The sequence below is a fragment of the Actinomadura coerulea genome, from assembly GCF_014208105.1.
GTDB classification, from domain to species: Bacteria; Actinomycetota; Actinomycetes; order Streptosporangiales; family Streptosporangiaceae; genus Spirillospora; species Spirillospora coerulea.
In genome coordinates this window covers 6228166-6453095 of sequence record NZ_JACHMQ010000001.1, presented here as the reverse complement: position 1 = coordinate 6453095, position 224930 = coordinate 6228166, and the positions used below count along the sequence as shown (strand labels likewise).

218 protein-coding genes, 3 tRNA genes and 6 pseudogenes (3 of these 227 cut by a window edge) are annotated in these 224930 nt (G+C 70.4%); 119 read left to right on the top strand and 108 right to left on the bottom strand.

Features of this window, described 5'->3' with window-relative positions:
- Positions 1–7 carry the start of a carboxymuconolactone decarboxylase family protein gene (locus BKA00_RS29910; protein ID WP_185030712.1) on the bottom strand. It extends 635 nt beyond the left edge of the window, so 7 of the gene's 642 nt are visible here — the first part of the coding sequence; it begins with the start codon at positions 5–7; its stop codon lies beyond the left edge, outside the window.
- On the bottom strand, positions 1–563 hold the 5' portion of the coding sequence (locus BKA00_RS29905; RefSeq protein WP_185030710.1) for a VOC family protein. Its footprint begins 10 nt before the window's first position; 563 of the gene's 573 nt are visible here — the first part of the coding sequence; it begins with the start codon at positions 561–563; its stop codon lies off the left edge, out of view. Before BKA00_RS29905 ends, BKA00_RS29910 begins: the two co-directional genes overlap by 17 nt.
- Before the next feature lie 117 nt (positions 564–680).
- On the opposite strand from BKA00_RS29905, the gene BKA00_RS29900 reads away from it, so the two are divergent.
- Together BKA00_RS29900 and BKA00_RS29895 are read left to right on the top strand one after the other, a co-directional pair.
- Entirely contained in the window at positions 681–1301 is a 621-nt protein-coding gene (locus tag BKA00_RS29900; RefSeq protein WP_185030708.1) for a TetR/AcrR family transcriptional regulator, read from the top strand.
- A 7-nt stretch (positions 1302–1308) separates the two neighbouring features.
- Positions 1309–2628, top strand: a complete 1320-nt coding sequence (locus tag BKA00_RS29895; protein WP_185030706.1) for a phosphotransferase family protein — start codon at positions 1309–1311, stop codon at positions 2626–2628.
- Positions 2629–2714: 86 nt separating this feature from the next.
- Here BKA00_RS29895 and BKA00_RS29890 read toward each other — a convergent pair whose 3' ends face one another.
- Positions 2715–3158, bottom strand: coding sequence for a lamin tail domain-containing protein (locus tag BKA00_RS29890; protein ID WP_230298974.1), 444 nt, complete (start codon positions 3156–3158; stop codon positions 2715–2717).
- A gap of 158 nt (positions 3159–3316) precedes the next feature.
- Positions 3317–4075, bottom strand: coding sequence for an SDR family NAD(P)-dependent oxidoreductase (locus tag BKA00_RS29885; protein WP_185030704.1), 759 nt, complete (start codon positions 4073–4075; stop codon positions 3317–3319).
- Between the two features lie 192 nt (positions 4076–4267).
- Here BKA00_RS29885 and BKA00_RS29880 point away from each other — a divergent pair, with 192 nt between their 5' ends.
- The 3 genes from BKA00_RS29880 to BKA00_RS29870 all read left to right on the top strand — a co-directional run bounded on the left by BKA00_RS29880 (position 4268) and on the right by BKA00_RS29870 (position 6604).
- The gene (locus tag BKA00_RS29880) at positions 4268–5080 is read left to right on the top strand and encodes a helix-turn-helix domain-containing protein (RefSeq protein ID WP_185030702.1); all 813 of its coding nucleotides are present in this window, start codon (positions 4268–4270) and stop codon (positions 5078–5080) included.
- A 444-nt stretch (positions 5081–5524) separates the two neighbouring features.
- The gene (locus tag BKA00_RS29875; protein ID WP_185030700.1) at positions 5525–6112 is read left to right on the top strand and encodes a hypothetical protein; all 588 of its coding nucleotides are present in this window, start codon (positions 5525–5527) and stop codon (positions 6110–6112) included.
- A gap of 6 nt (positions 6113–6118) precedes the next feature.
- Complete coding sequence (locus BKA00_RS29870; protein ID WP_185030698.1) at positions 6119–6604, top strand: hypothetical protein; 486 nt, start codon at positions 6119–6121, stop codon at positions 6602–6604.
- Positions 6605–6648: 44 nt separating this feature from the next.
- Here the strand turns inward: BKA00_RS29870 and BKA00_RS29865 are convergent, their stop codons facing one another.
- The 5 genes from BKA00_RS29865 to BKA00_RS29845 all read right to left on the bottom strand — a co-directional run bounded on the left by BKA00_RS29865 (position 6649) and on the right by BKA00_RS29845 (position 9904).
- Complete coding sequence (locus BKA00_RS29865) at positions 6649–7401, bottom strand: ATP-binding protein (RefSeq protein ID WP_185030696.1); 753 nt, start codon at positions 7399–7401, stop codon at positions 6649–6651.
- 340 nt (positions 7402–7741) lie between these two features.
- The gene (locus tag BKA00_RS29860; RefSeq protein WP_089315203.1) at positions 7742–7939 is read right to left on the bottom strand and encodes a DUF397 domain-containing protein; all 198 of its coding nucleotides are present in this window, start codon (positions 7937–7939) and stop codon (positions 7742–7744) included.
- Positions 7940–7946: 7 nt separating this feature from the next.
- Entirely contained in the window at positions 7947–8789 is an 843-nt protein-coding gene (locus BKA00_RS29855) for a helix-turn-helix domain-containing protein (protein WP_185030695.1), read from the bottom strand.
- Positions 8790–8864: 75 nt separating this feature from the next.
- Positions 8865–9080 (bottom strand): hypothetical protein, encoded by a 216-nt coding sequence (locus BKA00_RS29850; protein ID WP_230298973.1) that lies wholly within the window; start codon positions 9078–9080, stop codon positions 8865–8867.
- Complete coding sequence (locus tag BKA00_RS29845; protein WP_185030693.1) at positions 9077–9904, bottom strand: SAM-dependent methyltransferase; 828 nt, start codon at positions 9902–9904, stop codon at positions 9077–9079. Before BKA00_RS29845 ends, BKA00_RS29850 begins: the two co-directional genes overlap by 4 nt.
- Before the next feature lie 152 nt (positions 9905–10056).
- Between BKA00_RS29845 and BKA00_RS29840 the strand changes: the two genes are divergently transcribed.
- Both BKA00_RS29840 and BKA00_RS29835 read left to right on the top strand, forming a co-directional pair.
- On the top strand, positions 10057–10884 hold the full coding sequence (locus tag BKA00_RS29840; RefSeq protein ID WP_185030691.1) for an MBL fold metallo-hydrolase: 828 nt from the start codon (positions 10057–10059) through the stop codon (positions 10882–10884).
- Between the two features lie 61 nt (positions 10885–10945).
- Positions 10946–11299 (top strand): PRC-barrel domain-containing protein, encoded by a 354-nt coding sequence (locus BKA00_RS29835; protein ID WP_185030689.1) that lies wholly within the window; start codon positions 10946–10948, stop codon positions 11297–11299.
- 14 nt (positions 11300–11313) lie between these two features.
- Here BKA00_RS29835 and speB read toward each other — a convergent pair whose 3' ends face one another.
- From speB to BKA00_RS29815, 4 genes are all read right to left on the bottom strand, one after another.
- The gene (speB, locus tag BKA00_RS29830) at positions 11314–12333 is read right to left on the bottom strand and encodes an agmatinase (RefSeq protein ID WP_185030687.1); all 1020 of its coding nucleotides are present in this window, start codon (positions 12331–12333) and stop codon (positions 11314–11316) included.
- 98 nt (positions 12334–12431) lie between these two features.
- Positions 12432–13952: an alpha/beta hydrolase domain-containing protein gene (locus tag BKA00_RS29825; protein ID WP_221493341.1), complete on the bottom strand. Its 1521-nt coding sequence runs from the start codon at positions 13950–13952 to the stop codon at positions 12432–12434.
- Positions 13953–14083: 131 nt separating this feature from the next.
- A complete protein-coding gene (locus tag BKA00_RS29820; protein ID WP_089315210.1) occupies positions 14084–14257 on the bottom strand; it encodes a hydrophobic protein in 174 nt (57 codons plus the stop codon).
- Between the two features lie 271 nt (positions 14258–14528).
- On the bottom strand, positions 14529–15332 hold the full coding sequence (locus tag BKA00_RS29815) for an aminotransferase class IV family protein (RefSeq protein ID WP_185030685.1): 804 nt from the start codon (positions 15330–15332) through the stop codon (positions 14529–14531).
- Positions 15333–15417: 85 nt separating this feature from the next.
- Here BKA00_RS29815 and BKA00_RS29810 point away from each other — a divergent pair, with 85 nt between their 5' ends.
- Positions 15418–15774, top strand: coding sequence for a MerR family transcriptional regulator (locus BKA00_RS29810; protein ID WP_185030684.1), 357 nt, complete (start codon positions 15418–15420; stop codon positions 15772–15774).
- 153 nt (positions 15775–15927) lie between these two features.
- On the opposite strand, the gene BKA00_RS29805 is transcribed toward BKA00_RS29810, so the two are convergent.
- Positions 15928–16848 carry a Rieske (2Fe-2S) protein gene (locus BKA00_RS29805; RefSeq protein WP_185030682.1) on the bottom strand — a complete coding sequence of 307 codons (921 nt, stop codon included), beginning with the start codon at positions 16846–16848 and terminating at the stop codon, positions 15928–15930.
- A 182-nt stretch (positions 16849–17030) separates the two neighbouring features.
- Between BKA00_RS29805 and BKA00_RS29800 the strand changes: the two genes are divergently transcribed.
- The 3 genes from BKA00_RS29800 (at position 17031) to BKA00_RS29790 (ending at position 19012) form a co-directional block, all read left to right on the top strand.
- Positions 17031–17531 carry a GNAT family N-acetyltransferase gene (locus BKA00_RS29800; RefSeq protein ID WP_230298972.1) on the top strand — a complete coding sequence of 167 codons (501 nt, stop codon included), beginning with the start codon at positions 17031–17033 and terminating at the stop codon, positions 17529–17531.
- A complete protein-coding gene (locus BKA00_RS29795) occupies positions 17519–18091 on the top strand; it encodes a helix-turn-helix domain-containing protein (RefSeq protein ID WP_221493340.1) in 573 nt (190 codons plus the stop codon). The genes BKA00_RS29800 and BKA00_RS29795 overlap by 13 nt, the downstream gene beginning before the upstream one ends.
- Positions 18092–18457: 366 nt before the next feature.
- The gene (locus BKA00_RS29790) at positions 18458–19012 is read left to right on the top strand and encodes a hypothetical protein (protein ID WP_185030681.1); all 555 of its coding nucleotides are present in this window, start codon (positions 18458–18460) and stop codon (positions 19010–19012) included.
- Between the two features lie 247 nt (positions 19013–19259).
- Here the strand turns inward: BKA00_RS29790 and BKA00_RS29785 are convergent, their stop codons facing one another.
- Positions 19260–19718, bottom strand: coding sequence for a helix-turn-helix domain-containing protein (locus BKA00_RS29785; RefSeq protein ID WP_185030680.1), 459 nt, complete (start codon positions 19716–19718; stop codon positions 19260–19262).
- A gap of 28 nt (positions 19719–19746) precedes the next feature.
- On the opposite strand from BKA00_RS29785, the gene BKA00_RS29780 reads away from it, so the two are divergent.
- Together BKA00_RS29780 and BKA00_RS29775 are read left to right on the top strand one after the other, a co-directional pair.
- Positions 19747–20436 carry a methyltransferase domain-containing protein gene (locus BKA00_RS29780; protein ID WP_185030678.1) on the top strand — a complete coding sequence of 230 codons (690 nt, stop codon included), beginning with the start codon at positions 19747–19749 and terminating at the stop codon, positions 20434–20436.
- A 734-nt stretch (positions 20437–21170) separates the two neighbouring features.
- Positions 21171–21494, top strand: coding sequence for a hypothetical protein (locus BKA00_RS29775; RefSeq protein ID WP_185030676.1), 324 nt, complete (start codon positions 21171–21173; stop codon positions 21492–21494).
- Between the two features lie 251 nt (positions 21495–21745).
- Here BKA00_RS29775 and BKA00_RS29770 read toward each other — a convergent pair whose 3' ends face one another.
- Entirely contained in the window at positions 21746–22339 is a 594-nt protein-coding gene (locus tag BKA00_RS29770; RefSeq protein ID WP_185030674.1) for a pyridoxamine 5'-phosphate oxidase family protein, read from the bottom strand.
- A 20-nt stretch (positions 22340–22359) separates the two neighbouring features.
- Here BKA00_RS29770 and BKA00_RS29765 point away from each other — a divergent pair, with 20 nt between their 5' ends.
- Complete coding sequence (locus BKA00_RS29765) at positions 22360–22950, top strand: RICIN domain-containing protein (RefSeq protein WP_185030672.1); 591 nt, start codon at positions 22360–22362, stop codon at positions 22948–22950.
- Between the two features lie 309 nt (positions 22951–23259).
- On the opposite strand, the gene BKA00_RS29760 is transcribed toward BKA00_RS29765, so the two are convergent.
- Complete coding sequence (locus BKA00_RS29760) at positions 23260–23403, bottom strand: hypothetical protein (protein WP_185030670.1); 144 nt, start codon at positions 23401–23403, stop codon at positions 23260–23262.
- Positions 23404–23800: 397 nt separating this feature from the next.
- Here BKA00_RS29760 and BKA00_RS29755 point away from each other — a divergent pair, with 397 nt between their 5' ends.
- Positions 23801–24511 (top strand): helix-turn-helix domain-containing protein, encoded by a 711-nt coding sequence (locus BKA00_RS29755; RefSeq protein ID WP_185030668.1) that lies wholly within the window; start codon positions 23801–23803, stop codon positions 24509–24511.
- On the opposite strand, the gene BKA00_RS40670 is transcribed toward BKA00_RS29755, so the two are convergent.
- Together BKA00_RS40670 and BKA00_RS29745 are read right to left on the bottom strand one after the other, a co-directional pair.
- Positions 24493–24813, bottom strand: coding sequence for a dihydrofolate reductase family protein (locus BKA00_RS40670; RefSeq protein WP_338072171.1), 321 nt, complete (start codon positions 24811–24813; stop codon positions 24493–24495). The genes BKA00_RS29755 and BKA00_RS40670 overlap by 19 nt on opposite strands.
- A gap of 298 nt (positions 24814–25111) precedes the next feature.
- Positions 25112–25276 carry a hypothetical protein gene (locus BKA00_RS29745; RefSeq protein ID WP_185030666.1) on the bottom strand — a complete coding sequence of 55 codons (165 nt, stop codon included), beginning with the start codon at positions 25274–25276 and terminating at the stop codon, positions 25112–25114.
- Between the two features lie 622 nt (positions 25277–25898).
- On the opposite strand from BKA00_RS29745, the gene BKA00_RS29740 reads away from it, so the two are divergent.
- Complete coding sequence (locus BKA00_RS29740) at positions 25899–26423, top strand: hypothetical protein (RefSeq protein ID WP_185030664.1); 525 nt, start codon at positions 25899–25901, stop codon at positions 26421–26423.
- Positions 26424–26481: 58 nt separating this feature from the next.
- Here the strand turns inward: BKA00_RS29740 and BKA00_RS29735 are convergent, their stop codons facing one another.
- Both BKA00_RS29735 and BKA00_RS29730 read right to left on the bottom strand, forming a co-directional pair.
- Positions 26482–26649, bottom strand: coding sequence for a dihydrofolate reductase family protein (locus BKA00_RS29735; RefSeq protein WP_185030662.1), 168 nt, complete (start codon positions 26647–26649; stop codon positions 26482–26484).
- A 174-nt stretch (positions 26650–26823) separates the two neighbouring features.
- Positions 26824–27186, bottom strand: a complete 363-nt coding sequence (locus BKA00_RS29730; RefSeq protein ID WP_230298971.1) for a transposase — start codon at positions 27184–27186, stop codon at positions 26824–26826.
- Positions 27187–27245: 59 nt separating this feature from the next.
- On the opposite strand from BKA00_RS29730, the gene BKA00_RS29725 reads away from it, so the two are divergent.
- Positions 27246–28489, top strand: a protein-coding gene (locus BKA00_RS29725) for an IS3 family transposase (protein ID WP_244993810.1) whose coding sequence is annotated in 2 segments (ribosomal slippage) — positions 27246–27528 and positions 27528–28489 — 1245 coding nt in all. Because the reading frame shifts where the segments join, the coding sequence is not laid out codon by codon here.
- Between the two features lie 24 nt (positions 28490–28513).
- Here the strand turns inward: BKA00_RS29725 and BKA00_RS29720 are convergent.
- From BKA00_RS29720 to BKA00_RS29710, 3 genes are all read right to left on the bottom strand, one after another.
- Complete coding sequence (locus BKA00_RS29720) at positions 28514–28861, bottom strand: hypothetical protein (RefSeq protein WP_185030659.1); 348 nt, start codon at positions 28859–28861, stop codon at positions 28514–28516.
- A complete protein-coding gene (locus tag BKA00_RS29715) occupies positions 28831–28998 on the bottom strand; it encodes a hypothetical protein (protein ID WP_185030657.1) in 168 nt (55 codons plus the stop codon). The genes BKA00_RS29720 and BKA00_RS29715 overlap by 31 nt, the downstream gene beginning before the upstream one ends.
- Before the next feature lie 156 nt (positions 28999–29154).
- Positions 29155–29586, bottom strand: coding sequence for a Rossmann-fold NAD(P)-binding domain-containing protein (locus BKA00_RS29710; RefSeq protein WP_185030655.1), 432 nt, complete (start codon positions 29584–29586; stop codon positions 29155–29157).
- On the opposite strand from BKA00_RS29710, the gene BKA00_RS29705 reads away from it, so the two are divergent.
- The gene (locus tag BKA00_RS29705) at positions 29552–29779 is read left to right on the top strand and encodes a helix-turn-helix domain-containing protein (RefSeq protein ID WP_221493338.1); all 228 of its coding nucleotides are present in this window, start codon (positions 29552–29554) and stop codon (positions 29777–29779) included. The two genes, BKA00_RS29710 and BKA00_RS29705, sit on opposite strands and share 35 nt — an antisense overlap.
- A gap of 302 nt (positions 29780–30081) precedes the next feature.
- Complete coding sequence (locus BKA00_RS29700; protein ID WP_185030653.1) at positions 30082–30840, top strand: alpha/beta fold hydrolase; 759 nt, start codon at positions 30082–30084, stop codon at positions 30838–30840.
- Here the strand turns inward: BKA00_RS29700 and BKA00_RS29695 are convergent.
- Positions 30812–31102, bottom strand: a pseudogene (locus tag BKA00_RS29695) (transposase); the annotation flags it as partial. The gene BKA00_RS29700 and the pseudogene BKA00_RS29695 sit on opposite strands and share 29 nt — an antisense overlap.
- A 15-nt stretch (positions 31103–31117) precedes the next feature.
- On the opposite strand from BKA00_RS29695, the gene BKA00_RS29690 reads away from it, so the two are divergent.
- Positions 31118–31690 (top strand): DUF6461 domain-containing protein, encoded by a 573-nt coding sequence (locus BKA00_RS29690; protein ID WP_185030651.1) that lies wholly within the window; start codon positions 31118–31120, stop codon positions 31688–31690.
- A gap of 360 nt (positions 31691–32050) precedes the next feature.
- On the opposite strand, the gene BKA00_RS29685 is transcribed toward BKA00_RS29690, so the two are convergent.
- Both BKA00_RS29685 and BKA00_RS29680 read right to left on the bottom strand, forming a co-directional pair.
- Complete coding sequence (locus tag BKA00_RS29685) at positions 32051–32437, bottom strand: VOC family protein (protein ID WP_185030649.1); 387 nt, start codon at positions 32435–32437, stop codon at positions 32051–32053.
- A gap of 511 nt (positions 32438–32948) precedes the next feature.
- Positions 32949–33398 (bottom strand): hypothetical protein, encoded by a 450-nt coding sequence (locus tag BKA00_RS29680; protein ID WP_185030647.1) that lies wholly within the window; start codon positions 33396–33398, stop codon positions 32949–32951.
- Positions 33399–33545: 147 nt separating this feature from the next.
- Here BKA00_RS29680 and BKA00_RS29675 point away from each other — a divergent pair, with 147 nt between their 5' ends.
- The 4 genes and pseudogenes from BKA00_RS29675 to BKA00_RS29660 all read left to right on the top strand — a co-directional run.
- Entirely contained in the window at positions 33546–34487 is a 942-nt protein-coding gene (locus BKA00_RS29675; RefSeq protein ID WP_185030645.1) for a tyrosine-type recombinase/integrase, read from the top strand.
- A 333-nt stretch (positions 34488–34820) separates the two neighbouring features.
- On the top strand, positions 34821–35441 hold the full coding sequence (locus tag BKA00_RS29670; RefSeq protein WP_185030643.1) for a hypothetical protein: 621 nt from the start codon (positions 34821–34823) through the stop codon (positions 35439–35441).
- Positions 35442–36575: 1134 nt separating this feature from the next.
- A complete protein-coding gene (locus BKA00_RS29665; protein WP_185030641.1) occupies positions 36576–37643 on the top strand; it encodes a hypothetical protein in 1068 nt (355 codons plus the stop codon).
- A gap of 431 nt (positions 37644–38074) precedes the next feature.
- A pseudogene (locus tag BKA00_RS29660) lies at positions 38075–39883 on the top strand (IS481 family transposase); the annotation flags it as partial.
- A 63-nt stretch (positions 39884–39946) separates the two neighbouring features.
- On the opposite strand, the gene BKA00_RS29655 reads toward BKA00_RS29660, so the two are convergent.
- The 3 genes from BKA00_RS29655 to BKA00_RS29645 form a co-directional block, all read right to left on the bottom strand.
- Positions 39947–40333 (bottom strand): barstar family protein, encoded by a 387-nt coding sequence (locus BKA00_RS29655; RefSeq protein ID WP_185030636.1) that lies wholly within the window; start codon positions 40331–40333, stop codon positions 39947–39949.
- A 195-nt stretch (positions 40334–40528) separates the two neighbouring features.
- Positions 40529–41524 (bottom strand): SUMF1/EgtB/PvdO family nonheme iron enzyme, encoded by a 996-nt coding sequence (locus BKA00_RS29650; protein ID WP_185030634.1) that lies wholly within the window; start codon positions 41522–41524, stop codon positions 40529–40531.
- Positions 41525–41551: 27 nt separating this feature from the next.
- Complete coding sequence (locus BKA00_RS29645; protein ID WP_230298584.1) at positions 41552–41860, bottom strand: aminotransferase class IV; 309 nt, start codon at positions 41858–41860, stop codon at positions 41552–41554.
- Here BKA00_RS29645 and BKA00_RS29640 point away from each other — a divergent pair.
- Positions 41760–42191 carry a tyrosine-type recombinase/integrase gene (locus BKA00_RS29640; protein ID WP_338072170.1) on the top strand — a complete coding sequence of 144 codons (432 nt, stop codon included), beginning with the start codon at positions 41760–41762 and terminating at the stop codon, positions 42189–42191. The two genes, BKA00_RS29645 and BKA00_RS29640, sit on opposite strands and share 101 nt — an antisense overlap.
- A 91-nt stretch (positions 42192–42282) precedes the next feature.
- Here the strand turns inward: BKA00_RS29640 and BKA00_RS29635 are convergent.
- A tRNA-Gly gene (locus tag BKA00_RS29635) sits at positions 42283–42353 on the bottom strand.
- An 82-nt stretch (positions 42354–42435) separates the two neighbouring features.
- Here BKA00_RS29635 and dcd point away from each other — a divergent pair.
- The 4 genes and pseudogenes from dcd (at position 42436) to BKA00_RS29615 (ending at position 46295) form a co-directional block, all read left to right on the top strand.
- On the top strand, positions 42436–43011 hold the full coding sequence (dcd, locus tag BKA00_RS29630) for a dCTP deaminase (RefSeq protein ID WP_185030622.1): 576 nt from the start codon (positions 42436–42438) through the stop codon (positions 43009–43011).
- 183 nt (positions 43012–43194) lie between these two features.
- Positions 43195–44442 (top strand): quaternary amine ABC transporter ATP-binding protein, encoded by a 1248-nt coding sequence (locus BKA00_RS29625; protein ID WP_185030620.1) that lies wholly within the window; start codon positions 43195–43197, stop codon positions 44440–44442.
- A 163-nt stretch (positions 44443–44605) separates the two neighbouring features.
- Positions 44606–45361: pseudogene (locus tag BKA00_RS29620) on the top strand (ABC transporter permease); the annotation flags it as partial.
- Between the two features lie 49 nt (positions 45362–45410).
- A complete protein-coding gene (locus tag BKA00_RS29615; protein WP_185030617.1) occupies positions 45411–46295 on the top strand; it encodes a glycine betaine ABC transporter substrate-binding protein in 885 nt (294 codons plus the stop codon).
- A gap of 52 nt (positions 46296–46347) precedes the next feature.
- Here the strand turns inward: BKA00_RS29615 and BKA00_RS29610 are convergent, their stop codons facing one another.
- Entirely contained in the window at positions 46348–47085 is a 738-nt protein-coding gene (locus tag BKA00_RS29610; protein ID WP_185030615.1) for a ZIP family metal transporter, read from the bottom strand.
- Between the two features lie 120 nt (positions 47086–47205).
- Complete coding sequence (locus BKA00_RS29605; RefSeq protein ID WP_185030614.1) at positions 47206–49353, bottom strand: (Fe-S)-binding protein; 2148 nt, start codon at positions 49351–49353, stop codon at positions 47206–47208.
- A gap of 273 nt (positions 49354–49626) precedes the next feature.
- Here BKA00_RS29605 and BKA00_RS29600 point away from each other — a divergent pair, with 273 nt between their 5' ends.
- Positions 49627–50226: a TIGR03086 family metal-binding protein gene (locus tag BKA00_RS29600; protein WP_185030611.1), complete on the top strand. Its 600-nt coding sequence runs from the start codon at positions 49627–49629 to the stop codon at positions 50224–50226.
- Positions 50227–50233: 7 nt separating this feature from the next.
- On the opposite strand, the gene BKA00_RS29595 is transcribed toward BKA00_RS29600, so the two are convergent.
- Both BKA00_RS29595 and BKA00_RS29590 read right to left on the bottom strand, forming a co-directional pair.
- The gene (locus BKA00_RS29595) at positions 50234–50965 is read right to left on the bottom strand and encodes a hypothetical protein (protein WP_185030609.1); all 732 of its coding nucleotides are present in this window, start codon (positions 50963–50965) and stop codon (positions 50234–50236) included.
- Between the two features lie 36 nt (positions 50966–51001).
- Positions 51002–52210: an acetyl-CoA C-acetyltransferase gene (locus BKA00_RS29590; RefSeq protein ID WP_185030607.1), complete on the bottom strand. Its 1209-nt coding sequence runs from the start codon at positions 52208–52210 to the stop codon at positions 51002–51004.
- Positions 52211–52373: 163 nt separating this feature from the next.
- Between BKA00_RS29590 and BKA00_RS29585 the strand changes: the two genes are divergently transcribed.
- A complete protein-coding gene (locus tag BKA00_RS29585) occupies positions 52374–53915 on the top strand; it encodes a 3-hydroxyacyl-CoA dehydrogenase (protein ID WP_185030606.1) in 1542 nt (513 codons plus the stop codon).
- A gap of 53 nt (positions 53916–53968) precedes the next feature.
- Here the strand turns inward: BKA00_RS29585 and BKA00_RS29580 are convergent, their stop codons facing one another.
- Positions 53969–55474, bottom strand: coding sequence for an MFS transporter (locus tag BKA00_RS29580; RefSeq protein WP_185030604.1), 1506 nt, complete (start codon positions 55472–55474; stop codon positions 53969–53971).
- 109 nt (positions 55475–55583) lie between these two features.
- Here BKA00_RS29580 and BKA00_RS29575 point away from each other — a divergent pair, with 109 nt between their 5' ends.
- Positions 55584–56303, top strand: a complete 720-nt coding sequence (locus BKA00_RS29575; protein ID WP_185030602.1) for a TetR/AcrR family transcriptional regulator C-terminal domain-containing protein — start codon at positions 55584–55586, stop codon at positions 56301–56303.
- 40 nt (positions 56304–56343) lie between these two features.
- On the opposite strand, the gene BKA00_RS29570 is transcribed toward BKA00_RS29575, so the two are convergent.
- The 3 genes from BKA00_RS29570 to BKA00_RS29560 all read right to left on the bottom strand — a co-directional run bounded on the left by BKA00_RS29570 (position 56344) and on the right by BKA00_RS29560 (position 61820).
- Positions 56344–57567: a hypothetical protein gene (locus BKA00_RS29570; protein WP_185030600.1), complete on the bottom strand. Its 1224-nt coding sequence runs from the start codon at positions 57565–57567 to the stop codon at positions 56344–56346.
- Complete coding sequence (locus tag BKA00_RS29565) at positions 57564–58202, bottom strand: RNA polymerase sigma factor (protein WP_185030599.1); 639 nt, start codon at positions 58200–58202, stop codon at positions 57564–57566. Before BKA00_RS29565 ends, BKA00_RS29570 begins: the two co-directional genes overlap by 4 nt.
- Positions 58203–58445: 243 nt before the next feature.
- Positions 58446–61820 (bottom strand): S8 family serine peptidase, encoded by a 3375-nt coding sequence (locus BKA00_RS29560; protein WP_185030596.1) that lies wholly within the window; start codon positions 61818–61820, stop codon positions 58446–58448.
- Between the two features lie 197 nt (positions 61821–62017).
- Between BKA00_RS29560 and BKA00_RS29555 the strand changes: the two genes are divergently transcribed.
- The 9 genes from BKA00_RS29555 (at position 62018) to clpB (ending at position 72455) form a co-directional block, all read left to right on the top strand.
- The gene (locus BKA00_RS29555; protein ID WP_185030592.1) at positions 62018–62737 is read left to right on the top strand and encodes an ABC transporter ATP-binding protein; all 720 of its coding nucleotides are present in this window, start codon (positions 62018–62020) and stop codon (positions 62735–62737) included.
- Positions 62734–63453, top strand: coding sequence for an ABC transporter permease (locus tag BKA00_RS29550; RefSeq protein WP_185030579.1), 720 nt, complete (start codon positions 62734–62736; stop codon positions 63451–63453). The genes BKA00_RS29555 and BKA00_RS29550 overlap by 4 nt, the downstream gene beginning before the upstream one ends.
- 23 nt (positions 63454–63476) lie before the next feature.
- A complete protein-coding gene (locus tag BKA00_RS29545) occupies positions 63477–64571 on the top strand; it encodes a sensor histidine kinase (RefSeq protein ID WP_221493333.1) in 1095 nt (364 codons plus the stop codon).
- Positions 64568–65242: a response regulator gene (locus BKA00_RS29540; RefSeq protein WP_185030575.1), complete on the top strand. Its 675-nt coding sequence runs from the start codon at positions 64568–64570 to the stop codon at positions 65240–65242. Before BKA00_RS29545 ends, BKA00_RS29540 begins: the two co-directional genes overlap by 4 nt.
- Before the next feature lie 330 nt (positions 65243–65572).
- Complete coding sequence (gene dnaK, locus BKA00_RS29535) at positions 65573–67438, top strand: molecular chaperone DnaK (RefSeq protein WP_185030573.1); 1866 nt, start codon at positions 65573–65575, stop codon at positions 67436–67438.
- Positions 67435–68085, top strand: coding sequence for a nucleotide exchange factor GrpE (gene grpE / locus BKA00_RS29530; RefSeq protein WP_185030560.1), 651 nt, complete (start codon positions 67435–67437; stop codon positions 68083–68085). The genes dnaK and grpE overlap by 4 nt, the downstream gene beginning before the upstream one ends.
- A gap of 84 nt (positions 68086–68169) precedes the next feature.
- Entirely contained in the window at positions 68170–69342 is a 1173-nt protein-coding gene (gene dnaJ, locus BKA00_RS29525; protein WP_185030557.1) for a molecular chaperone DnaJ, read from the top strand.
- 5 nt (positions 69343–69347) lie between these two features.
- Positions 69348–69794, top strand: a complete 447-nt coding sequence (locus BKA00_RS29520; protein WP_185030554.1) for a heat shock protein transcriptional repressor HspR — start codon at positions 69348–69350, stop codon at positions 69792–69794.
- Positions 69795–69857: 63 nt separating this feature from the next.
- The gene (gene clpB, locus BKA00_RS29515; RefSeq protein WP_185030551.1) at positions 69858–72455 is read left to right on the top strand and encodes an ATP-dependent chaperone ClpB; all 2598 of its coding nucleotides are present in this window, start codon (positions 69858–69860) and stop codon (positions 72453–72455) included.
- 49 nt (positions 72456–72504) lie between these two features.
- Here the strand turns inward: clpB and BKA00_RS29510 are convergent, their stop codons facing one another.
- Genes BKA00_RS29510 through BKA00_RS29495 form a run of 4 tightly spaced genes read right to left on the bottom strand, consistent with a single transcriptional unit; the run spans position 72505 to position 74528 of the window.
- Complete coding sequence (locus tag BKA00_RS29510) at positions 72505–72876, bottom strand: hypothetical protein (protein ID WP_185030547.1); 372 nt, start codon at positions 72874–72876, stop codon at positions 72505–72507.
- Between the two features lie 51 nt (positions 72877–72927).
- A complete protein-coding gene (locus tag BKA00_RS29505) occupies positions 72928–73389 on the bottom strand; it encodes a roadblock/LC7 domain-containing protein (protein WP_230298586.1) in 462 nt (153 codons plus the stop codon).
- A 46-nt stretch (positions 73390–73435) separates the two neighbouring features.
- Complete coding sequence (locus BKA00_RS29500) at positions 73436–74107, bottom strand: hypothetical protein (protein WP_185030544.1); 672 nt, start codon at positions 74105–74107, stop codon at positions 73436–73438.
- Position 74108: 1 nt separating this feature from the next.
- Positions 74109–74528: a hypothetical protein gene (locus BKA00_RS29495; RefSeq protein WP_221493332.1), complete on the bottom strand. Its 420-nt coding sequence runs from the start codon at positions 74526–74528 to the stop codon at positions 74109–74111.
- A gap of 267 nt (positions 74529–74795) precedes the next feature.
- Here BKA00_RS29495 and BKA00_RS29490 point away from each other — a divergent pair, with 267 nt between their 5' ends.
- The 5 genes from BKA00_RS29490 (at position 74796) to BKA00_RS29470 (ending at position 81407) form a co-directional block, all read left to right on the top strand.
- Positions 74796–75782 (top strand): NAD-dependent epimerase/dehydratase family protein, encoded by a 987-nt coding sequence (locus tag BKA00_RS29490; protein ID WP_185030541.1) that lies wholly within the window; start codon positions 74796–74798, stop codon positions 75780–75782.
- 102 nt (positions 75783–75884) lie between these two features.
- Positions 75885–77510 (top strand): DUF7800 domain-containing protein, encoded by a 1626-nt coding sequence (locus BKA00_RS29485; RefSeq protein ID WP_185030539.1) that lies wholly within the window; start codon positions 75885–75887, stop codon positions 77508–77510.
- Between the two features lie 183 nt (positions 77511–77693).
- Positions 77694–79076 carry a sigma-70 family RNA polymerase sigma factor gene (locus BKA00_RS29480; RefSeq protein WP_185030536.1) on the top strand — a complete coding sequence of 461 codons (1383 nt, stop codon included), beginning with the start codon at positions 77694–77696 and terminating at the stop codon, positions 79074–79076.
- A gap of 252 nt (positions 79077–79328) precedes the next feature.
- Positions 79329–80678, top strand: coding sequence for an NYN domain-containing protein (locus BKA00_RS29475; RefSeq protein WP_185030533.1), 1350 nt, complete (start codon positions 79329–79331; stop codon positions 80676–80678).
- Positions 80679–80759: 81 nt separating this feature from the next.
- Positions 80760–81407, top strand: coding sequence for a tetratricopeptide repeat protein (locus BKA00_RS29470; RefSeq protein WP_230298587.1), 648 nt, complete (start codon positions 80760–80762; stop codon positions 81405–81407).
- Positions 81408–81431: 24 nt separating this feature from the next.
- Here BKA00_RS29470 and BKA00_RS29465 read toward each other — a convergent pair whose 3' ends face one another.
- A complete protein-coding gene (locus BKA00_RS29465) occupies positions 81432–81956 on the bottom strand; it encodes a lipase family protein (protein ID WP_185030530.1) in 525 nt (174 codons plus the stop codon).
- A gap of 58 nt (positions 81957–82014) precedes the next feature.
- Between BKA00_RS29465 and pyrE the strand changes: the two genes are divergently transcribed.
- Positions 82015–82551, top strand: coding sequence for an orotate phosphoribosyltransferase (gene pyrE, locus BKA00_RS29460; protein WP_185030527.1), 537 nt, complete (start codon positions 82015–82017; stop codon positions 82549–82551).
- Here pyrE and BKA00_RS29455 read toward each other — a convergent pair.
- Both BKA00_RS29455 and BKA00_RS29450 read right to left on the bottom strand, forming a co-directional pair.
- The gene (locus BKA00_RS29455) at positions 82548–82949 is read right to left on the bottom strand and encodes a RodZ domain-containing protein (RefSeq protein ID WP_185030524.1); all 402 of its coding nucleotides are present in this window, start codon (positions 82947–82949) and stop codon (positions 82548–82550) included. The genes pyrE and BKA00_RS29455 overlap by 4 nt on opposite strands.
- A 72-nt stretch (positions 82950–83021) precedes the next feature.
- Positions 83022–83747: a DedA family protein gene (locus tag BKA00_RS29450; protein ID WP_185030521.1), complete on the bottom strand. Its 726-nt coding sequence runs from the start codon at positions 83745–83747 to the stop codon at positions 83022–83024.
- A 169-nt stretch (positions 83748–83916) separates the two neighbouring features.
- Between BKA00_RS29450 and fbaA the strand changes: the two genes are divergently transcribed.
- From fbaA to BKA00_RS29405, 9 genes are all read left to right on the top strand, one after another.
- Entirely contained in the window at positions 83917–84939 is a 1023-nt protein-coding gene (gene fbaA / locus BKA00_RS29445) for a class II fructose-bisphosphate aldolase (RefSeq protein ID WP_185030517.1), read from the top strand.
- 73 nt (positions 84940–85012) lie between these two features.
- Positions 85013–85462, top strand: coding sequence for a winged helix-turn-helix transcriptional regulator (locus tag BKA00_RS29440; RefSeq protein WP_185030514.1), 450 nt, complete (start codon positions 85013–85015; stop codon positions 85460–85462).
- A 258-nt stretch (positions 85463–85720) separates the two neighbouring features.
- On the top strand, positions 85721–86755 hold the full coding sequence (locus BKA00_RS29435; protein WP_185030509.1) for a carboxymuconolactone decarboxylase family protein: 1035 nt from the start codon (positions 85721–85723) through the stop codon (positions 86753–86755).
- Positions 86756–86845: 90 nt separating this feature from the next.
- The gene (locus tag BKA00_RS29430) at positions 86846–87697 is read left to right on the top strand and encodes a maleylpyruvate isomerase N-terminal domain-containing protein (RefSeq protein WP_185030505.1); all 852 of its coding nucleotides are present in this window, start codon (positions 86846–86848) and stop codon (positions 87695–87697) included.
- A gap of 116 nt (positions 87698–87813) precedes the next feature.
- Positions 87814–88419: a maleylpyruvate isomerase family mycothiol-dependent enzyme gene (locus BKA00_RS29425; protein ID WP_185030501.1), complete on the top strand. Its 606-nt coding sequence runs from the start codon at positions 87814–87816 to the stop codon at positions 88417–88419.
- A 52-nt stretch (positions 88420–88471) separates the two neighbouring features.
- A complete protein-coding gene (locus BKA00_RS29420; RefSeq protein WP_230298588.1) occupies positions 88472–88996 on the top strand; it encodes a GNAT family N-acetyltransferase in 525 nt (174 codons plus the stop codon).
- Positions 88997–89035: 39 nt separating this feature from the next.
- The gene (locus BKA00_RS29415; protein WP_185030495.1) at positions 89036–89458 is read left to right on the top strand and encodes a DUF3151 domain-containing protein; all 423 of its coding nucleotides are present in this window, start codon (positions 89036–89038) and stop codon (positions 89456–89458) included.
- 200 nt (positions 89459–89658) lie between these two features.
- Positions 89659–90942, top strand: coding sequence for an adenylosuccinate synthase (locus BKA00_RS29410; RefSeq protein ID WP_185030492.1), 1284 nt, complete (start codon positions 89659–89661; stop codon positions 90940–90942).
- Between the two features lie 169 nt (positions 90943–91111).
- Complete coding sequence (locus BKA00_RS29405) at positions 91112–91954, top strand: glycerophosphodiester phosphodiesterase family protein (RefSeq protein ID WP_185030489.1); 843 nt, start codon at positions 91112–91114, stop codon at positions 91952–91954.
- A gap of 193 nt (positions 91955–92147) precedes the next feature.
- Here the strand turns inward: BKA00_RS29405 and BKA00_RS29400 are convergent, their stop codons facing one another.
- Positions 92148–93233 carry a magnesium and cobalt transport protein CorA gene (locus BKA00_RS29400; protein ID WP_185030486.1) on the bottom strand — a complete coding sequence of 362 codons (1086 nt, stop codon included), beginning with the start codon at positions 93231–93233 and terminating at the stop codon, positions 92148–92150.
- 371 nt (positions 93234–93604) lie between these two features.
- Here BKA00_RS29400 and purD point away from each other — a divergent pair, with 371 nt between their 5' ends.
- The 6 genes from purD to BKA00_RS29370 all read left to right on the top strand — a co-directional run bounded on the left by purD (position 93605) and on the right by BKA00_RS29370 (position 101853).
- Entirely contained in the window at positions 93605–94855 is a 1251-nt protein-coding gene (gene purD / locus BKA00_RS29395; protein WP_185030483.1) for a phosphoribosylamine--glycine ligase, read from the top strand.
- A gap of 34 nt (positions 94856–94889) precedes the next feature.
- Complete coding sequence (locus BKA00_RS29390) at positions 94890–96035, top strand: low temperature requirement protein A (RefSeq protein WP_185030480.1); 1146 nt, start codon at positions 94890–94892, stop codon at positions 96033–96035.
- Positions 96028–97338 carry an adenylosuccinate lyase gene (gene purB / locus BKA00_RS29385; RefSeq protein ID WP_185030477.1) on the top strand — a complete coding sequence of 437 codons (1311 nt, stop codon included), beginning with the start codon at positions 96028–96030 and terminating at the stop codon, positions 97336–97338. Before BKA00_RS29390 ends, purB begins: the two co-directional genes overlap by 8 nt.
- Before the next feature lie 8 nt (positions 97339–97346).
- Positions 97347–98135 carry an MOSC domain-containing protein gene (locus tag BKA00_RS40665; RefSeq protein WP_185030473.1) on the top strand — a complete coding sequence of 263 codons (789 nt, stop codon included), beginning with the start codon at positions 97347–97349 and terminating at the stop codon, positions 98133–98135.
- Between the two features lie 269 nt (positions 98136–98404).
- Complete coding sequence (gene murA / locus BKA00_RS29375) at positions 98405–99691, top strand: UDP-N-acetylglucosamine 1-carboxyvinyltransferase (RefSeq protein WP_185034944.1); 1287 nt, start codon at positions 98405–98407, stop codon at positions 99689–99691.
- Between the two features lie 830 nt (positions 99692–100521).
- The gene (locus tag BKA00_RS29370; RefSeq protein WP_185030469.1) at positions 100522–101853 is read left to right on the top strand and encodes a transcriptional regulator; all 1332 of its coding nucleotides are present in this window, start codon (positions 100522–100524) and stop codon (positions 101851–101853) included.
- Between the two features lie 79 nt (positions 101854–101932).
- Here the strand turns inward: BKA00_RS29370 and hisC are convergent, their stop codons facing one another.
- From hisC to BKA00_RS29335, 7 genes are all read right to left on the bottom strand, one after another.
- Positions 101933–103006 carry a histidinol-phosphate transaminase gene (gene hisC, locus BKA00_RS29365; RefSeq protein ID WP_185030466.1) on the bottom strand — a complete coding sequence of 358 codons (1074 nt, stop codon included), beginning with the start codon at positions 103004–103006 and terminating at the stop codon, positions 101933–101935.
- A 39-nt stretch (positions 103007–103045) separates the two neighbouring features.
- Positions 103046–103339: a DUF6401 family natural product biosynthesis protein gene (locus BKA00_RS29360; protein WP_185030463.1), complete on the bottom strand. Its 294-nt coding sequence runs from the start codon at positions 103337–103339 to the stop codon at positions 103046–103048.
- Between the two features lie 57 nt (positions 103340–103396).
- A complete protein-coding gene (locus BKA00_RS29355) occupies positions 103397–104071 on the bottom strand; it encodes an NUDIX hydrolase (protein WP_185030460.1) in 675 nt (224 codons plus the stop codon).
- 85 nt (positions 104072–104156) lie between these two features.
- A complete protein-coding gene (locus BKA00_RS29350; RefSeq protein WP_185030457.1) occupies positions 104157–105503 on the bottom strand; it encodes an SPFH domain-containing protein in 1347 nt (448 codons plus the stop codon).
- Positions 105504–105644: 141 nt separating this feature from the next.
- Entirely contained in the window at positions 105645–105827 is a 183-nt protein-coding gene (locus BKA00_RS29345; RefSeq protein ID WP_230298589.1) for a hypothetical protein, read from the bottom strand.
- Between the two features lie 115 nt (positions 105828–105942).
- Positions 105943–106641, bottom strand: coding sequence for a hypothetical protein (locus BKA00_RS29340; protein WP_185030451.1), 699 nt, complete (start codon positions 106639–106641; stop codon positions 105943–105945).
- A gap of 52 nt (positions 106642–106693) precedes the next feature.
- Positions 106694–107365 (bottom strand): lysophospholipid acyltransferase family protein, encoded by a 672-nt coding sequence (locus BKA00_RS29335; protein ID WP_185030448.1) that lies wholly within the window; start codon positions 107363–107365, stop codon positions 106694–106696.
- Positions 107366–107774: 409 nt separating this feature from the next.
- On the opposite strand from BKA00_RS29335, the gene BKA00_RS29330 reads away from it, so the two are divergent.
- Entirely contained in the window at positions 107775–108125 is a 351-nt protein-coding gene (locus tag BKA00_RS29330) for an STAS domain-containing protein (RefSeq protein ID WP_185030446.1), read from the top strand.
- A gap of 22 nt (positions 108126–108147) precedes the next feature.
- Here BKA00_RS29330 and BKA00_RS29325 read toward each other — a convergent pair whose 3' ends face one another.
- The 7 genes from BKA00_RS29325 to BKA00_RS29295 all read right to left on the bottom strand — a co-directional run bounded on the left by BKA00_RS29325 (position 108148) and on the right by BKA00_RS29295 (position 117586).
- Positions 108148–108975: a glutamate ABC transporter substrate-binding protein gene (locus BKA00_RS29325; RefSeq protein WP_185030443.1), complete on the bottom strand. Its 828-nt coding sequence runs from the start codon at positions 108973–108975 to the stop codon at positions 108148–108150.
- A 30-nt stretch (positions 108976–109005) separates the two neighbouring features.
- On the bottom strand, positions 109006–110529 hold the full coding sequence (locus tag BKA00_RS29320; protein WP_230298590.1) for a hypothetical protein: 1524 nt from the start codon (positions 110527–110529) through the stop codon (positions 109006–109008).
- Entirely contained in the window at positions 110526–111284 is a 759-nt protein-coding gene (locus tag BKA00_RS29315; RefSeq protein ID WP_185030440.1) for an FHA domain-containing protein, read from the bottom strand. The genes BKA00_RS29320 and BKA00_RS29315 overlap by 4 nt, the downstream gene beginning before the upstream one ends.
- Before the next feature lie 5 nt (positions 111285–111289).
- A complete protein-coding gene (locus BKA00_RS29310; protein WP_185030433.1) occupies positions 111290–112612 on the bottom strand; it encodes a VWA domain-containing protein in 1323 nt (440 codons plus the stop codon).
- A complete protein-coding gene (locus BKA00_RS29305) occupies positions 112609–113739 on the bottom strand; it encodes a PP2C family protein-serine/threonine phosphatase (RefSeq protein WP_185030429.1) in 1131 nt (376 codons plus the stop codon). The genes BKA00_RS29310 and BKA00_RS29305 overlap by 4 nt, the downstream gene beginning before the upstream one ends.
- A gap of 2 nt (positions 113740–113741) precedes the next feature.
- Positions 113742–115790 (bottom strand): serine/threonine-protein kinase, encoded by a 2049-nt coding sequence (locus BKA00_RS29300; RefSeq protein WP_420829722.1) that lies wholly within the window; start codon positions 115788–115790, stop codon positions 113742–113744.
- A gap of 581 nt (positions 115791–116371) precedes the next feature.
- Complete coding sequence (locus BKA00_RS29295) at positions 116372–117586, bottom strand: hypothetical protein (RefSeq protein WP_185030422.1); 1215 nt, start codon at positions 117584–117586, stop codon at positions 116372–116374.
- A gap of 343 nt (positions 117587–117929) precedes the next feature.
- On the opposite strand from BKA00_RS29295, the gene BKA00_RS29290 reads away from it, so the two are divergent.
- The 4 genes from BKA00_RS29290 to BKA00_RS29275 all read left to right on the top strand — a co-directional run bounded on the left by BKA00_RS29290 (position 117930) and on the right by BKA00_RS29275 (position 124441).
- On the top strand, positions 117930–119279 hold the full coding sequence (locus BKA00_RS29290) for a CNNM domain-containing protein (RefSeq protein WP_230298591.1): 1350 nt from the start codon (positions 117930–117932) through the stop codon (positions 119277–119279).
- Positions 119267–120283: a hemolysin family protein gene (locus BKA00_RS29285; protein ID WP_185030417.1), complete on the top strand. Its 1017-nt coding sequence runs from the start codon at positions 119267–119269 to the stop codon at positions 120281–120283. Before BKA00_RS29290 ends, BKA00_RS29285 begins: the two co-directional genes overlap by 13 nt.
- A gap of 173 nt (positions 120284–120456) precedes the next feature.
- Positions 120457–121404, top strand: a complete 948-nt coding sequence (locus tag BKA00_RS29280) for a cation diffusion facilitator family transporter (RefSeq protein WP_230298592.1) — start codon at positions 120457–120459, stop codon at positions 121402–121404.
- An 82-nt stretch (positions 121405–121486) separates the two neighbouring features.
- Positions 121487–124441 carry a hypothetical protein gene (locus tag BKA00_RS29275; protein WP_185030411.1) on the top strand — a complete coding sequence of 985 codons (2955 nt, stop codon included), beginning with the start codon at positions 121487–121489 and terminating at the stop codon, positions 124439–124441.
- Here the strand turns inward: BKA00_RS29275 and BKA00_RS29270 are convergent.
- Positions 124438–124824, bottom strand: coding sequence for a phage holin family protein (locus BKA00_RS29270; RefSeq protein WP_185030406.1), 387 nt, complete (start codon positions 124822–124824; stop codon positions 124438–124440). The genes BKA00_RS29275 and BKA00_RS29270 overlap by 4 nt on opposite strands.
- Before the next feature lie 101 nt (positions 124825–124925).
- Positions 124926–125369 carry a hypothetical protein gene (locus BKA00_RS29265; protein WP_185030403.1) on the bottom strand — a complete coding sequence of 148 codons (444 nt, stop codon included), beginning with the start codon at positions 125367–125369 and terminating at the stop codon, positions 124926–124928.
- Positions 125370–125592: 223 nt separating this feature from the next.
- On the opposite strand from BKA00_RS29265, the gene recQ reads away from it, so the two are divergent.
- From recQ to BKA00_RS29225, 9 genes are all read left to right on the top strand, one after another.
- Entirely contained in the window at positions 125593–127428 is a 1836-nt protein-coding gene (recQ, locus tag BKA00_RS29260; protein ID WP_185030400.1) for a DNA helicase RecQ, read from the top strand.
- Positions 127429–127629: 201 nt separating this feature from the next.
- Complete coding sequence (locus BKA00_RS40090) at positions 127630–127764, top strand: hypothetical protein (RefSeq protein ID WP_268248205.1); 135 nt, start codon at positions 127630–127632, stop codon at positions 127762–127764.
- Positions 127765–128119: 355 nt separating this feature from the next.
- Positions 128120–128590 (top strand): DUF5666 domain-containing protein, encoded by a 471-nt coding sequence (locus BKA00_RS29255; RefSeq protein ID WP_185030398.1) that lies wholly within the window; start codon positions 128120–128122, stop codon positions 128588–128590.
- A 90-nt stretch (positions 128591–128680) separates the two neighbouring features.
- On the top strand, positions 128681–129364 hold the full coding sequence (locus BKA00_RS29250; RefSeq protein ID WP_185030394.1) for a response regulator transcription factor: 684 nt from the start codon (positions 128681–128683) through the stop codon (positions 129362–129364).
- Entirely contained in the window at positions 129361–130689 is a 1329-nt protein-coding gene (locus BKA00_RS29245; RefSeq protein ID WP_185030391.1) for a sensor histidine kinase, read from the top strand. Before BKA00_RS29250 ends, BKA00_RS29245 begins: the two co-directional genes overlap by 4 nt.
- Before the next feature lie 78 nt (positions 130690–130767).
- Entirely contained in the window at positions 130768–131736 is a 969-nt protein-coding gene (locus tag BKA00_RS29240; RefSeq protein ID WP_185030388.1) for an alpha/beta hydrolase, read from the top strand.
- Positions 131733–132596: an SDR family NAD(P)-dependent oxidoreductase gene (locus BKA00_RS29235; protein ID WP_185030385.1), complete on the top strand. Its 864-nt coding sequence runs from the start codon at positions 131733–131735 to the stop codon at positions 132594–132596. Before BKA00_RS29240 ends, BKA00_RS29235 begins: the two co-directional genes overlap by 4 nt.
- 284 nt (positions 132597–132880) lie before the next feature.
- Positions 132881–133513, top strand: a complete 633-nt coding sequence (locus BKA00_RS29230; RefSeq protein ID WP_185030383.1) for an acetate uptake transporter — start codon at positions 132881–132883, stop codon at positions 133511–133513.
- A 62-nt stretch (positions 133514–133575) separates the two neighbouring features.
- Entirely contained in the window at positions 133576–134118 is a 543-nt protein-coding gene (locus tag BKA00_RS29225; RefSeq protein WP_185030381.1) for a DUF1707 SHOCT-like domain-containing protein, read from the top strand.
- Positions 134119–134166: 48 nt separating this feature from the next.
- On the opposite strand, the gene BKA00_RS29220 is transcribed toward BKA00_RS29225, so the two are convergent.
- A complete protein-coding gene (locus BKA00_RS29220; protein WP_185030378.1) occupies positions 134167–135375 on the bottom strand; it encodes an MFS transporter in 1209 nt (402 codons plus the stop codon).
- Positions 135376–135444: 69 nt separating this feature from the next.
- Here BKA00_RS29220 and BKA00_RS29215 point away from each other — a divergent pair, with 69 nt between their 5' ends.
- Both BKA00_RS29215 and BKA00_RS29210 read left to right on the top strand, forming a co-directional pair.
- Complete coding sequence (locus BKA00_RS29215; protein WP_185030375.1) at positions 135445–135903, top strand: winged helix-turn-helix transcriptional regulator; 459 nt, start codon at positions 135445–135447, stop codon at positions 135901–135903.
- A 40-nt stretch (positions 135904–135943) separates the two neighbouring features.
- Positions 135944–136339 carry an alpha/beta hydrolase gene (locus BKA00_RS29210; protein ID WP_185030373.1) on the top strand — a complete coding sequence of 132 codons (396 nt, stop codon included), beginning with the start codon at positions 135944–135946 and terminating at the stop codon, positions 136337–136339.
- On the opposite strand, the gene BKA00_RS29205 is transcribed toward BKA00_RS29210, so the two are convergent.
- Positions 136261–137424: a hypothetical protein gene (locus BKA00_RS29205; protein WP_185030370.1), complete on the bottom strand. Its 1164-nt coding sequence runs from the start codon at positions 137422–137424 to the stop codon at positions 136261–136263. The genes BKA00_RS29210 and BKA00_RS29205 overlap by 79 nt on opposite strands.
- Before the next feature lie 551 nt (positions 137425–137975).
- Here BKA00_RS29205 and BKA00_RS29200 point away from each other — a divergent pair.
- Positions 137976–138686, top strand: a complete 711-nt coding sequence (locus BKA00_RS29200) for a hypothetical protein (RefSeq protein WP_185030367.1) — start codon at positions 137976–137978, stop codon at positions 138684–138686.
- 46 nt (positions 138687–138732) lie between these two features.
- Here the strand turns inward: BKA00_RS29200 and BKA00_RS29195 are convergent, their stop codons facing one another.
- Positions 138733–138948 (bottom strand): SDR family oxidoreductase, encoded by a 216-nt coding sequence (locus BKA00_RS29195; protein ID WP_185030364.1) that lies wholly within the window; start codon positions 138946–138948, stop codon positions 138733–138735.
- 26 nt (positions 138949–138974) lie between these two features.
- Here BKA00_RS29195 and BKA00_RS29190 point away from each other — a divergent pair, with 26 nt between their 5' ends.
- Both BKA00_RS29190 and BKA00_RS29185 read left to right on the top strand, forming a co-directional pair.
- Complete coding sequence (locus tag BKA00_RS29190; protein WP_185030361.1) at positions 138975–139184, top strand: hypothetical protein; 210 nt, start codon at positions 138975–138977, stop codon at positions 139182–139184.
- 118 nt (positions 139185–139302) lie between these two features.
- Positions 139303–139473, top strand: a complete 171-nt coding sequence (locus tag BKA00_RS29185; protein ID WP_221493331.1) for a hypothetical protein — start codon at positions 139303–139305, stop codon at positions 139471–139473.
- A 207-nt stretch (positions 139474–139680) separates the two neighbouring features.
- On the opposite strand, the gene BKA00_RS29180 is transcribed toward BKA00_RS29185, so the two are convergent.
- Positions 139681–140049 carry a hypothetical protein gene (locus BKA00_RS29180; RefSeq protein WP_185030358.1) on the bottom strand — a complete coding sequence of 123 codons (369 nt, stop codon included), beginning with the start codon at positions 140047–140049 and terminating at the stop codon, positions 139681–139683.
- Between the two features lie 897 nt (positions 140050–140946).
- Between BKA00_RS29180 and BKA00_RS29175 the strand changes: the two genes are divergently transcribed.
- Entirely contained in the window at positions 140947–141585 is a 639-nt protein-coding gene (locus BKA00_RS29175) for a hypothetical protein (protein WP_185030355.1), read from the top strand.
- Positions 141586–141746: 161 nt separating this feature from the next.
- Here BKA00_RS29175 and BKA00_RS29170 read toward each other — a convergent pair whose 3' ends face one another.
- Entirely contained in the window at positions 141747–142004 is a 258-nt protein-coding gene (locus tag BKA00_RS29170) for a GntR family transcriptional regulator (protein ID WP_185030352.1), read from the bottom strand.
- A gap of 133 nt (positions 142005–142137) precedes the next feature.
- Between BKA00_RS29170 and BKA00_RS29165 the strand changes: the two genes are divergently transcribed.
- Together BKA00_RS29165 and BKA00_RS29160 are read left to right on the top strand one after the other, a co-directional pair.
- The gene (locus BKA00_RS29165; RefSeq protein WP_185030350.1) at positions 142138–142401 is read left to right on the top strand and encodes a hypothetical protein; all 264 of its coding nucleotides are present in this window, start codon (positions 142138–142140) and stop codon (positions 142399–142401) included.
- On the top strand, positions 142398–142604 hold the full coding sequence (locus BKA00_RS29160; protein ID WP_185030347.1) for a hypothetical protein: 207 nt from the start codon (positions 142398–142400) through the stop codon (positions 142602–142604). Before BKA00_RS29165 ends, BKA00_RS29160 begins: the two co-directional genes overlap by 4 nt.
- Positions 142605–142710: 106 nt before the next feature.
- Here BKA00_RS29160 and BKA00_RS29155 read toward each other — a convergent pair whose 3' ends face one another.
- The 12 genes from BKA00_RS29155 to BKA00_RS29100 all read right to left on the bottom strand — a co-directional run bounded on the left by BKA00_RS29155 (position 142711) and on the right by BKA00_RS29100 (position 148622).
- Positions 142711–143115: a hypothetical protein gene (locus BKA00_RS29155; protein WP_185030344.1), complete on the bottom strand. Its 405-nt coding sequence runs from the start codon at positions 143113–143115 to the stop codon at positions 142711–142713.
- Positions 143102–143500, bottom strand: coding sequence for a hypothetical protein (locus BKA00_RS29150; protein WP_185030341.1), 399 nt, complete (start codon positions 143498–143500; stop codon positions 143102–143104). The genes BKA00_RS29155 and BKA00_RS29150 overlap by 14 nt, the downstream gene beginning before the upstream one ends.
- Before the next feature lie 125 nt (positions 143501–143625).
- A complete protein-coding gene (locus tag BKA00_RS29145) occupies positions 143626–143994 on the bottom strand; it encodes a holin (RefSeq protein ID WP_185030338.1) in 369 nt (122 codons plus the stop codon).
- On the bottom strand, positions 143994–144161 hold the full coding sequence (locus BKA00_RS29140; RefSeq protein WP_185030335.1) for a hypothetical protein: 168 nt from the start codon (positions 144159–144161) through the stop codon (positions 143994–143996). Before BKA00_RS29140 ends, BKA00_RS29145 begins: the two co-directional genes overlap by 1 nt.
- Positions 144162–144245: 84 nt before the next feature.
- Positions 144246–144422: a hypothetical protein gene (locus BKA00_RS29135; RefSeq protein ID WP_185030332.1), complete on the bottom strand. Its 177-nt coding sequence runs from the start codon at positions 144420–144422 to the stop codon at positions 144246–144248.
- A complete protein-coding gene (locus BKA00_RS29130) occupies positions 144419–145129 on the bottom strand; it encodes a hypothetical protein (RefSeq protein WP_185030330.1) in 711 nt (236 codons plus the stop codon). The genes BKA00_RS29135 and BKA00_RS29130 overlap by 4 nt, the downstream gene beginning before the upstream one ends.
- Positions 145130–145181: 52 nt before the next feature.
- The gene (locus tag BKA00_RS29125; protein ID WP_185030327.1) at positions 145182–145424 is read right to left on the bottom strand and encodes a hypothetical protein; all 243 of its coding nucleotides are present in this window, start codon (positions 145422–145424) and stop codon (positions 145182–145184) included.
- Positions 145421–146167 (bottom strand): hypothetical protein, encoded by a 747-nt coding sequence (locus BKA00_RS29120; RefSeq protein WP_185030325.1) that lies wholly within the window; start codon positions 146165–146167, stop codon positions 145421–145423. Before BKA00_RS29120 ends, BKA00_RS29125 begins: the two co-directional genes overlap by 4 nt.
- Positions 146164–146340 carry a hypothetical protein gene (locus BKA00_RS29115; RefSeq protein ID WP_185030322.1) on the bottom strand — a complete coding sequence of 59 codons (177 nt, stop codon included), beginning with the start codon at positions 146338–146340 and terminating at the stop codon, positions 146164–146166. Before BKA00_RS29115 ends, BKA00_RS29120 begins: the two co-directional genes overlap by 4 nt.
- A gap of 295 nt (positions 146341–146635) precedes the next feature.
- A complete protein-coding gene (locus BKA00_RS29110) occupies positions 146636–148174 on the bottom strand; it encodes a DnaB-like helicase N-terminal domain-containing protein (protein WP_185030320.1) in 1539 nt (512 codons plus the stop codon).
- Positions 148171–148416, bottom strand: a complete 246-nt coding sequence (locus tag BKA00_RS29105) for a hypothetical protein (RefSeq protein WP_185030317.1) — start codon at positions 148414–148416, stop codon at positions 148171–148173. The genes BKA00_RS29110 and BKA00_RS29105 overlap by 4 nt, the downstream gene beginning before the upstream one ends.
- Positions 148416–148622, bottom strand: coding sequence for a helix-turn-helix domain-containing protein (locus BKA00_RS29100; RefSeq protein WP_185030314.1), 207 nt, complete (start codon positions 148620–148622; stop codon positions 148416–148418). The genes BKA00_RS29105 and BKA00_RS29100 overlap by 1 nt, the downstream gene beginning before the upstream one ends.
- 154 nt (positions 148623–148776) lie before the next feature.
- Here BKA00_RS29100 and BKA00_RS29095 point away from each other — a divergent pair, with 154 nt between their 5' ends.
- Together BKA00_RS29095 and BKA00_RS29090 are read left to right on the top strand one after the other, a co-directional pair.
- Positions 148777–149304: a hypothetical protein gene (locus BKA00_RS29095; protein WP_185030312.1), complete on the top strand. Its 528-nt coding sequence runs from the start codon at positions 148777–148779 to the stop codon at positions 149302–149304.
- Positions 149301–150596, top strand: a complete 1296-nt coding sequence (locus BKA00_RS29090; RefSeq protein ID WP_185030310.1) for a tyrosine-type recombinase/integrase — start codon at positions 149301–149303, stop codon at positions 150594–150596. The genes BKA00_RS29095 and BKA00_RS29090 overlap by 4 nt, the downstream gene beginning before the upstream one ends.
- An 80-nt stretch (positions 150597–150676) precedes the next feature.
- Here the strand turns inward: BKA00_RS29090 and BKA00_RS29085 are convergent.
- A tRNA-Arg gene (locus tag BKA00_RS29085) sits at positions 150677–150749 on the bottom strand.
- A gap of 188 nt (positions 150750–150937) precedes the next feature.
- Between BKA00_RS29085 and BKA00_RS29080 the strand changes: the two genes are divergently transcribed.
- Positions 150938–151369, top strand: coding sequence for a hypothetical protein (locus BKA00_RS29080; RefSeq protein WP_185030308.1), 432 nt, complete (start codon positions 150938–150940; stop codon positions 151367–151369).
- A 137-nt stretch (positions 151370–151506) separates the two neighbouring features.
- A tRNA-Ser gene (locus BKA00_RS29075) sits at positions 151507–151598 on the top strand.
- A gap of 161 nt (positions 151599–151759) precedes the next feature.
- On the opposite strand, the gene BKA00_RS39385 is transcribed toward BKA00_RS29075, so the two are convergent.
- The 5 genes from BKA00_RS39385 to BKA00_RS29055 form a co-directional block, all read right to left on the bottom strand.
- Positions 151760–152056 carry a tyrosine-type recombinase/integrase gene (locus tag BKA00_RS39385; RefSeq protein WP_230298594.1) on the bottom strand — a complete coding sequence of 99 codons (297 nt, stop codon included), beginning with the start codon at positions 152054–152056 and terminating at the stop codon, positions 151760–151762.
- Complete coding sequence (locus tag BKA00_RS38390) at positions 152040–153329, bottom strand: tyrosine-type recombinase/integrase (protein ID WP_221493330.1); 1290 nt, start codon at positions 153327–153329, stop codon at positions 152040–152042. Before BKA00_RS38390 ends, BKA00_RS39385 begins: the two co-directional genes overlap by 17 nt.
- A gap of 460 nt (positions 153330–153789) precedes the next feature.
- Positions 153790–153990: a helix-turn-helix domain-containing protein gene (locus BKA00_RS29065; RefSeq protein ID WP_230298595.1), complete on the bottom strand. Its 201-nt coding sequence runs from the start codon at positions 153988–153990 to the stop codon at positions 153790–153792.
- A 60-nt stretch (positions 153991–154050) separates the two neighbouring features.
- Positions 154051–155871 (bottom strand): relaxase/mobilization nuclease domain-containing protein, encoded by a 1821-nt coding sequence (locus tag BKA00_RS29060; RefSeq protein WP_185030305.1) that lies wholly within the window; start codon positions 155869–155871, stop codon positions 154051–154053.
- Positions 155872–155902: 31 nt separating this feature from the next.
- A complete protein-coding gene (locus BKA00_RS29055) occupies positions 155903–156238 on the bottom strand; it encodes a hypothetical protein (RefSeq protein ID WP_185030302.1) in 336 nt (111 codons plus the stop codon).
- Between the two features lie 475 nt (positions 156239–156713).
- Between BKA00_RS29055 and BKA00_RS29050 the strand changes: the two genes are divergently transcribed.
- The gene (locus BKA00_RS29050; RefSeq protein WP_185030297.1) at positions 156714–157769 is read left to right on the top strand and encodes a PDDEXK family nuclease; all 1056 of its coding nucleotides are present in this window, start codon (positions 156714–156716) and stop codon (positions 157767–157769) included.
- A 102-nt stretch (positions 157770–157871) separates the two neighbouring features.
- A complete protein-coding gene (locus BKA00_RS29045; protein WP_221493329.1) occupies positions 157872–158498 on the top strand; it encodes a hypothetical protein in 627 nt (208 codons plus the stop codon).
- 114 nt (positions 158499–158612) lie between these two features.
- Here BKA00_RS29045 and BKA00_RS29040 read toward each other — a convergent pair whose 3' ends face one another.
- Positions 158613–159029, bottom strand: a complete 417-nt coding sequence (locus BKA00_RS29040; RefSeq protein WP_185030295.1) for a RipA family octameric membrane protein — start codon at positions 159027–159029, stop codon at positions 158613–158615.
- A gap of 72 nt (positions 159030–159101) precedes the next feature.
- The gene (locus tag BKA00_RS29035; RefSeq protein WP_185030290.1) at positions 159102–160403 is read right to left on the bottom strand and encodes a S1 RNA-binding domain-containing protein; all 1302 of its coding nucleotides are present in this window, start codon (positions 160401–160403) and stop codon (positions 159102–159104) included.
- Between the two features lie 184 nt (positions 160404–160587).
- Between BKA00_RS29035 and BKA00_RS29030 the strand changes: the two genes are divergently transcribed.
- Positions 160588–161754, top strand: a complete 1167-nt coding sequence (locus tag BKA00_RS29030; RefSeq protein ID WP_185030287.1) for a hypothetical protein — start codon at positions 160588–160590, stop codon at positions 161752–161754.
- A gap of 26 nt (positions 161755–161780) precedes the next feature.
- Here the strand turns inward: BKA00_RS29030 and BKA00_RS29025 are convergent, their stop codons facing one another.
- The 4 genes from BKA00_RS29025 to BKA00_RS29010 form a co-directional block, all read right to left on the bottom strand.
- Positions 161781–164285, bottom strand: coding sequence for a sensor histidine kinase (locus BKA00_RS29025; protein WP_185030284.1), 2505 nt, complete (start codon positions 164283–164285; stop codon positions 161781–161783).
- 14 nt (positions 164286–164299) lie between these two features.
- The gene (locus BKA00_RS29020) at positions 164300–167692 is read right to left on the bottom strand and encodes a phospholipase D-like domain-containing protein (protein WP_185030279.1); all 3393 of its coding nucleotides are present in this window, start codon (positions 167690–167692) and stop codon (positions 164300–164302) included.
- Positions 167689–171405, bottom strand: coding sequence for an AAA domain-containing protein (locus BKA00_RS40660; protein ID WP_185030276.1), 3717 nt, complete (start codon positions 171403–171405; stop codon positions 167689–167691). Before BKA00_RS40660 ends, BKA00_RS29020 begins: the two co-directional genes overlap by 4 nt.
- A gap of 176 nt (positions 171406–171581) precedes the next feature.
- Entirely contained in the window at positions 171582–172139 is a 558-nt protein-coding gene (locus BKA00_RS29010) for a DUF4352 domain-containing protein (protein WP_185030273.1), read from the bottom strand.
- 387 nt (positions 172140–172526) lie between these two features.
- Between BKA00_RS29010 and BKA00_RS29005 the strand changes: the two genes are divergently transcribed.
- From BKA00_RS29005 to BKA00_RS28975, 7 genes are all read left to right on the top strand, one after another.
- Positions 172527–174089, top strand: a complete 1563-nt coding sequence (locus BKA00_RS29005) for a DNA recombination protein RmuC (protein ID WP_185030271.1) — start codon at positions 172527–172529, stop codon at positions 174087–174089.
- 74 nt (positions 174090–174163) lie between these two features.
- The gene (locus BKA00_RS29000) at positions 174164–176251 is read left to right on the top strand and encodes a hypothetical protein (protein ID WP_185030268.1); all 2088 of its coding nucleotides are present in this window, start codon (positions 174164–174166) and stop codon (positions 176249–176251) included.
- A 26-nt stretch (positions 176252–176277) separates the two neighbouring features.
- A complete protein-coding gene (locus BKA00_RS28995; protein WP_185030265.1) occupies positions 176278–177885 on the top strand; it encodes a type I restriction-modification system subunit M in 1608 nt (535 codons plus the stop codon).
- Entirely contained in the window at positions 177878–179053 is a 1176-nt protein-coding gene (locus BKA00_RS28990) for a restriction endonuclease subunit S (RefSeq protein WP_185030262.1), read from the top strand. Before BKA00_RS28995 ends, BKA00_RS28990 begins: the two co-directional genes overlap by 8 nt.
- Positions 179050–182235 carry a type I restriction endonuclease subunit R gene (locus BKA00_RS28985; protein ID WP_185030260.1) on the top strand — a complete coding sequence of 1062 codons (3186 nt, stop codon included), beginning with the start codon at positions 179050–179052 and terminating at the stop codon, positions 182233–182235. The genes BKA00_RS28990 and BKA00_RS28985 overlap by 4 nt, the downstream gene beginning before the upstream one ends.
- 142 nt (positions 182236–182377) lie before the next feature.
- Entirely contained in the window at positions 182378–183730 is a 1353-nt protein-coding gene (locus tag BKA00_RS28980; protein WP_185030258.1) for a hypothetical protein, read from the top strand.
- A gap of 177 nt (positions 183731–183907) precedes the next feature.
- The gene (locus BKA00_RS28975) at positions 183908–184363 is read left to right on the top strand and encodes a tetratricopeptide repeat protein (RefSeq protein ID WP_185030256.1); all 456 of its coding nucleotides are present in this window, start codon (positions 183908–183910) and stop codon (positions 184361–184363) included.
- Between the two features lie 42 nt (positions 184364–184405).
- Here the strand turns inward: BKA00_RS28975 and BKA00_RS28970 are convergent, their stop codons facing one another.
- On the bottom strand, positions 184406–184804 hold the full coding sequence (locus BKA00_RS28970; protein ID WP_185030254.1) for an ATP-binding protein: 399 nt from the start codon (positions 184802–184804) through the stop codon (positions 184406–184408).
- 136 nt (positions 184805–184940) lie between these two features.
- On the opposite strand from BKA00_RS28970, the gene BKA00_RS28965 reads away from it, so the two are divergent.
- From BKA00_RS28965 to BKA00_RS28955, 3 genes are all read left to right on the top strand, one after another.
- Positions 184941–185741 carry a helix-turn-helix domain-containing protein gene (locus BKA00_RS28965; protein WP_185030252.1) on the top strand — a complete coding sequence of 267 codons (801 nt, stop codon included), beginning with the start codon at positions 184941–184943 and terminating at the stop codon, positions 185739–185741.
- Positions 185732–185935 carry a DUF397 domain-containing protein gene (locus BKA00_RS28960; protein ID WP_185030250.1) on the top strand — a complete coding sequence of 68 codons (204 nt, stop codon included), beginning with the start codon at positions 185732–185734 and terminating at the stop codon, positions 185933–185935. The genes BKA00_RS28965 and BKA00_RS28960 overlap by 10 nt, the downstream gene beginning before the upstream one ends.
- A gap of 488 nt (positions 185936–186423) precedes the next feature.
- On the top strand, positions 186424–189936 hold the full coding sequence (locus BKA00_RS28955) for an nSTAND1 domain-containing NTPase (RefSeq protein ID WP_244993808.1): 3513 nt from the start codon (positions 186424–186426) through the stop codon (positions 189934–189936).
- On the opposite strand, the gene BKA00_RS39375 is transcribed toward BKA00_RS28955, so the two are convergent.
- Entirely contained in the window at positions 189930–190229 is a 300-nt protein-coding gene (locus BKA00_RS39375; protein ID WP_185030248.1) for an NIPSNAP family protein, read from the bottom strand. The two genes, BKA00_RS28955 and BKA00_RS39375, sit on opposite strands and share 7 nt — an antisense overlap.
- A gap of 841 nt (positions 190230–191070) precedes the next feature.
- On the opposite strand from BKA00_RS39375, the gene BKA00_RS28945 reads away from it, so the two are divergent.
- From BKA00_RS28945 to BKA00_RS28935, 3 genes are all read left to right on the top strand, one after another.
- Positions 191071–191214 carry a hypothetical protein gene (locus tag BKA00_RS28945; RefSeq protein ID WP_185030244.1) on the top strand — a complete coding sequence of 48 codons (144 nt, stop codon included), beginning with the start codon at positions 191071–191073 and terminating at the stop codon, positions 191212–191214.
- Positions 191215–191439: 225 nt separating this feature from the next.
- Positions 191440–193260: a DUF4357 domain-containing protein gene (locus BKA00_RS28940; protein ID WP_185030241.1), complete on the top strand. Its 1821-nt coding sequence runs from the start codon at positions 191440–191442 to the stop codon at positions 193258–193260.
- Positions 193257–194492 (top strand): McrC family protein, encoded by a 1236-nt coding sequence (locus BKA00_RS28935; protein WP_185030239.1) that lies wholly within the window; start codon positions 193257–193259, stop codon positions 194490–194492. Before BKA00_RS28940 ends, BKA00_RS28935 begins: the two co-directional genes overlap by 4 nt.
- Positions 194493–194571: 79 nt before the next feature.
- Here BKA00_RS28935 and BKA00_RS28930 read toward each other — a convergent pair whose 3' ends face one another.
- From BKA00_RS28930 to BKA00_RS28920, 3 genes are read right to left on the bottom strand one after another with little or no spacing between them, the layout of a single operon-like run.
- Complete coding sequence (locus tag BKA00_RS28930; protein WP_185030236.1) at positions 194572–195279, bottom strand: hypothetical protein; 708 nt, start codon at positions 195277–195279, stop codon at positions 194572–194574.
- Positions 195276–195470: a hypothetical protein gene (locus BKA00_RS28925; RefSeq protein ID WP_185030234.1), complete on the bottom strand. Its 195-nt coding sequence runs from the start codon at positions 195468–195470 to the stop codon at positions 195276–195278. The genes BKA00_RS28930 and BKA00_RS28925 overlap by 4 nt, the downstream gene beginning before the upstream one ends.
- Positions 195471–195524: 54 nt before the next feature.
- Complete coding sequence (locus BKA00_RS28920; RefSeq protein ID WP_185030231.1) at positions 195525–198158, bottom strand: CHAT domain-containing protein; 2634 nt, start codon at positions 198156–198158, stop codon at positions 195525–195527.
- Positions 198159–199151: 993 nt separating this feature from the next.
- On the opposite strand from BKA00_RS28920, the gene BKA00_RS40655 reads away from it, so the two are divergent.
- Entirely contained in the window at positions 199152–199436 is a 285-nt protein-coding gene (locus tag BKA00_RS40655) for a hypothetical protein (RefSeq protein WP_185030228.1), read from the top strand.
- A gap of 209 nt (positions 199437–199645) precedes the next feature.
- Entirely contained in the window at positions 199646–200842 is a 1197-nt protein-coding gene (locus BKA00_RS28910) for an MFS transporter (RefSeq protein WP_185030225.1), read from the top strand.
- On the opposite strand, the gene BKA00_RS40650 is transcribed toward BKA00_RS28910, so the two are convergent.
- Positions 200729–201640, bottom strand: coding sequence for a helix-turn-helix domain-containing protein (locus BKA00_RS40650; protein ID WP_185030222.1), 912 nt, complete (start codon positions 201638–201640; stop codon positions 200729–200731). The two genes, BKA00_RS28910 and BKA00_RS40650, sit on opposite strands and share 114 nt — an antisense overlap.
- Before the next feature lie 1430 nt (positions 201641–203070).
- Between BKA00_RS40650 and BKA00_RS28895 the strand changes: the two genes are divergently transcribed.
- From BKA00_RS28895 to BKA00_RS28880, 4 genes are all read left to right on the top strand, one after another.
- Positions 203071–203598: a hypothetical protein gene (locus BKA00_RS28895; RefSeq protein WP_185030215.1), complete on the top strand. Its 528-nt coding sequence runs from the start codon at positions 203071–203073 to the stop codon at positions 203596–203598.
- Positions 203599–203729: 131 nt separating this feature from the next.
- Entirely contained in the window at positions 203730–205079 is a 1350-nt protein-coding gene (locus BKA00_RS28890) for a pentapeptide repeat-containing protein (protein WP_185030212.1), read from the top strand.
- Positions 205080–205298: 219 nt separating this feature from the next.
- Positions 205299–205682, top strand: a complete 384-nt coding sequence (locus BKA00_RS28885) for a DUF4234 domain-containing protein (protein ID WP_185030209.1) — start codon at positions 205299–205301, stop codon at positions 205680–205682.
- 88 nt (positions 205683–205770) lie between these two features.
- Positions 205771–206430: a hypothetical protein gene (locus BKA00_RS28880; RefSeq protein ID WP_185030207.1), complete on the top strand. Its 660-nt coding sequence runs from the start codon at positions 205771–205773 to the stop codon at positions 206428–206430.
- Positions 206431–206689: 259 nt separating this feature from the next.
- Here BKA00_RS28880 and BKA00_RS28875 read toward each other — a convergent pair whose 3' ends face one another.
- Complete coding sequence (locus BKA00_RS28875) at positions 206690–207190, bottom strand: hypothetical protein (protein ID WP_185030205.1); 501 nt, start codon at positions 207188–207190, stop codon at positions 206690–206692.
- Positions 207191–207648: 458 nt separating this feature from the next.
- Here BKA00_RS28875 and BKA00_RS28870 point away from each other — a divergent pair, with 458 nt between their 5' ends.
- On the top strand, positions 207649–208668 hold the full coding sequence (locus tag BKA00_RS28870) for a hypothetical protein (RefSeq protein ID WP_185030203.1): 1020 nt from the start codon (positions 207649–207651) through the stop codon (positions 208666–208668).
- Between the two features lie 2 nt (positions 208669–208670).
- On the top strand, positions 208671–209366 hold the full coding sequence (locus tag BKA00_RS28865; protein ID WP_185030201.1) for a YqeB family protein: 696 nt from the start codon (positions 208671–208673) through the stop codon (positions 209364–209366).
- 28 nt (positions 209367–209394) lie between these two features.
- Here the strand turns inward: BKA00_RS28865 and BKA00_RS28860 are convergent, their stop codons facing one another.
- On the bottom strand, positions 209395–210648 hold the full coding sequence (locus BKA00_RS28860) for a hypothetical protein (RefSeq protein ID WP_185030199.1): 1254 nt from the start codon (positions 210646–210648) through the stop codon (positions 209395–209397).
- 416 nt (positions 210649–211064) lie between these two features.
- Entirely contained in the window at positions 211065–211463 is a 399-nt protein-coding gene (locus tag BKA00_RS28855; protein ID WP_185030198.1) for an ATP-binding protein, read from the bottom strand.
- A 136-nt stretch (positions 211464–211599) separates the two neighbouring features.
- Between BKA00_RS28855 and BKA00_RS28850 the strand changes: the two genes are divergently transcribed.
- Both BKA00_RS28850 and BKA00_RS28845 read left to right on the top strand, forming a co-directional pair.
- Positions 211600–212400 carry a helix-turn-helix domain-containing protein gene (locus BKA00_RS28850; RefSeq protein ID WP_230298637.1) on the top strand — a complete coding sequence of 267 codons (801 nt, stop codon included), beginning with the start codon at positions 211600–211602 and terminating at the stop codon, positions 212398–212400.
- Positions 212391–212621, top strand: a complete 231-nt coding sequence (locus BKA00_RS28845; protein WP_185030195.1) for a DUF397 domain-containing protein — start codon at positions 212391–212393, stop codon at positions 212619–212621. Before BKA00_RS28850 ends, BKA00_RS28845 begins: the two co-directional genes overlap by 10 nt.
- Before the next feature lie 121 nt (positions 212622–212742).
- On the opposite strand, the gene BKA00_RS28840 is transcribed toward BKA00_RS28845, so the two are convergent.
- Positions 212743–213135 carry a VOC family protein gene (locus BKA00_RS28840; RefSeq protein ID WP_185030193.1) on the bottom strand — a complete coding sequence of 131 codons (393 nt, stop codon included), beginning with the start codon at positions 213133–213135 and terminating at the stop codon, positions 212743–212745.
- 393 nt (positions 213136–213528) lie between these two features.
- Between BKA00_RS28840 and BKA00_RS28835 the strand changes: the two genes are divergently transcribed.
- A complete protein-coding gene (locus BKA00_RS28835) occupies positions 213529–214122 on the top strand; it encodes an ASCH domain-containing protein (protein WP_185030190.1) in 594 nt (197 codons plus the stop codon).
- A gap of 371 nt (positions 214123–214493) precedes the next feature.
- Positions 214494–214904: a hypothetical protein gene (locus BKA00_RS28830; protein ID WP_185030188.1), complete on the top strand. Its 411-nt coding sequence runs from the start codon at positions 214494–214496 to the stop codon at positions 214902–214904.
- A 207-nt stretch (positions 214905–215111) separates the two neighbouring features.
- Here the strand turns inward: BKA00_RS28830 and BKA00_RS40925 are convergent.
- Positions 215112–215957: pseudogene (locus tag BKA00_RS40925) on the bottom strand (glycoside hydrolase family 62 protein); the annotation flags it as partial.
- 132 nt (positions 215958–216089) lie between these two features.
- Positions 216090–216506: pseudogene (locus BKA00_RS40920) on the bottom strand (RICIN domain-containing protein); the annotation flags it as partial.
- 391 nt (positions 216507–216897) lie between these two features.
- On the opposite strand from BKA00_RS40920, the gene BKA00_RS28820 reads away from it, so the two are divergent.
- Positions 216898–218313 carry an endo-1,4-beta-xylanase gene (locus BKA00_RS28820; protein ID WP_185030181.1) on the top strand — a complete coding sequence of 472 codons (1416 nt, stop codon included), beginning with the start codon at positions 216898–216900 and terminating at the stop codon, positions 218311–218313.
- A gap of 105 nt (positions 218314–218418) precedes the next feature.
- On the opposite strand, the gene BKA00_RS28815 is transcribed toward BKA00_RS28820, so the two are convergent.
- From BKA00_RS28815 to BKA00_RS28805, 3 genes and pseudogenes are all read right to left on the bottom strand, one after another.
- A complete protein-coding gene (locus BKA00_RS28815) occupies positions 218419–219183 on the bottom strand; it encodes an alpha/beta fold hydrolase (protein ID WP_185030173.1) in 765 nt (254 codons plus the stop codon).
- A 3-nt stretch (positions 219184–219186) separates the two neighbouring features.
- Positions 219187–220137 (bottom strand): annotated as a pseudogene (locus tag BKA00_RS28810) (sigma-70 family RNA polymerase sigma factor); the annotation flags it as partial.
- Between the two features lie 95 nt (positions 220138–220232).
- Positions 220233–221063 carry a maleylpyruvate isomerase family mycothiol-dependent enzyme gene (locus BKA00_RS28805; protein ID WP_185030167.1) on the bottom strand — a complete coding sequence of 277 codons (831 nt, stop codon included), beginning with the start codon at positions 221061–221063 and terminating at the stop codon, positions 220233–220235.
- Positions 221064–221583: 520 nt separating this feature from the next.
- On the opposite strand from BKA00_RS28805, the gene BKA00_RS28800 reads away from it, so the two are divergent.
- On the top strand, positions 221584–221859 hold the full coding sequence (locus tag BKA00_RS28800) for a hypothetical protein (protein WP_185030165.1): 276 nt from the start codon (positions 221584–221586) through the stop codon (positions 221857–221859).
- 91 nt (positions 221860–221950) lie between these two features.
- On the opposite strand, the gene BKA00_RS28795 is transcribed toward BKA00_RS28800, so the two are convergent.
- Positions 221951–223753 carry an ABC transporter ATP-binding protein gene (locus tag BKA00_RS28795; RefSeq protein WP_185030163.1) on the bottom strand — a complete coding sequence of 601 codons (1803 nt, stop codon included), beginning with the start codon at positions 223751–223753 and terminating at the stop codon, positions 221951–221953.
- A gap of 353 nt (positions 223754–224106) precedes the next feature.
- Between BKA00_RS28795 and BKA00_RS28790 the strand changes: the two genes are divergently transcribed.
- Positions 224107–224930: the 5' portion of a CPBP family intramembrane glutamic endopeptidase gene (locus tag BKA00_RS28790; RefSeq protein WP_185030161.1), read on the top strand. It continues 10 nt past the right edge of the window; only the first 824 of its 834 coding nucleotides appear in the window; the start codon lies at positions 224107–224109; the stop codon falls past the right edge of the window.

Below are 224930 nucleotides of genomic sequence, written 5' to 3'. Positions count from 1 at the left end.
GCGGCATGGCTGTCCTTCCCGGCGGTCCGGTCGGCGGCGGTCTTCGGTTCGTGGGAGACGTCGGACGCGTCGAACGTGCGTGTCCAGCAGGCGAACTCGAGGAGGATCCCGTCCGGGTCCTGGAAGTAGAACGACCGGACGAAGACGCCCTCGTGCACGTCGCGGGCGACGCCGAGCGGGCTGTCGTCGTGGTTGAGGACGGGGCTGACGGTGACGCCCTTGTCCTTGAGCCGCTGCCGGTACTCGTCGAACCTGTCGGTCGGGACGTGGAACGCGACGTGGTTCATCGATCCGACGGCGCTGAGCAGTTCGCCCTGCTCGGGCCGCCCCTTCGGGGCGGAGACGCCGGGGACGCCGTCCGGCGCGTCGGGGAACCAGAAGAACGCGACGCAGTCGCCGCCGCCGCAGTCGAAGAAGAAGTGCTGCCCCATGCCGCCCGGCAGGTCGATGGTCTTGACCAGGGGCATGCCGAGGACGCCGGAGTAGAAGTCGACCGTGCGTTCCATGTCCGACGACACCAGCGCCAGATGGTTGATGCCGCCCAGTTCGAACTCGGTGTTCATGGAACCTCCTTGCGGCGGGAGTGCGCCGCGGAAGTTGACTTGACAGTCATATCAACTTGCCTGATGCTCGATTACCGTTCCCCGGCCTGTCAACCCCCGGCGAGAGGAACCACGGCGATGCCCAGCGGCGACGATCCCGGCGGCCGGCCGCTCACCGAGCGCGGCGCCCGGACCAGGGAGCGCCTGCTCGCCGCCGCCCGCGAGGTGTTCGAGGAGCGCGGCTTCCTGGAGACCCGGGTCACGCACATCACCCGGCACGCGGGCGTCGCCTACGGCTCCTTCTACACCTACTTCCCCACGAAGGAAGCGGTGTTCCTGGAGGTCGCCGACCGGCTGTTCGAGGAGATGACCGACCACGCGCTCGTGCCGTCCGCGGGGCCGGGCCCCGCCGACCGGGTCCGCCGCGCCAACCGCGCCTACTACGAGGCCTACCTGCGCAACGCCCGGATGATGGCGATCATCGAGCAGGTCGCCACGTTCAACGAGGAGTTCCAGGAGCTGCGGCGCAAGCACCGGGCCTCCTCGGTGGGACGTTCCGCGCGGGTGATCGCGCGCTGGCAGCGGGAGGGGCTCGTCCCGTCCGACATCGACGCGGAGACGGCGGCGGGCGCCCTCGCCACGATGGTCGACCACTCCCTGTACTTGTGGATCGTCCAGGGCAGCGATCCGCGGGGCGCCGAACGCCTCCTGGAGACCCTGGACACCCTCAGCGTCCGCGCCCTCGGCCTGCCCGACTAGGAGAGCCATGGAACCGACCCGCGACCTCGCCGCCGCGCTGGCGGAGCGGCTCGGCGCGCAGGTCACCGGGCTGCGCCGGCTGTCCGGCGGCGCCAGCCGGGAGACCTGGGCCTTCGACGCGGACGGCCGTCCGCTCGTGCTGCGCCGCGACCCGCCGGGCTCCCTCGACCCCACCGCGATGGGCCGCGAGGCCGGCCTGCTCGCCTCGGCCGCGGCGGCCGGCGTCCCGGTCCCCCGGCCGGCCGATCACGGCGGCGACCTGGACGGCGCCCCCTACATGGTCATGGAGCGGCTCGCCGGGGAGACGATCCCGCGGCGGCTCCTGCGCGACGAGCGCTTCGCGGGCGTCCGCCCCGGCCTGGCGCGCGAGCTGGGCGGCATCCTGGCCCGGCTGCACACGATGTCGCCCGTTCCGGGGCTGCCCGACGACGACGCCCTCGCCGCGCTCACCGAGCACTACGCGGCGTTCGAGGCCCGTCCGGCCGTGGAGCTGGCGCTGCGCTGGCTGGAGGAGCACCGTCCCGCGCCCCGCGCCCGGACGGTCGTCCACGGCGACTTCCGCAACGGGAACCTGATGATCTCCCCCGGCGGCGTGACCGGCGTCCTGGACTGGGAGCTCACCCACCTCGGCGACCCGGCCGAAGACCTCGGCTGGCTCTGCGTGAAGGCGTGGCGGTTCGGCTCCCCGCACCCGGCCGGCGGCTTCGGGACGCGTGAGGACCTCCTCTCCGGCTACGCCGCCGCCGGGGGCACGCCGCCCACGCTCGAAGAACTCCACTGGTGGGAGGTCTACGGCACCCTCCGCTGGACGATCCTGTGCCGCCACCAGGCCGAGCGGTTCCTCAGCGGCTCCGACCCGTCGATCGAGTACGCCGTCCTCGGCCGGAAGGTCTGCGAGCAGGAGCACGACCTGCTCCTGGCGCTGGGACTGACGGAGCCGACGACTGTCGAGGATCCGTTGGAGAGCGCGGCCACACCGGACAACGCACCCCATGACCGGCCGGGCGCGCACGCTCTCATCGACGCCGTGGGGGCGTTCCTCGCGCAGGCCGAACAGCCCGACGACCGGCTCCGCTTCCATGCCCGCGTGGCCGCGTCCGCTCTCCGCATGGCCCGCAGGGAGCTCCTCCTCGGCGGCGCCCACAGGATCGCCCATCAGAACAGGCTGAAGGCCCTCGGATGCGCGACCGACCCCGAACTCGCGGAGGCCATCCGGACGAGCGCTCTCGACGACCGGATGGACGAGGTCGTGGCCGCGGTACGAGCCTCGGTGACCGACAAGCTGACGGTCGCGAACCCCCGCCACCTCGCCGTCCCCGGCGGCTGACGGCCCCGGCGGCTGACCGCCCTCGAACGGCGGCGAGCCACCGGCCCGGAGGACCGGTGGCTCGCGCTCAGGGCGATGCGGACCGTCTAGCAGTACTTCGAGGACCCCGTCCGACCCCATGAGCACTTGTCCGCCACCCGGCCATTGGAGTAGAGGAGGTACGCGGTGTCACCGGTGTTGTTCCACACGTACCACTTGCGGCCCCAGTAGCGGTGCGTCGCGCTGTTGGAGCCCCTGCCGGTGTGGATGTAGACCGACTTGCGGCCCTTCAAGGTGAAGGAACCGAAGGTGTACGTGTACCCGGTCTTGTCGCGGACCTTGACCCCCTTCAAGCTCTTGGACGTCCTGGACGTGTTGAACAGCTGCACCCACTCGCCGTTCAGCGACGTGTTCGACCCTTTGTCGCTGCCGGGCGAGTCGTAGTACACCCGGTAGATCTGCACGGCGCTCGCGGCCTCCGCCGGCGTCGCCACCAGCACCCCGCCCGCCACCGCGACGGCGGCGGCCCCCGCAACGAGAAGCTTCCTCACCCCTGGACTTCCTTCCGATCGATGAATCCATAGATGTACCGGTATTCACCGACCTGTGGGGGGTTGTGGCCATGTCCGGGCCGGGCGCCAACCGCGGCCCCGGGCCGCGCGTCCCACTTACCGCGTTGTCCCAGGTGGTCCGGGTAAACACGGGGTTCTCAGGACTCCTCGGGATCGCGGCCGACCGCGTGCCGACCGCCGTCCACGGGCACCACGGCGCCGTTGACGAAGCTCGCCTCGTCCGAGAGCAGATAGGCGACCGCGGCGGCCACCTCGTCCGGCCGCCCCACCCGCCCGACCGGATGGAGCAGGCGCATCTCCTCCTCGATCCGCGCGGCCTCCCCGGGCTCCTGCCGCCGGAGGAAGCCCTCGTACCGCTCGGTCGTGATCGACCCGAGCGCGACGACGTTCGTCCGGACGCCGCGGGGCCCGTAGTCGACGGCCAGCGCGCGGCTCAGCCCCTCCACCGCCGCCTTCGCCGTGGCGTAGGGCAGCGAGCCGCGCACCGGGCGCTGCGCCTGATGCGACGAGACGTTGACGATGGCGCCGCCCGTCCCCGCGTCCAAGAAGCGCCGGACGGCGGTCACGGACCCCACCACCGCCGGGTCGAAGTTCAGCGCCACGAGACCGAGCAGCTCCCTCGGGGACGGATCGGCGGCGTCCCGGAACACCGCCGCGTTGTTGACCCACCCGGCGAGCGTCCCCGCCTCCTGCGCCGCGTCGGCGGCCCGCTCCGCGACCTCCTCGTCCGCCGCGCTCCCCACGACCGCCGTCACGTCCGCCCGGTCCCGCGCCCAGCCGAGCGCCGCCGCGTCCGTCTCGATGACGACGACATGCCCGCCGTCCGCCGCCAGCCGCTCCACGATCGCCCGCCCGACGCCGCGCCCGCCGCCGGTCACCACGTAAGCCCGCTCCACGCCGCTCCTTCCCCTCGACCACCTCCATGATCGCCCGTCCTCCGGCGCGAGGGCCGCGACGGACGTCCGGGCCCGAGCGGCCCGGGGTACGGCGGGCCCCCTCGGACGTTTCCGCTGATGCGGTCCACGTCCGGCACTCTCCGCGATAGGTTCGCTACGTTCCGGAATGGATCGCGTTGAACCGGAGGGGCCATGCACGCCCGGGACTCGTTGGACCCGTCACGCTCGATGCGGCATTTCATCGCGGTTCATCTGCGCCGCTACCGCGAAGCGAGCGGCATGTCGGGGCAGGCCCTGGGCGACGCCCTCGACTGCGACCGCTCGACCGTCTCCAGGTACGAGTCCGCGACGCTTCGCCTGAAGCCGTCCCACGCCGAGACCGTCGACCGCCTCTGGAACACCGGCGGGATGTTCACGAACCTGGTCGGCTTCGCGGGCGTGGCGGACGAGGGCGACTGGCTCTCGTCCCTCGCCGAGTTCGAGCGGCGCGCGTCCCGGATCCGCAGCTGGGAGCCCACGGTGATCCCCGGCCTCCTCCAGACTCCGGACTACGCCAAGGCGGCGCTGGCGGCCGGGTCGGGCGGCGATACGGACGCCGACCTGGAACGACGCATGGCGCGCAGGTCCGCCGTCTTCGACCGGGGGGCACCGCCCCGGGTGACCGCGTTCCTGAACTGGGCCGCCCTGGCGCAACTGGTCGGCTCGCGCGAGATCATGCGCGACCAGCTCACCCACCTGCTGGCGCTCGGCGAACTGCCGCACGTCACCATCCGCGTGGTCGAGAACCAGGCGGGAGCCCATCCGGGCCTCGACGGACCGATCACCGTCCTCACGGTGGACGAGCGCGATCTCGCTTATCACGAGGCGACGACGCGGGGACGGTTCCTGATGGAGCCGCTCGCCGTACAGGAAGTCATCATGAAATACGACTCGATCAGCGACATCGCCACTCCGGTCGGCCCTTCCAGGCTTCTCCTCGAGGCCGAACGGGAGAGATGGACGTGACCTTCGGAGCGATATCCGGGGCGAACACATGTCGCACCAAGCCAGAGGGGCATCGGGCACGGGTCCGGTGAACTGATGTCGCGACTTCCAAGCTATTCGTTTCCGCACGGACGAGACCTCGCACGGCACGCGGTTCACGGCCTCGCTGAAAGTTTTTCACCGTCCGAGCGCCCGGACAGGACCAAGTACCGTCCCCGCGACCTGGACCGACTCGCACCGTCGCCCATAAAGGTCCCGCTGGCGGGACCTTTTTCGGATGCGCCGTAAATCGCACCGCGCCAGTATCCAGTATCGAATGGCATAAGTCGAGTCATGGCGGGACCGGCGGGACCGGCGGAACCGTCCACCTGTGGCCGCCCGTAAGAGCAATTCGAAAGAAGCGCCCATCTGCGATACGTGTTGAGATGAACAAGGTCCCCGTCATCTCGTGGAAGGTGATCGCCGGTGGCGAACGTACTGGAAGAACGCGGCGGGCTGCGGTCGGTGGTGCATTTGCTCAACACGCGTCACCACCGCGCGGCCCTGAACGTCTACGCATTCATCGTCATCGCCCACTGGGCCGAGCACGTCGTCCAGGCCATCCAGATCTGGGTGCTCGGCTGGCCGGTGCCCGAGGCGCGCGGAGTGCTGGGCGTGCCGTTCCCGTGGCTGGTCACCTCGGAGTGGATGCACTACGGCTACGCGCTGATCATGCTGATCGGGCTCGCCCTGCTGCTGCCCGGGTTCACCGGACGGGCCCGCACCTGGTGGGCGATCTCCCTCGGCATCCAGGTCTGGCACCACTTCGAGCACCTTCTGCTGCTGGTGCAGGCCATGTCCGACTCCAACATCGCCGGACGCCCCGCGCCCACGAGCATCATCCAGCTCCTGGTGCCGCGCGTGGAGCTGCACCTGTTCTACAACACGCTCGTCACCATCCCCATGGTGGTGGCGATGTACCTGCACCGCAGGCCGAACGAGTCCGAGCGCGAGGCCCTGCGCTGCTCGTGCGCCGCGCCGCTCCAGCGCCGGCCCGTCCCCGAAGCGGTGTGACGGCCGGTGACTCTCGAAGAGTCACGGACCGCGCCGTCCCGGCGCACGCGGGGCGTCTCGCCGTTCGGCGTGCTCATGGCGGTGTTCGGCCTGGTCCTGGTGTACCTGGTGATACCCAACGCCGGGCCCGTGCTGCGCGCGTCGCAGGCCGGCAAGGGCACGCCCGGCGTCTTCACCGCGCGCGAGCGGAGCTGCATCCGGCACCCCGGCCACGAGGCGTGCACGCTGCGCGGGGCCTTCCGCTCCGACGACGGCTCGGTGGAACGTCCCACCGTGGCCCTGTACGGCAGCGGCAAGGGCCTGCGCGAGGGGGGAACCGCCCGCGCCCGGGACGTCGGCCGCTCGGGGACGGTGTACCTGCGGGACGCGTCCCACGAATGGATCATGAATGTGCTGCTGCTGGCGGCCGGGGGGCTGCTGGTCTTCGCCGGCCTGCGCCGGCTGCCGGCGCGCGCTGGGCGGCGGGCCGGATCGCCCGTTGAGGACGAGTGAGCGGGAGGCGGCCTCTCGCGGCGGGCGACCCGCGCGGGCAGGCGTCAGGCGGCTGAGGACTCGCAGAGTTCGACGATCCGCTCGCAGGCCTCGGTGATGTCGGTGACCGGGAGGCCGCCGGTCTGTCCGGAGCCGGTGCGCCATCGGAACCTGGCCGACTCGCACCAGACGGTCAGGCCGCGGCCGTCGGTCAGGGCGGCCTCGCCCGCGTCCTCCGCGGGCTGGAAGTGGCCGAGGCCCCGCTGCACGAGCAGGGTCTGGAGGTCCTTGGTGGCGTAGGGGCCCTCGACCCTCCACACGTCGCGGCGGCGGACGGGGTGCGGCAGCGGCAGGGCGAACCAGGTCGCCTTGCCGCGGACCGCGGGCGTCCGCAGCCGCGACCGCGACGGGTGGTGGCCCCACCGTCCCCGCGTCAACAGCTCGACGATCTTCAGGCCGCGGCCGTGGTCGGACCGGTGGGGGGCGGTGCCGCAGGGGCGCCAGTCCCTGTGGGTGTCGAACGCCTTGACGACCAGTTCGTCGCGGCCGTGGCCGTGGGCGCGCTGGTAGACCCAGAGTTCGGCGGCCGTGGAGCCCTGCTGCGGCAAGGCGTGCTGCAGGACGTTCGTGGCGAGCTCGCTGACCATGAGCTTGATGTCGTGGACGTCCTGGACGGACAGCCCGAGCGCCGAAAGAAGGGCCGTGACGTGGGAGCGGGCGACGTGGGCGATGGAGTCGTCGGCGGGCAGGGGCAGTGCCGCGCAGCCGCCGTCCTCCAGTCTCCAGGGGATCTCGCACATCGTCGCGGCCTTCGTCATGGCGCCCACCTCGGGGTTGCGGAGACATTCCCATTCAGACAATCGCGACATGAGCCTTTTGCTTCGCGAGTCGCTATGTGTGAATCACAGATGTAGCCTCGCACATCTTCCGCCGCCCGGCCCGCATCATGGCAAGAAAGTTGCATCTGCGAGTGAGACGTTCACACATACGCCCAAATAGGCTCATAACGCCCTCGCCACCGCGTCCCCTGCGCGTACCGGCGGGTACCGGGACGGGCCGCCCCGCGCGCTGTAGCGTGGTCGGCGCCTGAGAGAGGGCCGCACACATGAAAGATCCCCCAGGGGTGCGGCCCTGGGGGATCTCGTGTGCGGCCCGGCCTCAGCGGTCGTAACGGCCCGCCCGCACGTCGTCGAGGAACGCGGCGAGCACGGACCGGGAGACCACGTGCGCCCCGGCCTCCGGTGTCCTGCTGTCGCGCAGCGCCGCGGCCGTGTCGAGATCGGCGACCTCGACACAGCCCCCGTTGCTGCTGGCGCTGGCGGTCGCCTTGACCCACCGTGCCTGAGAGAGGTCCATGTCGGTGCTACTCCAGGGTTGAGATCACTTTCCTCAGATGCTCCGCGGTGTCGGCGGGACTGAGCGCCGCCTGGCGGATCTGCTCGAAGATCTCGTCATACGCCTCCACGTCGTCGGGAGTGTCGATCTCCTGGACGTCCGCGTCGTTCTCGAGGAAGACCATGGGCGGCTCACCGCCGGGGAACCGGAAGATGTTGACCAGCGTGGACATGCCCGGATGCATCCCGTCGGCGAGGCTCAGCAGCCTCAGCTCCACGTTCGGACGCTCGGACACGGCGAGAAGGTGGGCGAACTGGGTGCGCCGGTCGCCCGGATCCCCCCACTCGTACAGCAGGGCCGCCTCGGTGATGACCGCGGTCAGCTCCGGCGCCGTCCCGTCCCCGCGGTCGAGGATCTGCTGCCGGCGCAGCCGCGCCCGCATCGCGCGCTCCCGCCACTCGGGCGTCCTCGTCCCGACCGACAGCAGCGCCTGCATGTACGGCAGGGTCTGCAGGAGCCCCGGCAGGACCAGTGGCATGACCACCCGGATGCTCGACGCGTCGCTCTCGAAGCCCGCGAACTCGTTGTCGAACACCTCGGGGTAGTCACGCCACCAGGCCCGCTGCCGGGCGCGGCCCGCCAGTTCCTCCAGCTCGTCGAGATCGCTGCCCTCGTAGATGCGCGCGAGGTCGCGGATGTCGCTGAGCTCGGGCCGTACCCAGTTGTTGGCCTCGAACCGGCCGACCTTCCCCCGTCCCCAGTTCAGCCGGTCGCAGACCTGGTTGGCCGTGTATCCGGCCTCGACGCGCAGCTCTCTCAAGCGGCGTGCCAGCCCCCGCTTGGCGATGGTGGCCCCGTAAGCGTCGCTCACCGGCGCCACCTCCCTCGACCTACGGCCGGCATCAGCATACGCCTTCCGAATTTGTGAATCACAGATTTGGCCGGTTCAGGAAACGGCGTGGTCGAACTCCCCTTTCCGTACCCCGTCGAGGAAACAGGCCCACTCGTGCTCGTCGAACACCGAGATCAGTTCCCCGGACGTGCGCAGCAGCGTCCACTCGCCGGCGAAGGCGACCTCGATGGCGCCCTCGTCGGTCCGCGAGCGCCGCCACTCCAGGGCGCCGGGGTCGATGCCCAGCTCCTCGACGGACGGCTTCCTCACCCTTCCCTCCTCGCGACCGCGCAGTACGCCCACCGCGAGCCGTCACTGTCGGCCGCGTCGGGGTCCTCCGCGCCCCATTCACCGATATAGCAGACCTTCGCCGCCGCCCCCTCCCACGGCGGGACGATCTCCATACCGGTGAAGAAGCGCTCGACCTCCGCACGCGTCCGCAGATGGACGCTCGCGGTGGACCTGGCGTACACGTCCCTGACCGTGCCGACCGCCCGGTCGGCCTGCCGGTCGCCGGTGCCGGCGGACAGCACCAGGTAGCTGCCGGGCGCGAGCCGGTCCATGTACCGCCGGACGACGCCCCACGGGTCATCCGCGTCCGGGATGAAGTGGACCAGCGCCACGACCAGCAGCGCGACGGGCTTGGTCAGGTCGATCATCCCGGCGGTGACCTCGTGCCCGAGGATCCCGTCCGGGTCGCGGAAGTCGGCGGTGATGAACGCCGTCCCCGTGGACCCCGCCAGCAGCTTCTCGGCGTGGGCCCGCACCATCGGGTCGTTGTCGGCGTAGAGGACGCTCGCGTCGGGAGCGACCGCCTGGGCGGCGTCGTGCGTGTTGTTCATCGTCGGCAGGCCCGCGCCCACGTCGATGAACTGCCGGACACCGCGCTCGGCCAGCCACCGCACCGAGCGCTGCAGGAAGCCGCGGTTCGCCCACGCCGCGTCCCCGGCCTCCGGCATGTTCGCCAGCACCTTCTCCGCCGCCGCGCGGTCCACCTCGAAGTTGTCGGTGCCGCCCAGGTAGTAGTCGTACATCCGGGCCGGGGTCGGGACCGCGGTATCCACTCCGGGGGGAGCCTGCTCGGTGTCGCTCACCCACGCTCCTTGCCGCAACTTGTGATGCACGAATTATGAAGCAAGGGTCGGCCTTCCCGGGTCGCTTCCGCAAGGGTTCCCGGGCTCCCCGACCGCGCCCGCGGGGTTCACCTTTCCTTCGAAGGGCATGACCGGCCAAAAGGGGGAAAGGCATGAAAACAGAATCTGATCTCGCGCTCCGCCAACTTTCGATGCAGTTCGTCGGCAACGCGACGACGCTGCTGCGCTGCGGACCGTTCACCCTGCTCACCGACCCCAACTTCCTGCACCGCGGCCAGCGGGCCTACCTCGGGTTCGGGCTGTCCTCCCGGCGCCTCACCGAACCCGCCCTCCAGGCCGGCGACCTTCCGCGCCTGGACGCCGTCGTCCTGTCCCACCTGCACGGCGACCACTGGGACCGGATCGCCCGCGCGAAGCTCGACCGGGGGCTGCCCATCGTCACCACGCCCCACGCGGCCCGGCGCCTCCAGGGCTGGCACCGCTTCCGCCACGCGGTCGGCCTGCGCACCTGGGAGTCGCACACCCTCGTCAAGGACGGCGCGCTGCTGCGCATCACGTCCATGCCGGGCCGGCACGCCCCGGGCCCCGTCCAGTGGCTGCTGCCGCCGGTCATGGGCAGCCTCCTGGAGTTCGGCCCCGCGGACGGCGACGTGCTGTTCCGCCTCTACATCACCGGCGACACCCTGATGTTCGACGGCATCCAGCAGATCGCACGGCGCAACCCCGACATCGATCTGGCCGTGCTCCACCTGGGCGGCACCACCCTGCCCGGCGGCCTCGTGGTCACCATGGACGGCGCCCAGGGCGCGGACCTCGTCGAGACGATCCGCCCGGCGAACGCGGTGCCGGTCCACTACAACGACTACACCGTCATGAAGTCGCCCCTGGACGACTTCCGGCGCGAGTTGGAGCGGCGTGGACTGTCCGACCGGGCCACGTATGTCGCGCCTGGGGAGACCCGCGCCTTCGGTCACCCGTGACTCCCGGTACATCCGCTGTGAGCTGGGCAGATACCTCAGAGAACCTACGGTTGGACAGGACATGTTCGAGATCGAGGACATCCGCCAATGGCGCGGCCGGGACGTGATCGACCCGTCCGGGAGCAAGATCGGGCCCCTGGAGGCCGTCTACGTCGACACGCTCACCGACCAGCCGTCCTTCGCCACGGTCCGGGTGGGCCTGCCGACCCGGCAGCGCCTGGTCTTCGTGCCGCTGGCCGGATGCACGCTGGGCCCGGACCACCTCCGCGTCGCGCACGACAAGAAACAGGTCAAGGGCGCTCCGGGGATCGACACCAACGGCGAGCTGTTCGCCGAAGCCGAACCCGAGCTCTTCGCCTACTACAGGCTGCCCTACAGGGCCGCGCCGGACGAGCGGCTCCTCGCCCGCCGCTGACCTCCCGCCCGGCGCTAGCGCCCGTCGAGCAGGGGGCGGCGCGGGTCCCACTCGGTCCCGTCGCGCAGGTCGCGGCGGCGGCGCGCGATGCCCGACAGCGCCTCCAGCACGACGCGGTTGGCCAGGGCCGAGGTGATGTCGGCGTTGTCGTAGGGCGGGGAGACCTCCACGACGTCGACCCCGGCGACCGGCAGCTCGTAGGTGACGCGCCGGACCGCGTCCAGTAGCTCGCGCCCGGTCAGCCCGCCGGGCTCGGGTGTGCCGGTGCCGGGGGCGTGGCCCGGGTCGCACACGTCGATGTCGACCGACAGGAACACTCCGTCGCACTCGTCGGTGGCGGTCGCGAACGCCTCCGTCAGGCACTCGTCCAGGCCGCGGGCGACGATCTCGGACATCTCGTAGGAGCGCATGCCCTGCGCGGCCATCCACTCCAGCGTCTCGGGACCCGGCCAGTACCCGCGCAGGCCCAGCTGCAGGAACCGGTCGCCGCGCACCGCCCCGGACTCGATCAGCCGCCGCATCGGCTGCCCGTGCCCGACCAGCGAGCCGAGGTTCACGTCGCCCGTGTCGGCGTGCGCGTCGAAGTGGACCATCGAGACCCGCCCGGCGCCCAGATGCTCGGCCACGCCGGCGGCGTCGGGCCACGCGATCGTGTGGTCGCCGCCGAGGACGAGCGGGATCGTCCCGGTACGGGCGACCGCGTACACCACCTCCTGAAGTGATCGGACGGAACGCTCGGCGTCCCCGGAGTACATCTCGACGTCGCCGGCGTCGTGGACCGTGAGGTCGCCCCGGAGCCCGTCCACCCGCAGGGCCAGGGAGGGGCGCGAGCCGTCGTGGGGCAGGTAGCAGGACTGCCGGATGTACTGCGGGCCGAAGCGGGTCCCCGGCCGGTGGGACGTGCCGCCGTCGAACGGCGCACCGATGATGACCACGTCGGCGTCCTCGTACGTGGACGGGTCCGACCAGGTGCAGCGCGGCACCCCGAGGAACGTGATGTCGGGGCCGTACTGCGAACCGTACCTTCCGGGCATTCGCCACCTCCACCGTCTCTCTTCCCCCACCGGGCCCGTCCGATGTGCGGACGGCCCCGCCCCGGACGAATCCCGGGACGGGGCCGCCGCGACGCGCGTCAGCCGCCGATGCCGGAGCCCTCCGCGGCCGCGGTGATCGCCGCCGCGTCCTCGGGCAGCAGGTGGCCGGCGCTCACCGACGCCTGCGCCGCCGCCCGGACCTTGGCCACGTAGTCGGCGTGCGTCGGGTACAGCGCGCTGAGCACGGGCTCCGCCGTCCACGGAAGGGACGGATCGGACGGGTCGCCCGAGTCGTGCCGGTCCCAGGGATCGGCGCCGCCGTTCCAGGGGTCGCGGGCGCCGTAGAGGCCGCAGAAGACGCCGCTGCTGCCCGAGGTGTCACGCAAACCGGTCAGCGTCCGGGTCGGCACCGTGACGTCCGGCAGCCGGACTCCCCCGGTCGCCAGCCCGGTGCGCGGGTCGCGCAGGACCGTGTCGAGCGGCGCCCCGCCGGCCGGCCGCGCCCCGCCCCGCGCCCACGCGTCCAGTCCGCGGAGCGCCGCGTTCATCGAGTAGTGCCCGGGCCCGTCGTTGAACGGGGCCGATCCGGCGGCGCAGCCCGCCTCCGGCACGGCCGAGCCCGCCGACTTCTTCAGCGTCGGCTGACCCAGGTCGTACGCCCACTGGTCACCGTGCGAGGTGCCGGCCAGCTCCCAGTGCACGACCCGGTCGGTGTCCGGCTGCCGCGCGGCCGCCGCCAGCGGGACGTCGGTCTCGGTCAGGACCACGAACGTGGGAACGGTCAGGTCCGTCCGGATGCGGGAGGGGTTCGGCATCCACAGGGTGTCGGACAGCTCGCCGCTGATGGGGGCCCCGACCGCGCCGTTGCTGTGGATCATGAAGCCGTCGTAGACCCGCGACACCGGCTGGACGGCATTGGCGTAGGTGGTCATGAGCCCGGCGGACTGCGACTCCCCGTCCGCCAGCAGCGTCCGCACCGCCAGCCCGCCGAGCGGGTCGGGGCCGTCCGGGCTTCGCAGCGCCTGCCCGGCCTGGGAGAAGATGTCGTAGGAGAAGGCGTCCCCGGGGTGGACGAGGCCGCCGTAGCGTGCCGGGTCCCACCCCTTGAGCCCGCGGATCTCCCCGAGGCCGCCGTTGACGCCGACCGACTGCGCGGAGACGCCGACCCACGCGTACCCCTTGCGCAGCAGTTCGTCCCGCGCGAACCAGTAGTCCGGGGAGAGCTCAAGCTGACCGCTGACGTTGAGCCACTCGACCACGACGGTCCCGTTGAACTTCGCCGGGTCGGAGGGGCGCCGCACCAGGAGCCTGGTCTTGTAGGGGGCCTGCCCGGACGCCCGCACGTCCCACCGGCCGTTCGACGTCCACAGGCCCGACTTGGCGTACGAGGTCGCGGTGCCGGTGATGAAGTACTCGTTCTCGGTGTACCCGAACGACCCGAGATCCTCGGCCGCCGCCAGGAACGGGAAGCCGTGGGCGCCCGGCGGCGGGACGGTGACCACGGGCCCGGGGGCCGCGGCCAGGGCGGGCGGCGAGGCGCTCAGCAGGGCGGCGAGCAGCCCCGCTCCCGTCGCCGCGGCGGCGGCCCGCCGCCAGGGAACCCGCAGGGAGAAACGCACGGTGACCTCCACGATGTCAGGGGGCCACAGTGTCCGCCGCCCGTCCCGTCCTCCACATCGCGTGAATCACCGGTCGTCGGAAACGGCGCTGCCCCGTCCGGAACCCGGACGGGGCGGCGCCGTTCTCCGTGTTACCAGCGGTACCAGCGACCGCGCTTGCCGGACGGGCCGGCGCTGCGGAGCACGAAGCCGAGCAGCCACAGGATCAGGACGATCGCGGCCACCACCCACAGGATCTTGAGCGTGAAGCCGACGCCGAACAGGATCAGTGCCAGCAGGAGCACCAGGATCATCAGCCAAGGCATTGGGGGTCCTCCTCGAAGGTCTGCCGTTGGTTCGTTCGGGCCGATTTGTCCCCGGCAATTGAAGCTTGATGCACGACAAAGGTCTCATTTCGGACACGCAGCGAAATGGTCCGGGAGGCAGCCCCCGGAAACCCGCCCGTTCCCGACCACCGCCGTCGTCCGGGTCAGCTCGCGGGCCTCCGACCGGCCGCGATGCCGTCCACGGCCGCTTCGGGGGCACCGGAGCCGCTGACCCTGAAGGGCTCCGCCGACTGCTCCGCCGGTGGCCGTCTCAAAACTCGTTGAGGGGTTCCGCCTGATATCCCTGGTGGAGCAGGTCCCGGAAGCGCGGGGCTTCGGGGACGGGGGTCTCGCCGATCTGGTGGACCGCGACTCCCGGGGTCCAGGAGTTCATGACCACTGCTCCGGCCAGGTCCGGCAGGTCGGCGGGGGTGACCTGCCGGACGCGCTGGGGGACGCCGAGGCGGTCCAGTTGCCGGCGGACGATGCCCATCGTGGTGCCGACCAGCATCTCGGCCTCGGGCCACACCACGGCGTCGCCGTCCCAGAAGGCCAGGTTCCAGATCGTCGCCTCGCTGAGACGCCCCCGGCGGTCCACGAAGGCGGCGTCGTCGAAGCCGTCCCGGACGGCCCGCCGCATGAGGTGGGTCTTGGCGACCTCTCCGACGTGCTTCACGGAGGGCAGGAACCGGTCGTACTCGGCCGTCGCCAGCCTCAGCGGCCCCGCCGGACCGGACGCGGGCGGCCCCGTCCGGACCAGCACCTCGGGCTCCGCCCGCTCCCCGCCCGCGGTGAACTCCCCCGGAGACGAGTACATGGTGGCCGTCAGCGAGACGTCCGCGGGCCCCGCCTCCACCGCCGCGCGCAGGAAGGACCGCACCCGCTCGTCCGGCAGCGCCCTGCCGAACAGCTCCATCGAGGCGGACCGCAGCCTCTTCAGATGGAGGTCGAGCCCCCGGACCTTGCCGCCGCGCACCTGCATGGCGGTGAAGTGCGCATAGCCCGCGAAGGCGAGCGGCGCGAGCTCGTCGGCGGTCGCCGCGCGGCCATCGCGTTGGACGACGAAGGTGGTCATGTGCTTCTCCAGCAGTGCGGAACGATTGCTCTCAGGGCGACGTTAGGCATTCACACTGGTGAGAAGGTCAACCGAGGACGGTGACATGCTGATCGGGGAGTTGTCCCGGCGGACGGGGGTCAGCTCGCGGCTCCTGCGGTACTACGAGGAGCAGGGCCTGCTCCAGGCCGAGCGCGCCTCGAACGGCTACCGCCACTACGGCGACGACGCCGTGCTGACCGTGCGGAAGATCCGTGTCCTGCTGGACGCGGGCCTGTCCTCCGGGGTGATCCGGCAGGTTCTTCCCTGCACCCGCAGCGAGAACCCGGACTTCGACTGGTGCGCGGACATCCGCGACCTCCTCGACAACGAGATCGCGGCGCTGAACGCGCGCATCGAGGACCTCCAACGCAACCAGCAGGCCCTCACCGGATTCCTCACCCCACGCACCCCAGCCGAGTAGCCGCCGGACCGGAGGCGAAACTCCTCGTCCATGACTTCCGGCCGCGAGGACGGTCCGGCTTCTCAGGCGACCAGTGGAGTGGTTCGTGGCGGGCCGTCCGCCCTGATGCGGACGACCCGCCGCGCCGCTTCTCCGCACATCGCGCTGGGGCGGTTACGAGGCCGGGGTCCGGGCGAGGAGGCGGCGGGTCCTTCGGTGGTGGGCGCCCTCGTCGGCCATGTCGGACTGGCCGCCCGGCGGCGGGACGCGGACCTCGATGCGTCCGTTCTGGATCCGCGCCTCGTAGGACGGTTGCGGTGCGCTGGCCGGGCCGCGCTCGATGCCGCCGTCGTCGAGGCGGAACGTGCTGCCGTGCCACGGGCAGGTGACGCAGCCGTTCTCGACCGTCCCCTCGCCCAGCGGGCCGCCCAGGTGGGTGCAGGTGGCGGCGATGGCGTGCAGCTTCGTGGCCGTCCGGTAGAGCAGGATCTGGACGCCGTCCGCGTCCGCCGTACGGTGCTCGCCCTCGGCCAGTTCGGACGCGGCCAGCACCGGGGTCCACTCCTCCGGGCCCTGCTGCCACGCGGTGCGGTTGACGTTGACGCCCCTGGTGAAGGTCAGGTGACCGCCGAGATAAGCGCTGATACCCATCGCCGCCATGCCGGCGAACCGCAGGGCCTTGGCCCTGCGGGAACGCGCGCCGAGGGACGCCGCGTACAGCGCGAGCGCCACCGTGTTGGCGCCGGCGTGGACGAGCCCCACCCGGCGCTCCGCCCCCAGGGTGTCGGCCCAGTCGTTGAGCCCGGTGAGGGCGGTGGGCACGGCCGCGACCACTCCCGCCGCCGTCAGCAGGCCGGCGGCCGGTTCGGCGTCGGGTCCCCCGGCGACGTCCAGCAGCCCGGCCATGCTCCACGCGCCGATCACCACGTCCGTCAGCACCGGGTGCAGCGGGTGCCCCGTATTGGTCCCGCTGAGCAGGTTGCGGACGATGCGCGGCTGAATGGCCCGTTGGACCGCGGAACTGACCGGTTCGGCGACCTTGTCCAAGGCCTCCGCGTTCTCCAGCCGGTGGACCGCCCTGTGCGGCATGCTCATAACGCCCTCCCCCAGACACGACTACACGTTCGCTCCCTATCCCCCAAAGCCCCCCTGAAACCGTCCGCTTGCACCGCGGGCGACATCGTGGCGTTCCGGACCTTGCTCCTGGCGGTAGATTCCTATAGTGGACAAACGTCCACTATGCTGGATGGCGGCCGATCAGATGGCGGGGAGGCTGGATGATGCTGCGCTTCGAGCTCGACGACCTCGGCCGGCCGGAGGTCCGCCGGCTGCTGGAAGAGCACCTGGCCGACATGTACGCGACATCGCCGCCCGAATCGATCCACGCGCTGGACCTGGACGGGCTGCGCGGCCCGGCGATCGCGTTCTGGTCGGCCTGGGAGGGGCCGGAGCTGCGCGGATGCGGCGCGCTCAAGGACCTCGGCGATGGCGACGTCGAACTGAAGTCCATGCGCACCGCGGTGGCCGCGCGGGGGGCGGGGATCGGATCGGCCATCCTCCGGCACCTGCTGGCCGTCGCGGCCGAGCGCGGTCACCGGCGGGTCCTCCTGGAGACGGGAAGCCAGGAGTTCTTCGCGCCGGCCCGGCGGCTCTACGCGCGGCACGGCTTCACCCCGTGCGAACCGTTCGCCGACTACGTGCACGACCCCAACAGCGTCTTCATGGAGTTGCGGCTCGACGCCGAGGCCGGTCCCGAGGTGACGGCGTGTCCACTCTGATGGAGGAACCGAACGTCCTCGGGCGGCGCGTCAAGGCGGAGCGCGCGCGGCGCGGCTGGTCGCTGGCCCGGCTCGCCGACGCCTCAGGGGTGTCCCGAGCGATGATCAGCAAGGTCGAGCGGGGCCAGAGCAGCCCGACCGCCGCCCTCCTCGGCAAGCTGTCCGCCGCCCTGGAACTGAGCATGACCGAGATGCTGTCGCCGGAGGACGGCCCCGCGCCCGGCCAGGTGCGGCGCGCGGCCGACATCCCCGACTGGACCGACCCCGGAACCGGCTACCTGCGACGGCAGATCTCAGGGCCCGGCTTCCCCGCCGACGTCACCGAGATCGTGCTGCCCGCAGGCGCCCGGGTGCCCATGCCGGCGGCGTCCTACGCCTTCATCGCCCAGCTCGTCTGGGTCCTGGACGGCAGGCTGAGCCTCGTCGAGGGGGCGGCCGCACACGTCCTCACCGCGGGTGACACGTTCGAACTCGGCATGCCTCAGGCACGCGAGTTCGTCAACGACGGCACCGGCGAATGCCGTTACCTCGTGGTCGTGACCCGTAAGGCCACAGCCTGAGACGGAGGGGGCGTTCTCCGGACCCCTTTCGCCCGGCCCGCCGCGGCCATCGCGGAAGACCCCGCCATCGGCCCGGGCGAAGCGGCCGTCGCGGAGATTCCGCCCATACCGGCACCGTTTCGGCTTGATCGCTTCCCGCCCCTTTGGCGGTGTACGACCGTCCGTGACCAGGCCCGCAGGCGTCGGCCACCCGGTACTGCCGACGTCCTGGAACGTGGCCGGAAACTGCCACGATTGTTCGGGATCGAGCTGGAACCAAACGGCCGTCACAGGCATCACATAAGGCGAGAAAGGTGCAACGGCACCCCACAGTCCCAGACTGCGGTACCTTGCACGCTCCCCCCATTTCCAAGCATGGAGGAATACATGCGGCGTGTCGCCATAGTGACCGTCCTCTCCGGCGCCCTGGCCGCCGGAGTCCTCGCCGCGGGCCCGGCCGCGCAGGCGGCGGAGACCAAGCCCGCCGACAAGCTCGGCAAGGAGGTGACCAGCACCAGCCAGCAGCCGATCTCCAAGAAGCAGCTCATCTCCGAGGCCCAGAGCATGGGCCAGCCACTGACCGCCAAGGAGAAGGCCTCGGTCCAGGCGGCTACGTACTGCCGCACCATCCAGTACACCCGTGGCCGGAAGGCCTCCAACGGCAAGTGGATCATCGCGGTGACCAGCCGCCTCTACTGGTGCTACAACGGCTACTCCGTCCGCTCCTACCGGGCCAACCTCAAGGCCTACACCTACAACAAGTACAAGTGGGTGTGGAAGGGCTGGGCCGTGAAGAAGGCCACCCACCCCAGCAACTGGGCCTACGTGACGACCTACGCCCAGGGCGCGTTCTACTACACGGGGAACCGCCACACCTACAAGCCGTACATCATCCTCCGCGGCTACAGGAACGGCGCCTACAAGTGGAAGGTCGGCGGCTGAGCCTGCCGGGCCGAAGCGAGACCTCACCGTGAGCCGCCGCTCCATTCGCCGGCATTGGGAAGCCACCGCACCGGGGCCGACCCAGGCGACGGAGCCGGCGCCATGGTGACGAACGCAGATCACGCGGGCTGATTTCACAGGCCGAACACGGCCCGCACAAAGTGATCATCGGAAGCTCCTGGACGGCCGGGTGTGCGCACACCCTGGCCGCCAGGAGCTTTCTGCTGTTCCGCCCCTGAGCGGCCGGCTATGTCGGCGCGTGCGCGCCGCCGGCCCCGGAGGCGCCCTCGGCGGTCTGGTCCGGGCTGCGACGATCCGGGCCCGGCACGGGAGACGACCGCAGTCGATCAGCCAGGAGTCCCTGGAAACGCGGGCACGTCATGATGTCGTCATGTGGGCATTCGCCCTCGATCATGTCGAGCGCGGCCTGCGCACGGGCGATCCGCACCAGCAGCATCTCGCGGTGCCGGACCGTCACCTCGTGGCGCGCCGACGTGGACCGGGCGGCCAGCATCGTCCGGATGTCCGCGAGCCCGAAACCCGCTTCCTTCGCGACCAGGATCGCCGCCACCCGGTGCACGTCGGCGTCGGTGTAGCGGCGGCGGTCGCCCGCGCGGGCCGGCGCCAGCAGCCCCTCGGCCTCCCAGTACCGCAGGACGTGCGCCGGCAGCCCGAACTGCCCCGCCACCTCGCCGATTGACTTCATGTCGACATTAAGTCGCACAATGACGGCCATGTCCAAGCTGCTCACCGTCCTCGACGCCTTCGACGACCTCCCCCAGGCCCGTGAACTGCGAGAACACACCTACGAAGGGCTGGGCCCCGCCGTGGTCGACGTGGGCTGCGGGAGCGGCCGCGCCGTCGGCGAGCTGGCCGCCCGCGGGGCACGGGCCATCGGCGCCGACCTGGACCCCGCCATGATCGAGGTCGCCGCCGAACGCTGGCCCGCGGGCGAGTTCCACGTCGCCGACGCCACCGCGCTGCCCCTGGACGACGGCTCCGTCACCGGTTACCGCGCCGACAAGATCCTGCATGCCCTCGCCGAGCCCGAGCGGGCCGTCGCGGAGGCCCGCCGGGTCCTGGCCGCCAACGGCCGCGCGGTCCTCATCGGCCAGGACTGGGACACGTTCGTCATCGACTCCGACGATCCCGAACTCACCCGTTCGCTCGTCCACTCCCGCGCGGACGCCACGCCGAACCCGCGGGTCGCCCGCCGCTACCGGAACCTCCTGCTGGACAACGGGTTCACCGACGTCACCGTCGACGTCCACACGATCGTGTGGACGGACGCCGCCGTCCTCCCGGTGCTCGGCGGCATAGGAGGCGAAGGCGCCTGGTTCGAGGACCAGGCCGCCAGGGCGCGCGCCGACCGCCTCTTCGTCGCCATCCCGTTCTTCGTCGCCTCGGGAACCCGCGCCGGCTGAGCACCGGCGCCCCGAGTCCGCCCCCGCGCCACCGCCGAAGCCGGCATGCCCCTCCGGCTGCCGACGTCCACATTGCGCATGGCGCGCTCCCGCGAACTGTCCGTGGTGAGCTGCCAGAGCGGTAGCAATCGGACAACCCAGGAGGGCCCATGTCCAACACGTTCACCACCCCGCCGGAGGAACTCCCCACGAGGATCCCGCCGGGGCAGCCGCGGCCGGACCGCGCCTGACGGTCGAGACAGACCCGCGCCGGTAGCGAACCTGCGAAGGCGCGCGGTCGCAGCACCAGCAGCTCCTCCCCTCCGGGGGAGGAGCTGCACCCTTCTCACCCCGAAACGAGCCTCGGGCGGCGGCCGGAGCATGGGCGCTCCCGCCCCGATCACTCTGATCCAGGACATCCCGATGATCTGCCACGACGTCGGGGTCTTCTGCTCTTCGATCAGGTCGACCAGCAGCCCCGGCAGCGGGATGGCGCTCCACAGAGCATGCGCAAGGCCCTCGACGACTGATCGCGAGGGCCATCGAGGCGTTGCCCGGCGCTACCGGGCGCGGGGGCGCCCCCAGGCCCCCCTGTGGCCGGACGGCACGCGACCACCGAGGGTTACACCTGCGGATACGAACGTCCCAGTTGCCGTTGGCGGTGAAACCATGACGGTCTTCCCCAACGCACGTCTTCGAGGCGTGCGTCAGAGAAGACGCCTTCGAGGCGTTACTACAACCAAGAGGGGCAAGAAATGCTCTACACACTCATCGTTGTCGGCCTGCTGGCTTTCGTGGCAGCACGGCAGAACAGCAAGCAGCTGGCGAACCGCGCCGCCATCATCGCGGTACTCATGGTCCTCGTGGTCCAGGTGGGGTCCGACGGCCCGCTTCTCCGCATGGGTGGGGCCCTCCTGGTCGGGGTCGCGGCCGGCAAGGCCCTCGACAAGGTCAGCCCCGTCTTCACCCCGGCCGACCCGAAGTCGAGGATGGCTGGCTTCGCCCGCCTCATGAAGTCTGTCGCGTTCATCGCGTTCCTCGTGGTGGCCGTGATCGCGATCCTTCCGCTGTGGGAGTGACCCTCAGCGCAACCCCGGTGTTCCGGCGGGCCCTCCCGCCGGAACACCCCCTTCTTCCAACCGAGACTGAACATCCCTCTGACCGTCGTGCCATGCACGGCGGCGCCTGCTCTACGGCCTCCCTCCCCAGGGGGGCCGACCTTTTTGGTCCCCCTAGCCCGGGGACAGACCACAAGGCTCGGCGCCGGCGTGCGCCCGGGCTGCGGTGTGCACCGCGATCGCCCGAGATGCCGTCGCTCACCGACTCTGCCCTACACGGCCGGAGGAAGCGGCGGCAGCGGCAGCGGCAGGCCTGGTAGGCCGTCGATGCTGGTCGCGACGTGCTCCTTCTTGTGGAAGTAGGCGTCCAGCGACTCGTCGGTCTCGCGCGCGAAGCGCGAAGCGTGCAGCGGACGGTCCTGTTCGTAGGTCATGAACGGGACGGCGTATCCGCAGGTGTCGCGGATCTTCTCGGCGGTCACGACAATGATCGCCCGCAGGCCGTGCAGGGTCGGGTCGATGGCGGGGAAGTGGCCCATCAGCTCGCTCCAACGCGCGTCGTCGCGGAAGACCGGCTCTCCGCGGCCGTGCACGCGCACGATGTTGGGCGGACCGTCGAAGGCGCACCACATCAGCGTGATGCGGCCGTTCTCGCGCAGATGGGCGATGGTCTCGGCGTTGCTGCCGGCGAAATCGAGGTAGGCCACGGTGAGTTCATCGAGCACGGCGAACGAGCCGTCGAGCCCCTTGGGCGAAAGGTTCACGGTCCCGTCGCCGGCCAGCGGCGCCGTCGCGGTGAAGAAGATGTGCTGCGACTCGATGAAGGTACGCAGCCTGCCGTCTATCCGCTCGTAGCTCTTTCCCATGGATCGAGTATGGCGGCACGGTGATTCCGCCCAACGGTCCCGGTGGCGGCATCCTCGTTGCGATCGCGCTCGTGAAAGACGGTCTCCAAGGGCTGAACCCGCGCAGCCTGACCCCGCGTCAGCGGACCGGGATGCTGCTGCACGCGCTGAGGGGCTCTCTGATGAAGATCGGCGGGCCACCGCAGGAACTGAGCTGCGAACACCCGGCCATCACCCGCCAAGCGGTCAAAGCCGACGCGACGGATCTCCCTTGCGATCAGGTCAGGGCCTGGGGTGACGAAACACCAACTATGACGGTAAGTAGTTACAGAATCACTACTAGTGATATTCATGGGGACTCAGACACGCCAGTACACCCGAAGGGGAGCCCCCTGATCAAGCGTCTTCCACTGGCCGCCCTGGCCCTGGCCCTCGCGGCAACGGCCGCCGTCCCGGCGACTGCCGCCGCGGCCTCGACCCCCCAGCGCGCGGCACAGGACCCCGTCTGCCTGGACGCCACGAACAGCCGCGCCGACAACACCAACGTCCGCCTCTGGCGCTGCATGAACCACGCCAACCAGAAATGGGTCATCCGCGACGGACAAATCATCGTCGCCGACACCCTCACCTGATTCACCGCATGTTCCGATGACCCGTCCTCGATGACGGCCGGAACGAGCAGGGCCCAGGTTCGGGGAGTCGGCTCCCTGGCCTGGGCCTTCCAAGTGAAGCGTGTGACACGAACCGAACCCGCGCGGCGGCGCTCGCCCCCCGACCACCCGACCTCCCTCAGCCAGGCCAAGGTGACCGGCGAAAAGTGGAGACTATCTGCGAGACGGCGTCCCGGCCTCTCCGACGGAACGGGCCTCTGGTCGGCGTCGTCGATGAGCGGCCCCCCGGGTAGGAGGGCCGCCCGCTTTCACGGCCGCGAGGGCCGCGACTCACTTCTCCGGGAGCACCGCCTCGGCCGCGGCAGCGGCCGCTTCGGGGCTCTCGTTATTGGCCAGGGCCTCGCGATAGATGCGGTCGCTCTCTGCGAGACGCTGCATTCGTGCCTCGGCCTCTTCTTGACTCTCGGACATCATGCCCTCCTCGTTTGCGGAAGCACCTGTGCCTTCTTTTCCACAGGTCGAAGGAAACCGTCCGTGCTCGCTCCATTTCCGCACGGTCGTGGCGTGCCCATCCCCTGAAGCATGGAGCCGACCTCGAACGTGATCAGGGCGAGCCCGTCGTGTCTCTGTGCCTCCTACCGGTGTCGCGGAAGCCGGCGATCCAGGTCGATGTGGCCAGCAGGCGGCGAGAGAGCAGGCCCCGGTGCGAGGAGAAGGGATCGGACACCTGGCGGGCGCAGTGGCCGAGGAACGAAAGCGGCCTGGCGGTCAGTGACTTGTCACTGCCCTGGGCCTTCGTCTTGGAGCGGGTCGCGGCTGTCTGCAAGTTCGTCCGAGAGCCTCGGCCGCCGACGCAACGTATCCTGCGCCCGTGAAGCTGCGCTTTGAGACGCGCCGGTCCGACTCGCCATGGGTCGACTCCGTGTGGACCTGTACGAACGAGCAGGTCACGGCGATGACATCGGTCGCAGGGGCGTGCTGGGGCCTGGTGTTCTGGGAGCGGGAGGGCCGGACGTACGCGGCGATCACCGGTCCCGAGACTCGGACCGCCACCGCGCCTGTGCCGGAAGGCGCGACCTTCACGGGCATCGAGTTCGCCGTGGGAACCTCCCTGCGGGCCGTGCCCACGTCGGCGCTGGTCAACGGCGGCATCGAGCTCCCGGACACCACACGCCGGACGTTCCGGCTGGACGGCGGGCGCTGGGAGACCCCCGGGGCCGCCGACGCCGAAAGCCTCGTCGAGCGTCTCGTCCGGACCGGGGTCGTGGTTCGGGACCCGCTCGTCGCCGAGGTGCTGCGGGGTCACCGCCCGGAGGTCTCGGGGCGCACGGTGGAACGCCGGTTCCGCGCCGCGACCGGGCTGACGCGGGGCGGCGTCCGGCAGATCGAGCGGGCCCGCAAGGCGGCGGAACTGCTGGCGATCGGCGAGCCCGCCGCCGACGTCGTCGCCGAGCTCGACTACTTCGACGAGTCACACCTGGCGCGGGCGCTGCGCTCCTACGTCGGACGCACCGCCAGGCAGCTGCGCGAGGGCGCCGGCGGCGCGATCGGCCTTGACCTGGATCAGCGCCTGACGTCGTAGACGAGCTTCAGGATCCCGTTCGAGTAGCTCTCCGACTCCCGCAGCTTCAGCATGCGCTTGTCGCGGTCGGCGCGGCCGAACAGGCTCTTCCCGGCACCGAGCAGCACGGGGAAGACGAGCAGGTTGTACTGGTCGACCAGACCGGCGTCCGCCAGCCGCCGGGCCAGCTCCGCACTCCCGTGGATGAAGATCGCGCCACCCTCGCCCTCCTTGAGCGCGGCGACGTCCTCGGTCGAGCGCAGGATGGTCGTCGGCCCCCATCCGTCGACCAGGTCGTCATCGGACAGCGTCGTCGACACCACGTACTTGGCAGTTCCTTGTAGTCGGCGTGGTCCTTCGAGCCGGGCCAGACCGGCGCGAATGCCTCGTAGCTGCGGCGGCCGAACATCAGCGCCGTCGTGTCGGCGAGCTCCTCGCCCTTCAGCGACCAGGCTTCCGGGACGAACTCGAGGTCCTTGAAGACCCAGCCGCCGCTGCGGTGCTCCTCCCCCGGCCCGCCGCCAGGCGAGTCGACGACGCCGTCGAGCGACATGAAACCGGTGTAGACGAGGTCACGCATTGTGTTGTCTCCTCATATTCGGGCGAGCTGTTGGACACACGCTAGATCGCGACCGCGGCGGCCGTCTTGGACGGAAACGACAGCGGGCGCAGACGATCCTTCACCCGCGCCTCACTGTCGCCTCCGGGAGGGAGTAGCTGGGGATCCGGGTCAGGAACTCCTGGTCTGCAGTTCTCGATGAGCAGCCAGAAGCCGTTCTCGTCCATGCGGCAGAGCATGGCGCATGGATCTGACAGTCGCGCGACCGCCCTGATTCCCCTGCAAACGATCAAACCCGCGTTCGGGGGTCACTTGAAGTGTTCGGTTACAGTCAGCGCGCTCTGCCGGCCGCCGCCCTCCAGAGGAGACCGGCTGGCCGATGCTGGGGATCGAACCCAGCGCCCGGATGGCAGCTGGCATTGCAGGCACGTCGGGGTACAGACCCGTGTGGCCGGCAGCTTTCCGGCACCACCGACTCGTGGTGGAAGCGGGTGCGGAGCTCAGACGAGGGCGCTTTCGCATCCCTCGTACTTGCCCCGTTCGTGTCCGTGCTTTGAGCGCCTCCAAGGAACAGCGACCGTAGCGGAAAGCCGTTCTATTCTTGCCTTGAAGCGCCTCATCGCTCGGGAAGATAGCCAGCGGGAGCTAAAGAATCCCAAGAAGCGAAGGGCGAGACCGGGCATGTAACGGGCACGATGCCCGCGAACGAAAGACGCGGAGCGTCAGTGATTGGTCACCGCAGAGCCCTGACCCGGAAAGCGGGTGAAGGGGGTCGAACCGGCGATGTCGGCTTCGGGACCACCACGGTTGCTAGCTGCTACCGGAGCGGGGCATTGATATGGTTGAACAATGTCATCGTTCAGCGGCTGGGCTGTTATCGACCTGAACGGCGGGCGGGATCCCGAGGAATTCGCGCTCGCGCTCGCGGCCGCCCACCAGTCGACCCTCGATGTGATGATCGAAGGGGCACGGGTCTTCGTTTTCGCCGACTTCAGCGTGACATTGTCCTCGGCAGTGGAAAAGCTCATGCCGGAGTGGGGTGCGCGGGCGATCACGGCCTCCGACTTCGACGAACACGGCGTGATCAACGAGGTTCTCGGCCCCGACGGCACGGCCGTACACGTCGCCTCGATCGAAGAGGAGGGCGAGGGTCTCCCGGACAACGACACGGTGGAGAGCCGACGGGCTGCGGCCGCGCTGTTCGGCGTGGAGCCGTCCGCCCTCGACGAGGTGGCGGAGACCTGGAGCGAAGAGGGCGCTCAACCGTCGGTGCTGGGCGTGCCTTACTTGAGGTGGTGGACCGCCCTGGGAGCCCCTTGGCCGCACCCGTTCGAGTCGACCACCGTCGAGCCCCCGACGGCATCCACTTCCTAGGCTGCCTTCACAGTTCCGGGATCACGCACTGGCGCCGTCGGCTGGCGCGTACATCAGTTCAAGGATTCCGGCCGGGCTTGGCGATCTGGTCCGCCGTGTCACCGCCGGCGATCCGCGTCTCGGGCCGGTCGCCGGCCGAGTTCAGGGTGCGGGAGAACAGGACCTTGGGAATCCCGTTCACGGCCTGGGCGGAGGGGTGGTCGGAGTCGGGCCAGTGTCCGGCCACGGTGCCTCCGTGTGCCGCCGGGACGGTCCCGGCTTCCATCGCTCGATCAACTCGTGCTCTGCCGCTGATCACTCGCACACTCAGACACCGGTTCCCCCCAGAAGGAAGCGAAACGATCGCCGTGGACGTCATTGCGGACCCTAAGTGGTCCTGTTCGTGAGTCCTTCGGGGTTCTCAGGCTGCGACTGGTTGGTGATGATGCCCGGATTGTGGCCCGGGCTCTTTCAGTTCGTGTCGCTCGATCCGCGCCAGCAGGTCGTCGAGATCGGTACGAGTGAACTTCCATCGGAAGGGCCGGGCGGTCTGGTTGCAACGGTGCTCGAAGGCAGTCAGCCGGTCTTGGATCTGGTCCAGGTCGGTGAAGTCGTTGGGGGTCACGACCTTGCGTTGCACGATGGAGAAGAAGATCTCTATCTGGTTGGTCCACGAGGCATGCACGGGCGTGTGGACCATCACCGCGTTGGGGTAGCGGGCGGTCAGGCGGTCGATCGCGGCCTGGCCGCGTTGTGAGGAGCCGTTGTCGACGATCCAGAACACGCGGCTGGCTGAAGCGCCCCGGGTCGGATGGAGGCTCGTTTCCCTGAGAGGATCGAGTCATGGCACGTCCGTCCCCCTATCCCCCTGAGCTGCGCAGGCGCGCGGTCCGCATGGTGGCCGAGGTCCGCCCGGACTACCCCAGTGAGTGGTCGGCGATGAAGGCCGTCGCGGCCAAGCTGGGAGTCACCTCGACCGAGACGGTGCGCAGCTGGGTGCGTCGGGCCGAGGTCGACGCCGGTGCCCGGCCGGGGACCACGACCGAGGAATCAGCCGAGCTGAAGCGGCTCAAGCGGGAGAACGCCGAGCTGCGGCGGGCGAACGAGATCCTCAAGGCGGCGGCGGGTTTCTTCGCGGCCGAGCTCGACCGGCCACCCAGGTACTGATCGCGTTCATCGACGCGTTCAAGAGGGTGTTCGGGGTCGAGCCGATCTGCCGGGTGCTGTCCGCGCACGGCACCAAGATCGCACCGTCCACCTACTACGCCGCCAAGTCACGCCCGGCCTCGGCCCGAGCCGAGCGTGACGCATGGCTCAAGACCGAGATCACCCGCATCTACACCGACAACTACCGGGTGTACGGCGCACGCAAGATCTGGCGGCAGCTTCAGCGCGAGGGCCATGTCGTGGCGCGCTGCACGGTCGAGCGATTGATGCGCGAGCTGGGCCTGCATGGTGCCCGCCGCGGCCGCAGGGTCCGCACCACCGTCCGCGACGACGGGCATGAGCGGGCCACCGACCTGCTGCGCCGCGACTTCACCGCCGGCAGCCCGAACCGCCGATGGGTGGCCGACTTCACCCACGTGACCACCTGGGCCGGCGTGGTCTACATCGCGTTCGTGGTCGACATCTTCTCCCGCGCCATCGTCGGCTGGGCGGCGGCGACCACCAAGCGGACCCGTCTGGTGCTGGACGCGCTGGACATGGCGCTGTGGCGGCGCGACCGGGCCGGACGACCCGTCGGGCCCGGCCTGGTCCATCACAGCGACGCGGGGTCGCAATACACGTCTTTCCGGTTCACCGCGCACCTGGTCGACGCCGGGATCGACGCCTCCATCGGCACCGTCGGCGACGCGCTGGACAACGCGTTGATGGAGTCGGCGATCGGGCTCTACAAGACCGAGCTGATCAAACCTGGTGGGCCGTGGAAGAACCTGACCGGCGTCGAGCTGGCCACCGCCGGGTACGTGGACTGGTACAACACCACCCGGCTCCACGGTGAGATCGGCCACGTCCCACCCGACGAATACGAGGCCCTCTACTACCGACAGAACCACACAGAACCGCAGGTCACAGTCACAACATAGAGCCTCTATTGAACCCGGGGCGCTTCAGGCCAAGGCGTAAGGCTGACGGGCCATGACCTCATCGACCAGTTCCATGAACGGATCGATCCCGGTGGTCTCGGAGCAAAGCCCGAGCACCTGGGCCCGGTGGACGTCGTAGGCCGCCAGGTAGGCCAGCGCCCCACCGCGGTCGTACTCATGCTCAACGCGCATCGTGCGGGAGATGCCCGGCGCCAAGGTGGGGTGGCAGTGGCAGCGCGCCTGGATCGAGGTCTTTTCATCAGAGGAGATCACGTATTCGTCGTCGGCGAGCGGAACGCCATCGAAGATCCGGGCGTACAGATCCAGGACCCGACCGGCCTTCATGGCGAACTGCGGGTCGCGGACGAACACCCCGAGGCGTACTGCCAGGGCTTGAGCGTGTCGGCGGTCAGCATCCGGCGCACGGTGGAGGCCGACATCGCCGGTGCGATGCCCCGGGCCACGACCTGGTCGGCCAGTTCGGGACAGCTCCACCGTGACAGCGGCACACCTTCAGCCCTCGCCGTTCGGAGGCTGTCAGGGTGATCTGGCGGGCGCGAGCAACGAGCACGGGAGGGCTTTCCAGACAAGATCGTCAATGACGCGTGGCGAATGTCCCCGATCAACCTGCTCGGCAGGACGCAAGGGAGAGGCCCTACTGCCCGTCAGGCATCCGCTGCTTCCTGGAACACAGCGGCGTTGCGTGTGCACCAGTCGGCGAATGTTCGCGGCGCACGTCCGGTCAGCTTGCGCACGTTGTCGGTGGTGTAGGCCAGGACGTCGGCCGCCATCAACTCAAATCCCTCCACCAGCGCCTCGGCCAGCGCCGGTGGCACGCCGTTGGGGAAGCGGGCCTTGACGGCTTCCTCGGCCGAACTGACCTTACGGGCCTGCAGATCATGGCCGATCGTCTTACTGATGACCGCGACCTGCCCGGCGACGGTGAACAATTCTTCGCCGGTGAGGTCGTATGCCTGGCCCGCGTGGCCGTCCTCGGTGAGGACGGCGGCGGCTGCGGCGGCGATGTCAGCGGTGTCGATCGGTGCGTAGAGGCCTGGGCCGATGGGATCCAGGACGTATCCGCCTTCTCGCGACAATCGACTCGTCCGGCTCTGGCTGACCGACGAAGGCCGCGCCCTGCAGGAGCCGGTCGAGGCGGAACGCCGTACGCTCGAGGAGAAGGTTCTCGCCGACCTCACCACCGCCGAGCGAAGGCACCTCATGGCCGCGCTCACCAAGATCCACCGCTCCGCGGCTGCCCTGCTCGCCAAGCCCGGCCCCCCTGATTGAGACCGATCGCACCGAGCACGCCGGCCGCCGCACCGCCAGCGCCGGGCTGCGCTTCCCCTGCCGGTTCGCCTACATCGAAGGCGAACCGGCCACCGAAGAACGGCTTCCCCTCAGCCGGATCCGCTACAGCGGATCAGGCTCTGTGTGGGGATTCGGCCTCCACCTCGGCTACCTCGGCCACTGACCATCCATCAAGCCCCCGAGGAACTTACGGCTCAGACCACTAAGAGCGTGTCTCACGTGGTGCTGTGACGGTGCTGCTCCTTGCGCCGTGTCTCACGGTGCGTCGCTATGCTCGCCGCGTGGGCGAGGTCGTGGTGGTGCGTGATGGCTTTGGGCCCGAGGTCCTGCTTGTGCATGGCGGTGCTGGCCCGCGGACGACGTGGGGCGCTTTGGCTCCGCTGGCCGATCGGTGGACGCTGGCATATGTCCATCGCCGTGGCTATCCGCCGAGTCCACCACCGCAGGAGTGTCAGGACTTCGAGGTGGACGCCCTGGACTTGGCGCCGCTGCTCGTCGGCCGCCCGCACGTTGTCGCCCACTCCTACGGCGCCCTCGGGGCGTTGATCGCGGCCGCCGCCGCGCCGGGCAGCGTGCGCTCGCTCACCCTGATCGAGCCGCCGCTCCACTACCTTGTCCCTGACGATCCCGAGGTGGCGCGGCTCGAGCGCATCGCCGATGCGGTCCTCACCCACGGGATGGACATGGACCCGGCCGAGTTGCGCGAGTTCCTCCATCTCGCGGGCGCGCCCGTCGGTGACGGCCCGCTCCCCGAGAACGTGGTCGCCGGCGTTCGGCGGGCGCAGGGTGGTCGGCCGACCAGGGAGGCGCACCCACAGCTCGACGCGATCCGTGACGCCGGCGTCCCAGTGCTCGTCGCGTCCGGAGACCACGCGGCCGCGCTCGAGCGGATCTGCGACGCTCTGGCGGATGTGCTCGGTGGCGAGCGCAGCGTGCATCCGGGCGCTGGTCACTTCGTCGCCGCAGCACCGGGCTTCGCCGAACAGCTTGAGGCCTTCCTACGCAAGAGCGTCACGTGGCAAGCTTCTTCCAGCAGGTGAGCGTGGCGGCGAGGGTGAGGAACGCGGCGAACAGGTTGGCCGAGCGTTCGTAGCGGACGGTGAGCCGGCGGTAGCCGAAGATCCAGGCGATCGTGCGCTCGATCTTCCAACGGTGCCGGCCGAGCCGCTCGCTGGATTCGACGCCGCGGCGCGCGATGCGCGGCGTGACACCGCGGCGGCGCAGCCAGGCGCGCAGTTCAGCCGAGTCGTATCCCTTGTCCGCGCGGGCCTTGTCCGGTCGGCGGCGGCGCGGTCCGCGCCGGGCGCGGATCAGCAATTGAGCGACCTTTCGGAGTACTTTTCCGTTGAGGAGAACATGTCTTGGACGGTGGTGCGTTCTCCACACCGGGCGCGCTTGACCGTCGAAGAGGTGGTACGTCGGTTGCACGGCGAACCGGACACCATGACGACGGGCCGTCCGGCTGATTGCGCCTCTGACCTCGAATACGACGACCTGGATGACACGGTTTTCGTCGAGCAGCGCGGCGACGCGGTCATCATCGTGGGGTTCGGCACCGCCACCGCCGAGGAGGAGGCGTTGCGGCGGCTCGGCCAGAACGCCACCGTTCATTCGGTGTTCTGGACGATCAACAACTTCAACAGGCTCTACTACATCGTCGACGGCGTGGTGGTCACCGAACTGGACACGCTGAGCCCGCTGGACCGGCGGGGAACCGACCCGGAGGCTTTGACCGACCACCTCGACGCCTTGTGCAATCTTCACGGTAGTTCCGACCCAGGCCCGGACTGGGAGACGGCGATGGCCACCTTGGAATCATTGACCGGCCACCGACTCGATCCCGACTGGTTCACCCGTCCTCAACTGCTCGCAAAGGTGAACCGCCACTAGGAGCGCCCCAAGGCTCGATAATGCTCGGCTATCGATGCACCGTTGGCATCCCAGCTGACGAACCGCCAAGGGCCGCCACCATAGCTGCTGATCTGCGCCCCTCGGCCCGCTAGGAACGACGACAGCAAGACTCGCTCGACGCCGCTTCCCCTGAGCAGGGATGCTCCGCGGACGGCGAGATGGTGTGCCATGCAGATGCGCGCGAACGAGCGTTCCGGGACGCGAGGGCGGGGCCGCGAAGCCCCGCTTCGGGCACGTCCAGCCCCGCTCAGACTTTCCGTTAGTGCCAAGGGCAGCGAGCCAGAAAACTCCGCACCGAACCGGTCCGGGATGCTCGTCCCGCCCGGGACCACAGGGACTCTAGGACGAACCGGACGGGGCCCGGCTCAGATCCACGATGCAGAAGATGTTGCCGTCGGGGTCGGCGAGGACGACGAAGTCGGGGTCCGGCGGATACAGGTCCCAGTCGACTCTGACAGCTCCCAAACCGATCAGACGCTCGACCTCGGCCTCCTGCTCGGCCGTGGTGTCCGTCAGCAGGTCGAGGTGGATGCGCGGGTGCGCTTCGGCGGGCGAACTGCTGAGCATCAGAGCGAGCGCCCGGCCCGACCCATCCGCATATTCCAGTGTCCGCCAACCTGGGCTCTCCCACTCGGATACGGGCACCAAGTCCAGCGCGGACGTCCAGAACGATACGGCCCGGGGAATGTCGGTCACACCGATTACGGGGAAGCCGAGTCTCAACATGAACCCGAGTCTAGGCAGCGTCCCAACAGCTAAGGGACTTACCAGTGCAGCCGTCCAGGGGGGCCAGGGGCTTGAGCAGAGGCTCCGCCATCCCGATTCCGAAGAACGGCATCGGCGGTGAGCATCTGTTCTACGAGTCTCACGAACAGCTCACGCGCTTCCATCGGTAGGTACCGGTCCCGTTGCAAAGGCTTCGGCGCAAGTGACCATGAGTACCCCTCACTGACCGCCCTGATGGCACGACACCATAGCTGCTGACCGGCGTACCTCGGCTGACCGGCACGGCGACAGCATCCGATCATCCGAGGGCGAGCGGACCCGGAGCGCAGCGCCGGCCAAGGCCCGAGCATCGGAAGCCGCGCGGCGGCGTCCGCCGCCAGCCACGCAGCCCACATCAGCCAAGCTGTGGCGATCGTAGGACTGAGCCGCGGACTACCTGTTTAAAAGCAAGACAGCACTGTCCAGATCCGTCCTCACCCGTCCCCTGACCTGAGCCGTGCTTGGTGCTCGTTCACCGATCGCTGTATGAGGCGTACGCGAGGTACTCACCAAACTCGTCCGGGAACCATGTGGGAGTTCCCCATCGCCCGCCATGTTCCAGCGAACCCTCGTACTCGATCTCCAAAACGCTGCCCTGCTTATGGTCCATCATCCCGAGTCGCCGGTTCCTGCTGTACAGGAAGAGCGAAACGCTGGTGTGAGGCTTCCCGTTGATGGGCTCCATCCCCAGCACTCCTTCCCAGCACAGCTGGAAGCCGTTGCCTTGTGGGGGCGAACTACGGATAGGACAGGAAAACGAGAACCCCTCGTCGTCCATCAAACACTTATCCAAAGGCTCCGCAAGCGTAATCTGTTCCTGCAGAAGCGTGCTCAACTCCGTGACGAGCCGACTAATCCATCCCGGTCGGGGGTCATCTCTGCCGATCACCTGGTAAGCCTCCGATCCACTAGTGAAGGTCATGGCGCCAACTCTAAGAGTTGGGCGGCCGGAGCCGGGCTGCGAGACGGGACCGGACGGAACAGGCCGCATGCCCGGCTCGCAGAGCCGGGTGCGGCGCCCTCGGCGACCTCGCGCGCGAAGGCGTACCGGCTTCTGCGGGGCATGCTCATGACGGCGGTCGACGAGGACAAGATCCTCACTCGGAACCCGTGCCGCGTCCGTGGGGCCGGTACCGAGGATGCGCCCGAACGCCCGACCCTCACGGTTGCTCAGGTCTTCGAGCTGGCTGAGCGGGTCGGCGTGCGACCGGTCGGCAACATCCGGAAACTGGACTCGGGTGAGTACCGGCTGCGCTACCAGGTCAAAAACGGCGTCATGCGCCGGTTCCCGGGTTCCTTCGGGACGCGCCTGGAGGCTGAGCGGGCGCTCTGGAAGCTTGCTGAGGAGGGGCGCGCGGATCTGGTCCAGGACGACCGGCTTCGGGCGCTGATCCTGCTCGCCGCGTTCGCGAGCCTTCGATGGGGCGAGGTCACGGCGCTGCGCCGCTGCGATGTCGACCCCATGAACCGCACCGTCCGGGTACGGGGCGCCTACGTCGAGCGGGCCAACGGGGGGATGATCCTCGGCCCCGCCAAGTCACGAGCGGGGACGCGCACCGTCTCTGTCCCGGCTGCGATCGTTCCTCACCGGGTCGCTCACCTGAACAAGTACGTCCGGCCGGGCGCTGATGCCCTCGTCTTCACCGGAATCAAGGGCGGGCCGCTGCGGCGGAGCGGCTTCAACAAGCTGACTCGGTGGAGCCAAGTCGTCAGCTCGTTGGGGGTGCAGAACCTGCACTTCCACGACCTTCGACACCGGCAACACCCTTGCGGCGGACATGGGCGCTCATTGCGCAACCTGATGGCCCGCATGGGGCACGACAACGAGCGGGCGGCGCTGCGGTATCGGCACCGATCTACCAAGGCTGATCGGGCCATCGCGGACGGCTTCGATGCGCTCGTCCAAGCCGAGCAGACACAGGACGATGACGACGGGCGCTGTCAGCTTGGGAATAGACCCGAACCTGCCTGCTGGTGCCCCCGACCTGGCGTAGCGCCGTACCGCAAGTGACCGTGAGTGCCCCTTTCACCCTGGTTAATGGCCCGCTAATGGCCCGCTAATGGCCCGCCGCAACAGTCGCTGACCTGCGCCCCCTCGTCCTGATCGGAGCGGGGGCAGCACCCGACCATCCGAGGGCAAGCGGACCCGGAGCGCAGTGCCGGCCGTGGCCCGAGCACCGGAAACCGCACGGCAGCGATCGCCCCCAACCACGCAACGCACCTCAGCCACGCGGTAGCGATCGTAAGGCGCAACCATCGCCGTCTATGTCATACAGACATCAGTGTCTGTTAGAGTCGCGCTGGAAGTACCTACAAACAAGATTCCGAAAGCGAGGCATCTCGTATGTCCGAGATCCATAACATCCTGTCGGGCCTGTCCACCGACTACCTGCCGATCCGAGTGTCAGGGGTCGAGATCACCTGGCTGGATTACCTGAAGGCTTGGTGCCAAGGCATCGACAAGATTGAATACGCCAGGGCGCGGCAGGCCGGCGCCGCCCATGCAGAGGTGTTGGAGGCGAACGCCTTCGGTTACCTCGGCTTGAGGGAATACGCCTGGCTGCGGCAGGCCGGCGGCCCCCACGCGGAGACGCTGGAGGCCGTTGCCCGCCGCGTCGATCCGGTCAACTACGCCATGTCAAGGCGGGTCGGTGCTTCTCACACAGAAGCGCTGGAGGCTCACGACAAGCGCATCGACCTGTTCGACTACGCGACCGCGCGAGCCCGTACCGCCACCCACGCGGAGGCGCTGGACGCCCACGCCCAGGGCGTGAACCTGTTCAATTACGCCAACGCGCGCCAATACGAGGGTTCCAGGACCCATGAGCAGGCCCTGGAGATCTGCCTCAAGCGCATCCCCTTGTGGACGTACCTCACGGAGATGCACGGTCGCCCCGACGCCTCCCATGCGGAGATAGTCGAAGCGATCCTGGCGTCAGCCGAGTCTGAGCGCCTCGGCGAATAGCTGAAAGAGCCGCGTCCGGCTTCTCCAGTTACATCCCACCGTCCCTCATTTCGACATGGGGAGCGGGCATTCACCGATCATCGCGGATAGTCATCGAGATCCTGCGATGAACGGGCAAGTGAAACCGAAACCGGCCTGCCTCACTGAGCAGGCCGGTTTTTTCGTGCGTAGAACAGAAGAATGTGTGTCCGCCGGAACAGCGGACGCTATTCGTGACGCGTCGACCGCGGAGCGGGCACCCTTGAAGATCAAGGCACACCGGACCCGCGAGGCCGCTCCATGTGCTCCTGGGAGGGAGCGAGGTCACGGCGCTGCGCCGCGTGCGACATCAACCCCCGTGAACCGCACCGTCCAGGCACCGGGGCGCCCGCGTCAAGCCGGCCATCGGGGAGATGATCCTCGGGCTCGCCGAGGCGCGAGCAGGGTCGCACACCGTCTGTGTCCCGGCTGTGATCGTTCCCCACCTGGTCGCCCACATGAACAAGTACGTTCGGCCAGGTGCTGGTGCCCACGTCTTCCCTGGTTCGATCGGGCCCTGGGCCGGTGACCTCATGGCACGCTAATGGCAAGAGGGCCTGTGGACGGCCCTTAAACGATCAAGGCCCAGGCGGGGACTTACTCCCTGGCCTGGGCCTTCTTGGTGGAGCGGGTGACGGGAATCGAACCCGCGCTGTCAGCTTGGGAATCAAACCGATCCGGGCCGTCAGGGCGGCTGACCTGGCCTCCGCTCGTACCGCGAGTGACCGTGACTGCCCCCTGATCACCGTGGCTAATTGCACGCTAATTGCACGCCGCCGTAGCTGCTGAGCTACGCGTCCCCAGGCCGCTCGGAACGGGAACAGTACCCCGATCATCCGAGGGCAAGCGGACCCGGAGCGCAGGGCCGGCCACGGCCCGAGCACCGGAAGCCGCGCGGCGGCGATCGCCCCCAACCACGCAACCCACATCAGCCACGCTGTGGCGATCGTAGGGCGTAACCGTCGCCGTCTGATCCGTAGCGCGATCAAGATCGTCTACTGGGTGACTCCATGCGTCTCGCGACCAAGGCGGCAACTCTTGCTACGACGCGTGTTTCGAGGACGGTCATTGCTGCAAGCACCAACAACCAAAATTTCCGAAAGCGAGGAATCTCGTATGTCCGAGATCCCTGACACCCAGTCGCACCTGTCCACCGACGACGCGCCGGGCAAGGTCTCAGCGGCCAGGATCACCTGGCTGGACTACCTGAGGGCTTGGTACTGGCACATCGCCAAGGCTGAGTACGCCAAGGCGCGGCGGGCTGGTGCCACCCACGCGGAGGTGCTGGAGGCTCACGCCGTCCGCAGCCTCTACCTGGGGAACTACACCGAAGCTCGGGAAGCCGGTGCCACCCACGCGGAGGCGCTGGAGGCCCAGGCCAACGGCATCTACCTGTACCAGTACGCCAAGGCGCGGGAAGTCGGCGCGTCTCACGCGCAGGCGCTGGAGGCTCATGCCCTCGGCATCCACCTGGCGTACTACGCCGAGGCGCTGGGGTGGGTGTACCCCTTCCTGGGGTGGACCGCCGAGTCCGCACGGCTCCACAGCGCGTCCCACGCGGAAGTGCTGGAGGCTCATGCCATCGGCGTCAGTGTGGAGCGCTACGCCATCGCACGGCGGAAGCATGGCGCCTCACACGAGGACGTCCTGGCTGGTCACGCCGATGACATCGACGTGGCCCACTACGCCTCGGCGCTCAAGGGCGGCGCTACCCACGCGGAGGTGCTGGAGGTCTGCGCTGCAGGCATCGACGTTGGGTACTACGGCAAGGCGCGGAGCCACTGGCTCTGGCCTATTTCTCACGAGGAGGTGCTGGAGGCTCACGCCAAGGGCATCGACGTGGGGGCCTACGAGGCCGCTCGGGCCTACAGCGCCACTCATGCGGAGGTGCTCGACGCTCACGCCAAGGGCATCGACGTGGGCGACTACTGGCCCGTGCGCTCCCGCTTCGCCACTCACGCGGAGGTGCTGGACGCTCACGCCAAGGGCGTAGACCTGGACGAATACGCCCACGTACGCCACTACGAGGGTTCTAGGACCCACGAGGAAGCCCTGGAGGTCTGCCTCAAGGGCATCCCCTGGTGGAGGTACACCATGGCGGTGAGCAGGCGCTTCAATGCCTCCCACGCGGAGGTGGTCGAAGCGCTCCTGGCGTCAGCCGACGAGGAGGACCTCGACGACTGAACTGGAAGAGCCGGGTTCCGGGTTCCTCCAGTAACGCACCTACCGTTCTCCATTTCGGCATGGAGGACGGGTAATCACCGATCATCGCAAGTGGTCATCGAGATCCCGCGATGGACCGGGCAGTAAACACTGAAACCGGCCCGCCCTCACAGGCGGGCCGGTTCTCTTAGTCCACAGGACATAAGGGCCCCGAACGACTGGACGCTATTCGATACGGGCCGACTCATGGTGGCCGGGCGGTCCGGGGCGGGTCGGCCCGGAGAGGCCGCATGCCCGGCCCGGACCGGCCGGCGGCGGCCGCGGAGCGGGCGCCCTTGAAAGACGTAAAGAAAGTTCTCATCCGGCCCGGGTGCACAGAGTGTCGGGTCTCATGACCTGGGTGACAGATCGTTCTCAGGACCTGTGTGACACTCCGCCGAGTGCTGGTGGAGTTGAGCGTGGTGGAGCAGCGGTATCAGGCTGTGCTGCAGGTGCTGGCGGGGGCGAGTGTCACCGAGGTCGCCGGACGGTTCGGAGTCTCCCGTCAGGCGGTGCATCGGTGGCTTTCCCGGTACCGGGAGCAGGGGCTGGCGGGGTTGTCGGACCGATCGTCGCGGCCGAGGTCGTCACCGACCCGGACGCCGCCCGAGGTGGAGGCGCTGATCTGCGAACTGCGCCGCAACCATCCGTCCTGGGGCGCCCGACGACTGGTGTGGGAACTGACCCCGCGGGGCTGTCCGGGGCCGGTGCCGTGCCGTGCGACGGTGCACCGGGTGCTGGTGCGACACGGCCTGGTGCAGGTCACCTCAGGCAAGCGTCGGCGTGAGGACTACAAGCGCTGGCAACGGTCAGAGCCGATGCAGTTGTGGCAGATGGACATCGTCGGCGGGATCATGCTGGCCGACGGCACCGAATGCAAGGTCGTCACCGGGGTCGATGACCACTCCCGGTACTGCGTGGCCGCCACCGTGGTGGCCCGCCCGACCGGCCGGGCCGTGTGCTTGGCCTTGGCGGATGCGTTGGGCCGGTTCGGGGCGCCGGATGAGCTGCTGACCGACAACGGAAAGCAGTTCACCGCCCGGTTCGGCCGCGGCGGGGAGGTGCTGTTCGACCGGATCTGCCGGGAGAACGCCATCACCCACCGTCTGACCCGCCCTAACTCGCCCACCACCACCGGCAAGGTCGAACGGTTCCACCAGACCCTGCGCAGGGAACTGCTCGACGACCACAAGCCGTTCGCCGACCTGACCGAGGCCCAGCAGGCGATCGACGGCTTCGTCGACCAGTACAACCACGACCGGCCGCACCAGGCGCTGGACATGGACCGGCACGCCGACCGGTTCCGTCCCCGCCACGACGCCCAGCTCCCGCTGCGGCTGCCACCAGCGCTGCATCCTGTCCAGGAACTGCCCGACCCAGACCCCGAGCCTGAGCCGGTACCGGAACCTGAACGGGTCCCCGAGCCGGAGCCGGAGCCGGCGGCGGTGGACACCGCCGGGCTGGTCATGTCGGCCAACGGCGTTGACCCCGTCGACCTGGCGGTGGAGTTCACCCGGGTGGTTCCGGCGTCGGGGAACCTGGCCGTCTGCGGACAGCAGTTCTGGCTTGGCACCCACCGCGCCGGTGTGACCCTCACTCTGCGGGCCGACACCACCGTGGTGGAACTGCTGGCAGCCGGAACACGGATCAAGAGGGTGCCGTCCCGGCTCGCCCCACAGCACCTGCGCAGGCTGCTCGCCGACGGCGGCACCCGCATCCCGCCCGCCACCACCAAAGCCCGGCCCGGCACCGGTGAGGCGTTCGAGGTCGACCGGACCGTCAACGCCTGCGGGCTGGTCGCCCTGGGCGGACGGCAGCACTCGGTCGGCTACCAGTTCGCCGGACAACGGGTCACCGTCCGCATCGACGGCAATCTGCTGCACCTGCTCGACGGTTCCGTGCTGCTACGCACCCTGCCCAACCCGCTCACTGCTGAGGACCTCACCCATGTCCGGGACGCCCGCCCCGCCGGACCCCAACCCCAGCCGCAGGCCGAACCCGTGCGGGTGCAACGGCGGGTCAGCAGCCGCGGCCAGATCATGATCGCAGGGCAAAAAATCCAGGTCGGCATCGGCCACGCCGGAACCACCGTCACGATCGAGGACACCGACGGCACCTTCCGCATCACCCATACCGGCCAGGTCATCGCCGAAGTCGCCCGCACCACCACCAAACCCATCGCCCGATTCAAAGCCCGCAAGCCAGAGGAGCGCAGGCAGCTCCGTAGCTCCGGAGGTTCCGCACCGTCGCCTCCGGCGATCAAGGTCACAGCAACACGATGACCGTCAGCACAGCCGGAGCTTGCCGGGTTGTTCCTGCTCGAAGATCTCAACGAGCCAATCGAAGACCGTGGGACCATTTTCCGCACGAGCGGCTTCGAGCTCCGCTCGGACCGACGGCCGGTTCGTCGGATGACACCGCGCCAGTCTCAGCTCCAACTGCCGCACCGTCTCGGCAAACCCCAGGCATCGGCGGCACAGTTCATGATCACGCCACTCGACCACGAAGTCATCGTCATCGGGCGTCCCAAATCCACCACGCAAGCAATCGCTGAAAGCGTCGAGGTTCCGGCCGAAGTACCCGCCCGGGCCAGTCACCGATTCGCCCATGACCCGCCAGAAGTCCTCCAGATTCTGGATCTTCGCGCCATCCACGACATAGACCACCGTCATCAGGCGCACGATAGCCGACCCTGCGGTTCAGCCCTCACCGCAATCCCTGCCGACCTCCGCCGCCGCACGCTCAACCTGCGGCAGTATCCTCAACCTAACAGGATGAAGATCATCTAGCCGGAGTGTCACCCACCTCCCGAGCCGGATCTGTCACACACGTCCTGAGCCCTGACACCCGGGTGCACAGAGCTGACCTCAGGCTTTGGCTGACTGGCCCTTCACGTTGAGCAAGGCTCGCATGGTCTCGGCTGGGGTCACGCATCGGAAGCCGGTGTCATCGTCGAGCATGTCCGCCGATGCGTCGTTGAACGTCGACGGGGTACAGCGAAGGAAGGGGCTCGTGAACGCGCTCCCCTTCATCTCGTACCGGCCGGGCTCGGACTCGGTCGAGCACCAATCCCACGTGTTGCCGCACATGTCGTAGACGCCGTACGGGCTGGCGCCGCTGGCGTAGCAGTCAACGGGGGTGGTGCTGCGCTTCCCGCCCTCTCGGCAGTTGACCTTCGCGGGGGTCCGTTGGTTGCCCCAGGGGTAGACCTCGCCTCGCGTTCCGCGGGCCGCCTTTTCCCACTGCTGGGCGCTGGGCAGGGTTTTGGCGGACCACTGGGCGTACGCCTGGGCGTCGTGCCATGTGACGAACACGACCGGGTGGTTGTCGAGTCCTTCGGGGATCTGGCCGTTCTCCCAGTGCTGCGGCGGCTTGTGGTCGGTCGCAGCGACGAACCGGGCGTAGTCGGCGTTTGTGGTGGGGAACACATCGACGTAGAACGCCGGGAGGTACACGGGCTCGCTGTTCTCGCCTGCGAAGTAGACGCCGGCAGGGACGAGCGTCATCAGCTTTCCGTCGACCGGGTGTCTGGCCTCGTCTTCGTCACCGACGGGCACGTCCGGCTCTGGCGCGGGGCTTGCTGGCTGCTCTGAGGACACGAGCGGATCTTGGGTGGGCGCGGCATGGCTCGTCAAGCCGACCATCTCAGCGAAGCGTGCCTGCACGTCGGGGGTACAGGCGGCCAGGACGGTATCAAGCCCCTGCTGATTGATGGGGCGGGGAATCACGTTCCCCTTCTCCCACCTGACGATCATCCGCTCACTCACGCCGAGTTCTGCGGCGAACTCGACTTGGCTGACGCGCTTGGCGTCCCGCAGGGCGCGTGCTTCTTTGCCGGTCCAGCGTGAGACTGTGGGGCGCATGTCATGCTCTCCGTAGCGGGGCGGTGCTCAGACTGCTTCGGCCGGGATCTCTTCGTATTCCTTGCGAAGAGTTTCCAGAATCGGATGCACGTCCGGGAATTCCACCTCGTTGATTGCCGTGATCGCGCGCACGCCAATAGCTGTGTTGGTCGCGAACGCTGCTTCCATGCGGGGCAGGTCGGAGAGATTGACGGGGCCAAGGGATGTGGCCTCGTGCACCTGGTGCAGGAGCCGCATGGTCACGCCCGTGAGTACTTCGGCGTTAGGCCAGACGACTTGCTGTCCGTCGAAGAACCCGATGTTCCACGTTGCTCCTTCGGAGACGAACGTCTTCACGGGCGTTAAGGGCGGCCCACTGCGGCGGAGCGGCTTCAACAAGATCACCCGATGGAAGCCGGTGGTGGAGGCGCTCGGCGTCCCGAACCTGCACTTCCATGACCTTCGACACACGGGCAACACCCTTGCGGCCGACACGGGCGTCTCACTGCGCAACCTGATGGCGCGCATGGGCCACGACAACGAGCGGGCGGCGCTGCGGTATCAGCACCGGTCCAACAGCGCTGACCGTGCCATCGCGGACGGGCTCAACGCGCTCGTCCAGGCCGACCAGAAGCGGGACGGCGACGATGACGACGGGGCGGCGGGATCACTGGTCCCGGTGGCCTAATTGCACGTTCATTGCACGGCGGCGTTCTGAGCCAGAAACGATCAAGGCCCAGGTTCGGGGATCATGTCCCTGGCCTGGGCCTTCTGTGGGGAGCGGGTGACGGGAATCGAACCCGCGCTGTCAGCTTGGGAAGCTGAAGTTCTACCATTGAACTACACCCGCATCGGGCTGCCTGGAGGGTGCCCGTGCCTTGGTTACTGTACCGGATCGCCGGTGGGGGTGTGGCGTGGGATAGCTTTCTGGGGTGCTGCTCTCCGATCGCGACATCAGGGCCGAGCTTGAGTCTGGGCGAGTGAAGATCGACCCGTTCGAGCCGGTCATGGTTCAGCCGTCCAGTGTGGACGTGCGGCTGGACCGGTACTTCCGGGTGTTCGAGAACCACCGGTACCCGCACATCGATCCGGCTGTGGAGCAGCCGGATCTGACGCGGCTGGTGGAGGTGGAGGGCGATGAGGCGTTCGTGCTGCATCCCGGGGAGTTCGTGCTGGCCTCGACGTACGAGGTGTTCGGGCTGCCCGAGGACCTCGCGGCGCGGCTGGAGGGGAAGAGCTCGCTGGGACGGCTCGGGCTGCTCACGCACTCGACCGCGGGGTGGATCGATCCAGGGTTCAACGGGCACGTGACGCTGGAGTTGTCGAACGTGGCGACGCTGCCGATCAAGTTGTGGCCGGGCATGAAGATCGGGCAGATGTGCCTGTTCCGGACGAGTTCGCCGGCGGAGTACCCCTACGGGTCGCCGAAGTACGGGTCGCGGTACCAGGACCAGCGGGGGCCGACGCCGTCGCGGTCGTACCAGAACTTTCACCGCACGAAGGTGTAGTCGGTTCGTTACGCGGACGTGACGGAAGTCACCAAAAGATGAAACATGTTCTCTGGACGGGTAGTTTCGGGCGACGCACAGGTATGGCGTCTGGTTGACATCCTCTTTACGTGAGGTTCCGGGCGCCTGGACGGACGAGGCGACCCGTTTCCGCGCATCGACGTGGGAACCCGGAAGGAGATCGTGTCAGTACTCCGCGCGGAAAGCGTCACCAAACTCTTCGGCCGTAGGACGGCGGAGGCACAGCGGAAGCTCGGGGCGGGCGCCGACCTGTCGGCGGTCCGCGAGCTCGGGGTCACCCCGGCGGTGGTGGACGCCACGTTCGAGGTCCGGCAGGGCGAGATCTTCGTGGTCATGGGCCTGTCGGGGTCGGGGAAGTCGACCCTCATCCGGATGCTGAACGGGCTGCTCGGCGTCACGTCGGGGAGTGTCGAGATCGACGGCCAGGACATCGCGAAGCTGTCGCCGAAGGCGCTGCGCGCGCTTCGGCAGAACAAGGTCAGCATGGTGTTCCAGCACTTCGCGCTGTTCCCCCATCGGACGGTTCTGGCCAATGCCGCGTACGGGCTCGAGGTCCGCGGTGTTCCCAGGGAGGAACGAGAGAAGACCGCCCGGGAGTTCCTGGCGCTGGTGGGTCTCGAAGGCTGGGAGAACAAGCTCCCCGGCGAGTTGTCGGGCGGGATGAAGCAGCGGGTGGGGCTTGCCCGCGCGCTCGCCTCGGGTACCGACATCATCCTGATGGACGAGGCCTTCAGCGCCCTGGACCCGCTGATCCGCCGGGAGGTCCAGGACCTGCTCCTGGATCTGCAGAGCCGGTTCGGCAAGACGATCGTCTTCATCACCCACGACCTGAACGAGGCCATGCGCATCGGCGACCGCATCGCGGTGATGCGGGAGGGCCGGATCGTGCAGATCGGGACGGCGGAGGAGATCCTCACCGACCCCGCCAACGACTACGTCGCCCAGTTCGTCGCGGATGTGGACCGTACCAGAGTGCTGACGGCGGCCTCGGTGATGGAGAAGCCGCTGGTCACGGTGCCGGCGTCGACCGGGCCCCGGACGGCCCTGCGGACGATGCGCGAGCAGCAGACCTCGGCGGCGTTCGTGGTGGGACGGGACCGCAGGCTCGTCGGGCGGGTGCGGGCCACGGTGATCGCGGACGCGGTGCGGGACGGCGTCCAGACGCTGGAGGGCCTGATCGATCCCGAGGACCCGGAGCCGGTGGCGCCGGACACCCCGGTCGCGGACCTGTTCGTCCGGGTCGCCGAGAGCGACCTGCCGGTGCCGGTGGCGGACGAGGAGGGGACGCTGCTCGGCGTGATCCCCCGGGTGACGCTGCTCGCGGCGCTCGGCGCGATCAACTCCCATGTGGAGGAGATGGCCGAGGAGCCGGAACTGGCGCTGACGAAGGAGGGCGGCGGCGATGAGTGACGCGGCGATGAAGCTGCCCCGGGTTCCGGTCGGCGAGTGGTTCGACGGCCTGGTGAGCTGGTGCACCGACAACCTGTCGTGGCTGTTCGACGGGATCGGCTCGGCGATCGAGGCGGCGGTGGACGGGCTGACGAGCGTCCTGACGCTCCTGCCGCCGATGGGGCTGACGCTGGTGCTGGCGGTGATCGCGCTGGTGCTGAGCGGCTGGCGGCTCGCGCTGTTCACGGTCCTCGGGTTCGCGCTGGTCGACAGCATGGAGCTGTGGGAGCCGGCGATGGACTCGCTGGCCCTGGTGCTGGTGTCGGCGGTGGTGTCGACCGTGGTGGCGATCCCGATCGGGATCGCGGCGGCGCGCAGCGACGTGGTGAGCCGGATCGTCCGGCCGGTCCTGGACTTCATGCAGACGATGCCGGCGTTCGTGTACCTGATTCCGGCGATCTTCTTCTTCAGCATCGGCTCGGTGCCCGGCGTGGTGGCGACGGTGATCTTCGCGATGCCGCCGGGGGTGCGGCTGACCGAGCTCGGCATCCGGGGCGTGGACCCGGAGATGGTCGAGGCGGGCGAGGCGTTCGGCACGCCGCCGGGCCGGATCCTGACCTGGATCCAGATCCCGCTCGCGATGCCGTCGATCATGGCCGGGGTCAACCAGCTGATCATGCTGTCGCTCTCCATGGTCGTCATCGCCGGCATGGTGGGGGCGGGCGGCCTCGGCGGCGAGGTGCTGGAGGGCATCAACCGGGTGGACGTCGCCAAGGGCTTCGAGGGCGGCATCGCCGTCGTGGTCCTCGCGATCTACCTGGACCGCCTGACCGGCGCCCTGGGCGATGGGCCGGGGATGCTGCGGACGCTGTTCACGCGCCGCCGCGCCGCCGCGCCCGGCAAGGTCGCCGTGGCGTCCGCCGCGGGCACGTCCGGCTGACCTCCCGCTCCCCCCACTTCACCATGCAAGGCAACGAAAGAGGATGGGCATGCGCTCCAAGTTCAAGGGCCTGACGGTCGCCGCGCTGACGCTGACGCTCGGGCTGGGCGCCGCGGCCTGCGGCGACTCCGACTCCGGGGGTGGGACCGACAAGGAGATCACCATCGGGGTGGTCTCGGGCTGGGCCGAGGGTGAGGCCGCCACCGCCCTGTGGAAGCGGCTCCTGACCGACAAGGGCTACAAGGTGGAGGTCAAGAACCTCGACACGGGGCCGCTCTACGCGGGCATGTCGAAGGGCGACGTCGACCTGTTCGTGGACTCCTGGCTGCCCGGCACGCACGAGGACTACTGGAAGCAGTACGGCGACAAGCTGGAGAAGGTCGGCGTCTGGTACGACTCGGCGCCGCTGACCATCGCCGTGCCGAACTACTCCCCGCTGAAGACGCTCGACGACCTGAAGGGCAAGGGCGGCTCGTACGGCGGCAAGATCGTCGGGATCGAGAAGAGCTCCGGCCTGTACCGGGTGTCGCAGGAGGAGATGCTCCCGGCGTACGGCCTGAAGGACGAGTACAAGGTGACGACGTCCTCGACGGCGGCGATGCTGACCGAGCTGAAGAAGGCCGTCGACGCCAAGAAGGACATCGTCGTCACGCTGTGGCGCCCGCACTGGGCGTACACGAAGTACCCCATCCGCGACCTTCAGGACCCGAAGGGCGCGATGGGCAAGCCGGACGGCATCAACACCATCGCCCGCAAGGACTTCGGCAAGGACCAGCCCGAGGTCACCGGCTGGCTGAAGAAGTTCAGGATGGACGACAAGCAGCTCGGCTCCCTTGAGGACCTCATGGAGAACCAGTACAAGGGCAAGCCCGACGAGGCTGTCGACGCGTGGCTGAAGACGAACCAGAGCTACGCCACGTCGCTGACGAGCTGACGCTGGGAACGTTCCCGAAGGAGGGCCGTCCGGGTTTCCGGGCGGTCCTCTTTCAGCTCGCGAGGCCGACGCTGAGGAGCACGGCGAGGAGCCCGAGCCCGGTGGCGGCCAGGGTCATGACCCGCGGGTGGACGCTGTGCGCCTCGGGCAGGATCTCGGCGGCGGCCAGGTACAGCAGGACGCCGGCGAAGACGCCGAGGTAGGGGCCGAGGACGGCGTCCGGGACGGTCGCGAGCATGCCGATGGCGGCCCCGGCGACCGGGGCGGCGGCGTCGGCGAGCAGCAGCAGGACGGCGGGGCGCCGGTCGTCGCGGTACAGCGAGGCGGCGGTGAAGGTGTTGAACCCGTCCGCGAAGTCGTGGGTGACGACGGCGAGCGCCACGAAGACGCCGGTCCGGGTGCCGGTCTGGAAGCCGAAGCCGATGCTGAGGCCGTCCACCAGGCTGTGCAGGACGAGGGCGGACGCGGCGAGCAGCCCGCCGGAGCCCGAGCCGCGGACGTGCCGGTGCGGGGCGTACTCCTCCTCGTGGGCGCGGTGGATCGCCACCGCCTGCTCGACGACGTGCAGGAGCACGAACCCGGCCGCGAAGCCGATCATGGGCGCGGGGACGCCGAACGGGCGGTGCCGGGTCAGCTCCAGCGACTCGGGGAGCAGGTCGAACGCGACGACGCCGAGCATGAGCCCGCCCGCGAGGCCGAGGACGAGGTGCCGGTGGTCGCGGACCCGCATCGCGGTGAGGCCGCCCGCGAGCGTCATCAGGAACGCGAGGACGGACACGAGCACGGCCATCCCCAGGTCTTACCTGCGAGCCGCCCCCTCAACCGCGGCGGAGCGCGAAACGGTCCGCCCGGCGGCGCGAAACGGCCCCGGCCCCGCCTGAGCGGGACCGGGGCCGTCGGGCCGGCGCGCCTATTCGGCGGCGACCGCCTCCTTCTCGGGGGCGGTGCCCTCGCCCTTGATCGAGCGGATCAGGAGCTGGGAGACGTCGACGACCTCCAGCGACTCCTTGGCGTCGCCCGCGTTCTTCTTCTCGTTGATGGCGTCGCCCAGCATGACCAGGCAGAACGGGCACGCGGTGGAGACGGTGTCGGGGTTGGTCTCCAGCGCCTCGTCCACGCGCTCGGTGTTGATCCGCTTGCCGATGCGCTCCTCCATCCACATCCGGGCGCCGCCGGCGCCGCAGCAGAAGCCGCGGTCCTTGTGCCGGTGCATCTCCTGCGTCCTGACGCCGGGGACGGTCGCCATGATGTCGCGCGGCTGCTTGTAGACCTTGTTGTGGCGGCCGAGGAAGCAGGGGTCGTGGTAGGTGATGTTCTCCTCGATCGGGGTGACCGGGGTGAGCTTTCCTTCCTCGACCAGGTGCGCGAGCAGCTGGGTGTGGTGGACGACCTCGTAGTTCCCGCCGATCTGCGGGTACTCGTTGGCGAGGGTGTTGAAGCAGTGCGGGCAGGTCGCGACGATCTTCTTGACGCCCGCGTCGTTCAGCGTCTCGACGTTCTGCTGGCCGAGCATCTGGAAGACGAACTCCATGCCGAGGCGGCGGGCCGGGTCGCCCGTGCACGCCTCCATGGGGCCGAGGACGGCGAACTTGACGCCCGCGATGTGGAGCAGCTCGGCGACGGCCTTGGTGGTCTTCTTGGCGCGGTCCTCCAGGGCGCCGGCGCAGCCGACCCAGAACAGGTACTCGGTGTCCTCGGAGACCTTGTCGTCGACGACGTCGACCTCGAAGTCGAGCTCCTCGATCCATTCGAGGCGCTTCATCTCGGACATGCCCCACGGGTTGCCCTTGTTCTCCAGGTTCTTCAGCATGACGCCGGCCTCGGAGGGGAACGAGGACTCGATCATGACCTGGAAGCGGCGCATGTCCAGGATGTGGTCGATGTGCTCGATGTCGACCGGGCACTGCTCGACGCACGCACCGCAGTTGGTGCAGGACCACAGGACGTCGGGGTGGATGACGCCGTCGTCGCCGACGAGGGCCTTGTCCACCTCCATGGCGAGCTTCTGCTCGTCGGTGAACCCGTTGCGGGCCTCTTCCGACGCGGTGAAGTAGGGCGCCTTGGCGAGGGCGTGGTCGCGCAGTTCCAGGACGAGCATCTTGGGCGACAGCGGCTTGCCGGTGTTCCAGGCGGGGCACTGCGACTGGCAGCGACCGCACTCGGTGCAGGTCGCCATGTCGAGGAAGCCCTTCCAGGTGAAGTCCTCGATCTTGCCGCGGCCGAAGACGTCCTCGTCGGGGTCGGCCTCCTCGAAGTCGAGGGGCTTGCCGCCCGACATCATCGGCTGCGCGGCGCCGAGGCCGTCCGGGCGGCGCTTGAACATGACGTTCAGCGGGGCCAGGAAGATGTGCAGGTGCTTGGAGTGGACGACGAAGACCAGGAAGACCAGCGCGACGGCGATGTGCAGCAGCAGGCCGACCGACTCCAGGATCTCCAGCGTGTGGCCGCTCAGCCCGTCGAACAGGTGGCCGACCAGGTAGGAGAAGTAGGCGCCCTTGCCGTAGGGGAGGTTGCCGCTGGCCCACTCCACGCCGCGGAAGAAGAACATCGTCCAGATCACGTTGAAGATCATGAACAGCGTCATCCAGGCGCCGGACAGGTGCGAGCCCTTGAACCGGGACTTGCGGCCGATGCGCTTGGGCGAGTTCTTGATCCGGATCGCGGTGAAGACGATCAGGCCGGCGGTGCAGGCGAGGGCGATCGTGTCCTGGACGAAGCCGATCGGCGGCCAGGTCTGCAGGCCGGGGATCTTGGCGTCCAGCCCGAACAGCAGCGCGACGGCCGCCTCCAGGTAGACGGTGACCAGCAGGATGAACGCCCACATGACGGCGGCGTGCGAGACGCCGGCGAGGGTCCACTTCAGCAGCTTGCGCTGGCCGAGGACCTCGACGGCCTGGCCCTCGACGGCCTTGGCGGGCTCACGCCTGACCTGCAGGGTCCGCTCGGGATCAGGCTGCCCGCTCTTGGCGATCGCGTACAGGAACAGCACTCGCCTCCCGGCGAGCGCCAGCGCGACCGCCGCTCCGGCGAGCCCGATGACCAATGTGATCCAGAACACTGTTCCGTCCTCCTGGGGTACGGGCGATGGCAGCCAGCGTAGGGCGCGCGCCGGACCGCTCTCCACCCGGGGCCCGAATACTACTCGGTAGTAGCTTATGCGTCACATCCCCTGGTCAGAACAGCCCGCGCCGATGTCCGGACCGCCGAGGCCTTCGATCTCGACTCTTACCCGCGTGGCGATGAGTATCCGGCGGTTCCCGAGTCCATAACACGGGGCGGGGCGCGTCCACCTCCGTCCCGTCCAGCGGTACGCGAAACGGAAGGACCCCAGATGACCTCGACACCCGACCTCGGCCCCGCCGCCCGGCGGATGGCCGGCCTGCTCGCGGACGTGAGCGACTCCCAGCTCGCCGGCCCGACGCCCAACGACGGCATGCCGCTCGGCGCCCTCATCGACCACGTGGGCGGCTTCGCCCTGGCCTTCACCTGGGCCGCGGCGAAGGACTTCCCGGACGGCCCGTCGCAGCCGCCGTCCGCCGACGCCGCCCGGCTGGCCCCGGACTGGCGGGTCAGCGTCCCCGAGCGGCTCGACGCGCTGGCCGCGGCCTGGCGCTCCCCGGAGGCGTGGCAGGGCATGACGCAGGCGGGCGGCGTCGACCTGCCCGGCGACCAGGCCGGTTTCGTCGCGATGAACGAGCTGGTCGTGCACGGCTGGGACGTCTCCCGCGCCATCGGCCGGCCCTACGAGACCGGCGAGGAGGAGATCGAGGCGTGCCTGGCCTTCGTCGGCCCGGCCGTCGAGCAGAGCGGCGGCCAGGGCGTCCCGGGCCTGTTCGGCCCCGCCGTCGAGGTGGGCGCGGAGGCGTCCGCGCTCGACCGCCTCATCGCCATGACCGGCCGGGACCCGTCCTGGACGGCGGACCGCGGCTAACGGTGTTTCACAGTCCCGGCCCATTTCGAGACGGGCCCTGGCTCTCCGAGCGTTCCGAGACCTGCATGAGGAGGTCGTGGACGAAGTACGCCTCCATCGGGCGTCCGCCGATCTCGAACGGCACGACGTGGTAGTACGCGTTCGGCAGCCGCGTGGGCTCCCAGCCGAAGAACGCCTCGGCCTCCAGCCGCAGGACCGACCAGGGGCGCATGTCGTCCACCGACCGCATCGGCTCGCCCGACCTGCGGACGAACCGCTTGCCGACGACGTAGTCGCCGACCTCGGTGTCCATGCTCTCGTGCTCCAGCCAGAAGTCGGGCCAGAGCGGGAGGGCGAACCGGTGCCGGGAGGGGCCGCCGCTGACCGGCTCGCCCAGGATCACCGCCATGTCCTTGATCTTCAGCATGTCCGGGCTCCTCCACTCGACGGCCTCCTCCACCAGGGCCTCCGGAGGGTCGGTGTAGGGCGCCGGCAGTTCCGGGAGGGACGGGCTGACACCGCGCATGTCGTTGAGGAGGGACAGCTGGTAGCCCTCCACGGTCATCGAGGGCGAGGGCCGCGGCTCGGGGTCGGCGAAGCGCTCGCACGACCAGCACCACCAGGGCGCGGGCCCGCCCATGCAGCCGCCGGTGTAGTAGATCTCGCGGCGCTCGTGCCGCCGGTACGGCGTGTCGTCGATGGGCATGCCGGCCTGGACCGGGACCAGCGGGCCGTCACACTGTTCGCACTTCGGACTCATGCCCCCTCAGACGCCGCCCGTCCCCGTGGTGTTCGGTCAGACGCGCTCGAAGATCGCGGCGAGGCCCTGGCCGCCGCCGATGCACATCGTCTCCAGGCCGTAGCGGGCCTCGCGGCGGTCCATCTCGCGGGCGAGGGTGGCGAGGATGCGGGCGCCGGTCGCGCCGACGGGGTGACCGAGGGAGATGCCGGAGCCGTGCACGTTGACGCGGTCCCAGTCGGCGTCCTTCAGTCCCCATTCGCGGGTGACGGCGAGGACCTGCGCGGCGAACGCCTCGTTCAGCTCGATGAGGTCCATGTCGGCGAGGGTGAGGCCGGCGGCGTCCAGGGCCTTGGCGGTGGCGGGGACGGGGCCGATGCCCATCGTCTCGGGCGGCACCCCGGCGCGGCCCCAGGAGACGAGCCGGACGAGGGGCCGCAGGCCCAGCTCGGCGGCGCGTTCGGGGGTGGTGACCACGCAGGCGGCGGCGGCGTCGTTCTGGCCGCTGGCGTTGCCCGCCGTCACGGTGGCCTCGGCGTCCTTCCTTCCGAGGACGGGACGCAGTTCCGCCAGGCCCTCGACGGTGGTGCCGGGGCGCGGGTGCTCGTCGGTGTCGACGACCGTGTCGCCCTTGCGCGACCGGACGGTCACCGGGACGATCTCCTCCGCGAAGACGCCCGACCGCTGGGCGGCGACGGCGCGCTCGTGGGACCGGACGGCCAGCTCGTCCTGCTCCCGGCGCCCGATGCCGTACTCGCGGCGCAGGTTCTCGGCGGTCTCCAGCATCCCGCCCGGGACGGGATGGTTGACGCCGCCGGCGGTGACGCGGCCCCGCGCGAGCGCGTCGTGCAGGTCGAGGGACGGCCCGCGCACGCCCCAGCGGGCCGCGGTGGTGTAGAACGGCGCGCCGCTCATGCTCTCCGCCCCACCCGCGATGATCACGTCGCCGGCGCCGGTCTGGACCTGCATGGCGGCGTTCAGGACGGCCTGGAGCCCGGATCCGCACCGCCGGTCGAGCTGGGTGCCGCCGACCGTGACGGGGAGCCCGGCGTCCAGCGCGGCGACGCGCCCGATGGCGGGGGCGTCGGAGGTGGGGTAGCAGTGCCCGAGGACCACCTCGTCGATCGCGTCCCCGGGCAGGCCGGTCCGCTCGACCAGGGCGCGGACGACGGTGGCGGCGAGCTCGACCGCCGTGACGGTCCTGAGCGCTCCGCCGAACCGGCCGATGGGGGTACGCAGCGGCTCGCAGATCACCGCGTCGCGCATGGTGGTCTCCTCGGGATGGGGTCGCGGGCACTTCGCAGGGTACGGCCCCCCGCCCGGGAGGGCGCCGTCCGGGTTTCCGCCCAGTGGAGGTTGAATGCTGGGTACCCATGGCGGTGGCGAACCGGGACGTGGGCCAGACGGCTGGGCGAGCGCGGGAGGCGACGTGGAGCAGTGGGCGGGCCGGGCGACGACGATCCGGGTGATCGGTGCCGGGGCGATGGGGCGCGGGATCGCGCAGCTCGCCGCCGCGGGCGGGCTGACGGTGGAGCTGGCCGACATCCGGACGCGGGCCGTGATGGAGGCGGCCGAGCACGTCGGGGCCATGTTCGACAGGCTCGCCGCGAAGGGGCGCATGACGGCGGCCGACGCGCGGGCGGCGAAGGGGCGGCTCCGGCCGGTCGGCGAGCCGCTCACCCCATTCCAGGACTGCGACCTCGTCGTGGAGGCCGTCCGGGAGGACATGGACACCAAGCGGGAGCTGTTCAGGTCGCTGGAGAAGGTCTGCCCGGAGCACACGGTCCTCGCGACCAACACCAGTTCGCTTCCGGTGACGGCGATCGCCGCCGCGCTGGACGACCCGTCCAGGGTGGCGGGGCTGCACTTCTTCAATCCGGTGCCGCTGATGAAGCTCGTCGAGGTGATTCCGGGGGCGCGCACGGCCGGGTGGATCCCGGACGCGCTCGCCGACCTGGTGAGGCGTCTCGGTCACACTCCCGTGCTCGCCCCTGACGCGCCGGGGTTCCTCGTCAACCACGCTGGGCGCGGCCTGGTGACGGAGGCGTTGCAGATCCTCTCCGAGGGCGTCGCCGAGCCCGTGGACATCGACCGCATCGCGCGGGACGTCCTCGGCCTGAGGATGGGGCCGTGCGAACTGCTCGACCTGACCGGGATGGACGTGTCGCACCCGGTGATGGAGTCCATCTGGACGGGCTTCTACACCGAGCCGCGGTTCCGCCCGTCCAGGATCGGCAGGGCGCGCCTGGAGGCCGGGCTTCTGGGGCGCAAGACCGGAGAGGGCTTCTACAAGTACGTGGACGGGGTGAAGCAGGAGCCCGCCGAGGCCGGCGCCCCGGCCACCGACTTCCGGCCCGTCTGGTTCCAGGAGCCGCAGCACCGCGAGACGCTGGGAATGCTGCTGTCGGAGGCCGGGGTGGAGGTCGAGGCGGGTGACGAGCCGTCCGGGGAGGCCGTCCTGCTGGTCGACGCAGCGACGGACATGAGCGTCGCGACGAAGGTCTGGAACGGCCTCCCCGGGGAGCGGACCCTGGGGATCGACGGGTTCTCCGGGTTCTTCGGCCGGATCACCCTCACCGTGCAGCCCGCGCTCGACCCGGAGGCGGGCCGCGCGGCGCTCGCCGCCCTCCTCGCCACGGGACGGCCGGTGACCGTCGTGCGGGACGCGCCCGTCGCCGTCGCGCCGCGGCTGCTGGCGTCGGTCGTCAACGTGGGCTGCGGCATCGCCGAGCAGCGGCTGGCCAGTCCCGCCGACATCGACACCGCCGTGCGGCTCGGGCTCGGCTACCCGCGCGGACCGCTGGAGTGGGGCGACCACGTGGGCGCCGAGCGCGTCCTCGACGTCCTGGAGCAGATGCACGAGGCGACCGGCGACCCGCGTTACCGTCCGAGCGGCTGGCTGACCGAGCGCGTGGCGCTCGGCCTGCCGCTCACCGAGACGGGCACCGCCCCGTCCGACCTGCTCGCCTAGCGCTCAGCCGGTCGGCTCGATGGGCGGGGCCTTCGCTCTCGGGCGGGCTCGCTTCACGCGGGCTCGCTTTCACGCGGGCTCCGCGCGTGGGGAGCGGTCGCGGGACGGCGGGCGCGCACGACGAACGCGGCGAACAGGGCGGCGGCCAGCATCGCGCCGCACGCGGCGAACGAGGCGGCCGACACCGCGTGGGCGAAGGCGTCGCGCGCGGCGCGGGCGAGGCCCGGGTCGCCGGTCGCCAGGGCCTCGCCGAGCGAGTGGCGCGCCGCCGGGGGCGCGGCGGCGGGCAGGGCGCGGGCGTAGGCGGCGGAGACGACGCTGCCGAGGACGGCGACGCCGAGCGCGCTGCCGAGCTCCTGGCCCGCGTCGTTCACCGCCGAGCCGACCCCGGCCTCCTCGGGAGGGACGGCGGCCATGAGCGTGCTGTAGGCGGGCGGGGCGCCGAGCCCGGCGCCGAAGCCGAGGACGACGAGCCCGGCCGCGAGCGCGGCGTAGCCGTCGTCCGGCCCGGTCAGCCCGAGGGCCAGGAACCCGGCCGCGACGACGGAGAACCCGGCGACGAGGGCGGGACGGGCGCCGAACCGCGACTCCAGCGACGCGCCGAGGCCGTTGCCGAGGCCGGCGGAGACCGCGACCGGCAGCAGCGCGAGCCCGGCCTTGAGCGGCCCGTAGCCGTGCACGAACTGGAGCAGCTGGGTCAGGGCGAACAGCATCCCGGCCAGCGCGAACCCGAACAGCGCGATCATGGCGGCGGCCCCGGAGAAGTCGCGGTCGCGCAGCAGGCCGAGGTCGAGCATCGGCTCGGGGTTGCGGTGCTGCCACGCGGCGAACAGGGCGAGCGCCGCGGCGCCGGCGGCCAGCCCGCCGAGCGCGCGGGCGCCGGTCCAGCCGTGCGCGGGAGCGGAGATGACCGCCCACACCAGCGCCGACATGCCCGCAGTGGACAGCACGGCGCCGGGCACGTCCGGGCGGCGGCGCGGTCCGCGCGACTCCGGGACGAGGAGCAGCAGCCCGGCGACGGCGACCGCGGCGACGGGCACGTTCACCAGGAAGACCGACCCCCACCAGAAGTGCTCCAGCAGGAGCCCGCCGAGCGTCGGCCCTGCGGCGAGGCCGACCATGGACGTCGCGCCCCAGATGGCGAACGCCTTCGCGCGCTCGTCCGGGCCGAACACCTGAGCCATGATCGACAGCGTCCCCGGCATGAGGAACGCGCCTCCCACGCCCATCAGCGCCCGCATCGCGACGAGCTGGGCGGGGCTCTCCGCGAAGGCGGCGAGCAGGGACCCGGCGCCGAACAGCGCGAATCCGGCCAGCATCGCGCGGCGGCGCCCGTACCGGTCGCCGAGGCTGCCCGCGGTGATCAGCAGGCCGGCGAACACCAGCGAGTAGGCGTCGATCACCCACTGGACGTCGGAGGTGGTGGCGTCGAGGTCCCGGAGCAGGGACGGGATCGCCACGTTGAGGATCGTGTTGTCGACCACGACGACGAACAGGCTGAGGCACAGCACGCCGAGGATGTGCCAGCGCCGCGGGTGCGGGGCGAGGGGCTCCTCCATGATCACTCCCTGAGGGTTCTCGTACAGCGTTCGAGTTAGCTCGCACACTGTACGACCCAACTCGCACGGTGTTCAAGTCCCGGTACCCTGTACGAGAGCGAGGGAGGGCATGCCGATGGCCGAGGAGAGCAGGGCGCCGTCCGTCTGGGTGCGGCCGGAGCGCGCGCGGCGGGGCCGGCCCGCCCTCGGCCGGACGCAGATCGTCGACGCCGCGCTCGAACTGCTGGACGCCGAGGGGCTGGACGGCCTCAGCATGCGCCGCCTCGGCACCCGCCTGAACGCGGGCGCGACATCGGTGTACTGGCACGTCGCGAACAAGGACGAGCTGCTGGAGCTCGCCCTCGACCGTGTCATGGCCGAGGTGGCGGTGCCGTCCGGCGACGGCTGGCGGGCCGCCGCCACCGGCTACGCGCGCAGCCTCCGCGCGATGATCCACCGGCATCCGTGGACGGTGACGCTGTTCGGCGGCCGCCCGATGATCGGCCCGAACGCGACCCGCGTCCTGGACGAGGTCCTCGCCGCGTTCGGCGCCGCCGGGTTCACCGGCTTCGACCTCGAGTACGCCTGGTCGGCGGTGGTCGACTACGTCATCGGCGCGGCCGGGAGCGAGGCGAGCTGGCAGCGCGCCCAGCCCGGCACGTCCGCCGCGCAATGGGTCGAGAACCTCGGCCCCTACCTGGACCGGCTGGACGGGGAGCGCCCCGGGCTCGCGTCCCACATCCGCGAGATCTGGATGAAGGAGACCGGCGACGTCCTGGAGGGGCGCTTCGCGTTCGGGCTCGCCTGCGTCCTCGACGGCCTCGAAGCGCGCAGGCCCCCCGCCCGGTAGCGGACGGGAGGCCTGCGGCGCGGGCCGGTCGAGGACCGGTTCAGAAGGGCAGCTCCGCGGGCGGCTTCGGCTTGGCGTCGCTCCACCCCGCCGAGCGGACCGCCTGGTACTCGATGACGAAACCGGGCTTCATCCGCGCGTACGGGCCGCCGGGCTCGGTCAGCACGGCCTGCCGCGACAGCAGCGCGCCGGTCCGCTCGTCGAAGACGATCGCCTGGCGGTAGCGGTAGGTCCCCTGCTCGGCCCTCGGCGTGCCGTAGTCCGCGGTGACCGTGACGGCGCGGTCGCCGGACGCCAGCGCGACGCCCCGGCGGCCCAGCGGGTCGGTGACGCCGCCGATCGCATGGACGCCCGGCTGCGCGGCCAGCGCCTTCATCAGGCCCGACCGGACCTTCGGCGGGAGCGGGGTGCCGAGGAGCCCCGACACCCGCATGATCTTCAGAGTGGCGATCACCCCCGGCTTCGCCCGCAGCGCCTCGGCCGTCCCCCGCTTGGAGCCCGGGTTCAGGCCGCCCGCCATCGCGTCGTCGCTCAGGAACATCTCGGCCAGCTCGGCCGGGTCGGTCGGCAGGTTCCGCAGCTCCTCGACCGACTTGTCCAGGAACTCTCCGCCGCCCTCCGGGTCGACGCCGACCTCGGGGCCTTCCGAGCGCCACTTCGTCGCCTTGGTGCTGTAGGTGGAGTAGTGGTCGTTGGACCAGACGCGGATGTCCGACGGCGACCCGGCCTTGCGCCACAGCGCCTCGTCCTGCGGGGTCTGCGGACGGGCCGGCAGGTCACGGGCGTAGTACGCCTCGCCCATGCCCTTGCGCGCACCGGCCCAGAAGAACGTCTCGTCGTGCGCACCGAAGATCGCGTACGTTCCCGTCCTCGCCCGCACCACGTAGGCCTGGCCGCTGATCCTCTCGGCCGACCAGTAGTTGCCCGTGGGCTGCTCGGCGGCCTTGTCCGCCGCCACGAGCACCGCCTGCCGGCCGAGGTCGACGGCCGCGGGCGGCCCGCCCGGCGAATCCGGTGAGCCCTGGCCGGCGACCACGATGGCCACGGCCGCCGCGGTCCCGGCGGCGACGAGCCCCACGCCCAGCTGGAACGGCCGGCCGAAGCGCCGCCGTCCCGCCCCGGCCGGGCGGACGTGCCTCCCGCCCGGCGCCATCGCCTCCTCCAGCCTCGCCAGCGCCCGCGCCGACGCCTCCGCCGACGGGGGCGGCGGCTCGCCCAGCAGCCGCCGGACCCGGGCCGTCTCGTTCATGTCGATCTCGTTCACGCGGGCGTCTCCTCAACGATCAGCGCGGGATTGGTTCCGCCGAGCGACTCCCTCAGGCGGCGCCGGGCACGGTGCAGGCGGGACGCGACGGTGCCCGTCTTGAGGCCGAGCGCCTGCCCGACCTCCTCGTAGGTCAGGTCGGCCAGCGCCACCAGCAGCAGCACGTCCCGGTCGCCGCGCGGCAGCCGGGCCAGCGCGTCGGCGAGGTCCGCGCCCGCGCCGCCGGCCGTGACGCGGGCCGTGACCCGGTCCTCGTGGCCGTCCTGGACGTGCTCGGCGGGCGTGCGCGCCAGCGCCCGGTAGCGGCGGCCCTCCGAGCGCCGGTGCAGCCCGATCAGCCGCGTCGCGATGCCGTACAGCCACGGGCGGACCGTGCCGCGGTCGGGGTCGAACCGGCCGCGCTTGTTGAAGGCGGCGAGGAAGGTCTCGGCGGCGATGTCGTCAGCCGCGTCGACGCCGAGGCGCCGCGCCGCGTACCCGTGGATCGCGGTGAAGTGCCGGTGGAAGATCTCCGCGAACGCGGCGGGCTCGCGCCGCGACCGGACGATCGCCGCCGCGTCCGAGGCGTCGGAGCCGGACGCGTCCGGCGCCGCACCGGACCGGGACCCGGGATCCGGCGGGTGGTGGTGGGCCATGGAGTGATCCTCGTCGTCGGGGGGAGTGCTCGGTCACCCGGCTCTCAACCGATCCCCCGATCACCCTTCACGCGCGAACGCCCCCCGCCCGGGCACCGGGCGGGGGGCGTTCGCGACCTCGGGTCAGAAGGGCGGCTTCGCGGGCGGCTTCGGCACGGCGTCCGTCCAGCCGGTCTTCGGACGACCCGGTCATCGATCGCGAGCGCGACGGGCAGAAGCACGTCCCGCTCGCCCGCGGCCCGGCTACCGGACGCGGTAGGCGCGGATGACGCGCTGGTCGATACCGCTGCCGCCCGCGTCCTTCGCGGTGACGCGCAGCGACACGGTCTGGCCCTTGACCGGCGCCGGGAGCGGCGCGCCGAACCGCCCGCCGCCGAGCGGCCTCACCTGGACGTGCTGCCAGGTCTCGCCGTCGTCCACGGACGTCCAGAACCGCAGGCCGGTGACCGCGGCCTCGCCGGAGCCCGCCATCCGCGCGACGGTGAACACGGCGGGCTCGCCGGACGGCTGGTTGCGCAGGTCGAGGTTCAGGTCGTAGTCGACGAGCAGAAGCGGGAGGTTGACGCTCCTGTCACCGCGCGGCTCGCGGGAGCGGAACGTCCAGGAGGTCGAGGTGCGGGTCGACACCGGGAGGATCGCCGACGCGTCGTTCTCGTACGCCAGCCGGTACTCCGCCTCACCGGGCGGGACGGTGAACTCGCCGTACGGGCCGTCCTTCTCGCCGACCTTCTCCTCCCCCGCGTACAGCGCCATGTGCCCCTTCACCTCGTGCATGGCGCAGTCGAACCCGTCTGGACGGGTCTGGAGGTCGACGAGCGCGATGCGCATGCTCTGGCCGGTGCGGGCCGCGGGGTACCGGGCGCAGCCGCTGGGGGTGACGCCGGTACCCGAGTAGGGTCCGGGCCGAAGCGGCTGGCGGCCCCAGCGGGCGGAGACCCGCTCACCCGGCTTCAGCTCGCTGAAGGCGCCCTGGTCCACCCAGAAGTCCTCACCGAACTTGACCAAGCCTTCGTCCCCCCAGAGCAGGCCGGGGCCGGTCGAGACGTAGTCGGTACGGGACGTCCCGGGCTTGACGTCACCGCCGCCCTCGAACGTCAGCAGGCCTTCCGGGCTGATGCCGTAGCGCTTCTCGCTCATCGGGATGCCCGGATCCCCGTCGAACGCGGCGAACCGCTGGTCGACGCGGGCCATCCGCTTGAGCTCGGCGGCCGTCACCACGTGCGTCAGGTCGGCGGGGATTCCGTTGCCGAGGGGTCGGACGACGTCGTAGACGGTGCCGGGCGCGGTCAGCCGGTGGTTGGTGTACGCGTGGAACGTCCCGGTCTTGGCGCCGTCCATCGGCTGGGCGTACACCGGCGCGTTCGCGGGGTCGAAGGAGTACGCGCTGTACCACCACAGCCCCTGGCCGGCGTCGCGGACCATGTCCGCGGACATCATCGCCTGCTCGGTCTCGGTGCCCTCGACGCGCGCCCCGACCCGTACGGCGGCGGCGCCGTCGAGCGTGACGGTCGTGGGCCCGCCGACGACCACCTCGGGGTCCCCGGCGAGGGCCGAACGCCAGTCGCCGAAGTCGTCCACGTTGCCGAGGACCGCGTAGCGGCCTTCGGGGACGCGGACCTTCACCGTTCCGGTGGCGTCGGCCCACTCGGAGAACACCGCCATGTCGGCCAGGTTCACCACCGTCGCGGACGCGGAGAAGTTCGCCGGGTCCGTGCCGGGCAGCGGCGTGGCCTTGATCGTGAGGTCGTGCGACGGAGGCTCGACGTAGAACGTCACGGGCGTCCGGAGGACGGCTCCGCCGCCCTCCGCCGTCACCACGGCCGAGTAAAGGCCGGGACGGTCGGCGAGTTCGGCCGCGTCCACGGTCAGCGTGGCCTCACCGGTGCCGCCCGCGGGGACGTCCACGCCCGGCGGGACGCTCGCGGCGCCGTTCGCCGCGCGCCCGCGGCGGTCGACGACCTCCACGCTCAACCGCATGCGGACAGGGCCGGACGACTGGGACGTCCAGCCGAGCTTCGTCGACAGCGCGCCGTGCCCGGGGAACCGTGACGTGCCGAGGTCGACGATGCTCCGCGCGGCGAGGACGGGGCTGCTCGCCGCCTCCCCCGCGTCGAGGCGTCCCGCGCCGCGTTCGTAGGCGTCACCGCCGGTCGCGGGGTCGGCCGTCCCGACGAGGGCGGCCTTGAGGCGGGACGGCTCCCAGTCCGGGTGCTTCGCGGCGAGCAGCGCGGCGGCGCCGGCGACGTGCGGCGCGGCCATCGACGTCCCGGACGCCTTCGTGTAGGCCGCCCCGGTCGGGGTGCCCATGGCGGTGCCCTCGGCGCGGGCCGCGACGACGTCGACGCCCGGTGCGACGATCTCCGGTTTGGCGGCGTGCCCGCGCGGCCCCCGGCTGGAGAACTCCGCGAGCCGGTCGCGGGCGTCGACCGCGCCGACGGTCAGCGCGGCGTCGGCCGTGCCGGGCGAGCCGACCGACCCGACGAGGCCGTCGTTGCCCGCCGCGACGACGAACAGCGTCCCGTGCTCCTTCGTCAGGTCGTTCAGGGCCAGCGAGAGGGGGTCCGTGCCGTCGGTGGGGGCGCCGCCGAGGCTCATGTTGACGACGTCGGCGCGCGGCGCCGCCCACTCCATCCCGGCGATCACGCTGGAGTCGGTGCCGGAGCCCTCGTCGTCGAGGACCTTGCCGATCAGCAGGTCCGCGTCCGGGGCGACGCCCCTGCGCCGCCCGTCCGAGGCGGCGCCCGTTCCGGCGACGGTCGAGGCGACGTGCGTGCCGTGCCCGAACCGGTCGGCGGTGTCGGCCGACTCGGAGAAGTTCCGCGTCTCGGCGATGCGGCCCTTGAGGTCGGGGTGCCCGGCGTCCACGCCCGTGTCCAGGACGGCGACCTTGGCGCCCTTGCCGGTGTATCCGGCGCGCCAGGCCTCGGGCGCGCCGACCTGCCGCAGGTTGCGGTCGAGCCGGCCTGTCGCGGGCGCCGCGGCGGGCGCGAGCGCGGGCGCGGGGGCGGTCGGGGCGAGGGTCGCCTCGACCTTGCCGTCCAGCCAGATGTGCCGGATCCCGCCCGTCGCCTTCGGGGAAGGGCCGCGCATCCCGGCCAGTCTCCTGCCGAGGGCGCTCGCGTCGCCCTTGGGCTGCCGCACGGCGACGGCGCCGATGCTCGGCAGGTCGCGCGTCTTGTCGAGCGTCCCGCCGAGCGCCGGCAGGGAGCGGACGCCCTCGTCGTGCTGGACGATCAGCGGCAGGTCCGCGCTGCGGGCGTCGTCGTAGCCCTGCGCGATCAGAGCGGTGACGTCGAACAGCCCCGGGTCGACCACCCGGCCGACCAGTCCGGCGACGTCGATCGGGACGACCACGACGTGCCCGTTCGGACGGACCTCCTTGCGGAACGAGCGCTTCTCCCGGCCGGGTGCGGGGGTCACCGAGACGAGCGGGGGCCTGCCCTTGACCGTCCGGACGGCGACGACGTCCCCGGTCAGCAGGGTCACCTGCCAGGAGCCGCGGGTGTCCAAGCCGCCCGCCGGGCTCGGCGCGGCGTGGGCGGGCGGCGGGACCGCGGCCAGCGCCCCGGCCGCCGTCAGGAGGCCGAGCAGGGCCCGGCTCCGGCGTCTGTGCGTCATCGAGTCTCCTCTGCCATCGCCGTCCCGCGATGGGACGGTCGATGTTGATCATCCGCAGCGGCCGATCGGCTTCACGGCGGGCGGCTCGGCGGGCCCCGGTCGGAGCCGGCCGGCGAGGAGACTCATGCCGCGGTCGGAGAACGGGTCTCGACCGTGGTCGGATGACCGGGAGACGCGGGGGGCCGAGGCTGGGCCCCATGACAACACGGACTGAGGCCACCCCGGCGATCAGGGTGGAGGGGCTGTCGAAGCGCTACGGCCGGCGCACGGTGGTCGACGATCTGACGTTCACCGTCCGGCCGGGGGCGGTGACGGGCTTCTTCGGCCCGAACGGCGCGGGCAAGACGACGGCGATGAAGGCCGTCGTGGGGCTGGCGCGGCCGTCGGCGGGCACGGTGTCGGTCCTGGGGGCGCCGGTGGCCTCGATGGTGCCGGACGCGCGCCGGATGGGCGTCCACATCGAGCCGTGCGGCGCGCACCCCGGCCGGTCGGCCCGCGCGCATCTGCGGGCGCTGGCGCTGTCGGCGGGGCTGCCGCGGAGCCGCGTCGAGGAGGTCCTGGAGACCGCCGAGCTGACCCGGGCGGCGGGCCGCCGGGTCGGCGGCTTCTCGCTCGGGATGCGGCAGCGGCTCGGGCTCGCCGCCGCACTGCTGGGCGACCCGGAGATCCTGGTGCTGGACGAGCCGGCCAACGGGCTGGACCCGCAGGGGATCCGCTGGCTCCGGACGATGCTGCGGGACAGGGCGGCGAAGGGCCGCACGGTGCTGCTGTCCAGTCACCTGCTCGCGGAGGCGTCGAAGACGGTCGACGACGTGGTCGTCATCGACCAGGGCAGGCTGGTGCACCAGGGGCCGATCGGTGAGGTCGAGTCGCTGGAGGACGTGTTCCTCGAACTGACCGGAGGCGTGGAGCGATGATCGGCCTGCTTCGAGGGGAACTGCTCAAGTCGGTGACGACCCGTGCCGTGTGGGGGTTCGCGGCCGGGGGGACGGCCTTCGCCGCCCTGAACGCGGTGCTCGTCGCCGTGGCGTCGGGAACGATCGACGAGGTGGCGGAGAAGAAGGAGGCGATGGCGGGGTTCCCGGTCCTCCTGCTGCTGTGGGGCCTGGTCGGCGCGGCGGGCGAGTACCGCCACCGGACCGCCGCGCCCACGGCGCTGGTGGCCCGGCGCGGCCGCGGAACCGTCCTGGCGGTGCGGATCGCGGCGTACGCGCTGACCGGCCTCGGGCTCGCGCTGCTGGTCAACGCGGTCGCGGTCGGCGTGGCGCTGCCGCTGCTGGCCGGCCGGCCGGGCCCGGACCTGACGTCCGGCCAGGTCGCCGAGGTCGTGGCGGGCAACGTCGCGGCGCTCGTGCTGGCGACGGTGCTGGGCGCGGCGCTCGGTGCGCTGATCCGCGGGCCGGTCGTCGGCGCGGTGGTCCTGCTGATCCTGGCCCTGGTGGTGCAGCCCCTGGTGAGCGGGGCGTGGGAGCGGGAGGCGAACCTCTCGCCGTTCGGCGCGGTGGACATCATGACCGGCGGGAGCCACAACACGACCCTCACGGTCGCGCAGGCCGGGGCGGTGTTCGCGGTCTGGACGATGCTCGCGGTACTGGTCGCTGTCGTGTGCGAACGACGGCGTGACCTGGCGTGAACACGGCGGCGAGGATCCGGGTGGTGCGGGGCCTGCGGGCCGCGCACCGCCCGGTGCTGTTCGACGTCGTGCTCGCCGCGGCGGCGGTCATCGTGGAGGTGGGGCTGCTGTTCAACGACGGCACCGAGGCCGTGCCCCTACCGATCGCGGTGACCGTCCTCACCGGTGCGGTGCTGCTGGCCCGCCGCCGGTTCGGGGTGGCGGTGACAGCGGTGGCGGTCGCGTCGGCGGCCGTGGTGACCGCGGCCGGGTACTCGCCCGGAGGCGCGCCGGCCGTCGTCGCGCTGTGGTCGCTCGCCGAGACACGCGACCGGCGCGTCTCGCTCGCGGTGCTGGCACCAGTGGCCGTGTTCCTGGAGGTCGACAACGTCTGCAGCCCGCCAGTGTCGATCGGGGCGTGGGCGCTGGGCGCCTACATGCGGACGCGCCGCCGCTACGTCCAGGCGGTGGAGGACCGGGCCGCGACCCTGGAACGCGAGCGGGAGCAGCTCGACCTGATCGCGGCGCAGCGCGAACGCGGCGCGATCGCCCGCGAACTGCACGACATCGTCGCCCACTCGGTGACGGTGATGCTGATCGGGGTCCGCGGCGCCCGCGACGTCCTGGAGACCGAACCTCGGGTGGCCGCGCGGACGCTGGAGCAGGTGGAGGCCAGCGCCGAGCAGAGCCTGGCCGAGTTGCGCAGGATCCTCGTCCTGCTGCGGGGGCGGGAGGCGGCGGAGACGCGACCGCAGCCCTCACTGGCGGACCTGGACGATCTGGTCGCCGGCTACCGCGCGGCGGGGCTGCCGGTCCGGCTCGAGATCACCGGGGAGCCGCTGGACCTGCCGAGCGGGGTGGAGCTGTCCGCCTACCGGATCATCGAGGAGGCGTTGACCAACGCGCTGAAGCACGCCGGGGCGACACTGGTCACGGTGAGGCTGTTCTACGGCGGGGCGGACCTGGAGGTGCGCGTGCAGGACGACGGGACGGCGACCGGCGAGCCGGGCCCCGGCGGGCACGGCCTGGTGGGGATGCGGGAGCGGGTCGCGGTGCTCGGCGGCGAGCTGGAGACGGGCCGGGCCCCCGGCGGCGGGTTCCGGGTCGCGGCGCGGCTGCCGGTCGGGGGGCGGGCGTGACCGTCCGGATCATGATCGTCGACGACCAGGAGCTGATCCGGATCGGTTTCCGGCTGTTCCTGCAGACCCAGGACGGCATGGAGGTCGTCGGCGAGGCCGCGGACGGCCGGGAGGCCCTCGTGCGGGCGGCGGAGCTGCGCCCCGACGTCGTCCTGATGGACGTCCGGATGCCGCGGATGGACGGCGTCGAGGCCACCGCCCGCCTCACCGCCGCGGACCGTCCGCCCCGCGTGCTGATCCTCACCACCTACGACCTCGACGAGTACGTGTTCGGCGCGCTGCGCGCCGGGGCGTCGGGGTTCCTGCTGAAGGACGCGCCCCGCGAGCGGCTCCTGGAGGCGATCCGCGTCGTCCACCAGGGCGACGCGCTGCTGTCCCCGTCGATCACCCGCCGTCTGATCGAGGACTACGCCGACCGCACCGACCCGATCCGGCCGTCACCGGACCTGCTGACCGCGCTGACCCCCCGCGAGCGCGAGATGCTCCTGCTCGTGGCCCAGGGCCTGTCGAACCAGGAGATCGCGGCGCGGCTCGTCGTCACCGAGGCCACCGTCAAGAGCCACGTCGGCAGCGTGTTCGCCAAGCTCCACCTGCGCGACCGCGTCCAGGCCGTCGTGCTGGCCTACGAGCACGGCATCGTCGTCCCGGGCCGCCGCCCCGACCCGCTCTGAGAGACCGCCCGGTCCACGGTCGGGACGTGGCGCCGCCGTCATACCGGGGTCCCTGGGCTCCCGGGAAGGCTCCTCCTGCCGAGGGACGGCCGCGGGGGCCGTTCTCCTCCGTCCAGGCGATCTCCGCGCCGTCGGACCCGTGCCGGGAACCGGAATAGGGCGCTCACTCGTCCTGTTGTAGAGGTCGTCAGCAAAGTTGAGTCCGGCCGACTCAAGTCATTTGACAAGGATGGGATCGCCGGGCAACCTAGCGGGCAGAAGACTCAACCGGCCGCGCCTCGGGGGCGACCGGGGCTGCGATAACACCGGATACGACGGAGGACGAGAAACATGGCACGTGCGGTCGGCATCGACCTCGGGACGACCAACTCGGTCGTCGCGATCCTGGAGGGCGGCGAGCCCACCGTCATCGCGAACGCGGAGGGGTCGCGGACCACGCCGTCCGTCGTCGCCTTCGCCAAGAACGGCGAGGTCCTGGTCGGCGAGGTCGCCAAGCGCCAGGCGGTGACCAACGTCGACAGGACGATCCGGTCGGTCAAGCGCGAGATGGGCACCGACTGGAAGACCAAGATCGACGACAAGGACTTCAACCCGCAGCAGATCAGCGCGTTCGTGCTGCAGAAGCTCAAGCGGGACGCCGAGAGCTACCTGGGCGAGACGGTCACCGACGCGGTCATCACCGTCCCCGCCTACTTCTCCGACCACCAGCGGCAGGCCACCAAGGAGGCCGGCCAGATCGCGGGGCTGAACGTCCTGCGCATCATCAACGAGCCGACCTCGGCGGCGCTGGCCTACCACCTGGAGAAGGAGAAGGAGGCCACCATCCTGGTCTTCGACCTCGGCGGCGGCACGTTCGACGTGTCCCTGCTGGACGTCGGTGACGGCGTTGTCGAGGTGAGGGCCACCAGCGGCGACAACCACCTGGGCGGCGACGACTGGGACAACAAGGTCGTCGAGTGGCTGGTCGAGCGCTTCAAGAACGCCAACGGCGTCGACCTGTCCAAGGACAAGATGGCGCTCCAGCGGCTCCGCGAGGCCGCGGAGAAGGCCAAGATCGAGCTGTCCGGCTCGTCCGAGACGCAGATCAACCTGCCCTACATCACCGCGTCCGCGGAGGGCCCGCTGCACCTGGACGAGAAGCTCACCCGCGCGGAGTTCCAGCGGATGACCTCCGACCTGCTGGAGCGCACCAAGGCGCCGTTCCAGCAGGTGCTGAAGGACGCCGGCATCTCGGTGGACAAGATCGACCAGGTCGTCCTGGTCGGCGGCTCCACCCGGATGCCCGCGGTCTCCGAGCTGGTCAAGGAGCTGACCGGCGGCAAGGAGCCGAACAAGGGCGTCAACCCCGACGAGGTCGTCGCGATCGGCGCCAGCCTCCAGGCCGGCGTGCTCAAGGGCGAGGTCAAGGACGTCCTGCTGCTGGACGTGACCCCGCTGAGCCTCGGCATCGAGACCAAGGGCGGCATCTTCACCAAGATCATCGAGCGGAACACCACGATCCCGACCAAGCGGTCGGAGACGTTCACCACCGCCGACGACAACCAGCCGTCCGTGGAGATCCAGGTCTACCAGGGCGAGCGCGAGATCGCCGCGTACAACAAGAAGCTCGGCACCTTCCAGCTCACCGGTCTGCCGCCGGCGCCGCGCGGCGTCCCGCAGATCGAGGTCACCTTCGACATCGACGCCAACGGCATCGTGAACGTCAGCGCGAAGGACCAGGGCACCGGCCGCGAGCAGTCGATGGTCATCACGGGCGGCAGCGCGCTGCCCAAGGACGACATCGAGAAGATGATGCGCGACGCCGAGCAGTTCGCCGAGGAGGACCGCCGGCGCAAGGAGGAGGCCGAGGTCCGCAACCAGGCCGACACCCTCGCGTACTCGACCGAGAAGTTCCTGCGGGAGAACGACGAGAAGGTCCCCGCGGAGCTGAAGACCGAGGTGAACGACGCGGTCGCCGAGGTCAAGAAGGCCCTGGAGGGCACCGACGTCGACGCGATCAAGGGCAGCGCCGAGAAGCTCGCGCAGGTGAGCCAGAAGATGGGCGCCGCGATGTACGCCCAGAACCCCGAGGGCGCCCAGGCCGGTGCCGAGGACCACGGGCCGACGGCCGGCGCCCAGGGCGGCGGGCAGCAGGACGACGAGGTCGTCGACGCCGAGATCGTGGACGAGGACAAGCCGAAGGGTGATGCGTCGTGACGTCCTCTCCCAACGGGGGCGAGGAGAAGGAGGGCCCGGTGATCCGCGACAAGCGGCGCATCGATCCCGAGACCGGTGAGGTCCGGGCGCAGGCGGGGGAGACCCCGCCGGCCCCGGAGGCCCCGGTGGACGGGGGCGGCGCCAAGGCCACGGGCGAGGACTCCTCGCTGAAGACCCAGCTGGCGGAGCGGCTCGCCGACCTCCAGCGGCTGAAGGCCGAGTACGACAACTACCGCAAGCGCGTCGAGCGCGACCGGGTCGCGGTCCGCGAGCAGGCCCTCGGGCAGGTGCTGTCCGAGCTGCTCCCGGTGCTGGACGACATCGGCCGCGCCCGGGCGCACGAGGAGCTCACCGGCGGGTTCAAGTCCGTCGCGGAGAGCCTCGAGGCGGTCACCGGCAAGCTCGGCCTGGAGCGGTACGGGGAGAAGGGCGAGCCCTTCGACCCGGTCGTGCACGAGGCCCTGATGCACTCGCACTCGGCCGAGGTGACCGAGACGAGCGTCATCGACGTCCTGCAGCCCGGCTACCGCATCGGCGAGCGGGTCCTGCGGCCCGCCCGCGTGGCGGTGGCCGACCCCGCTCCGGACTCCGGAGCCGGCGAGTCCGGCGGCGGGCCGGGCGACGCGGACGACGAACAGGGCGAATGATCCCCAGGGGGCCCGCCCGCGAGGGCGGGCCCCGCAGGGGCGTGAAGACATGTGGCAAGTGGCGATAGCAGAAGGCGGGGCGCCGTGAGCACCAAGGACTACCTGGAGAAGGACTACTACAAGGTCCTCGGTGTCGCGAAGACGGCCTCCCAGGAGGAGATCAAGAAGTCCTACCGGAAGTTGGCGCGCAAGTACCACCCGGACGCGAACAAGGGCGACACCGACGCCGAGGACCGCTTCAAGGAGGTCTCGGAGGCCTACGACGTCCTGTCCGACGAGAAGCGCCGCAAGGAGTACGACGCGGTGCGCTCGATGCCGGGCGGCTTCCGCGGCCAGCAGGGCGGCGGCTTCGGGTTCGACCTCGGCGACCTGTTCGGCCAGACCGGCGGCGGGACGCAGCCGGGCGGCGCCGGGGAGCGCATCGGCGACCTGTTCGGCGGCCTGTTCGGCGGCCGCGGCGGCGCCGGCACCCGCACGGCGGGAACGCGGCGCGCGCGGCGCGGCGCGGACGTCGAGACCGAGGTGACCCTGTCGTTCGGCCGCGCGATGAACGGCGTCACCGTGCCCATCAAGCTGACCAGCGAGGCGTCCTGCCACGGCTGCCGCGGGACGGGCGCCAAGGCCGGCACCGTGCCGCGGGTGTGCCCGAACTGCGAGGGCACCGGTCACGAGACCCGCAACCTCGGCAACTTCGGCTTCCAGGAGCCGTGCAAGGAGTGCCGCGGCCGGGGCCTCGTCGTCGACGACCCGTGCCCGATCTGCCACGGCAGCGGCCGCGCGACCGGCACCCGGACCATCCAGGCCCGCATCCCGGCGGGCGTCGCGGACGGGCAGAAGATCCGGCTGAAGGGCAAGGGCGCGCCGGGCGAGAACGGCGGCCCGGCGGGCGACCTGTACGTGAACATCAAGGTGCTGCCGCACCAGGTGTTCGGGCGCAGCGGCGACAACCTGACGCTGACCGTCCCGGTGACCTTCCCCGAGGCGGCGCTCGGCGGCGAGATCCGGGTGCCGACCTTCCAGGGGCAGCCCGTCACGCTGAAGCTGCCCGAGGGCACCCCGAACGGCCGCAAGTTCCGCGTGAAGGGCCGGGGCGCTCCGCGGCGCGACGGCACGAAGGGCGACCTGCTGGTCACCGTCGACGTCCACGTCCCGCAGAAGCTCGACGAGCAGGCGCGCGAGGCGCTGGACCGGCTCCGGACGGCGGGCGCGGGCGAGGACCTGCGCGCCGACCTCCTCCAGCAGGCCAGACAGGAGTGATCTTCATGGATCCCTTCGGCGACGACACTCCGGTCTACGTGATCTCCGTGGCGGCGCAGCTGTCCGGACTGCACCCGCAGACGCTGCGCACCTACGACCGGATGGGCCTGGTGTCCCCCGGCCGGACGGCGGGCCGGGGGCGCCGCTACTCGATGCGGGACATCGTGATGCTCCGGGAGATCCAGCGGCTCTCCCAGGAGGAGGGCGTCAACCTGTCCGGCATCAAGCACATCCTGGAGCTGCAGCGCGACAACGTGCGGCTCCGCGAGGAGCTCGCCAAGGCGCACGCGGCGCTGGAGGACCTCGCGAACGAACTCGAATCGACCCGTGCGGTGGCGGCGCGGCTGGCGCAGCAGCGGCGGCACGGGGAACCGGACGGCACTCCCGGCGCCGACCTCGTGCCCATCAGGCGCACGAGCGTCGTGGTCTGGCACGAGCGCAATTCGGACTGAGAAAACGGTCGTCGGGGGTCTGGGGGGTCGTCCCCCAGAAGGAGCAGAGCACGGGGTGGGGCGATGGACTACAAGCTGACGCAGAAGAGCCAGGAGGCGCTGTCGATCGCGGTCCGCAGGGCGGCGGCCGAGGGGCACCCCGAGGTCGACCCGCAGCACCTGCTGGTGGCCCTGATCGGGCTGCCGGACGGGACGGCGGTGCCGCTGCTGGAGGCGGTCGGCGCCGACTGGCAGGTGATCCGGCGGCGGGCGGAGGAGCAGCTCGCGGCGATGCCGAAGGCGCAGGGGTCGACGGTGGCGACGCCGCGGCTGTCCGGCCAGCTCCAGCGGTCGGTCAACACGGCGGCGGCCCGCGCGCGGCAGCTGGAGGACGAGTTCGTCTCGACCGAGCACCTGCTGGTCGGGCTCGCGGCGGACGGCGGCCCGGCGGCGGGCCTGCTGAAGGAGTTCGGGGCGACGCCCGAGGCGCTGCTGGAGGCGTTCGAGAAGGTGCGCGGCCACGCCCGCGTCACGAGCGAGAACCCCGAGGGCACCTACCAGTCGCTGGAGAAGTACGGCGTCGACCTGACGGCGGCGGCCCGCGACGGCCGGCTCGACCCGGTCATCGGCCGCGACCCGGAGATCCGCCGCGTGATCCAGGTACTGTCGCGCCGGACGAAGAACAACCCGGTGCTGATCGGCGAGCCCGGCGTCGGCAAGACCGCCGTGGTGGAGGGTCTGGCACAGCGGATCATCGCGGGCGACGTCCCCGAGTCGCTGCGCGGCAAGCGGCTGGTCTCGCTCGACCTCGGCGCGATGGTCGCGGGCGCGAAGTACCGCGGCGAGTTCGAGGAGCGGCTGAAGGCCGTCCTGAACGAGATCAGGAAGAGCGAGGGGCAGGTCGTCACGTTCATCGACGAGCTGCACACCGTCGTCGGGGCGGGCGCGGCCGAGGGCGCGATGGACGCCGGCAACATGCTGAAGCCGATGCTGGCCCGCGGCGAGCTGCGGATGATCGGCGCGACGACGCTGGACGAGTACCGGGAGCGGATCGAGAAGGACGCCGCCCTGGAGCGCCGGTTCCAGCAGGTGTTCGTCGGGGAGCCGACCGTCGAGGACACGATCGCGATCCTGCGCGGGCTGAAGGGCCGGTACGAGGCGCACCACAAGGTGCAGATCAACGACTCGGCGATGGTGGCGGCGGCGACGCTGTCGGACCGCTACATCACCTCCCGGTTCCTGCCGGACAAGGCGATCGACCTGGTGGACGAGGCCGCGTCCCGGCTGCGCATGGAGATCGACTCCCGGCCGGTCGAGGTCGACGAGCTGCAGCGCGCCGTCGACCGGCTGAAGATGGAGCAGATGAACCTGGAGAAGGAGACCGACGAGGCGTCCCGGCAGCGCCTCGAACGGCTCCGCGCCGACCTCGCCGACAGGCAGGAGCAGCTGAGCGGCCTGAACGCCCGCTGGGAGCGGGAGAAGGCGGAGCTGAACCGGGTCGGTGAGATCAAGGAGCGGATCGACCAGCTGCGCGGCGAGGCGGCGCGGGCCGAGCGCGACGGCGACCTGGAGACGTCCTCGCGGCTCGTCTACGGCGAGATCCCGACGCTGGAGAAGCAGCTGGAGGAGGCGTCGGAGGCGGCCGAGACCCGCGACACGATGGTCAAGGAGGAGGTCGGCCCGGACGACGTCGCCGACGTGGTCGCGTCCTGGACGGGCATCCCCGCGGGGCGGCTGCTCGAAGGCGAGACGGCGAAGCTGCTGCGCATGGAGGACGACCTCGGCCGGCGGCTGATCGGGCAGGAGGCCGCGGTCCGCACGGTGTCGGACGCGGTGCGCCGCGCCCGCGCGGGCATCTCCGACCCCGACCGGCCGACGGGCTCGTTCCTGTTCCTCGGCCCGACGGGCGTCGGCAAGACGGAGCTGGCGAAGGCGCTCGCGGAGTTCCTGTTCGACGACGAGCGGGCGATGACCCGCATCGACATGAGCGAGTACTCCGAGAAGCACAGCGTCGCCCGCCTCGTCGGCGCGCCGCCCGGATACGTCGGGTACGAGGAGGGCGGCCAGCTCACCGAGGCCGTCCGGCGCCGCCCGTACTCGGCGGTCCTGCTGGACGAGGTGGAGAAGGCGCACCCGGAGGTCTTCGACATCCTGCTGCAGGTGCTGGACGACGGCCGCCTCACCGACGGCCAGGGCCGCACGGTCGACTTCCGCAACACGATCCTGATCCTCACCTCCAACATCGGGTCGCAGTTCCTCGTCGACCCGACGCTGGAGAACGGGGCCAAGCGGGAGGCGGTGTGGAACGCCGTCCGGAACTCCTTCAAGCCGGAGTTCCTCAACCGCCTGGACGACGTGATCCTGTTCGACGCCCTGTCGACCGACGAGCTGACCCGCATCGTCGACCTCCAGGTGGACCGGCTGGCCGACCGCCTCGCCGACCGGCAGCTCGCGCTGCGGGTGACGCCCGCGGCGCGCGAGTGGCTGGCGCTGACCGGCTACGACCCGCTGTACGGCGCGCGGCCGCTGCGCCGCCTCGTGCAGACGGCGATCGGCGACCAGCTCGCCCGCGAGCTGCTGTCCGGCGAGGTCCGCGACGGCGACGGGGTGGTGGTCGACCTCGACGAGGCCGCCGACCGCCTGACCGTCCAGCCGTCGAGAAGCCCGAAGTTCACGAAGTGACCGCGCGAAGGCGGCCCCGGGGGCTCCCCCGGGGCCGCCTTCGCGTGCGTCAGATCTCGAGGTTCTCCTCGATCTCGCGGAGGCGGTGGCGGGCGAGCGCGAGGTTGCCGCGGGCGCGGTCGAGGGCCATGTAGAGGAACAGCCCCTTGCCCTTGCGGCCCGTGACCGGCCGGATGACGTGGTACTGGCTGGAGATGCTGATGAGGATGTCCTCGATCTCCTCCTTGATGCCGAGCTGGTCCATCGTGCGGAGCTTGGCGCGCACCACCTCGGTGTTCCCGGCGGCCGCGACCTGGAGGTCGAGGGCCTTGGAACTGCCGAGCTGGCCGAGGGCCATCCCGCTGTTGTAGTCGACGACGGCGACGCCGATGGCCCCGTCGATCGTCATCATGTCCTTGAGCGCGAGATCGAGGTTGGACATGGTGCTCCCTTTCCTTGTCGTGTGCGCTTCGTTGTGGTGGGCGGCGCGCCGTCAGGGGCGGCGCGCGCCCGTGAGGCAGGCCGCGACGGCGCGGGCCGCGGGCCGCGACTCCAGGTGGAGGCGGCCCACGTTGACGTCCGGATCGGCGAGGACGGTGAGGGACGCGGTGGGGCCGGCGGCGTAGATGACCACGTAGCCGTCCACGCCGCGGATCACGACCTCGTGGAAGGCGCCGCCGTGCGCGGTCTGCGCGATCCGGTGCGCGAGGGACAGCCCCGTCGCCGTCACGGCCGCCATGCCGGCGGGTTCGACGGAGCCGGGCAGGTCGTGCGCGATGAGCAGCCCGTCCACCGAGGCCACGAGGCTCCCGCCGAGCTGCGGGACGCGGGCCCGCAGCGCCCTCAGTTCCACCGCCACCGCCTGCTCGGTCGCCCGCACCGCGGCCGCGCCCGCGGCCGGTACACCGGGTGCGCCCGGTGCCCCCGCCGCGCCGGCCCCCGCTCGTTTCGCCACCTTCGCCAGCCTTTCGATCAAGTGAGCCACTCGGTCCCCAGCACGGTCAGCGGAGCTCCACCAGCGCCGCGTGGAGCCGGACGAGCAGGTCGTGGTCCGCGGGCGCCCAGTCGGCGGGGACCTCGCCGCGGACGGGCGCGGCGCCGGGCCCGTCCGGCGGGCCGGTCCGCACCAGCGACGCCGCGGCGAGCCCCCGCACGGCGAGCAGGGACGCGAAGACCGTCCGCCCGAGTTCGCGGGCCAGCTGCGCGGGGGTGCGGCTGCCGTCGGCGTTGAGCAGGATCTCCGCCTGGACGCCGGTCAGGATGACGCGCTGCCGCCTGACCCGCCGGACCGGCACCACCGGCGCGACGTCCACGCTCGCGTCGGGCCAGGCGGCGTCGAGGAGGGCGCGGCGGCGGCGCTGCTCGTGGACGAGCGTCGCCACGGTGACCCGCCGGGGGCCGCCGCCCGGCGCCCCCTCGGTGAACGCCGGCTCGGCCCGCGAGTCGAGGAGGAGGCAGGCGGCGTCGAACATGGCGAGCAGGCCCGCCAGTTCGGGGTCGGCCCCGCCGGGGAGGTCGCCCGGCCCCGGCGCGTGCCGGCTCTCGGCGAGTGTGACGGCCCCGCGGTCCACATGGAACGCGCCGTCGCCGCCCACCCGCAGCAGGCCGGTGGCCTTCTCCCGTTCCAGGTCCGCCAGGGCTCCGGCGACCCATCCCGTGTTCGCGTCCGCCATGTCATCCGCCCGTGATCTCGCCGAGGAGGTCGCGCATGCGGAGCCGGGCGAGCGCGAGGTTGCCATTCTCCCGGTCGAGCAGCAAATGGACGAAGAGATGGCCGTCGATATTCGCTCCGGTAAGGGCCAGCAAGTGATATCCATCCGTTCCGCAAACGATGATCTCCTCGACGTCGTCGCCCGCCGCGGTGGCGCTGAGCGCCGGCGACGCCAGCACCGCCCGCACCACGTCGGTCGCGCCGGCCGCGTCCTCGTGCTGGTCGAGGACGTCCTCCCGGCCGGCCGCCGCCACGGCGAGCCCGCTGGCGCAGTCGACCAGCGTGACCCGCCGCGCCCCCGGAATGGTCATCATCGACGCGAGACACCCGTCAATGCCCAAGACCGTTTCCCCACCGAATGAGAGTTGCAGGAACTCGACCATAGCCAGAACATTGCCGCTTGCAACGCCAATCCATAGATTTCTAGCAACAATCATGAATGGGGTATAAATACCACCTGGTATGACGGGCGGTCAGGGTCGGTGCGGGCCGCCGGCCCCGGAATCGGTTCCCTCCGCGCCGCCGGTTGGGGGTCGTCCGCAACCGCGCCGGTCCGTGCGCCGGACCTTTCCGAGGCGGCGGGCCGGGTACCGGACACTCGGACCCACCCGATTTCGACATCCGGCCGGTACGGAAGGCAGAGTTCTTCCATGAGGCTTCTGATGCTGGGCGGGACGGAGTTCGTCGGACGGGCCATCACCGAAGGGGCTCTCGCCCGCGGCTGGGACGTCACGGTCTTCCACAGGGGCCGCCATGAGCCGCCCCAGGGAGTCGTGTCGTTGCACGGCGACCGCACCGCAGAGGGCGGCCTCAAGGCACTTGAAGACGGGGAATGGGACGCCGTCGTCGACACCTGGTCCGGCGCACCGTTCGTCGTCCGGAATGCAGCGCGCCTGCTCGACGGACGTGTCACGCGGTACGCCTACATCTCCAGCCGTTCGGTTTACCGGTATCCGGAACCGTCCGGGCGCGGCGAAGAAGCCGAGGTGGTGGACGGTTCCCCGGACGACGGCGATGTCGACTACGCGGCGGCGAAGCGCGGGGGCGAACTCGCGGCACTCGACGTGTACGGGGACAACGCCCTCCTGGTGCGGGCGGGCCTCATCCTGGGCCCGTACGAGAACATCGGGCGGCTTCCCTGGTGGCTGACGCGCATGGCACGGGGCGGCGACGTCCTGGCGCCCGGCCCGCGCGACGCCGGCCTCCAGTACATCGACGTGCGGGACCTCGCCACCTGGACTCTGGACGCCGTCGAGCACGGACTCGGCGGGCCCTACGACCTGGTCAGCCCACCCGACCACACGACGATGGAAGAGCTGCTCCAGGCCTGCGCCGACGTCACGGGATCGCGGGCGAATCTCGTCTGGACGGCCCCGGAAGCGATCCTGGAAGCGGGCATCGAGCCGTGGACCGACCTTCCTGTCTGGCTCCCACCCGGCGAGGCCTACGACACCCTGCACCGGGGGAACGTCGCCAAGGCCCTTTCCGCCGGGCTGCGTTGCAGGCCCGTCCAGGAGACGGTCGCGGACACCTGGGCCTGGCTCCGGTCGATAGGCGGCACCGCTCCGCAGCGTCCCGACCGTCCCGTGGTCGGCCTGCCCCCTGAGAAGGAGCACGAGGTCCTGGGCTCCCGCTGACCTCCGGCGCGGGCCCGGCCGCCCTCCCGGCGGGCGGCATGGACGGCATGCGGCCCGCCGCGCTGTGGACACATCGGCGCCCGTCCGCTAGAGAGGCGTTCTATGACCGCTTTGGTACTCGGCCCCCACCTCCGGCACGTGAGTCACCGCACCGCGACGATCTGGGTGGAGACCGATCGTCCGTGCGAGGTCAGGGTCGTCAACCGGAAGCAGGGCGTGGACGCCGCCGCCCGCACCTTCACGGCGCACGGCCACCACTACGCCGTCGTCGAGATCGACGGACTCTCCCCGGGGGCGCGGATCCCGTACGAGGTGGTCGCGGACGGCGAGACCGTCTGGCCCGAGGCCGGCGCCGGCTTCCCCGCCTCCCACATCAGGACGCTGCGCGAGCACGGCGAGCTGCGCATCTCCTTCGGCTCCTGCCGCCGCTCGCCCGGAACGGTGGAGGAGTACGGGCACGACGCCCTCACCGCGTTCGCCGACAGGCTCCGGACCGGCGGGGACGACGCCGTCTGGCCGGACGTCCTGCTCATGGTCGGCGACCAGGTGTACGCCGACGAACTGACCCCCGAGATGCGCGAGTTCATCGGCGGCCGCCGGGCCCCGGGCGCGCCGCCGGACGACGAGGTCGCCGACTACGAGGACTACACCCAGCTCTACAAGCTCGCCTGGCACGACGACCCGGCCGTCCGGTGGCTGCTGTCCACCGTCCCCACGTTCACGATCTTCGACGACCACGACATCCGCGACGACTGGAACACCTCGTACACCTGGCGGCGGGAGATGTGGGCCCAGCCCTGGTGGAAGGCGCGCATCACGGGCGGCATCGGGTCGTACTGGATCTACCAGCACCTCGGGAACATGTCGCCTCAGGACCGGGCGTCCGACCCCGTCTTCGAGGCCGTCCGGGCCGCCTCCGACGAGACCGGCGACGCGGGCGCCGTCCTGGACGCGTTCGCCGAGAAGGCCGACAAGCAGCCCGAGACCATGCGCTGGAGCTACGCCCACGACTGGGCCGGCACGCGCCTGATCGTCGTCGACAGCCGGTGCTCCCGCCTCCTCACGGCCGACCGGCGCGGCATGCTCGACGACGAGGAGTTCGACTGGCTGGACGGCCAGTGCCAGGGCGGCGTGGACCACCTGCTCATCGCCAGCTCGCTCCCCTACCTGCTGCCCATGGCCATCCACCACGCCGAGTCGTGGAACGAGGCCATGGCCGAGGGCGCGTGGGGCAGGCGGGGCGCGGCCGCCGGCGAGAAGATCCGCCAGGCCGCCGACCTGGAGCACTGGGCCGCGTTCGAGAAGTCGTTCCGCGCCGTCGCCGCCGGCGTCGTCGCCGTCGGCCGGGGGGAGCGCGGCCCGGCGCCGGCGAGCATCTCGTTCCTGTCCGGCGACATCCACTACTCCTACCTGGCGCGGATCACCGAGCCCGCCACCCGGTCGAAGATCACCCAGATCGTCTGCTCGCCCCTGCGCAACCCGCTGGAGGGCAAGTTCCGGTGGGCGAACCGCATCGCCTGCTCGCGCGCCGCCGGACGGCCGTTCCGCGTCCTGGCGAAGCTGGCGAAGGTGCCCGCCCCGCCGATCCGGTGGCGGATGACGAACGGCCCCTGGTTCGACAACGCCATCGCCACCGTCGAGCTGTCCGGAAGGGACTGCGGCGTGCGGTGGGAGACGCCGGGGACCAGCGGCACGATGTCCGACATGGGCCGCGCCGAGATCACCTGACGGACGGGTGCGTTCGTTCCACCCCCTCGATGAAACGAACGCACCCGCCGCGTGGACGACCCCGCCCAAGACGCCGTCCACACCCCTCCAACGGCGCGGTGTCCCGGCTATGACGCGGCTCCCGCGGATATCTGTGACCAAAATGAGCGACAACAGGTGGTCAATCAGTCACAATGAGCAAGCATGGAGCCAGGGGACGATGTGACGGCGCCCGGCGGGGCCGAGCCGAGCGACGCCGCGCTCATCTCCCGGATCCGCGAGGGGGACGACGCCGCCTTCGGAACGCTCTACGAGCGGCACCTGCCCGCCGCACGCGGGCTCGCCGGCCACCTGGCCGGGCGCGACGCCGCCGAGGACGCCGTCCAGGACGCGTTCGCCAAGGTCCTCTCCGTGCTCAGGCGGGGCGGCGGGCCCGACTCCGGGTTCCGCCCCTACCTGCTCACGGCCGTGCGGCGGACGGTCTACGACCGGCAGCGCGCTGACCGGCGCGTCCACCACACCGACGACATCGAGGCGTACGAGGTCGGGGAGCCCTTCGACGATCCCGCGGTCGAGGCGCTGGAACGGTCGATGGTCGCGCGGGCGTTCCTGTCGCTGCCCGAGCGGTGGCAGACCGTCCTCTGGCACACCGAGGTCGAGGACGGGAGGCCCGCCGACGTCGCCCCGATCCTCGGGTTGACCGCGAACGGCGCCGCCGCGCTCGCCTACCGGGCCCGCGAGGGGCTGCGGCAGGCCTACCTCCAGATGCACCTGGACGGCCTCCGCCCCGGCGACGCGTGCCGTCCCGTCCTGGACAAGCTCGGCGCCTACGTCCGCGACGCGCTGCCGGGCCGCGACTCCCGCAGGGTCGGGCGCCATCTGGACGGCTGCAAGCGCTGCAAGGGCCTCTACGGGGAACTGGCGCAGGTGAACACGGCACTGCGCGACCACATCGGGCCGCTCGTGCTGGGCTCGGCGAGCACCGCCTACCTGGCGTCCAAGGGCGGCCTCTTCCTGTGGGTGCGGCTCCTGCCCCGGGGGCAGCAGCAGGTGCTCGCCGGGGCCGTGGCGGCCGCCACCGGGGCGATGGCGCTCGGCCTGGTGCTCGTGTCCGACGACCAGTCGGCCCCCGCGCCTCGCACGCCGCCGTCCGCCGCCGAGCCGGTCGCCCCGCCCGCCGTCCGGCCGCCCGCCGCGAGGCCGCCCGCGGCCAGGCCGCCGGTCGCGAGGCCGCCGGCGAAGAAGCAGGACCCCGTCCGCCCGGCGGCGGCCGAACCGCGGGTCAGGCCGCCTCACCCGGCTCCGAGGCCTCGGGTGGCACCACCGCACGTGAAGAAGCCCTCCGCGCCCGCCCCGGCCCCGTCCCGTCCCACCGAGCGCCCTGGAGGCCTGCTGGTCCACATCCAAGTGCGGGTACCGCTGCTGTCGGCCGAGGTCCGCGTCCACCTGGGCATCGACACGCCGAGCGGCGAGATCCGCTCCATACGGCACCGCGCCATACGGCACCGCGCCGCCTCCTCCGGCGAGGCCCACGGTCACGGCCGCCATCCGGGGTTGAAGCGAGGGTCGCGGGCTCGCCTGGACTGAACCCGCCACCTGATTCTTCCCGTAAAGATCCTTCGGAAGGGCCGGACGGAGCCTGAAGGGCTGGTAGCGTCCGCCGCGGCTCCCGAATCCTTGTTACCGAGGAGTCGCCAACCGGCGGCCTGCCATGAAAGAGTGGCGAATCGCCGTAACGGCCTACCGGGCAGACGGGCTTCACTACGCTATAAGCGCCCGGGGTCGCTACGCCGAAATGGGCACGCTGTGAGCTCCCGTGTTGAGGAAGGGCGGTGCCGCATGGATCGCTGCGCGCTGTTCGTGGACGCCGGCTACCTGCTGGCGGACGGTGCCATGGCGGTACACGGCACGCGCCATCGCGAGACCGTCTCGTGGGACTTCGGCGGCCTCCTGCAGCTCCTCGGCAACCTCGCCAGAGAGCGCACCGGCATGCCGCTGCTGCGCTGCTACTGGTACGAGGCGACGGTCGAGGGGCGCCGCAGCCCCGAGCACGACGCGCTCGCCGACCTGCCCGGCCTCAAGCTGCGGCTCGGCCGGATCCGCCCCGGCCGCCGCGAGGGCGTCGACACCGAGATCCACCGCGACCTGATGACCCTGGCCCGCAACGACGCTCTCGCCGACGCCGTCCTGGTCAGCGGCGACGAGGACCTCGCCCAGGTCGTCGCGGACGCCCAGGACCTCGGCGTCCGCGTCACGGTCGTGCACGTCGCCGTCGACGGCAACTGGACGATCTCCCGGGTGCTGCGCCAGGAGTGCGACGACCTCATCGAGATCGGCTCCGGCCACCTGCGCCCCTACGTCAACCTGCTCACCGGCGTCGACGGGGGCTCCTCGCTCGGGACGAGCCCGCTGTCCAACGGGCACGGCGGCACGAACGGGCACGCCTCCTCGCTCGGCCCGCTCCAGAGCACCGCCGGCAACGGGCCGCCGCCCGCGTCCCCGCTGAGCATCCCGCCCGCGACCCCCGCCCCGTCGCCGGTCCCGGCGCCGGCCCCGGCGCCGCATCCGGCCGTCCGCGACCTCGGCCCGGCCATGACCGGCGGGCTCGGCGGGGGATCCTCCCCGGCCGGCGGCCCCGGCCTCGGCACCGGCCCGGTGCCGCTCCCCGGCGGAACGGGCGGCGGGCTCGCCGGATCGTCCTACGGCACCGGAGGGCTGCCGCTCCCGCCCAATCCCGCCCCGGCAGGGCCGTCCTCGACGCAGGCCCCGTCCCCGCCCGCGCCGCCGCCGAGCCCCAGCCCGCAGTACACCTCGTCCCCCATCCCGGCGCCCTCCCCGCCGCCTCCCCCGCAGACCCTCCAGCCGCAGCCGGCGCCGTCCGGCGGCCAGCACGGCCCCTACACCGGCCCGCAGCAGATCTCCCCCGTCCCGGTGCAGCAGACGCCGACCCTCTCGGACGCCGTCAAGGCCGCCCACCAGGAAGGCCAGGACTTCGGCGAGTCCGTCGCCCGCGACGCCCCGGCGCTGTGGCTGGAGGCCGTCCTCGCCCGCAAGCCGCGCATGCCGTCCGACCTTGAGGCCCGGCTCCTCCAGGGCTCCTCGCTGCCCATAGACTTCCTCCTGCACGACGAGGTCCGCCACGCCCTGCGCCGCGGCTTCTGGGACGCGCTGGAGCGTTCACGCAGGTGACCTGACGTCGTTAGCCCCGGTATTCCACGATCATCATCGATTCGCCCGCTTCGGCCGGGCGGTGCCGGGTAGCGTTGAACCGTGACGCATGTGACGGAAGACGATCTCGACGACCTGGAGTTCGACACCCTGCGCACCGGCGATCACATCTCGGCGGCCCGCAGGCTGTCCGAGCTCGCCGAGTCGGTGTCGGGCGGAGTGTCACGCGCGAACGTCCTGCTGCGCGCCGGAGAGCAGTGGCAGCACGCCGGCGACCACGCCAGGGCGGCCGAGCTGTACCGCAGGGCCATGGAGGACGGCGGCGAGACCTACGGCGACCCGCGCGCCTACCTCGCCGACGCGCTCTTCGAGCTGGGCCGCGGGGACGAGGCCCGCACCCTGGTCGACCAGATCCGCGCCGACAAGCCGCGCGATCCCGAGGTGTACCGCGCCGTGGCCGAGGTGCTCTACGCCCAGGGCGACGCCACCGGTGCCCACGAGTGGGCCACCAGCGGAGCCGACGTCGTCCTGGCCCTCCGCGACCGCGCGGTGGGCACGGGCATCGGCGGCGGCCCTGACGAGGCCCCGACTCCGGACGCCGACTCCCTCACCCCCGGCCTGGACGACGTCGCCCTCGCCGAAGACAGCCTTGAGGCCCTCCTGCGCCTCCGCTACCGAGCCCGCATAGACCTGGGCCGGAGCGAAGACGACTACGACGCCCTCCTGGACGACCTCCTGAAGAACTCCTAGTTCCCAGGGGTCGCCCCCTGGGAACTACAAGCGGGTCATGAGTTCGCTGAGGGACTGGGCGGCGGCGGTGGGGGGCTCGTGTTCGGTCACGGGCCAGCCGCGCAGGCGCGCCTCTCTGACGGCCTGGTCGTGCTTCGGGGAGGCGGAGCGGTCCGCATGGGTCCGGAGGTAGCCGCAGGGCGCCTCCGGCCAATCTGGGGCCGTAGGGAGGTCGTCCTGCGGGGCGTCGTGGTCGTGCCGGGCCGGGCGGGGAAGGTCGGCGTCGACGAACACGTAGCCGCCCACGGGGCGGTGGGCGGCGCGCTGGGCCAGGCCGATGCCGGGAAGCAGGGGGCCCGCGGCGCCGTGTGCCACGAGGACGAGCGGGGGCACCGGGTCGGTCGCGGTGATGGTGAGCGAGACGCGGGCGATGTAGCGGGGGCCGGCGTCGTCCGGGACGTCCGGTGCGACGACGTCCAGGCCGTAGGAGCGGAGCATCTCGGGCAGGTCGCCCCAGGAGGCCGCGGTGGCGCCGGGGGCGTGCAGCAGGACGACGGTTCCGGGTGTCACCCCGCGAACGTACACGGCGGGGACGGAGCGCGTACGCAGGGTCAATAGGGTTCTGCACGTGAGCGATCGTGATGAGCTGCTGCAGAAGATCAAGGACAAGGCCGTGGTGCACGGCGACTTCGTGCTGTCCTCGGGCAAGCGGGCTTCCTGGTACGTGGACCTGCGCCGGGTGACGCTGGACGGGGCCGCGGCCCCGCTGGTGGGACGGGTCATGCTGGACGAGACCGCGGACCTCGACTACGAGGCCGTGGGCGGGCTGACGCTCGGCGCGGACCCGGTGGCCGCCGCGATGCTGCACGCGGCGGCGGCGCGCGGACGGGCGCTCGACGCGTTCGTCGTCCGCAAGGCGGGCAAGGCGCACGGGCTGCAGCGCCGGATCGAGGGGCCCGACGTCGCGGGGCGCCGGGTCCTCGCGGTGGAGGACACCTCGACCACGGGCGGCTCCGTCCTGACGGCGGTGGAGGCGCTCCGCGAGGCGGGGGCGGAGGTGGTGGCGGTCGCGACGATCCTGGAGCGCGGCGCGGCCGGCCGGATCGCCGAGGAGGGCCTGGAGTACCGCCACCCCTACGAGGTCGCCGACCTCGGTCTCGGCTAGCGGGCCCTGACGAGCCACTGGGCGCGCTGGCCGTTCGGCTCGCGCGGCTGGACCTTGCCGTAGATCGCGACCTGCAGGGAGCCGCCGTTGAGGGCGACGACCTGCAGGGGCGTCTCCTTGAACTGCAGGGTGTCGCCGGTGTTGAGCGTGCTGTTGGCGAGCACCTTGCCGCCGGCGTCGGCGACCCGGACCACGACGGTCGTCGGCTGGCCGGTCACGCGGATCACCAGGGGGAGCGGCGCCGTCGGCGACGTGGTGGTCTCGTTGCTGCTCGGTGTGGTCCGCCCGCCGTCACCGGATGGCGAGGCCCCCGTCGCGGGTCCCTTCTTGTCGGGCTCGCTCATGATCGCGTTGACCAGGGCCATGCCCCCGACGATGAGCAGGGCCAAGGCGGCCATCACGGCCAAGGCCGCGATCAGTATGCGCGCGAGACCCCTAGGGTCCGACCGGTGACGTCCCACATGGGGAGGTTAGCGATAACTGTCACCGCTGAGCGACGGACGGGACTCTTCCGGACCATTCTTATTCGGACCGTGGTCCGCTTTGCGGCCCTTCAGGACCTCCCGAATGATCGGAATGACCGAGAGAACCAGGATGACCGCTACGCCCGGGAGGATGTATTTCTCAACGTCGGGCACTTCGGACCCGAGGAAGTGGCCGAGGAGGAACAGGGCGTCCGTCCAGACGATGCCGCCGATCGCGTTCCAGACGAAAAACTTCTTCGAGTCCATGCCGAGCATCCCGGCGAGCGGGTTCAGGAACGTCCGGACGATCGGGATGAACCGGGCGAGCACCACCGCCTTCGCGGGGCCGAAGCGGTTGAAGTAGTACTCGGCCTTCTCCACCCACTCCTGCTTGAAGATGCGCGAGTCCGGCCGGTCGAAGAGTTTCCGGCCGTAGCGGGCGCCGAGGAAGTGGCCGAGCTGGGCGCCGGCGATCGCCGCCACCGGTCCGCCGATCAGCAGCCAGGGCAGCGAGAGCGGCTGGAAGTCCTGGCCGTTGACGGTCGAGACCGCCGTGAGGATCCCCGCCGTGAACAGCAGCGAGTCGCCCGGAAGGATGCAGCCGATCAGCAGACCGGTCTCCGCGAAGATGATGGCGAGCACGCCGATCGTCGCGAATGTGCCGAAAAGCTGCAGCCATGCGGTGGGGTGCAGCCACTCGGTGATGTCAAGGGGAAGGGCAGTGAGATCCACACCGCGAGCGTACCTTTCCCCACGCTCCGATTAGGCGAGATACTGGGCGCGGACGGCATGCCCGACCCGGAAACCGCGTGACCTGGGCAGTCACTGGGTACGCGGAGGTCCGGGAGCTACCGCCCGGCCGGATGCCCGGCGGCACCCTGCGTATGAAAGGACGCTGACAATGCCCATCGCAACGCCCGAGGTCTACGCGGAGATGCTCGACCGTGCGAAGCGCGACGGCTTCGCCTTCCCCGCGATCAACGTGACGTCCAGCCAGACGCTGAACGCCGCGCTGCGCGGGTTCGCGGAGGCCGAGAGCGACGGCATCGTGCAGGTGTCCACCGGCGGAGCCGAGTACCTGTCCGGCTCCACGGTCAAGGACATGGTCACGGGCGCGACCGCGCTGGCCGAGTACGCCCGGGTCGTGGCGGCCAAGTACCCGGTCAACATCGCCCTGCACACCGACCACTGCCCGAAGGACAAGCTCGACGGCTTCATGCGGCCGCTGGTGAAGATCTCGCAGGAGCGGGTGGCGCGCGGCGAGGAGCCGCTGTTCCAGTCGCACATGTGGGACGGCTCCGCCGTCGAGCTGCACGAGAACCTGCAGATCGCCGCCGAGCTGCTGGAGGAGTGCGCCAAGGCCCGGATCATCATGGAGATGGAGATCGGGGTCGTCGGCGGCGAGGAGGACGGCGTCGCCAACGAGATCAACGAGAAGCTCTACACGACGCCGGGCGACGCGATCGCGACCGCCGAGGCCGTCGGCGTGGGCGAGAAGGGCCGCTACATCCTGGCCGCGACGTTCGGGAACGTGCACGGCGTCTACAAGCCGGGCTCGGTCAAGCTGCGTCCCGAGGTGCTCAAGGAGATCCAGGACGCGGTCGGCGCCAAGTACGGCAAGGACAAGCCGTTCGACCTGGTGTTCCACGGAGGCTCGGGCTCCACGCTGGAGGAGATCCGGGAGGCGGTGTCGTACGGCGTCGTCAAGATGAACATCGACACCGACACCCAGTACGCCTTCACCCGCCCGGTCGCCGAGCACATGTTCCGCAACTACGACGGCGTGCTGAAGGTCGACGGCGAGGTCGGCAACAAGAAGCAGTACGACCCGCGCTCGTGGGGCAAGGCCGCGGAGGCCGCGATGGCCGCCCGCATCGTCGAGGCCGCGGAGAACCTCCGGTCCGCCGGGCAGAAGCTGAAGTAGCGGAGCGGGCCGGGGGCCGAACGGCCCCCGGCCGTGCCCGTTGCATGACGAAACGCGGGGTAGGCTCCGAAGCGTGGCACTGCCCCGCACCTACGACTCGCAGAACTGCTCGGTCGCCCGCTCGCTGGAGGTCGTGGGCGACCGCTGGACGATGCTGGTGATCCGCAGCGCGTTCCAGGGCGTGCGCCGCTTCGACGACTTCCAGCAGGCCCTGGGCGTGGCCCGCAACGTCCTCACCGACCGGCTCAACCGGCTCTGCGACGAGGGCATCATGCGCCGCGTCCCCTACCAGCGGCGGCCGGAGCGGCACGAGTACCGGCTGACCCGCAAGGGCGTGGAGCTGTGGCCCGCGGTCATGACCCTGATGATGTGGGGCGACCGCCACTACGCGCCGGAGGGCCCGCCTCTGGTCATCGGGCACCGGGGCTGCGACGGCGCGCTGACCCCCGCGTTCACGTGCGGCTCCTGCGGCGCGCACCTCGGCCCCGCCGACGTCGCCCCCCGCCCCGGCCCGAGCGCCTGAGCCTTCCTCCGGCTCGGATCCCTCATCTACTACCGGACTTTCCGGACGGTCCGAGACGCCCGCCGAGAAATCTCGGGTCCCCCTGAGGCGGCTGTGCTTCCCGCGCTCCCTCGGTACCATCCGAGCGCAGGCGCGCACCGAGGACGCAGGGGCGTGGTTCAGCGTGGTCGACAGAGGGATGCCCGAACGCCGGCGGTCGCGGCCGACCGCCTTCGCCACCGCCGGCTCCGCCGTTTTCCGCGATCGGACGGCGGCGCGGTGAACAGCGGTCTGGTCCGGGTGGCCCGGAGCGGGGCGGAGGCGCAGATCGAGCACGTCTCGCTCGTCCGGCACGCGGCCGCGCAGGGTCTGGTCGCGCGGGTCTACGACCAGCTCGAACGGGACTTCGGCATCCTCGCGCCGCCGGTGATCCTGCACTCCCCCGTGCCCGACCTGCTCGCCGCCGTGTGGACGATGCTGCGCGAGACCCTGGTCGTGACGGGGAAGGCCGACCGCGCGGCCAAGGAGGCCGCCGCCGCGGCGGTGTCGCTCGGCAACTCCTGCCCCTACTGCGTGGCGGCGCACAGCACCACGCTGCACGGCCTCGTGCGCGGGCGCGACGCCGCGGCGATCGCCGCGGGCAGGCTCGACCGGATCGGCGACCCGCGCATCCGCGCGATCGCCGAGTGGGGCGAGCGGTTCGGCACGCCCGAGGTCCCCGAGCGCCCGTTCCCGCCCGAGCAGGCGCCCGAGATCGTCGGCACCGCCTTCGTCTTCCACTACTTCAACCGGATGGTCAACATCTTCCTGGGCGAGTCGCCGTTCCCCCCGAACGCCCCGGCGCGGGCGTACGGCGCGGTGAGCCGGGTGGTGGGCCGCCTGATGGCCGCGAACTCGCGCGCCGCGCACGCCCCGGGCGGCTCGCTCGACCTGCTGCCGGCCGCCCCGGCGTCCGGCGCGCCGCCCTGGACGGCGGGCGACGAGGTGGTCGCCGACGCGCTCGCGCGGGCGTCGGCCGTCATCGACCGGGCGGGCGAGCGGGTGGTGCCGGCGCCGGTCCGGGACCTGCTGGCCGCCGAGCTCGCCGGGTGGGACGGCCGCACGGCCGAACCCGCGCGGATCGACGGGGCCGTGGCCGGGCTGCCCGCGGCGGACCGTCCCGCCGGGCGGCTCGTGCTGCTGACCGCGCTCGCCTCGCACCGGGTCGGTCCGGCGGTCATCGCGGAGTTCCGCCGCGACGACGGCGCGGACGCCCGCCTGCTGGAATGCGCCGCATGGGCGGCGTTCACCGCCGCGCGGGCCGTGACGGCCTGACCCCGGCCGCCGGCGTTCCGGGGCGCCTTCTACATTTTCGTCCCTTTCTGGGCCCTTGCCCGACCCGAACGAAATTGCGACCATCGGGCCATGGTGGTTCGGCTCACGGAAGAGAACTGGGCGGCGACCCGGAGGTATCTGCGCGAGACCGGCGACCGGTTCGCCGGGTTACTGACCTCGCCCGGTTCCGACACGAATGCCACCGCCACCTGGACGGTCACCGATACGGCGGCGCACGTCGCCACTCTCGCGCGGTTCTATCACCAGAGGGTCGATCCCGCCGGCTGCGACGATCCACTGGCCGTGCCCGAGGAGCTCGTCGCGAGCACGATCGTCGATACGGTCGACTCCGCGAACGAGGAATTGCTGCGCCTTTTCCCCGAGCGCGATCCCCGGGTGCTCGCCGACCTCCTGGTCCGTGATGTCGACCGGATCCTGACCGCGACGCGGGACGCCGACCCGACGGCGGCGCTGCCCTGGCTGGGGGGCTCGCGAGTCCCGCTCGGCGGGCTGCTGGCGCACCTGCTCAACGAACTCCAGATCCACGGGCGGGACATCGCCCGGCCCATGCGCAAGCCCTGGCACGTCCCTCCGCAGGAGGCGGCCCCCTTCTTCGAGATGTTCCTCGTCGGGGTGACCGAGTACGGGTACGGGCGGCTGCTGGACGGCCACGGCCCCGCGCCCGCGGGACGGATCGCCGTCGAGTTCCGCTCCGACCACACCGCCCCCGTGGTGATGGCGATGACCGACGGGTTCGTCACCGTGGAGGAGCCCGGCGGCCGCCCCGACGTGCGGCTGTTCTTCGACCCGACGGCGCTCAACCTGATGCTGTTCGGACGGATCGGCAGAGCGCGCGCGGTGCTGAGCCGGAAGGTCGTCATCCGCGGCCCGCGACCCTGGGTACTCCCCGGCTTCCTGCGGATTCTGCGTCTTCCCTCGTGAACGGCGACGCCTCGTTCCCACCGGCCCCTGAAGGGGGAATCCGCCGCGATCACCGATGACTTCCCGCCGCGGCGGGGGTCTGTACTGGTGATCATCCCGGCGAGGTGAGGAGCCGAATGCGTGAGGCGACCGGCGCATCGGCGCCCACCCGATCGGACGCGCACGTTCTGGAGCGCTCGATCGGTTTTCTCCTGACCGCCGTCCAGCACGTCGCGCGGCCCATGCTCACGCACCCGACGCCGTGCTCGGCCTGGGACCTCAACACGCTGCTGCTGCACGTCGGCGACTCCCTCGCGGCGGTGCACGAGGGCCTGACCGCGGGCCGGATCGGCATCCGCCCGGTCGCGGCCGACCTCGGCGGCGACCCGGTGTCGGCGCTGCGCGTCCGCGCCGTCCGGGTGCTCCGCCACACCATGGCCTCCTCCGGCCGCCCGGGCCGCGGCGCGGAGACGGCCGCGGTCGGCGACCGGTGCCTCCCCGTGGCGGCGGTGACCGGCGCGGGCGCCCTGGAGGCGGCCGTGCACGGCTGGGACGTCGCGCAGGCGACCGGCGCGAGGCGTCCCATTCCCGCGGACCTGGCCGCCGACCTCCTGGACGTGTCGAGGACGCTGTCACCGCCCTGCGGCCGCCTGCCGCTGTTCGGCGCGCCGGTGGACCCCGGCCCGCACGCGTCGGCCGGGGACCGTCTCGTCGCCTTTCTCGGGCGCCGTCCGATGAGCTGAGAACCCGCACCTGAAGTTGCTTCACGCAACTTTCTGCGGTCCAATGAGTTTCGTGAAGCAACTCGACGTGGGCAGCGCCGCCCGCATTGGCGCCGTGCTCGACGACGTCCGGATCCGCCCGTACGGCGTCACCGACCGCGACCGCGTGCGGCGCATGTCGGACCGGCTGTCGGCCGCCAGCCTCTACACGCGCTTCTTCTCCGGCACGCCCCGCCTGCCCGACCACTACATCCGCCACCTGGAGGGCCTCGACCACTGGGACCGCGAGGCCCTCGTCGCGCTGGACGGCGACGAGATCCTCGGCATCGCCGAGTACGTCCGCGACACGGCACGGGCCTGGCGCGCCGACCTCGCCGTCCTGGTCGCCGACCCCTGGCAGCGCCGGGGCCTCGGCCGCGTCCTCGTCGGCTGCCTGTCCGAGCTCGCCGGACGGCGCGGCATCACCGAGTTCGACGCGGACGTCGTCCTCACCAACCGCCAGGCGCTCATGTTCGTCCGGAGCGGCTGGCCGGCCGCCCGCTCCTCCACGGACGGCGGCTCCGCCCACTTCCGCCTGCCGCTCCCCGTGCCCGCCTGACCCCGGCCGGTTGAATCCGCAGGGGGTCGCCCGCTTACCATGACCGGCATGACCCAGAACCTGCTCGGCGGCCCCGCTCCGACCGAACTTCCGGACAACGTCGAAGCCCGGACGGCCCTGGAGGAGGGCGTCGACCCGTTCGAGGTCGCCGCGCGCCACCCGGACCACCCGGGCGCGTGGGCCGAACTGGCCGACCGCGCCTTCGCCAAGGGCAGCGTCATCGACTCCTACGCGTTCGCCCGCACCGGCTACCACCGCGGGCTGGACCAGCTGCGCCGGGCGGGCTGGAAGGGCCACGGCCCCATCCCGTGGGAGCACGAGCCGAACCGCGGCTTCCTGCGCGCCCTGCACGCCCTCGCCCGGGCCGCCGCCGCCATCGGCGAGGAGTCCGAGGCCGAGCGCTGCAAGACGTTCCTCCGCGACTCCAGCGCCGAGGCCGCGGACGCCCTCAACGGCTCCTGACGCGCGCGGACGGTCCGCCGCCCGGCGGGCCGTCCGCGAGGCCGCCCGCCGGACCCCGGCGGGCGCGCATCCCACGGCCCTGACCAGGGGCCGGCCGGCCTCCGGTTTCTTTGTCGCCCGCCTGCGGGTACGCTTTGATCGCAAGAGGCCCCTTCGCGCTTGCGGCGACCGGGGCCTTCGTCGTGGGAAGGGAAAGTGGCATGCCTGCCATCGTTCTTGTCGGTGCCCAGTGGGGAGATGAGGGCAAGGGCAAGGCCACAGACCTGCTCGGTGGGGACGTCGACTACGTCGTCCGCTACCAGGGCGGCAACAACGCGGGCCACACGGTGGTCATCGGCGACAAGAGCTACGCGCTGCACCTGCTGCCGTCCGGGGTCCTGTCGCCCGACGTCGTCCCCGTGATCGGCAACGGCGTGGTGATCGACCCCGCCGTGCTGCTGCAGGAGATCGACGGCCTGCGCGACCGCGGCATCAGCTGCGAACGGCTGCTGATCTCGGCGAACGCGCACCTGATCATGCCGCACCACCGCGCCCTCGACAAGGTCACCGAGCGCTACCTCGGCAAGGCCCGGATCGGCACCACGGGCCGCGGCATCGGCCCCACCTACGCCGACAAGATCAACCGGATGGGCATCCGCGTCCAGGACCTGTTCGACCCGAACATCCTCACGCAGAAGCTCGACCTGGCGCTGCGCGAGAAGAACCAGGTCCTGACGAAGGTCTACAACCGCCGCCGCATCGAGACCGGGCCGATCGTCCAGGAGTACCTGGCCTACGGCGAGCGCCTCAAGCCGTTCGTCGCCGACACCACGCTCGTCCTCAACAAGGCGCTGGACGACGGCAAGGTCGTCCTGCTGGAGGGCGCGCAGGGCACGCTGCTGGACATCGACCACGGGACGTACCCGTTCGTCACGTCGTCCAGCCCCACGGCCGGCGGCGCGTGCGCGGGCTCCGGCGTCGGCCCCACCAAGATCACCCGCGTGATCGGCATCCTCAAGGCCTACACGACCCGCGTCGGGTCCGGGCCGTTCCCGACCGAGCTGCTGGACGAGCAGGGCGAGTACCTGCGCACGACCGGCGGCGAGTACGGCGTGACCACGGGCCGCGACCGCCGCTGCGGCTGGTTCGACGCCGTGATCGCCCGCTACGCCACCCGCGTCAACGGCATCACCGACTACTTCCTGACGAAGCTGGACGTCCTGTCCGGCCTGGAGCGGGTCCCGGTGTGCGTCGCCTACGAGGTCGACGGCGTCCGGGTGGACGAGCTGCCCACGACGCAGACCGAGTTCCACCACGCCAAGCCCATCCTGGAGTACCTGGACGGCTGGCAGGAGGACATCACGGGCGCCCAGAAGTTCGAGGACCTCCCCGCCAACGCGCGGGCGTACGTCCGGGCGCTGGAGAAGATGTCCGGCGCCCAGATCTCCGCGATCGGCGTAGGCCCCGGCCGCGACCAGACCCTGTCCCTGCGTCCCCTCGTCTGATTGCGCTTCTCTCCTCCTTCGGGCCTTGAAGGTCGGACGCGATCGCGGCCATTGAGGTCGTCGCGAGGCTGCGGCGCGGGCCGGGCTTGGTGATTCAGACGGCCCGGGTTGCGCTGATGGTCAGGTGTTCGTGGCCGGGCGTTCGGGGGCGGGCGGTAGCGTGCGTTCGGTGATCTCTTCCGTCGAGGTGCACGGACATCGCGGGGCGCGCGGCCTCCGCCCGGAGAACACCCTGCCCGGCTTCGCCCACGCCCTCGACCTCGGCGTCGACGTGATCGAGCTGGACGTGGGCCTGTCCTCGGACGGCGTGGTCGTCCTCGGCCACGACCAGGTGCTCTCCCCCGCCGTCCTCGCCGACACGGGCCCCGCCTGGCCGGGCGACCCCGCCTACCCCTACCTCGGCACGCCCGTCCGCGAGCTGTCGCTCGCCCAGCTGCGGACGCTCGACGCGGGCCTCGGCTGCGAGGGAGCCCCGCTGCCCGGCACCGGCATCCCCACGCTCGCCGAGGCGTGCGCCTTGCTGGCCCCCACCGGAGTGAGGCTCTCCGTCGAGCTCAAGACCGACCCGTCCTGGACCGGCGAGGAAGTGGAGCTCCTGACCGCCTCCGTGGCGGCGGTCCTGAAGGACTTCGGCTGCACCGGACGCTCCCAGCTCCTGGCCTTCGACTGGCGCGTCCTGGCCGAAGCCCGCCGCCACTACCCGGACCTGGGCCGCGTCGCCCTGATGGAACGCAAGACCCTCGTCCCCGGAACCGACTGGCTGGCAGGCCACTCCCCGGCCGACCCGGTGGCCGCCGCCTTCGCCCTGGGCGCCACCGCCGTCTCCCCCGAACACGCGATCACCACACCCGCCCTGACAGACCAGGCCCACGCTCTGGCCCTCCCGGTCATCGTCTGGACGGTCAACACCCCCACGGACATGACCCGCTTCATGGACCAGGGCGTGGACGCGATAGTCACCGACTACCCAGACGTCCTGCTAGCCCTCCGAACACCGACCCCCGCCGTCTGACGCACGACGCCCAGCCACCGCCGAGCCCCGCGACGACCTCAATGGTCGCGATCGCGTCCGAAGGCAGATTCGAGCGGAGCGAGAACCTGATCGCGCAGCGAGCCGCCAGGCGAGACGGAGCGATGCCAGCGATCGCCCGCGTTTCTCGACGATGGAGGGCCTTCAAGGCCCGAAGGAGGAGAGAAATGCAATGTCAGAGCCAACCGTTGCGGCGGAAGCCTCGGTAGAGGGCGAAGCAGGCCAGGGAGATGACGCTGAGGATCATCGGGTAGCCGTACTGCCAGCGGGTTTCGGGCATGTTGTCGAAGTTCATGCCGTAGACGCCGGCGATGGCGGTGGGGACCATGAAGATCGCGCCCCAGGCGGAGATCTTGCGCATGTCCTTGTTGTCGGCGACGGTGACCTGGGTCATGTGCGCCTGGAGGATGGGGTTGAGGAGCTCGTCGTAGGACTCGACCTGCTCGCGGACGCGGGTGAGGTGGTCCTCGACGTCGCGGAGGTACTCCTTGATCTCGGCGGGGACGAAGCGGCGGCCGGTGAGGTTGCGCAGCGGGCCGGCGAGCGGGCCCACGGCGCGCTTGAGCTGGATGACCTCGCGCTTGAGCCGGTAGATGCGGCGGGACTCGTCGGTGCGCTCGGGGGAGAAGACGGCCTCCTCGACCTCGTCGATGTCCTCCATGACAGCGTCGGCGACGCCGACGTAGCCGTCCACGACGCGGTCGGTGACGGCGTGCAGGACGGCGGCGGGGCCGAGGGCGAGGCGGGCGGGGTCCTTCTCCAGGTCGCGGCGGACGGGGCCGAGCGCGCCGTGGGCGCCGTGCCGGACGGTGACGACGAAGTCGGGGCCGCAGAACAGCATGATCTCGCCGGTCTCGACGACCTCGGCGCCGCCGGGGCCGCTGGAGACGTAGCCGACGGTCTTCATGACGACGAAGTGGACGTCGTCGTAGCGTTCGAGCTTGGGGCGCTGGTGGGCGTGGATGGCGTCCTCGACGGCGAGCGGGTGCAGGCCGAAGACCTCGGCGAGGTCGGAGAGCTCGCCGGCGGACGGCTCGTGGAGGCCGACCCAGACGAAGCCGGCGCTGTCGCCTTCGGGGGTGAGCCGGCCGTCGCGGACGAGGCGGACGGCGTCGGCGATGGTGTCGGTGCAGACGCGGTGGCCGTCGATGTAGGCGGCCCAGTCGATGACGGCGGAATCGCGGTTCGGAGCCTGCACGCCGCTGGGGCGGCCGCGCGTCTTGAACAGCGCGCGGCTCGGGCGGACTCGTGTCATGGCCATGGAGGTGCTCCTAAACCCGCCGGCCACGCACGCAGCGCGCGCTCAACCCAGGCTGGTCAGCGAAGGGAGCGCGCGAGAGCGACGGCCGGACGCCAGATGGAGGCGGACGGTGGAACAGTCCAGCTCGGACTGTGAGGGTTCTCCGGCGAACTGCAAGTATCACCAGGACTCATCCCGACCACCTCCTTTCGGGGCACCTCGACAGCGGGCGGTCAAGCCCGTGGCAGCCTACCAGCCGATATGTAGGACGCCGCCCGGATCGATCAGGTTCACACGTCCCGGTGTGACGGCGGCCTCACCGGGCCGCATGCCCCTTCGCGCAAGGGTTACACGCCACCCGGCGGGGGGCGGGGGACCAGTAAGCTCGCGACGTGCGAGTACTCGTCCTTGGATCGGGTGGCCGCGAGCATGCGCTCGCCCGCGCCCTGCACCGCGACCCTGCCGTCACCGCCCTCCACTGCGCCCCGGGCAATCCGGGCACGGCTGAGTTCGCGGACAACCACCAGCTCGATCCGACGAACCGCACGGCGGTGGTGGAACTGGCCGCGCGGCTCCGGGTCGGCCTGGTGGTCATCGGTCCGGAGGCCGTGCTCGTGGCCGGGGTCGCCGACGCCCTGCGCAAGGCCGGCATCCCCTGCTTCGGGCCGGACCGGGCCGCCGCCAAGATCGAGGCGTCCAAGGCGTTCGCCAAGGAGGTCATGGCCGCGGCGGGGGTGCCCACCGCCGACTCGCGGGTCTGCGAGTCGAGCGGGCAGGCCGAGGAGGCGCTCGACGCCTTCGGCCCGCCGTACGTGGTGAAGGACGACGGGCTCGCGGCCGGGAAGGGCGTGGTCGTCACCGAGAGCCGCGAGGAGGCGCTGCGGCACGCGGAGGCCTGCGACCGCGTCGTGGTCGAGGAGTACCTGGACGGTCCCGAGGTCTCCCTCTTCGCGCTGTGCGACGGGCAGCACGCCGTCCCGCTGCTGCCCGCCCAGGACTTCAAGCGCGCCTACGACGGCGACGAGGGGCCGAACACCGGCGGGATGGGCGCGTACACCCCGCTGCCCTGGGCGCCGCCCGGACTCGTGGACGAGGTCATGGCCACGGTCGTCCAGCCCACCGTGGACGAGTTGCGCCGCCGGGAGACCCCGTACGTCGGCGTCCTGTACGCCGGGCTCGCGCTCACGTCCCGGGGCGTGCGGGTGGTGGAGTTCAACGCGCGCTTCGGCGACCCCGAGACCCAGGTCGTGCTGGACCGGCTGGCCACCCCCGTCGCGACGCTGCTCCAGGCCTGCGCGATCGGCGGCCTCGACCCGGACCTGCGCCTGGAATGGCTGCCGGGCGCGGCCGTCACGGTGGTCGTGGCCGCCGAGGGCTACCCGGCCGCCCCGGCGAAGGGCGACGAGATCACCGGCCTGGACGAGGCGGCCGCGGTCGAGGGCGCCTACGTGCTGCACGCGGGCACCGCGCTCGGCGGCGAGGGGCGGCCGGTCGCGAACGGCGGGCGCGTCCTCAACGTCGTCGGCACCGGGCCCGACCTCGCGGCGGCCCGGGCCGCCGCCTACGAGGCCGTGTCCAGGGTCGGTCTGCGCGGCTCCCACCACCGGACGGACATCGCCCTGAAGGCGATCTCCATGCCATGATTACCTGATTACACCGATACAAGGTAGGTCAGGCATGGCTTCCCCCTCCGTGTCCGCGGGCGAAGAGGTCTACCGCGTCACGACGCTCGAGCTCTTCTTCGACCTGGTGTTCGTGTTCGCGGTGACCCAGCTCAGCCACGTCCTGGTCAAGGAACTGAACGTGCTGGGCCTGGCCCAGGTCGTGCTGATGTTCGGCGTCCTGTGGTGGATGTACGGCGGCTACGCCTGGCTGACCAACACCCTCACGCCCACAACGGCGGGACGGCGCCTGCTGCTCCTGGTCGGCATGGGCGGGTTCTTCATGGTCGCCCTGGCCACCCCGACGGCGTTCAAGGGCGGCGGCGTGCTGTGGGGCCTCGGATACCTGGTGCTGGTGCTCGCCCACGTGACGCTGTACGCGCAGGGCAACCCGAACATCCTGCGCGTCCTCCCGGCCAACCTCCTCGCCGCCGTGCTCATCATCGGCGCCGGGCTCCTCGACCACGGACCGGCCGTGTACGTGCTGTGGACGCTCGCGCTCGTCGTCCCGATCGTCCAGCCGTACATCGTGCCGGCGGGCGGGCTGTTCACCATCCAGCCCGCGCACATCGTCGAGCGGCACGGGCTGCTCGTCATGATCACCATCGGCGAGTCGGTGATCGCGGTCGGGGCGGGCGCCGAGCACGCGCACCTGGACGCGGGCCTGGTCGTCGCCGTGCTGCTCGGGCTGGCGCTCGCGGCGGCCGTCTGGTGGAGCTACTTCGCCAGGGACGACGAGCGCGCCGTGGAGTCGCTGACCGCCGCCGGCGACGTGACCCGCACGCAGATGACGATGTTCGGCTACTTCTACGCCCACATCCCGCTGGTCATCGGGATCATCGTGGCGGCCGCCGGCATGGGGACGGCCGTCGGGCACGCCTGGGACGGCCTGCACACCGGCCCCGCGCTCGCGCTGGCCGGCGGCGTCGCGCTCTACCTCGCGGGCGACGCGGCATTCCGCCGGGCCGTCCGCATCGGGCCGTCCCGCATCCGGCTCGGCGCCGCCGCGGCCGCGCTCGCCGCCACCCCGCTGGGCCTCTGGCTGGCCGCCGCCGAGATCGCCGCCCTCGTCCTGGTGGTCGCCGCCGCGCTCGTGCTGGAACACGCGGCGCCCCGGCCGGACGCGGCGGTTCCCGGCCTGGGACAATCGTCGGGTGATTGAGCGCTACACCCTTCCGGAGATGGGACGCGTCTGGAGTGACGCGCACAAGTACGAGCTGTGGTGCCAGGTGGAGGTCCTCGTCGTCGAGGCCCACGCCGAGGCCGGCACGATCCCGCCGGAGGTGGTGGAGCCGGTGCGCAAGGCGCCGCCGCCGACGCCGGAGGCCGTGCACGCCATCGAGGCGGTGACGCAGCACGACGTCATCGCCTTCCTGTCGGCGTGGGCGGACAACACCGAGCCCCGGGAGGCGGCCCGGTTCGTCCACTTCGGCATGACGTCGTCCGACCTGCTCGACACGGCGCTCGCGCTGCAACTGGTCGAGGCCACCGACATCCTGCTGGAGAAGGCCGACGCGCTCGTCGCGACGCTGCGCGACCACGCGCTGGCGCACCGGGCGACGCTGCGGGTCGGACGCACGCACGGCATCCACGGCGAGCCGGACGTGTGGGGCCACCGCGTCGCCGACTTCGCGTTCGCCATGGCCCGCTCCCGCGACCGGCTGCGCCGCGCCCGCGAGGCCGTGGGCGTGATGGCGATCTCCGGCGCGGTCGGGACGTACTCCAACATCGACCCGGCGATCGAGCTGCACGTCGCGCGCAGGCTCGGCCTGAAGGCCGCGGACGTGTCGACCCAGGTCGTCCTGCGGGACGGGATCAGCGAGTGGGTCTCGACCCTGGCGATCATGGCGACGGTGTGCGAGGCGATCGCGCTGGAGGTGCGGCACGGGCAGCGCACCGAGGTCCGGGAGCTGTGGGAGCCGTTCGGCAAGGGCCAGAAGGGCTCGTCGGCGATGCCGCACAAGAAGAACCCGATCATCTCCGAGCGGCTGGCGGGGATGGCGCGGATCGTGCGGGCCCAGGTCGTCCCGGTGCTGGAGGGCATCCCGCTGTGGCACGAGCGCGACATCTCGCACTCCTCCACCGAGCGGATCTCGCTACCGGACGCCTCCATCGCGCTCGACTACATGCTGAACCTGACGAACCGCCTCATGTCCGGCCTCGTGGTGGACGAGGCGCGGATGCGGGAGAACCTGGAGTCGACCGGCGGCCTCATCTACACCTCGACCGTCCTGCTGGAGCTGGTCGAGGCGGGCATGTCGCGCGACGACGAGGCGTACCCGCTCGTGCAGAAGGCCGCCATGGAGACCTGGGAGACCGGCACGCCGTTCCGCGAGACGCTGCGCGCGCATGCCGCGGAGGCGGGCCTCACGCTGGACGAGGAGCGCCTCGACGAGGTGTGCCGCCCCGAGCGCTTCGTGGCGCGCCTCGGCCCGATGTTCGACCGCCTGACCGCTCTCGGCTAGGAGGGGCCGTGCAGGGGACCGTGACCGAGCTGAACGTCTACCCGCTCAAGAGCGGCGGCGGGACGGCGCTGCGCAGTGCGGAGCTGACCCCGCGCGGTCTGCCGTTCGACCGCGAGTTCATGCTGGTCACCCCCGAGGGCCGCTTCCTGTCCCAGCGCGACCACGCCCGGATGGCGCTGCTGCGCCCGTCCTACGACGGGACGGTCCTCACGGTGGACGCCCCCGGCGCCTCGCGACTCGTCCACAAGGCCGCGGACGAGGGCGAGGTGCGGGAGGTCACCGTCCAGCGGTCGCAGTGCCGGGGCGTCGACCAGGGCGACGAGGCCGCGGCCTGGTTCGGCGACCTGCTCGGCGCCGAGTGCCGCCTCGTGCGCTTCACCGGCCTGCGCCCGACGGCCCGCGGCGGCGGCGAGGTCATGTTCGCCGACGGCTACCCGCTGCTGGTCATCTCGGCCGAGTCCCTCGCCGGCCTCAACGCGCGGCTGGACGAGCCGCTCCCGATGAACCGGTTCCGCCCGACCCTCGTCGTCGAGGGCCTCGGCCCCCACGGCGAGGACGAGGTGCGCCTGCTGCGCGTCGGCGAGGCCGTCATCGAGATGGTCAAGCCGTGCACCCGCTGCGTCATCACCACCACCGACCAGCGGACCGCCGAGCGCGGCCGTGAGCCGCTGCGGACGCTCGCCTCCTACCGCACCCGGGACCGCGGGATCCAGTTCGGCCAGAACTGCGTCCCGCGCGTCCTCGGCACGCTCAGGGTGGGCGACCCGGTGGAGGTCGTGGCCGCCCGCACCCCATGATGATCTTCAAAACCCCGGCGGCGGAGGCCCGCCGCCCCTAGGCTCCCCCTGGGAATTTCCCCGGGGAACGCGAACCTTTGGCGTGTTCCGGAGGTCTCAACGAGCAGACTGACGCCCGCGGGGCCAGGGCCGGACGCCACACCTCCGGCCCGATGGTTTACTGGGGTCGCGTCGGCAGCGGGGGGACACCGTCAGGCACGCTCGGCCCTCGTGCTCCCAACTGGATCGCACACGCAACCGCACCCGAGAGGAAGTTAGGCGGCATGAGCATGGGCCACGAGGTTCGCTACCGCATGCGCGGCGGCCGGCAGCTGCACGGAACGGTCTTCATCCAGGGGGCGAAGAACGCCGTCCTTCCGATGATCGGCGCCTCGCTGATGGCCTCCCGGGGACGCACCGTGCTGCGCAACGTCCCGATCATCGAGGACGTGCGGCGGGCGGTGGAGCTGGCGCGGGCCGTCGGCGCCAAGGCCGAGCTGCACGAGACCGAGCGCACGCTGGTGATCGACGCCTCGACGCTGAGCAGCCCCGTGCTGTCCGCCGAGATCGCGTCCCGGTTCCGCGGCTCGTTCCTGTTCGTCCCGGCGCTGCTGCACCGCTTCGGCGAGGCGGTCATCGAGGGCGTCGGCGGCTGCAACCTCGGCAGCCGCAACCTGGACTTCCACTACAACGGCTTCAAGCGCATGGGCGCCACGGTCACCGAGCACGTGGCCGACAACGGCGACGGCATCATCCACATCAAGGCCGGCGACCTGCGGGGCGGCACGCTCTACTGCGACACCCCCTCGCACACCGGCACCGAGAACCTGATCATGGCGGCGGCGCTGGCGCACGGCACCACGCTGATCAAGAACGCGGCGCTGGAGCCGGAGGTGCTGGACAACATCGCCCTCCTCCAGGCGATGGGCGCCCGGATCAGCGGCGGCGGCACCGGGTTCATCACGGTCGAGGGCGTGGACGAGCTGACCGCCGTCGAGCACACCGTGATGCCCGACCGGATCGACGCCGGCGTGTTCGTCATGGCCGCCGCGATCACCGGCGGCGACCTCAGCCTCGTCGGCGCCTCGCTGGAGCACCTCGGCGTCGCCGCCGACAAGCTGGAGCAGATGGGCGTCGAGTTCCACCAGCAGGGCGCCGTCCTGCAGGTGCGCCGCGACCGGACGCTGCGCCCGATCAACGTCATCACCGACGAGTACCCGGGCTTCGCCACCGACCTGCAGTCGCCGATCATGGCGGTGTCCTGCCTGGCCGAGGGCCCGTCCTACATCTACGAGCGGATCTTCGACGGCCGGTTCAAGCTGGCCGGCGAGCTGGCGAAGATGGGCGCCGACATCGAGGTGGACGGCAACCGCGCGAAGGTCAACGGCCCGCGCGGCCTGCGCGGCGCCGAGGTCGAGGCGCACGACCTGCGCTGCGGCAGCGCCCTGGTGCTGGCGGGCCTCGCCGCCGAGGGCGAGACGACCATCACCTCCGCCTACTACCTCGACCGCGGGCACGCGCACACGGCCGAGCGGCTCTCCCAGCTCGGCGCCGAGATCGTCCGCGAAGTCGGCTAGCACCCGGGGCTTCGCCGCGGTGCCGTCGCGGCACCGCGGCGTCCGGGCCGCCGCGCGCCGACCGGCCGAATGTGGCCTCGGGTCTGACCAACTCCTGGTTGATCCCTGACGAGCCGAGTAACGATTCGCGGCAAATCCCTTGAGCCGTGCGTTACCGCCTGGTTACGCACGGCTCAGACGGAGCCTTCTTACCATCCGAAGGCCGACTCTCTGACCTGGGCAGTCATGCGTGGAACGGTCCGAATCGACCGGACCGTAACGCGGTAAAAAATCACCGGTCACCCCCGGTCACGCGCTCTGGACGGATCACTCGTCTTTCGGGCGCGGGTGAGATCGGGTCGCCTGATTTCGGTCCTCGCGTAAACCAAACGGACGCCGCAGGGGTCCCTCCAGTATGGAGGAGCGTCAGGAAGGGGCCCCCACCGTGATTTCGGGTCTTGTTTTTCAACTTCGGACATCCGAAGATGCAGGATCAAGGCTGGCCGATTGGTGACAAATTACTGACCAGGGGGTCGCGTAGGTTACTTTTTCGCCGCACTCTTGATTCGATTTCGCGTCTGGGTGTCACATCGCGTCGCCCTGACCCGATCTGCCAGCTAGAAGGAGATCCTCTCCGCTTCGCCGAGGCGGGCGGGAGTCTCGGGCAAGACGGCCCTCCTCCACTTTCCGGAGGCGGGTTAGCGGGAAGTCGAATCGCAGGGGAACTGCGGGTGCTGGGTCAGAAGGCAGGGGCGTCAAGCCATGAGTCAACCATTGGGCGGAACGTGCGCGAGCAGATGGCCGGGGCGGCGTCCCCGCCGAGAGGACGGACCGGAAGCGAGCGATCATCGATGACGGCGGCGCGAACGGGGTCCGTCACCCCCGACCTCACGATCGGGGTCGTGGGCCCCCACGACCTGGTCGAACGGGTCATGCTCATGGGCCACGGCCCCACACCCGTACCGAGCAGGCTGGTGGCCGCCGCGTACCGCGACGAGCAGGAGGCGGCCGACAAGGTCGTGCGCCTCGGCTCGGGAGTGGACGTGTGCCTGTTCGCCAGCCCGGTCCCCTACGACTTCGCGCGCAAGGCCGGCGTCCTGACGATGCCCGCCACCTACGTGCCGCTGAACGGCGCCGCCCTTCAGGGCGCGCTGCTGCGGGCGTCCCTCGACGAGCGCTTCGACCCGTCCAGGGTCAGCATCGACGTGCTCGGCCGCGCCGAGGTCGAGGAGGCCTACTCCGAGATCAGCCTCGGCACCGAGCAGGTGCACCTGCGCGAGGAGGCCGCGGGCCCCGGCACGCTCGCCGCGTTCCACGAGCGGCTCTGGCGGCGCGGCGCCACCACCGTCGCGATGACCTGCGTGCACGCCACCGCCGAGCGCATGGAGATGGCGGGCGTCCCGACCATCCGCGTCCGTCCGACCGGCGCCGCGATCCGCAGCTCCCTGCAGACCGCCGCGCTCCTCGGCGCCCACCACCGCCTGGAGGAGTCGCAGCTCGTCGTCGTGCTGGTGGACGTCCCGACCCTCCGCGAGACCCCGCGCCGCGTCACCCCGCGCTACTGGCGCGACGAGCTGAAGCTGGCCCTGCACCGGGTGCTCCTCCAGGAGGCGCACCGGATGAACGCCTCGGTGTGGCCCGTCGACGACCACAGCTACCTCGTCATCGCCACGCGCGGCTCGGTCACCGCGTCCACCGAGGGCTTCCGGACGCCGCCGTTCGTCGAGCGCGTCCGCGAGGAGCTCGGCCTGGCCATCGAGGTCGGCATCGGCATGGGCCGCACGGCCCACGAGGCGGAGAACCACGCCCGCGCCGCGTTGGCGCGCTCCCAGAGCTCCCAGCGGGCGCAGGGCTTCGCGCTGGACCGCGACGGCCGCGCGCTCGTCCCCGCGCCGCGCACGCCGCCGCGCACCCAGCCGCAGGTCAAGCCGAAGGGCCTGGAGATCCTGGCCCGCCTCGCCGACAAGCTCGGCGACCAGGAGCAGCCCCTCATCGTGGACGCGGAGAACGCCGGCAAGATGCTCGGCGTCACGCCGCGCACCGCCCGCCGCCTCCTGCGCACGCTGGTCGAAGAGGGCCTCGCCTGGCCGCTCCCCCCGAACCGCACCCCCCAGCCCGGCCGCCCCCGCCAGCTCTACCGCCTGATCGTCGAAAAGCTCGGGCCGGCGGCGAAGACGAGTTAGTGGCAGTGCTCTCCTCCTTCGGACGCGATCGCAACCGTGAGGTGGCCGCGGGGTCGCGGTGAGGGCGGGGGGAGGCGGGTCAGCGCTTGAAGGTCCTGGCCACGGCCAGGAAGGCGTCGTTCTCCTCGGGGGAGCCGATGGAGACGCGGGCGCCCTCGCCGTCGAAGGGGCGGACGCTCACGCCCTCGGCGTCGCACGCGGCGGAGAACTCCATCGTGCGGTCGCCGAGGCGCAGCCACACGAAGTTGGCCTCGGTGGGCGGGACCGTCCATCCGTCGGCGAGGAGGGCGGCGCGGACGCGGTCGCGCTCCTTCACCGTGCCCTCGACGCGCTCCATCAGCTCGTCGGTGGCGTCCAGGGACGCGATGCCGGCGGCCTGCGCGACGGAGTTCACGCTGAACGGCAGGAACGTCTTGCGGATGGAACCGGCGACGAGCGGGTGCGCGACGAGGTAGCCGATGCGCAGGCCCGCCAGGCCGTAGGCCTTGGAGAACGTGCGCAGGACCGCCAGGTTGGGGCGGTCGCCGAAGAGGGTGAGGCCGTCCGGGACGTCGTCGTCGCGGACGTACTCGCGGTACGCCTCGTCCAGAACGACCAGGCAGTCGGCCGGAACGCGGTCAAGGAGAGCCTCGATCTCCGAGCGGCCGACGGCGGTGCCGGTGGGGTTGTTCGGGTTGCAGACGAAGACCAGCCGCGTGTTCTCGGTGATCGCGTCCGCCATCGCGGGCAGGTCGTGGGTCTCGTTCCGCAGGGGCACCTGGACGCTCGTCGCGCCCGACAGCGACACCAGCAGCGGGTACGCCTCGAACGACCGCCACGCGTACACGACCTCGGCGCCCGGCTCGGCGACCGCCTCCAGCAGCATCTGGGTCATCCCGACGGAGCCGCAGCCCACCGCGACGTGGTCGGCGGAGACGCCGCAGAACGACGCGATCGCCTCGGTCAGCGCGGTCGCGTTGTTGTCCGGGTAGCGGTTGATGTTGCGCGCCGCCTCGCCGATCGCCTCGACGACCGAGGGCAGCGGCCCGTGCGGCGACTCGTTGGACGACAGCTTGAACGAGCGCCCCTCGGGCGACACCACGACCTTGCCGGGCTTGTAAGCCACGAAGCGGTCGAGGACGGAGCGGAAGCGGGGTGTGGGTGCCTCGGACACCGTTGTCCTCCAGATTGCACAGGGGTGATGGGCCCCAGCCTACGCAGCGTTCTTCATCATCCAGCAAACAGCCACGATCCGGACGAACTCCCAGTCCTGGGTGTCCTGCGGCCACCATCCCCGGTTGAACGCGTCCTCCGCGAAACCGTGCAGGTAGCCCATCAGCTCGTCGGCGCCGGGCGGTTCGCCGGGCGCGCCGAGCTCGTCGCGGATGCTGGCCACGTGCTGGTCGACGGCCGCCGCGAGGCCCGGGGAACCGGCCATCTCCGCGACGCCCGCCTCACCGATGTCCCGGACGAGCAGGCCGAGCACTTCGGGCGAGTCACCGTTCATAGGGGGTGAAACTAGCAACGGTCCGGCGCTGCTCGGAACGTCAGCCCAGGTAAAAGCTCATCCGCGCGGCCGCAGCATGGGCGGCCTCAACTGCTCGGCATCGCCCCGGCGGTACAGGCGCGCGGGGCGTCCCCCGTCGCGGGTCGTGGTCCGGTCGGTCGGGATGAGGAAACGGTCGGCGCCGGTCACCTTCCGGTGGAAGTTCCGCGGGTCCAGGGTGGTGCCCCAGACGATCTCGTAGACGCGCCGCAGCTCCGCGACCGTGAACTCGGGCGGGCAGAACGCCGCCGCCAGCGAGGTGTACTCCAGCTTCGCCCGCGCCCGCTCCATCCCGTCGCCCAGGATGCGCCGGTGGTCGAACGCGGCCCGGTCGCGGTGGAGGAGCTCGTCCACGGCCGTCCACAGCACCTGGGCGCGGCTGGAGGCGGGCAGGTCGGGCGCCAGCCCCAGGTAGGCGACGCTCACCACCCGCTGCCGGGGGTCGCGGTCCGGGTACCCGTAGGTGGCGAGCTGCTCCAGGTGGATCCGCACGTCGGCGAGGCCCGCGCGCTCGGCCATCAGGCGGGCCGCGGCGACCGGCAGGTCCTCGTCGAGCTGGATGAAGCCGCCCGGCAGCGACCACGCCCCCTCGTACGGCGGCCGGTCGCGCCGCCACCGCAGGGCGCACAGGCGCTGCTCCCGGACGGTGAGCACGACGAGGTCGACGGAGACGGCGAGCCGGGGCACGGGCATGCAACGAACTTAGCGGGACCGGCCGCCCGCTGAGGCCAGGAAGGCCCGGCGGGGCCGGGCCTTCCGCGCTTCGGGCACTTCGCCGCTAGTCCTCCTTGGGGATCTCTACGGGGACGGTCGCGGCCGGGACCCCGTTGTGGCCGTTGGCTCCCGCGGGGGCGCCCTGGGCGTTCAGCCCGGCGAGCAGCTGGCGGGCGACGCCGAGGCCGGTGCCGCCGAGCGTGAGGGCCTTGGCGAGCATGTCCTCGACGCCCTGGGCGCCGTTCAGCACGACCATGTTGTCGACGTTGCCGAACACGCCCGCGCCCGCCTCGACGATCTGCGGCCACTGCTCGGCGAGCTGCTGGGCGATGACGGCGTCGGTGTTCTCCGCCAGCGCCTCCGCGCGGGCCTTGATCGCCTCGGCCTCGGCCAGGCCCCGGCGCCGGGTCGCGTCCGCCTCGGCCTCACCGATCAGCCGGATGGCCTCGGACTCGCGCTGCGCCTTGAGCTGGACCTCGGTCGCGGCGGCCTGGGCATAGGAGATGCGCTCCTCGCGCTCGGCCTCGGCCAGCTTGACCTGCTCGTAGGCGCGGGCGTCGGCGGGCTTGCGGATCTCGCTCTCCAGGCGCTTCTCGGTGCGCTCGGCCTCCAGCTCGGCGTTGCGGGTCTCCTTGAGGATGACCTCCTGGCGCGCCTGCTGCGCGGCCTGCTGCACCTGGCCCTGGTACTCGGCCTTCTTCATCTCGGTGTCCCGGATGACGGCCGCGTTCTGCCGCTCGGTCTCCTGCTCGCGCTCGGTGGCCTCCTGGTTGCGCTCGGCCTCGGCGATGCGGGCGGCGGCGGCGACCCTGGCGGCGTGCGGGCGGCCGAGGTTGGTGATGTAGCCGGTCTCGTCGTCGATCTCCTGGATCTGCAGGGAGTCGACGACCAGGCCGAGCTTGCTCATCTCGTCGGCGGCCGAGCCGCGGGTCTCGGAGGTGAGGCGCTCGCGGTTGAGGATCAGGTCCTCGACGGTGAGGTTGCCGATGATGGAGCGCAGGTGGCCGGTGAACAGCTCGTGGATCGCGCCGTCCATCGAGTTCTGCTGCTCCAGGAAGCGGCGCGCGGCGTTGGCGATCGACACGAAGTCGTCGCCGACCTTGTAGATGACCACGCCGCGGACCTTGACCGGGATGCCCTGCTGCGTCACGCAGTTGACCTCCAGGTTCGCGGCGCGGCTGTCGAGCCGCAGGCGGCGCGCCGTCTGGAAGCCGGGCAGGACGGACGTGCCCTTGCCAGTGATGATCTTGAAGCCGAGGCTGTCCACGCCGTCGATCGGCTTGGACTTGGCGCCGAGCCCGGAGATGATCAGGGCCTCGTTCGGCTCGGCCACCCGCCACACCATCTTGAACAGCACGATCAGCACGATGATGGCGACGACGACGGCGATCGCCACGGCGAGCACGGGCATACGGCCCCCTCCTCCGGGTCGGGCGGCCGGCCCGAAGTATCAGGCCCGTCCGCGTTTCCCATCAGACGCGGCAGAGGCACGTCCGGTTCGGCCCGCGAACCGGATGTTCACGTCCGCATCAGGCCAGACTCCGCGGGGCGCTCAGTGGGCCAGCGCGGGCGCCACGTACACCGTCCGCGGGGGGTGGTACTCGACCACGACGACGATCGAGCCGACGCCGATCTCGTCGCGCGGGTCGACGGGATGGGCGTAGAACGCCTCCGAGCCCCCGCGGATCGCGATCATGACCTCGCCGACCAGCCCGGGCCCGATCCGGCCGGTCACCCGGCCCTCCTTACCGATCAAGGAAACCCCCTGGCCCGGTCCGCCCGGAGCCGTTCTCCGCGCCGCGTAAGGCGAACGCTATCCGCTGCGCCGCGACGACGGCGAGCCGCGGGACTCAGGACAGGACCCGGTCGGCCTGGGCCAGCGCCTCGCCCGCCAGGCGCTCGGCGTCGGCGCGGGTGGCGCCGGGCCCGAAGACCGTGATCGTGGCGAGGTAGCGGCGGCCCCGGAACACCACGTACCAGGTGCGGGTGCTCGCGCCGCCGCCGGCGGTGGCGACGCCGACGGTGCGCGAGCCCTCACCGATCTCGCCCTTCGGCGCCTCGGCCACCTTGTGCGCGGCCCAGGTGGAGCCCACCCTGGTGCGGAACTTCAGGCAGCCGGGAGGGACGCGGGCGTTGACCTGCTTCTCGGCGTCGGCGGCGGGCATGCTCATGAGGGTCTCGGTCGCGGTCAGGCCGTGGGCGCCGGTGAACGAGACGAGCGCGGCGGGAACGTCGCCGGCCACGTCGCCGCCCGGACGGGCCTTCCCGCAGGAGGGCTTGTCCAGGACGGCCTCCCGCTGGAGCCTGGAGGCGTTCTGGATGGCCTTCAGCGAGCCGTACTCGCCCCAGTCGGGCTCGCCCGCGCGCCGGTAGCCGGACGGCTGCTGGAGCAGCGCCTGCGCGAGCTGGGCGGAGGTGTGGCCGATGCCCGCCACCTCGGCGCGGGCGGTGCCGCGCACCTGGCCGACGCGCTCGGCGTCGCCGCCGCACGCGGTGGCCGCGACGGCCGTCGACAGCAGCAGCGTGACCGGGAGGAGCCTGTGCGCCATGCCGGCGACACTACGGCGCGAAAGGGGCGCACCGCCCCCGGCGACACGCGGGTCAGCCCTTTTCGGCCCGCTCGTTGTACTCCGCGGCGTACTCCTGGCCGGACATCTTCTGGATCGTCTCGACGATCTCGTCGGTGATGGCGCGGCGGGCCTTGGCGGGCGGCAGGTCCCTGTAGTGCGAGAAGTCCATCGGCGGGCCGATCCGCACGGTGGGGCGCGGGCCGAACACGCGCGGGAGCCCCGCGCCGATCGGCTGGATCTTCTCGGTGCCCTCCAGCGCGACCGGCAGGACGCGGGCGCCGGACTCCAGGGCGAGCCAGCCGATGCCCGTCCGGCCGCGGTAGAGGCGGCCGTCCGGGGAGCGGGTGCCCTCGGGGTAGATCGCGAACGCGCCGGCGTTCTCGAGCACCTCGGCGGCCTGCTCCAGGGCGCCCATGGCGGCCCGCCGGGCGCCGCGCCGCACCGGGACGTGGCCGAGGTTGGTGAGGAACCAGCGGACGAAGCGGTTCTTGAGCCCGCCGCCCTCGAAGTAGGCCGCCTTGGCGATGTAGGTGACCGGGCGCGGTACCGCCAGCGGGATGATGAAGCTGTCGATGAACGACAGGTGGTTGCTCGCCACGATGAGCGGCCCGTAGCTCGGCACGTTCTCGCCGCCCACGACCCGCGGACGGAAAAGCAGCCAGAGGATCGGACGCACCACGCGCGTCATGAACGTGTAGAACACCCAGCCTCCCGAATTTCGCCACCGCCACTGTAACCTCTGCACGGATCCGGGCCCCGGTCAGCATCCTCCTTTCCCGCCCCAGAGACGGCCATGAATGGTCCAAGGCCTGGTCAAACCCAGGGTGGACGGGATTCGCGGCCATTTCTTACCGCCAAGTAAGTTTCTCTTCGGTAAGTTATTACCCCGTTTACCGGATCTCCCGGGAGGCACCCGGAGGCCCCGGGCGCATCGTCAGGTACAGTCGGGACCGGGGACCAGACGGGCGTCCGGGCCCCCGTTACGGTCCGGGGTGACGGGCGTGCGACCTGGTCCTTTTCCCGGGAACTGCTTGGAACGCGGGCACGGGTGCGCAATCCTGAGGAGTCACCTGAGATGGCCGGGTACCACCGGAGTGGGGCGTGAGGTGACGATGGACTTCGACATCAGCCTGATGCGGGACGACCGCTGCACGCTCGTCCGCGTGAAGGGCGACATCGACGTGGTGTCCCGCGCGCGCTTCGAGGAGGCGCTCTTCGAGGTCGTCGAGTCGGGCGAGCCGATGGTCGTCGACATGCGCGAGGTCACGTTCTGCGACTCCACCGGCCTGAACGCCATCGTCGCCGCGAACCGCCGCGCCGGCGAGCGCGGCACGCACCTCGCGCTGGTGGCGCTGCCGCCGCGCGTCCAGCGGGTCTTCCGCATCACCGGGATCGACAAGTTCATCCCGATCCACGAGACGCTGCGGGAGGCCATCGTCGCCTTCCCCTCCACCACCCCGTAGGCCGGGCGCTCGGCCCGGCGGGTCAGGTACAGCCCTCGAACTGCGGCACGCTGGTCGTCAGCTTGAGCCCCGACTGGCCGAACCACTTGTTCAGCAGCCGCTGGGCGGTGCCGTCCTGGTACATGTCGGTGATCGCCCGGTTGACCTCCTCGCAGCCCCTGAGGTCGCCCTTCTTCAGCCCGACGCCGTACTTCTCGTCGGTGAACGGGGCGTTGATCATCCGGCCGGGGCGGCCGGAGGCGAACCCGGCCAGGATCAGGTCGTCGGTCGACACCGCGTCGAGCCGCCCCCCGGCGAGCGCGTCCATGCAGGCGCCGTAGGTGTCCACGGTGACCGGCCGCGCGGCCACCTTGCGCTCCTCGATCACGCGGCGCCAGGAGTTCGACCCCTTCACCTCGCAGATCCGCTTGCCCTTGAGGTCGCGCACGTCCCTGATCGCGGCGGCGTCGGCGCGGACGAAGGTGTCCTGGTGGGCGACGTAGTACGGCCCGCCGAAGGTGACCTTCGTCTTGCGCTTCGCCGTGATCGAGTACGTCGCGACGATCATGTCGACGTCGCCCTTGGCGAGCGCGTCCTCGCGCACGGAGGAGTTCGTCGTCCTGAACGTCAGGCGGCTCTTCGGGACGCCCAGCCTCCCCGCGACGTAGGTCGCGACGTCGACGTCGAAGCCCTCGTACGTGCCGTCCGGGCGCTTCACGCCGAGGGCGGGCTGGTCCTCCTTCACGCCGATGACGAGGGAGCCCTTGTCCACGATGGACTGCTCCTTCTCGGCGCCGAGGCCGCAGGCCGGCAGCAGCGCCGCGGCGGCGATGACGGCCCCCGGGGCGGCGATGGCACGGGTCGCGCGCATGGCGTGCTCTCCTTGATCAGGCGGACTCGGTCAGCGGAACTCGGCCAGCCGGGGGCGGACCCCCGCGATGATCAGTGCGGCGATGACGACCGCGGCCGCCGGCGGCACCGCGTTCCAGCCGCGCAGGCCGCCGTCGGCGTCCCGGATCGCCTTGTCGAAGGCGTCCTGGTGCACGGCGGTCAGCGAGCTCAGCGCCGCGTCGTAGGCGTCGAAGTCGCGGATCGCGTTGGACGTGCGGCCCATCCGCAGGTCGACCGCGCCCGCCCGGTTCCCCCCCGACGCGAGCTGCCGCATCCGCGCGTCGTTGCGCTGGACCGTCCGGTACGCGGCGAGCGTCCTCACCAGCGCGTCGCCCTCGCGGCCCTTGTCCACCGTCCGCGCCTCGTCCCCGAAGAAGCCGAGGAACGGCGAGGCCTGGCCGGGCCGGTACGCGCCGGCCTTCTCCTCCAGGCCCGCGTAGTAGTTCTCCAGGTTCACCGGCCTGTCGCCGAGGTCGGGGTAGATCACCGACAGCGACTTGTCGAGGTAGGTCTGCTCGTAGGTGTCGGCGCGGCCCGGGTCGAGGAGGTAGCGGCTCTCGTCCCCGAACGCGCTGTGGCTGATCGCGCGGGCCCGCGACAGCTGCAGGATCGAGTCGAAGCCGTCCTCCTTGGCGGTCCTGATGTGCCCCGCGTGGGCGGTGAGCAGGCCCGCCCCGACCGCGGTGAGGACGACGGTGCCGAGCGTCGCCAGCACCAGCGCCGGGTTCAGCACCCGGCGGAACGTCCGCACCAGGTACAGCTGCGTCGCGACCAGGAGCAGCAGCGCGACCAGGCCGGTGAGGGCGACCCAGGTGCGCCCGGTCAGCACCGCCGACCGCTTCGTCTCGTACGACTGGCGGACGTTCGCGCCGGTGTCGAGCGTGATGTTGTACGCCTTCGGCAGCAGTTGCAGCTTCATCAGGTCGGTGGCCTGCCGGTAGGCGTCCAGGACCTGCGCCGGCGTCTCGCCGGGCGCGTGGTTCGACTGCGCGTCGAGCTGCATGGCCTGGCCGACGAGCCGCTCGTACTTGCCGAGGCCGTCCAGCACCTCCTGGACGGTCCGCCGCAGCGCCGGGTCGCGCCCGGCGAGCTGCGCGGCCTGCACCGCCGCCGCGTCGGCCTCCCCGCGGCGCTTCTCGTACACCCGCAGGGTCTCGTCGTAGCCGATGCCGAGGCCGTGCTCGCGGCCGATGAGCAGGATGCTGGAGACCTGCGCGTCCATGTCGCTGAGCGCGAAGTACAGGGTGCCGGTCGCGACGACCTGGGGGCCGGCGTCGTGCCCGATCGTCTCGACGGAGTCGCGCGCGTTGCCGACGGCCACGGTGAGGACGGCCAGCAGCGCCACGAGCGCGGCCACGCAGAGCACGACGTGCGCCCGGATGCGGCCCGGGATCGTCTTGAGCCAGCGTCCGCGCACGAACGTCCTCAGGCGGCCGCCCCGGCGCGCCTCGGCCGGCGTCGTGTCCGGGGGCTGCGCGGGCGGTGCGGGCGGACGCGGTGCGGGAGCCGCCGGCGGTGCCGGACTCATCGTCATGACGTGCCCTCCTGAAGGGACAGCGTGATGGTCGTCCAGGCGCCCACGTGGATGCGGTCGCCGTCACCGACCGGAACGGGCACGTTCACCGGGATCGGCTCCGTTCCGCCGTTCACCGTGGTGCCGTTGGTCGAACCGGGGTCGATCAGGTGCCAGGCGCCGTCCGGCCGTGCGAGCAGGACGGCGTGCAGATGCGAGACGCCCGGGTCCTCGGGCGGCGCGCCGAGGTCGATCTCGGGCAGCAGCGCGCGGGAGGCGCTGCGCCGCCCGATCCGGACCTGGGGGCCGGTCAGCGGGACGCGGCGCTCGGGGCAGTACGGCGGGAACGCGAGCCCCCCGCCGTCCGGCCCCATCTCCGCGACCACCGAGTCGAAGTAGGCGCGGTCGGCCATGACCAGCGCGTGCGGGCCGGGCGCCGGGACCGGCGCCGGGTGCGGGGCGACCGGCGCGCTGCCCTCCCGCTGCTGCGGCACCAGCGGCACCGCGTGCGCCGTGCCCGCCGGGGTGAACTCGACGGTGTAGACGGTGCCCGTCTCGAAGTCGTACCCGTCCTCCTCGCAGAAGCGGCCGGAACGCGGCGTCCCGCAGTGCGGGCAGGCCGGCTCCTCCGCGGGCTCGGCGGCCGGGGCGGGCCCCGGCGCGGGCTCGGGCTCGGGCTCGGCGAACTCGGCGCGCCGCGCGCCGTCCATGAGGTCACCGCACACGTCGCAGTAGTCGGTGGACTGCGACGTGTGCCCGCTCGGGCAGACAGGCATGGGCCTCAGCCCCCTGCCTCGTCGCCGTGCCGGGTCCGCACGGTCCGGACGGAGCGGGTGTCGAGCGACATCTCGTCCGCCTTCGCCACGTCCCGTTTCAGCCGCACGGTGCCGCGCGCCGGGTCGACGACGTCGACGACCTTGTCGAGCAGGCCGGAGATCTGCTGGTTGCCGACCTCGCGCGCCAGCACCACGGCGCGTCCGAGCCGGGCGGTCGCGGTGTCCTCGTCGCCCTCCCGCCGCGCCTCCAGCCCCTGCTGGATCGCCTCGGCGAGCTCGGACTGGCCGGTGTGGTGCGCGACGCGGCCGTTGATGCGCGTCGACCTGGCCTCGTCGTCGGTCCACTCGGCGATGACGTTGCCGGACGCGAGTACCTGGTCGCCCGCCACGAGCTTCACCCACGCGGCCCGCATCTGCCGCCCCACGTCGCCGGGCTGCACCTCCACGCACAGGTGGTACTCGCGGTTCTCCTCGCCCCACGCGCCGAGCGGGTAGTCGCCGGTCTGCGCGCCCGACTCGCTCCGGCGGCCGGTGAGGTCCTCCACGGCGGGGACCATCTGCTTGATGAACCGCAGCCGCGCCTGCTGCGGCGTCCAGACGCGCAGCGCCACGTCGGCGACCTGCTTGCCCATCGCGGCCCGCGTCATCGCCAGGAAGTCGGCCTCCAGATCGGCCGGGTCGGGGACGTCCAGGAACCCGCCCAGCAGCGCCGAGGTGATCTTGCGGAGCTCGGCGACGTCCCAGTCGGTGCCGACGCCCCGCGCGTCGCACAGGAAGCGGCCGGCGCACAGGCGCAGCGCCGCGTCCAGCTCCTCGTCGGACTCGTGCTGGTTCTTGCCGTCGGTGAGCAGGATGGCGTGCTTGACGGCGCCCTCCGCGACGGCGTCGTGCCCGGTGAACAGCCGGTCGGCGAGCCGCAGCCAGGACCCGATCGCCGTCCCGCCGGCCGCCTCCAGCCGCCCCACCGCGTCCACCGCGCCGCGCCGGGACGCCGCGTCCGCCCGGACGAGCCGCTCCCCCTGCGGGTAGACCATCCGCGGCCGGTTCGCGCCGGCGACCACCGCGAAGTGCACGCCGTCGCGCAGCACGTTCACCGCCGCCCGCGCCGCCCGCTTGGCCGCCGCCATCTTGCCCCGGTACGACATCGACCCCGAGGTGTCGATCATGATGATCTCCGCGGCGGGGGCGCGGCCGGCGGCCGCCGCCACCGGGCCCGGACCGCCGGACGAGCGCGCCTCCACCGAGACGATCGCGTGCATCTCCCGTCCCCCGGCCGGGAGGTAGGGGTTCTGGTCCACCCGCACGGTGAACTCCGGAAAGTCGCTCATCTGCCCCGCTCCCTGCTCGGTCCTGGCGGCGGGTAGCGAAGGACCGCCACCGTCACGTTGTCGTGCCCGCCCGCGTCCAGCGCCGCCCGCAGCAGCCGGCGCGCCGCGTCCAGCGGGCCCTCCCGGCCGGTGAGGGCCACGGCCGCGAGGTCGGACGGCTCCGGCAGGTCGTTCCACAGCCCGTCGCTGCACAGCACCACCAGCCCCGGGCCCGTCGGCCGGAACGCCGCCACGTGCGGGTCGAGCGGGCCCGCGTCGGCCCCCAGCCAGGCGGTCAGCACGTGCGCCCGCCGGTCGGCCCACGCGTCCTCGGCGCTCATCGCGCCCTGCTCGATCATGGACGAGGCCCACGAGTCGTCCGTGGTGAGCCGGCACGAGCCCGCCGGCGACAGCCAGTAGGCGCGGCTGTCGCCGACCCATCCGACGGTGATGCCCGCCGCGTCCACGACGGCCGACACGAACGTGCACGCGGGCGAGGAGTCGGGATCGCCGGGCAGCCCCGCCACGACCTCGCCCGCCCGCGCCGCCGCGTCGCGCATCGCGCCCCGCGGGTCCGCGCCGGCCGTGACGCGGGCCGTCAGGACGTCCAGCGCCGCCTCGGCGGCCAGCCGCGACGCCTCCTCCGACCCGGGCGCCGTCGCGACCCCGTCGCAGACCACCGCGCACACGCCCGCGGGGAGCGCCGCCAGCGCGAACGCGTCCTCGTTGCGGCTGCGCCGCAGCCCGAGGTCGCTCACCGCCGCCCCGAACCGCCCGGCCTCGGCCTCGACGTGCTCCCGCCCGCTCGGCTGCCGCAGCCCGCACTGCTCGCAGTACCCGTCGGCCCCGACCGCCCCGCCGCCGCAGTCCACGCAAGGCCCCCCGGCCGCGCCGCCCTCGCCTGGAGGCGGCGTCGGACCGGACGCCCGCTCCGGAGAGCGGGCCTGCCGGGGCACGGGATCTGGCGCCTGCAGGGCGCCGCCTGGCGCAGGGCGCCGCGAGGCGTGCGGAAGGGCGGTGCCGAGCGGCGGCGTCTTGGGTGTGGTGGGGTCGGGGCGTCCGCACTCCTCGCAGAAGCGGTCGCGTTCGTTGACGGGCTCGCCGCAGGTACGGCAGAGCGCGACGGGGGTGTGCTGGTCCGCGTTCATGGTCAGAAGAGCGTCCTCGGGCGGACGGCGTTGGCCCGTTTGACCATCGCGTGGCGCTGCTCCGCCCCGTCGGCGAGCTTGGCGAGCACGCGGTAGACCTCCTCCAGCTTCCTGCGGAGGGCCTGCTCGTCCAGGTCGGTGCCGAGGATCTGCTGCCGCACGCCGGGCGGTGCCGAGCCGCGGTCGGCGCGCACCCAGGTCAGCGCCGCCTCCAGCACCTCGGCGGCGAACGCGGCCGACCGCTCGGTGTCCAGGCGCAGCGACGACAGCCGCCGTCCCGCCTCGATGAGCACGGGCGCGGTCAGCTCGGCGGGGCCGCGCCCCCGGACGACGGTGGCGACCGCGGCGAGCTGCGCGGCGAGGTAGTGGCTGGAGATGCGCGGGACCGAGTCGAGGACGCGTTCGGCGGACGCGCGGTCGCCCGCCGCGAGCCGGGTGCGGGCCAGCCCGAACGCGGCGCTGACGTGGGTGGGGTCGGTGCGCCAGACCGTCTCGTAGTAGTAGCCGGCGGCGGCCGTCTCGCCCAGGGTCTCGTGGCAGAACGCCAGCGCCAGCTTGGGCGCCTGCTCGCCCGGCGCGAGGTCGTACAGGTCGTTGAACACCGCGACGGCCTCGGTGCCGCGCCCGCCGGCCAGGGCGCGCACGCCCCGGTACCAGTCGACGCGCCAGTCGTCGGGGGCCTCTGCCGCGATGTCCTCCAGGAGGTGCGCGGCGCCGTCGAGGTCGCCCAGCTCGATGCGGACGCGCACCAGCGCGAGCCGCACCTCGCGGGACGCGGCCGGCGCGGAGGCCAGCGCCGCGGCCAGGTCGGCGGGGTCGCGGGCGGTGAGCCCGGCGAGGAACGCCGCGGCCGGGTCGGAGGCGTACACCAGCGGGACGGGCAGCGCCGCCGCGGCGGCGGCCGGCTCCACCGGCGCCAGGACCGGCGGCGCGCCGCCGTCGCCCGCGTCCCCGTCCAGGGCGCCGACGATCTCGGTCCCGGCCGTCTGCTGCTCGGGCCCGAACAGCGGCGACGGCGCGGGGCGCGGGCGCCCGTCCTCGGCCGACAGGACCTCCCGCAGCACGCCGGTGAGCTGCTCGGCCATCTCGGCGGCGCTCTGGAAACGGCGGGCCGGGTCGGGGTGCGTGGCGCGGCGCAGCAGCCGGTGGTAGGACTCGTGCCGCTGGAAGAGCGGCACCTCCTCGCGCGGCGGCAGGCTGCGCAGGTGCCGCCCGGTGTAGCCGCGGAACGGGAAGCTCAGCACGGCCAGCGTCCGGCCGACGGTGTAGAGGTCGGAGCTGACCGAGGGCCCCTGCGAGCTGATCTCGGGGGCCTGGTAGCCGGGGGTGCCGAAGATCGGGCTGTCCGGGTCGAAGGCCCGCCGGACGCCGCCGAGGTCGATCAGCTTGAGCTGCTCCTCGGACTGGATGGCGTTGTCGGGCTTGAAGTCGCAGTACAGCAGCCCCACGCCGTGCAGGTAGCCGAGGGCGCTCAGCACCTCCAGGCCGTAGGCGATGACCTGGCCGAGCGGCAGCGCCGCGTGGTCGCCCTGCGCCTGGCGGGTGCTGAGGAGGATGTCCTTCAGCGAGCGGCCCCCGACGTACTCCATCACGATGTAGCCGGACTCGCCGTGCCGCACGAAGTTGTAGATCTTGACGATGTTGGGGTGCTCGACCTCGGCGAGGAACGCGCGCTCGGCGGTGGCGGCGGCCAGCGAGTCGGCGTCGCCGGTGTCGAGCAGGCCCTTGAGGACGACCCACCGCTCGCTGACGTTGTGGTCGCGCGCCAGGTACACCCAGCCGAGCCCGCCGTGCGCGAGGCAGCCGAGCACCTCGTACTGCCCGCCGATCATCTCGCCGGGACGCAGCTTCGGGGTGAAGGAGAACGGGTGCCCGCAGTTGCGGCAGAAGCCCTCGGTCCGTCCCGGGCGCCCGCCCCGGCTGCGCCCGACCTTCTCGTCGCACTTGCTGCAGAAGCGCCGGTTCTCCGGCACCTCCGGGTTCTCCATGATCGCCGAGGCGGGGTCGCGGGCCGGCACCGGCGGCACCTCGACGAGCCCCGCGCCGAGCATGCCGCGCCTGGCCGAGCCGCTGGAGCCCGTCCCCCGGGTGCCGCCGCGCGAGGCCGTCCGCCCGGACCCGACGCTGCCCGACCCGCCCGTCGGCGCGCTTCCGTACGACGCCCCCTGCCCGCCGCGCCCGCTCTGGCCGGACGAGCCGGGCGGCATGCCCGCGGGCGGCGCGGGCGTCGCCGGGGTCGTCACCGGCGGCGGGCCCGGGGCGGCCGGAGCCGAGCCCGGGGGCCGCCCGTAGGCGCCCGGGTAGCCGGGCATCGGGGGCAGCGCGGCCGGACGCACGGGCGACGCCGTCCGCGCGGGCTGCGCCGGACCGCCGGGCGACGGGCCGATGGGCGCCGGACCGGTGTGCGCCGGGTTGAACGCCGCGGCAGGACGAGAGATCGACTGAGGCGCCGACTGGGGCGCGGACTGCGGTGCCGGGTGCGGCGCGGCTTGGGGTGCGGAGGGCGCCTGCTGGGGCGCCCGCTGCGGTGCCGAGCTCGCCGGGGGCGGCGCGGCGGCGGGAGCCATGCCGCAGACGTCGCAGAATCCGTCCGCCTCCACCTCGCCCGTGCAGCCGGGCTGGGTGCATCGGTTCATCGCCGGGTCCCCGTCTCGCTCTCGCACGCCCTGATCGCTCGCTGGTACTCCGCCAGTACCGCGGTCGCCCTGCGCAGGTCGCAGGGCGCCGTCCACAGCACCTCGCGCGCCTCCCCGTACAGCACGGTGAGCCGCTCGTCCTCGGCGAGGCCGAGTCGCGCGGCCTTCGCCCGGTACGCCTCCAGGCGCCCCCGCAACTCGCCCCGCCGGTCGAGCAGCCCCGCACTGAGACGCAGGTCACCGCGCGCCCGTTCCAGCGCCTCCTCGGCGGCGTGCTCCAGTTCGGCGAAGCGCCCCGCCATCTCCACCCAGCGCCCGGCCTCGCGCAGCCGTTCGAGGGCGGCGAGCCGGTCCCGCAGCGCGGAGCCGAGGTCCCGCGCGGGCTCCGGCAGGTTCGGGGAGTGGATCTTGTCGAGGGCGGTCGCGTGGGCCTCCCCGGCCCGCCGCTGCGTCTCCTCGACCTCCTCGACGCGGGCCGCGACCCGCGCCACGAGCTCCGCGTAGTCCTCCCGCATCCTGGCGACGCCGGCGAGCTCGTCGCCGAGCGAGGTCAGTATGGCGCAGACGCGGTCCAGCCGGGCGGTGTCGGCGCGGCCGTCCCTGACCAGCGACAGCGGGTCGGTGCGGACGAGCCGGCCGAGCGCGGTCAGCTCGCGGCCGACCCGGTCCAGCTCCGGATGCCGGGTGCCGTCCAGCGAGTGCGCCAGCCGGGCCGTCCTGCGCCAGCTCTCCTCGGCGTCCTCCAGCGGCTGCAGCAGCGCCGACCAGGCGGCGTCGGCGGCGGCGATCTCGCCCGCGACGAACTCGTAGGCGTCCGACATCATCGCGACGGCCTCGTCCAGCGTGATGCGGCGCTCCTGCGGGCCGAGCAGCGTCCGGTGCTCCAGCGGGATCTCCCCGTCGGGCGGCTCGACCGACTGGCCCGCGAGCAGGCCGGACAGCTCCGTCAGCGTGGCCGGGTCCGGCCGGGGCGACCGTTCGCGCAGCTCGCCCGCCGCGTCCAGGACCCGCTGGTAGGCGTCGAACAGCCGCCACAGCGTCGCCAGCCGGGCCTGCGCCTCCTCCCAGCGCCGCCACGTCTCGCCGGTGAGCCGGGCGCCCTTGAGCAGGCGGCCGCCGTCGTGGCGCTCCAGTTCGAGGAGGTTGGAGGCGATGCGGTCGCGCTCGTCCCGCAGCGTGCGCAGGGCATGGTCGACGCCTTCACGGCTCATGGGCGCGGCGGCCCCTGCCCCGCTCTGGTCCAACGTCTGCCCCGCGATCGTCTTCTCCGGTCCCCCCTGAGCATGCCCGCAGAGCCGGTCTGGGAGCACGGACCGGTCCAGTATCGGACGTACGCTCTCATACAAGTGTGATCCGTGACACTAACCGAGACAAGGTGCTTTCCGTCTCGTCAGGTCCGCGTCGCGAGACCGCCGCTCTCCGCCGATCCTCACGTGCCCGTACCCTGTGCAGGGGGAACCTCGTTGTTCCTGGTGACGTTACGACAGATACGTCATTTAACGAGAGGAGTGGTGAGTCCGCGGTGTCGGACCCCAGTCATAGACCCGGTGCCCCGTGCTGACCGCGGCACTCGGAGTTCTCGCGGTGATCGTCCTCACCGCCGCCACCGGATACTTCGTCGCCCAGGAGTTCGCCTACGTCGCCGCCGACCGCGCGACCCTGGAGCAGGCCGCCGAACGCGGCGACACCTCCGCCCGCAGGGCCCTCAAGGTCATCGGCCGGGTCTCGTTCATGCTGTCGGGCGCGCAGCTCGGCATCACGATGACGACCCTGGTCGTCGGCTTCATCGCCAAACCCGCGCTCGCCGAGCTGATCGAGCCGCTCCTGGGCCTGGTGGGCGTTCCCGAAGGGGCCACGGGCGCGATCGCCCTCGCCACCGGCTTCGTCCTGGCGACGCTCGTCCAGATGCTCCTCGGCGAGCTGTTCCCGAAGAACCTCGCCCTGGCCCGCGCCGAGCAGCTGGCCCGCGTGCTGGCCGCCTCCACGCTCGTCTACCTGACGATCGCGGGGCCGCTGATCCGGCTGTTCGACCGCGCGGCGGAGCGGCTGCTGCGCGCCGTGGGCGTCGAGCCCGTCGAGGAGCTGCACAGCGGCGCGACGCTGGAGGAGCTCGGCGACATCATCGGCAAGTCGCACAGCGCCGGGCACCTGCCCGCCGACCTGTCCGGCCTGCTCGACCGCGCCCTGTCGTTCGGCGACCTCACGGCCGACGAGGTCATGGTGCCGCGCCCGCACGTCCGCGCGCTGCCGGCGACCGCGCCCCTCGCCGACCTGGTCGCGCTGATCCGCGAGACCGGGCACAGCGCGTACCCCGTCTACGGGCAGGAGGTCGACGACGTGGTCGGCGTCGCGGGCGTCCGCGAGGTCGCCGACGACGCGCTCGACCCGTCCACCCCGGTCGGGTCCGTCGCCCGGCCCGCGCTGCTGGTGCCCGGCAGCCAGCCGCTGTACGGCGTCATCGAGCACATGCGCGACTCCGGCGAGGAGTTCGCCTGCGTCGTGGACGAGTACGGCGGGCTCGCCGGCATCCTCACCTTCGAGGACGTCGCCGAGGAGCTCGTCGGGGAGATCGCCGACGAGACCGACGGCCCCGAGGACGCCCCGACGTCCGGGCCGGACGGGTCCTGGCTGGTCGACGCCGGCATGCGCATCGACGAGGTCGGCCGCCTCACCGGCCTCGACCTGCCCGAGGGCGACGCCTACGACACCCTCGGCGGCCTGGTCATGGCGGAGCTGCGCCGGCTGCCGAGCCCCGGCGACCGCCTCACCGTCGGACTCGACGGAGGCGCCGTCGAACTGGAGGTCGTGAGCGTGGCCCGCCGGGTCGCCGAGAAGATCCTGATCCGCGCGGCCCGCCCCGCGGACGTCCCGTCCGGCGACGAGGAGGTCGCGTGGACCCGCTGACCTCGCTGCTGGTCACCGCCGCGCTGCTGCTCGGCAACGGCTTCTTCGTGGCCGCCGAGTTCGCGCTCGTCGCGGCCAACCGCCCGCAGCTCGAACGCGCCGCCGCCAAGGGCAGCCGGCCCGCCGTCGCCGCCCTCGCGGGCGTCCGCGAGCTGTCGCTGATGCTCGCCGGCGCGCAGTTCGGCATCACGATGTGCTCGCTCGGCCTCGCCATCGTCACCGAGCCCGCGTTCGAGCACTTCCTCGAACCGCCGCTGCACGCGCTCGGCGTCCCCGAGGCCGGCTCCAAGGCCGTCGCGCTCGGCTGCGCGCTCGCCGTCGTGACGTTCCTGCACATGGTCGTCGGCGAGATGGCCCCGAAGTCGTGGGCGATCGCGCACCCGGAGCGGTCGGCGATGATCCTCGCCCTGCCGTTCCGCGCGTTCGCGAAGGTGTCCCGCCCGATCCTGTCGGCGCTGAACGCGGTGACCAACGCGCTGCTGCGGCTCATCCGCGTCACGCCGAAGGACGAGCTGGACAGCCACACCGACCCGGCGCGGCTCAGCCACCTGGTCGGCGAGTCCCGCCGCCTCGGCCTCATCGGCCGCCGCGACCACGAGCTGCTACACCGGGCGATCTCCGCGCGGGAGGCCACGGTCGGGCACCTGGTCGTTCCCGCCACGTCCGTCACGACGATCGACGCTGACGCGACCGCCGCGCAGATCCGCCGGACCGCCACGGCCAGCGGCCACAGCCGGCTGCTGGTCCGCGACCTCAACGGCGCGATGACGGGGATCGTCCACGTCCGGGCCGCCATCATCGAGCCGGGCGACGAGCGCCGCGCGGGCGAGCTGGCGCACCCCGCCCCCGTCCTCACGGCGGGGACGACCGTCCTGGACGCGGTCAGCCGCATGCGCCGCGGCCGCGCCCAGCTCGCCGTGGTCAACGACGACCGCGACGAGTTCGCCGGAATCGTCACCCTGGACGACCTCCTGGCGGAGCTTCTGGCCACCAACCCGCACTGACACAGCCCGCGTACCTGCGACAACGCCGCAGGTGTCGAGGTGCTGCAACGGGTTTCCGGGTCCATCATCGGAGGATGAGCGGACACGGTCACGGCCATGGGCACGGTCACGGACACGGTCACGGACACGGACACGGGCACGGGCACTCGCGGAGAGGGCGCCTCGCCCACCTGGTGCGTCCGCACTCGCACGAGGCCGCCGACAAGGTGGACTCGGCCATGGAGGCGAGCGCCCAGGGCATGCGCGCCCTGTGGATCTCCCTGGCGGCCCTGGGCGCGACCACGGCGCTGCAAGCCGCCGTGTTCGCGTTCACCGGCTCGGTGGCGCTGCTGGGCGACACGCTCCACAACGCCGCCGACGCGCTGACGGCCGTTCCGCTGGGCGTCGCGTTCCTGCTCGGCCGCCGCCCGCCGTCCCGCCGGTACACCTACGGGTACGGGCGCGCCGAGGACCTGGCGGGCGTCGTCATCGTCCTCGCCATCGCCGCGTCCTGCGTCGCCGCCGGATACGCCGCGGTCCAGCGCCTGGCCCATCCACAGCCTGTGGACCACGTGGCCGCCGTGGCGGGCGCCGCGCTGGTCGGCTTCCTGGGCAACGAACTCGTGGCCCGCTACCGCATCCGCACAGGCCGCCGCATCGGCTCCGCCGCACTCGTCGCCGACGGCCTCCACGCCCGCACGGACGGCTTCGCGTCCCTGGCCGTCCTCTTGGGCGCCGCCGGTGTCGCCCTGGGCGCCCCATGGGCCGACCCGGTCGTCGGCCTGCTCATCACGGTGGCGATCCTGACCGTCCTGTGGCAGACGGCCCGCGAGGTCTGGCGCCGCCTGATGGACGCCGTGGACCCCGCCCTGGTCGACCAGGCCGAAGCCGCGCTCTCCGCCACGCCCGGCGTCCTGGCCGTGGGCGACGTCCGCCTCCGCTGGATCGGCCACAGCCTGCGCGCCGAGTGCGACGTGGTCGTCGACCCCGCCGCCACCGTCGTCCGCGCCCACCAGATCGCCGTGGACGCCGAGCACAGCCTCCTGCACGCGCTTCCCCGCCTGGCCGGCGCGGCGGTCCACCCCGACCCCGAACCCCGGCCCGGTGAAGATCATCACGCGGCCCTCGCGGGACACCGCTGAGTCCGCGGCCTGTGAGACGTTAGTCCGGAGCAGAAGGGGAACATACTGGCCCCGGACGATCGAGCTGGGACGGGATGGCGTCGTGAAGCAGCCTTCGGAAACCAACGGACCCGACGAGAACACCGGACCCCCCTACGTCCCGGACTCCGACCTCCCGACGGTCACCGTCCCCCTGCCGGGCGCGGTCGGGCAGGAACCGCCCGCCGAGGCCACCCAGGCCCTCCCGGCCATCACGCCGTCTCCCGCCGAGACCGCCCCGCTCCCGCCCTCCGAGGCCACAACCGCCGACGCCACGGAGGCTTCGCGGGACGTCCGGCCTGAGGGCCCCGCAGACGGCACGGCCGCTCCGGAGGCGGTGGAAGACGACCTGCCTCCCGTGCCCGCGCCGGCCGCGGACACGACGGCCGTCGATCTTCCAGACCTGGGCGCGGAGGCGACGCAGCGCTTCTCCCCAGAAGACCTGGTTCCCGCAGAGGACGCCGCCACCGCGAATCCGGTGCCCGCCGTCCCGGCCGCAAGCGACCTCACGGGCAGCGAGCCCCCGCTCGCTCACGAGCCGCCCGAAGCCGAGCCGCCCGCTGACGCAGAGCCTCCGGACGCGGTCGTGGACGAGGAGTCCGCCGGTCACGTGTCCGGCATCGAGGGGGGAGGCATCGATCCTCGGGCGGCGCTGGGCACCGTGCCGATCGAGGTCGCCGAGCCGACGCCTCCGCTGGGGACGGACACGGGCGAAGAGGGCTGGCATGAGCTGGTCGAGAGCGTCTACGGGCCGCTGAGCGAGTTCTACGAAAGGATCGACGCGCGGCTGCGGGAGGTGCCCGAGGACGTCCCCCCGGTGGGGTGGGCGCCCCACATCGCGGCCGTCCGGGCGCTGCGGGACGGTCAGGTCGCGGGGGACTGGGACGTGCTCGCCCGGTTCCTCGTAGCCCCAGGGACGCTGGAAGGCGCGGAGGGGCTGCGGCTCGCCCAGGTGGACGAGGGCGACGAGGCCCGGGTCGTCCGGGACGCGGTCAAGGAGCTCACCGAGGCGGACGGGCGGGCCCTGCTGATCGCCCCGACCCCGGAGAAGGCCGCCGAGCTGCTGCGCGCCGTGGAGGGCGACCCCGACGTCTTCTCGCTGCTGATCGAGACGCGGCCGGAGACGGCGGAGGCCCGGTCGGTGCGGACGCGGGCGCTCCCGCCCGTCGAGGAGCCGCCCGCCGTAGAGCCGCCCGAAGAGGAGCTGTCCGCCGAGCGGGAACCGCCGCCGCTGCGGGAGCCGGGATCCAACGGGACGGTCGAGTTCAGGCCCGTGACCGACCCGCTCCCGGAGCCGGCGGCCGCCGTGACCAGGGCGGAGCCGCTGCCCGTGCCGGAGGCCGCTCCGCCGGTGGAGCCCGAGGAGGGGCCGTCGGCGCCGGAGGCGCGGGTGCGGTCGGCGGCGCTGCGTCCGGTCGGGGAGGCCTGGCGGCTGTCGTGGCAGACCGAGGCGCGGCTGCTGCAGCGCGGGCTGATGTCGCTGGAGCAGTGGCCGCGCGACGCGGCGGCGCTCCAGTCCGTCCGGGCGGAGAACCTGCGGCGGGCCGAGCAGCTCGAAACGGAGAAGGCCGACCTGGCCCGCGCGATCGAGGAGGCGCGGGCCGCGGCGGCGGAGGCGGAGCAGGCGGCGGCCGAGGCCGACGCCGAGGCGGAGCGGCTCTCCGGCGTCCAGGAGGAGGCCGAGGCCGAGCTGGCGGGCCCGCGGGCGGAGGCGGACCGGCTGAAGAGGGCCGCGGACGAGGCGGGCGCCGAGGCGGCCGCGCTGACGCGGACGGCCGACGCCACCTACGCGCGCTGCGTCCAGATCGACGAGCGGGCCAAGACGGCGCAGAAGGAGTTGCAGGGGGCGCGGCAGGCGGAGGCCTCCCTCACCGACGAGCTGGAGCGCGCGCGGGAGGCGCTGCCCGGCGCGGCGGAGGAGGCGCACCGGCTGACGGCGGCCGACGCCGACGCCGCGGCCGAGGGGCACGCCGCCTACTACCGGCTGGTGTCGGCGGAGTCGGCGCTGTCGGCGCTGCGCCGCAAGATGACGCTCGGGCAGCGGCTGCACGTGGCGTCGCCGCCGTCGGAGCTGCGCGGCCTGCGGGCCGAGGTCAAGGCCCGGACGCGGGAGGCGGACGAGGCGGCGACGCGGGCGCGGGAGGCCAAGGAGGCGGCGGAGCACGCGGAGCGGGTGCGGCGCGGGCTGGCGTCGTTCGTGTCCGAGGGCGGAGCGCGGCTGAAGGCGGCGCAGGAGGCCCAGGAGCGGCTCGGGACGGAGCTGGCCTGGCTCGCGACGGAGCGGGAGAAGGTCGGCGCCGAGCACCAGGGGCAGGCCCTGCGGGCGTCGGAGGCGGTCGAGCGGGCCACCGAGGCGGGCCTGCGGGCGCGCGCGGCGCACCAGGTCGCGCAGGCGATCGAGGAGCGGGCGAACGCCGCGCGGACGTCCCGCGAGGAGGCGCTCGCGGCGGCGGCGCGGGCCCGGTCGGACGCGGAGGCCGCCACGGAGCGCGCGGCGCGGACCGCGTCCGAGCTCGCGCGCCGCGCGGAGGAGGCCGCGGCTGAGATCGCCGCGCGGGAGTCCGAGCTGGAGACGGTGGCGGCGGCCGAGGAGCGGTCGCGGGAGAGCGTCCTGGAGATCTGCGGCGCCGACCCCGCCGACGACCCGGAGGCCGTCCCCGCGCACCAGCGCCGCGCGATGGCCCGGATCGAGGAGCTCACCGGCTACCTGGAGGGAGGCCGGGCGGCGGGGAGCGAGGTCCTGCTCCGCACCGCCGACCTCGTCGTCGGGACCCCGGCGGGCGCCGGGCTGACCGTCCGCGGCGAGGAGTTCGACGCGCTGATCGTCGCGGACGCGGGGGCGGTGACCGACGGCGAGTTCCTCGTCGGGGCCGTCCGGGCGCGCCGCTGGATCCTCGTGGGGACGGCCGGAACGCGCCCGCCGGGCTACCGCGAGTACGCGGGCTCGCCCGCCGGGCGGCTGGACCTGAGCCCGTTCGAGCGCGCCTCCACGGCCGCGCCCGGCCTGGCGGGCTCCTAGTCCTCGTCCTCGTCGCCGTCGGGGAGGAGCAGGTGGAGCAGCCAGCCGACGACGCCGACGACGATCGCGCCCCAGAAGGCCGGCCAGAACCCGGCCACGTGGAACGGCAGGTCGAGCCCCTCCGCCAGCTCGCTCGTCAGCCAGAGCAGCAGCGCGTTCACGACGAGCCCGATGAGCCCGAGCGTGAGGACGTAGAAGGCGCAGCCGAGGGTCTTGATGAGCGGCTTGAGGACGGCGTTGACCAGCCCGAAGATCACGGCGACGGCGGCCAGCGTGAGGATCCGCCGGGAGGTGGTCTGGTCGCCGAGCGTGATGCCGTCGATCAGGACCGTGGCGACCCACAGGGCGACCGCGGTGGCGCCGACCTTGAGAAGAATTCGCACGTCAGCATCATGCTGGCCGCAACCCGGTCATGTCATCCCACTGCGAGACCACCCGGGCGGACGCTCCCCTCATCACCGGGGATGACCCGTCCGGCGCCGTCCTACTCGGTGCGGTCGAAGAACGAGGAGGCGGCGGCCTGCGAGCGGGCTCCGGGGGTCCGGCCGGCCACGCGGACGCCCTGCGCGGCGGGCTCGCGGGGCGCGGTGTCCCGGCGGGGCGGGCTCTGCCGGACGCGGGCCAGTTCGCGCTCCAGCCGGCGCTTCTCCATCTCCAGCGTGGTCAGCGACTCCTCGTGCTCCTCGCGCAGGTCCCGCAGGTCGCGGCGAGTGCGGATGCGGCGGCCGGCGCCCTTGAAGGCGAGCGCCATGCCGGCGAGGAAGACGAGGGCCACGCCCGCGCCGGACAGGAACACCTGCCATTCGCTCTCCAGGCCCGGGACGGCCTGGCCGAAGACGACGAGGTCCGCCGGGCCGGTGTTGTCCATGACGACACCGGCGCCGACCGTGATGGCGGCCGCGACCAGGAGAAAACCGAGGAACACCATGGGCAGATCTCCTCTGCAGTGACTCCGGAGGGGGAACGGAGGGCCCCCACCATGCCAGACCGGAAGTGGATCATGTCGATTTCGCCGGATAAATCCTGGTCAGGGTCGCCGGCCGCGCACGTCGCGGGCGGTCTGGACGAGCTGACCCCGAGCTCGCGGAGGCGGTTCTCCACAGGTGAAGGTTCGGGGGACGGGTGTCCGCGGCGGTTCGTAGTATGGCCCGGTGACTTCCCCTGAGACCCCGGAGACCCTCGAGACCCTGCGGCGCGTGTTCGGCTACGACGCGTTCCGGGACGGCCAGCGGGAGATCATCGAGCACGTGGTCGCCGGCGGGGACGCCCTCGTCCTGATGCCGACGGGCGGCGGCAAGTCGCTGTGCTACCAGATCCCGGCGCTCGTCCGGAAGGGCACCGGCGTCGTCGTCTCCCCCCTCATCGCCCTCATGCAGGACCAGGTGGACGCGCTGCGCGCCCTCGGCGTCCGCGCGGGCTTCCTCAACTCCACCCAGGACTTCGACGAGCGCCGGGTGGTCGAGGCCCAGTTCACCGCGGGCGAGCTCGACCTGCTCTACCTGGCGCCCGAGCGGCTGAAGCTCGCCGCGACCGTCGATCTGCTCGACCGGGGCGACGTCTCCCTGTTCGCGATCGACGAGGCGCACTGCGTGTCGCAGTGGGGGCACGACTTCCGTCCCGACTACCTGACGCTGTCCGGCCTGCACGAACGCTGGCCCGAGATCCCCCGCATCGCGCTGACCGCGACCGCCACCGAGACCACCCGCGGCGAGATCGCGTCCCGCCTCCAGCTCGAGCAGGCCCGCCACTTCGTGGCGAGCTTCGACCGTCCCAACATCCAGTACCGGATCGAGCCGAAGACCGACGCCAAGCGCCAGCTGCTGCGGCTGCTCCAGAGCGAGCACAAGGGCGACGCGGGCATCGTCTACTGCCTCTCCCGCAACTCGGTCGAGAAGAACGCGGCGTTCCTGACCGAGAACGGCATCGAGGCCCTCCCCTACCACGCGGGCCTCGACGCCGGGGTCCGCGCGGCGAACCAGGCGCGCTTCCTCCGCGAGGAGGGCCTCGTCATGGTCGCGACCATCGCGTTCGGCATGGGCATCGACAAGCCCGACGTCCGCTTCGTCGCGCACCTCGACCTGCCCAAGTCCGTCGAGGGCTACTACCAGGAGACGGGCCGCGCCGGGCGCGACGGCCTCCCGTCCACCGCCTGGCTCGCCTACGGCCTCCAGGACGTCGTCAACCTCCGCAAGATGATCGACGGCGGCGAGGGCGACGCCGCGCACCGCCGCCGCCAGGCCCTGCACCTCGACTCCATGCTCGCCCTCTGCGAGACGGTCGAGTGCCGCCGTGTCCAGCTGCTGAACTACTTCGGCCAGTCCGGCGAGCCCTGCGGCAACTGCGACACCTGCCTCACCCCGCCCGAGACCTGGGACGCGACCGTCCCCGCCCAGAAGGTCCTGTCGACCGTGGTCCGGCTCGACCGCGAGCGGCGCCAGAAGTTCGGCGCCGGCCACATCGTCGACATCCTCCTCGGCAAGAAGAACGCGAAGGTCATCCAGTTCGACCACGACTCGCTGAAGGTCTTCGGCATCGGCACCGAACTGCGCGACACCGAGTGGCGCGGCGTCGTCCGCCAGCTCCTCGCCCAGGGCCTGATCGCGGTGGAGAGCAACCACGGCACGCTCGTCCTGACCGACGAGAGCGCCGGCGTGCTGCGCGGCGAGCGCAAGGTGATGATGCGCCGCGAGGCCGAACGCCCCGTCGCGAAGGCCGCGAAGACCGCCAAGGCGGCCAAGGCCCAGGTCGAGCTCCCCGCCGAGGCGATGCCGCTCTTCGAGCGCCTCCGCGCCTGGCGCGCCGCGACGGCCAGGGAGCAGGGCGTCCCCGCCTACGTGATCTTCCACGACGCGACCCTGCGCGAGATCGCCACCGCCCTCCCCACCTCCCTGGCGGAACTGGGCCGCGTCAACGGCGTGGGCGAGAACAAGCTCGCCAAGTACGGCGACCAGGTCCTCGAAACCCTGGCCGCGCCGGCATCCGACTGATCATCATCGGGACGTGCACGCCGTTCGCGCTGCCGGCGCTGGACGGCGGCGTGCGTGCGGCCGCCCTCGCCATCTTCCGGCTAGCGGCGTCCGTCCCCCGCTTCGCCTGCCATCAGGCGGTACGCGTGGTCACACTGGTGTGTCGCCATCGGCCCACCGCCTGCTCTTTACTCTGTGTTAGTTATTGATTACCATCTGTATATGATACCGAAGATCAAGATCGTCGCCAGCCTGAGCCCGAGCTGGACCGGTCCCGGCACGAGCTGGACCCGCGCCGCGACCCACTCGACCGCCCCAGACACCAACTGGACCGGGTTCGGGACGAGCTGGACCTGAGGCAGCACGAGCTGGACCGATCCCGGCACCAGCTGATCGGAACCCGGCGCAGGCTGGACGTGTGGTGTGCCGGTGTGGCGTGCCGCGTCCCTGATGGTGGTGGCTCGTAGCCGTTCGCCCTTGCCTGCGTCGCCTTCGACGGCCCGCTGAGAGTAGGCGGCCTGGCTCGGAAGACGGGCGTGAACCGCCTGGTGACGGCCCGGATCGAGGCCACGGGGCTGCCGGCTCCTGTCTGCGCGTCTCGCGGCCAGGGCCTCGCGCTGTTCGGGAGGCTGGGCGGGCTTCGGGGAACTCTCAGGATTCTCCCAGGGTTCCGCGTGGGCTTCTGCCAGACGCGTCCGCTTACATTTCCGGCATGCGAAACAACCGGAAGACGATCGCGGCCGGGGCCGGTGCCGCCGGGCTCCTCGGGCTCGGGCTCTCCTTCTCCGTCCCCGCCTTCGCCGACGACCCCGCCCCCTCGCCCTCCCCCACGGCGCACGCGGGCCAGGGCCACCCCGGCAAGGGGCACCCGCTGCGCCGGGCGCGCGCGCTGCGCGGTGTGCAAGGCGTGCACGGCGAGGCCACCGTCAAGCGCAAGGACGGGTTCCACCTCGCCACCTGGCAGCGCGGCAAGATCACCGCCGTCTCGGCGACCGGGGTGACCGTCCGCAGCGAGGACGGCGTCTCCTGGACGTGGACGTCCGACGGCAGGACCCACGTGCGCAAGAACGGCGAGAAGTCGTCCCTCAAGGGCCTGGCCGGCGGCGACCAGGTGCTCGTCGCGGGAGAGCGCTCCGGCGGCACCCGGACCGCGCGCCTGATCCGCGTCCCCCACCACCGCTAGTCCAGCGGCGCCCACCATGCCGGGTAGTTTCGGGCGGGTGAGTCCGATGTGCGGGCGCGAGGCCGGCGAGGGAGCGAGCTGCGGGAGCCGATGAGCGAGACCCGGCGGGTCCTCGTCGTGGACGACGAGGCCAACATCCGTGACCTCATCGAGGTCGCGCTGCGCTTCCACGGCTTCGCGACCGCCACCGCGGGCACGGGCGAGGAGGCGCTCGGGGCCGTCCGCGAGGCGCGGCCCGACCTCGTCCTGCTGGACGTCATGCTGCCCGACCTGGACGGCTTCGAGGTGTGCCGGCGGCTGCGCGCGGACGGCGACCAGGTCCCGGTGATCTTCCTGACCGCGCGGGACACGCCGTCCGACACCGTCACCGGCCTCACGCTCGGCGGTGACGACTATGTCACCAAGCCCTTCTCGATCGAGGCGCTGATCGCCCGGGTGCGGGCCGTCCTGCGCCGGGCGGCCCCACCGGAGCCCTCCGCCGGGCCCGTGCTGCGCGTCGCCGACCTCGAACTCGACGAGGCGCACTGGACGGTGCGGCGCGGCGGCGTCCCCGTCGAGCTGTCCCCGACCGAGTTCCGGCTGCTCGCCTACCTGATGCGCAACGCGGGCATGGTGCTCTCGCGCGCCCAGCTCCTCGACGGCGTGTGGGGCTGGGACCACGGCAACCCGCAGGTCGTGGAGACCTACATCAGCTACCTGCGCCGCAAGCTGGACCCGCTCGGCACCCCGCTCATCCACACCCAGCGCGGGGTGGGTTACGCGCTGCGGCCATGACGCTCAACGCCCGGCTCCTCACCGGCCTGCTCGCCGTCACCTCCGCCGGTCTGGCGATCATGGGCCTGGTCAGCGCGCTCGTCCTGAACGGGTACCTGATGCACCGCGTGGACGGGCAGCTCCAGGCCACCCGCGACCGCGCCGTGGCGCGCCTCCTGCGCCCCGGCCTGCCCGAGCAGGGCGCCGCCCCCGCGCAGTTCGTGGTGCTGGCCGTCGGCCCGGCGGGGCGGGTCCGCGTCCTCAGCGGTGACGCGCCCGCGCCCGAGCAGGCCGTCCGCGAGGTGCGGCGGCTGGGCCGCGACGAGCTGGCCGCCCGCGCGCGCGGCCTCGAACCGTTCTCCCTCCCGGGGCTGCGCGCGGTGGCGCGTCCCTGGGGGAAGGGCGTCGTCGTCGTGGCGTCCCCCCTCGCCGAGATCCACGCGGCCGTCCGCAACCTCGTGCTGTCGGAGATCGCGACGGCCGCCCTGCTGCTCGCCGTCCTGCTCGTGCTCGGCCGGTGGCTCATCCGCCGCGGCCTGCTGCCGCTGGACCGGATGGCCGCCACGGCGCACGCCATCACCGCGGGCGGCGACCTGCGCGCCCGCATGCCCGGCCCCGGGCGGCGCACGGAGACGGCCCGCCTCGCGTCCGCCATCAACGTGATGCTGGAGCGGATCGAGCAGGCGTTCTGGGCGCGCAGCCGCTCGGAGGCCCGCGTCCGCGAGTTCGCCGCCGACGCGTCCCACGAGCTGCGCACGCCGCTCACGGCCATCCAGGGCTACGCGGAGCTCTACCGGCACGGCGCGCTCGGCCCGGACGAGCTGCCCGACGCGATGCGCCGCATCGAGGAGGAGGCCCGCCGGATGAACAGCCTCGTCACCGACCTCCTCGAACTCGCCCGTCTCGACCGCGAGGCGTCGCTGCACCCCGTCCCCACCGACCTCGTCGCCCTCGCCAGGGACGCCGTGGCCGACGCGACCGCGGCCGCCCCCGACCGTCCCCTCGTGCTGGACGCCCCCGACACTCTGACCGCCACCGTCGACGAGGCCCGCATCCGCCAGGTCTTCGCGAACCTCCTGGCCAACGTGCGGGCCCACACGCCCCCCGGAACGCGCACGACCGTCCGCCTGGCCCCGGGCTTGATCGAGGTCGCGGACGAGGGGCCGGGCATGTCCCCGGAGGACGCCGCCCGCGCCTTCGAACGCTTCCACCGGGGCACGCAGGGCGGCACCGGCCTGGGCCTTCCCATCGTCGCCGCCATCGCCGCCGCCCACGGCGGACGGGCCGAACTGCTGTCCGAACCGTCCAAGGGGACGATCGTCCGCATCACGCTCGGTTCCCACTGAGCGGGACATCCCGGTGCCTGCGGAGGCGTCTTCCTGCACAGTCCGAAGGTCGGCTCCCCGAACCGAAGGAACCGCGGCATGGCGGGCTGGAGTCATCGGTACGCGCGAATCAACGGCCTGGACGTCCACTACGTGGAGCAGGGCGAGGGGCCGCTCGTCGTCCTCCTGCACGGCTTCCCGCACATCTGGTTCAGCTGGCGCCACCAGATCGGGCCGATCGCCGGCGCGGGGTTCCGCGTCGTCGCGCCCGACATGCGCGGCATGGGGCACACCAGCGGCCCCCGGGACCACCGCGAGTACGACGTCGACCGGATCGTCGGCGACCTGACCGGCCTCCTCGACCACCTCGGCGAGGAGAGGGCCGTCTTCAGCGGCCTGGACTTCGGCCTCTTCGCCGCCTACGACCTCGCCCACCACCATCCGGACCGCGTCGCCGCGATCATCGGCCTGGAGAACCCGTTCTTCACCCCGAGCCGCGAGTCTCCGCTGACGCTCGCCGCCCGCCAGGCCGAGCGGCACTTCAACCACATCCACTACTTCGTCGAGCCGGGAGTCGCCGACCGCGACCTCGCCGCCGCGCCCCGCGAGTTCCTGCGCAAGGTCTTCTACGCGCTTTCCAGCGACTACCACTACCTCGACGTCTGGCGGCAACCTCCCGGCACGTCCTATATCGACGCCCTCCCCGAGACTCCGCCCCTCCCGTGGACGTGGCTGACCGAGCCGGAGCTGGAGTTCTACGTCGACGCCTACAGCCGCAGCGGCTTCACCGGCGGGCTCAACTGGTACCGGGCCATGGACCTTTCCTGGGAGTACCGCAAGTCCTACGGCGGCCGGAAGAACCCCGTCCCGTTCTACTTCATCGGCAGCGAGCAGGACGCCGACCTCGAAGGCTGGCACGGCGACGATCCCTTGGGCAGGCTCGGCGACCACCACGCCGACGTCCGCGGCGTCCGGATGATCAAGCAGGCCGGCCACATGACGCAGATGGAGAGGCCCGCCGAGACCACGGCGGCGATGCTCGAATTCCTCGCGGGGAGCGACAGGTGAGCCCTACCGAGGACCGGGTCGTCGTGGTGACCGGCGCCAGCCGCGGGGCCGGGAAGGGCATCGCGCTCGCCCTCGGCGCGACCGGTGCGACGGTGTACGTGACGGGCCGGACCCGTTCCGAGGGCGACGCCGACCTCCCCGGCACGGTCCTCGCCACGGCCGAGGAGATCGGCGCCCGCGGCGGCACGGGCGTGCCCGTGATCTGCGACCACTCCGACGACGCGCAGGTCGCGGACCTGTTCGAGCGGGTCGAGCGCGAGCACGGCAGGCTCGACATCCTCGTCAACAACGCGTTCACGATCCCGGACGGCCTCACCCGCGAAGGGCCGTTCTGGGAGAAGCCGCTGGCACTCCAGAGCATGTTCGACGTGGGGATGCGCTCCGCCTACGTGGCCGCTTACCACGCCGCCCCGCTGCTGGTCGGAAACCAGGCGGGCCTCGTCGTCAACACCTCCTCCTTCGGAGGACGCTGCTACATGCACGGCCCGGCCTACGGTGCGGGAAAGGCCGCCGTCGACAAGATGGCGCACGACATGGCGGTCGACTTCGAGCCCTACAACGTCGCCGTCATCTCCCTGTGGATGGGTCTGCTGAAGACCGAACGGAACAGAGCGCTCTTCGAGGGCGTCCCCGATCGGTACAGGTCGTTCGCCGCGGGAGCGGAGTCCCCCGAGTTCAGCGGACGGGTGATCGACGCGCTCGCCCGGCACCCGGAGTTCATGCGCTGGAGCGGTCAGGTCCACATCGGTGCCGAGCTCGGCGCAGAACTGGGCGTGGTGGACGTCGACGGAAGCAGCCCCCGGTCCCACCGCGGGCACCTCGGCGACCCGCCCACCTTCAGCCCCGCCGTCGTCAAGTAGTCGGCAACGTCTTCACCAAGGCTTGCCCGCTTTCCGGACCGGTAAATCAAGAGGCCATTCTCATTCGGCGCGCCGACCTCTCGCACCGAGCAAAGTACTTTCCATTTCAGGAGACGCGACAACGCCCCCGTCTGCCCGGTGACGGCGATTAATGCCGATAGGTCAGAATTGCCCTGCGAAAGGGCACCTGACCTGACGTGCGGGCGACGTTATGATCCGAAACAGGGCCGAAGAGATAACGGTCCCATCCGGGACGGGCGATGGGACTCCAGCGAGGAGGCACCATGACCCACGTCGAGCAAGAGTCCGCCCCGCAGACCCCGCCCGCGATCGCCGATCCGGCGCCGCTCGGACTGGCGGCCTTCGCCCTGACCACGTTCCTTCTGTCCGTCAAGAACGCCGGGTGGACCGACGGCACCGACGCCTGGCTGGGCTACGCCCTCGCCTACGGCGGCCTCGTCCAGATCCTGGCCGGCATGTGGGAGTTCCGCAATCGCAACGTGTTCTGCTCGACGGCCTTCTCGTCCTACGGCGGCTTCTATCTCGGCCTGGGCCTGTACGTCGTCCTGTTCGCCGGTGAGGCGACACCCGCCCAGGAGGCCGACGACCTCGGCTGGATCTTCCTCGCTTTCGCGATCTTCAACACCTACATGATGCTCTGGGCGACCCAGGTCAACCAGGCCGTCCTGGCGGTGTTCGTCGCCCTGGAGGCCACGGAGATCATCTTGTTCATCGGGAACTTCTCCACCAGCGAGACCACGATCAAGATCGGCGGCTACCTCGGCGTCCTCACCGCCGTCTGCGCCTGGTACGCCTCCGCCGCCGGAGTCATCAACGGCATGACGGGCCACGTGTTCCTCGGCGTCGGCAAGCCACTCAGGGCCCTGACCTCCCGCACCGGGCCCTACTCGCACTGACGCCCGGCGGGCGGCCCCGCCCGTCAGGTCTCCGGCGCGGGGACGGCGCTAGAGTGAGGGCCGTGACCCCCCGTCCGGACGATCTGGCACGCCTCGTAGGCGACGACGACCGCGACACCGCCGCGCAGCGCCTGCGCGACGCGTACGCCACAGGGCACCTCACGCACGAGGAGATGGACGAGCGCCTGGACCAGGTCCTCACCGCCAGGACCCACGGCGACCTCGCGGTGCCCCTGGCCGCGCTTCCGGACGAGGACACCGGCCCCACGTCCACGATCGGCGCCGCGACCGGACGGATCAAGCGCCGCGGCGCCTGGCGCGTACCGCGCTCCCTCAAGGTCGAGTCCGCCTTCGGACGGGTGCGGCTCGACCTGTCCAAAGCGATCATCGAGCACCCGGTCGTCGACATCGAACTGCAGGTCGGCACCGGCCAGGCCAAGATCATCGTGCCGCGCGACGCGGTCGTCGACATCGAGGGCCTGCACACCGGGCTGAAGGACGCGCGCTACACGCCGCGCCGCCCCACCGGGCCCGGCGGCCCCCAGATCCGGATCACCGGCACCATGGGCCTCGGCCGCCTGAAGATCCGCCACGCCCGCCGCTAGCGCTTCGGCGGCCTCGCGGCCGTCCGGACACGGCGTCCGGGGACGCGCTCACACCTTCTCCGCCTGTGCGAGCCGTGGACGGCGGACGGCGCGTCCCGCCACGCGGGGGGTGACGGCCCAGGTGGCGAGGGCGCAGAGCGCGAGCGTCGTACCGAGGACGGTTGGACCGATCCAGCCGGTGGCGTCGAACAGGGCCGTGGTCGCGGCCGCACCCAGGGCCGAGCCGAGGGAGTAGAAGACCATGTAGGCGCCGATGGTCGTGCTGGTGCGGTCGGGGTAGGCGGTCGTGAGCGTGTGCTGGTTGCTGACGTGCACGGCCTGGACGGCGAAGTCGAGAAGGACCACACCGAGGACCAGCAGCGGCAGCGACCACGGGAGCTGCCCGATCGCGGCCCAGGAGGCGACGAGCAGCGCGAGGGCGATCCCGGTGACCAGGCGCGCGTGCCCGGCGTCGCCCCAGCGTCCGGACCGGGCGGCGCCCAGGGCTCCGGCGAGCCCGGCGACGCCGAAGAGCCCGATCTGCGCTTCGGTGAGGTGCCACGGCTCCCCGGCCAGGGGCAGGGCCATGCCGCTCCACAGAGTGCCGAACGACGCGAACAGGAAGAACGCGATCAGCCCGCGGCCGAGGAACACCGGCTGGACGAAGAGCCCGCCGAGGGACCGGAGGACCTGCCCGTACCGTGCCGTGTCCGTACGGGCATCCGCGGGCAGCGAGGTGAGGCTGAGCAGCGCGAGGACCCCGGCGAGGGCCGCCAGGACCAGGTAGATGCTCCGCCATCCCCATACGTCCGCGAGAACTCCCGCGACGATCCGCGCGCCGAGGATGCCGATCACCACGCCCGAGGTCACGATGCCGAGGTTGCGCCCGCGTTCGGCGGGCGGGGAGATCGACGCCGTGTACGCGACGGCGGTCTGCACCACCACCGCGAACACGCCCGCCGCGGCCAGGCCGGAGAACGCCGCCCAGGCGCCGGGGGCGACCGCGGTGACCGCCGTCCCCGCGGCCACCAGGGCGAGGTGCGCGGCGATCAACCGCCTGCGGTCGAGCATGTCGCCCAACGGCACCAGCAGCACCAGTCCGGCCAGATAGCCGAGCTGGCCGGCGGCCACGAACCAGCCGAGCGAGTCGACCGGAACGCCCAGATCGCCTCCCATCACGCCCAGTACCGGCTGCCCGGCGTAGACGCTCGCCACCGCCACCCCGCACACCGCCGCCAGCAGCAGCCTCGTCCTCCAGTGCACCGGCCCCACCTCCATTGGTTTCATTTTGCAACTCAACGGAGCGTAGGTCAGAATGGTTTCATTACGCAACTCGATGGAGGGGTGATGGCGCGCGACGAGACCGGCGGGCAGAACACCGCGTGGACGGACCCGGGCTGCCCGGTCGCCCGCACCGCCGACCTGGTCGGCGACCGCTGGAGCCTGCTCATCATCCGCGACGCGATGGACGGCGCCCGCTCGTTCACCGACTTCCAGCAGCGCACCGGCATCGCCCGCAACATCCTCAGCGACCGGCTCCGCAAGCTCACCGCCCACGGCCTGCTCACCCAGGTCGACGCCCCTTCGGGCAGGCGCCGCCTCTACGCGCTCACCGACGCGGGCAAGGACCTCTTCCCCGTGATCGTCACGCTGCGGCAGTGGGGCGAGCGCCACGCCTTCACGGCCGGCGAGGCGCACTCCGTCCTGGTCGACGACGACGGCGCCCGCGTGCCCGACCTCCAGCCGGTGTCGGCGAACGGCTCGCCCCTGACGTGCGACACGACCGCGGTCCGACGTCCCGCCTGATCCCGCCTTCCAGCCGGGCTTCGAGAACGCCGGCACGTCCGTGACCGGCGCCATCTATCTGAACGGCTGGTACGGCCCCTATTTCGGCCAGGGGCCCGAGTCCTCGCCGCTGGCCCACATCACCCCGGACGCACCGCCCTTCTTCGTGGCGCACGGCGACAAGGACCCGCTGGTGCCCGTGGCGGACGCCCGGCAGTTCACCGACCAGCTACGCCAGCTCTCGACCGCCCCCGTCGTCTACGCCGAACTGAGGGGCGGGCAGCACGCCTTCGACCTGTACCACTCCCTCCGCTTCGAGGCGGTCGTCGACGCGGTCGAGGCGTTCACCGCCCAGGTGAGGTCCCGGGAGACGGTGTCTCAGGTGAGACGGCCGCCGATGGTGGGCCCCGACGGCCAGAGCGCCGCCAGTTCCGCGGGCGTCAACGGGTCTCGGTAGGCGGCTTGGAGGACGTCCGTTCTGGTGGCCTCGTCTGCCTGGGCGAGATCGGCGAACCAGTCGATTCCAGCGGGATAGGCCCACAGGTATGAGCGGAGTTGGGGATTGGCTCCCCTGTCGGTGAGAACGTCGGCGATGGCGGCCTCGGTCGTCCAGGGCATGCGCGAACGAGCGTGCTCTGCCAGTTCGCTGATACCGGCCCCCTGATCGAGGGCCATGTGCAGCTCGGCGCGTACGAGTTGGTTGTAGTGGTCGAACTTGGTGCGGGCGACCATCAGCTCGTCATCAGGGGCGATGAACAGCGGGAGCGCCTGCGCGAGCCCTTCGAGCAGAACCTGTTGCGGCGCGTGCACCGACATCAGGCGCGCCCAAGGGACTTCCCAGGCGGCGGCACGGGCCGTCCAGCTCGCGCTCTGGAGGCCGTGGCCGAGGACCTCATGCAGGGCGAACTGGCGGGCGGCGACCTTGGTGAAGCCGGCGCGGCGGAGGTTGAGTCGCAGCCGGACATCGGCGCCGGAACCGTCCAGCCAGTACGCCCAGTAGGCGTCCACCTCGGCGGTCTCGATGGTGAGGTCGAACGGCGCCCGGCTCCCGGTGGCCTGCCGGACGGCGGTCTCGTAGTCCGCGGCGGCCTGCCGGATCGCGTCCGGCGCCTCACCTGCCTCGATCGGCCCCTCGACCGCTCTCAACTCCCGGACGGTCTCGGAACCCCACCCGACCCCTAGGGCGCCGAGCGCCCGGCGGGCCTCGTCACCGCGGTAGGCGACGTAGTCGCCGTGCCAACCCGTGGCGACGCACCCTTGGGTCGCCTGAACATAGTCGCTCAGCGGCGGGTGCTCCCCGAGGAGGGCGCCGAGATAGGCGAGATCAGCCGTCAGGCGCGCGGTGAGCCGGTCGGCGCCCGCCTCGACAGTGCGAACGCGCAGGTCGGCCAAGCGCCGGTAGACCGCGAGACGGCTGGTCGCGGGCTCGACGGGCGCGGCGGTGGGCGCGCAGTCGAAGTCGATGACGGTCACCGGCCCCCGGCCCGCCTCGTAGGCGTGCCAGCCTCGCAGGGCCGTCTCGATCTCATCTCGCAGCTTCACGAATCGCTCCCAGCGCAGCGTCGACGCCCGGCCGGCGCAGGCGGCGGCTCCCGGCCGCCCTGGCCGTCGATGTCCAAACGAAGTTATCCCTGGCCGAGCTCTCCGTCTCGTCCGTTTGCACGAGTGGCAGAAACGGTCGCACGAACCTTTTCCACCCTGGCGGTGTCAAATGGGCTGAGGTGCGGGGGAGCGTGCTCCGGCAGCCGATCCCGCACCTCCGGAGGAAGCCATCGCGACGGCGGCGATTTCATCCCTTGCCATGTGTTTTCACCCGGTTACGATGAGCGCCCGGTCGTATCCTCAAGAGTGCGGGGACGTCGATGAGTGCTGGACAAGGCCCCTGGGGACCGTACGGCGGCGGACCGCAGCCGCCGGCGTGGCCGCCGCAGCCGCCGGGCCGGGGCGTTCCGCCCGGCAGGCCCCCGCAGCCGGGATGGCAGTACGGCGGCGGCCCCCAGCCGGGCTGGGGACCGCCCCCCGGGCCGCCGCGGCCGCCGTCCCGCATGCGACGGGTGTTCCGGCTGCTCAACCCCGTCATAGCCGGACGCCAGGTGGCCAGACCGACGCGGCCGGACCGGGTGGACGATCCGGCGGTGCGCAAGGTCCAGGTCCTGCGCGCGGTGGTCGGTCTCATCGCGGTGGCGTGGATCACGGTGTCGTACCGCGTCGCCTCGGACGCCCAGTCCCTGGCCTATCAGCGGGCCGACCAGATCGTGATGTCCGCGACCCTGCTGCCGGCCACGTTCCCGATCGTCGTCGGCGCGTTCATCCTCGGAAGCCGTCCGCACACCCGGGCCCTGTACCTGCGGCGGACGCTGAAGCCGCTCGGGTCGCTGCTGGCGCTGGTCGGCACGGTGCTGTTCTTCGTCGTGCTCACCTCCGTGATGCCGGAAGGCGGCCTCATCGGGGACGACGAGCAGCCGTCCCCCGCCGTCTACGCGAAGCTCCTGGTCATGATCATCATCGCCCTCGTGGCGTTGTGGGGGATCGTGTTCGTGTTCTGCGGCGCCGCCGTCGCGCTGGTGCACGTGTTCCGGACCGCCGACATCCACGAGGTCCTGCCCCCGATCATCGCGACCGTCCTGGTCTGGGAACTCGCGATCATGGACCTGTTCTCGCACGACTACGACGGCCTCCCGGTACCGGCGCGGCTCGCGGTGATCCTCGGCGGCCCGCTGTCGGTCACGATGGTGAGCCTCTGGGAACTGCGGCGCCTCAAGACCCGCCACGGCCTCACACTCCGCCGAGCACTGGGCCGCTGACCGCCTCTCGGCGCCGCCGCTCACCCCGTCCCCGTCCGCGCGCGGACTACTGCTGCTCGTCACCACCATCGACGAACAGCTCGCTGCCGGTGACGAAGCTGCTCTGGCCTGAGGCGAGGAAGAGCACGGCGCCTGCCACCTCCTCGGGACGTCCTCCGGGCCGTCCGAGCGGCAGGGCACTGCCCAGCTGCTGGGCGAGCCCGTCGGCCGATGCGGCGTCGGGCGCCAGCCCCCGCAGCCCCTCGGGTCGCACGCCGCCCATCGAGCACCGACGCCCGAGGAACCGACGTGGTCCTCACCTCACAGGGCCGGGAAGCCCTGCACCGGGCCACCCCAGGCCACGCCGCGCTGGTGAAGCGGATGTTCTTCGACGGACTCGACCCATCGCTGCTCGGACCGCTCCACACCGCCCTGGACCAGATCCACGAACAGATCCTCGCCCGCGGCACACTTCCGCGCCCGTGCGGCCCACACTGGACCGCCACCGACGAGGACTAACCGCCCGAGGGAGCATCAGCGCGGGGGCCCCGCTCGGACGCGCCCTCCCGGGATGCTGCTCCCTGAGATCATGCGACGGTGGACATCGCTCGGGCGGCACATGGCTAGGCGGCGGTACGTGGCTCGCGGCGTGCCCGGTGGTTACCGCATCTGGGACAACCGCCGGCGCAAGTGGTGGGGCGACGTCTACGAGCTGTGTCCGGACGACCTGCTCACCGAACTCAACGGCGATGCGGACAACCAGAAGGTCACCGACCTACTCCGCCGCTACCGGGCATTGAAGCGATAAAGCGCAAGACGCACCGGTGGCCGTGGGCGCGGCAGAGGTCGATGAGCCACGGCCCACATCCTCAAGACGCAAGCGCCATCTCGCCGCTCAGTCCGGGCTTGCCGACCCGGTCCTTGCACTCCGGGTCAACGCGCACGCTCAGCACGAACCAAGATCATTCATGCCCCGTGGCTTCCAGTGGAGCTCCAAGGCCAGTCACGACGGCCATCACGGCTCGGCGACCCACGGCGCTGCCGGCATGAGCGCAAGGCAGTCCCGTGCCGCACGGCGCGTACCTTCCCAAAGCGGCATCGCCGTGATCGCTTCGTCGGTCCATGCGTCGCGGTTGGCGCTGAGCTGAGCCAGTAGGTGGTCGAGGACGTCAAGACGCGAGCGCAGTTCTGGTGAGACCCACCCGGCCTCTTCACTCCGCCACAGAACCGGATATCCGGCCTCCCACAGGAAACAGTCGTCCACGTCGGGATCGCGAGTCTGCTCCTGCGCGTCCATCGCAAGCTTCGCGGTGCTGACTCTCAGCATCGACCAGAACACCCGGGCTCGCTGGTCGGCTTCCTCAGCGGTCTCCACCATGCCCACGGTAACTCCGCCCAAGCTGCCCGGAGTCGGAGTGCCCCCGCCGAAGGCGTACGCTCGCGCTGTCCCGACAACAGGCGCTCCGTGGTGCCCGAGGTCCAAGCGGCCGAACCGGTGGGAGCAGGAGGCGGCTCACGGGACGCGTACGCGTGACGTGCGATCGACGTTCTTGGGTAGTCCCCACCGGACCCGGCTGTTGGGCGATGGCGCGTCCCCGTGACCGCCAGCGCCTGGCGGACGGGGCCGCGGCGGGCCCGGTGACCGACGCCCACGCCGTGAAGCCGAGCGAGGTCGGGACGCCGATGGATCCCGGCAACTTTGCTCCCATGGCGCACGCAAGAGGCCCCTTCCATGACTGGAAGGGGCCTCTGAGCTGGTGCACCCGAAGGGATTCGAACCCCTAACCTTCTGATCCGTAGCCTTAGGCGAGAGGTTCGCCGAGGTTCACGCGAGTCTACGACCTGGGGGAACATCCCTTAGTGAACCTGACCGGACCTCAGTGAACGTCGCCGCGTTGCTACATGCGTTGCTACATGGGACCGGCCGCGCCACCTGCTCACCCCTACTTCTTCGGGCCGTCCTTTGTGTACTCGTCCAAGCAGTCGCGGATGACGTCGGAGACGTCGCGCCCCTCCTTCTCGGCCTTGTCCTTGGCCTTCTTCCACTGCTCATCGCTCACACGGATCGTTCGGCGAGGCGTGCCCTTGCCCGGCATCTGCGGCCCTCTCCAGCGGGTGTCATGACGAACGGCATCCTACGGGCGCGCATGGAGGCTTGTGGGTGTCATGACAGAGAGGTTATGGTGAGGGTGTCATGACACCCTATGGAGGGTGACACGAGACAGCCCCGGACGCGGTGGTGCAACACCGGCCGGGGCCTAGAGAGGAAGGGCCTCCCCTCATGGCTCAGAAGCCTACCCACCACATCCCGGACGTGTCCGCCCTGACCGAGCGCCAGCTCGACGGCCTCGCGTGCGTCGCCTGCGGGACCTCGTTCGGTGCCGGTTCCCGGTCCGTCCCCGCCGGCGAGGCGCTCGGCGCGCAGGTGTTCGCCTGCCTCACGTGCGCCGCGGCCTGCCCGGACTGCGGGACCGTCGAGTACGAGTACCTGCCCAACGAGAACGACCGGGCGCGGTTCGACTGCTCGCGGCACCACGAGTTCCCCACGGCCGAGCCCTTCACCGAGGCCGGACGCCGCGCCGACGAGGAAGCGAGGCAGCGCGCCGACGAGCAGCCCGTCACGGGCACCATCCCGGGCGAGTGGCCGAACGGGGAGCCGCCCGACGTCCGCGACATGGCCCGCCGCCGGGCCGACCTCGCACAGCGGGCCGACGACCTCGCCGCGATGCTGGAGGCCGAGGCGGACGACGTGCGGGACGTCGACCTCGGCCAGGCCGTCCGCCAGGCGGCCGAGGCGCACCGCGCGTTCGCCGACGTGTGCCGCAACGGCGACGAGGAGGAGTTCGACCGCGCGCTCCGCGAGATCAGCGACATGATCCGGCGCTGCCTCGCGACGGTCCGCAGGTGCGACGTCGAGTAGCGCTCCGGACAGGCGAGAGCCCCGTCAGGTCACCGACCGGCGGGGCTCTCTGCTGTCCATGGGGCGCCGTGCCCGGACCATCTTCGCGACGCCGCGGACATGGTCGGGACCATGTTGAGGTCGGGCTCTACATGGTCGGGCCCTGCGTCGTCTCTGCGCGCCTACTCGCCGGCGTCCTGCCGGTCCTCGGGTCGGGAGACGAACATCCCGCGGCCGACCGCACCGACGAGGAGACCCTCGTCGACCAGCAGGCGGGTAGCGGCGCGCACCGTCCGATGCGTGACGCCGAACTCCTCGCACAGCGCCGACGTGGAGGGGATGGCGTAGCCGGGCCGGTAGGCGCCATCGGCGATGCGGGCGCGCAGGATCGCGGCTATCTGCCGGTAGATCGGTTCCGGTCCCAGGAACTCGTACGCCATGTCGTAAACGGTATTTGACGTGCGCTAATGCTCATTAGGTGTGGTCCGGAGTGTCTAACCTGTGCAAGAGGTGTACAGGTGTAGCTAGGCGGCGTACGGTAACCGTCACAGTCCGCGACGGGAGGGACCCCCGATGACCGCGACCCATCATCAGCAAGCGCATCAGCACCTCTACGTGCTCGGCCAGCAGGTGCGCGCCTACGACAGCGTTGCCGCCGACCTACGCGACGGCGTGCTCCATGTCGCCCTCCTGACGGGTGGGCGCGTCGAGCAGGTACGGTGCGCGCCCCGGCCGGACGACGGCGGCCGGTTGTGGTTGTGGGACAGCCACCGGCGGCCGCTCGCCGAGGCCGGTCACCCCGACGCCGCCCTGGCCGTCGTGCGGCGGCTGCGGTGAGCCGGGTAGAGGTCGGCGAATACGAGCTCGTCGACGAGGCCGGCGTGTGGTTCCTGGAGATGGACGGCCGGATCCAGGCGACCCTGATCGACATGGGCGGCGGCACATGGCGGGTCCGGTCGCCAGAGGGAAGCGTCGAGACCGTCACCGTGCCGCCCGGGACCGCGCACCCTGCCCGGTACGTGGCCGAGCAGGTCACCTAAGCCGGGCGGCGACCGGTCGAGCCCACCCCCGTACTCCCGGCCGCCGTCCTCCACGCCACGACCCCCGGAGCACTCCGCCAGCTCTGGGGGTCGTGGCCTGTCCGGACTAGGTCGTCTCGTCGGCGACGCCGCGCGGCAGGCGGTAGCGGGCGGACGGGCCGCGGGGATCGGGCAGGACGCGCGCCGGGGTCTCCTCGCGGAACCGCTGGAACTCCTGATAGGTCATCTGCGGCGGGCGGAAGCGCCTCGTCGCCATCCCGTTCGCGCCGAGCCACTCCCTGACGGCCTTCTCCCAGCGTTGCGCCGCGCGGTGGTACCTCGGCCCCGCCACCGTCGATATCGCGGCCCTGCGCGCCTCTGGGGACGGCCACGCGGCGAAGTCCTCCAGGTCGTGAGGGAGCGGCGGCCCGTCCGCCGGCGTGTCCCACTCGCGGAAGCGGAAGCGCTCCAGCCACGCGGGGCGCTCGTCCCGCTCGACGACCGGCGCGGCCGGGCGCCTACGCCGCGCCACCGCGGCCCATCCTCGCGCGCTCCAGGTCCCACCGGACCCGCGCGGCCTCGGACGCCTGACGCTGCCTCGGCGTCTTCCCGGCGTCCTCGCCCTCGTGCGGAAGCGCCAGCTCGTCGAGCAGGCGGCCGAGCAGCAGGCGGTGCGCGCGGACCTCGGCCAGGAGGGGATGCGCGCGGACCTGGCCCATGGAGCCCGGGACGACGAGCGGCTCGGCGCGCAGCTGCTCGGCGAGGCGCTCCAGCTCGTCGGCCGTCCGGCACGCCTGCTCCAGCGTCCGGCGCTCGGCCGTCTCCAGCTCGAACACCTCCACGACGTCGGCCCAGAGCGCGGCGCCGGCCTCGCCGAGCCCGGCCGGGGCGGCGGGCGGCTGCTCGATCTCGTCCACTCGATCACCTCCTGTGGGTCCTGAAAAACGGGGTCGTGAGCAATGCGGCACCTCTCAGCGCCCTCCCCGGCGGCTGCCGCCCCCTATCGGTCGAGAGGAGGTCCCCCAGGGGGCGGGTGGCTCCTTCACTGCTGCTGGTCGGCGTGCCATCCTCCGGGCTGGTGCTTGGCGGTCTCGCGCGAGTGGCACGGCTTGCACAGACCACGGCCGTACACCGGGTCGTCCGGGTCGAGTCCGCGGAGTTCGAGCGTGCGCCTGTCGATCGGGTGATGGTCGGCCTCGGTGGCGGGCGCCTGTCGGCACACCTGGCACACGGGATGCTTGGCCAGCACGCGCGTACGGAAGCGCTCGCGGTGGCGTCGGCCGTACCCGCGTTCGCTGCTGCTGCCGCGCCGCTGGTCGGCCTCGTGCTTGCAGTCCTCGCACCGGCCGCCCCGGGTCAGCTCTGGGCAGCCGGGGGTAGGGCAGGGACGCAGGCCACCGCGGCGCGGCATCAGGACTCCTCAGCGGCGACCGGGGCGGCGTTCTCGTCGTCCCCCACGGGCGCCCCCTGGCCCCCCTGGTCTTCTTGGGCACCCCCGGTCGGCTCGGCGCCGAACGTGGTCATGCGGCCGATGAGTCCGTGCCCGAACCCGGGCGGCTGCTGGTCGTCGGTGTTCATGTGTGCGGTCCTCTCGTGAGGGGACCGGCCGCGCCCTGTTGCCATGGCGGGCCCCAACGGGCGCGGCCGGGGTCTGGGTTGCGCTCAGGCCGCGGGCGGTGGGTCGTCCTGCGGGTCGGCGTGAGCGATGGGCTTGCCGTTGGCGTCGGTCTTCATGCTGAGGAGACGGGCGGACTTGGCCGAGATGGACTCCAGCATCGCGCGGCGTCGATCGAGCGGCGGCGACAGCGCCGGGACCAGCGGGTCGGGCTTGTCGGTCATCGGTTTCCCTCCTGCTCGACGTAGGCGGCGAGGGCGGCGCGGCGCTCGTCACGCTGGGCGGCGACCGCCTCGCGCTCCACAATGTCCATGGCCTTGCCGAGCGCGGCGTCGAAGCTCTCGCCCTCGCGCGGCTCGGGGCCTCCGATCGATCCGGACGGCAGGCGGGGCGGCTCGGGGATGTCGTCCTTGGGCCGCGCGGCCGGGTCGTACCCGGAGAGGCCGAGAGCCTCGGCGCGGGCCTTGTTGTAGGCGGCGAGCCGCTCGGCGTACTCGGCGCCGCGCTGGCTGCTCGGCCACGTGTCGAGCAGGCCGCACTCGGTGACGAGCGCGCCCCACCGCTCGCGCTCGGCGCGGATGGCGGCCGTCTGCCGCTCGCGCTCGTGGCCCGCGAACGCGCGGAAGGCGTCGGTGACGAGCCGCCGCGTGATGCGGTAGTCCCGCCACCGGGCGAGGATGGCCGCGCCGTCTCCGTCTCGGACGGCGTCGACGAACGCGCGCCACGCGGCGTCGATCCGGCCGACGTTCTGGGGGTAGGCGGTGCGCTGCTCGGCGTAGAAGCGGTCCGTCGCCTCGGCGCGCCGGCGGGCCTGCTCGGCCTCGGCGCGCTCGGCTTCGGCGCGGCGCTCGCCGGCCTGCTGCATCAGTCGCCGCGCGTCCGCTTCGAGCTGCTCGGCGGCGGCGGCCGGGTCGGTGGTGGCCTGGGTCATGGTGTTCCCTTCCTGTCTCGTGAACGTTCGCTCGCACGCGCGTGCGAGGCGGTCATTTCCTCGGGGTCTTGGCCTGGCGCATGGTGTGGGGCGCGTCCCCGCCGGCCGCGCGCCGTGCCCGCTCCATTCGGTCGACGTCGGCCACCTGGGCGGCGAGGAGTTCCCACACGCGGCCGAGGTGCGGCGAGGTCCCCGCCCACTTGCGCGCGTTCTCTCCCCACCGGACGGCGAGCGTCTGCCGCTCGGCGGACGTCAGGCGGCCGAGCGCGGCGCGCAGGTCGTCAGGGCCGGTCAAAGCTCCTCCTGGTCGTCGTCGAGCACGGGTCCGCGGCGGGCCTGCTCGATCGCGTCGGCCTCGTCGATCACCTCGGCGCGGCGGCGGAACCGGTCGCCGAGCGTCTCCCCGGTCGGCTCGGCCGGGCCGTCCCAGGGCGGTTGCCGGTAGGTCTGGACGCCGTCGAGCAGGTCGGCCAGACCGGACTTCGTCGCGGCGTGCGCGAACAGGCCCCGGCAGTTGCGGAGGAACTCCGCCCGCCACGGGCTGTCGAGAATGAACGCGGGGACGCGGTCGGTGGAGATCAGCCAGTCCCCGTAGCTCGCCCAGCGGCGGCCGTCGGCGTCCGGCGCGGCCTCGGGGTCGTCGGCGACGAAGTCCAGGTGAAGGTCGCAGTAGTCGCGCAGGCACTCCCACCCGAGGCGGTCGTCCCCGCGCTCCTCGTCGGCCTGGCGCTGCTCCTCGACGGCCCGTAGCCACTCCTCGCGCGCCCACCGGCACGCCTCCCACACCGGCACGCCGAGCGCCTCGGCGACCTCGGACAGCAGGAGGTACTGCTCGTCGCCGCCGGCGAAGTAGACGGGCGCCGACCCGAACCCGGCGAGGTCGACGGCCGTGTCCCGGACCGGGGTGAGCGGAGTCGTCCGGTGGAACCGCTCCAGCCGCTCGACGGCCCGCGCCGTCTGGACGTCGGCCCCGTCGTTGCACAGGTGCGCCTCGTTGCGGCGGACGATGCGCAGCGCGAGGTCTCGGAACTCGATCACGAGCCCTCCCCGGGGGTGATGCCGTACTCGCGCAGCTCGGCCGTGATCTGGTCGCGCTCGGCGAGCGTGGCCGTTCGGATGCGGGCGAGGTCGTCTCGGCCCATGGCGCCGACCTCCTCCGGCGTGATGCCGAGGTGCTCGGCGAGGACGGCGAACGGGTCGCGTTCGGTCATGATCGGTTCCTCTCTCGCGCGGCCTTGCGCGCGTGCCTGCTCTTGAGTCCTGCGGTCCGGCGCTCGGCCTTCTCGGCCCGTGCGCGCTCCCGTAGCGCACGGCGCCGGCGAGCGTCCGCGAGACGCTCGGCAAGGCGGCGCTCGACGGCCTGCCGTAGGTCGTTCTCCACGTCCTGGGAGACGACCGGTCCTGACTGGTCTTGAGTGGTCTTGGAACCGGTCGGAACCACATCCGGGACCGGTCCGGTCCGGTCCCCCCTCTTAGGGGACCGGTCGAACCGGACCGGTGCCGCGGTCACGAGGAACCACCTCCCGAGAGAGAGCCCGAACCGGTGGGGACGAACGTGCGGGCCTTCCGCTCGCCCGGTTCCTCGACGAGGCGCCCGTCGATCACCAGGCGCGTAAGGCAGTCGGCGGTCTTCTCGTTGCCGAACCTGGACTTGGCCCGGACGGCGCGCAGCGTCGCCACCTCACCAGCACTGACGAGCGTCCGGACGACGTCGAGCACGTGTTCGTCATCATCGGCGTGCGGGTCGGCTGGCGCTGTGTCCTCATCGCGGTCGGCAGGCGCCCAGATGCGCAAGCTCAGGCCGTCCCACTCGGTGCGGGTGTCGTCGACGACGAGTTCGCCCATGAAGGTCTTTCCGGGGGTCTTGGTCGCCCGCCCATGGCCGCGCAGGTGGCCCGGACGGTCCTTGGTCACGAACACGTGCGAGCGGCCACGCTGCCCGCGGCCGAACGGCTCGGCGTTCTCGATGAGGATCAGCGATCCGTTGACGGCGTTGCCCTTGTGCACTGAGCCGAGGGGCCCGCGGCCTTGCTTCTCCCGGTCCTTGACGACGTGGTCGGCGGCGAGGACGGCGGCACCCACGGCCGTGCAGGGCTTGACCAGGTGGCGCCGGAACGCCGCGGCGCCGTCCTCCTGGCGGATCTCGTGGCCGTGTAGCGACATGGCCTCGTTGACGCCGTCGAGCACGGCCAGGGTCGGCGCCGGGTCGAGGAGGGCGGCGAGCAGGTCGGGCCGCACGGGCTCATCGGGTCCGACGAAGCGGAACCGCTCCAGCATCACCGCGGCGGACACGCCGAGCAGTTGCAGCCGCTCAACGGTGTCGGTCGGGTCGGTCTCCTCGAAGTGGATGTAGAGCACGTGGTTGCCTTCGACGAGTTCGGCCGCGCAGGACGCGAGGCAGAACCACGACTTGCCGGACTCCATCTCGCCGATGACGCTGTGCTCCTTGCCGGGGTAGAGGAACTGCAGCCCGTCCGACCGTGCGACGCCCACGGTGGGCACGGCGCGCTTGTGCTGCCCGCGCAGGATCGGGCCGAGGTCGACCGGCTGCCACGACCGGCCGGGGACCGTGCCGCCGGCGGTGCCCTGCAAGAGGGCCTCGGCAGCGGTCCATTCCTCGGTCAGCTCGCGCGCCCGGTCGGGCGAGGCGTCTCTGAGTGCCTCGCGCAGGACCGCAACGCGCCGCCGCCGGTAGACGTCCTGGAGGATCTCGGCGTACTTCCCGGCGTTGGCGACGGTGGGAACCCGCTCGATCAGGTCATGGAGCTTGACCGGGCCGCCGACACGGCCGAGCGCTCCGGCGTCCTGGAGAGCCTTAGCGACCGTCACGGCGTCGGGTTGCGCACCGACGTCCCACATGGTGATGACGGTCCGATAGATGATCCAGTGCGCGGGCCGATAGAACACGGTGTCCCGCTCGTTGAACTGGTCGCCGAGCACGCGGTAGACGTCCGGTATGACGTGCTCGGCGAGCATCATCGCGCCAAGGACGTGCCCCTCGGTCTCGACGTCGTTGGGGTAGGCGTCCCACTCCTCACCGCTCACCACCACCCCCGGCGGGCGAGGGCGCGGACGACGTGCGCGGGCGGCAGGGGCGTGGTCCCGGCCTCGCGCAGGTGCCAGCACGCGGACGCCCACGCGCGCAGGGCACCCGGCCGGATGTCGTCCAGCTCGGCGACCCCAGAGCGGCGGTGCCTTACGATGAGGGCGCCGTCAGCCGTCCACCGCGCTGATCTCCGAGCGGGCCGGGACTCCACCCCCGGCCCGTTCTGTGTGTTCTGGGACATCAGGCGGCCCGCCCTCCGCCGCCGTTCTGCTCGGCGATCTGGCGCTGCATGAAGTCGATGAGCGCCTGTCGCGGGATGAACCGCGCCCTGCCCACCTTGAACGACTCGATCTCGCCGGTCCTGATCAGCTTGAACAGGACCGTACGGCCGATGGGGAAGACGCTGGGGGCTTCCTCGGCCCGGTACGCGAGCGGTTCCGTACTCAACGCGCCACCTCCAGGGGGTGCGAGTTCCGCGCACTTACGCGGCCGAGATCAAGAGGTACCACCCACGTCACCGACCGCGCAAGTTCGCGGAGGTTTGTCGGCGTGTTCCGCGCACTTGTTGAACCTCGGCGTACCTGGGCGTACTGTCGCCGGTATGACGAGTAAGGAAGGGACCGGCGGGGGCGAGTGGGAGCACGTCGACTACGAGCCGGGCGCCGATGAGTTCTGGGATCAGCTCGGCGGTTCCGAGTGGGGAGCGATCGACGGCGTGATGCCCGGGGTGCGGGTGTACGCCACGTGGGATGAGCAGCGGGACACGCGGCTCGTGGTGACCGGGCTTGTCCTGCGAGGGTCGCCAGATCACCCCGTCACCTCCGACACACTGCGCGCTGTGCCGATCGGGCGGCTGGAGGCCGCGGCGAACGAGGTGCGTACGGCGCTCGGCGCGAAATCTCTGAGCCGTCCCGAGGTGAAGCTGTCCAGGCCGGGCGGGGGTGTTCCGCCCGACGAGTTCTACAAGCTCGTAGCCCAGCACTACCGATGGCACGCGGCCGTGAGCGCGAAACCGGCGGCGCGCATGGCGGAAGATGCCGGCGTGCCAGCGACCACCGTGCACCGTTGGATTCGGGAGGCGCGGCTACGCGGTCACCTCCCGCCCGGGAAACGAGGAAAGGCCGGATGAGCGAGAAGCCGAGCAGGAAGCCCCGCACGCGAGGGAACCGCGACGGGCGCCCCTACCAGCGCGCGAGCGACGGGAAGTGGGTAGCGACCGTCTACCTCCCCAACGGCAAGCGCAAGCCGGTCTATGGCGACACCAGGAAGGAAGCGGACGACAAGCGCAAGCAGGCGCAACGGGAGATCGACGACAACCAGCCGGTCACGGCCGGGCGGACGGACACCGTCGAGCACTACCTCACGCGGGTGTGGCTGCCGGTGACGCTGCCCCAGCGAGTGGAGGCCGGGAAGCTCGCAGCGTCCACGCTCGACTCCTACCGGGACACCTGCGAGAAGCACGTCATCCCGCACCTCGGCCGCGTGCGCCTGGTCGACCTCTCGACGACCCATATCCGGGCATGGCTGCTAGAGCTGGCGCGCAAGCCGAGCGGCCGGTCCCGCAAGAAGCTGCGCCCCGGCGAGACCAAGCTTCCGCCGCCGGAGACGCTCTCGACGCGCACCGTCGCCTACGCGCACGCCGTCCTGCGGAAGGCGCTGAACGATGCCGTCGACGACGAGAGCGTGAAGCGGAACGTGTGCCTGCTCGTCGACGCGCCGACCGTCGAGCGCAAGCCGCCCCGTGAGCTGTCCAAGGACGAGGTGCGGGCCCTGCTCGGCGCGGCGGCCGAACACCGGCTGTGGGCGTACTGGCTGCTACTGCTCGCGCTCGGCCTGCGCCGCGGGGAGGGCCTCGGCCTGCGGTGGGAAGACGTCGACCTCGACGCCGGCACCGTACGCCTGGTCGAGTCCGTCCAGCGAATGCGCGGGGAGGTCGACGAGGAGACCGGCCGCCGGAAGGGGCGGCTCGTCAGGAAGGGCCTCAAGACGCAGGCGAGCAAGGCCACGCTGAAACTCCCGGCGTTCGCCGTGGCAGCACTGCGCGAGCACCGCACCGGCCAGGAGGACGAGCAGGACGCCGCGCGCCTGTGGGTCGACGAGGGTCTCGTCTTCACCACGACCATCGGGACGGCGCTCGAACCCCGGAACGTCAACCGCATGTGGGAGGACATCTGTGCAGCCGCCGGCGTCGAGCGCTGCCGGATCCACGACCTGCGCCACGCCTGCGGGTCGTTCCTCTTCGCGGACGGCGTCGACCTCAAGGTGATCCAAGGCGTCCTACGGCACACGCGGCTCTCGACGACGGCAGAGATCTACGTGCACCTGCTGGAGGAGGTGAAGGACGCCGCGGCCGAGGCGATGGACGGGATGCTCGTCGACCTCGCCGGGGAGCGCCGGAAGCGGCGCCGTTCGGCGTCCTAGCGTCGCGTTGCTACATGCGTTGCTACATAGGAGATCACAAAGGCCCCTCCCGAAGATCGGAAGGGGCCTTTGACCTGCTGCGCACCCGAAGGGATTCGAACCCCTAACCTTCTGATCCGTAGTCAGATGCTCTATCCGTTGAGCTACGGGTGCCTGCCGGAAGTACTGTACCGGCTCCGGGGACCTGACCGCGAATCGGTTGACGGATGCGAGAGCCTGGCAGTGTGACCTGAGTCACGGAACCCATGGTGGGGTAGGTACGCCAAAGGGGTGATTAGAGCGGGTGTGCCCTGGGAGGGTGTAGCCCGTCCGAAAGCCCAACCCCCTGAAGGAGAAACCCCATGCGCATGTCCGCCACCAAGCTGGTCGGCGTCCTCGCCGTCGGTGGACTGATGCTCGGTTCCACGGGCTGTGGCGCGGTCGACGCCATCGCCGGCGGGAAGAAGAAGACCGCCTGCAAGAACATCGAGACCGAGCTGCGGAGCTTCTCCACCGGCGGGATGTCGATGACGACGCCGGGCGGCGCCTCGGCCACCGCGCAGAAGTTCTCGGACACGGCCGCCAAGGTGCGCTCCGAGGGCCAGAGCGCCGGCGGGGACGTCGAGAGCGCCGCGACCGCGTTCGCGGGCGACCTGGACGAGACCGCGTCGATGCTGCGGCAGGTCCAGTCCGGCAGCACGACCCCGCGCCAGCCCGACCTCGCGGGAATGCGGCAGCACGGCAACGACCTCGCCGAGGCCTGCGGATTCACCGGGTTCCGGCTCGGCGGCTGACGCCCGACGCGATCCGCTCCCGCGGCCCCGGGAGCGCGGCGCTCGGGCGTGTTTCCGACTATGCTGTCGGAGCCAAGGGTCAGGCTTTGCCGGTTGGCTCGCCGAACCGGTAACCTGTCCTGGGCCTGAGGGCTCCTGGAGGATTCGCCTAGTCCGGTCTATGGCGCCGCACTGCTAATGCGGTTTGGGTGCAAGCCCATCCGGGGTTCAAATCCCCGATCCTCCGCCACACTGACCAGGGACTTCGTCCAAGATCACAATCTTGAGCGAAGTCCCTGTCGCATTCCAGATGTCCGTTTCTCCTGGCCTGGTGTGCACATGGTGTGCACGGGAGGTCGGCGGAGTGCTTTCGTGGCCGGACGATGCGGGTGCTGACCGGCCCGGCTTTGATTACCCTGCGTGTTGGCCGCGCCGGTTACGTCGATCCGCAAGCGAGATCACGTTGGCGGCGTCAGGTGTGCTCTGCCGCGTCCGACGAGGGACGACCGCAGCCACCGCCTCAGCGGCTGCCCGGGACACCTCGGGAAGCACCGACGTGTAGGTGTCGGCGGTGAACGAGTGGCGGGCGTGGCCGAGAGTCTCGCTGATCACTTTCATGTTGACATTGCCGAGCAGGGCGAGCGTCGCGGCTCCGTGTCGTAGATCGTGGAAGCGGATCGGCGGCAGCGGCTCACCTCCCGTCGCCACCTGGACGGTGCGAACAGAGATCCGGTGGTGACGGGCGATCCTGTCGATGGACCAGCCCTCGACGGAGTGCTTGTCCTGGACGAGTCCGTACTTCTTGATCAGGTCCTCGAACCGTGTGGAGATCCACTGGGGACGCAGGCGTACCCCGTCCTCGCGGGTGAAGACCCGTCCGGAGTCCACCCATACCTCGGGGCCAGCGGCGGATCTTTCTCGTTCCAACGGCCCGCCAGTCCAGCAGTACCGAGATGGTCGCCTCGTCCAGCGCCACGGTGCGCTCGCCGGCCTCGGACTTGGTGTCGTCGTACTCGTCGGCCTGGCCCTCGGAACCAGGACGCGTCTCACGGACGGTCAGCGTGCCTGCCCCCTGGAGGTCGGTGTCCGCCCAGGCCAGTCCCGCGACCTCGGCTCGACGCAGCCCGCGGAAGGCGACCAGGTGGAAGAGGGCGTACAACCGCTCGTCCGCGATGAAGTCGAGGAAGGCGCCGGTCTGGGCGGGCGTCCAGACCATCACCGGGCCGGGCACCTTTCCGGTCTCCTGCCATCGCTGGACGCGTTCGGTCGTCCAGACGAGCGGCTTCGCCCGCCTCCCCCTGATGCGAGGTGTTTCTACGTGCGCGATCGGGTTCTCCCTCAGGCGCTTGGACTTCACCGCCCAGTTGAGAGCCGAGAGCAGAACCGCATGGATCTTCCTCACCCGCGTCGGGGAGATGGGCTTGGTCTGCTTGCGGCGAGGAGCCTCTCCGACCTTGAGGTGTCGCGTTGAGTACGCGCGGACTTCAATCAGGCGCCGGAGCATCTCGCTCGGCTTCGCCCCCTCGGGGAGGGGACGGTTGATCTGCATGATCGCCTCGTACAGGGCGATTACGTGCTTGTCCCTCAGGTCGACCAGCTTGAGGTGTCCCAAGCCGGGCACCAGGTAGAGCTGGACGATCTCCGTATAGTCCGCGAATGTCGAGGCGGACAGGCTCTCCTTCTTGGCAGGAAGCCAGATCGTCTCCAGGTACGCGCCCGTCTTCAGGCTCCGATCCAGCTGCCGTCCATGGATCTCGAACTTGGCCAGCTCTTCCGTGAGTGCCTGCTGCGCCGCCTTCTTGGTCTTGAATGGCCCGACGGTCGGCTGTCTTCGTCGGCCGCTGCTTCCTGCGGGGGCGTCGTAGCGCGCCCACCATGCTCCGTGGTCGCGGATGACCAGCTTCGGGCACTTGCCCGCGGGGTACTTCTCGCCGGTCTCGGGATTACGGCAACCGCAGCGCTTGTAGGTCGTACCTCGCATGTCTCCTCCTTCGGGAACGGTTCGTTCCGTGGTGGCGGGGGCTGCGAAACGGCTCTGCGGGAGTTGCTCTATTCGCGAGGCCGTCTCCCAGCCGGACACCACTCGATTCGCGCCGAGCTCCTCGTCAATCTCGGTGAGCTTCAGGCGGGTGTAAGGGGCTTCGCAGAACGCTTCCTGCCGGGCAGCGAGGCCCTCGATCGCCTCACGGGCAGGGGGTGACGGGAGGTCCCGGGGCGCGGAAGGGAGGCAGTGGCGTTCTGCTTCTGCACGCTCACGGTGAGTGAACTACAGTCAGATAGATCTTTTCAAGCAAAGCCTTGGTGGTTGAAAGCCGAGGTCAGACGCCCTGCGCCGGGATGCCGAGCTTCGTCGCCATCCCGGCGCCGGGCGGCCTCTCTCCCGGACTTGCCAGCGTCTCCTTGGTTCACCCGGAATCAGCGAGCCAGCCGACTCCTGAGGACTACGTGACGCCGAGCAACTTGCGGAGTTCCGCGGTCGGCACGCGGTAGGTGGTGCCGACTCGGATGATGCGACAGGGGAAGTCGCCACGCTTCGCCAGCTCGTAGGCGTACGTGCGGGACAGTCCAAGTGCGCGTGCGGCAGTCATGATGCTGACGACCGTAGGGAGCGTGTCGAGGTCTTTGTACTGCATGGTCTGCATTCGGATGCCTCCGTGTCTTGGTATGTGGAGGTGGAGTGATGCTTCGCCATGGCGAACTTGTTAGCGGCGCGGGCGGCTTGGGCGGGCTGGTGGCGTGGGGCTGGACGGTGCGGAGCAGCTGGGTGTCGTGGGTAGCAGCGGAGCCCATGGGCTGGGGAAGGCAGCCATGGCGAGGAGTGCTTGCGAGGACGTGGCTGCCTCTGCTGGTGGACGTGGCACGTTGTCGGGACTGGCGGGTCTTGCTGCGCGGACCTGCGAGGCTGCTCTCCGGGCGGCTTCAGCTTGGGCTTGCCGGCGCTGGAGTCGGCGGAGCTCGGCGATGGTGTCGAGCAGGTTGATGAGGCTGGAGACCAGCAGGACCGCCGACACCGTCGTCCGATCCTTGATGACGCCGGTCAGCGCGAGGAGCCGGGCCGTGGTGCGCAAGGCGTTGCCAGCAGGACTGGGACGGGGAAGACGCCCGTAGGGTGCGCGAGCGGCACGGTCGTAGGCGTCGGCCGCGCGGCGGAGGTGGTGGTTGCCGGTGACTTGTGCGGCCGCGTGGAGGGCATCGGAGGCAGCCCAGCAGGCGTCCTGGCCGGCGTGCGGATTGGTAGCCAGGTGGCGACGGAGATGGGCGGTGGCGTGGGCGGCGGCACGGGCGGCGTCGTCGTAGAACGCCTGCCGTTCCTCGACAGTGAGGTCGTCGTCGATCGTTGGCGCGGGGCCGGTGGCGGGCGAGGTCCAGCGTTGCTGGAGGCGCGTCAGTGAGAGGTCATCTGCAAGGCGGCTTCCCGCGTGCCAGGTCGGTTCTTCCTCACCGTGGTCGGTGGGGAACGCGACGGCATAGCCGGTGATCTGGCCAGGCGCGTGCTGGCTGTCGCGGACCTTGACCAGGAGGCCGTAGTCCTGGAGGCGGCCGAGGAACCCGTTGGTCGTCCGGGCTTCGTCCGCGGCACGGCGGACGGTCGTCCGCAGCACAGCCCGCTTCGTCCGCTCGGACAGGTGCCGTCCGTCCAGCGGACGGACGGCGGACGAACCGCGGACCGTGCCGTCCGCACCTGCCCAGCGGTGGCGAAGTTTGGGCAGCGTGAGGTCCGAGGCAAGCTTGCCTCCCCCGTACCAGACGGGCTGCCCATCCGCGTTCACATCACCGGGCGCAGCCACGGCGTACCCAGTCAGTTCGCCGGCCGTCCGCTGGCTGAACCGCTGCCGCACCAGGACACCGTCGGCCTGGAGGCGCTCGAAGAACTCACTCTCGCTGCAGGCTCCAGCGGCCGCCGTCTGGACCTTTCGACGCAGGAGGGTACGAGATGGCACCGCCTGACCACGGCGGACGGCCTTCTCGGTCTCGCCGCGTTTGGGGCGGCGGGCGGCCGTGCGGTCCGCCGGCGCCGTGGAACGCAGACCGAATCGCTCCTCCACCGCCTGGCAGGCGTCGCGCACCCGGTACCCGTCGTTCCATACCTCTGGCCGGACGCCGTCCGGCCGCGCCAGCGTGGCCACGATGTGGACGTGGTCGTCGGCGTGGCGGACGGCGATCCAGCGAACGGAGCCCACGTCCCCCGTCGGTGCCAAGCCGGTCCGGCTCATGATCTCGGCCGCGATCTGCGCCCACTGCCCATCAGTAAGAACCGGGTCCTCAGGAGCGGCCCGGACTGCGCAGTGCCAGACGGGCTTGCGGTAGTTCCGTTCACCGAGCAAGGCCAGCGGCTGTGTCAGCAGACCCTCCACATGACGAAAGTCGCGGCGACCATCAGGCCCTACCCCCGGCTCCAGATCGGCCACGTCCTCGAAGCCCGCCACGATGTGCGGGTTGTGATGCTCGCCGTTGGCGCTCGGGCCGTAGAGGTACCGCAGCAGTCCCTGGACCCGGGCGCCGCGCAAGACCTTCCCGATCACGACGCAACGCTCAGGGCCAATGCCTTTATGATCACGGCAGCCGCCTTCTCAACTCCTCGGCCAGGTCGTCCAGCTTGCGGACCGTCTGCGCGGCGGCGCGGGCATACCACTGGATCGTCGACGACACCTCTCCCGAATTCAGCGCGGCGACCGCCTGGTTGAGATTGACGCCGATCCGCTGCGCTTGACCACGCGCCTGCATGACGGCCTGCAGTACCTCGCGCATCTCGTTGTGCTCTGCACGCGGCGTCCCGCTCGCCGCAGCAAGCAACGTCAGCGCCGCCCAGGCCGCGGTCGCCAGCCGCTCACGCTCTGCCGCCCTCGACACCGCCGCGTGCTCATCCTCCGAAAACAGGACGTACAACACCCGCCTCCGCCTCGACTCGCCATGAGCTCGGCGGTTGCGTCGCCTCGCCATGCTCGACGAGGACTCGCCGCACCCCTCTTCGACCATCAGCCTCCTGACCCGGGATCGCGCCCGATCCCTCTCCCACTGCGGACCGCGCCCGATAACGCTTGCGTTTTCCATTTCTTGCCCCGCGCCCTTCGCCAGCGGGACCCAGGGCGCAGCGTTGGCGCCCAGCTTCTCTCATCACCCGGGGGCTGACAACTTCAAGCATCGGCGTGTCATGCTGACACCTAAAATCAACAGACCGAGAGGCGGGTGCGTATAGCCCGCCCGGCCGGGGCGGTACGGCACACAGGGCTGAGATCCGATTCGGTGTGCCGACTTCGGGATAACGATTTGCGACCTGAGCCGATCAGTGCGGGCGATCGTCAACGTCGCCTGCGGCTGTTGGAAAAGCTGGGCTGGTCATACCTTCGGGCGTTATGTTCAGGTTGTGACGGCTATCTGGAGCACCGATCAAAGCGGAAAGTGGCGCCTTCTCACACCGAGCGGCTATCCAGCTGAGGCAGCGTTGCATGACCTCGTCGAGCAGAGTCCACAGATTCTGCCGCTGGCCGGCTCTCCGCGGATCACGGTGCTGGGGCGCGAAGTACGGCTGGGCGGCGGATACGCCGATCTTGTGGCCGTGGAGCCCTCCGGGCAGATGGTGATCGTGGAGGTGAAGCTGGCCGGGAACACCGAGGCTCGCCGCGCGGTGGTGGCTCAGGTTCTCTCCTACGCGGCATACCTCCAGGGTCTTGATGCGGGCCAGCTTGAGTCGCAGGTCCTGGCGTCCCACCTGAACAAGCGCGGATTCAAAACGGTAGTGAGCGCTGTCGAGGCAGATGACCAGGAGCACTCCGTCGATCCGCAGGCGTTCGCCGAAGGGCTCGCGCAAAGCCTGGCGGAGGGCAGTTTCCGGTTGGTCGTCGTCCTCGACAGCGTTCCGGATGAGTTGGCGCAGATCGTCGGCTATCTGGAATCGGTGAGCCAAGGGATCGTCATCGACCTCGTCACCGTCTCGGTCTACGACGTAGCCGGCGGACAGGTCCTCGTGCCCCAGCGCGTTGAACCCGCACGGCGAGACCGGGAGCTGTCCACGGCCGAGGTGACCGAGCGACAGCGTACGGTCCCCGGCTCCGAGGAGTTCCGCGCGGTCATCGCGGACGCGCCAGCCGACAAACGGGAGCTGCTCGAAAGGCTCACCCGGTGGGCAGAGGCACTGCAGCGAGACCGGCTGGTAGACCTGGCCACCTACCAGGGAAAGGCAGGGATCACCACGCTGCTCCCTCGCCTATCTGGCGATGCGGGCCTGGTGACCATCTATAAGGACACCAAATCGGTCTACCTGCAGTTCTGGCGGGGCGTGTTCGAGCGACGGGCACCCCATTCGATCCCACTCGTCGAAGCGGCCCTACAGGCCACGCTGAAGCAGGGCAACGTCACCCACGAGGTCTCCGACGACCTCTTGGAGATCCTCACCAATGCTTACAAGGAGGCGGCAGGCTGAAGTTGCTCACCTGAGACCGGCCCGGCGCCCCAAGGAGCCGATGAGCGACCTCGCGGGTTTCCTGGTCGGTGTGGGCAAGAGCGGGCCTGCCATCATCGGAGCATGAGCGACTGGGAGCTGTTCCTCCAGGAGGTTCCATGGTTCCTCCAACCCGACGAGAACGTCGTAGTGGGCGAGGCACAGCCGTGGACCCGCGGATCGGCCGAAGAACTACCTGAACTGTCCGCACTGCTCGACTCGACGACTCTCACCCCGATCCTCGTCGGAGACACGGCGTACGAGTTGCTGGCGTGGGGACCACCGGACGGTCGACGGGGATGGCTCTGCCACCCGCCCCAGGATGCGGACGGCGGGTCTTTTCCGAAGGCGCACATGAGCTTCTGGAAGCTCTGCGGCGGAATCGTCGAGAGATTCGGTGAACCCAGCACCTGGTGGCGCAACCAGAACCAAGTGCTCACGGACCAGGCGGCACGTGTACGAGTCTCAGACGTCCTGGCCGACTACGCGTGGCTCTGGGAAGGCGATGGCCTGAAGGTCTCCATCAACCCAGTTGAGTACTACGCCGTCGCCGTAGAGGCCAACGGGAACCTCACACTGGCGCATCGGGACGATGGTCGGCTCCTTCTCTTCGCACCAGACCACGCGTTCGAGGATGTCACGCCACTGGACGGTTCCCCGCCATACTCACTATTAACGATCGATCGTGTGCCCGACCTTGCGACTGGATAGAGGTATGCGCTGCGGCTTGGCGACATCAGTAGGCCGACACATACCAGACCCCGCCGACGACCCGCGCCGTCGCCTGTCCGGTACGGGGTGCGTACCGGACAGGCGCGGCGACGGTCAGGCGTTGAGCATCGAGGCGAACGTCAGGGTGTGGATGGCGGCGAAGACGTAGGGGATCGTCCGTTCGACGACGCCGAGTTCTATGTAGGCGCGGGGGCGGCCGGCCCACTCGTCGGTGAAGAGGGCGACCGGCAAGTCGGCCTCCAGCTCGCTGATAGCGGCGAACCGGGCACGGTTGAGCGCGCGGTAGGTGCCCAGCTGGATCCACCAGGTCACGCAGAGGGTGAGGGCCGCCAGGTAGACGGCGGTCCCGGCGAAGGCGCTCTCCGCGGGGAGCGCCGCGGCCAGGCCCGCGAGCGCGGTCTGGACGGTGAGGAAGAAGGCGTTGGCGGTCGCGCGGCGGGCGGAGGTCCGGTCGGCGGTCTCGACGGCCAGTTTGTAGAGCTCGACGATGGTGTCGCGGTCGGTTGGCACAGGGCTCTCCTTCGGGGAAAGGGAGGCCCGAGGAGGGGCCACAGCGGTGGCCGCGGCCCCTCCCCGGTGTGGTCAGGCGGCTTCCGCCAGCGGGGGCTGCTCGGGCTCGCACGCCACTGAGCTCTCGGTGGCGTCCTCCGGGATGTCGCGGACGTACACCTTGTCGCCGACGTCGTCGACGCGCGTGACCTCCAGGTCGATGACCTCGCCGATCTCGATCCCGCCCGAGTTGAGGTCCTGGCGCAGGTCGGGGGTCATCTGCGTGCAGTGCAGGAAGACGGGGCGGCGGCGGCCCTCCACCCTCAGCAGGACGAAGCCGCCCTCGCCCTCGGGGCGGATCCGGTGGACCTCCCCTTCCAGCCGGTCGCCGACCCGCGGCCCCGTCGCCGGCCGGGCCGCGGTGCTCCGGATCAGGTTGAGGGTCACACGGCGGCGCCGGGGGTCGATGTCGACCGTGGTCACCTCCACCTCGTCGCCGGGGGCGAGGAAGGCGCCCGCCGGCAGGCTGCCGCGCGGGATCAGGCCGTTGATGGGGCCGTGGACGCGGACGAACACCCCGGGGTCGCGGACGCTGTGCACGGTGCCGGTGAAGGCGTGCCCGACGGGGTGCTCGGCGGCCAGTTCGTTCCACGGGTTCGGCCGACCGGCGAGCAGCGTGTACTTCATCCCGCCGGTCGGCAGCATCTCGAACGCCCCGTCGACCTGGTCGCCGACCGAGTAGTGCCGGGTCATGTCGGGGATGATCCGGCCCCAGTCGACGTCCTCGGAGCCGAGGACGCCGGGGCGGCCGTCCTCGGCCCGGACGACCGCGAACTCACGGCTGACCGACACGACCCGGGCGCGGGTGGGGACGGTGCCACCGGTTGCCATCGGGATCAGGGCCATTTCCTGGGCGGGTTCCTTGCGGACGGCCTCGAGCTGGACCCGCAACTCCTTCTGCATGGCGGCCATCTCGGCGTACCCGTAGGCGTACGGGATGTAGCGCAGGCCGCGCACGTCGCTGGGGATGTCGTCGGGGTGCTGCGCGAGGTAGATCATGCGCTTGCCGATGAGCCGCGCCGCCATGTACTCCATGGCGACGTTGGGGTTGCGGCCGGAGAAGTCGACGACGACCAGTTCGGCCTGCTGGATGGCGCGCCACACGACCCCCTGGACGGAGGCCGGGCCGTAGACGCCGTCGGCGCGGACGGGGACGAACCCCGCCTCCTGGATCGTCGTCCGAACGACGTCCTCGTAGTACCAGTCGAAGTCGAAGGTCGTCCCGTCCTCCAGGATCTTCTTGCCGAACGGCATGATGACCACGACGCGGTTGGGGATGGGCTGCTCGTCGCGGGTGAGGCGGACCTCGTGCATGGTGGTGTGGCCTTTCTGCAACCGGAGACGTTCTCGTCTCGCCTAGCCACGAAGATGCCCGCGAGAATCCCCCGCGCCGCGCGGGCGGCCGCTGAGTTTTGGGGCTATAGCGGCGCATTACTCAGAGAAATCTCAGTAGCCCGGTTATCGTTGGTTTGTGGAGCGGACGAGGCCTTTGTGGACGATCGACGTCCTGGGAGCTCTCGTGGTCAGGAAGGACGGGGAGCTGCTGCCGCCGCTGTCGCCGCTGCCCGCGGCGGTGCTGACCTGTCTCGCGCTCGCCGGGCGCAAGGGGATGAAGACCCCGGAACTGCTAGACGCGGTGGTCCATCCGAACGGCGGCCGGGCCATCGCCTCCAAGAGTGCACTGCACAAGCATTTCGAGACTCTGCACAAACTGGAGCTGCCCATTCCGCGTTTCGGTTCCCTGGTTACCGATGGATACGCGCTCGAGGTGGACCGGGTGCGCGTGGACGCGGCGGAGTTCGTCGACGGCGTCCGCGCGCTACCGGCCGAGCCCACCGAGGCGCAGGTCGCGAAGCTGATCGGCTACTGGCGCGAGGACCCGCGGGCCGCCCAACCGCGGACGCGCCGGAACCGCTGGAGGCCGGTCTTCCAGGCGCGCACGACCTTGGTCGCTCGGATCGAGTCGGCGGGCCTGGAGGGCATGGCGGGGCTGGAGGAGTTCGTCGGGCTGTTCCCCTCGGATCCGGAGTGCGCGCCGCTGCGCGACCGGCTGGCCAGGCGCGAACGCAAGCGCCTGCTCGTCGTCGAGGACGACGTGCTGGAGCAGATCGTCGTCTGCCTGGAGGCGGACGGCTACGACTGCCTGCCGGTCGGCGGTCTAGACGACTGGCACCGGCTGCTGAAGAGCGACCGCGACCGAATCCTGCGCTGCCACGGTGCGCTGGTCGACCTGCATCTGACCGAGGCGCTGAACGACGAGCAAGGGTTCGACATTGTCGAGTGGCTCCGGGACAACACCGAGATTCCGACCGCGCTGATGACGGTGGCGCCGCCGTGGGACGACCTGGACTTGCAACCGCCGCTGCACCGCAACCGCTACCGGCTTGTCAGGATTGTCAACAAGCAGAAGGGGCGGCGGCTGAACCTGCCGGCCATCCGCGCTATCGCCAAGGCGCTCACCTCCGACGAGGAGGAGGACGTGTGCGCGCGGCTGTCGACCTGGCTGGAGTCGGCGTATTTCCACGCCGACCGGCGCCTGCGACGCATCAGGACCAGGGACGGCGAGAAGCGGGTGAGGGAATGCGAACGGTCGGCGGATGCCGTGCGACGGACGTTGTCTTCGAGTCCGTTGCACGAGGCCGAGCAGGCCGTGCGGGCCTTCGTCGACACCTGGGGCCGGGGCTGAGTCGGCGGCCCTCCACCGTGCCCGTGTCAGTGCCTTGCGCGTGCGGGGTCGGTAGCGGTTCGCGGTAGCCAGACCCGCAGGTGTGCGCCGCCGAGCAGTTCCGAGCCCGGCAAGATCTCGATCGCGCCTCCGAACCTGCGGACGATCTCCCGGGCCTCCCTGAGCCCCGTCCCGCCGCTGCCGTGCTTGGAGAAGGTGTCGCCGCGCAGCAGCCTTGCCCGGTCCTCTCGCGTCAGTCCCGGTCCGGCGTCCTCGATGTCCACGATGTTCCACGGTCCAGGGCGATCCTCAGGGCCATCCCGTTCCGTGCCGCGCACCGAAAGGGTGATCTCCTGCCGTTCTGCCGGGATCTCAGCCTTCCGCATCGCCTGGACCGCGTTGATGAGCAGGTTTTCCAGGGCGAGTTCGAGCAGCGCGCGGACGGCGTGAACGGTGGCTCTGGCCGCATCTTCGCAGCGGAACGAGATCTCGATGCCCTCCTGCCACTCCACCCTGCGGCCCAGCTTGCGGACGAGGTCGGTGAGGCCGCAGTCCTCCGGCGGACGCTGGAGCTCCTCGAACGCCCTGCGGTACTGGCCGCCGCTGAGCCGGGCGACGTTTTCGCGGATACGGGCGAGCAGCCGTGCGCGCGCGTCGGGGTCCGGTTCGTCCGCGAGCGCGTCGAGGAGCTCCTGCGTGCCCATGACGATGTTGTCGCTGCGGTGGCCGACCTGCACGAGGGCCTGACCTGCGAGCATCGCCATCATGGCGGCCTCCGCGTCGTCGGCCTGGTCGACGAGCTCGCGTAGCGCTCGGCCCGCCATTTCCTCGGCACCCTCGGCGATCACCTCCCCGAGGCCGGAGCCTAGAGTGCCGTAGCCGTCCGGGTGTTCTCTGAGAAGTGCTTCGCCCGTCAGGCGCGGCAGGACGGTCTCAGGGGCCAGGTGCTGGACGGCCTGGTCGGTCTCGTCCTCGCCGAGCCCCATGAGCGACACGTCGGTGAGCACGTCGGCAGCGCTGAACGACGCATCCCGGTGCAGCGTGTAGGCGATGCCGAGGACCGCGCGTTCCAGGACACCGAGCCCCGCGGTGACCCTGTCCCGGATCAGACTGCGTGTTTCGTTGCTCCGGACGGTGTCAAGTTCGGCCGGCGTGAGGCGGCGGTCGGCAGGCGGCTCCGACAGCAGCAGATCCAACAGCACCCAGGCGGCGAGCGGGTGCGCCCCCGTCTCGTACTCCAGGGTGTCGACGACGACGGCGTCGGCGGCGACGCCACATAGGTCGAGCAGCCACGCGAGGGTTTCGCGCGGCGACGCGCCTGAGTTCAGGTCTATGCCGAGGGAGGCGTCTGTGATGCCGGCAAGGCCAGTCGGAGGGGCGATCAGTTGCGGAACGATCGCACGCAGCAGATTGACGCGGCGGCTCGCTGGCCCGGACTGAGCGCCCTGCGGCGGCCGGGCCAGCAGGCACAGCAGGTCCGGCGCCGTGAGCAAGGCCGTTCCGGGCGGGCGATGCGCCGTCGCACGCAGGACCGCGGGGACGAACCACACGAGGGGCCGCGGCAGGTCCACAGGCGGCGGGGCGTGCGCTTCGGCGACCCAGAGGGGGATGCCGGTGCGACGGGTCACCTGCAGGCCCGGAAGCCGGGCGTCGTCGAGGCCGAGCAGCGTCGTCTGGAAACCACCATCGTGGGCGGTGACCAGCGGGCGGACGTCCTCGCCCAGCATCCGGCCGAGGACCGTGGCGAACGTACCGACGTTGGGCTCGTCCATGTGGGCGGACAGGTGGCGCAGCGCCTCCACGACCTCCTGCCCGGAGTCTCCGACATCGATGAACCGGGCATGGTTCGAGCGTTGCGGCTGCGCGGGATCCGGCGTGTAGCGAAGCAGGATCTCCTCCAGGGTGGCGCCCAACGAGGAGTCCCAGTGCGGGGGCCGGGGCACGGAGGAGGGGCCACCGCTGTCCATGTCAACCCGCCCCGCTTCGAGGAGCCGCCGGGCGGTGGGGAACTCGCCGGCGTCGATGCATGCCTGGACGGCGCTGCGGTGTGCCTCACTCGCGGCCGCGGTGCTCAGCCTTCCGGTCAGTTCCTCGGCGACCCTCTCTTCCTCCGCGAGGATCCACTCGAGCTCACCGTCGAGCAGTTCCTGCGCGTCGGCGAGGCGGGACTGGGCCAGTTCCATGAGATCGGGCAACGGAGCTGGGCGGACCTCGGCACGGCGAGCCCGTTCGGCGAGCGTCGCCTGCCGGAGTTCGATGTCCGCGCGGGCCGCTCGCCTGGCCTCCGCCAGCTTCTCGTGCAGCTTGCGCAGTCCCTCGGGGGTGATCTCTCCGCCTGCGGACGCGTCCTCGCCGGTGAGGACCTCGTCGACGAGCTGGAACTCGCCCACAGCGATCAGCCGTTCGATGCCACCGGCCGCCGTCACCGGATCGGCGAGCCCGGAGAGCACGCGCATCGCGGCGCCGGGCCCGTCCAGCGGGTGCCCGCCGGCCAGGGCCGTGGCGAGCTCCGGGTAGCGCCAGCGTCCGGGCCAGCCCGCCAGGATCTCCATCAGCGGCTCGGTCGTCATCGGGTCGTCCCCCATCGGGCGAGCTCTTCCAGGTCGTCGAGGAACGCGCGAACGAGCCGCCCTTCCGGTGCGGGCATTTCGCCGGCGCGCTCGGTGAAGGCGGACCAGGAGTCCACGAGCCACTGCGACAGCTTCAGCGCTTCCTCGGGCAGCGCCGCACCCGCACCCGGCTCCTTGTCGTCCCGGCACAGCCGCAGGACGGTGTCGACCTGGGCAAGGATCGGGTCGAGCCGTTTCACGTACCGTTTGAGGTGACTGCCGTGCATCGGCGGCCTGCCAAGCGCCACCGACGCCCCGACATTCTGGACCAGCTGCGCCATGTTCCTGGTCGGCAGCTCCGCCGACCAGGCGCGTAGCACCTCGGGAGAGCGCTCCCGAACGCGCTTCGCCAGCACGGCGAACTCTCCGGATGCGCTGTCGAACAGTGCACGGTGCGTCCGGGTGCTGATGGTGTTGTCGAACGTGGTCGACTGCGCGTGGTCGACGAGGCGCTCCAGGGTCGCCCATGCGTCCGCCCGCTCTTGGTCGAGCTCGGATTCCTGCAGGGCGGCGCGGAGCGTCGACCGGGTGATCGGCTGGCTTCCGGGAACCGCCTGGTACTCCGCAGTGCGCGCCGCGAGTTCTTCCCAGATGCCCTCGACTTCCGTCGCGAGAAGGTCCAGGACCTCGGCGGCGGAGGAGCTGCCTTCCAGGATGACCGCACCGGCGGCAGCGAGAACGCCGACCACGCACTCCCCGGCGTCCGGGTCGTCCATGGCCAGGTCTTCCAGGGCCGGAACGAAGGCGGGCGTGCGGCGGGCCGCGGCGAGCATGGCGAGCGCGGGACGCGGCCGCAGGCGCGGATCGGGGAGCGTCTGCCGGAGCACCGCGGCCTCCACGAAGTCCCCTTTCCGCCAGAGGCGGTCGATCAGCCACCGGCGCCAGCGGAGGCTCCGCTCCCCGTCTCCGCCCGAGCCGGCGTGGTCGGTGAGGCAGCGCGCCGCCACCAGCGTGACGAGCGCGGGCGGGGCATCGGGCTCCTCGCCGAGAGCTTCGAGGACATGCCAGGGGTCTTCGGCGCCGGCGAGGACGCCGCGGACGAGCACAGCTGCGTCCGCGTCGCCGTCTTGGTGGGACTTGAGCAGATGCTGTGCGGCGTTGAAGGCCGCGCCCGCGGAGGCGGGCGCGACGGGCCGCGACGCGCTCTGCTCGGTCCGCACCAGCGGAGCGGCTCCCACCGCGCCGGCCACCGCGTCGGCGATGTCCCCGCCGGTCAGCCGCACGCTGAGCTCCGACGCCAGCCGCTGCCGCCCGTACCGGCCCTCGAACGACAGGTAGTTGAAGCTCCCGACGAGCGCCTCATCGTCCCAGACGAGGACCTTCGCGTGGTGGCCGCCGCTGATCAGTCTCAGTGTCCCCGGATACTCCCGCCTCAGGTCCTCCAGATGCGCGTTGGCGATCTCCCATCTGTGGCGGTCCGGCCCGGTGAGCCGCCGTCCGTCCCCGTACACGAGAGTCACCTCGACTCCGCGGTCCAGGCAGGACCGCAGCGCGCCGATGAGCCCGGTGTCGACGGCGTCGGCGGACAGCCCGTGGGAGGCGATGACCACCCGTCGCGCCGCCTTGATGAGGGCGGTGCGCAGCAGCCCGCGATGCGCCGCGTCCGTGACCGTGCGGACGGAGGGCAAGGTGCGGCTCTCCAGGAAAGCGCGGCTCCGTTGGACGTGGTCGGTCCACGCCTTGGTCCAGAGCCGCAGCGAGGTAACCTCGACCGCGGCATCCGTGGCGTCCTCGCGGGGAGCCTCGATGTCGGCGGCGCTCGGCGGAGCGTCCGGCCGCGCCCTCTCCGACGGGGATGTGCCGCGGGACGCACCTGGGCCAGGGCCGGCCCCACCCGGCCGTACCGCGCCGGACGCGCTGCGGGCGGCGGCGAACTCGGAAGGGCGGACATAGACTCTGCGGCTCTGCTCGTACGACGGGATCGCGGCGCGGACCCAGCCCAGCAGGTCGGTAATGACCGGAGATTCGCCTTCCCCGGCCTCCAGGACGACCCCGAGTTCGGAGAGCGAGCCCGTGGACGACAGCAGGTTGCGGCTGGTCACCAAGGCCGTATGGTCGTCGACCACCAAGAGCTTGGCATGCGTGCGCGCGCTCGTCATCGGCAGGAGGACCTGCTGGACGTGCTCGCCCGGAGCCGCGCGGGCGAGGTCCTCCAGCGCGTTGCGGGTCTGGTCGTCGAATGCCTCGCTGAACTCGGTGTCAGGGTCGACGCCCCAGGCGAACACGACGCGGACACCGCGCCGGATCCGGTCGGCCAGCGGGTCCAGGAGGGGCTTCAGCGCCCGGTACCGGATCCAGGGCGACACGATCACCAGCTGAGTCTCGGCCCGGCCGATGAGCAGCGGCAACAGGCGTTCCTGCTCCTCCCCGGTAATGATGTGAGCCGAGGTTTCCCGCTGGACTTGCGCTTGCAGCAGCCCTTCGAGCTGCCGGGCATCGTCGGCAAGCTCCAGATGCCAGTTGCGGCGCTGCCCTGCCGGGATGTCGGCGGCGCCGCTGATCCGGCGTTCGAGGCGTTGCAGCGCCGAGGCGGGCGACGGCGGGTCGACCATCGCGCCCTGGGCGTGCTCGCGCAGCTCGGTGCCGAGTGCGGAGGTCGGGGAGTCGGCGACCAGCTGCGTCAGCCGCTCGGACGCCTCTTGGCGCAGCTCGGCGGACAGCCGGTCGTCGACGACGGTCACGCTCAGGTGTTGGAGTTCCTCGTCCCAGTGCGGTGCGACCTTCAGTTCGATCCAGCGGCGGCCGGCGGCTTTGCGGAGGTCAGGCGGCGGCAGCCGGTAGGACAGCGCGCGGCGGGCCCGGTGCCCGACGACGGGTCCGCGCGTGCGATCGACCACGACGGACTGGGCCTTCTGTTCCTTGCGCAGCGACTCGTGCAGCGCTTTCATCACGGCGCTCTGCGGAACGTCCGCCAGGCTCACCGCCCGGCTCTCGACCGGTACCGCGAGCCTGGCCCGGGACGGCTTCAACCGCCCCATGGCGGGCAGCACCCGCATGGTCAGCTTGTCGATCATCAGCTCGCGGGGCTCGAAGACGCTCTCGGCGCCACGCAGCTCCTCCGTCCGGTCCGCGTCCAGGCAGCGGGCCACCGTGTCGGAGACCGTGAGCGTGAGGGGGGTGGTCTCGGTGTTGATAGCGAGGTGGCCTTGCCGCCACAGGTCATAGACGAGGTCGTGGACGAGCCGGATGCCGAGCCCGAGCCGCTCCGCGAGCTGGTCGGGCTCGGCGAGCCCGGCGTGCACCGCGCGCAGCGTCAGCTCTTCCATCGCCGACAGGGAATCGCCGTAGCCCATGCGGACCACGATGGTCACGACGTCGCACGGGACGTAGACGGTGACGACGCCGCTCACAGCCCCTCCACCGGAAGCACCTCAGAGGCGTTGTAGATGTGCCCGTATTGGTCAACGGCCTGGCAGACCTGCTGCCAGAAGACGTCGTCGCCGTCCTCGTACCGGGCGAAGTGCTCGTAATCGCCGACGATCACCAGCAGCCGGCGGGCCCGGGAGAACATCACGTTGACCAGGTCTCGACGGCTCAGATGGCCGTAGCTCTCGGCGGCGCCGCCCCCGCCGCGTGTCTTGTTGCGGACCAGCGACACGACCACGATGTCGGCCTCGCGGCCCTGGAACGCGTGGATGGTCTGGACGTGCTCGGTGAGCGCACCGTAGCGGCGGAGCACCTCCGCCTGCTGCCGGTACGGGGTCAGCACGGCGAGCGGCTCGGCGCTGTACCCGTCGCGGCCAGGCATGGGGCGCGGGTCCATCGCCGAGACGATGGCGTTGACGAGCTCCGCCTCTCCCTCGTTCTTCCAGTAGGGGCGCTCCTCGCAGTACGGCAGGCTCTCGGTGTCCACCCAGACGAGGGCGCGCTCCCGCAACCAGTGCGGTGCCCGCAGCGCCGACGGCTCCTCGTCGTGGTGGGTCCCCAGCCCGCCCGGCGGCAGGCCGTCGTCGGGCAGTGGCTCGTCAGGGCCGAGCTCGCGGGGATAGAAGACGCGGCTGATGACCTCGGCGATGGGTCTGCGCATCCGGAACTGGGTGGAGAGCATCGCCGTCGGCCGCTCCGCGTCCCCCGGGCGCGGCGCCGTGTCGAAGAGGTTCCGGAACAGGTCGAACGCGTCGATGTAGGTCTGCTTCTTCTCACCGACGATGGAGATCCCGGCGTTGGGGTCGCCGACGCAGGCCTCGAGGAACCGGACGACCTCGTCGCGGCGGTGCGCGGGCAGCTGATAGTGATCCCCGATGAGCGTCCACCGGGTGCCGCGCACCAGCGGAATGGCCAGCTCGGTCGGCCACGCCTTGGCCGCCTCTTCGACCACCACCCAGTCGAAGGAGACGTCGCCGCCCGCCGCGCCGATGTTCCGGGCCGTCGCGGTGGCGCACGTCGCGAAGACGATGTTCGCGCCGCGCTGCACGCGGTCGGCCAGCTCCGGCAGGATCGACTCGCGCCCCTCTTCGTTGAGCAGCGCACGCCAGTAGGTGAGGACCGGGCGGAGTCCGTCGTCCACCCCGGCGGCGAACATCTTGTCCACATGCGTGCGCATCTGGCGGAACCGCCGGACGACGAGATCGTCCCGCAGCCACGGTCTGATCGCCTGGTCCGGGTTGCCGCGCTGCGAGACGATGCGCAGCGCGATCGGCACGTCGGCGAGCCGGTCGGTCGGGCCGTTGTCGTCGCGGGCGCCGATGTCCTTGAGGATGCGGGCGGCGAGGTTGTCGAGGGTGAAGTTGGACTGGGCCGACACCAGGACGCGGTGGGTCGGCCACTCCCGCAGGTAGGCGGCGATGGCCCGCGACGTCACCGTGGTCTTGCCGGTGCCGGGCGGGCCCTGCAGAGCGAAGAACGGCTCATGGGTGAGGATGTTCTGGACGGCCTTCTTGCCGCCCTCCAGCAGGCGGTCCCCCGCCCTCGCCCACCGGTGCGGCAACGTGCGGACCCCGGAGGGCCTGCGCAGCTGCCGGGTAAGCGGCTTCATCGCGAACAGCTCCCAGCGGGCTTCGGCCTGGCGGGCGAGGACCGATTCGGAGCCGATGTCGTCGGCCGGCCGTATCCAGCCGGTGGCCGGGATTTTCGGCTGGTCCGGCCTGCGGCGCAGGATGATGCGATCGCGCCCGTCGCGGCGCACGACTTCCGCCGCGATCCCCTGGACGTCCGGGCCTTTGCGGTCGGTGTCGCCCGGATAGAGCTCGACGTCGGCGCTGCCGCCCTCCTCGCTCTCCAGCCGCCCGAAGAAGTCGCCGAAATCCGGCCGCAGGTCGGGATAGCGGGCGTACTTGGTGAACAGGGCCTGCTTGTAGATCCGGTCTTTGTCGCGGGCCTGATCCCAGTAGACGAGCACGCTGCCGTCGGCGCTGACGTAGTCCGGATCCAGCTTGTAGGGGTAGCGGCGAGCTTGCAGCTCGACGCCCTGGTACTGCAGGAGCCAGTCGATCGCCCGTTGATAGTCGAGTTCCCGTTCCGAGGCGCGGCTCACCGGGGCGACCGCCTCGAGGAAGCGGACCCAGGAGGGGCGCCCCCGGCGCAGCGCGTCGAGCCGTCCTTCCACCAGCCGGTAGTCGAAGACCTTGACCTCGGGCAGGTGCCGTGCGCGGGAGCCGGCCCTGAGGTCGTCGAGCCTGGTCTGCAGCTTGTGCGCGTCGCGCCGGGCCACGTACTTGATGAGCAGCACGTCGGGGAGCTGCTCGCCGCGGCCGTACGCGAGGCCGCGGCGAAAGATCTGGCAGAACCAGACGGCCCGCTCCCCGAGGATCGCGGTCGTGGCCTGGCGCTTGGCCTCCGCATCACCTCCGTCGACGTACGGTTCAGCTCCGTCCTTGGAGTGCAGCACCTGGGCGTGCCGCAGGTCCCGGGTCAGCAGCGCGGCGGTTTCGCGGATGCCCTCCGGAGTGTCGGCGTCGAACTCGAGCCAGCCCCATTTGCCGAGGGTCTCTTCACACTTGTCCGGCATGAACGCCACGAGATAGGGCCGGTCCTCGACGGCTTCGCCGAGTTCGACGACGTTGGCCTCGTGGGTCTCGCTGAGTTCGTTGACGACCTCCTGGGCGGTAGGGCGGTCGTCCGGATTCTTGTCGAGCATGCGCCGCAGCAGCGACCGCAATCCGACGGGCAGATCGGCCTTGAGCAAGGCGCCGCGCAGGTGCTCGCCGAGTGCGTCCAACCGGTCTCGCACCGCGCGCACGGGCCCCGGACCGTCCGCCTCGTCAGGGATCGCCCGAGGCACCAGGTCGGCGGGGAACGGACCGAGGAACCACTCGCAGACGATCGCGGCCAGTCCGTAGACGTCCGCTCTGGCGCTCTCGGTGGCGTCCTGCGTCTCCTCGTCCAGCGGCAGCAGGAAACGCAGGCGTTCGGGTGGCAGGTACGGCAGCGGCCCGGCCCCCTGCCCCAGGATGAGTCGGCGCACGTCGTCCCGGGCGGCCACCGAGTCGACGGCCGTGCCAGTGAGCAGGTTTGACACGAAGGCGCTTAGCTCGAACCGAGCCAACCGCAGCCGATGGCCGCCGGCCTCGTCGCGCGCGTAGTCGACGGCCCCCGGCCACAGGTTCCGGTGCGAGAGCCCGAGGTCGTGCAGGACAGCCAGGCCGTCCGCCAGGTGCTCGAATTGCCGCAGCGCCTCCAGCCGGTCCTTGCCGTAGCGGTCGGGGCCGAGCTTGGCGAGCGTGCAGTCGGCGCCCTCGGTGGTCACGAACGCGGCGCCGTCGATGGCCGGATCGGACACCCCAGCCATCGCCACGGTCTCAGCGTCCTGGTAGCCGCCGGCCAGCAGCTTCGGGAGGGCCGGGTGTTCGAGGCCCGAGAGGCGCAGCAGTGCCCGGATCTCCTGGTCCCACAGCAGCCCGCCCAGCTTGGAGAGCCCGAGGTAGACCTCGACGTTGACGGGCCTCCCGGTGAGGTCGGGGTCGTCCTCGCTCTCCATCAGCTCGAAGCTGTACAGGCGGTCGTCGAGCAGGACGCGGGGCTGCGGTTCCTCGTCCGGGATCAGCGGGACATAAGGGCCATATTTCGCAGTTCTCTCATCACAGCAGAAGTGTCGAACCAGCTCCCAGGCCTGGTGCACCGCCACGATCACCGCCCCGTCCGCTCCCGCCGCGTATGGGCAGTATGCACGATGGGCTCTATGCGGCCTATTGGTTCTGCCGTTGCGCACATGGCCACTTTTTGCCCTTCCGGAGATGTGCCCGAGTTGCTGTCTTCGGAGACGTCGCTGAAGGCCGCCGCCCCAGGCAGCGCCTTTAGCCGCTACTTCAGGAGCCACTCGCCGGCCTGAGGCCCGAAGCCACTGTCCAGGGTGAACTGGAACTTGGTGGGCTTGACCTTCTTGGGGACGGAGAACACCAGGTAGCCCTTGCGGCTGCTGCCGGGCGCCAGCTTGACGGAGGTGCCGATGGAGGCGCCGAGGGCGATCTCGTTCAGACCCTCGCCGTACTGCTGGTCCTCGTCGTCGATGAGCTGCGCGCCGTTGCCGGGGGAGTCGTCGTAGGTGGTGGAGCCGACGTTCTTCAGGCGGATCTGCACGGCGGCGAACCGGTGTCCGGGCTCGGGGACGTTGAACTCGTCCTTGGGCTTGGCCGACGGGACCACCTTCACGACGGTCACCTCAAGCTTGAGGCCATCCTCGCCGCTGTCGAGAGTGATGGTGTCACCGATCTTAGCTCGGGCGCCCTCCTCCTTCGGCGGGGCCTCCTGTCCCTTCGAGGCGGCGGGCTTGTTGTCGGGGTTGCTGGTCACCTCTGTGCCGGTGCACGCCGTGAGGGCGAACGACAGCAGGACCGGCAGGACGAGCAGGGACTTCTTCATTTCGACTCCTGGGCGTGAGGGTTGTCCTCCTGGTGCCATCGGCGAGCGGATTGGCTTGCCGCGGCGACCCACAACGTAGGCAGCTTCAGCACCGCGAACTATCGAGTAGGCCGATAAGCCCGGTTATCAAACTTCTGTGTCCTTTAAGGCGATCGGGCGGCGTAACGTCTGGGCTCGTTGCGGCTCCCAGGTCCCGCGAACCTCCTGAGTCCGCACGCCCGCTTCCACCGCCGTCCGGCCATCGAGAATCGCGCCGGCCGTCTTCCCCGGAGGTCCACCATGAACGTTCTCGTGTGTGTCGTCCTGTGTCTGTTGTCAGGCGTCCTCTTCGGTGTCATCGGCTACGCGCTCGCACACGGCCGGTTCGCCACGGAGAGGAGCCGACTGTTGGCCGATCAGAAGGTCGTCCGGGTCGAGCGCGACCAGGCGCGGGCACAGTCCCACGAGCTGCGCTCGGAACGGGACCAGGCCCGCAGCCGAGCCGAACGGGCGGACGCGTCCTCGGCGGAACTGTCCATGCGGTACAACGAGCGGGCTGAGCAGGCAGCGCGGCTCGACCGCGACCTGGAGACGATGCGGGAGAAGCTGCAGGCGGCCGAGAAGGAGAACGCACTCCTGAAGGAGTCGGTGCAGGAGAGCGTTCAGCAGACCCGTTCCCTCGAGGAGAGGCTGCAGCATAGCCAGCAGACTGCGGCAAGGCTCCAGGGGGACGTCAACCGGCAGGAGCAGACCCTGGCCGGGATCAAGCAGGACCTGGCCGTCGCCCGCGAGGAGTGCGACGGACTGCGCCGGCAGCAGGAGCAGGTCGAGGCGGCGCGCAGGGAGCTGGACAAGCTGCGCGACGACACCACCCGGCAGCAGACCGAGCAGTTCGAGGCATTCGTGACGAAGATGCTGGAGTCCTCGCAGGACCGGCTGATCGCCACCGCGGACGACCGGCTGGGATCGGCCAGCCGTGCGATCAACGAACGGCTGGCGGACATGGACCAGCGGCTGAGCACCTTCGACTCCAAGCGGAGCGACAACGAGAGCCGGCTCAGCGAACAGCTCAAGATGCTGGCCGACGCGAACGTCGAGAGCAGCAGACAGGCCCGGGCGCTGGCCGACGCGCTGCGCAAGCCGCAGGTCCGGGGCGACTGGGGCGAACTGCACCTCAAGCGCGCCGTTGAGTTGGCGAACATGGAGGAGCACTGCGACTTCGAACTGCAAAAGCACGTCGATGGCGACGAGGGAACGCTGCGTCCCGACATGGTGGTGCATCTGTCCGGTGTTAAGCGGGTGGTCGTGGACGCGAAGGTGTCGTTGGCCGCGTTCCTGGACGCCTTGGAGACCACCGACGACACCGAGCGGGACCGCCACATGGCCGACCATGCCCGACACGTGCGAAAGCACATCGACACGCTGGCGGGCAAGGAGTACTACCGGAACGTCGCCGGCAGCCCGGAGTTCGTGGTGATGTACCTGCCGAGCGAGGCGCTGCTGCAGGCCGCGCTCGACAAGGAGCCCCGCCTGGTGGAGTACGCCGCAGAGAAGCGGGTCGTCATCGCCACGCCCACGGTCCTGATCGCGATGCTCCGCACGGTCGCGATCGCCTGGACGCAGGCGGCGCTCCAGGAGAACCTTCGCCAGGTCCACGATCTGGGCCGCGAACTGCACAAGCGGCTCACGACCATGGCGGGCCACTTCAAGCGCCTCGGCAGTGCCCTGGACGGATCGGTCAAGGCCTACAACGACGCGATCGCTTCGCTGGAGGGACGCGTCATGGTCACGACGCGAAAGTTCAAGGAGTTGAAGGTCGTCGAGGCCGATCCCGCTCCGCTGGCTCCGGTCGAGGTCGCCACTCGTCCGCTGAAGCGTCCGGAACTGATGGAGGCGGCGTCGGCGGAGCCTCCCGTCCGTGTCGTGGAGTCCACGGGAGAAGACCCCGAGGAAACCCCGGAAAGTGCTTGATAAGGGCCGTTATCGGCCATCATGAGAGCCCGGATCTGCCGGTTGCTCTAGTGTCGGTCGCGCAGTGAGGGGAGGTGCTGACGATGGCTGTTGCTCGTGAAGAGATGCTCTTGATGTCCATGACAGAGATCGCCGAACTGGCGGACGTGCGGAGGCCGGTTGTCAGCACCTGGCGCCGCCGTTACCCCGACTTCCCGCAACCGGCGACCGAAGAGCGGGGGCAACAACTCTTCGAGGCCACGCGCATCGTCGACTGGCTGGTCAAGACCGGGCGGGCCGAGCAGGGCGAGATCGAAGGGGACCTGCGGGTCCACACGCTCGCCCGGCTCGGCGCCCAGTTGGCGCCTCGCACGCTGATCCCAGCGCTGACCGCGCTGATCTGCCTCCGGCACCTGTCCGGCGACGAGCCGCTCGACGATGAGACGTCGGGCCTGATGGCGCGCCTGCGGGAGCAGGCGGACGATACCGACCCGGACGACGAACTGCTGGCCTCAGAGATCCGCGGGCTGCGCGCGCCCTGGCTACCGGCCGCCGTGGACGAACTGGTGGAGGCCGCCTGGAGCCCGCAGGGGGCATTCGAACGGATCATGCAGGTCCGCGATCGCCTCGGCGCAGCCGGCCTGTCGTCTGGCCGACTGGACCTGGTGCTGGAGTCCCTGGTCGCGGGGTTGGCCGATGCCCGCGCCCGCGCCGACCGTGAGGGCGAGGTGCGGCTCGTCGACCCGTCCGCCGGCGTCGGCGACCTGCTGGTCGCGGTCGCCGGCACGCTCCGCGACGACCAGGTCCTGCGCGTCACCGCCTGCTGCGCCGACCCGGTGTCGGCCCGGTTGACGCGGCGGCGCCTAGCCGTGCGCGACGTCCCCGAGGTTGAGTACGAGGCGCGCACCGACCCGGACGGTTGCCTGGACGAGGCCACGATCGTCGTTACCCAACTGCCTTACCGTCCGGCCGAGGAACGCTCCGCCGTGCTGTCACTGAACGCACTGAACGACCTGTTGCTGCCGCTACCCCCCGGCGCGACCGCGGTCGTCGTGGCGCCGGCGGACACAACCGCCGCGCTCGACCCGACCAGTGATGCCGGCGTCCTGCGCGGACAGCTGCTGGCCTCCGGTTCAATCAAGGCTGTCATCCGGCTGCCCGGCGGACTCGTCCCCTACCGCCCCGGATACGAACTCGCGTTGTGGGTGCTCACCGCCGACTACGCAGTGGGGGAGCGCGGCAAGGTGCTTCTGGCGGACGTGTCCGACCGCGCCCTCACTCCCGGCCTCGTCGATGCCCTCGTCACCGACGTACTGGCCTGGCGTGACGAGCAGTTCGATCCCGAAGCCCGTCGCCGCATCCACACCGTCGCGACCCCGGTCAGCGCGTTGATCGCCTCGCCGCGTCCAATGCTCCCCCGCTACCTGCCGTCCCAGGACGATCTGCGCTGGGACGTGCCAGAACGCGTTGCTCGCGCGCTCGAACTGGAACGCATGGTGTGGGAGGCCCGGCCGGACGCGCCCCGCCTGAACAGTGATCTGTCCGCCGTCCCCAGGCCACGTCCGCCGCGTACCGCGACCATCGCGGAGCTCTCCGGCAGAGGCCGAGCGAAGGCGCTGTCGCTGCGAAAGGGCACGCGCCTGCCAGCCGGGCTCATCCGCCCCGCCTCCAGCACGGTGAACGCGACGAATTCCCATCCCGTCTTCGGCCCTCCGGAAGTCCTCGGCGAGAGCGAACCGGGCAGCCGCCGCGTCGACCGCTTCGAATTCGAGAGAACCTGCCCTGGTGCCCGGCACAGCAAGCCCGGCGACGTCATCATCACTACCGTGCCGCGACCGTCCGCCGCCGTCGACCACGACGGTCACTCGGTGGTGGAGTTCCCCGCCCGCATCCTGCGCATCGAGGAGGACGGCAAGAAGCACTTCACACCGCGCGTGCTGGCCGCCCTGCTGGACCGCGCGGGACGAGCCGACGGAGCCATCCGGCCGGCGCAGCGCCTGCAGGAGTTGGCCTTGCCGCTGCTGTCCCCGTCCGAGGTGAAGCGGCTGGACCGCCTGCTGGCGGACCTGGACGACCGCCGGGACCGCGCCCACCGCGAGATCGCCGCCCTGGACGAGTTGCGCCGCATCGCCGCCACCGGCCTCGCCGACGGAACCCTGACCCTCACCGACCCCAACGCCTGACGCGACAACCCGAATTGAGGAGACAGATGCCGCCCCGCAAGAAAGCCCCCGCCGGACAGGCCGAACTGCCCGGCGTGTCGACGATGGCGGAGCTGAAGGCGATCCTGTGGAGGTCCGCGGACAAGCTCCGCGGCTCGATGGACGCCGCCCAGTACAAGGACTTCGTCCTCGGCTTGGTCTTTTTGAAGTACGTCTCCGACGCCTTCGCCGAACGCCGCGACCAGATTCGTGACGAGCTCGTCGCCGACGGCGTGCCGGAGTCTCGACACGAGTCGTTCCTGGACGACAAGGATGAGTACGAGGGCGAGGGCGTCTTCTGGGTTCCCGAGGGGGCCCGCTGGCCCGAGCTGGCGGCGCAAGCCAAGTCCGGCGCAATCGGCGAGCTGATCGACGGAGCGATGGACGCGGTCATGAAGACCAACCGGTCCCTGGCCGGTGTCCTGCCCCGCATCTACAACCAGAACAACGTCGACCAGCGCCGCCTCAGCGAGCTCGTCGACCTGCTCAGCGACGCCCGCTTCACCGGCCACGACGGCAAGTCTGCCCGTGACGTGCTCGGCGAGGTCTACGAATACTTCCTGGAGAAGTTCGCCCGCGCCGAGGGCAAACGCGGCGGCGAGTTCTACACGCCCGCCAGCGTCGTCAAGGTCCTGGTCGAAATTCTCGAGCCCTACAAGGGACGGGTGTACGACCCGTGCTGTGGCTCGGGCGGCATGTTCGTCCAGGCAGAAAAGTTCGTCCTCAGCCACCGTGGCCGCCGCGACGACATCGCCGTCTACGGCCAGGAAGCCAACGAACGCACCTGGCGACTGGCCAAGATGAACCTGGCCATCCACGGCATAGGCGGCGACCTGTCCACCAAGTGGGCCGACACCTTCTACGAGGACCGCCACCCGGACCTCAAGGCCGACTACATCCTGGCCAACCCGCCGTTCAACATGTCGGACTGGTACCGGCGGAGCGACGACCCGCGCTGGCGCTTCGGCACCCCGCCTGCGGGCAACGCCAACTTCGCCTGGATGCAGCACATCATCTCCAAGCTCGGCACCCGCGGCAGCGCTGGCGTCGTCATGGCCAACGGCTCGATGTCCTCCAAGCAGTCCGGCGAAGGCGACATACGCACCGCCCTCGTGGAGAACGACCTCGTGGCCTGCATGGTCGCGCTGCCCTCGCAGTTGTTCCGCACCACGCAGATCCCCGCGTGCCTGTGGTTCTTCACCAAGGACAAGTCCGCCCATGCCGGCCACAGCGACCGTCAAGGCCAGACGCTGTTCATCGACGCCCGCAACATGGGCACGATGCTCGACCGCACCGAACGCGTCCTCACCGACGACGACGTCGCGAAAATCGCCAACGCCTACCACGCCTGGCGCGGCACCCCCAGCGCCCGCGAGGCGGGCCTGACGTACGAGGACGAGCTCGGCTTCTGCTACTCGGCCGTCACCGACGAGATCCGCGCAGCCGACCACATCCTCACCCCCGGCCGCTACGTCGGCGCCCCCGAGGCCGAAGAGGACCACGAGCCCATCGCCGACAAGCTCGACCGCCTCACCAAGGAACTCTTCACCCACTTCGAAGAGTCCACTCGCCTCGAACAGACCATCCGGAAGCAGCTGGAGAACCTCGATGTCTGAGTGGCAGGTAGTCCGCCTTCGCGACATTTGTGATTCTGTCGATTATGGCTTGACTGCGAGCGCAAGCAAATCCGAGGTCGGACCCAAGTTTCTCCGGATAACCGATATCGTCGGAAGCAATTTCGACTGGTCTCAGGTTCCGCATGTCGCAGCAACTTCGTCGCAGGCCGAAAAATACAAACTTCGTCACGGCGACATAGTGATCGCTCGAACGGGCGCAACTACCGGGCGAAGCAAGTGGATCGCCGATCCGCCTGACGCTGTCTTCGCATCATACCTAGTGCGATTGAAGGTGAACGAGAAGATCAACTCGCGTTTCGTCGGTTATCTACTCAAGTCTCCTCAGTTCACTAAATACGTGGCGGGGGTACTCGGCGACAAATCGGCCCAGCCAAATGCGAGTGCCAGCACACTTACGGCAGCCAAACTTTCTCTGCCGTCCGAAAGAGCAATACAGGATACGATCGCCGACATTCTAGGGACACTAGACGATAAAATCGCCGTCAATAATCGAATCCTCACTACAGCCGATGACACGGTCCGAGCTATTTATGCAATGTTTCAAAGGAACATTACAGGCCAGCTTAGGATAGACGAAATAGGTGCGCTCGTCAAAGAGACCGTCTCGGTAGCACAGCTGGGAGACTCCGAAAAATACATAGGTCTTGAACACATGCCGAGGCGTCAAATGTGGCTGCCACGATGGGATACCTCCTCTGCAGTCACCAGCGCCAAGGCGCGCTTTAGTGCAGGTGATATCTTGTTCGGGAAGCTACGACCCTATTTCCACAAGGTGGGACTCGCCCCTGTAGACGGCGTAGCCTCTACCGACATATTGGTCGTTCGCCCGAAAAATAAACATTTTCGGGGATGGCTGCTCGCGGCACTCTCTAGCGACGAGGTAGTAGCGCATGCCTCGGCCGTGGGCGATGGGACCCGGATGCCCAGGGCAAAATGGGCCGATCTAGCTAAATTTGAGATCCCCTGGCCTGGCGAGCAAAAGGCGCAAGAATTTGAATGGCTAACAGCATCCCTGGCTCGGAAGGCAGAAAGCTCCATATCCGAAAATCGAAGCCTTTCGCGACTGCGTGACACGCTGCTGCCGAAGCTGGTGTCGGGGGAGATCAAGATCAGGGATGCGGAGAAAGTCGCGGAGGATGCCGTATGAGCGGCTACAGCGAGGCCGACTTCGAACATGACGTGCTGGGCACGCTTGGTGAGCTCGGCTGGGAATACAAGGACGGCAAGCAGGTCGCCGTGGGCTCGGGTGAGCGGGAATCCTGGGACGAGCTGATCATCCCGAGCCGACTGCGGGACGCGATCGTCCGGATCAACCCGAGCCTGCCCGCTTCGTCCGTGGACGAGATCGTCTCCCTGGTGCTGTCGCCGCAGTCGCAGGACGCTAAGGCGGAGAACCGCCGGATTCACGGATACCTGACCCACGGTATCCGCGGCATCAGCTATGTCGACGAGTACGGTGCGGAGCAGCATCCGACCGTCCACTTGATCGATCGGAACGACCCGTACCGCAATGACTTCGTCGCGGCCAACCAGGTGATGGTCGTCAAGGGCGAGGAGCGGCGCCGTTTCGACGTCGTCCTCTACATGAACGGGCTTCCGGTTACGGTCTTCGAGTTGAAGAAGATGAGCGACGAGCGGGCCACGCCCGAGGCCGCCCACGCCCAGCTCATGGCCTACGTCAGGGACATCTGGGACGCGTTCCGCTGCAACGTGGTGTGCCTGGTCTCGGACGGCGTGACCACGAAGTACGGCACTGCGTTCACTCCCTTCAACCACTTCGCTCCCTGGAACGTCGACGAGCAGGGCAAGCCAAAGGAGCAGCCCGCTGCCGCGTGGGAGAACAGCGAGCTGAACCTCACGCTGCACGGCCTGTTCAACCAGCGCCAGTTTGTGGAGCTCCTGACCGGCTACGTCGCGTTCGCCCAATCGGACGACGGTGTGCAGAAGCGGATCGCCAAGCCGCATCAGTACTTCGCGGTATCCAAGGCGGTCGACAAGACGATCGAGGCTGTGCGCAGCAACGGCAAGGCCGGCGTGGTATGGCACACCCAGGGGTCCGGCAAGTCGTTCGAGATGGAGCTGTACTCCAACCAGGTGCTCAAGCATCCGGCGCTCGGCAACCCCACCATCGTGGTGATCACCGACCGTAACGATCTGGACGACCAGCTCTTCGAGGGCTTCAACGCCAGCGAACTGCTGCCGGAGAAGCCCGTCCGTGTCGACAGCCGGCACGCTCTGCGCACCGAGTTGTCCAACCGGCGTACCGGCGGCATCTACTTCACGACCCTGCAGAAGTTCAGCAAGACGACCGAGGAAAAGAACGCCGGGCGGGCGCACCCGCTTCTCTCGGACCGCCGCAACATCATCGTGATCGTCGACGAGGCGCACCGCAGCCACTACGACAGCCTTGACGGCTACGCCCGGCACCTGCGCGACGCGCTTCCCTACGCAACGATGATCGCCTTCACCGGCACACCGGTCTCTGAGATCGACCGCAACACCCAGGACGTGTTCGGCGGCTACATCGACATCTACGACCTGACCCGGGCCGTCAAGGACGGCGCCACGGTGCCCGTCTACTACGAGAACCGCCTGATCCAGCTCGAACTGCCTGAGGGCATGGACCCCGAGAAGCTGGACGAGGAGGCAGACAAGGCGACCGAGGGCCTGGACGACACCGAGCGCAAACGGGTCGAGCACGCCACCGCCACGCTCAACGCCGTCTACGGTGCACCCGCCCGGCTGGAGAAGCTGGCATCCAACATCGTCGAGCACTGGGAGACGCGGTCGGAGGCGATGCGCCCGTTCATCGACGCCCCCGGCAAGGCGATGATCGTGTGCAGCACGCGAGAGATCTGCGCCGATCTGTATGAGCAAATTATCGCCATAAAGCCGGACTGGCACTCCGATGACGTCAACACCGGCAAGATCAAGGTCGTCTACAGCTCGTCCACCAGCGACCCCGACAAGCTCCGCAAACACCGGCTGCGCCCCCGCGAGCAGAAGACCGTCCAGCGGCGCATGAAGGACGCCGGCGACGAGCTTGAGCTGATCATCGTCAAGGACATGCTGATCACCGGCTTCGACGCGCCCCCGCTCCACACCCTCTACCTGGACCGCTCGATGCGCGGCGCACAGCTCATGCAGACCCTGGCGCGCGTGAACCGCACCTTCCGCAACAAGCAGGACGGCCTCATGGTCGGCTACGCGCCGCTCCACGAGAACCTGATCGCCGCACTGGCCGAGTACACCACCGACGACCAGCACACCAAGCCGATGGGCCGTGATCTCGACGAGGCGATCACCAAGGTCCGCGACCTCCTCGACGGCATCGGTGAACTGCTCAGAGACCACCCCTGGCGCCAGATCCTGCAAGCCGGGACGCCCACCGCCTACCGCGATGCCGTCACGGGAACCGCCGACTACATCTGGAACCCGCAGCACCCGCTCAACCAGCCCGACGCGTCCGATCCCGACAAGGAGACGCTCAAGGAGAAGTTCCTGCGCTGCGCCGCGCGCCTCGCGCGCCTCTACGCCCTTTGCGCGACCAGCGGCGACCTGAACGACGTCCGCGACGACATCGCGTTCTTCCGGGACGTGCGCGTGGTAGTCGTCAAGCTCGACGCCGCCCGCCGCCAGGCCGAAGGCCGTCCCGTCCCCGCTGAGGTCGAGCTGTACCTGAAGCAGCTCACCGCGAGCGCGATCGAGGCCGGAGACGTCATCGACCTGTTCAAGGAAGCCGGCCTGGACCAGCCGGACCTGTCCCACCTGGACGAGTCCTACATCAAGAAGATGCAGGCCGCCAAGCATCCCGCCATCGCGATCGAGGCCCTGCGCCGGCTCGTCCAGCAGGAGATGCGCAAAGTTACAAAACACAACATCGTGCGCCGGCAGAGCTTCTCCGACCGCCTGCTGGACCTGATGCGCAAGTACACCAACCAGAACCTCACAGCCGCCGAGATCATCGCCGAACTCGTCGCGATGGCTAAGGAGGTCGCCGCCGACGCCAACCGGGGCCAGGAGTTCAACCCGGCCCTCAGCAACGACGAGCTCGCCTTCTACGACGCGGTCGCCGCCAAGGACACCGTCCGCACCCTCATGGGCGACGACCAGCTCGCCGCCATCGCGCGCGACCTCGTCAAGGCCGTCCGCCGCAACCTTTCCACCGACTGGACGGCCCGGGACGACGTCCAAGCCAAGCTCCGCTCCATCATCAAGCGCCTCCTGGCGCGCCACGGCTACCCACCCGAGGAGCAGCCCGACGCCATCCAGAAGGTCATCGAACAGCTCGAAACCTTCGCCGACGAGTGGTCCCCAAATGTCGGGTGACGTCTGGCGAGTCTCATCAAAGGGGAGGACAGCAAAGCCGCGGCCCTCTGTACACGGTTGGGCACGTGAACTGCGTGAGCGGATCGCGAGAGGCGAGAACGCATCGCCCCTCGCACGTGAGTTGGGACGAACGAATCGCAAAGTGTCGCTCGCCGCAACGCACTATGCGTTGTGGCAGACCGAGGGAGAGATAGTCGTATCCCGGCTGGGGGACGCGTCCGTGCGGCCGCCAGGTATCCTCCAGAGGCAGCGTAACGCTCTACTGGAAATCATTGCTATTTACACTGGAAAACAAAAAGCGAAGGTGATCGCTGAATTTCGGAGCGAACTAGCGAAGAACAATAATCTCACTCAGCTCGAGCAAAGTCTACAGAACAAGTCTCGACTCTCGCGCGAAGCAACGGAGTTCGACGCGATACGCCGCGCCTATATGGACGTCGGCGGTAGGATTTCTCGGCAGGCGACTTCGAGCGACCAGGCCATAAATGTAAAGCCCGCTCCTCTGCCACGGAGAGACAGTCGGACGCCCTCAGAAGACGTCCCCATCAAGACAACTCTAGAGATCACTCCTTTTTCAGCTCAAAAAAAGGGGAAAATCTACATATGGGATTATGTGCTGGAGGATGACAATCCGAAAGCATTGACACTTCCCATGCCTCGCGAGTTTGAACCGTCATTAAAAAAAGGAAAAACGGTTTTTCTTGTACTTGAGGGCTGCTTGCCTCTGGATCGGATGGAAACGACTGTAAGCAAGGTACCCTTCAGCACTGACCGCTCTTTTGTATCCATTCCTCGCATGGGATTGCCCAAGAACTTTTTTCCAGGAATGAAGTTCGAACTATCGTGGCTCCCGCAAAAGCGAACACTGATTGCCAAATTTAATATCTTGCAAAGTCCGGTTCGCTTTAATGGAAGACTGCTTCAGTTCGAATACGACGCCCCCTCTGTCACCAGGAATACCGCCCCGGGCGGTCCTGCGACGGCCAAGCCTTCGGGGCTGAGCGCAAAGGAGTGGGTCCTACGAACCCTACAGGTGGTCGGCTATCTGGACGCCGAAGGAGTGGCAGTCCTGGCTGAGGAGGCACTGGAGCGCAACATGGTCCGCCTAGGGTTTCCTGCCGGTCAACTGCACCGAGTCACACACGCGGTCAGCGAACTATTGAACGAAAGTAAGATTCATCGAGTTCAGGGATCGATTGGATCTACCGGTCATCCAATTTTTCCGAGTGTGCCACATAAGCCACCCATAGATCTTCTATGCTTTCGCCCACAAATTACGCCCGCAAGTGATAAAGCAAGTCGCAAGTCAGTCCGGCAGCTACCACAAAAACCGCAAACCGTTTCGGGTTTCGTACGTAGGTTGCCAGCTGGACAACAGGCCAGCATGGACGCTCTCGATGCGCACGAAGAAGCTCAGCGTCGGGCCGAGGTCGCCAACGACAAGCCTTTGAAGCCAGGTTACACGTTCGTTCGCAAGCACCGCCGAAATCATTAGTTTCATATCTATCCCAGTGCCGTGTGGCAAAGGAGAGGGTAATGCCGTTCTTTATACCGGTGGTGCTTGCTGGGGTCGACATCACCACAGGTGGGAGCGGCAGCGCACTGGGGTCGGCTCTGACGGCTCGCGCAAGCGGCCGATGTCGTTGACGCGGTCATCGGCCGGGTCGCCGGGATGCTGAGCTCCGCGAGCCCAGACCTGCTCAAGCTTCGCTTCCACCGCGCGCCAACCCTCTTCCTCGGCGGGGACTCGCGCACGGCCCTTCCCGAGTTTGATGCCCTGGCCGGCGCCTATGCCCGCACTGCCGGGCCGACCAGCGATCGCGCACTGGAATCTCGTCGCTACGCCGCCCTCTGCCGCGCCAACCTCGGCCAGACCACCGTCGCGCTCGACCAATTCCAGCGCCTCCTCGACGACGTTGCCGCCACCGACAGCCACGCCAGCGAACTCGCGCTCGACATCCGGCATAGCATTGGCATGCTCCTGCTCTCGGCAGGCGACAAGACCGCCGCAGAGAACGTGTTCGAGCTGCTCTACCAGGACCACCTGGTCATCAACGGCCCCGACGACGAACGCACTCGCGAGATCGCCGAAATGCTCGTCCGCATACGCCTCCCCACGACCCCATAGCGCTACGCTCGCGGACGGGAGAGTACGCCCCTCCGCTGGTCTTCAGGTGGGGTCGATGACCGCGAAGACGACCTTGCCGACGTTGCCGGCCAGGGCGCGGATGCCCCAGCAGCGGGCGTACTGGTCAACGATGAACAGGCCCCGGCCCGTCTCGCTGGAGGTGTCGGCCGCCAGCATGTGCGGGAGGCTGCAGGCGGCATCCTGAACCTCCATCCACAGCGCGTCGTCCTCGGTGCGACTCAACCTCAAGATCACGTCGTCGTCCGTTGCGGACGCCGCGTGCTGGAGGGCATTAGTGACCAGCTCGCTGGCCACCAGGCACGGCACAAAGTCGTCCATCCCGTACTCACCGGTGACCAGCCGCACGAACTGCCGGACCTCCGCGACGACCTTGGGGTCCTGCTTCACCACCATCTCGTTCTGCATCGCCGCCTGCCCCATGACCCTCTCCTCACCGTGTGTGGCGTACTCCACACATTGAGCCACTATCCGGGCTACGATTGGCTTGCCAAGTGGGCTTGGCGGGCGTTGGCAAGTACGCCTTCTGCTGGGTAAATGCTGAGGAGAGGTAAGGGCTATGCCTTCACGTCGACAGCGGCCCCGAGAGTCCCCCGCTCTCGTCGCATTTGGCCGTCAACTGCGCCGGATGCGCGAGGCCAAGGGAGCAAAGCAGGAGACCATCGCGCACTTGACGAACCTGAGTGGTGCACAGGTCAGCCGGATCGAGGCGGGTAAGAGACGCGCAAGTCGATCATTCGTCGAGATCGTGGACGACTACCTAGAGGCGGATGGCGCACTCATCAGCTTGTGGGAGGACCTGAACAAGGACGGTCACCCCGTACCGATCTGGTTCGACTGGCCCCAGATCGAAGGTGACGCCGTCGAGTTGACGTGCTATCAGCTCTGCGTCATAGCAGGTCTGGCTCAAACGGCGGCGTACGCCAAGGCGATCCTTAAGGGAAATGAAGAGGCAGTAGCTGCGCGGTTGGAGCGGCAGAAGATCCTCGGCCAGGAGAACCCTCCGGTGATAACGCTCCTGGTCGACGAGCAAGCCCTGTACAGGCCGGTCGGTACCGCCGAGACGATGAAGGAGCAACTTGAGCACCTGATCGCCCTCGGTGAGCGCCCCAACGTGACGGTCCAGGTCATCATCGGAAGTGGCGAACACCCAGGAAACGGCAGCAGCTTCGTCCTGGCTACGATGGCCGACATGAGCCAGATAGCCTACATAGAGACGGCTATACGAGGGCTCACGACAGACGACCCCGCAGATCTCACGGAACTTTCACGCGTCCTGGTTGAGCTCCGGAGCAGAGCGCTTCCGGCAGACATGTCGCGAGACTTCATCAGGAAGGTGGCCGAAGAACGATGGACCTGAACAAGGCCAAGTGGCGTAAGGCCAAGCGAAGCCTGAGCAACGGCGGTGAATGCGTCGAGCTGGCGGACATGGCTGGGATGACCGGTGCGCCGGTGGTGGCGGTGCGGGACAGCAAGGACCCGGACGGCCCCGTCCTCCTGCTGACCCGCGCGGCCCTGCGGACGGCCGTCCAGTCCGCCGCCGACACGCACTGACCACCCAGCACCGCCCTGACTACCGTGCAGCGGCGAGTCGTCCCGTCACCCGACCCGGACGACCCGCCGCACCCCACCGTCCCCACAGGCAAGACCCACGCCCGTCCGCCTCCCCCAGAGGCAACTGCAGCCGGGCGGACCTGCCCGCTGACAAGTCCATCCGCGCGTCCGACACTGGCCTAATGCCTCTCGAAAACCTCACTAGGCGCAAGGCAAGCCGAACCCACAGCAACAGCGGCGAGCGCGTCGTGCTGGCGAGTGTGCACGGCTGACCTGGCCGTACTCCGTGCAGCGCTTAGCCCGGGCGTCCAGGACCGCAGTCGTCCGGGTCGAACCTTCATCATCGCCTTCCCCTTGCGGCAATGGCGTTCCGCTCGATTATTGAAGAAGATCAGGCCGTGTCCGGGGACGGGTGGGACTGGCGTGGGTAGCGGGATGGGCGAGGCGTGCCGGTGGTGCGGCGTATGAGGCCCCGCTTGAACATCGCGTTGAACGTCCTGCTCGTGGTCGTGCTCGCCCTTCTGGGCATCCTGACGAACTACGCGACCGGGGGCGACGACGCGCCGCTGCCGCTGGATCTGCTGCGCAAGATCGCCGTTCCCGGGCTCGGGGTGCTGATCCTGGCGTTGATCGTCCTGACGGCGGTGTCGGCGCGGCTGGAGAACCCGCCGCGGGCGCCGGAGCGCGAGTGGGATCCGGGACGCACTCCGTATCCGGGGCTGGAGGCGTTCGCCGAGGACGAGGCGGCGGTGTTCTTCGGACGGGACGAGCCGGTGAGCACGCTGCTCCGTCAGCTGTACCAGCGCGACGGCGAGCGGTTCGTGGTCGTCGCCGGGGCTTCGGGGAGCGGTAAGTCCTCCATGGTTCAGGCGGGGTTGATCCCCAGGTTGCGCGGGCGCCGCTGGCTGGTGCAGCCGGTACTGACGCCGGGGTCCGATCCGATGGCTGCGTTGGCGACGACGTTCGGCAACGCTCGGGACGCAGAACGGTTGCGAGGGGCGCCGTCCGCGCTTGCCGAGCTGGTCGCAGAGGCGCGGCGACGGTCGGGGCGGCGCGATGCCCGCGTCCTCATCACCGTCGACCAGTTGGAGGAGCTGTTCACGCTTGCTGGATCCGACCAGCGGGACCTGTTCCTGTCGGCGCTGTCGGCGGCGTTGCGCGCCGATTCCAGGTTGTGGGTGGTGGCGACGGTCCGCATCGAGTTCCTGCGCTCCTTCCTGGAGACCGGCCATGCCGCACTGTTCGCTCGCCCCATAGCGCTCGGCGCGTTGACGCGGGCCGAACTCGTGACGGTGGTTGAGGCACCGGGCGCGCTGGCCGGGCTGCGGTTCGAGCCTGGCCTGGTCACCAGGATCGTCGAGGACACCGGGACAGCCGATGCACTGCCGCTGTTGGCCTATCTGCTGCAGGAGCTGTATTTCGCGTCCGGGCGCGGGAAGGTCGCCACGTTCGACGCGTACCGCCGGCTCGGCGGAGTCGCGGGCGCGCTGTCCCGGCAGGCCGACCAGCTCGTCACCGCGCTGCGCGGAGACGAGGGCATCGAGCCGATCCTGGCGGTGCTGTTCAAGTTCGTCACCACGGAAGGGACCGAGGCCACCCGCCGCCGCGTCGTCCTGGACGATCTGAGCGAGGACGAGCGACGCGTCGTCACCGCATTCGTGGAGGCCCGGCTCCTGGTCACCGACGTGTGGGAGGGAACGCCCATCGCGCAGGTCGCGCATGAGGCGCTGTTCCGCCAGTGGGCGCCGTTGCGCCAGGAGGTGGAGGCACGGGCGGAGCTGCTGCGGCGCCGCGCCGAGCTGGAACGATGGGCCGCGGACTGGCGCCAGGCCGGTCACAAGGTCGACTACCTGCTGACCGGCGAGCGACTCCAACTCGCGCTGCAGTGGCTGGAAGGCCTGGAGTCGGCCGGGCAGGACAGCGGCGAGATCCGCGCGTTCATCGAGGCGTCCAAACGGCGCGACCTGGCGTTCCTGCGACGCGTGTCGGAGGGGATCGGCCAGTACGTCCTGGCCAACGCCGAGCAGTACCCCGAGTTGGCGATCCTGCTGGCCGCGGCAGCGCTTTCGGAGTGCCCGCCGACACCGGCCGCCACACGCGCGCTCATGGCGGCGTTGGCCTTCAGCCACCTGACCCACGTGCTGGACGGGCACACCGACGCGGTCCGCAACCTCGCCTGGTCGCCCGATGGGGCCTTGATCGCCACCGCGTCCCGCGATGGCACCTGCCGGCTGTGGGACGCGACCACCGGCTCCACTACCGCCGTGCTGGAAGGCCACCGCGGCATGGTGGAGATGGTCGCCTGGGCGCCGGACGCCCGCCGCATCGCCACCGCCTCCCGCGACCACACCGTCCGCGTCTGGGACACCGCCACCGGCCGCACGCTGGCTGTGCTGGCGGGCGCGACCGACGTCGTGCGAACCGTCGCCTGGTCACCGGACGGAAGCCAGATCGCCGCTGGGGCCCGCGACCGGGTGGTGCGCATCTGGCGGGCCGACACCTACGAACCCGTGACCGAGTTGCACGGCCATACCGACAACATCCTCGGCATCGCCTTCTCGCCCAGCGGCAACCTCCTGGCCACCGGATCCCATGACAGGACCGTCCGGATCTGGGATCTCGCCACGGGCACGGCCACGGTGCTCCACGGCCACCAGGACTTCGTGGAAGGTGTCGCCTGGTCCCCTGATGGAGCCTTCGTCGCGTCGGCCGGAGGCGACGGCACCATGCGCATCTGGGACGTCCGCTCCTCAGCACAGACCGGGCTCATCCGCTGCCACGGGACCCGGGTGTGGAATGTGGCGTGGTCACCCGATGGCACCTACCTGGCCAGTTGCGGCAGCGACAACACCGCCCGCGTCTGGAACCCGCGGACCAGCGAGGAGATCTTTGCCCTCCGCGGCCACACCGACGACGTGTGGGGCGTCGTGTGGTCACCCGACGGCGCGCATCTGGCCACAGGCTCGGCCGACACCACCGCCCGCATCTGGGACGTCACCCCCAAGGGCGCCGAGAGTCTCCAACTGGCCGGCCATCGCGGCCCCGTCCGCGCCGCCGCGGTCACGCCGTCCGGACGGTTGATCGCCACGGCTGGTGACGATGCGACGATCCGGATCTGGGACGCCGCCGACGGCACCCTTCACGCCGTGATCACCGACCACCGGGACACCGTCCACGATCTCGCCTGGGCCAGCGTGGAGGGGCGCACGATGCTGCTCTCCTGCTCCAGCGACCGCACGATCGGTCTGTGGAGGCTGGACGAAGCCTCTCCTGGTGACATCTCCGGCGACCGAATCCCCAGCAGCGACATTCATGAGGCCGTGGCCTGGCGTCCCGGCTCGGACACCTTCGCAACCGCAGGGCACGACCGCACCATCGTCATCCACCCCCGCGGCGACCACGAATCCACCGAGCGCCTGGCCGGTCACCACGACTGGGTCGTTGGTCTCGCTTGGTCGCCCACCGGGGCGCACCTCGGCTCCACCTCCGATGACCGCACCGCCCGCATCTGGAACGTCCATGACCCCGGCGAAGCCGTGACGCTGCACGGCCACGCCAACTGGGTCGACAACATCGCCTGGTCCCCCGACGCGCGCCGGGTCGTCACCGGCTCCGCCGACGGAACCGCTCGCGTCTGGGACACCACCACCGGCGAGCAACTGGCCGTCCTCGACGCCCATGAGGCCCGCGTCGCTGGCGTTGCCTGGTCACCCGACGGCTTCATGATCGCCACTGCGTCCTACGACCGCACCGTCCGTCTGTGGGCGGGCAGGACCTACACCGAGATCGGCGTCATCGGTGTCCATCGCGGCCCGGTCGTCTCCGTCACCTGGACCCCGGACAGCCAGACCGTCATCTCCGCCTCCTTCGATGGCACCGCCCGGCTCTGGCCCTTCGACGTCGACCTCGACGCCCTGAAATCCAAGGCCGGAACCCGCGTGTTCCGCCCGCTCGCGCAGGAAGAACGCCTGGCCCACCTTCTCCCCGAGCCCGATCAGTAGACCTGCTCGACCACCCGCACGTCGCGATCGACCAGGTACTCGGACGGGTCCAGCCCCATCGCCTCCCGCTCCGGCGACGCCCAGTACCGCTGGTTCGCCTCCTCGAACGTCTCCTCCCCCTCGTACCAGATCACCCACACGAACCGGCTGCGCTCGTGATCGAGCCAGGCACCCCCGATCCCGAATCCCAGCTTCAACCGCAGCGGCACCACCGACTCCCGCCATCTGGCCGCCCACTCCTCGAGCAGGCCCTCCCTGATCGTGTACGTCCTCAACTGGACGGTCTTCGGCACGATGCCTCCTCTCCACCTGGAATCCGCAGCGTCGGCTAACACCCGTCGCAAACTCACACAACCATGGGCCCACCCCCTCGAGCATCTCGACCTGCGTCCCTGCCGGGTCCAATGGCCGACGAGTACCCCGAGTTCCATCTGCACACGGGAAACGGCGGCCCCTCGGCGCATGAACGGCTCCTGGATGAGCGGGGGACGAAGCGCAGCCGACAATTCAAGTTCTCGCCGGGTCTCCCGCGCGGACCTGCGCAGCGCCGTGGACTCCGCCCGCGCGGCGCGCTGGCCGTCTACAACTATTTCCCCGCCTCCCACAAGGCCGAGACGCGGCGGGCCGTCCACTTGGCCCTGCCCGGGCGGCCCGCCGCCCACCATCGCGCCCAGAACCGACCCCGGCTCGTCCGCCCCCACCCCGCCACTCGGCCCGCCGCGAGCCGCCGCTCCATCGGCCGCCCGCCTCTGCGGGTGAGCTTCGGCTGCCCGACCGGTGCTTGCGGAGGTTGACTTCGGTGCGCCTTCACATCACATGCCAACCTCGGAACGGCGCGCGCGTCCACCCCACACGAACCGTCGTCTGGACGCCGCACCGCCTCCGGCGTCTGGCCCTCACTCACCGAACCACGGCCAGCTGCCCTGTCCCACAAAGACGCTGGCGGGCGCGGTGCAGCGCCGCTCGACGTTGCCGTTGTCGGCACCTCCGAGAGAAGGCCACGCGCGGAGCGAAAGCAGCCGCTGAGCATTCACAACCGTCGCACTGAACTTCCGCCATCTGTCCGATGCCGTGGTCCGGTTCCCCGGGGCACCTGCCCGCGGATAAGCACCCATCGGCCCAACGCCGTCAACCGTGTTGCCTGGTGACTCGGCGGATTTCCAGCTGGTCTTCACCGTCGTGGAAGACTGCGCGTCGCGGCTCTCCAAGATCTTCGCGGACGCGAGTCTTCAGCTCTTCGACACCAGTTACGCCACCAAGGAACGCGCAGTGCGGTAGAAGCGCGCGGACGGCCGAGAGGAAGAGCTGCCCAAAAGTCTCCTGGCGTCAGGCTAACCTGAGCCGACGGCGTCCCAGGCTACGTCGACGGGCACGACTCGCTGGGGCCTTGGACCGCGCGGCACGCCCCCGAACTCCGTCCGGGCAAGCGGCTCGTACCCGTCGGAGGGCGGTGTTAGGTTGGCCGCGCCCCGCCGCCGCTGACCCGCAGTACGAAGGACTCCGATGGCCGACGCGTATCCCGAGTTTCAACTCCGACTGCCCAACGGCGGCCCGGTCGCGCGCGGGCGGCTGCTGGAAGAGGTTGGGCTGAACGGCAGCTACAAGTTCAGGGTGCTCGCCGGGTCACCTGCACGGCTCGACACCTCGCCGGGGTTCCCCCGGACCAATCCGTCCTCACACCGGAGCCGTGAGGCATTGATCAGCGATGAGTCCCTGGTGACGTCCACGATGTGGCCCGGCTGCTTGGAGGCCAGCAAGGACATCGACTGCAACTCCGCATCGGCCGCCGCGGAGATCGTTCTCGGCCGCAACGCCAACGGGCAAGTGGTCTGGAAGACCTCGAAGGGACATCCGCTCGGCGACTACCTTGCCCAGGACGGGTGGGGGCGGCGGCGTACCTGGCTCGTCCGAGCGGCACATGCGCACGGAAACGAGCTCGCCGTCCTCCAGGCCAAGTGGCTAACAGAGGGATGCGTCTCCCTGGAGGCGACACCGTTCAATTGGGGGAGTCTCGAGCAGGGCATGAGCAAGGACGCCCTGCGCGGCCTCGTGGAGGAGACCTTGGCGTCCACCTCGCCGTACAGCGCGAGGCGACGACTCGTCGAAGAGTTCCACATATTCCTATCCCGGATGAAGCCGGATGATGGCGTGTGCACGATCGTTGACGGGAGCCTTCACGTCGGCAAGATCATCGGCCCCCTCGCACGGGTCGGTTCGGAGTCCGGCCAATGGCACCTGCAACGTCCGGTGGAATGGGAGAACATCGCGTACTTCCTCGGAGTACTTCCCGAGGAAGTCCAGCAGAAGCTCTCGGTCCAGCAGGACGTCGCCGACCTCACGTCCGTCCAAGCCATCATCGACGGGCTCGGCCTGACCGATGAGGAACTCGCGGACGAGGCACAGGACGCGGTGGACAGCGCGGCCACCGCTCTTGCGGCCCGGCGAGAGTTGGAGCTACCGGAGCCGACCGAAGAATTCGCGAATGAGCTGCTCGTCCATGACGCGGGCTGGTTGCGCGAGGTGCAGGACCTGTTGTGGGACGAGCGGCAACTCATCTTCTACGGCCCGCCTGGCACCGGCAAGACCTACCTCGCGCAGAAACTGGCGGAGTTCCTCGGCGGCGGGCCTGAACAGGTCAAGCTGGTGCAGTTCCACCCGTCCTACGCCTACGAGGACTTCTTCGAGGGATTCCGACCGCAGGAGGACCCGGAGACCCGCCAGGTCGCCTTCCGGCTTACGGCCGGCCCGCTGCGCGAACTCGCCGACCTCGCCTCCGGCGAGGGAAACCGGCACGTCCCGCATTTCCTGATCATCGACGAGATCAACCGCGCCAACCTGGCGAAGGTGTTCGGCGAGCTGTACTTCCTGCTGGAGTACCGCAACCGATCGGTGCGGCTGACCTACTCCGGCGACGACTTCGCCCTGCCGCCCAACCTGTTCATCATCGGCACCATGAACACCGCCGACCGGTCCATCGCCCTCGTGGACGCCGCGATGCGCCGCCGGTTCGCCTTCGTCGAACTGTCCCCGCGCACCGAACCGACCAAGGGGATGCTGCGTCGCTGGCTCGCCGCCAAGGAACGCGGCACCGAACCCGCCGAACTGCTGGACGCACTGAACCGCCGGATCGCGGACCCGGACTTCCAGGTCGGGCCGGCCTACCTGATGAAGCCGGGCGTGTACCGCGACGGAGGGATGGAGCGCACTTGGCGCACCAAGATCCTTCCGTTGCTGGAGGAGTACCACTACGGAGAGGACGTGAAAGTCGAGCAGCGGTACGGCCTGGCGTCCCTGCGCGACGCGATCGCTCCGCCTCCTGCATGATGGACATCGCGATCATCGAGCATGGAGCGGCGCTGTCGCTGCCTTTGTCCTCAGCGCTCGGCCGGGCCGTGGCCGCCTCACGCGCGGTCGAGGCCGTGCTGGACCCGGAAACACCCGGACGATGGTGGCTGAAGGCCGCAGGCAAGGTCGGAGTCGCGACCGTGACCGCACCTGGCGGGGAGACCCTCACCGTTCGGATCACGCCGAAAGTGCCGATCCGCCGGTTGCTCTTCCTGCTCGGCTACGCACTCGACGCCAAGGGCTGGCGGGACGACGACGCCTCCCTCGATGCGGAACCCGAACTCCTGCCCGCGCTCGCACACCTTTTCGAGCGGCAGGCCGACCGGGCCCTCCGCCAAGGGCTACTTCAGGGATATCGCACCACCGAGGAGACGTCCCTGGTCATGCGCGGGCGACTGCGAGAGGCCGACCAGATCCGCCGACACCACGGCGAATTCCCCGCCGTCGAGATCGTCCACGACGAGTACACGACGGACATCGCCGAGAACCGGCTCCTGCGGACCGCCACCGACCGGCTCCTCCGCCTGCCGCGCGTTCCCAAAGACCTGCGCGGCCGGCTCCTGCGGCTGCATGTCCGGCTGGCCGACGTAACCCCGATCGGACGGGGCCACGAGCCGCCGACGTGGCGGCCCACGCGGTTAAACGTCCGGTATCAGCCCGCCGTGCGCCTCGCCGAACTCGTCCTGCGCGGGGCCTCCGTCGAGCACCGGCCCGGAGACATCACCGTCAGCGGCTTTCTGCTCGATATGGCGGGCGTCTTCGAGGACTTCGTCACGGTAGCCCTGCGCGAAGCGCTTAGCACGAGCAGCGGCTACTCCATGCTCCAAGCCTCCCACTACCTGGACGAGGGCCACGCGATCCGCATCGTGCCCGACTTCGTCCACTACACCGATGACGGCACCCCGCACGCCGTCGCCGACGCCAAGTACAAGGCCGAGAAACCCGCGGGCTTCCCCGACGCAGACCTATATCAGATGCTCGCCTACTGCACCGCCCTCCGCCTCGCGGACGGCCATCTCATCTACGCGAAAGGCAACGCCCCGCACGCCGCCCACCGCGTCCGGCACACCGGCATCACCATCCACCAGCACACCCTCGACCTGGACCAACCGCCAACCACCCTGCTCGCCGACGTCCGTGCCCTCGCCGGATGCTTCCTGCCACGAACCTCCCGACCGGAGCAGAGGCCCGTCCTCTCTGGGAACCGTTGATCCGACGGTGACGCTGCTGGTCGCTTGCCGGAGCCGACAAGCAGTCCTGTGCTCCCCGCCGAGGACCTCTGTAGATTGATCAAGCCGGGCTGCTCGTGGGATTGGGGACCGGCTTGGCTGGAGCCCGCGGCGCGTTGTCGATCGTGGCCGTAAGGAACAGCACTGCGCCGATGGCGACCAAGAACATGGCGACAAGGGTATGCACACGTGCTCGGCGCAGCGCGACCCGGACTTCCCAGGCGTGAATGAGATCGACAAGTCGGCCTTCGAGGCGCCGTGCGAGGGCAGCGTTGGCACGGGCATCATCCAGCGCCTGCTCCAAAACCCGAACTTCGGCCTGATCTTCTGCCTTGGCCCGTGTGACGGCGAGCTTGGCCCAGGTCGTCTCGTGTAGAAGGCACGCTGCGCGGAGAGCTTCAGGACTCTGTCCGAACGGGCCGTAGAACGCGACCTTGTCCTGGGCGATGATTCTGCGGAGACCGCTCATGGCGGGTCGGTCCAGTTCGGCGATGGTCGTGAAACGTGGCGTCAGCACCTCCCCCGTCTGCCAGATCGCCCACCCCACCCCGGCGAGTGCAAGGGCCAGTCCCACAAAGGCTGCGAGAGCGTCCCCGGCGTCGTTCACCTTCCCGACAGCCGTCAGCGGTGCCCCACCGAGCAACAGCGCACCCACAGCCGCGACAGCCGCGATCGTCCATCTCGCGGTCGCACGCATGTCGGCGACGGCCTCTCCTGGAGCGGCAGTCGCCCCGCTCTCCGCTGCCGCATTCTGGGGAGGGTTGGTCACGTGCCCTCCTGAGGGGGCCTGCCGGTGTCTCCTTCCGGGGCTGGCGTCAGTGAGGTCGTGCTGCGGAAGACGACCTGGCCCTCTTCGGGGAGCCGCCGCACCCGCTTCCACGTCGTTCCGTCGTAGTGCTCGACCTCACCAGATGGGCTGATACGGATATCGCCGATGGTGGGCGATGGCTCATCGCTCATGGGTATAAGTATGCCGGGACACCCGGTCGGGCTGTCCAGGTTCGTCAGCCGGCGTCAGCCCACCATTGCAAACGGATTTCCATAAACCGTGTATGCAAGCCAGGTCGGGTCGCCCGGATTCTTGATCGCGTTCCGGGCCGTGTTAGTCGCGTCTCCCAGAGACAGTCGTTGCTTCAGGCATGCGTCGTAGAACGCTTCGGCGAAGTGCCGAGCCTGCTTGCTCGGCACCTCCCAGAGAGTGCCGATGAACGCTCCGGCGCCCGCCTTCATGAACTGGACGGCCCAACTCATCAGCTGCGTGTATTCAAATGTGGCGCCCGCACTTCGACAGGCGTTCAAGAAGACCAGCGGGGTTCTGGTGGAAAGTGAGCGGATGCCGACGGCACTGCTCAGCATCGTCGGCTCGAAGGTGTCATCGCGCATGATGATCGACGATCCGCCTTCTCCCTGCTTGAAGTAGTTATGGCAAGCGAAGTGCAGCAGTCCCGCCTCCCCGGTCGTGATCCATTCTACTAGTTTCACGACATCCTGAAAGATTCGACCGGGCGTCCCTCCGCCGACCGTGCGGAATAGGCGATCGAGTTCTTCTATTTCTCCAGGCACATCGGTGAGCATCGGATCAGGGATCACGAACGCGGTGGGCTCAAGCGAGATTCCGACTGCCCGCTCCTGACCATAGACCCGTCGCGCGACAGGGAAACGCTCAACGAGAAATTTGCCGTCGTCACCTGGCCGTATGGGACGCATCAGTTCCCACGGAATAATGTCATTGTCGGTGGCGATGCTGAACGAGGAGATTTTCGAATTCAGTTCCCAGAATTGCTCCTTTACTACTTGAGGAACCATCTGGTTCCATAGGTTTGTTCCGGCCTCGCGCAGCTTGAGTTCCTTTGCTGAACCGCCGGTGCTGGACGCCAGATTCTGCAGGGCGGCGAAAGTTCGCTCGATGGCGTCCCTTGGGTCGCCAACCACACTTTCAACGAAAGGCTCGTATATGGTGTGGTCTGAAAGTAGCTGAAAACTGTACTGCTCGTCGTTTCTCCGGGAAACATGGAGCGTTACTTCTCCATTAACAGGACGGAGGTCGGAAAGCGCCGCTGTGCGCTCCACGTGCCGACCGGAAACAGGCGCCGGCTCGGCGGAGATTTCCACCACGAGCTCTCCGACGAACGTTCCACCAACCCAAGCCATGACCTCTACACGACGCAGCCCGGGCCGGATCACCTCAAACGGTACGGCTATGGGGTCAGAATCGCCTTGCGCAGGAACGTGAATAACGTACTGGCACTGCATCAAGGGCAAGAGCCCTTCGTCGGGTTGCAGCACGATCTGCACTTTGGCGCCGCCCACAGGGATTGGGAACGGACGCAATTCTACCGCATGCCTGATCCTCGGCATGTCCGCCACGATTCGCACTATGATATGCAGGTCCTGGCCCACTTGCACGCGGGACGGACATCCAGCAGAGAGTATTCGACTGGCCGGACATGAGATCCTTGGGGGCACCAACGCGGGGAGTCCGTCGGCGTCTTCGGGCAACTGCCTCGGCCCTGCGTCGTTTCCGACCGAGGCCATCGGCGGTTGAAGGTGGGCGTCATCCTGGAGCTTGTCAAGAGTCCTTCCGACGTGATTACGCACCGTCCTCGTGCTGACGGAAAGTGCTTTGGCTATCTCAACATCAGTGCGCCCTTTGAGCATCAGCTTGAAAATTTCGGATTCGCGCCTTGTGAGCTCGACACGACCCCATGGCCTCGTGATTCCCTCAAGCAGGAACTGGGGCACCTCGTCTCTGAACGATGGCGCCTTCGCCCCACCTGAGAGGACATCTTCAATCACCGCTCCCAGCTTCTTGGCGCCGCCTGACCCCGTATCCACCTCCTGGTGCCAGCCGTCCTGTGTTCGCATCGCCCTCGCGAGCGCCTCCGAGGTGAAGGCATCCTCACGGACCGACCCACGTACGCTGCTGAGGAGCGCCGTCCGCAGCAGATCAGGATCGACCCCCCCAGTCAACAAGACCACCCGATATGCTGAGGTCAGCCGCCGCATAGCCAAGACGCCAACGGTGTGAAGCAAGCTCGCGCCTACCAATATCACGTCAGGACTAAGTTGCTTTGCGGCCGTGAGTGCCTGCTTTATGCCATTTTCCATGCCAACCAGCAGAGTGAAGTCGCTAGTGGCGACCCTACGGGCGATGTTGGTGCGCACCGCAGGCCGTTCGTCCACCACGAGCACGGTGATCTGGTCGGCGGTGCCCCCGGCACCTTCCGTCGGCGAGGGCCGGTATAGCCAGGCCCTGGCCGACGTCTCCTTGATGTCTACCTGGATCGGCCAGAAGACATCTGCTTCGGGGAAACGCTCGGCCCACTCGGCGAGCTCGGCTCGGTAGAACGCGTCCGAGACCACCAGCGCCAGCTCGTTGCCTAGCGCGGACGGGACCTTGAGAGCGGGAGCTTGCAATAGCCGGACCACGTGGCGAACAGCCTCGTCCGCCAGTCCATACTCGTCCCCCTGAACTGCACCTACATGGACGGCGGCGCGCGGCAGCACCTCGGTGCCGGGAACAGCGGTCTCGTTGTAGGCGGCGAGTTTGGCAGGTAGTAGGTCGAGCAACGTTTTCACCAGGACGACGTCCCGGGAGAACTCCGGTGGTACGAAGATCAGCAGGCCGTCTCCGCGCTCCTCGGGCATGCAGCGTGACCAGTCGATGCCGGCTTCGCTGAAACTTTCCGAGACAGCTGAGCGCAGTGCATGCCACCTCGCTACCCGGCCGTGATCGGAGCGAAGAGGCACCCCGAAGTCAGAAAGCTCGATAGCGACCAACATGGCTGACTGCGGCCGCCGAAGGGGCTCGAGGCGAGCATGCCTCGGAAACGGGTCACTGTTGGCATTGCTCACAAAAGATCACCCAATCCTCAGCCGAGTGTTCTCCAGTATCTCAAACAAACGGACAGCCCGTTAACCATTGAGGGTCTTCCGGTGCAACCCGGGCGGGCCGGCGCGGATGGCTAAGCGGCGTGTCGAGGGTAGATTTCGGGGCATAGACATGCGCGCCGCCGCATGTAGTGGCGGCGAAGGCGCGGAAGACCTTGGCAGGTGGCCGTGGGGTCGTTCTAACTGAGGTCGGTCAGCCTCCCTCCTTCGGCGTGAAGGGGTGGCCTCCACAAGCGCCGCCGCCCAGTCCACCTCCACCGGAGTCTCGAGATCTTCCAGTGCCACGAGGTGCAGCCGCGGCCCATAGCCTCTCGTCCGGCGTCCGGACGGTGAAACGGTGGCAAGCGTCGGCACGCTGACACCGAATTAGACAGACCGTCCTCCGGTACAGCCTAAGTGATCACTTTGAGTGATCGGGCTGAGTTCGGCGCTGGCCGTGGCCGGTGTGCACAAGGTGGGCACGAACTGTAATGGATCTTGGCGGACGAGGGCGCCTCGCATGGACGCTAACCTGCGGAAACACAAATTCTCCGGGACGGCGAATCATCACATAGCACGCCAAAAAAGGAACTGCTAATGCGGTTTGGGTGCAAGCCCATCCGGGGTTCAAATCCCCGATCCTCCGCCACACTGACCAGGGACTTCGTCCAAGATTGCGATCTTGAGCGAAGTCCCTGTCGCATTCCAGATGTCCGTCTTTCCTGTCCTGGTGTGCACGGGATGTCAGCAGAGTGCCTTCGTCCCCGGACGATGCGGCTCGTCGGTATCCGCCCAGGCCAGTCCCGCGACCTCGGCTCGACGCAGCCCGCGGAAGGCGACCAGGTGGAAGAGGACGTACAACCGCTCGTCCGCGATGATGCCGAGGAAGGCGCCCGTTTGGGCAGGCGTCCAGACCATCACCTGGCCGGGCACCTCTCCGGTCGGCCGGGCACGCTCAGCACTCTGGCCCAGGCCGCGAACGTCACCACCGACCAAGCCGTCGGCCTGCTCGACCAGTTGTTGCGCAGCGGGATCATCGCCGGGGGCGAGGCATGATGGCGGTTCTCGGCCTGGGCACCTACCGATGCCGCGACGTGACCGCCGCCGCCCACGCCGTCATCGCGGCGGGGGGCACCGTCATCGACACCGCGCCTGTCTACGCGCGAGGCAGCGCACATGCTGGCCGGTCACAGACCGGTCAGACGGTCAACTGTGCGCGTCACGCGATCAACTGCGGCGGCGCGGAGGAGGCGAAACTGGAAGGCATGTCCACGCCTCAGTCCTCGCCGCCGTCCGCAGACACTTCGCCGCCCGAGTCCTCGGCACGGTCCGGCGGCTCGACGAACTGGTCACCGATCGTCGCGCTCGCTGCCGGGATCGCGGTGCTCGTAGGTAGCGAGTTCCTGCCGGCGAGCGTGCTGCCCGCGATGGCCGGCGACCTCGGGGTCAGCGAGGGCACCGCCGGGCTGGCGGTCGCGGCCACCGCGGTCGCGGGCGCGATCACCGCCCCCAGCATCGCGGTGCTGCTGCCGCGGACCGACCGGCGCACGGTCCTGACCGGGTTGCTGGTCGCGGCGGCCGTCTCGAACCTGGCGGTGGCGGTCGCCCCCGGTTTCGCCGTCCTGCTCCTCGGCCGGCTCGTCCTCGGCGTCGCCATCGCCGGGTACTGGTCGTTCGCGTTCGGCGCCGGAACCCGCGCCGTGCCGGGACGCGACAGCGTGGTCTCAACGTCCATCGCGCTGGGCGTCACCCTCGCGACGATCGGCGGCGTCCCGTTGGCGTCCCTGCTCGGCGACGCGGTCGGCTGGCGGTTGGTGTTCGGCGTCGCGGCGGCCCTCGGCATCGCCGCTGCCCTGGCCGTGGCCCTGACGTTGCCGCCGGTACCCCCGCACCCGGCCGCCGGAATGGCGATGCTGCGGGCGGCGCTCGCCAACCGGTGGCTGATGGCCGGGGTGCTGGGTGTGGTCCTGGTCGCGTTCGGCAACTTCGCCGCCTACCCCTACATCCGGGTCGCGATCGAGGACGTCGACGCGGGCGCCACGGTATGGCTGCTGCTGGCCTGGGGCGTGGGCGGGTTGGCGGGCAACCTCGCCGCCGGGCGGTTCGCGGGACGGCTGCGCGCTGTGGTCGCCGCGGCCCCGCTTCTGCTGGCCGGCGGCCTGCTGGTCACCGCGACCGCGCCATCCCTGCCGGTGCTGGCCGCGGGGGTCGTCGTGTGGGGCCTGGCCTTCAACATGGTCCCGGTCGCCACCCAGCTCTGGGTGACCCGCGTCGAGCCCGAACGCGCCGAGTCGGCACTTTCGTTGCAGGTCACCGCGTTCCAGGTGGCGATCACGCTGGGGTCGGCGTCAGGAGGCGCGCTCCTGGACGCCCGCGGCATGCAGGCGGCCATCCTGCTCGGCACGGGGTTCGCCGCGGCGGCCGGGCTGCTTTTCGCCGCGCTGCGCGTCCCGCGCGGGTGACGGCTCCCGCCAGGCCTGCGGCGCGACGCCGTGGTGGGACGAGAACGCCCGGCTGAAGGCAGCGGTGGAGCCGTACCCGACGGCGGACGCGATGTACTCCACCGGACGCGAGGGGTCCGCGAGCAGCCGGCGCGCCTCCCGCATCCGGATCTCCCGGAGCACCTCTGCGGGTCCACGGCCGAGTGCGCGGCGGAACCGCTCGCCCAGGGCGGAACGCGACAGATGGACCAGGCGGGCCATCCCCTCGACGGTCCACGGCTCGGCCGGGCGGGCGGTCACGGCGGCCACCACCGCGGTGACGGCCTCGTCGGGAGGCCCGGCGTCGCCGCCCTCGTCCTCCTGCCAAGAGGTGGTCATCGCCGCGCCGATCAGGTTGCCGTAGCTGGCGGCGAACAGGGTCGGTCGGCACGCACGTTCGAGCGGGCACTGCGTGACGAGCGCCATGACGCCGCCATGCCGGATGCCGAAGCCGCGGACCACCAGCGGGCTGGGCAGCCGACGGACCGGGACGGCCATGCGCAGGTCCGCTACAACCAAGGCGGACTCCTCGTGCCGCTCCGACGCGGTGAGCCGGTGAGCGGTGCGGGCGTCGATGAGGACGGCGTCCCCCTCGGCGAGCGACTGCGCCTCGAACGCCGCCTCAAGCGTGAGTTCGCCCTCCAGCACCAGCGCCCACAGCGGGACCGGCGGTTCGGTGAGCACCGCGCCCGCCGGAAGCTGGACGTGGTCCATGCCCGACATCTCCCACGCCGGTTCCAGGGAGAAGGTGCCGACGTCGCCTGCCCGTGAGATATCCACGATGTTCGCCACGTGAGCTGAAGCAGATACAAGACGGCGGCCTATTCCCGCGCGTCCCGGATGACGTCCCGGTAGGCCGAGTCTCGACTGGCTACGGGAGCCGACCTGGTGATTACAGTGAGTGCTCGGATGACGAGGGTCTACCTTCGGCCCCATCTACGATTGGTGAGCACAAGGTGCGCACGAACTGTAATGGATCACGGTGAATGAGGGTGCATCATGTGGACACTGGCCTGCGGGAACGTGAATTTGCCGGGATGGCGAATCATCACTTAACACGTTAAAAATGGCTCTGCTAATGCGGTTTGGGTGCAAGCCCATCCGGGGTTCAAATCCCCGATCCTCCGCCACACTGACCAGGGACTTCGTCCAAGATCTAGATCTTGAGCGAAGTCCCTGTCGCGTTCCAGATGTCCGTTTCTCCTGGCCTGGTGTGCACGGGTTGTGGGCGGAGCGCTTTCGTCGCCGAACGATGTGGGTGCTGACCGGCTCGGCTTTGATTACCCTGCGTTTTGGCCGCGCCGGTTACGGTGGTCCGCGAACGAGATCACGTTGGTGGCGTCGGACGGTCTCGGCTGGGGTCGGCGAGGGACGACCGCGGCCACCGCCTCGGCCGCTGCACGGGACACCTCGGGAAGCACCCAGGTGTAGGTGTCGGCGGTGAACGAATGGCGGGCATGGCCGAGCGTCTCGCTGATCACTTTTATGTTGACGTTGCCGAGCAGGGCGAGCGTCGCGGCTCCGTGTCGGAGGTCGTGGAAGCCTGGACGAGTCCGTACTTCTTGATCAGGTCCTCGAACCGCGTGGAGATCCACTGGGGACGCAGGCGTGCCCCGTCCTCGCGGGTGAAGACACGTCCGGAGTCCACCCATACCTCGGGGCCGGCGGCGGATCTTTCACGTTCCTGAACGGCCCGCCAGCCCAGCAGTACCGAGATGGAGCCAGGACGTGTCTCGCGGACGGTCAGCGTGCCTGCCCCCTGGAGGTCAGTGTCCGCCCAGGCCAGTCCCGCGACCTCGGCTCGACGCAGCCCCCGGAAGGCGACCAGGTGCGCGCATGCCAGCCACACCGCGCCCGCGGCGATCACCGGCCGGCATCAGCACGTCGATCAGGGCCAGGCGTGCCCACCAGCAGGCCCACGTGTGCCTCATGGCGATGCCTCCTGTGTGGTCTCGCCGGCCTCGGCGCCGCGCATCGCCCAGGCGGCGGCTCTGCGGCTGCGCCACTGCCATCAGCGCGGCCGCTCCCCCTGGGCGGCCGGGACCAGCAGGGCCTCAGCGATGTCGCGCAACTCGGCGACGACCTGGCCGAGGGACTCAGCAGGCTCCTCAGATGAGCGGGCTCAACCTGTGTTGCCGAATCCCCTCATGCACCAAACGGTCTTTTTTGCGACGGTCCCACCCGGGACTGCACAAAGGAGATGATCAACGATGCGTCTCATCGAGCGCATGAAGCGCGCGGTCACCGGCAAGGCGAACCGCGTGCCGACCATGACGGGCACCGTCAACATCGCCGGGCTGGACAAGGCCGCGGTCCTGGCCGCACTCGTCAACGGCACCGAGCCCCTCGGGCGCGGGGCCAGCGACCCGAACGCGTCCAAGACCATGTCTGTCGAGGACGCACGGCGGCTCATCACGCAGGTCGGCCTCAACTTCAGGACGTTCTACGCGTGGGGTCGGCCGATCAAGGTCGACCTGTCCGGCGACACATTCGAGCCCGGGGCCTACGACCGCGACTCCCGATCCCGGCCGAGCAGCTGGTTCGGGACCTTCGCGGGTAGACCGGCTTCACTTCCAGGTTCCCCGGGTGCACGTCGCACCCGGGGAACCCTCTTTTCATCGGGGCGGTCGGTCCTGCCACGAGGGGCCGTGCTGCCGGAACGGTCCCGGGCCGGGGCGCAGCGCGGTCAGCGGGAGCCACTCGGCCGCGCCGCCTGCCATCAGCGGGTGCCGTCGTAGACCAGCACCCACGGGCCCCGGCAGGCCGGGTCGCTGGCCCAGTCCAGGACGGTGAGCATGCCGGTGCCGTTGATCCGGGCCGTAATGGCTCGGGCCTGGATGCGTGACGCGTCCCGTGATAGGGACCGAGTATGGCGCTGCCTCGCCCGTTCAACACCGAGATCTATGTCAGGCCGGAGATTGCCGGACTGGAAATCACACGGCTGGCCGCTCGCCTGCCCGATTGGGCGGGACGGCAAGCCACTGAGCCGGCCGACCGGCCTGCCGCCGAGGCGGCGGTCCGCGGGTTGTACGAACTGGTCGGCGCGCCGCAGCCTCAGCTGGTGTGGATCGACTCGCCCCGCGGGGATCCCGATTGGAACTGGAGTGAGTTCGGCACGCCGAAGCCCCAGGCGATCGCGGCCGCCCACGGTGTGCCGGAACCGGGCGAGTTCCTGCTGACCCTGCTCAGCGGTCGTCAGGGCAAGAGGGGCAGATGGTTTGCCCGTAAACGACGCCGGGAGGTCTGGAATCGCAGGCTGGCGCTGTGGAGAGAACTCATCGAGTCCTGCGGCGGCTGGTGGCCCTTCGAGAAGATCTGCCTGGTGTGCGAGCGTCCCGCCCAGATCCGTCTCGCCACCGCGCCAAGGCCCGGGGAAGACCCCTTGGTGCTGCACTGTCGCACAGGTCCGGCACTACGCTACCGCGACGGTTTCTCCCTGCACGCGCTGCACGGAAGGGTCGTCCCCGAAGACGCCATCACCGGCGAGCGGACAGGGGCCAGTCGGCCGTCCGGCTTACCGGAGAACCTGGCGGAACTGATCGATGACAGCAGCGCCGAGACCATCGCCCGGCTCGTCGGCAAGGACCTGCATGGGGCCGACCTGCGGGGCGTCCGGTTCCCCGAGGGCACCGACCTCACAGGCGCCGACCTCAGTGGAGCCGATCTGCGCCATGCCGATCTCTCCTCGGCCGAACCGAGCCGGGCCCCGGGCGCGGGAGCCCAGTTCACCGGCGCCAAACTCGTCGGCGCGGATCTACGCGACGCCGACTTCGGCATCGTCGGCTGCTTCATCGACACCGACCTGACCGATGCCGACCTGACCGGTGTCTACCTCGGCGGCGCCCCCGAGGCCGGCGCCTCGTGCTTCAATGGCGCCAGGCTCGTGCGGACCAAGTTCATCGGCGCCCACCTGGTGGCAGCCGTTTTCACCGGCGCCGACCTCACCGGGACGGATTTCAGCGGCGCCCGCCTACACTACATTCCCGGATCGAGTGACCCGAGCTACGTATTCTTTCAGTTCGCTCAGTGCACCTGGGACTCCACGACGAGATGGCCGAACGCCGAGATGGCCGAGGCCGTCCGCCAGGTATCAGACCCCATCGACCAGGACACCTTTCGAGTACGCGAAAAGCCGCCCATTCCATCCGCGCGACAGGAACCCCACCCGCAACCACGTCCCCTTTCGGACGGCGACCCCTTCTTCGACTTCGGCCGCTAATTTGCAGTCGCGCACATCATGGCTGAATGACATCGCAGGGTGACGCACATGGCATTGGGTTATCCAGTGTCAGACTGCACGACGGTGACCCCGTCGCCCAACATCAGCAGATGGCGGCCCAACCATGCACATGCCTGGGCGAGCCAGATTGACGATAATATTTCAACTCTTGGTATTTACGATGCAATAGAATGGCAGACCGCAGAATATCGTAACAGCATGAATGAGGAGCATGCTACGGCGGGCAAGCGACGCAATCCGGTTCTGACCTGGCTGGTCTGGCCACTCATCACCCTTGGGATCTATTACTTCGTGTGGTGGTACAAGATCAACCGAGAGGCGCGCGACTCGGGTGTGGAGGTGAACCCTGGCCTCGCCCTGCTGGCCGTCCTCGTCGGGTGGATCATCATCGTGCCGCCCTACGTCTCTATCTTCCGGACGGGCGAGCGGATCGCGCGGATGCAGGACTCGGCCTACCGACGGCCCTCCTGTAACGGCTGGATCGGGCTGATCCTGTCGTTCTTCTTCGGCCTCCACGCGCTCTACTACCAGATCGAATTGAACCGGGTCTGGGACTACCGGGCCCAAGCGCCCATCCCCTAAGCAACCAGCGCTGACGAAGAGCATCGGACCAACGCGTCGACAAGGGCGCGCCACCGGTAGGCAAAGGCGGACCTGCCATCATCGGAGGATGAGCGACTGGGAGCGGTTTCTCCAGGAGGTTTCATGGTTCCTCCAACCCGGAGAGAGCGCCGTAGCGGGCGAGCCACAGCCGTGGACCCGCGGAACGGCCGAAGACCTGCCTGAACTGTCCGCACTGCTCGGCTCGACGACTCTCACCCCCGTCTCCGTCGGAGACAGTGCGTACGAGCTGCTGGCGTGGGGACCGCCGGACGGTCGACGGGGATGGCTCTGCAACCCTCCCGGGGATGCGGACGGCGGGTCGTTTCCGGAGACGCACAAGAACTTCTGGAAGCTCTGCGGCGGAATCGTCGAGAGGTTCGGCGAACCCAGCACCTGGTGGTGCAACCAGAACCAGGTGCTCACGGCTCAGGCGACGTGTGTACGAGTCTCGGAGGTCCTGGCCGACTACGCCTGGCTCTGGGAAGGCGACGGCCTGGAGGTTTCCATCAACCCGGAGGAGTACTACGCCGTCGCCGTAGAGGCGAACGGAAATCTCACGCTGGCGCATCGGGACGACGGTCGACTCCTTCTCTTCGCACCGGACCACGCGTTCGAAGATGTCACACCACTGGACGGTTCCCCGCCGTACTCACTACTCACGATCGATCGTGTGCCCGACCTCGCGACCTGGGTAGAGGTATGCGCTGCGGCTTGGCGACATCAGTAGGCCGACCAATGCAGGACCCCCGTCAGCGACCCACGTCGCCATGCGAATCTGCCGACGGAGTAGGCAAGTTGTGGCCCGCGATCCGGCGCGGGTGTTCACCGGGCGACGAGGAGTGCGAAGACGATATTGCCGACCGGGGCGGGATCGGGTGTGGCGTCGGGCGGCTACAGCGATCATCTGTGTCGGCAGGTCCGCCCTGCGAGGCCCGCGCCAGGTACCTCGATGCCGAGCAGGGTGCGTGTGGGCCTGATGGTGGCGGCTACTTCACGGCCGCTTGGGCCTGGCTCCAGGCGGCGGCGACGGTGCGCTTGTGCGCGCCCAGCCCTTCTTCGGTCCCCATGAACGCCATGGCCATCACCAACTGGCCGGAACGGACGTTGATCCAGGTGGTGTACGCAGACATGCCCGCGTCGGGGAATGTCATCGTGAGTCGGTTGCCGGTCAGTTCGGCATCGGGAATGGCGGGCAACTGGGACTTGCTCAGGGGTTTCGTGGTGACGATCATTGTTCGGCCTTGCACCTCGGTGGTCGCCTCGCGCCCGCAGATGGCAGGGATCGTCAGACGTAGGCGAGCCATGTCCGTGTCCTCCGGGACCCAGATGAGCGTCTCGCCGACCCCGTCCGGCCCGGACTGGTAGATGACCTGGGCCGAGGGGGCGTCATCGACCGTCGCGGGCCATTGTGCCGGGCCGCCCTCCCCGTGCTGGCATCGCGCGGGCACTCCGGGCATGCCTCTGGACGGAGAGTCGTCGTCGCGCAAGTCTCCGTACCTCCCACTGGCTGGGCCGGACAGGACCTGCTGACCAGACTTCTTGGTGATGAGAGCAGCCTGAAGTCGCGAAGGTTCAACGGTTTTGCTGGACGAAGCCGGCAAGGGGCTGGGCGCGGCTGCCGGGAAACCGCTGCGCCCGTTCGAACTCGGCTTCTGGCCGCCGTCGCCTCCGCACCCGGCCACACTGGCGTACACCACGGTCGCGCAGGCGACAAAGCGCCAGGGAAGCCACATAGCGGGGGATCCTAATGCCTCGACTGACGCGCCGAGAGATCATTTAGGTGGCCGTCCAGCGGCCATGGCCCACCCGGACCGCTTGCACGAGGTCGTCGCGGCGCACGTCCCTGAGCAGGGCGACCAAAGCCTGGTCAGGTACCGACCTTTGAGCGGCGACGATCGCCTTTGGGCGGCTGCCGGCGCGGGGCCGGACTTCTAGGTTCAAGATCATGGATGTGGATGCCCCCGGCCCGCCTCCGCTGCCGCGCCGGATGGCGCTGGTGGTGGCGCTGGTGCTGCTGTCAGCGGTCTGCGCCGAGTACCTCATCGGCTACGACCAGATCATCGGGCGTCCGCTGGAGTTGCTCGGCGGGCTGCTCATCCTCGCGCCGCTCTACGGGACCGTCGCGGTACTGATCCGCGAGGCCGCCCGCCGCACCGGCCGGGGCTGGCCGACGATGGTGCTGCTGGCTGCGGCGTTCGGGCTCGTCCAGGCGGGGCTGATCGACCAGAGCCTGTTCAATCCCGACTTCGTGGACGAGCCGTCCTGGGACCGCGAGCGGCTCCCGACCCACATCCCGGAACTGGGCCTCAGCGCCAAGTACCTGCTGGGCTTCGTCGCGGGCCACGTGATCTGGAGTTTCGGCGCCCCCATCGCGGTCGTCGAGGCGTGCGCGCCGCGCTACGCGGGACGTCCATGGCTCGGACGGACCGGCATCACGACGATGCTCGTGCTGTACGGGCTGGGCGCGGCGATCATCTTCAGGGAGCACACCAGGGACTTCATGGCGAGCCCGGCGCAACTGGGCACCACCGCGGCGATCGCCGTACTGCTGGGCATCGCCGCGTTCGTCCTTCTCCGCCGGTCCGCGCCCGTACCGGGCCGGGTTCCACCGCCGTGGCTGGTGGGATGCGGCGCCGTGGTGCTGTGGGGCACCAACCAGTTGGCACCGGCGTCCTGGGCGGGGGTGGCGCTGGCAGCGCTCGCCCTCGCTGTCGCGGCCGGATGCCTGATTCGGTATTCCGGTCGCCGCGGCTGGAACCATCGGCACGTCCTGGCGGCCGGCGGGGCCGCGCTCGTGGTCAACTCGGCGCTGGCCTTTGTGGTCGAGCCGCTCGGTGAGACGTCGTATCCGGCCAAGTACGCCGTCAACAGCGCGCTTCTGGTGGGCGTGCTGCTCCTCGTGAACCGCATCGACCATTATCTGCGCCGTTCCAAGGGGACCGTCGCGCCGCCTGGAAGGTCCTGAACATGCGATCGCATCCGGCTGCTTCCACCACGCTGGCCCGGTCGACGTGGGCTCAGGGGGCGCTGTACGCGGCGGCGGCAGTGCTGCTGGCAGGTGTCGCCTGGCTGCTCGATCCGCTGGCGAACTGGCTGGTGGGCCTGCGTTGGGCACCGATGCGGGGCCCCGCCCGACTGCTGGTCTCCATCCCCGAACCGTGGCTCACCGTCGGCCTGGTCGCCCTGGGGGCGCTCGCGGGAACGGCGCTGATCTTCTTCGACTCCCTGGAGAAGACCTCGGTCACCGTGTCCGCCGAGCGGGTGATCCTGAAGCGGACCGGTCACGTCCAGGAGATCGCCCGCGAACAGGTCGGCCACGTCTTCCGGGAGAAGGACCGGCTGGTGCTGCTCGGCCCCAAGGGCGAGGAGATCGCCCGGGAGAAGTGCGACTTCAACGCCCGGCGCCTGGCCGCGGCCTTCACCGAAAACGGCTACGCCTGGGTGACCGATGATCCGTACGAGGACGAGTTCCGGATCTGGGTTCCCAAGACCCCGGAACTGCCCGAACTGGCGAACGCACTGCTCGCGGCCCGCGCGGAGGCCATGAAGTCCTCGGATTCCGGCGCCTCCGTCAAGGAACTGCGCCGCGAGCTGGCACGGATCGGCATCGTCATACGCGACAAGGGCCGGCAACAGTACTGGCGCGGCCCCGGCCGGCGATGACGTTATGGCACTCGCGGTCGGCGCCCGCTCATTCCTTCTCTGCGCGCTCCTTGTCGTCCCCCTGCCGACGGAGTGCTCGCTCGGCGATTCGGTCGGAGAGTTTGCCCTTCGCCGACTTGGCCAGATCGAGGGTCTCGTTGCCGAGGCGCTTGGCGGTGTCGACGCGGTCTGCTCCTGTCTCGAGCGCCTTGTCCCTCACCTCCTTGGCCGCGTCCGCCCATCGTCTTGCCTCTGACGACTGCCGAGCGCTCTCGATTCCGAGCCGCTCGTGGAATTCGACGATGGCGGTCGAGACCTGATTGCTGGACTGCACTACGGCCGGGGCCTTCGCTGGATGCATGAGGACCTTGGTGTTGGCCGTGCCGACAGCCGCTTCCATGCGGGCCATCAGGCGCTCGGTGCTCTCCGCGATGAGTTCTAGTCTGTGCTGCCGGGCAGCCTTCAGTCCGAGGCGATGCCCGTCCAACTCCTCCGGAGACACGTCCAGCACCCGGTCGAGTTCGAGTACGGCGATCGCATCCTGCAGTTGGAAGCATCGCGCTAGAACGGCGAGCCACTCCTTGCCCTTGGACTCCGCCTCCCTGGCCGCCTTGGCGAGATCACCGACCTTGGTTCCGCGTTCCAGCTTCTCCGTTGCCGCATCGAGTTGACGCAGCGCGTACGCCTGGGTCTCCGCGATCGTCGTCGGCGCGGTCTGCACCTTCGACCACGTGACCTCGTCGACGCGGCCCCTCTTCTCTCGAATGGTCATGGACTCCTCGATGACGAGGCCCACTCCGATCATCCTGGCCAGCACGGCGTCCCTCTGAGCGCGGAGCACGTCGTCGACCTTCTCGTCGATCGCGGCGAGGTAGTCGGTGATCTCGTCCATGGTCTGCTGCATCGCGACCTGCGCCATGATCCCCGCGGCACCGGCCAGGATCGCCGGATTGCTCAGAAGCGATCCGGGTCCCTTCACGAACTCGACGAACCCCTTGATCTGGCCCTTGTTCCCCTTAAGCACGCCTGTGCTGAGACCTGATTTCTTGCTCTCCCTCAGCCCGTACTTATTGATCGCCTGTGCGGACTCCCTGGTCAGCTTCACCCAGCGACCCGAGTTGGCGGCGATCTCCGAGCCCGCCTGGGCGACCGCGGCGCCGGTGTTGAGGGCGGATCCCAGCCGTCGCAGTCGAAGTTCCTTCGACGGCAGTCCCTCAGAGGCGAGGAACTGTTCGACAGTCGTCGGATCCCCGATGACCGCCAGCCCATCGCCGTCACTGATCAGCTGAATCTCGTCATCCATCGTCGGCTCCTGACGTGCGGGGAGGTGAAATCTTCAGGCGCCGCGACTGCGTCGCCACACGCACAACCGAGCTCATGCCGTACCGGCGGCCAGCCCCGAAAGGGACTGTACAGAGCATGGTGGCGGATGGTGGGCGGCTGGCCTGTTGCGGCACATTGCTGCGGGCCGCCCGCCGTTTCTCAACTGTCCGAGCAAGCGGGCCCCTCGGCTACTTCAGGAGTCACTCGCCGGTCTGGAGACCGAATCCGCTGTCGAGAACGAACCGGAACTTGGCGATCTTGGCCTTCTTGAGGGCATTGACAGCCCTGACGACGAGCGCACCCGCGAAACATCGACCTGTTCGCCCCTCCCCTTCCCCCGCCTCCGCGCCGCATAGCCTGCCGTTCGCGGGCGGGAGGTCGTTCCGCCGGTAGTCGTCAGGGGGAGTCCAGGACTGCGAAGACGATCTTGCCGACGTCGCCGGCCAGGGCTCGGATGCCCCAGCAGCGGGCATACTGGTCGACGATGAACAGGCCCCGGCCCGTCTCGCTGCCCGTGTCCGCCTTCAGCATGTGCGGCAGATCGTTGGTGGCGTCCTGGACCTCCAACCACAGCGCGCCGTCCTCGGTGCGGTCCAGCCGCAAGGTCACGTCGCCGTCCTTCTCGGACGCGTAGCGGAGAGCGTTGGTGACGAGCTCGCTGGCGACCAGGCATGGGACGAAGTCGTCCATGCCCCACCGGCCGGTGACCAGCCGCACGAACCGCCGCACCTCCGCCACGACCGCCAGGTCCTGCTTCACCACCATCTCGTTCGCGCTGCACGCCGCCTCGCCCATGACCTCTCCTCACTGTGCGTGGTGAACACCACACATTCAGCCACTTTCGGAGCTAGGTTTGGCATGCCGCTGAAAAGAGGATCTCGCCAGCAAGCGCACAGGCATAGGTGCAAGTTACCGATGGAGGTAAGTGATCATGCCGGTACGGCGTCAGCACCCCAGCGAATCCCCCGCGCTCGTGGCCTTTGGACGCCAGATGCGCCGGTTACGAGAAGCCAAAGACGTCCTGCAAGAGACGATTGCTCACCTGACGAGAGTCAGCGCAGCGCAGGTCAGCCGGATCGAGAATGGCAAGAAGCGCGCCACCCGCTCCTTTGTGGAAACCGTCGACACCTACCTGGAAGCGGACGGGTCGCTTCTCAGCCTGTGGGAGGACCTGAACCGGGACGGTCACCCGGTACCGATCTGGTTCGACTGGCCCCAGACCGAGTCGGACGCCGCAGAACTCGTCACCTGGGAGCACACGATCGTCCCCGGGCTTCTCCAGACTCCGGCCTACGCCCGCGGCTTCCTCAACTCGGACGAAGCCGTGGAGGCGCGCATGGCACGTCAGGCCATCCTCACCCGTGCGGACGCTCCTCCTGCGGTGCTTGTCGCGCTTTTGAGCGAACACGTCCTCGACTACCTGGTGACCTCGCCCGAGGTGATGCGCGAGCAGATAGAGCATCTGATCGCTCTCAGCGAGCTTCCCAACGTCACCATCCAGGTCGTTCGTAACAACGGGCGTCCGGCAGGCACGGGTGGCGCTTTCGTGGTGGCTACCATGGAGGACCGGAGCGAGGTCGCCTATATGGAGACGACGGTGCGAGGCATCACGACCGACAACCCCTCCGATCTAGCCAAACTTTCCGAATCGCTCAGAGAGTTGCGTGCGAGAGCGCTCCCCGAAGACATGTCCCGGGACAAGCTGAAAGAGGCGCTGGAAAAATGGACCTGACCAACCTCGACTGGCGCAAGGCGAGCCGCAGCGGCGAGAACGGCGGCAACTGCGTCGAACTGGCACGGCTCACATGGTGCAGGAGCAGCTACAGCGGTTCTAATGGCGGCAACTGCGTCGAGGTGGCGGTGCGGGACAGCAAGGACCCTGACGGGCCCGTCCTCCTGCTGACCCGCGCGGCCCTGCGTACCGCCGTCCAGTCCGCTGCCGACACTCACTGACCCTCCGGCACCGACCATCCCACCGGGGCCCGATCGATTGAGTCCGTGGTGGCCGTCCCGCCCCCCGGGTGCAGACGGCTCTCCTCCACATCTCCCGCGTGATCCGCACCCGGCACCGGCCCTAACGGTGGCAGACGGTCTCCAAAGTGACGCCGTCGTGACCTTCCCAGAAGGTGGCGTAGTAGGTGGGGCCGTACTGCGGGAACTCCTGGGGCTCATAGAGCACGTTCGCGCCCCGCTTGACCGCCCACTCATGCAGACGGTCGACCTCCTCTCGAGTCTTCACCATGAAAGCGAGGTGCTGGAGACCCGGACGGTGGCGCGAGTAGTCGCCGTCTTCCAATGCCGGATAGAAGAACAGATACGTGCCTGGCTTGCCGCCCGCCGGACGGTACGAGAACTCCTCCTCGGTGGCGAAGAAGGTTTCGAAGCCGACCAGGGGCATTAACTCGTCGTAGTACGCCTTGGCTTGGCCAAGGTCGCGGACATTCACGCCAAGGTGGCCCAGGGGCATCTGTCGATCATAGACACAGCACCGGGCTCACCCCCCCACGATCACCGGTACCGCGTCATCTCGATGCCGGTGGACCGTGCTCAGGCCCAAGGGCGGCCCCTGACCGGCGTGGACGAACGGTGCCGTCGCTGAGCGCCAAGGGCCTCACGCACGGAGAAATCTCGGCGCACCTGGCCGAGGGGCTACGCCCCTTGACCACCAGACCCACCGCCTAACTGAACGGCTTTGCGACGGGCGTGTTTCGAAGTAGGTGGAGCCATTCGTTGATGGCGGTGATCTCAAGGACGGCCTGGTAGCGGACGAGAGCTTGTCGTAGCGGGTGCCACACGTTTCGCCGAGTAGCGGCGTCGGAGAGGATTGGGGGAGGAGAGGCGTAGCACCCGGGAGGGAACGATGCTGTTCAGGCGGGAGGTCCTTGAGGGGATCGCGGGTGGGCGGATCGACCGGGTGTTCCGGGTGTGGGCCGAGCCTCGGGTCCGCGCGGGGAGCACGCAGCGCACCTGGGCGGGGATCATCGTCATCGACTCGGTCACGGCCGTCACCCCAGAGGAGATCACCGAGGAGGACGCCCTGCGTTCGGGCTTCGATGATCGCGCGGCCCTGCTCACCGCCCTGTCCAAGAGCACCAAGGAGGGCGGCTACCACCGCGTCATGCTCCGTCTGGGCGGCCCCGACCCCCGATCGGAACTTGCCGGGAACGCCGACCTGACCGATCAAGAACTGGCCGACCTCAAAACCGCCCTGGACACCATCGACACCCGCAGCCGCCGCGCCCCCTGGACGCGCGAAGTCCTCCGCGTCATCGAGGAACACCCCGGCCTGCGCGCCCTGGACCTGGCCGAACACCTGGACCGCGACAAACTCCCTTTCAAGGCCGACGTCCGCCGCCTCAAAGCCCTCGGCCTCACCGAAAGCCTGGAGACCGGTTACCGCCTCTCCCCACGCGGCAAGGCCCTCATGGCCTACCTACGGTCCCTCCCCGAATGACCTAACCCGGTTCTGCCTCAGCCCTGGCAGGTACCGGGACGTCCGCAGAACTGAGCTAAGAATCTCTCCGTGGTCAGCCAGGACATGACGTCCGGAGCCTCCCGGCATTCGTCATCAACGCAAGCGGGTCCCGGGAGCGTGCTCTCACCGACGCCGACGGTGGCAGGTGGACTACGAGGCGGGCAATGGTCTCGGAGAGTGTCGTCCCGGATCGTCTGGTCCAGACCCCGGAGGCTTCGGTCGAGATGAAGAGCGCGTTCAGGAAAGCCTCCCCACCTTGGCCTTGGGCGTGAAGGCGGATGCAGGGGCGTGCCGATGGTGGCGCGCGCGGGGTGGTTCGGCAGTAGGGGGCCGTGGTAACGATGGCGAGCATGAGCGAGACGCCCATTCCATACGTTCGCAACCACGACGGCCCCACGCGGGTCCTGCAGCTCCACACGCGCCGCGGGGTGATTGCCAAGGCCGGCGTCACCGTCGGCATCGATGGTGCCCACTACCACCAGCGTTGGGGGAGGGCGGCTTTCGAGATCCCAGCGGACAAGCCAGTGCACGTTGCTGTATCGCAGGGAAACGGTCAGATCGGCGTCGCCGCCACGGTTCTCACCCCTGAGCAGCCGTCTGAGCTGGAGTACCGGGGCCCTGCGGCCCTGTACCTCGCGGGCACCATCGGAGCTCCCGGCACTGTGAAGCAGCGGGGCTGCCTGCTCCAACTCGCCATCTTCGCTCTTGCTCCCGTTATGGTGCTGGCGCTCGTGATCGTGATCGGCGTTCTGTCCCGATGACCGCCGACCCGGCTCTGATGCCGTGCCCGCCGGAGGTTCGATGGCGACGCCCCGGGCGCACCAGCCCGCGTAATCCGCCTAGTAGGGCGGGCTTGGAGAATGTGGGAAGCATGATCGGCACGACGAAGACGCGGCGCCCGGCTGCCTCCGGCGGTGAACTGGGCGGGCTCGACCTGCCGCCGAGCCCGCCACTCCCGGGTCACCTCGTCAGCGCTGCAGGGTCAGCAGGCCCGGCCGGTAGGGCAGGAGGCCGTAGTCGCCGCCGGAGTTGGGGCTGCGCCCCTGGTAGAGCAGCTGCAGATTGCAGGGATCGACGGTGAAGGTCTGATCGGCGCTGGTCCGGATCAGTTCGCCGTGGCTGATGTCGTTGGTCCAGGTGGCGCCGCTGTTGGCCTTGCCGGCGAAGGGGTTGCCCTCGGACGCGGCCTGCGGTGTCCACGAGCCGTTCAGGCTGGTGGCCGTGAACGAGCGGAAGTAGCGCCCCTGCGAGCCGATCGCCTCGACGATCATGAGGTAGCGGCTCTGGCCCTGGACCTTGTAGACCTGGACGGCCTCGAACAGGTTGTTGGTCGAATCGCTCAAGACCACGGTCGAGGTCGCGCCGAAACTGCCCGGGAAGTTCCCGATCGGCATATTCGCCCGATAGATCTTGCCATTGTCACCGGCGAAGAAAAGGTACATGTTCGCGCTGTCGCCGATGAGCGTCTGGTCGATGGGCCCTGTTCCTGATCCGGATATGCTTCCGGAGAAGAGCACCTGTTGCGATGACCATCCATTCGGGTTGGCGGGGTCGCTCGACGTCCGGTAGGAGAATGCGGTTCCGCCCCACTGGTAGGCGAGCACCCAGATGTTCTTCGGCGCGAAGTAGAACAGCGTGGGCGCGACGGTGGCATTCGACATCGTGTTCTGGCCGGCCGAGGCCATCTCCGACCAGTTGGTGAACAGGCCGAAGTTCATCGAACCCCACCTCGTCCCCGTATCGTGCGTCGTCGCGTACACGAGGTGCCTGCCGTTGTAGGGGGCGACGGTGAAGTCCTTGAGCGAGACCCACCCCGACTTGGGCTGCGCCAGCGGGCCCGTTGACGACCAGCGGTAGGCCGACGGGAGATCGCACGCCGGAGTGGAGTCGCCGCCGACCGGGATGAGCTGCCACTGCTGGTTGTCGCCGCCCCAGTCGTCGTACTGGACGATGTTCGCGTTGTCGGCGGTGGAACCGCCCTGCACTTCGAGGGGCTTGCCGCTGTGGCGCGAGACCAGCCGAACGTAGCCGCCCGGGCTGTCGACCAGGCGCCACTGCTGGTTGGCGCCGTTCAGGTCGGCCCACTGGACGATCGAGCCGCCGTTGGCGGTGGAGAAGTTGGAGACGTCCAGCACCTTGCCGGAGTGGCGGGACCTGACGCGGTAGTAGCCGTCGCCGGAGTCGACGAACTGCCACTGCTGCTGGTTCTGATCGTTTCGCGTCCACTGGGTGATGCGGGCGCCGTCGTTCGTCGCCAGGTTGTAGACGTCCAGGGCCTTGCCGCTGTTGCGGTTGACCAGGACGTACCACGTGTTCACATCCACTGTCGCGGCGTGGGCGGGCTGTGGGTTCGTCACGCACATGAGCACCGAAAGCAGGAGCGATGCCAGCACCGCACCGGTCCTCAACATGACCTTCTTCCTTTCGTTCGGCGTGGATGTTAGCGCTAACAATTCCTGCCGGGGCGGACCTTCTCTCGATCGGGGGTCGGGGGGTGGCGGTGGCCGGAGTAAATAACAGTCAGAAAGGCATCGTCAAGGGCCTCGGAACTTCGAAAAGTTTCGAGCACAGCCAGCCGCAGATCGCGCATACGGCGCCATGAAAAGATTTGGAAACTATTGACGGGATCTGCGGGGGCTCACACACTGAGTCCGCGACGCCCCGGTGGTGTGTGCGTTCCCTTGATGGAGCGCGGCGTCCCTTACACGGCTGTGTTCCGTGCTTCCACCCTCGTTCATTCATGGAGGAGCAGACGTGCGTACGAACGCCATGCCCAGGTCCGGGATCCGCAGGCGGGCCCTTCTCGCAGGCGCCCTCGGGGTGCTCAGCGCGGCGGCCGCTCTGGTGGCGCCGCCCCCGGCCACGGCCGCGGAGAGCACGCTGGGCGCCGCGGCGGCGCAGAGCGGCCGCTACTTCGGCACCGCCATCGCCTCGGGCAGACTCAACGACTCGGCCTACACCACGATCGCGTCCCGCGAGTTCACCATGGTGACCGCCGAGAACGAGATGAAGATCGACGCCACCGAGCCCCAGCGGGGCCAGTTCAACTTCAGCTCCGGCGACCGCGTCTACAACTGGGCGGTCCAGAACGGCAAGCGGGTACGCGGCCACACCCTGGCCTGGCACTCCCAGCAACCCGGCTGGATGCAGAGCCTCGGCGGCAGCGGCCTGCGCCAGGCGATGATCGACCACATCAACGGCGTCATGGCCCACTACAAGGGCAAGATCGCCCAGTGGGACGTCGTGAACGAGGCCTTCGCCGACGACGGCTCGGGAGGCCGCCGCGACTCCAACCTGCAGCGCACCGGCAACGACTGGATCGAGGTCGCCTTCCGCACCGCGCGCGCCGCCGACCCCGCCGCCAAGCTCTGCTACAACGACTACAACATCGAGAACTGGACCTGGGCCAAGACCCAGGGCGTGTACGCCATGGTCCGCGACTTCAAGCAGCGCGGCGTGCCCATCGACTGCGTCGGCTTCCAGTCCCACTTCAACAGCGGCAGCCCCTACAACGGCAACTTCCGCACCACCCTGCAGAACTTCGCCGCTCTCGGTGTCGATGTGGCCATCACCGAACTGGACATCCAGGGCGCCTCGGCCACGACCTACGCCAACGTGACCAACGACTGCCTGGCCGTCTCGCGCTGCCTCGGGATCACCGTCTGGGGTGTGCGCGACACCGACTCGTGGCGCTCGGAGCAGACGCCCCTGCTGTTCGACGGCAACGGCAACAAGAAGGCCGCCTACACCTCGGTCCTCAACGCCCTCAACGGCACCTCGTCGCCTCCCACCGGCTCCGGAAAGACGATCAAGGGCGTCGGTTCGGGCCGCTGCCTGGACGTGCCCAACGCGAGCACCGCCGACGGCACCCAGCTCCAGCTGTGGGACTGCCACAGCGGAACCAACCAGCAGTGGACCTCGACCGACGCGGGTGAGCTCAGGGTCTACGGCGACAAGTGCCTGGACGCCGCCGGCACCGGCAACGGCGCCAAGGTCCAGATCTACAGCTGCTGGGGCGGCGACAACCAGAAGTGGCGCCTGAACTCCGACGGATCCATCGTCGGCGTCCAGTCCGGCCTCTGCCTGGACGCCGCCGGCTCCGCCAACGGCACGCCGATCCAGCTCTACTCCTGCTGGAACGGAAGCAACCAACTCTGGAGCCGCGCCTGATCTGCCGTAAGGGAACGGGGCGACGGTTCTTCGCACAGTTCCAGTGACACGCCCGCACGACGGAGTGGAGTCGGGCATGCCCTGGCTCCACTCCGTCGTCCATGGCTACTCCGCTTCGAAGGCGCTGTGGTGGGCTCGTGCGATGGGCATGTACGTCGGGGCCGCGTCAGTGGTCAGGAACGCCAGGACCATGGCGCGCACCGCTTCGGCGTGCTCCATCAGCAGCAGGTGGCTGGCGTTGGGCAGCACGGCCAGTTCGGCGGTGGGCAGCGCGCGGTAGAGCGCCACCGTGTGGTCGAGCGTGACCAGATCGTCGTCGCCGGCCAGGACAAGGGTCCTGGCGGTCACCGCGCGCAGGTCGGCCGGGTCCGGTTCCGGCTCGGTCGCGGCCGCGTGCGCGATCTTGCCGAGGACGACCGGGAAGTGGTCGCGGCCGTCGGGTGACACCTCGGCGTAGGCGTCGACGAGCTCGGCGGGCATCTCGCCGTCCGCCGAGGGCTTGAAGATCAGTCCGTCCAGGTCGTAGGCCGTGCTGATGAGGACGAGGCGCTCGACCAGGTCAGGGCGGCGCATCGCCACCCGCAGCGCCACCGTCCCGCCGGCGCTGTAGCCCACCAGCCGGGCGGGGCCGCCGACCACCTCCTCCAGGAACGCGATCGTGTCCCGCGCCATGAGCTCCATGGTGATCGGGCCGGGGGCGTCCGGCGTGCGGCCGTGGCCGCGGCGGTCGGGCAGGTAGAGCTCGAACGTGTCGGCGAGCCCGTCGAGGTTGCCGGTGAAGCAGCGGCTGTCGGTCAGCCCGCCGTGCAGGAGCACCACGGGGTCGCCCTTGCCGCGCTGGTCATGCCACATGGGAACGGTGTCGGTCATGCACTACATACGGGACGGCGGCTCCGAAGTCATCGGCAGTCCGAACAACGCGAACAGGGACGGTTCCAGGTAGGTCGTCGTACTGGCGATCAGTCCGTCGCGGGAGTCGAGGATGAGCAGGCCGAAGGCTTTCCCGTCCCGGTACTGCGCGAACGCGGGCGATCCGTTGGCCGCTGTGCGGACCAGCCGGTCATCGGCACAAGCACCGGCCGCGCCCAGCAGGGCGGCCCGGATCGCCTCCCGGCCGCTGAGCCACCAGGCGAACGGCGGCATCGACATGGTGGCGTCCTGGTGGAGCAGCGACACCAGGCCGTCGACGTCGTAGGCGGTGAACGCGTTGACGTACCGGGCGAGCAGGTCCTCGTCGACCTCGCCGCTCCCGGCCGGGGTGGGACGTGCGGACATGGTGGCGCGTGCTCGCTGCAGGGCGCTGTTGACCGCGGCAGGGCTGCTGTCGAGGAGCCCGGCCACCTCCTCCGCCGACCAGCAGAGCACCTCACGCAGGATGAGCACGGCCCGCTGGCGCGGCGGCAGAGCCTGCAAGGCGGCGACGAACGCCAGCCTGATCGTTTCGCGACTGGCCGCCAGCTCGGCCGGGTCGCCGTCGGCGGGCAGCACGAGCCGGTCGGGGACCGGTCGCACGAAGGCGGCGGCCTCCAACGGCGCGCCGAGGGAAGCGCCGGCGGGTGAGGACGGGCCGAGATCCATCGCGAGCGCGCGCCGCTGGACGCCGCGGGTCATGTCGAGGCAGACGTTGGTGGCGATCCTGTGCAGCCAGGTGCGCAGACCGGCTCTGCGCTCGTCGAAGCGATCGGCGCTCTTCCAGGCGCGGAAGAGGGTCTCCTGAACGGCGTCCTCTGCCTCGGCGGCGCAGGCGAGCATGCGGTAGCAGTAGCCGGTCAGGTCGACCCGATGCGCTTCCAGACGGTCCTCGAAGGCCACGCTTCCACAGTATTCAGTGACCTGACCCCGACGTTCGCCGGCGGCGGCGTCCCGGCGCGCGGCCCGCGCCCGAGCAGTGGCACTGGTCGTGCGTCATGGTGCTGGGCCTAGGCGATGACCGCGAGGAGGGCTGTGATGGCCTTCGTGAGTTCCGCGTCTCCGGTCATCTTCGATCGCTGACGGGCCTCGTCCTCGGTGATGCCTCTGGTCGCCAGGCGCCAGAAGGTGTCCTGGTCCATCGAGACGTGCGCGGTCGGCTCCCCGACGGGTGGGGCCATCTGCCATCGTGCGTCCTGGCGGACCACGCCCCAACGGCCGCCTGCCGGGCCGAGTACCTCCAGGTGAGCGGTGTGGCCTTCGGGGCGATCGTGCTCTCGCAGCGCGTGCGGCAGGCCGCGCGCGAAGACGTCCAGCACCGGGCCCATGAGATCGGGTTCATCGGCGCCCGGAGCGGAGACGGCGTCGCGCACCTGCTGCTGGTGCACCCAGAACTCGGTGTACTCGCGGCCGATGTCCAGCCAGGCGGGGCTGTCGACGTCGGTGGCGGCCCAGAAGACGTTCAGGTCGGCGGCGTCCTGGAGGTCCCGCGCCGCCCATACGGCGTCGAGTCGCGGCCCCAGGTGATCCATCAGTTCGATCATCAGTTGCGGGCTGAGCCGGCGGGCCGCCCGGACGAACTCCTCGTTGGTGCGTGCCAGATATGCAGGAAGCGTCTCGTCCTCGGCGAATATCGCGCCGCCGTACCCGTCGCGGCTGCCCGACAAGCGCCGCATGTAGTCATTGAGCACATGAGCGACGACGTCGTGCACGTCCCAGCCCGGGCACACCGTAGGCACGGCCCACTCGGCGGGGCTCAGGGCGCGAAGCAGGTCGAGCATGGCCCGACGCTCGCGCGGGAAAAGCGGACGAACGTCGACGGTCGGACCGAAGATAATCATTGCGTGACCCTACCGACTGTCGTCCCGTCCTTCCTGCCATGAGCGACCGACATCGACGCCGGCCCGTTCGAGGATCGCGGCGGGCATTGCCGCAGCGTGCCGGCAACGCTCCGGCCCGGCGACGGATTCGGCCGGGGCGCGTCCGCGCCGACCGCGGCTACTGTTGCCGACTGACGGGTGATGACGCGACGTACGACCGGCCGCCGGCGCCCTTTGCCGGAAACGGCCAACGGCGCACAATGGGTCCGGGACACGCGAGAGGATCGGACAATGGCTCGACGGTGGCGAGACGACCCGACGGTGCGGGCGCGGTAGGCGCCGCCGCCGCCCGGCACGGTCGCCGGGGACGCGAGCGAACACGTCATCATGAGCACCCGATCGCGGCCCGAGACCCCGCCCGGCGGCCGTGCGGCAAGGCCCCGTCGAGCGCCGGAGGACAACGCGGACCGGTTGCGCGGTGGGGACCCTGGCCGCGTGAGATGGTAGCGATCACAGGAGCCGGGCAGGGAGCAGAGACGACATGATGCACAGCGTGAAGGCGGCCGTGATTCTGGCCGCGAAAGACGACCCGAACACCCAGCAGCTGGCCGACTGGCTGCGCAATATCTTCGGGCCGCTGTTCCTGGTCATCATCGGGATCGTGGCCCTGTTCTTCCTGTTCACCCGGGAGATCACGCGGTTCATTCAGTTCATCGTGCTCAGCATCGTGATCGCGGTCGTCTTCTACTACCCCGGGATCATCACGTCGGTGGCCAAGGGAATCGTGCAGGCACTCGGCGTCGAGGACACCGGCTGAGCCCGCGCGTCCACCCGGCCCGCGGCGGTCGGAACGTCCTGCTTGTCTCGCCGCCCGGTCGCGGGGCTCAGCCAGGTGGCCGGCACCCCACTCAGCCGGTCACCGGTTGGGAGTCCTGGTCGCGCTGGGCGGCGGGCAGGGCGTCCGGGGCGGCTTCGGTGGTGAGGAAGCCGCCGGACTGGTGGTGCCAGAGACGGGCGTAAGCGCCCTCAGACTGGAGGAGTTCCCCGTGGGAACCCTCTTCGAGGACCCTGCCGCGGTCGAGGACCACCAGGCGGTCCATGCGGACGACCGTGCTCAGACGGTGCGCGACGACCAGTGCGGTGCGGTCGCGCATCAGGTGCCACAGTGCCTCCTGGATGAGCAGTTCGCTTTCGGAGTCCAGCGCGCTGGTCGCCTCGTCGAGGAGGAGGATCGGGGCGTCCCGCAGGATGGCGCGGGCGAGGGCGATGCGCTGCCGCTGGCCGCCGGAGAGCTTGACGCCTCGCTCGCCGACCAGCGTTCCGAACCCGTCCGGGAGGGTCTCGACGAACTCGGTGACGTGCGCCGCCCGCGCGGCTCGGAGGATCTCGGCCTCGGTGGCGCCCGGCCGGGCGAAGGCGATGTTGTCGTGCACCGACCGGTGGAACATCGCGGGCTCCTGGGGGACGTACGCGATCATGCTGCGCAGATCGCTCTGGCGCAGCCGCGCGATGTCCTGGCCGCCGACGAGGATCCGTCCGCCGTCGACGTCCATGAGGCGCAGCAGCAGCCGGGAGAGGGTGGTCTTGCCGCCTCCGGACCGTCCCACCAGGCCGATCTTGGCGCCGCTGGGGATCTCCAGATCGAGTCCCTCGAACAGGGGCGGGCCGCCGCCGTGGGCGAAGAGCACCCGCTCGAAGCGGACCGAGGCGTCGGCCGGACGCAACGGCCGCGGGTCGGGCGGATCCACGACGGTCGGCGGCGCCAGGAGCAGCTCGGTGAACTGGGCGCTCTCGGTGAGCGTGCTCTCCATCCGCCGGTAGATCTGGTTGAACTCGAACATGATCCGTGTCGCGTTGGTGTAGTAGGAGAACGTCACCACGATCGCCTCCACACCGAGCCCGCCCCGAAGCGCCACCGCGACGAGCAGCCCCAGGGCGCTGGTCAGGATCGACATCGGAGCGACGATCGTGTCGACCCGCAGGTTGGCGTAGTCCCAGGAGCGCAGTGCCAGGCGGTTCTGCTCGGCGACCCGGCCGCGGAACTCGGCGGCCTCCCGCTCCTCGGCGGCGAACGCGCGGACCGTCTCCATGTTGGTCAGCACGTCGGCGATGTGGCCCGAGACCCTCACCTTCGCCGCCTCGCGCCTGTCCACCAGCGCCTGCCTGCGGCGGATGAACGGGACGACGAGGAAGGCGGTGAAGACGATCAGGCCCAGGAGGACGACGACCAGGAGCGGGTGGTACCGCCAAAGGATCACCGAGGCGAAGGACAGCGGGATCAGGTTGGCCACGACCGAGAAAGTGAGGGTGTCGGCGAAACTTTCGAAACCGCCGCAGAAGCTCAGTATCCGTTTGGTCAGCGAACCGGCGAAGTTGTCATGAAAAAACGCGGCGTCTTTGGCGAGCAACTCGTCCATGCCGGTGTTGGCGAGCCATTCGATACCCCGGCTGTTCGTCCGGTTGAGGAAGTGCAGGCCCACTCGCCACAGCGCCTCGCCCGCCGCCATCAGGCCGGCGAATCCCAGAACGTAGGGCAGGAGGGCGGCGAGATCGCTTTCCCCGCCTTCGGCCAGGTGTCCCACCAGGGCGGCCACCATCAGCGGCGTCAGGTAGAACAGACAGGTATTTCCGAGCGCCGGCAGAATCGTCGCCGGAAGCGAGATGCGCCACTGGCGGCGCAGCACGCCGCAGTAAAAGCGCAGGGCCAGCATGACCGCTCGTTGCCGGGCCGACCTGCCGTCCCTTGAGCCGCCTCGTGCTTTTGACACAGCCACCCGCCCTCCACGCCGCCGCGCTCCCATGCTGCCCCAGACGGTCCGGGCGGCGCGAACCATTTCGCGGGCGCTGAAACGATCACGCGATTTCGGAAACATCGGTGTCCGCGGGCGAACACCGATGAAGTTTCCATAAGGCCGGCTTCCGCCGACGTGGCCGCGCGGCGCCTGTCCCCCGTGCGAGCTACCCGCAGGTGTCCACCGCACGGTGAAGATCCGGCAGGGGGTGGATCCCTAGCGTTTCGGCGACGCCGCGGCACCACGGCCGCGGCACCCCCGAAGGAGTCAACATGCGACTGCTGAAGCAGCTCGTGGTCGTCGCCGTGGTCGCCGCCGCCGGCGGCGCGGGCGTCAACGGCGCGCAGTGGAACCCGGTCCTCACGCTCGTCCTCGGCGCCGCGGCGGCGCTGGTCAGCCTGTACACCTACCGCTGGGTGGTGCGGCGGACCGAGCGCCGTGAGCCCACGGAGCTGGCGTTGAAGGGCGCCGCCGGCGCCCTCACCCGCGGGATGCTGATCGGTTTCGCGATGTTCGCCGCCGTCATCGTGAACATCGCGTTCCTCGGCCACTACCGGGTCGACGGGATCGGCTCCGCGACCGGCGCGGTCGCTCTTCTCGGCTTCATGGCCGCCGCGGCGGTGTCGGAGGAGGTGATGTTCCGCGGCGTCCTGTTCCGGATCATCGAGGAGCGCACCGGCACCTGGGCGGCGCTGGCACTGACCGGCCTGGTGTTCGGCCTGATGCACCTGCCCAACCCGAACGCCGACCTGTGGAGCGCGCTCGCCATCGCCGTCGAGGCGGGCGGCATGCTCGCCGCCGCCTACGTGGCCACCCGCAACCTCTGGGTGCCGATCGGCCTGCACTTCGCCTGGAACTTCGCCGGGGCCGGGATCTTCGGCACCGACGTCTCCGGCAAGGACGCCCCGGACGGGCTGCTCGACGGCGTCACCTCGGGCCCGACCCTCCTCAGCGGCGGCGAGTTCGGCCCGGAGGCGAGCCTGTACGCGGTCGGCGCGGGAGTGGTCCTGACGATCGTGTTCATGTGGCTGGCGCGCCGGCGCGGCACCATCGTCCGCCGGAAGCGGGGATCCCGCGCCCCCGCCGCCGCTACGCT

Coding starts and splice junctions, on each gene's coding strand:
- BKA00_RS29895 (WP_185030706.1), top strand. CDS start 1,309: ATGGAACCGACCCGCGACCTCGCCGCCGCGCTGGCGGAGCGGCTCGGC.
- BKA00_RS29215 (WP_185030375.1), top strand. CDS start 135,445: ATGGCGCGCGACGAGACCGGCGGGCAGAACACCGCGTGGACGGACCCG.
- BKA00_RS29090 (WP_185030310.1), top strand. CDS start 149,301: ATGAGCGAGAAGCCGAGCAGGAAGCCCCGCACGCGAGGGAACCGCGAC.
- BKA00_RS28890 (WP_185030212.1), top strand. CDS start 203,730: ATGGCGCTGCCTCGCCCGTTCAACACCGAGATCTATGTCAGGCCGGAG.
- BKA00_RS38390 (WP_221493330.1), bottom strand. CDS start 153,329: ATGCGAGGTACGACCTACAAGCGCTGCGGTTGCCGTAATCCCGAGACC.
- BKA00_RS28990 (WP_185030262.1), top strand. CDS start 177,878: ATGTCTGAGTGGCAGGTAGTCCGCCTTCGCGACATTTGTGATTCTGTC.
- BKA00_RS29510 (WP_185030547.1), bottom strand. CDS start 72,876: ATGTCCAACCTCGATCTCGCGCTCAAGGACATGATGACGATCGACGGG.
- BKA00_RS29560 (WP_185030596.1), bottom strand. CDS start 61,820: ATGACGCACAGACGCCGGAGCCGGGCCCTGCTCGGCCTCCTGACGGCG.
- BKA00_RS29230 (WP_185030383.1), top strand. CDS start 132,881: ATGACCCACGTCGAGCAAGAGTCCGCCCCGCAGACCCCGCCCGCGATC.
- BKA00_RS40090 (WP_268248205.1), top strand. CDS start 127,630: ATGATACCGAAGATCAAGATCGTCGCCAGCCTGAGCCCGAGCTGGACC.
- BKA00_RS29805 (WP_185030682.1), bottom strand. CDS start 16,848: ATGAGCATGCCGCACAGGGCGGTCCACCGGCTGGAGAACGCGGAGGCC.
- BKA00_RS29295 (WP_185030422.1), bottom strand. CDS start 117,586: ATGAGCCGTGAAGGCGTCGACCATGCCCTGCGCACGCTGCGGGACGAG.
- BKA00_RS29325 (WP_185030443.1), bottom strand. CDS start 108,975: ATGCGCGCGACCCGTGCCATCGCCGCCCCGGGGGCCGTCATCGCCGCC.
- BKA00_RS29045 (WP_221493329.1), top strand. CDS start 157,872: ATGAGCGACTGGGAGCTGTTCCTCCAGGAGGTTCCATGGTTCCTCCAA.
- BKA00_RS29340 (WP_185030451.1), bottom strand. CDS start 106,641: ATGGCGCACAGGCTCCTCCCGGTCACGCTGCTGCTGTCGACGGCCGTC.
- BKA00_RS28920 (WP_185030231.1), bottom strand. CDS start 198,158: ATGCCCGAGGAGCGCGGAGACGGCCTGCTGATCTTCGTACCACCGGAG.
- BKA00_RS28795 (WP_185030163.1), bottom strand. CDS start 223,753: ATGCTGGCCCTGCGCTTTTACTGCGGCGTGCTGCGCCGCCAGTGGCGC.
- BKA00_RS28880 (WP_185030207.1), top strand. CDS start 205,771: ATGAGCGACTGGGAGCGGTTTCTCCAGGAGGTTTCATGGTTCCTCCAA.
- BKA00_RS28855 (WP_185030198.1), bottom strand. CDS start 211,463: ATGGGCGAGGCGGCGTGCAGCGCGAACGAGATGGTGGTGAAGCAGGAC.
- BKA00_RS29240 (WP_185030388.1), top strand. CDS start 130,768: ATGGCGGGCTGGAGTCATCGGTACGCGCGAATCAACGGCCTGGACGTC.
- BKA00_RS28835 (WP_185030190.1), top strand. CDS start 213,529: ATGCTGTTCAGGCGGGAGGTCCTTGAGGGGATCGCGGGTGGGCGGATC.
- BKA00_RS29610 (WP_185030615.1), bottom strand. CDS start 47,085: ATGGCCGTGCTCGTGTCCGTCCTCGCGTTCCTGATGACGCTCGCGGGC.
- BKA00_RS29025 (WP_185030284.1), bottom strand. CDS start 164,285: ATGGAGATCCTGGCGGGCTGGCCCGGACGCTGGCGCTACCCGGAGCTC.
- BKA00_RS29865 (WP_185030696.1), bottom strand. CDS start 7,401: ATGACGAAGGCCGCGACGATGTGCGAGATCCCCTGGAGACTGGAGGAC.
- dnaK (WP_185030573.1), top strand. CDS start 65,573: ATGGCACGTGCGGTCGGCATCGACCTCGGGACGACCAACTCGGTCGTC.
- BKA00_RS29370 (WP_185030469.1), top strand. CDS start 100,522: ATGACGGCGGCGCGAACGGGGTCCGTCACCCCCGACCTCACGATCGGG.
- BKA00_RS29115 (WP_185030322.1), bottom strand. CDS start 146,340: ATGACCGAACGCGACCCGTTCGCCGTCCTCGCCGAGCACCTCGGCATC.
- BKA00_RS29300 (WP_420829722.1), bottom strand. CDS start 115,790: ATGCTCGGCGCGGGGCTCGTCGAGGTGCCGCCGGTGCCGGCCCGCGAC.
- BKA00_RS29095 (WP_185030312.1), top strand. CDS start 148,777: ATGACGAGTAAGGAAGGGACCGGCGGGGGCGAGTGGGAGCACGTCGAC.
- BKA00_RS28805 (WP_185030167.1), bottom strand. CDS start 221,063: ATGATTATCTTCGGTCCGACCGTCGACGTTCGTCCGCTTTTCCCGCGC.
- BKA00_RS29010 (WP_185030273.1), bottom strand. CDS start 172,139: ATGAAGAAGTCCCTGCTCGTCCTGCCGGTCCTGCTGTCGTTCGCCCTC.
- BKA00_RS29800 (WP_230298972.1), top strand. CDS start 17,031: ATGATGCTGCGCTTCGAGCTCGACGACCTCGGCCGGCCGGAGGTCCGC.
- BKA00_RS29840 (WP_185030691.1), top strand. CDS start 10,057: ATGAAAACAGAATCTGATCTCGCGCTCCGCCAACTTTCGATGCAGTTC.
- BKA00_RS29250 (WP_185030394.1), top strand. CDS start 128,681: ATGAGCGAGACCCGGCGGGTCCTCGTCGTGGACGACGAGGCCAACATC.
- BKA00_RS28870 (WP_185030203.1), top strand. CDS start 207,649: ATGGATGTGGATGCCCCCGGCCCGCCTCCGCTGCCGCGCCGGATGGCG.
- BKA00_RS29455 (WP_185030524.1), bottom strand. CDS start 82,949: ATGGCCGCCTTGGCCCTGCTCATCGTCGGGGGCATGGCCCTGGTCAAC.
- BKA00_RS29175 (WP_185030355.1), top strand. CDS start 140,947: ATGGCTCAGAAGCCTACCCACCACATCCCGGACGTGTCCGCCCTGACC.
- BKA00_RS29785 (WP_185030680.1), bottom strand. CDS start 19,718: ATGAAGTCAATCGGCGAGGTGGCGGGGCAGTTCGGGCTGCCGGCGCAC.
- BKA00_RS29740 (WP_185030664.1), top strand. CDS start 25,899: ATGTCATCGTTCAGCGGCTGGGCTGTTATCGACCTGAACGGCGGGCGG.
- BKA00_RS29590 (WP_185030607.1), bottom strand. CDS start 52,210: ATGCGCGACGCGGTGATCTGCGAGCCGCTGCGTACCCCCATCGGCCGG.
- BKA00_RS29105 (WP_185030317.1), bottom strand. CDS start 148,416: ATGTCCCAGAACACACAGAACGGGCCGGGGGTGGAGTCCCGGCCCGCT.
- BKA00_RS28995 (WP_185030265.1), top strand. CDS start 176,278: ATGCCGCCCCGCAAGAAAGCCCCCGCCGGACAGGCCGAACTGCCCGGC.
- BKA00_RS29565 (WP_185030599.1), bottom strand. CDS start 58,202: ATGGCCCACCACCACCCGCCGGATCCCGGGTCCCGGTCCGGTGCGGCG.
- BKA00_RS29360 (WP_185030463.1), bottom strand. CDS start 103,339: ATGAACGGTGACTCGCCCGAAGTGCTCGGCCTGCTCGTCCGGGACATC.
- BKA00_RS28840 (WP_185030193.1), bottom strand. CDS start 213,135: ATGCCCCTGGGCCACCTTGGCGTGAATGTCCGCGACCTTGGCCAAGCC.
- BKA00_RS29650 (WP_185030634.1), bottom strand. CDS start 41,524: ATGCGCCCCACAGTCTCACGCTGGACCGGCAAAGAAGCACGCGCCCTG.
- BKA00_RS28895 (WP_185030215.1), top strand. CDS start 203,071: ATGCGTCTCATCGAGCGCATGAAGCGCGCGGTCACCGGCAAGGCGAAC.
- clpB (WP_185030551.1), top strand. CDS start 69,858: ATGGACTACAAGCTGACGCAGAAGAGCCAGGAGGCGCTGTCGATCGCG.
- BKA00_RS28960 (WP_185030250.1), top strand. CDS start 185,732: ATGGACCTGAACAAGGCCAAGTGGCGTAAGGCCAAGCGAAGCCTGAGC.
- BKA00_RS29575 (WP_185030602.1), top strand. CDS start 55,584: ATGCCGATGGCCGAGGAGAGCAGGGCGCCGTCCGTCTGGGTGCGGCCG.
- BKA00_RS29135 (WP_185030332.1), bottom strand. CDS start 144,422: ATGACCGACAAGCCCGACCCGCTGGTCCCGGCGCTGTCGCCGCCGCTC.
- BKA00_RS29165 (WP_185030350.1), top strand. CDS start 142,138: ATGACCGCGACCCATCATCAGCAAGCGCATCAGCACCTCTACGTGCTC.
- BKA00_RS29255 (WP_185030398.1), top strand. CDS start 128,120: ATGCGAAACAACCGGAAGACGATCGCGGCCGGGGCCGGTGCCGCCGGG.
- BKA00_RS29265 (WP_185030403.1), bottom strand. CDS start 125,369: ATGGTGTTCCTCGGTTTTCTCCTGGTCGCGGCCGCCATCACGGTCGGC.
- BKA00_RS29195 (WP_185030364.1), bottom strand. CDS start 138,948: ATGGGCGGCGTGCGACCCGAGGGGCTGCGGGGGCTGGCGCCCGACGCC.
- BKA00_RS28975 (WP_185030256.1), top strand. CDS start 183,908: ATGCTGAGCTCCGCGAGCCCAGACCTGCTCAAGCTTCGCTTCCACCGC.
- BKA00_RS28985 (WP_185030260.1), top strand. CDS start 179,050: ATGAGCGGCTACAGCGAGGCCGACTTCGAACATGACGTGCTGGGCACG.
- BKA00_RS29705 (WP_221493338.1), top strand. CDS start 29,552: ATGGGATCCAGGACGTATCCGCCTTCTCGCGACAATCGACTCGTCCGG.
- BKA00_RS29220 (WP_185030378.1), bottom strand. CDS start 135,375: ATGGAGGTGGGGCCGGTGCACTGGAGGACGAGGCTGCTGCTGGCGGCG.
- BKA00_RS29415 (WP_185030495.1), top strand. CDS start 89,036: ATGACCGGCATGACCCAGAACCTGCTCGGCGGCCCCGCTCCGACCGAA.
- BKA00_RS28815 (WP_185030173.1), bottom strand. CDS start 219,183: ATGACCGACACCGTTCCCATGTGGCATGACCAGCGCGGCAAGGGCGAC.
- BKA00_RS29475 (WP_185030533.1), top strand. CDS start 79,329: ATGGATCGCTGCGCGCTGTTCGTGGACGCCGGCTACCTGCTGGCGGAC.
- BKA00_RS29555 (WP_185030592.1), top strand. CDS start 62,018: ATGACAACACGGACTGAGGCCACCCCGGCGATCAGGGTGGAGGGGCTG.
- BKA00_RS28940 (WP_185030241.1), top strand. CDS start 191,440: ATGGCCGACGCGTATCCCGAGTTTCAACTCCGACTGCCCAACGGCGGC.
- BKA00_RS29815 (WP_185030685.1), bottom strand. CDS start 15,332: ATGACCACCTTCGTCGTCCAACGCGATGGCCGCGCGGCGACCGCCGAC.
- BKA00_RS29835 (WP_185030689.1), top strand. CDS start 10,946: ATGTTCGAGATCGAGGACATCCGCCAATGGCGCGGCCGGGACGTGATC.
- BKA00_RS29680 (WP_185030647.1), bottom strand. CDS start 33,398: ATGACCTTCACTAGTGGATCGGAGGCTTACCAGGTGATCGGCAGAGAT.
- BKA00_RS29130 (WP_185030330.1), bottom strand. CDS start 145,129: ATGACCCAGGCCACCACCGACCCGGCCGCCGCCGCCGAGCAGCTCGAA.
- BKA00_RS29390 (WP_185030480.1), top strand. CDS start 94,890: ATGGCTTCCCCCTCCGTGTCCGCGGGCGAAGAGGTCTACCGCGTCACG.
- BKA00_RS29170 (WP_185030352.1), bottom strand. CDS start 142,004: ATGGCGTACGAGTTCCTGGGACCGGAACCGATCTACCGGCAGATAGCC.
- BKA00_RS28970 (WP_185030254.1), bottom strand. CDS start 184,804: ATGGGGCAGGCGGCGATGCAGAACGAGATGGTGGTGAAGCAGGACCCC.
- fbaA (WP_185030517.1), top strand. CDS start 83,917: ATGCCCATCGCAACGCCCGAGGTCTACGCGGAGATGCTCGACCGTGCG.
- BKA00_RS29355 (WP_185030460.1), bottom strand. CDS start 104,071: ATGCCCGTGCCCCGGCTCGCCGTCTCCGTCGACCTCGTCGTGCTCACC.
- BKA00_RS28860 (WP_185030199.1), bottom strand. CDS start 210,648: ATGGATGACGAGATTCAGCTGATCAGTGACGGCGATGGGCTGGCGGTC.
- BKA00_RS29790 (WP_185030681.1), top strand. CDS start 18,458: ATGCGGCGTGTCGCCATAGTGACCGTCCTCTCCGGCGCCCTGGCCGCC.
- BKA00_RS29820 (WP_089315210.1), bottom strand. CDS start 14,257: ATGCCTTGGCTGATGATCCTGGTGCTCCTGCTGGCACTGATCCTGTTC.
- BKA00_RS28885 (WP_185030209.1), top strand. CDS start 205,299: ATGAATGAGGAGCATGCTACGGCGGGCAAGCGACGCAATCCGGTTCTG.
- BKA00_RS28865 (WP_185030201.1), top strand. CDS start 208,671: ATGCGATCGCATCCGGCTGCTTCCACCACGCTGGCCCGGTCGACGTGG.
- BKA00_RS28830 (WP_185030188.1), top strand. CDS start 214,494: ATGAGCGAGACGCCCATTCCATACGTTCGCAACCACGACGGCCCCACG.
- BKA00_RS29655 (WP_185030636.1), bottom strand. CDS start 40,333: ATGACGGTGGTCTATGTCGTGGATGGCGCGAAGATCCAGAATCTGGAG.
- BKA00_RS29080 (WP_185030308.1), top strand. CDS start 150,938: ATGCGCATGTCCGCCACCAAGCTGGTCGGCGTCCTCGCCGTCGGTGGA.
- BKA00_RS29400 (WP_185030486.1), bottom strand. CDS start 93,233: ATGGCCATGACACGAGTCCGCCCGAGCCGCGCGCTGTTCAAGACGCGC.
- BKA00_RS29745 (WP_185030666.1), bottom strand. CDS start 25,276: ATGGACGAGAACGGCTTCTGGCTGCTCATCGAGAACTGCAGACCAGGA.
- BKA00_RS28800 (WP_185030165.1), top strand. CDS start 221,584: ATGATGCACAGCGTGAAGGCGGCCGTGATTCTGGCCGCGAAAGACGAC.
- BKA00_RS29320 (WP_230298590.1), bottom strand. CDS start 110,529: ATGACGATGAGTCCGGCACCGCCGGCGGCTCCCGCACCGCGTCCGCCC.
- BKA00_RS29490 (WP_185030541.1), top strand. CDS start 74,796: ATGAGGCTTCTGATGCTGGGCGGGACGGAGTTCGTCGGACGGGCCATC.
- BKA00_RS29310 (WP_185030433.1), bottom strand. CDS start 112,612: ATGAGCGACTTTCCGGAGTTCACCGTGCGGGTGGACCAGAACCCCTAC.
- BKA00_RS29480 (WP_185030536.1), top strand. CDS start 77,694: ATGGAGCCAGGGGACGATGTGACGGCGCCCGGCGGGGCCGAGCCGAGC.
- BKA00_RS28845 (WP_185030195.1), top strand. CDS start 212,391: ATGGACCTGACCAACCTCGACTGGCGCAAGGCGAGCCGCAGCGGCGAG.
- BKA00_RS29640 (WP_338072170.1), top strand. CDS start 41,760: ATGGTCACGCCCGTGAGTACTTCGGCGTTAGGCCAGACGACTTGCTGT.
- BKA00_RS29685 (WP_185030649.1), bottom strand. CDS start 32,437: ATGTTGAGACTCGGCTTCCCCGTAATCGGTGTGACCGACATTCCCCGG.
- BKA00_RS29810 (WP_185030684.1), top strand. CDS start 15,418: ATGCTGATCGGGGAGTTGTCCCGGCGGACGGGGGTCAGCTCGCGGCTC.
- BKA00_RS29900 (WP_185030708.1), top strand. CDS start 681: ATGCCCAGCGGCGACGATCCCGGCGGCCGGCCGCTCACCGAGCGCGGC.
- BKA00_RS29880 (WP_185030702.1), top strand. CDS start 4,268: ATGCACGCCCGGGACTCGTTGGACCCGTCACGCTCGATGCGGCATTTC.
- BKA00_RS29675 (WP_185030645.1), top strand. CDS start 33,546: ATGACGGCGGTCGACGAGGACAAGATCCTCACTCGGAACCCGTGCCGC.
- BKA00_RS40655 (WP_185030228.1), top strand. CDS start 199,152: ATGCGGCTCGTCGGTATCCGCCCAGGCCAGTCCCGCGACCTCGGCTCG.
- BKA00_RS29670 (WP_185030643.1), top strand. CDS start 34,821: ATGTCCGAGATCCATAACATCCTGTCGGGCCTGTCCACCGACTACCTG.
- BKA00_RS29145 (WP_185030338.1), bottom strand. CDS start 143,994: ATGCCGCGCCGCGGTGGCCTGCGTCCCTGCCCTACCCCCGGCTGCCCA.
- BKA00_RS29615 (WP_185030617.1), top strand. CDS start 45,411: ATGCGCTCCAAGTTCAAGGGCCTGACGGTCGCCGCGCTGACGCTGACG.
- BKA00_RS29485 (WP_185030539.1), top strand. CDS start 75,885: ATGACCGCTTTGGTACTCGGCCCCCACCTCCGGCACGTGAGTCACCGC.
- BKA00_RS29775 (WP_185030676.1), top strand. CDS start 21,171: ATGCTCTACACACTCATCGTTGTCGGCCTGCTGGCTTTCGTGGCAGCA.
- BKA00_RS29520 (WP_185030554.1), top strand. CDS start 69,348: ATGGATCCCTTCGGCGACGACACTCCGGTCTACGTGATCTCCGTGGCG.
- BKA00_RS29425 (WP_185030501.1), top strand. CDS start 87,814: ATGCGTGAGGCGACCGGCGCATCGGCGCCCACCCGATCGGACGCGCAC.
- BKA00_RS29860 (WP_089315203.1), bottom strand. CDS start 7,939: ATGGACCTCTCTCAGGCACGGTGGGTCAAGGCGACCGCCAGCGCCAGC.
- BKA00_RS28925 (WP_185030234.1), bottom strand. CDS start 195,470: ATGAGCGATGAGCCATCGCCCACCATCGGCGATATCCGTATCAGCCCA.
- BKA00_RS29500 (WP_185030544.1), bottom strand. CDS start 74,107: ATGGCGGACGCGAACACGGGATGGGTCGCCGGAGCCCTGGCGGACCTG.
- BKA00_RS29245 (WP_185030391.1), top strand. CDS start 129,361: ATGACGCTCAACGCCCGGCTCCTCACCGGCCTGCTCGCCGTCACCTCC.
- murA (WP_185034944.1), top strand. CDS start 98,405: ATGGGCCACGAGGTTCGCTACCGCATGCGCGGCGGCCGGCAGCTGCAC.
- BKA00_RS29550 (WP_185030579.1), top strand. CDS start 62,734: ATGATCGGCCTGCTTCGAGGGGAACTGCTCAAGTCGGTGACGACCCGT.
- BKA00_RS29350 (WP_185030457.1), bottom strand. CDS start 105,503: ATGCCCGTGCTCGCCGTGGCGATCGCCGTCGTCGTCGCCATCATCGTG.
- BKA00_RS29410 (WP_185030492.1), top strand. CDS start 89,659: ATGCCTGCCATCGTTCTTGTCGGTGCCCAGTGGGGAGATGAGGGCAAG.
- speB (WP_185030687.1), bottom strand. CDS start 12,333: ATGCCCGGAAGGTACGGTTCGCAGTACGGCCCCGACATCACGTTCCTC.
- BKA00_RS29580 (WP_185030604.1), bottom strand. CDS start 55,474: ATGGAGGAGCCCCTCGCCCCGCACCCGCGGCGCTGGCACATCCTCGGC.
- BKA00_RS28935 (WP_185030239.1), top strand. CDS start 193,257: ATGATGGACATCGCGATCATCGAGCATGGAGCGGCGCTGTCGCTGCCT.
- BKA00_RS28850 (WP_230298637.1), top strand. CDS start 211,600: ATGCCGGTACGGCGTCAGCACCCCAGCGAATCCCCCGCGCTCGTGGCC.
- BKA00_RS29595 (WP_185030609.1), bottom strand. CDS start 50,965: ATGAGTCCGAAGTGCGAACAGTGTGACGGCCCGCTGGTCCCGGTCCAG.
- BKA00_RS29305 (WP_185030429.1), bottom strand. CDS start 113,739: ATGAACGCGGACCAGCACACCCCCGTCGCGCTCTGCCGTACCTGCGGC.
- BKA00_RS29770 (WP_185030674.1), bottom strand. CDS start 22,339: ATGGGAAAGAGCTACGAGCGGATAGACGGCAGGCTGCGTACCTTCATC.
- BKA00_RS29430 (WP_185030505.1), top strand. CDS start 86,846: ATGGTGGTTCGGCTCACGGAAGAGAACTGGGCGGCGACCCGGAGGTAT.
- BKA00_RS29495 (WP_221493332.1), bottom strand. CDS start 74,528: ATGGTCGAGTTCCTGCAACTCTCATTCGGTGGGGAAACGGTCTTGGGC.
- BKA00_RS28910 (WP_185030225.1), top strand. CDS start 199,646: ATGTCCACGCCTCAGTCCTCGCCGCCGTCCGCAGACACTTCGCCGCCC.
- BKA00_RS29600 (WP_185030611.1), top strand. CDS start 49,627: ATGACCTCGACACCCGACCTCGGCCCCGCCGCCCGGCGGATGGCCGGC.
- BKA00_RS29065 (WP_230298595.1), bottom strand. CDS start 153,990: ATGCAGACCATGCAGTACAAAGACCTCGACACGCTCCCTACGGTCGTC.
- BKA00_RS29315 (WP_185030440.1), bottom strand. CDS start 111,284: ATGCCTGTCTGCCCGAGCGGGCACACGTCGCAGTCCACCGACTACTGC.
- BKA00_RS29330 (WP_185030446.1), top strand. CDS start 107,775: ATGGACTTCGACATCAGCCTGATGCGGGACGACCGCTGCACGCTCGTC.
- BKA00_RS29780 (WP_185030678.1), top strand. CDS start 19,747: ATGTCCAAGCTGCTCACCGTCCTCGACGCCTTCGACGACCTCCCCCAG.
- BKA00_RS29140 (WP_185030335.1), bottom strand. CDS start 144,161: ATGAACACCGACGACCAGCAGCCGCCCGGGTTCGGGCACGGACTCATC.
- BKA00_RS29760 (WP_185030670.1), bottom strand. CDS start 23,403: ATGATGTCCGAGAGTCAAGAAGAGGCCGAGGCACGAATGCAGCGTCTC.
- BKA00_RS28965 (WP_185030252.1), top strand. CDS start 184,941: ATGCCTTCACGTCGACAGCGGCCCCGAGAGTCCCCCGCTCTCGTCGCA.
- BKA00_RS29665 (WP_185030641.1), top strand. CDS start 36,576: ATGTCCGAGATCCCTGACACCCAGTCGCACCTGTCCACCGACGACGCG.